This is a genomic window from Selenomonas sp. oral taxon 478 (assembly GCF_001189555.1).
GTDB classification, from domain to species: domain Bacteria; phylum Bacillota; class Negativicutes; order Selenomonadales; family Selenomonadaceae; genus Centipeda; species Centipeda felix.
Genome location: NZ_CP012071.1, coordinates 1,257,978 through 1,488,663 on the forward strand (window position 1 = coordinate 1,257,978; position 230,686 = coordinate 1,488,663).

The 230,686-nt window shown below is 58.0% G+C and carries 211 protein-coding genes, 6 tRNA genes, 1 other RNA gene, 2 pseudogenes and 2 riboswitches (1 of these 222 running past the window's edge); of the genes and pseudogenes, 174 read left to right on the forward strand and 46 right to left on the reverse strand.

Features of this window, described 5'->3' with window-relative positions:
* The 4 genes in view from ADJ74_RS05880 to ADJ74_RS05895 are tightly spaced (at most 23 nt apart) and all read left to right on the forward strand, a layout consistent with a single transcriptional unit that may run on beyond the window.
* Positions 1 to 164: the final stretch of a transporter substrate-binding domain-containing protein gene (locus tag ADJ74_RS05880; RefSeq protein WP_050342650.1), read on the forward strand. It extends 697 nt beyond the left edge of the window; only the last 164 of its 861 coding nucleotides appear in the window; its start codon lies beyond the left edge, outside the window; its stop codon occupies positions 162 to 164.
* Positions 165 to 187: 23 nt separating this feature from the next.
* On the forward strand, positions 188 to 958 hold the full coding sequence (locus ADJ74_RS05885; protein WP_050342651.1) for an amino acid ABC transporter permease: 771 nt from the start codon (positions 188 to 190) through the stop codon (positions 956 to 958).
* On the forward strand, positions 942 to 1,640 hold the full coding sequence (locus ADJ74_RS05890; RefSeq protein WP_050342653.1) for an amino acid ABC transporter permease: 699 nt from the start codon (positions 942 to 944) through the stop codon (positions 1,638 to 1,640). The genes ADJ74_RS05885 and ADJ74_RS05890 overlap by 17 nt, the downstream gene beginning before the upstream one ends.
* Before the next feature lie 10 nt (positions 1,641 to 1,650).
* Positions 1,651 to 2,415 carry an amino acid ABC transporter ATP-binding protein gene (locus ADJ74_RS05895; RefSeq protein ID WP_050342657.1) on the forward strand — a complete coding sequence of 255 codons (765 nt, stop codon included), beginning with the start codon at positions 1,651 to 1,653 and terminating at the stop codon, positions 2,413 to 2,415.
* A gap of 88 nt (positions 2,416 to 2,503) precedes the next feature.
* On the opposite strand, the gene ADJ74_RS05900 is transcribed toward ADJ74_RS05895, so the two are convergent.
* The 3 genes from ADJ74_RS05900 to ADJ74_RS05910 are packed head-to-tail and all read right to left on the reverse strand — an operon-like array spanning position 2,504 to position 4,178.
* Positions 2,504 to 2,875: a cupin domain-containing protein gene (locus ADJ74_RS05900; protein ID WP_050342658.1), complete on the reverse strand. Its 372-nt coding sequence runs from the start codon at positions 2,873 to 2,875 to the stop codon at positions 2,504 to 2,506.
* Positions 2,876 to 2,932: 57 nt separating this feature from the next.
* Positions 2,933 to 3,334, reverse strand: coding sequence for a hypothetical protein (locus tag ADJ74_RS05905; RefSeq protein WP_050342660.1), 402 nt, complete (start codon positions 3,332 to 3,334; stop codon positions 2,933 to 2,935).
* Entirely contained in the window at positions 3,327 to 4,178 is an 852-nt protein-coding gene (locus ADJ74_RS05910) for a hypothetical protein (protein WP_253271676.1), read from the reverse strand. Before ADJ74_RS05910 ends, ADJ74_RS05905 begins: the two co-directional genes overlap by 8 nt.
* A 166-nt stretch (positions 4,179 to 4,344) precedes the next feature.
* Here ADJ74_RS05910 and ADJ74_RS05915 point away from each other — a divergent pair, with 166 nt between their 5' ends.
* The gene (locus tag ADJ74_RS05915; RefSeq protein ID WP_050342662.1) at positions 4,345 to 5,586 is read left to right on the forward strand and encodes a methyltransferase; all 1,242 of its coding nucleotides are present in this window, start codon (positions 4,345 to 4,347) and stop codon (positions 5,584 to 5,586) included.
* A gap of 85 nt (positions 5,587 to 5,671) precedes the next feature.
* Here the strand turns inward: ADJ74_RS05915 and ADJ74_RS05920 are convergent, their stop codons facing one another.
* Positions 5,672 to 5,908 (reverse strand): hypothetical protein, encoded by a 237-nt coding sequence (locus tag ADJ74_RS05920; RefSeq protein WP_050342665.1) that lies wholly within the window; start codon positions 5,906 to 5,908, stop codon positions 5,672 to 5,674.
* A 352-nt stretch (positions 5,909 to 6,260) separates the two neighbouring features.
* Here ADJ74_RS05920 and ADJ74_RS05925 point away from each other — a divergent pair, with 352 nt between their 5' ends.
* Positions 6,261 to 6,761, forward strand: coding sequence for a flavodoxin family protein (locus tag ADJ74_RS05925; RefSeq protein ID WP_009753084.1), 501 nt, complete (start codon positions 6,261 to 6,263; stop codon positions 6,759 to 6,761).
* The gene (hutW, locus tag ADJ74_RS05930) at positions 6,758 to 8,407 is read left to right on the forward strand and encodes a heme anaerobic degradation radical SAM methyltransferase ChuW/HutW (protein ID WP_050342666.1); all 1,650 of its coding nucleotides are present in this window, start codon (positions 6,758 to 6,760) and stop codon (positions 8,405 to 8,407) included. Before ADJ74_RS05925 ends, hutW begins: the two co-directional genes overlap by 4 nt.
* A gap of 33 nt (positions 8,408 to 8,440) precedes the next feature.
* Here the strand turns inward: hutW and mutY are convergent, their stop codons facing one another.
* A complete protein-coding gene (gene mutY / locus ADJ74_RS05935) occupies positions 8,441 to 9,565 on the reverse strand; it encodes an A/G-specific adenine glycosylase (protein WP_050342667.1) in 1,125 nt (374 codons plus the stop codon).
* 389 nt (positions 9,566 to 9,954) lie between these two features.
* Between mutY and serS the strand changes: the two genes are divergently transcribed.
* The 17 genes from serS (at position 9,955) to ADJ74_RS06020 (ending at position 25,547) form a co-directional block, all read left to right on the forward strand.
* Positions 9,955 to 11,226 carry a serine--tRNA ligase gene (serS, locus tag ADJ74_RS05940; RefSeq protein WP_050342668.1) on the forward strand — a complete coding sequence of 424 codons (1,272 nt, stop codon included), beginning with the start codon at positions 9,955 to 9,957 and terminating at the stop codon, positions 11,224 to 11,226.
* Complete coding sequence (locus tag ADJ74_RS05945) at positions 11,223 to 11,777, forward strand: UbiX family flavin prenyltransferase (RefSeq protein ID WP_050342670.1); 555 nt, start codon at positions 11,223 to 11,225, stop codon at positions 11,775 to 11,777. The genes serS and ADJ74_RS05945 overlap by 4 nt, the downstream gene beginning before the upstream one ends.
* Positions 11,778 to 11,790: 13 nt before the next feature.
* The gene (locus ADJ74_RS05950; RefSeq protein WP_009753079.1) at positions 11,791 to 12,417 is read left to right on the forward strand and encodes an acyloxyacyl hydrolase; all 627 of its coding nucleotides are present in this window, start codon (positions 11,791 to 11,793) and stop codon (positions 12,415 to 12,417) included.
* Complete coding sequence (rnhA, locus tag ADJ74_RS05955) at positions 12,417 to 13,070, forward strand: ribonuclease HI (protein ID WP_050342674.1); 654 nt, start codon at positions 12,417 to 12,419, stop codon at positions 13,068 to 13,070. The genes ADJ74_RS05950 and rnhA overlap by 1 nt, the downstream gene beginning before the upstream one ends.
* Positions 13,071 to 13,264: 194 nt before the next feature.
* A complete protein-coding gene (locus tag ADJ74_RS05960; protein WP_050342676.1) occupies positions 13,265 to 14,032 on the forward strand; it encodes an ABC transporter permease in 768 nt (255 codons plus the stop codon).
* Between the two features lie 15 nt (positions 14,033 to 14,047).
* A complete protein-coding gene (locus ADJ74_RS05965; protein WP_009753076.1) occupies positions 14,048 to 14,794 on the forward strand; it encodes an ABC transporter ATP-binding protein in 747 nt (248 codons plus the stop codon).
* Complete coding sequence (locus ADJ74_RS05970; protein WP_050342678.1) at positions 14,791 to 16,071, forward strand: MlaD family protein; 1,281 nt, start codon at positions 14,791 to 14,793, stop codon at positions 16,069 to 16,071. The genes ADJ74_RS05965 and ADJ74_RS05970 overlap by 4 nt, the downstream gene beginning before the upstream one ends.
* A 405-nt stretch (positions 16,072 to 16,476) precedes the next feature.
* Positions 16,477 to 18,057 (forward strand): hypothetical protein, encoded by a 1,581-nt coding sequence (locus tag ADJ74_RS05975; protein ID WP_050342683.1) that lies wholly within the window; start codon positions 16,477 to 16,479, stop codon positions 18,055 to 18,057.
* Positions 18,054 to 18,986, forward strand: a complete 933-nt coding sequence (locus ADJ74_RS05980; RefSeq protein WP_050342685.1) for an autotransporter outer membrane beta-barrel domain-containing protein — start codon at positions 18,054 to 18,056, stop codon at positions 18,984 to 18,986. The genes ADJ74_RS05975 and ADJ74_RS05980 overlap by 4 nt, the downstream gene beginning before the upstream one ends.
* Positions 18,987 to 19,103: 117 nt before the next feature.
* Positions 19,104 to 20,204 (forward strand): LptF/LptG family permease, encoded by a 1,101-nt coding sequence (locus ADJ74_RS05985; protein ID WP_050342688.1) that lies wholly within the window; start codon positions 19,104 to 19,106, stop codon positions 20,202 to 20,204.
* 43 nt (positions 20,205 to 20,247) lie between these two features.
* Complete coding sequence (locus ADJ74_RS05990) at positions 20,248 to 21,417, forward strand: DUF3084 domain-containing protein (protein ID WP_050342690.1); 1,170 nt, start codon at positions 20,248 to 20,250, stop codon at positions 21,415 to 21,417.
* Complete coding sequence (locus ADJ74_RS05995) at positions 21,414 to 21,812, forward strand: resolvase (protein ID WP_050342692.1); 399 nt, start codon at positions 21,414 to 21,416, stop codon at positions 21,810 to 21,812. The genes ADJ74_RS05990 and ADJ74_RS05995 overlap by 4 nt, the downstream gene beginning before the upstream one ends.
* A 43-nt stretch (positions 21,813 to 21,855) precedes the next feature.
* On the forward strand, positions 21,856 to 22,902 hold the full coding sequence (locus ADJ74_RS06000; protein WP_050342694.1) for an MraY family glycosyltransferase: 1,047 nt from the start codon (positions 21,856 to 21,858) through the stop codon (positions 22,900 to 22,902).
* Between the two features lie 138 nt (positions 22,903 to 23,040).
* Positions 23,041 to 24,198: a non-hydrolyzing UDP-N-acetylglucosamine 2-epimerase gene (gene wecB, locus ADJ74_RS06005; RefSeq protein ID WP_050342696.1), complete on the forward strand. Its 1,158-nt coding sequence runs from the start codon at positions 23,041 to 23,043 to the stop codon at positions 24,196 to 24,198.
* 30 nt (positions 24,199 to 24,228) lie between these two features.
* The gene (locus ADJ74_RS06010; RefSeq protein ID WP_050342698.1) at positions 24,229 to 24,465 is read left to right on the forward strand and encodes an AtpZ/AtpI family protein; all 237 of its coding nucleotides are present in this window, start codon (positions 24,229 to 24,231) and stop codon (positions 24,463 to 24,465) included.
* A 50-nt stretch (positions 24,466 to 24,515) separates the two neighbouring features.
* Positions 24,516 to 25,010 carry an HD domain-containing protein gene (locus ADJ74_RS06015; protein WP_050342700.1) on the forward strand — a complete coding sequence of 165 codons (495 nt, stop codon included), beginning with the start codon at positions 24,516 to 24,518 and terminating at the stop codon, positions 25,008 to 25,010.
* A 15-nt stretch (positions 25,011 to 25,025) separates the two neighbouring features.
* The gene (locus tag ADJ74_RS06020; RefSeq protein WP_050342704.1) at positions 25,026 to 25,547 is read left to right on the forward strand and encodes a CbrC family protein; all 522 of its coding nucleotides are present in this window, start codon (positions 25,026 to 25,028) and stop codon (positions 25,545 to 25,547) included.
* A 92-nt stretch (positions 25,548 to 25,639) separates the two neighbouring features.
* Here the strand turns inward: ADJ74_RS06020 and ADJ74_RS06025 are convergent, their stop codons facing one another.
* The 5 genes and pseudogenes from ADJ74_RS06025 to ADJ74_RS06045 form a co-directional block, all read right to left on the reverse strand.
* Entirely contained in the window at positions 25,640 to 26,932 is a 1,293-nt protein-coding gene (locus ADJ74_RS06025; protein WP_050342705.1) for a hexokinase, read from the reverse strand.
* Between the two features lie 18 nt (positions 26,933 to 26,950).
* A complete protein-coding gene (locus ADJ74_RS06030) occupies positions 26,951 to 27,724 on the reverse strand; it encodes an HAD-IIB family hydrolase (protein ID WP_050342707.1) in 774 nt (257 codons plus the stop codon).
* Entirely contained in the window at positions 27,721 to 29,385 is a 1,665-nt protein-coding gene (locus ADJ74_RS06035) for an alpha-glucosidase (protein ID WP_050342709.1), read from the reverse strand. The genes ADJ74_RS06030 and ADJ74_RS06035 overlap by 4 nt, the downstream gene beginning before the upstream one ends.
* 256 nt (positions 29,386 to 29,641) lie before the next feature.
* A pseudogene (locus ADJ74_RS06040) lies at positions 29,642 to 31,543 on the reverse strand (alpha-glucoside-specific PTS transporter subunit IIBC); the annotation flags it as partial.
* 95 nt (positions 31,544 to 31,638) lie between these two features.
* Positions 31,639 to 32,406 carry a MurR/RpiR family transcriptional regulator gene (locus ADJ74_RS06045; protein ID WP_050342711.1) on the reverse strand — a complete coding sequence of 256 codons (768 nt, stop codon included), beginning with the start codon at positions 32,404 to 32,406 and terminating at the stop codon, positions 31,639 to 31,641.
* 133 nt (positions 32,407 to 32,539) lie between these two features.
* On the opposite strand from ADJ74_RS06045, the gene ADJ74_RS06050 reads away from it, so the two are divergent.
* The 8 genes from ADJ74_RS06050 to ADJ74_RS06085 all read left to right on the forward strand — a co-directional run bounded on the left by ADJ74_RS06050 (position 32,540) and on the right by ADJ74_RS06085 (position 39,311).
* Positions 32,540 to 33,343 carry a Cof-type HAD-IIB family hydrolase gene (locus ADJ74_RS06050; RefSeq protein WP_050342712.1) on the forward strand — a complete coding sequence of 268 codons (804 nt, stop codon included), beginning with the start codon at positions 32,540 to 32,542 and terminating at the stop codon, positions 33,341 to 33,343.
* 8 nt (positions 33,344 to 33,351) lie between these two features.
* Positions 33,352 to 34,203: a histidinol-phosphatase gene (locus tag ADJ74_RS06055; protein WP_050342713.1), complete on the forward strand. Its 852-nt coding sequence runs from the start codon at positions 33,352 to 33,354 to the stop codon at positions 34,201 to 34,203.
* Between the two features lie 29 nt (positions 34,204 to 34,232).
* Positions 34,233 to 35,117: a hypothetical protein gene (locus ADJ74_RS06060; protein WP_050342715.1), complete on the forward strand. Its 885-nt coding sequence runs from the start codon at positions 34,233 to 34,235 to the stop codon at positions 35,115 to 35,117.
* A gap of 21 nt (positions 35,118 to 35,138) precedes the next feature.
* Positions 35,139 to 36,065: a homoserine O-succinyltransferase gene (gene metA, locus ADJ74_RS06065; protein WP_050342717.1), complete on the forward strand. Its 927-nt coding sequence runs from the start codon at positions 35,139 to 35,141 to the stop codon at positions 36,063 to 36,065.
* Between the two features lie 102 nt (positions 36,066 to 36,167).
* On the forward strand, positions 36,168 to 36,776 hold the full coding sequence (locus ADJ74_RS06070) for a hypothetical protein (RefSeq protein ID WP_050342719.1): 609 nt from the start codon (positions 36,168 to 36,170) through the stop codon (positions 36,774 to 36,776).
* 136 nt (positions 36,777 to 36,912) lie between these two features.
* Complete coding sequence (locus ADJ74_RS06075) at positions 36,913 to 37,824, forward strand: hypothetical protein (protein WP_050342721.1); 912 nt, start codon at positions 36,913 to 36,915, stop codon at positions 37,822 to 37,824.
* Between the two features lie 454 nt (positions 37,825 to 38,278).
* Positions 38,279 to 38,797, forward strand: a complete 519-nt coding sequence (locus ADJ74_RS06080) for a YbjN domain-containing protein (protein WP_039981101.1) — start codon at positions 38,279 to 38,281, stop codon at positions 38,795 to 38,797.
* A gap of 28 nt (positions 38,798 to 38,825) precedes the next feature.
* A complete protein-coding gene (locus ADJ74_RS06085; RefSeq protein ID WP_009753049.1) occupies positions 38,826 to 39,311 on the forward strand; it encodes a YbjN domain-containing protein in 486 nt (161 codons plus the stop codon).
* 99 nt (positions 39,312 to 39,410) lie between these two features.
* Here the strand turns inward: ADJ74_RS06085 and ADJ74_RS06090 are convergent, their stop codons facing one another.
* On the reverse strand, positions 39,411 to 40,136 hold the full coding sequence (locus ADJ74_RS06090) for a flagellar brake protein (RefSeq protein ID WP_050342723.1): 726 nt from the start codon (positions 40,134 to 40,136) through the stop codon (positions 39,411 to 39,413).
* Positions 40,137 to 40,450: 314 nt separating this feature from the next.
* Between ADJ74_RS06090 and ADJ74_RS06095 the strand changes: the two genes are divergently transcribed.
* The 6 genes from ADJ74_RS06095 to ADJ74_RS06120 all read left to right on the forward strand — a co-directional run bounded on the left by ADJ74_RS06095 (position 40,451) and on the right by ADJ74_RS06120 (position 45,092).
* A complete protein-coding gene (locus tag ADJ74_RS06095) occupies positions 40,451 to 40,906 on the forward strand; it encodes a YaaR family protein (RefSeq protein WP_009753047.1) in 456 nt (151 codons plus the stop codon).
* The gene (gene holB, locus ADJ74_RS06100; RefSeq protein ID WP_050342725.1) at positions 40,906 to 41,949 is read left to right on the forward strand and encodes a DNA polymerase III subunit delta'; all 1,044 of its coding nucleotides are present in this window, start codon (positions 40,906 to 40,908) and stop codon (positions 41,947 to 41,949) included. Before ADJ74_RS06095 ends, holB begins: the two co-directional genes overlap by 1 nt.
* A gap of 186 nt (positions 41,950 to 42,135) precedes the next feature.
* Complete coding sequence (locus ADJ74_RS06105) at positions 42,136 to 43,203, forward strand: stage 0 sporulation family protein (RefSeq protein WP_050342727.1); 1,068 nt, start codon at positions 42,136 to 42,138, stop codon at positions 43,201 to 43,203.
* Positions 43,196 to 43,933: a tRNA1(Val) (adenine(37)-N6)-methyltransferase gene (locus ADJ74_RS06110; protein WP_050342729.1), complete on the forward strand. Its 738-nt coding sequence runs from the start codon at positions 43,196 to 43,198 to the stop codon at positions 43,931 to 43,933. Before ADJ74_RS06105 ends, ADJ74_RS06110 begins: the two co-directional genes overlap by 8 nt.
* Positions 43,934 to 43,954: 21 nt before the next feature.
* Positions 43,955 to 44,887: a CtkA family protein gene (locus ADJ74_RS06115; RefSeq protein WP_050342730.1), complete on the forward strand. Its 933-nt coding sequence runs from the start codon at positions 43,955 to 43,957 to the stop codon at positions 44,885 to 44,887.
* Complete coding sequence (locus ADJ74_RS06120) at positions 44,877 to 45,092, forward strand: hypothetical protein (protein WP_050342733.1); 216 nt, start codon at positions 44,877 to 44,879, stop codon at positions 45,090 to 45,092. Before ADJ74_RS06115 ends, ADJ74_RS06120 begins: the two co-directional genes overlap by 11 nt.
* 65 nt (positions 45,093 to 45,157) lie before the next feature.
* Here the strand turns inward: ADJ74_RS06120 and ADJ74_RS06125 are convergent, their stop codons facing one another.
* Entirely contained in the window at positions 45,158 to 45,556 is a 399-nt protein-coding gene (locus ADJ74_RS06125) for a thioesterase family protein (protein ID WP_050342735.1), read from the reverse strand.
* A gap of 271 nt (positions 45,557 to 45,827) precedes the next feature.
* On the opposite strand from ADJ74_RS06125, the gene ADJ74_RS06130 reads away from it, so the two are divergent.
* A complete protein-coding gene (locus ADJ74_RS06130; RefSeq protein ID WP_050342736.1) occupies positions 45,828 to 52,295 on the forward strand; it encodes an autotransporter outer membrane beta-barrel domain-containing protein in 6,468 nt (2,155 codons plus the stop codon).
* 81 nt (positions 52,296 to 52,376) lie between these two features.
* On the opposite strand, the gene ADJ74_RS06135 is transcribed toward ADJ74_RS06130, so the two are convergent.
* A complete protein-coding gene (locus ADJ74_RS06135; RefSeq protein ID WP_050342737.1) occupies positions 52,377 to 52,796 on the reverse strand; it encodes a type II toxin-antitoxin system HicB family antitoxin in 420 nt (139 codons plus the stop codon).
* A gap of 12 nt (positions 52,797 to 52,808) precedes the next feature.
* Entirely contained in the window at positions 52,809 to 52,991 is a 183-nt protein-coding gene (locus ADJ74_RS06140) for a type II toxin-antitoxin system HicA family toxin (RefSeq protein WP_050342738.1), read from the reverse strand.
* Between the two features lie 145 nt (positions 52,992 to 53,136).
* Here ADJ74_RS06140 and ADJ74_RS06145 point away from each other — a divergent pair, with 145 nt between their 5' ends.
* The 9 genes from ADJ74_RS06145 to leuB all read left to right on the forward strand — a co-directional run bounded on the left by ADJ74_RS06145 (position 53,137) and on the right by leuB (position 60,867).
* Entirely contained in the window at positions 53,137 to 53,451 is a 315-nt protein-coding gene (locus ADJ74_RS06145; RefSeq protein ID WP_006690187.1) for a hypothetical protein, read from the forward strand.
* Positions 53,452 to 53,496: 45 nt separating this feature from the next.
* Positions 53,497 to 54,477 (forward strand): diaminopimelate dehydrogenase, encoded by a 981-nt coding sequence (locus ADJ74_RS06150; RefSeq protein ID WP_050342739.1) that lies wholly within the window; start codon positions 53,497 to 53,499, stop codon positions 54,475 to 54,477.
* A gap of 91 nt (positions 54,478 to 54,568) precedes the next feature.
* Complete coding sequence (locus ADJ74_RS06155; RefSeq protein ID WP_050342741.1) at positions 54,569 to 55,195, forward strand: class I SAM-dependent methyltransferase; 627 nt, start codon at positions 54,569 to 54,571, stop codon at positions 55,193 to 55,195.
* Between the two features lie 116 nt (positions 55,196 to 55,311).
* On the forward strand, positions 55,312 to 56,232 hold the full coding sequence (locus ADJ74_RS06160) for a hypothetical protein (protein WP_050342744.1): 921 nt from the start codon (positions 55,312 to 55,314) through the stop codon (positions 56,230 to 56,232).
* Positions 56,233 to 56,364: 132 nt separating this feature from the next.
* Positions 56,365 to 56,895, forward strand: coding sequence for an acetolactate synthase small subunit (ilvN, locus tag ADJ74_RS06165; RefSeq protein WP_050344231.1), 531 nt, complete (start codon positions 56,365 to 56,367; stop codon positions 56,893 to 56,895).
* On the forward strand, positions 56,876 to 57,889 hold the full coding sequence (gene ilvC, locus ADJ74_RS06170; protein WP_006690182.1) for a ketol-acid reductoisomerase: 1,014 nt from the start codon (positions 56,876 to 56,878) through the stop codon (positions 57,887 to 57,889). The genes ilvN and ilvC overlap by 20 nt, the downstream gene beginning before the upstream one ends.
* A gap of 149 nt (positions 57,890 to 58,038) precedes the next feature.
* Positions 58,039 to 59,301, forward strand: coding sequence for a 3-isopropylmalate dehydratase large subunit (gene leuC / locus ADJ74_RS06175; protein WP_050342746.1), 1,263 nt, complete (start codon positions 58,039 to 58,041; stop codon positions 59,299 to 59,301).
* Complete coding sequence (locus tag ADJ74_RS06180; protein WP_050342747.1) at positions 59,301 to 59,804, forward strand: 3-isopropylmalate dehydratase small subunit; 504 nt, start codon at positions 59,301 to 59,303, stop codon at positions 59,802 to 59,804. Before leuC ends, ADJ74_RS06180 begins: the two co-directional genes overlap by 1 nt.
* A complete protein-coding gene (gene leuB / locus ADJ74_RS06185; RefSeq protein ID WP_050342748.1) occupies positions 59,794 to 60,867 on the forward strand; it encodes a 3-isopropylmalate dehydrogenase in 1,074 nt (357 codons plus the stop codon). The genes ADJ74_RS06180 and leuB overlap by 11 nt, the downstream gene beginning before the upstream one ends.
* Before the next feature lie 130 nt (positions 60,868 to 60,997).
* Here the strand turns inward: leuB and ADJ74_RS06190 are convergent, their stop codons facing one another.
* On the reverse strand, positions 60,998 to 62,194 hold the full coding sequence (locus tag ADJ74_RS06190) for an MFS transporter (RefSeq protein ID WP_050342750.1): 1,197 nt from the start codon (positions 62,192 to 62,194) through the stop codon (positions 60,998 to 61,000).
* Between the two features lie 221 nt (positions 62,195 to 62,415).
* On the opposite strand from ADJ74_RS06190, the gene ADJ74_RS06195 reads away from it, so the two are divergent.
* The 3 genes from ADJ74_RS06195 to ADJ74_RS06205 all read left to right on the forward strand — a co-directional run bounded on the left by ADJ74_RS06195 (position 62,416) and on the right by ADJ74_RS06205 (position 67,297).
* Complete coding sequence (locus tag ADJ74_RS06195; RefSeq protein ID WP_050342752.1) at positions 62,416 to 63,075, forward strand: 3'-5' exonuclease; 660 nt, start codon at positions 62,416 to 62,418, stop codon at positions 63,073 to 63,075.
* A 182-nt stretch (positions 63,076 to 63,257) separates the two neighbouring features.
* On the forward strand, positions 63,258 to 64,718 hold the full coding sequence (locus ADJ74_RS06200; protein WP_050342754.1) for a ShlB/FhaC/HecB family hemolysin secretion/activation protein: 1,461 nt from the start codon (positions 63,258 to 63,260) through the stop codon (positions 64,716 to 64,718).
* A 50-nt stretch (positions 64,719 to 64,768) separates the two neighbouring features.
* Positions 64,769 to 67,297 (forward strand): filamentous hemagglutinin N-terminal domain-containing protein, encoded by a 2,529-nt coding sequence (locus ADJ74_RS06205; protein ID WP_050342758.1) that lies wholly within the window; start codon positions 64,769 to 64,771, stop codon positions 67,295 to 67,297.
* Between the two features lie 49 nt (positions 67,298 to 67,346).
* Here the strand turns inward: ADJ74_RS06205 and ssrA are convergent.
* Positions 67,347 to 67,698, reverse strand: a transfer-messenger RNA (tmRNA) gene (gene ssrA / locus ADJ74_RS11005).
* Between the two features lie 168 nt (positions 67,699 to 67,866).
* Here ssrA and lpxC point away from each other — a divergent pair.
* The 20 genes from lpxC to ADJ74_RS06305 all read left to right on the forward strand — a co-directional run bounded on the left by lpxC (position 67,867) and on the right by ADJ74_RS06305 (position 89,454).
* Positions 67,867 to 68,697, forward strand: a complete 831-nt coding sequence (lpxC, locus tag ADJ74_RS06210; RefSeq protein WP_172664518.1) for a UDP-3-O-acyl-N-acetylglucosamine deacetylase — start codon at positions 67,867 to 67,869, stop codon at positions 68,695 to 68,697.
* A complete protein-coding gene (gene fabZ, locus ADJ74_RS06215) occupies positions 68,694 to 69,134 on the forward strand; it encodes a 3-hydroxyacyl-ACP dehydratase FabZ (RefSeq protein WP_006690175.1) in 441 nt (146 codons plus the stop codon). The genes lpxC and fabZ overlap by 4 nt, the downstream gene beginning before the upstream one ends.
* Positions 69,135 to 69,300: 166 nt before the next feature.
* Positions 69,301 to 70,113: an acyl-ACP--UDP-N-acetylglucosamine O-acyltransferase gene (gene lpxA / locus ADJ74_RS06220; protein ID WP_050342760.1), complete on the forward strand. Its 813-nt coding sequence runs from the start codon at positions 69,301 to 69,303 to the stop codon at positions 70,111 to 70,113.
* Between the two features lie 11 nt (positions 70,114 to 70,124).
* Entirely contained in the window at positions 70,125 to 70,928 is an 804-nt protein-coding gene (locus ADJ74_RS06225; RefSeq protein WP_050342761.1) for an LpxI family protein, read from the forward strand.
* Positions 70,929 to 70,992: 64 nt separating this feature from the next.
* A complete protein-coding gene (gene lpxB, locus ADJ74_RS06230) occupies positions 70,993 to 72,138 on the forward strand; it encodes a lipid-A-disaccharide synthase (RefSeq protein ID WP_050342763.1) in 1,146 nt (381 codons plus the stop codon).
* Positions 72,139 to 72,145: 7 nt separating this feature from the next.
* Entirely contained in the window at positions 72,146 to 73,870 is a 1,725-nt protein-coding gene (msbA, locus tag ADJ74_RS06235) for a lipid A export permease/ATP-binding protein MsbA (RefSeq protein WP_050342764.1), read from the forward strand.
* Between the two features lie 3 nt (positions 73,871 to 73,873).
* On the forward strand, positions 73,874 to 76,396 hold the full coding sequence (gene lpxK, locus ADJ74_RS06240) for a tetraacyldisaccharide 4'-kinase (RefSeq protein ID WP_050342766.1): 2,523 nt from the start codon (positions 73,874 to 73,876) through the stop codon (positions 76,394 to 76,396).
* A gap of 121 nt (positions 76,397 to 76,517) precedes the next feature.
* The gene (kdsB, locus tag ADJ74_RS06245) at positions 76,518 to 77,252 is read left to right on the forward strand and encodes a 3-deoxy-manno-octulosonate cytidylyltransferase (protein WP_050342768.1); all 735 of its coding nucleotides are present in this window, start codon (positions 76,518 to 76,520) and stop codon (positions 77,250 to 77,252) included.
* A gap of 273 nt (positions 77,253 to 77,525) precedes the next feature.
* On the forward strand, positions 77,526 to 78,353 hold the full coding sequence (gene kdsA / locus ADJ74_RS06250; protein WP_050342769.1) for a 3-deoxy-8-phosphooctulonate synthase: 828 nt from the start codon (positions 77,526 to 77,528) through the stop codon (positions 78,351 to 78,353).
* Positions 78,354 to 78,362: 9 nt separating this feature from the next.
* Entirely contained in the window at positions 78,363 to 79,343 is a 981-nt protein-coding gene (locus tag ADJ74_RS06255) for an SIS domain-containing protein (protein ID WP_009753020.1), read from the forward strand.
* A complete protein-coding gene (locus tag ADJ74_RS06260; protein ID WP_050342771.1) occupies positions 79,343 to 79,900 on the forward strand; it encodes an HAD family hydrolase in 558 nt (185 codons plus the stop codon). Before ADJ74_RS06255 ends, ADJ74_RS06260 begins: the two co-directional genes overlap by 1 nt.
* Before the next feature lie 17 nt (positions 79,901 to 79,917).
* The gene (locus ADJ74_RS06265; protein WP_050342773.1) at positions 79,918 to 80,835 is read left to right on the forward strand and encodes a lysophospholipid acyltransferase family protein; all 918 of its coding nucleotides are present in this window, start codon (positions 79,918 to 79,920) and stop codon (positions 80,833 to 80,835) included.
* Positions 80,832 to 81,380 carry an LPS export ABC transporter periplasmic protein LptC gene (gene lptC, locus ADJ74_RS06270; protein ID WP_050342775.1) on the forward strand — a complete coding sequence of 183 codons (549 nt, stop codon included), beginning with the start codon at positions 80,832 to 80,834 and terminating at the stop codon, positions 81,378 to 81,380. The genes ADJ74_RS06265 and lptC overlap by 4 nt, the downstream gene beginning before the upstream one ends.
* Entirely contained in the window at positions 81,377 to 82,072 is a 696-nt protein-coding gene (locus ADJ74_RS06275) for an LptA/OstA family protein (RefSeq protein WP_050342777.1), read from the forward strand. Before lptC ends, ADJ74_RS06275 begins: the two co-directional genes overlap by 4 nt.
* 12 nt (positions 82,073 to 82,084) lie before the next feature.
* Positions 82,085 to 82,804: an LPS export ABC transporter ATP-binding protein gene (gene lptB, locus ADJ74_RS06280; protein ID WP_050342779.1), complete on the forward strand. Its 720-nt coding sequence runs from the start codon at positions 82,085 to 82,087 to the stop codon at positions 82,802 to 82,804.
* 139 nt (positions 82,805 to 82,943) lie between these two features.
* Positions 82,944 to 83,999, forward strand: coding sequence for an extracellular solute-binding protein (locus ADJ74_RS06285; protein ID WP_009753014.1), 1,056 nt, complete (start codon positions 82,944 to 82,946; stop codon positions 83,997 to 83,999).
* A gap of 80 nt (positions 84,000 to 84,079) precedes the next feature.
* Positions 84,080 to 85,180, forward strand: a complete 1,101-nt coding sequence (locus ADJ74_RS06290; protein WP_050342781.1) for an ABC transporter ATP-binding protein — start codon at positions 84,080 to 84,082, stop codon at positions 85,178 to 85,180.
* Positions 85,177 to 86,841 (forward strand): iron ABC transporter permease, encoded by a 1,665-nt coding sequence (locus tag ADJ74_RS06295; protein WP_050342784.1) that lies wholly within the window; start codon positions 85,177 to 85,179, stop codon positions 86,839 to 86,841. The genes ADJ74_RS06290 and ADJ74_RS06295 overlap by 4 nt, the downstream gene beginning before the upstream one ends.
* 131 nt (positions 86,842 to 86,972) lie before the next feature.
* Positions 86,973 to 88,676, forward strand: coding sequence for a sensor histidine kinase (locus ADJ74_RS06300; RefSeq protein ID WP_253271678.1), 1,704 nt, complete (start codon positions 86,973 to 86,975; stop codon positions 88,674 to 88,676).
* Positions 88,669 to 89,454 carry a response regulator gene (locus tag ADJ74_RS06305; protein ID WP_050342788.1) on the forward strand — a complete coding sequence of 262 codons (786 nt, stop codon included), beginning with the start codon at positions 88,669 to 88,671 and terminating at the stop codon, positions 89,452 to 89,454. Before ADJ74_RS06300 ends, ADJ74_RS06305 begins: the two co-directional genes overlap by 8 nt.
* Positions 89,455 to 89,497: 43 nt before the next feature.
* Here ADJ74_RS06305 and ADJ74_RS06310 read toward each other — a convergent pair whose 3' ends face one another.
* Positions 89,498 to 89,827 carry a hypothetical protein gene (locus ADJ74_RS06310; RefSeq protein WP_006690154.1) on the reverse strand — a complete coding sequence of 110 codons (330 nt, stop codon included), beginning with the start codon at positions 89,825 to 89,827 and terminating at the stop codon, positions 89,498 to 89,500.
* Between the two features lie 180 nt (positions 89,828 to 90,007).
* Here ADJ74_RS06310 and ADJ74_RS06315 point away from each other — a divergent pair, with 180 nt between their 5' ends.
* From ADJ74_RS06315 to ADJ74_RS06385, 16 genes are all read left to right on the forward strand, one after another.
* Complete coding sequence (locus ADJ74_RS06315) at positions 90,008 to 91,726, forward strand: methyl-accepting chemotaxis protein (protein ID WP_050342790.1); 1,719 nt, start codon at positions 90,008 to 90,010, stop codon at positions 91,724 to 91,726.
* Positions 91,727 to 91,820: 94 nt separating this feature from the next.
* Positions 91,821 to 92,117, forward strand: coding sequence for a nucleotidyltransferase family protein (locus ADJ74_RS06320; protein ID WP_050342792.1), 297 nt, complete (start codon positions 91,821 to 91,823; stop codon positions 92,115 to 92,117).
* Entirely contained in the window at positions 92,101 to 92,364 is a 264-nt protein-coding gene (locus tag ADJ74_RS06325) for a DUF86 domain-containing protein (RefSeq protein WP_050342794.1), read from the forward strand. The genes ADJ74_RS06320 and ADJ74_RS06325 overlap by 17 nt, the downstream gene beginning before the upstream one ends.
* A 250-nt stretch (positions 92,365 to 92,614) precedes the next feature.
* The gene (locus ADJ74_RS06330) at positions 92,615 to 93,685 is read left to right on the forward strand and encodes an IS30 family transposase (RefSeq protein ID WP_050342535.1); all 1,071 of its coding nucleotides are present in this window, start codon (positions 92,615 to 92,617) and stop codon (positions 93,683 to 93,685) included.
* Between the two features lie 136 nt (positions 93,686 to 93,821).
* Positions 93,822 to 93,896, forward strand: a tRNA-Gly gene (locus ADJ74_RS06335).
* A gap of 4 nt (positions 93,897 to 93,900) precedes the next feature.
* Positions 93,901 to 93,975 (forward strand) — tRNA-Gly (locus tag ADJ74_RS06340).
* A gap of 113 nt (positions 93,976 to 94,088) precedes the next feature.
* Positions 94,089 to 94,165, forward strand: a tRNA-Ile gene (locus tag ADJ74_RS06345).
* Between the two features lie 52 nt (positions 94,166 to 94,217).
* The gene (locus ADJ74_RS11705; protein ID WP_371257536.1) at positions 94,218 to 94,367 is read left to right on the forward strand and encodes a secretion protein HlyD; all 150 of its coding nucleotides are present in this window, start codon (positions 94,218 to 94,220) and stop codon (positions 94,365 to 94,367) included.
* A 183-nt stretch (positions 94,368 to 94,550) separates the two neighbouring features.
* Positions 94,551 to 95,783 (forward strand): HD domain-containing protein, encoded by a 1,233-nt coding sequence (locus ADJ74_RS06350; RefSeq protein WP_050342796.1) that lies wholly within the window; start codon positions 94,551 to 94,553, stop codon positions 95,781 to 95,783.
* A 58-nt stretch (positions 95,784 to 95,841) separates the two neighbouring features.
* Positions 95,842 to 96,372, forward strand: coding sequence for a gamma carbonic anhydrase family protein (locus ADJ74_RS06355; RefSeq protein WP_050344234.1), 531 nt, complete (start codon positions 95,842 to 95,844; stop codon positions 96,370 to 96,372).
* Complete coding sequence (gene ndk, locus ADJ74_RS06360; protein ID WP_009753005.1) at positions 96,372 to 96,785, forward strand: nucleoside-diphosphate kinase; 414 nt, start codon at positions 96,372 to 96,374, stop codon at positions 96,783 to 96,785. Before ADJ74_RS06355 ends, ndk begins: the two co-directional genes overlap by 1 nt.
* Before the next feature lie 79 nt (positions 96,786 to 96,864).
* Positions 96,865 to 97,374: a cob(I)yrinic acid a,c-diamide adenosyltransferase gene (locus ADJ74_RS06365; protein WP_050342798.1), complete on the forward strand. Its 510-nt coding sequence runs from the start codon at positions 96,865 to 96,867 to the stop codon at positions 97,372 to 97,374.
* Positions 97,371 to 99,995 (forward strand): DNA polymerase I, encoded by a 2,625-nt coding sequence (gene polA / locus ADJ74_RS06370; RefSeq protein ID WP_050342800.1) that lies wholly within the window; start codon positions 97,371 to 97,373, stop codon positions 99,993 to 99,995. The genes ADJ74_RS06365 and polA overlap by 4 nt, the downstream gene beginning before the upstream one ends.
* Positions 99,996 to 99,998: 3 nt before the next feature.
* On the forward strand, positions 99,999 to 100,601 hold the full coding sequence (coaE, locus tag ADJ74_RS06375; RefSeq protein ID WP_050342802.1) for a dephospho-CoA kinase: 603 nt from the start codon (positions 99,999 to 100,001) through the stop codon (positions 100,599 to 100,601).
* Positions 100,594 to 101,163, forward strand: a complete 570-nt coding sequence (locus ADJ74_RS06380) for a lytic transglycosylase domain-containing protein (RefSeq protein ID WP_050342804.1) — start codon at positions 100,594 to 100,596, stop codon at positions 101,161 to 101,163. The genes coaE and ADJ74_RS06380 overlap by 8 nt, the downstream gene beginning before the upstream one ends.
* A complete protein-coding gene (locus tag ADJ74_RS06385) occupies positions 101,160 to 104,924 on the forward strand; it encodes a PolC-type DNA polymerase III (RefSeq protein WP_050342806.1) in 3,765 nt (1,254 codons plus the stop codon). Before ADJ74_RS06380 ends, ADJ74_RS06385 begins: the two co-directional genes overlap by 4 nt.
* A gap of 211 nt (positions 104,925 to 105,135) precedes the next feature.
* Here the strand turns inward: ADJ74_RS06385 and ADJ74_RS06390 are convergent, their stop codons facing one another.
* A complete protein-coding gene (locus ADJ74_RS06390; protein ID WP_050342808.1) occupies positions 105,136 to 106,890 on the reverse strand; it encodes an NFACT family protein in 1,755 nt (584 codons plus the stop codon).
* 251 nt (positions 106,891 to 107,141) lie between these two features.
* On the opposite strand from ADJ74_RS06390, the gene dapF reads away from it, so the two are divergent.
* The 7 genes from dapF to metK all read left to right on the forward strand — a co-directional run bounded on the left by dapF (position 107,142) and on the right by metK (position 112,592).
* Positions 107,142 to 107,981: a diaminopimelate epimerase gene (gene dapF, locus ADJ74_RS06395; RefSeq protein WP_050342811.1), complete on the forward strand. Its 840-nt coding sequence runs from the start codon at positions 107,142 to 107,144 to the stop codon at positions 107,979 to 107,981.
* Positions 107,978 to 108,859 (forward strand): YicC/YloC family endoribonuclease, encoded by an 882-nt coding sequence (locus tag ADJ74_RS06400; protein WP_050342813.1) that lies wholly within the window; start codon positions 107,978 to 107,980, stop codon positions 108,857 to 108,859. The genes dapF and ADJ74_RS06400 overlap by 4 nt, the downstream gene beginning before the upstream one ends.
* A 3-nt stretch (positions 108,860 to 108,862) precedes the next feature.
* Complete coding sequence (locus ADJ74_RS06405; protein ID WP_009752995.1) at positions 108,863 to 109,114, forward strand: DUF370 domain-containing protein; 252 nt, start codon at positions 108,863 to 108,865, stop codon at positions 109,112 to 109,114.
* The gene (gene gmk / locus ADJ74_RS06410) at positions 109,111 to 109,704 is read left to right on the forward strand and encodes a guanylate kinase (RefSeq protein WP_050342816.1); all 594 of its coding nucleotides are present in this window, start codon (positions 109,111 to 109,113) and stop codon (positions 109,702 to 109,704) included. Before ADJ74_RS06405 ends, gmk begins: the two co-directional genes overlap by 4 nt.
* 15 nt (positions 109,705 to 109,719) lie before the next feature.
* Positions 109,720 to 109,950: a DNA-directed RNA polymerase subunit omega gene (gene rpoZ, locus ADJ74_RS06415; protein ID WP_050342818.1), complete on the forward strand. Its 231-nt coding sequence runs from the start codon at positions 109,720 to 109,722 to the stop codon at positions 109,948 to 109,950.
* 1 nt (position 109,951) lies between these two features.
* Entirely contained in the window at positions 109,952 to 111,154 is a 1,203-nt protein-coding gene (gene coaBC / locus ADJ74_RS06420) for a bifunctional phosphopantothenoylcysteine decarboxylase/phosphopantothenate--cysteine ligase CoaBC (protein WP_050342820.1), read from the forward strand.
* Between the two features lie 59 nt (positions 111,155 to 111,213).
* A riboswitch (SAM riboswitch) is annotated at positions 111,214 to 111,320 on the forward strand.
* Between the two features lie 87 nt (positions 111,321 to 111,407).
* Positions 111,408 to 112,592 carry a methionine adenosyltransferase gene (gene metK, locus ADJ74_RS06425; protein ID WP_050342822.1) on the forward strand — a complete coding sequence of 395 codons (1,185 nt, stop codon included), beginning with the start codon at positions 111,408 to 111,410 and terminating at the stop codon, positions 112,590 to 112,592.
* Positions 112,593 to 112,679: 87 nt separating this feature from the next.
* Here the strand turns inward: metK and ADJ74_RS06430 are convergent, their stop codons facing one another.
* From ADJ74_RS06430 to ADJ74_RS06440, 3 genes are all read right to left on the reverse strand, one after another.
* Positions 112,680 to 113,816: an acyltransferase gene (locus ADJ74_RS06430; protein ID WP_050342824.1), complete on the reverse strand. Its 1,137-nt coding sequence runs from the start codon at positions 113,814 to 113,816 to the stop codon at positions 112,680 to 112,682.
* Positions 113,803 to 114,537, reverse strand: coding sequence for an SIMPL domain-containing protein (locus ADJ74_RS06435; protein ID WP_050342826.1), 735 nt, complete (start codon positions 114,535 to 114,537; stop codon positions 113,803 to 113,805). The genes ADJ74_RS06430 and ADJ74_RS06435 overlap by 14 nt, the downstream gene beginning before the upstream one ends.
* A gap of 83 nt (positions 114,538 to 114,620) precedes the next feature.
* Positions 114,621 to 114,923 carry a hypothetical protein gene (locus ADJ74_RS06440; protein ID WP_050342828.1) on the reverse strand — a complete coding sequence of 101 codons (303 nt, stop codon included), beginning with the start codon at positions 114,921 to 114,923 and terminating at the stop codon, positions 114,621 to 114,623.
* 204 nt (positions 114,924 to 115,127) lie between these two features.
* On the opposite strand from ADJ74_RS06440, the gene htpG reads away from it, so the two are divergent.
* The 11 genes from htpG to ADJ74_RS06495 all read left to right on the forward strand — a co-directional run bounded on the left by htpG (position 115,128) and on the right by ADJ74_RS06495 (position 125,168).
* Positions 115,128 to 117,077 carry a molecular chaperone HtpG gene (gene htpG / locus ADJ74_RS06445; protein ID WP_050342830.1) on the forward strand — a complete coding sequence of 650 codons (1,950 nt, stop codon included), beginning with the start codon at positions 115,128 to 115,130 and terminating at the stop codon, positions 117,075 to 117,077.
* Between the two features lie 10 nt (positions 117,078 to 117,087).
* On the forward strand, positions 117,088 to 117,759 hold the full coding sequence (locus ADJ74_RS06450; RefSeq protein ID WP_050342832.1) for a TerC family protein: 672 nt from the start codon (positions 117,088 to 117,090) through the stop codon (positions 117,757 to 117,759).
* Position 117,760: 1 nt separating this feature from the next.
* Complete coding sequence (dhaM, locus tag ADJ74_RS06455) at positions 117,761 to 118,147, forward strand: dihydroxyacetone kinase phosphoryl donor subunit DhaM (protein WP_006690129.1); 387 nt, start codon at positions 117,761 to 117,763, stop codon at positions 118,145 to 118,147.
* A 36-nt stretch (positions 118,148 to 118,183) separates the two neighbouring features.
* A riboswitch (FMN riboswitch) is annotated at positions 118,184 to 118,324 on the forward strand.
* A gap of 425 nt (positions 118,325 to 118,749) precedes the next feature.
* On the forward strand, positions 118,750 to 119,853 hold the full coding sequence (gene ribD / locus ADJ74_RS06460; protein ID WP_050342834.1) for a bifunctional diaminohydroxyphosphoribosylaminopyrimidine deaminase/5-amino-6-(5-phosphoribosylamino)uracil reductase RibD: 1,104 nt from the start codon (positions 118,750 to 118,752) through the stop codon (positions 119,851 to 119,853).
* Between the two features lie 9 nt (positions 119,854 to 119,862).
* Positions 119,863 to 120,498 (forward strand): riboflavin synthase, encoded by a 636-nt coding sequence (locus tag ADJ74_RS06465; protein ID WP_050342836.1) that lies wholly within the window; start codon positions 119,863 to 119,865, stop codon positions 120,496 to 120,498.
* A 132-nt stretch (positions 120,499 to 120,630) separates the two neighbouring features.
* Entirely contained in the window at positions 120,631 to 121,845 is a 1,215-nt protein-coding gene (locus ADJ74_RS06470; protein WP_040572398.1) for a bifunctional 3,4-dihydroxy-2-butanone-4-phosphate synthase/GTP cyclohydrolase II, read from the forward strand.
* Between the two features lie 17 nt (positions 121,846 to 121,862).
* The gene (locus tag ADJ74_RS06475) at positions 121,863 to 122,480 is read left to right on the forward strand and encodes a DJ-1/PfpI family protein (RefSeq protein WP_050342838.1); all 618 of its coding nucleotides are present in this window, start codon (positions 121,863 to 121,865) and stop codon (positions 122,478 to 122,480) included.
* Positions 122,481 to 122,492: 12 nt separating this feature from the next.
* On the forward strand, positions 122,493 to 122,957 hold the full coding sequence (gene ribE / locus ADJ74_RS06480; protein WP_050342840.1) for a 6,7-dimethyl-8-ribityllumazine synthase: 465 nt from the start codon (positions 122,493 to 122,495) through the stop codon (positions 122,955 to 122,957).
* A 4-nt stretch (positions 122,958 to 122,961) separates the two neighbouring features.
* Positions 122,962 to 123,525: a phosphodiesterase gene (gene yfcE, locus ADJ74_RS06485; protein ID WP_050342842.1), complete on the forward strand. Its 564-nt coding sequence runs from the start codon at positions 122,962 to 122,964 to the stop codon at positions 123,523 to 123,525.
* 6 nt (positions 123,526 to 123,531) lie between these two features.
* Positions 123,532 to 124,437, forward strand: coding sequence for an Hsp33 family molecular chaperone HslO (gene hslO, locus ADJ74_RS06490; RefSeq protein ID WP_050342844.1), 906 nt, complete (start codon positions 123,532 to 123,534; stop codon positions 124,435 to 124,437).
* Complete coding sequence (locus ADJ74_RS06495; protein WP_050342846.1) at positions 124,434 to 125,168, forward strand: M48 family metallopeptidase; 735 nt, start codon at positions 124,434 to 124,436, stop codon at positions 125,166 to 125,168. Before hslO ends, ADJ74_RS06495 begins: the two co-directional genes overlap by 4 nt.
* A gap of 42 nt (positions 125,169 to 125,210) precedes the next feature.
* Here the strand turns inward: ADJ74_RS06495 and ADJ74_RS06500 are convergent, their stop codons facing one another.
* Together ADJ74_RS06500 and rpmB are read right to left on the reverse strand one after the other, a co-directional pair.
* Positions 125,211 to 125,759, reverse strand: coding sequence for a carbonic anhydrase (locus ADJ74_RS06500; protein ID WP_050342851.1), 549 nt, complete (start codon positions 125,757 to 125,759; stop codon positions 125,211 to 125,213).
* Between the two features lie 154 nt (positions 125,760 to 125,913).
* Positions 125,914 to 126,105, reverse strand: coding sequence for a 50S ribosomal protein L28 (gene rpmB / locus ADJ74_RS06505; protein ID WP_009752959.1), 192 nt, complete (start codon positions 126,103 to 126,105; stop codon positions 125,914 to 125,916).
* Between the two features lie 339 nt (positions 126,106 to 126,444).
* On the opposite strand from rpmB, the gene codY reads away from it, so the two are divergent.
* The 5 genes from codY to ADJ74_RS06530 all read left to right on the forward strand — a co-directional run bounded on the left by codY (position 126,445) and on the right by ADJ74_RS06530 (position 128,338).
* Positions 126,445 to 127,275, forward strand: coding sequence for a GTP-sensing pleiotropic transcriptional regulator CodY (gene codY / locus ADJ74_RS06510; protein ID WP_009443033.1), 831 nt, complete (start codon positions 126,445 to 126,447; stop codon positions 127,273 to 127,275).
* 130 nt (positions 127,276 to 127,405) lie between these two features.
* Positions 127,406 to 127,480: transfer RNA gene (locus ADJ74_RS06515), tRNA-Glu, on the forward strand.
* Positions 127,481 to 127,485: 5 nt separating this feature from the next.
* Positions 127,486 to 127,562 (forward strand) — tRNA-Asp (locus tag ADJ74_RS06520).
* Between the two features lie 11 nt (positions 127,563 to 127,573).
* Positions 127,574 to 127,649, forward strand: a tRNA-Phe gene (locus ADJ74_RS06525).
* A gap of 83 nt (positions 127,650 to 127,732) precedes the next feature.
* The gene (locus ADJ74_RS06530) at positions 127,733 to 128,338 is read left to right on the forward strand and encodes a DedA family protein (protein WP_050342854.1); all 606 of its coding nucleotides are present in this window, start codon (positions 127,733 to 127,735) and stop codon (positions 128,336 to 128,338) included.
* A 54-nt stretch (positions 128,339 to 128,392) separates the two neighbouring features.
* On the opposite strand, the gene brnQ is transcribed toward ADJ74_RS06530, so the two are convergent.
* Entirely contained in the window at positions 128,393 to 129,781 is a 1,389-nt protein-coding gene (gene brnQ, locus ADJ74_RS06535; protein ID WP_009443031.1) for a branched-chain amino acid transport system II carrier protein, read from the reverse strand.
* A gap of 275 nt (positions 129,782 to 130,056) precedes the next feature.
* On the opposite strand from brnQ, the gene ADJ74_RS06540 reads away from it, so the two are divergent.
* The 29 genes from ADJ74_RS06540 (at position 130,057) to ADJ74_RS06680 (ending at position 158,302) form a co-directional block, all read left to right on the forward strand.
* Positions 130,057 to 130,428, forward strand: coding sequence for a PTS glucitol/sorbitol transporter subunit IIA (locus ADJ74_RS06540; protein WP_050342856.1), 372 nt, complete (start codon positions 130,057 to 130,059; stop codon positions 130,426 to 130,428).
* A gap of 193 nt (positions 130,429 to 130,621) precedes the next feature.
* Positions 130,622 to 132,208, forward strand: a complete 1,587-nt coding sequence (locus tag ADJ74_RS06545) for a glycosyltransferase family 39 protein (RefSeq protein ID WP_050342858.1) — start codon at positions 130,622 to 130,624, stop codon at positions 132,206 to 132,208.
* Between the two features lie 143 nt (positions 132,209 to 132,351).
* Complete coding sequence (locus tag ADJ74_RS06550; protein WP_009443028.1) at positions 132,352 to 132,732, forward strand: desulfoferrodoxin family protein; 381 nt, start codon at positions 132,352 to 132,354, stop codon at positions 132,730 to 132,732.
* Between the two features lie 191 nt (positions 132,733 to 132,923).
* Positions 132,924 to 133,877: a 50S ribosomal protein L11 methyltransferase gene (gene prmA, locus ADJ74_RS06555; protein WP_050342861.1), complete on the forward strand. Its 954-nt coding sequence runs from the start codon at positions 132,924 to 132,926 to the stop codon at positions 133,875 to 133,877.
* Positions 133,874 to 134,617, forward strand: a complete 744-nt coding sequence (locus ADJ74_RS06560; protein ID WP_050342863.1) for a 16S rRNA (uracil(1498)-N(3))-methyltransferase — start codon at positions 133,874 to 133,876, stop codon at positions 134,615 to 134,617. Before prmA ends, ADJ74_RS06560 begins: the two co-directional genes overlap by 4 nt.
* 13 nt (positions 134,618 to 134,630) lie before the next feature.
* Positions 134,631 to 135,170, forward strand: coding sequence for a TlpA disulfide reductase family protein (locus tag ADJ74_RS06565; protein WP_050342864.1), 540 nt, complete (start codon positions 134,631 to 134,633; stop codon positions 135,168 to 135,170).
* Positions 135,171 to 135,197: 27 nt separating this feature from the next.
* Positions 135,198 to 135,881, forward strand: coding sequence for a cytochrome c biogenesis CcdA family protein (locus ADJ74_RS06570; protein WP_009443024.1), 684 nt, complete (start codon positions 135,198 to 135,200; stop codon positions 135,879 to 135,881).
* Positions 135,882 to 136,002: 121 nt separating this feature from the next.
* The gene (locus ADJ74_RS06575; RefSeq protein WP_157040597.1) at positions 136,003 to 136,539 is read left to right on the forward strand and encodes an ECF transporter S component; all 537 of its coding nucleotides are present in this window, start codon (positions 136,003 to 136,005) and stop codon (positions 136,537 to 136,539) included.
* A gap of 57 nt (positions 136,540 to 136,596) precedes the next feature.
* Entirely contained in the window at positions 136,597 to 138,537 is a 1,941-nt protein-coding gene (locus ADJ74_RS11680) for a glycosyltransferase (protein WP_172664519.1), read from the forward strand.
* A 71-nt stretch (positions 138,538 to 138,608) separates the two neighbouring features.
* Entirely contained in the window at positions 138,609 to 139,013 is a 405-nt protein-coding gene (locus ADJ74_RS06585; protein WP_050342867.1) for an FdtA/QdtA family cupin domain-containing protein, read from the forward strand.
* Entirely contained in the window at positions 139,010 to 140,143 is a 1,134-nt protein-coding gene (locus ADJ74_RS06590; protein WP_050342868.1) for a DegT/DnrJ/EryC1/StrS aminotransferase family protein, read from the forward strand. Before ADJ74_RS06585 ends, ADJ74_RS06590 begins: the two co-directional genes overlap by 4 nt.
* A 2-nt stretch (positions 140,144 to 140,145) precedes the next feature.
* Positions 140,146 to 141,117, forward strand: a complete 972-nt coding sequence (locus ADJ74_RS06595) for a glycosyltransferase (RefSeq protein ID WP_253271679.1) — start codon at positions 140,146 to 140,148, stop codon at positions 141,115 to 141,117.
* Position 141,118: 1 nt separating this feature from the next.
* On the forward strand, positions 141,119 to 141,694 hold the full coding sequence (locus ADJ74_RS06600; protein ID WP_050342871.1) for a GNAT family N-acetyltransferase: 576 nt from the start codon (positions 141,119 to 141,121) through the stop codon (positions 141,692 to 141,694).
* 50 nt (positions 141,695 to 141,744) lie between these two features.
* On the forward strand, positions 141,745 to 142,728 hold the full coding sequence (pseB, locus tag ADJ74_RS06605; RefSeq protein ID WP_040572377.1) for a UDP-N-acetylglucosamine 4,6-dehydratase (inverting): 984 nt from the start codon (positions 141,745 to 141,747) through the stop codon (positions 142,726 to 142,728).
* The gene (pseC, locus tag ADJ74_RS06610; protein WP_050342874.1) at positions 142,725 to 143,885 is read left to right on the forward strand and encodes a UDP-4-amino-4,6-dideoxy-N-acetyl-beta-L-altrosamine transaminase; all 1,161 of its coding nucleotides are present in this window, start codon (positions 142,725 to 142,727) and stop codon (positions 143,883 to 143,885) included. Before pseB ends, pseC begins: the two co-directional genes overlap by 4 nt.
* 18 nt (positions 143,886 to 143,903) lie before the next feature.
* Positions 143,904 to 144,785, forward strand: coding sequence for an aldo/keto reductase (locus tag ADJ74_RS06615; protein ID WP_050342877.1), 882 nt, complete (start codon positions 143,904 to 143,906; stop codon positions 144,783 to 144,785).
* 12 nt (positions 144,786 to 144,797) lie between these two features.
* On the forward strand, positions 144,798 to 145,454 hold the full coding sequence (locus ADJ74_RS06620) for a trans-aconitate 2-methyltransferase (protein WP_050342879.1): 657 nt from the start codon (positions 144,798 to 144,800) through the stop codon (positions 145,452 to 145,454).
* Between the two features lie 37 nt (positions 145,455 to 145,491).
* Complete coding sequence (locus ADJ74_RS06625) at positions 145,492 to 146,235, forward strand: glycosyltransferase family protein (protein WP_253271680.1); 744 nt, start codon at positions 145,492 to 145,494, stop codon at positions 146,233 to 146,235.
* Positions 146,236 to 146,285: 50 nt separating this feature from the next.
* Positions 146,286 to 147,578: an aspartate aminotransferase family protein gene (locus ADJ74_RS06630; protein ID WP_084708966.1), complete on the forward strand. Its 1,293-nt coding sequence runs from the start codon at positions 146,286 to 146,288 to the stop codon at positions 147,576 to 147,578.
* 23 nt (positions 147,579 to 147,601) lie between these two features.
* Positions 147,602 to 148,678 (forward strand): UDP-2,4-diacetamido-2,4,6-trideoxy-beta-L-altropyranose hydrolase, encoded by a 1,077-nt coding sequence (pseG, locus tag ADJ74_RS06635; RefSeq protein ID WP_050342885.1) that lies wholly within the window; start codon positions 147,602 to 147,604, stop codon positions 148,676 to 148,678.
* Positions 148,641 to 149,126: a GNAT family N-acetyltransferase gene (locus tag ADJ74_RS06640; protein ID WP_050342887.1), complete on the forward strand. Its 486-nt coding sequence runs from the start codon at positions 148,641 to 148,643 to the stop codon at positions 149,124 to 149,126. Before pseG ends, ADJ74_RS06640 begins: the two co-directional genes overlap by 38 nt.
* Before the next feature lie 3 nt (positions 149,127 to 149,129).
* Positions 149,130 to 150,149 carry a pseudaminic acid synthase gene (gene pseI / locus ADJ74_RS06645; RefSeq protein WP_006690000.1) on the forward strand — a complete coding sequence of 340 codons (1,020 nt, stop codon included), beginning with the start codon at positions 149,130 to 149,132 and terminating at the stop codon, positions 150,147 to 150,149.
* Positions 150,150 to 150,173: 24 nt separating this feature from the next.
* Positions 150,174 to 151,130, forward strand: a complete 957-nt coding sequence (locus ADJ74_RS06650) for a radical SAM/SPASM domain-containing protein (protein ID WP_050342889.1) — start codon at positions 150,174 to 150,176, stop codon at positions 151,128 to 151,130.
* 16 nt (positions 151,131 to 151,146) lie between these two features.
* Entirely contained in the window at positions 151,147 to 152,829 is a 1,683-nt protein-coding gene (locus ADJ74_RS06655; RefSeq protein WP_006689998.1) for a CDP-glycerol glycerophosphotransferase family protein, read from the forward strand.
* A 179-nt stretch (positions 152,830 to 153,008) separates the two neighbouring features.
* On the forward strand, positions 153,009 to 153,914 hold the full coding sequence (locus tag ADJ74_RS06660; RefSeq protein WP_050342891.1) for a choline/ethanolamine kinase family protein: 906 nt from the start codon (positions 153,009 to 153,011) through the stop codon (positions 153,912 to 153,914).
* Positions 153,914 to 154,840 (forward strand): DMT family transporter, encoded by a 927-nt coding sequence (locus ADJ74_RS06665; RefSeq protein WP_050342893.1) that lies wholly within the window; start codon positions 153,914 to 153,916, stop codon positions 154,838 to 154,840. The genes ADJ74_RS06660 and ADJ74_RS06665 overlap by 1 nt, the downstream gene beginning before the upstream one ends.
* Before the next feature lie 15 nt (positions 154,841 to 154,855).
* Positions 154,856 to 155,668 carry an NTP transferase domain-containing protein gene (locus ADJ74_RS06670; RefSeq protein ID WP_084708967.1) on the forward strand — a complete coding sequence of 271 codons (813 nt, stop codon included), beginning with the start codon at positions 154,856 to 154,858 and terminating at the stop codon, positions 155,666 to 155,668.
* A 106-nt stretch (positions 155,669 to 155,774) separates the two neighbouring features.
* The gene (hcp, locus tag ADJ74_RS06675) at positions 155,775 to 157,421 is read left to right on the forward strand and encodes a hydroxylamine reductase (protein WP_050342897.1); all 1,647 of its coding nucleotides are present in this window, start codon (positions 155,775 to 155,777) and stop codon (positions 157,419 to 157,421) included.
* Positions 157,422 to 157,540: 119 nt separating this feature from the next.
* Positions 157,541 to 158,302 (forward strand): hypothetical protein, encoded by a 762-nt coding sequence (locus ADJ74_RS06680; RefSeq protein ID WP_050342899.1) that lies wholly within the window; start codon positions 157,541 to 157,543, stop codon positions 158,300 to 158,302.
* A 231-nt stretch (positions 158,303 to 158,533) separates the two neighbouring features.
* On the opposite strand, the gene ADJ74_RS06685 is transcribed toward ADJ74_RS06680, so the two are convergent.
* From ADJ74_RS06685 to ADJ74_RS06700, 4 genes are read right to left on the reverse strand one after another with little or no spacing between them, the layout of a single operon-like run.
* The gene (locus tag ADJ74_RS06685) at positions 158,534 to 160,153 is read right to left on the reverse strand and encodes an ABC transporter ATP-binding protein (protein ID WP_050342901.1); all 1,620 of its coding nucleotides are present in this window, start codon (positions 160,151 to 160,153) and stop codon (positions 158,534 to 158,536) included.
* Positions 160,154 to 161,671: an ABC transporter substrate-binding protein gene (locus ADJ74_RS06690; protein WP_050342904.1), complete on the reverse strand. Its 1,518-nt coding sequence runs from the start codon at positions 161,669 to 161,671 to the stop codon at positions 160,154 to 160,156.
* Positions 161,672 to 161,695: 24 nt separating this feature from the next.
* Entirely contained in the window at positions 161,696 to 162,532 is an 837-nt protein-coding gene (locus ADJ74_RS06695) for an ABC transporter permease (protein ID WP_050342910.1), read from the reverse strand.
* Positions 162,526 to 163,458 carry an ABC transporter permease gene (locus ADJ74_RS06700; protein ID WP_050342911.1) on the reverse strand — a complete coding sequence of 311 codons (933 nt, stop codon included), beginning with the start codon at positions 163,456 to 163,458 and terminating at the stop codon, positions 162,526 to 162,528. Before ADJ74_RS06700 ends, ADJ74_RS06695 begins: the two co-directional genes overlap by 7 nt.
* A 254-nt stretch (positions 163,459 to 163,712) precedes the next feature.
* Between ADJ74_RS06700 and serA the strand changes: the two genes are divergently transcribed.
* The 12 genes from serA (at position 163,713) to ADJ74_RS06760 (ending at position 184,036) form a co-directional block, all read left to right on the forward strand.
* On the forward strand, positions 163,713 to 165,293 hold the full coding sequence (gene serA, locus ADJ74_RS06705; protein ID WP_050342913.1) for a phosphoglycerate dehydrogenase: 1,581 nt from the start codon (positions 163,713 to 163,715) through the stop codon (positions 165,291 to 165,293).
* 145 nt (positions 165,294 to 165,438) lie between these two features.
* Positions 165,439 to 166,308: a zinc metalloprotease HtpX gene (gene htpX, locus ADJ74_RS06710; RefSeq protein ID WP_050342917.1), complete on the forward strand. Its 870-nt coding sequence runs from the start codon at positions 165,439 to 165,441 to the stop codon at positions 166,306 to 166,308.
* Between the two features lie 386 nt (positions 166,309 to 166,694).
* Positions 166,695 to 167,402, forward strand: a complete 708-nt coding sequence (gene deoD / locus ADJ74_RS06715) for a purine-nucleoside phosphorylase (protein WP_050342919.1) — start codon at positions 166,695 to 166,697, stop codon at positions 167,400 to 167,402.
* A gap of 228 nt (positions 167,403 to 167,630) precedes the next feature.
* Positions 167,631 to 168,236 carry an AAA family ATPase gene (locus ADJ74_RS06720; protein ID WP_050342921.1) on the forward strand — a complete coding sequence of 202 codons (606 nt, stop codon included), beginning with the start codon at positions 167,631 to 167,633 and terminating at the stop codon, positions 168,234 to 168,236.
* Positions 168,237 to 168,248: 12 nt separating this feature from the next.
* Complete coding sequence (locus ADJ74_RS06725) at positions 168,249 to 169,670, forward strand: glycoside-pentoside-hexuronide (GPH):cation symporter (protein WP_050342923.1); 1,422 nt, start codon at positions 168,249 to 168,251, stop codon at positions 169,668 to 169,670.
* 67 nt (positions 169,671 to 169,737) lie between these two features.
* Positions 169,738 to 172,857, forward strand: a complete 3,120-nt coding sequence (locus ADJ74_RS06730; protein ID WP_050342925.1) for a glycoside hydrolase family 2 TIM barrel-domain containing protein — start codon at positions 169,738 to 169,740, stop codon at positions 172,855 to 172,857.
* A gap of 39 nt (positions 172,858 to 172,896) precedes the next feature.
* Positions 172,897 to 174,066 (forward strand): galactokinase, encoded by a 1,170-nt coding sequence (locus tag ADJ74_RS06735; RefSeq protein WP_050342927.1) that lies wholly within the window; start codon positions 172,897 to 172,899, stop codon positions 174,064 to 174,066.
* 18 nt (positions 174,067 to 174,084) lie between these two features.
* Positions 174,085 to 175,074, forward strand: a complete 990-nt coding sequence (galE, locus tag ADJ74_RS06740; RefSeq protein ID WP_006689981.1) for a UDP-glucose 4-epimerase GalE — start codon at positions 174,085 to 174,087, stop codon at positions 175,072 to 175,074.
* Positions 175,075 to 175,086: 12 nt separating this feature from the next.
* Positions 175,087 to 176,595 carry a UDP-glucose--hexose-1-phosphate uridylyltransferase gene (locus tag ADJ74_RS06745; RefSeq protein ID WP_050342929.1) on the forward strand — a complete coding sequence of 503 codons (1,509 nt, stop codon included), beginning with the start codon at positions 175,087 to 175,089 and terminating at the stop codon, positions 176,593 to 176,595.
* Positions 176,596 to 176,791: 196 nt separating this feature from the next.
* Positions 176,792 to 177,841, forward strand: coding sequence for a LacI family DNA-binding transcriptional regulator (locus ADJ74_RS06750; protein WP_050342931.1), 1,050 nt, complete (start codon positions 176,792 to 176,794; stop codon positions 177,839 to 177,841).
* 33 nt (positions 177,842 to 177,874) lie between these two features.
* A complete protein-coding gene (locus ADJ74_RS06755; RefSeq protein ID WP_050342933.1) occupies positions 177,875 to 180,100 on the forward strand; it encodes an alpha-galactosidase in 2,226 nt (741 codons plus the stop codon).
* A gap of 147 nt (positions 180,101 to 180,247) precedes the next feature.
* A complete protein-coding gene (locus ADJ74_RS06760) occupies positions 180,248 to 184,036 on the forward strand; it encodes a phosphoribosylformylglycinamidine synthase (protein ID WP_050342940.1) in 3,789 nt (1,262 codons plus the stop codon).
* A gap of 448 nt (positions 184,037 to 184,484) precedes the next feature.
* Here the strand turns inward: ADJ74_RS06760 and ADJ74_RS06765 are convergent, their stop codons facing one another.
* The 5 genes from ADJ74_RS06765 to nadE all read right to left on the reverse strand — a co-directional run bounded on the left by ADJ74_RS06765 (position 184,485) and on the right by nadE (position 189,961).
* Complete coding sequence (locus ADJ74_RS06765) at positions 184,485 to 185,585, reverse strand: metal ABC transporter permease (protein ID WP_050342942.1); 1,101 nt, start codon at positions 185,583 to 185,585, stop codon at positions 184,485 to 184,487.
* The gene (locus ADJ74_RS06770; protein WP_050342944.1) at positions 185,578 to 186,453 is read right to left on the reverse strand and encodes a metal ABC transporter permease; all 876 of its coding nucleotides are present in this window, start codon (positions 186,451 to 186,453) and stop codon (positions 185,578 to 185,580) included. Before ADJ74_RS06770 ends, ADJ74_RS06765 begins: the two co-directional genes overlap by 8 nt.
* 3 nt (positions 186,454 to 186,456) lie before the next feature.
* Positions 186,457 to 187,179 carry a metal ABC transporter ATP-binding protein gene (locus ADJ74_RS06775; RefSeq protein ID WP_050342946.1) on the reverse strand — a complete coding sequence of 241 codons (723 nt, stop codon included), beginning with the start codon at positions 187,177 to 187,179 and terminating at the stop codon, positions 186,457 to 186,459.
* Positions 187,180 to 187,201: 22 nt separating this feature from the next.
* Complete coding sequence (locus ADJ74_RS06780) at positions 187,202 to 188,152, reverse strand: metal ABC transporter solute-binding protein, Zn/Mn family (RefSeq protein WP_050342948.1); 951 nt, start codon at positions 188,150 to 188,152, stop codon at positions 187,202 to 187,204.
* Between the two features lie 144 nt (positions 188,153 to 188,296).
* Positions 188,297 to 189,961 carry an NAD(+) synthase gene (gene nadE, locus ADJ74_RS06785; RefSeq protein WP_050342950.1) on the reverse strand — a complete coding sequence of 555 codons (1,665 nt, stop codon included), beginning with the start codon at positions 189,959 to 189,961 and terminating at the stop codon, positions 188,297 to 188,299.
* Positions 189,962 to 190,038: 77 nt separating this feature from the next.
* Between nadE and ybaK the strand changes: the two genes are divergently transcribed.
* Positions 190,039 to 190,524 carry a Cys-tRNA(Pro) deacylase gene (gene ybaK, locus ADJ74_RS06790; protein ID WP_050342951.1) on the forward strand — a complete coding sequence of 162 codons (486 nt, stop codon included), beginning with the start codon at positions 190,039 to 190,041 and terminating at the stop codon, positions 190,522 to 190,524.
* A 59-nt stretch (positions 190,525 to 190,583) separates the two neighbouring features.
* A complete protein-coding gene (thrC, locus tag ADJ74_RS06795) occupies positions 190,584 to 192,077 on the forward strand; it encodes a threonine synthase (protein WP_172664520.1) in 1,494 nt (497 codons plus the stop codon).
* Here thrC and ADJ74_RS11570 read toward each other — a convergent pair.
* Positions 192,077 to 192,208 (reverse strand): annotated as a pseudogene (locus ADJ74_RS11570) (secretion protein HlyD); the annotation flags it as partial. The gene thrC and the pseudogene ADJ74_RS11570 overlap by 1 nt on opposite strands.
* A gap of 162 nt (positions 192,209 to 192,370) precedes the next feature.
* On the opposite strand from ADJ74_RS11570, the gene pckA reads away from it, so the two are divergent.
* The 17 genes from pckA (at position 192,371) to ftsZ (ending at position 212,004) form a co-directional block, all read left to right on the forward strand.
* The gene (pckA, locus tag ADJ74_RS06800) at positions 192,371 to 193,990 is read left to right on the forward strand and encodes a phosphoenolpyruvate carboxykinase (ATP) (RefSeq protein WP_039981059.1); all 1,620 of its coding nucleotides are present in this window, start codon (positions 192,371 to 192,373) and stop codon (positions 193,988 to 193,990) included.
* 17 nt (positions 193,991 to 194,007) lie between these two features.
* Positions 194,008 to 196,128: an ATP-dependent DNA helicase RecG gene (gene recG / locus ADJ74_RS06805; protein ID WP_157040598.1), complete on the forward strand. Its 2,121-nt coding sequence runs from the start codon at positions 194,008 to 194,010 to the stop codon at positions 196,126 to 196,128.
* A gap of 70 nt (positions 196,129 to 196,198) precedes the next feature.
* Complete coding sequence (dapB, locus tag ADJ74_RS06810; protein ID WP_050342958.1) at positions 196,199 to 196,987, forward strand: 4-hydroxy-tetrahydrodipicolinate reductase; 789 nt, start codon at positions 196,199 to 196,201, stop codon at positions 196,985 to 196,987.
* 10 nt (positions 196,988 to 196,997) lie between these two features.
* Complete coding sequence (locus tag ADJ74_RS06815; protein WP_050342960.1) at positions 196,998 to 198,029, forward strand: aspartate-semialdehyde dehydrogenase; 1,032 nt, start codon at positions 196,998 to 197,000, stop codon at positions 198,027 to 198,029.
* A 254-nt stretch (positions 198,030 to 198,283) separates the two neighbouring features.
* On the forward strand, positions 198,284 to 198,727 hold the full coding sequence (gene mraZ / locus ADJ74_RS06820; protein WP_009442987.1) for a division/cell wall cluster transcriptional repressor MraZ: 444 nt from the start codon (positions 198,284 to 198,286) through the stop codon (positions 198,725 to 198,727).
* The gene (rsmH, locus tag ADJ74_RS06825) at positions 198,724 to 199,665 is read left to right on the forward strand and encodes a 16S rRNA (cytosine(1402)-N(4))-methyltransferase RsmH (protein WP_050342963.1); all 942 of its coding nucleotides are present in this window, start codon (positions 198,724 to 198,726) and stop codon (positions 199,663 to 199,665) included. Before mraZ ends, rsmH begins: the two co-directional genes overlap by 4 nt.
* 12 nt (positions 199,666 to 199,677) lie before the next feature.
* Entirely contained in the window at positions 199,678 to 200,046 is a 369-nt protein-coding gene (locus ADJ74_RS06830; RefSeq protein ID WP_009442985.1) for a cell division protein FtsL, read from the forward strand.
* Between the two features lie 6 nt (positions 200,047 to 200,052).
* Entirely contained in the window at positions 200,053 to 201,543 is a 1,491-nt protein-coding gene (locus ADJ74_RS06835; protein ID WP_050342965.1) for a UDP-N-acetylmuramoyl-L-alanyl-D-glutamate--2,6-diaminopimelate ligase, read from the forward strand.
* A complete protein-coding gene (murF, locus tag ADJ74_RS06840) occupies positions 201,540 to 202,946 on the forward strand; it encodes a UDP-N-acetylmuramoyl-tripeptide--D-alanyl-D-alanine ligase (RefSeq protein WP_050342968.1) in 1,407 nt (468 codons plus the stop codon). The genes ADJ74_RS06835 and murF overlap by 4 nt, the downstream gene beginning before the upstream one ends.
* Positions 202,946 to 203,932: a phospho-N-acetylmuramoyl-pentapeptide-transferase gene (mraY, locus tag ADJ74_RS06845; RefSeq protein ID WP_009442982.1), complete on the forward strand. Its 987-nt coding sequence runs from the start codon at positions 202,946 to 202,948 to the stop codon at positions 203,930 to 203,932. The genes murF and mraY overlap by 1 nt, the downstream gene beginning before the upstream one ends.
* 52 nt (positions 203,933 to 203,984) lie before the next feature.
* Positions 203,985 to 205,367, forward strand: coding sequence for a UDP-N-acetylmuramoyl-L-alanine--D-glutamate ligase (murD, locus tag ADJ74_RS06850; protein ID WP_050342971.1), 1,383 nt, complete (start codon positions 203,985 to 203,987; stop codon positions 205,365 to 205,367).
* Positions 205,364 to 206,479, forward strand: a complete 1,116-nt coding sequence (gene murG / locus ADJ74_RS06855; protein WP_050342973.1) for an undecaprenyldiphospho-muramoylpentapeptide beta-N-acetylglucosaminyltransferase — start codon at positions 205,364 to 205,366, stop codon at positions 206,477 to 206,479. Before murD ends, murG begins: the two co-directional genes overlap by 4 nt.
* A 5-nt stretch (positions 206,480 to 206,484) precedes the next feature.
* Complete coding sequence (gene murC, locus ADJ74_RS06860; protein ID WP_050344236.1) at positions 206,485 to 208,833, forward strand: UDP-N-acetylmuramate--L-alanine ligase; 2,349 nt, start codon at positions 206,485 to 206,487, stop codon at positions 208,831 to 208,833.
* On the forward strand, positions 208,830 to 209,558 hold the full coding sequence (locus tag ADJ74_RS06865; protein WP_009442978.1) for a cell division protein FtsQ/DivIB: 729 nt from the start codon (positions 208,830 to 208,832) through the stop codon (positions 209,556 to 209,558). Before murC ends, ADJ74_RS06865 begins: the two co-directional genes overlap by 4 nt.
* Positions 209,559 to 210,260, forward strand: coding sequence for a DUF881 domain-containing protein (locus ADJ74_RS06870; RefSeq protein ID WP_050342975.1), 702 nt, complete (start codon positions 209,559 to 209,561; stop codon positions 210,258 to 210,260).
* Positions 210,257 to 210,628: a small basic family protein gene (locus ADJ74_RS06875; protein ID WP_009442976.1), complete on the forward strand. Its 372-nt coding sequence runs from the start codon at positions 210,257 to 210,259 to the stop codon at positions 210,626 to 210,628. Before ADJ74_RS06870 ends, ADJ74_RS06875 begins: the two co-directional genes overlap by 4 nt.
* Positions 210,629 to 210,750: 122 nt before the next feature.
* Positions 210,751 to 212,004 carry a cell division protein FtsZ gene (ftsZ, locus tag ADJ74_RS06880; protein ID WP_172664521.1) on the forward strand — a complete coding sequence of 418 codons (1,254 nt, stop codon included), beginning with the start codon at positions 210,751 to 210,753 and terminating at the stop codon, positions 212,002 to 212,004.
* Between the two features lie 190 nt (positions 212,005 to 212,194).
* Here ftsZ and ADJ74_RS11575 read toward each other — a convergent pair whose 3' ends face one another.
* The 8 genes from ADJ74_RS11575 to ald all read right to left on the reverse strand — a co-directional run bounded on the left by ADJ74_RS11575 (position 212,195) and on the right by ald (position 221,164).
* Positions 212,195 to 212,368, reverse strand: a complete 174-nt coding sequence (locus ADJ74_RS11575; RefSeq protein WP_253271682.1) for a hypothetical protein — start codon at positions 212,366 to 212,368, stop codon at positions 212,195 to 212,197.
* Positions 212,369 to 212,579: 211 nt separating this feature from the next.
* A complete protein-coding gene (aroH, locus tag ADJ74_RS06890) occupies positions 212,580 to 212,939 on the reverse strand; it encodes a chorismate mutase (protein ID WP_050342980.1) in 360 nt (119 codons plus the stop codon).
* Positions 212,940 to 212,943: 4 nt separating this feature from the next.
* Entirely contained in the window at positions 212,944 to 214,539 is a 1,596-nt protein-coding gene (locus ADJ74_RS06895) for an AarF/ABC1/UbiB kinase family protein (protein WP_050342982.1), read from the reverse strand.
* Positions 214,540 to 214,608: 69 nt separating this feature from the next.
* Positions 214,609 to 216,234, reverse strand: coding sequence for an ABC-F family ATP-binding cassette domain-containing protein (locus ADJ74_RS06900; RefSeq protein WP_050342984.1), 1,626 nt, complete (start codon positions 216,232 to 216,234; stop codon positions 214,609 to 214,611).
* A 17-nt stretch (positions 216,235 to 216,251) separates the two neighbouring features.
* The gene (locus tag ADJ74_RS06905; protein ID WP_050342986.1) at positions 216,252 to 217,007 is read right to left on the reverse strand and encodes a glucosaminidase domain-containing protein; all 756 of its coding nucleotides are present in this window, start codon (positions 217,005 to 217,007) and stop codon (positions 216,252 to 216,254) included.
* Between the two features lie 49 nt (positions 217,008 to 217,056).
* Positions 217,057 to 218,328 carry a hypothetical protein gene (locus tag ADJ74_RS06910; protein ID WP_050342988.1) on the reverse strand — a complete coding sequence of 424 codons (1,272 nt, stop codon included), beginning with the start codon at positions 218,326 to 218,328 and terminating at the stop codon, positions 217,057 to 217,059.
* A 166-nt stretch (positions 218,329 to 218,494) separates the two neighbouring features.
* On the reverse strand, positions 218,495 to 219,925 hold the full coding sequence (locus ADJ74_RS06915) for an amino acid permease (protein ID WP_050342989.1): 1,431 nt from the start codon (positions 219,923 to 219,925) through the stop codon (positions 218,495 to 218,497).
* A 117-nt stretch (positions 219,926 to 220,042) separates the two neighbouring features.
* Positions 220,043 to 221,164: an alanine dehydrogenase gene (gene ald / locus ADJ74_RS06920; protein WP_050342991.1), complete on the reverse strand. Its 1,122-nt coding sequence runs from the start codon at positions 221,162 to 221,164 to the stop codon at positions 220,043 to 220,045.
* A gap of 530 nt (positions 221,165 to 221,694) precedes the next feature.
* Between ald and alr the strand changes: the two genes are divergently transcribed.
* Positions 221,695 to 222,801: an alanine racemase gene (gene alr / locus ADJ74_RS06925; protein ID WP_050342993.1), complete on the forward strand. Its 1,107-nt coding sequence runs from the start codon at positions 221,695 to 221,697 to the stop codon at positions 222,799 to 222,801.
* A 60-nt stretch (positions 222,802 to 222,861) separates the two neighbouring features.
* The gene (locus tag ADJ74_RS06930) at positions 222,862 to 224,076 is read left to right on the forward strand and encodes a DUF819 domain-containing protein (protein ID WP_050342994.1); all 1,215 of its coding nucleotides are present in this window, start codon (positions 222,862 to 222,864) and stop codon (positions 224,074 to 224,076) included.
* A gap of 73 nt (positions 224,077 to 224,149) precedes the next feature.
* Here the strand turns inward: ADJ74_RS06930 and ADJ74_RS06935 are convergent, their stop codons facing one another.
* Positions 224,150 to 225,454, reverse strand: coding sequence for a threonine/serine exporter ThrE family protein (locus ADJ74_RS06935; protein WP_050342997.1), 1,305 nt, complete (start codon positions 225,452 to 225,454; stop codon positions 224,150 to 224,152).
* 175 nt (positions 225,455 to 225,629) lie between these two features.
* A complete protein-coding gene (locus ADJ74_RS06940; RefSeq protein ID WP_050342999.1) occupies positions 225,630 to 226,979 on the reverse strand; it encodes an MFS transporter in 1,350 nt (449 codons plus the stop codon).
* Positions 226,980 to 227,124: 145 nt separating this feature from the next.
* Between ADJ74_RS06940 and ADJ74_RS06945 the strand changes: the two genes are divergently transcribed.
* The gene (locus ADJ74_RS06945) at positions 227,125 to 227,805 is read left to right on the forward strand and encodes a Crp/Fnr family transcriptional regulator (protein ID WP_009442940.1); all 681 of its coding nucleotides are present in this window, start codon (positions 227,125 to 227,127) and stop codon (positions 227,803 to 227,805) included.
* Between the two features lie 66 nt (positions 227,806 to 227,871).
* On the opposite strand, the gene ADJ74_RS06950 is transcribed toward ADJ74_RS06945, so the two are convergent.
* Together ADJ74_RS06950 and ADJ74_RS06955 are read right to left on the reverse strand one after the other, a co-directional pair.
* The gene (locus tag ADJ74_RS06950; RefSeq protein ID WP_050343002.1) at positions 227,872 to 228,531 is read right to left on the reverse strand and encodes a YigZ family protein; all 660 of its coding nucleotides are present in this window, start codon (positions 228,529 to 228,531) and stop codon (positions 227,872 to 227,874) included.
* Positions 228,528 to 229,154 (reverse strand): hypothetical protein, encoded by a 627-nt coding sequence (locus tag ADJ74_RS06955; protein ID WP_050343004.1) that lies wholly within the window; start codon positions 229,152 to 229,154, stop codon positions 228,528 to 228,530. The genes ADJ74_RS06950 and ADJ74_RS06955 overlap by 4 nt, the downstream gene beginning before the upstream one ends.
* A gap of 155 nt (positions 229,155 to 229,309) precedes the next feature.
* Between ADJ74_RS06955 and ADJ74_RS06960 the strand changes: the two genes are divergently transcribed.
* Positions 229,310 to 230,683, forward strand: coding sequence for an amino acid permease (locus ADJ74_RS06960; protein ID WP_050343005.1), 1,374 nt, complete (start codon positions 229,310 to 229,312; stop codon positions 230,681 to 230,683).
* Positions 230,684 to 230,686 lie beyond the last annotated feature (3 nt).

Consider the following 230,686-nt stretch of genomic DNA (forward strand, 5'->3'; position numbering starts at 1 on the left):
ACGTCCGCTACAAGGGCATCCCGACCTATCCGATCTTCAATAAGAAAGAGCAGGCGTTTGCGGACGACTACGACAAGGCGATTGAGGAACTGCGCGCCGAGGGGAAAATCGCAGAGCTCGAGCAGAAGTACTTCGGTGAGAGCCTTTCCGACTACCTGAAGTAAAGCAATGAGGAGGACGGCATACGATGGAAACACGTGTCTTTGACTTCGGGCTGATCGTTCAGTTTCTGCCCGAGCTCCTCTCCTATCTTGACGTCACACTGCTCGTTGCCGGCCTCAGCATCGTCATCGGCTCCCTGCTCGGCGGACTGCTGGCATGGGCGAATCTCAGCGGCAGCCGCGTGCTGCGCGCGTGTTCACTCGCCTACGTGTATGTGATGCGCTGTACGCCGTCCATCGTTCTGCTGTTCATCGTCTTCTACGGTGCACCGAAGCTCGTCTTTGCGCTCTTTGACTATGATATGAATGCGATGCACCGCGCCGTCTTTGCCGTCGTCACCTTTACCCTGCTGTTTGGCGCATACATTTCGGAGGTGTTCCGCGCTGCCTATACGGCGGTTCCACGCGGGCAGTACGAGGCGGCGGTGAGTGCGGGGCTCTCCCCGTGGCAGGCATTCTGCCATGTCATACTCGGACAGGCGGCGCTCATCGCCCTGCCGAATTTCGGCAACTCGACCATCAACCTCCTGAAAGAGGCGTCGCTCGCCTATACCATCGGGCTGATCGACCTCATTGGGCGCGGCAATCTCATCATCGCGCAGAACTACGGCGCGTATGGCGTTGAGGTCTATCTCTCTGCCATGCTGATCTACTGGGTGCTCGTCCTGCTCATCGAGCAGGGCTTCGCGTGGGCAGAGCATCGTCTCGACAAAGGCACGGGGCTGCGCGCTCCGTCTGCGTCCAAAACACTGGGGAATGGGCTGAAAGGAGGGGACACCGTTGGAACTGGATCTTGACTTTATGCAGGAAACCTTCCTGCTCGTCTGGCAGGGAGCGGGCGTGACCCTCGCACTCACAGCGCTCTCGCTCGTTCTCGCAGCGCCCATTGCCTTCTGCTTTGCCGTCCTGCGCGTGCGCGGACATCGTGTGGGCGGGACGATCGCACGCCTTTATGTCTCCTTTGTGCGCGGCACGCCGCTCGTCCTCCAGATCCTTCTCCTCTACAGCCTTCTGCCGAGCCTGCTGAATCTGCTCGTCAAGGCAGCGGGGAGCAGCTTCAACGTATTCGAGGCGGTCGATCCATTCTGGTATGCCGTCTTTATCTTTACGCTCAACACCGTCGCTCTCCTCACGGAGGCATTTCGCTCGGCACTGCTCGCCATCCCCAAGGGGCAGCTCGAAGCGGGAGCCGTGTGCGGGCTGAGCGAGGCAGAGACCTACCTGCACGTGATTCTCCCGCAGGCGCTTGTTGTGGCACTGCCGAGCATCGCGAACATCACGGTCAATCTCATCAAGGGGACGTCACTCGCCTTCCTCATGACAGTCAAGGACATCATGGCGGTCGGCAAGGTCGCCGCGTCCTATGGCTATAACTACATTGAGGCATATCTCGACGTATTCATCGTCTATCTCATCCTCTGCACGATCGTCCAGCTGCTCTTTGCGGCGGCGGAGCGGCGTGTCGGAGCGTTCCGCTAGGAGGTGCAGTATGTTATTCGGAGTACAGAACGTACGCAAGAGTTTCGCAGAGACCGAGGTGCTCAAGGATGTGAGCCTCAGCGTGGACAAGGGGGATGTGGTTGTCATCCTCGGGCCGAGCGGCTCGGGCAAGACAACATTCCTGCGCTGTCTCAACTTCCTTGAGCGTGCCGATGGCGGGACGATGGACTTCCATGGGACGCAGCTTTCCCTCGTGGATGCCTCCAAGAGCGAGATTGCCGCTGTGCGGAAAAAGACGGGCTTCGTCTTTCAGAACTACAACCTCTTCGCGAATAAGACCGCCCTCGAGAATGTGACCCTCGGGCTCACCGTCGGGCGCGGCATGGCGGCGACAGAGGCAAAGGAGATCGGCATGGATGCTCTGCGGCGTGTGGGGATAGCGGAGCGTGCCGACTACTACCCCGCACAGCTCTCGGGCGGACAGCAGCAGCGCGTCGGCATCGCCCGCGCCGTTGCCGCAAAGCCCGATGTGATCCTCTTTGACGAACCAACCTCCGCACTGGACCCCGAGCTCGTCGGCGAGGTGCTCTCCGTGATGAAGCAGCTCGCCGAGGAGGGCACGACGATGATCGTCGTGACGCATGAGATGAAGTTTGCACAGGATGTTGCGACCCACGTCGTCTTTATGTCGGACGGCGTGATCGTCGAGGAGGGGAGCGCAAAGTCGATCTTCACCACACCGCGCGAGGAGCGCACGCGCCGTTTCCTCCGCCGCATCCTGCCCGAGGAGTATGAGCCGGCAGCGCTGATATAGGAAAAAGCAGTCAGCAAGATGGATGTCTTGTTGACTGCTTTTCTCGTGTTTTTTCGCAGCAGCAAACGTACTGCTGATCGGCGGTTTCTTATGACTCAATCGCGAAGAAGTCCGCGGGAACAGGGGCGAGGATGCCGACAAAGATAAAGTCCTCTGTGCCCGTATTCTTCATGCCGTGGCACATCCCCTTCGCTGAGACAATGACGTCGCCCACTGCGATGGGGCGTTCCTCTCCGGGCGCAGGATAAAAGACACCTTCTCCTTGGATGCAGATCCATATATCGTCCGCTTTCGCGTGCCCGTGCGGCTTGATCTCCTGCCCGGGCTTCAGCACCCAGACGACGCCGCTCGTCGATGCTGTCCCGTAGATCGGTGTGCGCGTTGCCGTATCACCCGATGCCATGATGTCGGAGAGACGATAGCGGCGCGTCTCAAAATCATTTGTTACCTCTGTGGTCATAAAAATTCTCCTCTCGTATATGCGATAACACATGCACATCTGACGCGGCTGGGTGTATCAATCGTCGAAATAATCGTCGTCATACCCCTCGCCGTAGTCGTGCCAGTCATTGTGGAGGATGTCCTCATCCTCGTCATACTGCCCGCCGTACGGGGCGCTGCCGCCGTATGTATCGGCGTAGGCATCGTCGTCCAGTGTGTCCCTCTGACCCTCTGAGGAAATATCCTCCTCGTCCTCTTCGTATTCGCGGCGGTACGGCAGTTCGTTGTCATAGGCATTGTCCGTCGGTGCCGTCTCGCGCGGCGTGGATGGGATACTGACATGGGGCAGAGATGGGGTGAGGATGCCGAAGAGTTTTTCGGCGAGATATGCGCCAAAGACGGCAAGCAGGATTTTCTGCCGCCATGACAGCGGCTTTTGCGATTGACGCGGTACGGCGTTTTTCGGTGCGTCAGGCATCTTTCTTCACCTTCTTCCATCGCGCATTCGCGCGTGCAGAATGGAGCATAGAGGCGAAATTGTCCGCGAGCTCTTTCTCCATGGCGGCGGTGTCGTACTTGTCTCCCTGATGATGGAGCTTGTTGACTAGCGTCCCATTCCAGTCGTCGCTCCACAGCGTGAAGAAGGTCAGCTCAATCGACTTCGTCCGATCCGTCTCCGCCTTCGGCAGGTAGTAGAATGTAATATCCCGGCCGTGGAGTGCGGACGGCACGGCGCCGTGTCCCTTCGGGGCGTAGAGATGGTGAATCTCGCGGAGCGCATAGACCATCTCCTCGGGCCTCGTATCCTCGTCGGCAAAGATAAAATCTCCGCCCCTGAAGAGAGACACTTCGTCATTCGTTCCTGCCGGGCGTTTCACTTTGCTGTCCCTCAGCGCCGCTGCCTCCTCCGTTGTCGCTGCATACAGTCCGTGCTGCGCAGCGACTTCTCCGATGCGTGGATTCAGATGAATGGCGTACGCTGCGGCATAGGCGTGGTCGGCATTCGCGTCGCGCTGTGCAAACGGCTGCGGAACGGGGAGTGTGCAGTCGCGGACATAGGCCGTGCAGGAAAAGGTGAAGTCATTCGCCTCGTCATACAGCACGTATGTGTTCCGCTGCATGGGGGCGGGCTTCTCTGTCTCCGCCGACTGCAGAACGATGTGCGGTCCGTAGTCGGCGAACTCCTCTTCCAGCATCGCGATGACATCATCCGGCGTATAGGGCGCGCCGTGCTCCGTCGTTACGAGGAACGAACAGCCTGAGAGGAGGGATGTGCACGCCGTCAGCAAAGCGGCGAGCATGCGGGAGAGTCTATGTGCCATGGGCAAGCTCCTGTTGCTGTGTGAGTTGCTGTAATCGTTTGAGAGTATTATAACATAGATGATGCCATCTGGGGAGCTCTCAGTTTTGGAAGACACTTGTCAGGATCTATTTTCTACGGTACAATTAATTGATCAGAGATTTCTCTATATAAGGGAGCGATTGGTTATGCCGTCACGTGAAGAAATATTTGTGGAATACTTATGGGGGCAAGGGGTATTCCAAGAACAGGATATCGTGGGTAAAAACTGCCTCACTATCGGAGAGATTTACTCCGACGGAGCTGCTTACGCCATGAAACTCAAGGATCGGCTCATGCACGCGGGGGCGGCACAATGCGATCATGTTGTTTTGTTTAACCCTGGCATCTCAGATTCGTACTGTGATCTCACGGATGTGAAAGAAGCCGTTGGTTCATTGAGCTACGATCTAATTATCGTCCTCAGCGGGATGGAAACGACGCGGGATATTCGTGAGGGCGTTCGACAGCTGCAGGAGATCTGTCATGTGGGCGGGAAAATCCTCGTGACGGCACGAACCCCACATGATGTCTCCTCTCGGGTGAGTTTGAATGCGTATGAGGATATATGGCGTTATGAAGCAGATTCACTGGCGGGGCTGTTTGACCGCTGTGCTGTTGAAATGAGCGCTGTCGATGAGGCATATGGCATCGTCTGTGCGCTTTTGACGCGCGTGGAGCAGGCAGCAGCGTCGAAGAGCTTCTTATTTCATACGAGGGAAGGCAAGCGCATCGAAGTCGGAGACAATGTGCCGCAGGGGTATTTCAACGCATCCTCGGTTTTGGATGCCATCGGGATCAAATATCGTACGGATAAATGCAGTATGATGCATAACTATCTGGATAAGTATGCATTTTTTTTGGAGAAATTCCGTACCCAACCGATTCGCCTTCTTGAACTCGGGGTATTCAACGGCTCCAGTGTACGGATGTGGCAGGAGTATTTCCCGCGTGCAGAGATCTTTGGGGTAGATATTGAGGCATCGTGCAGACAGTATGAGGATGAACGCATCCACATTATCCAGGCAGATCTTTCGGATGCCGCTCAGGTATCAATGCTGAGAGAGATTCATCCCCGGATCATCGTCGATGATGCGTCTCATATCGTGAGCCACCAGCTGCTGGCGCTCTTTACCCTATTTGATGTATTGCCGCGCGGCGGTGTCTACATACTGGAGGATCTCGAAACATCGCTGAATCCGGAACTGTTTGAGGATACGTACCGTGACTGCCCATTGGATGCCTATGAGGTGTGTGCGCGGATCGCACGTATTGCGGCACGTAAAGTGCCGGATGATGACAGCATCTATGCGGATCATGTCAATCGGATCGGCATGGAGACGGAACTCGTTTCGATCACAAAGGGCAGTGTGATCTTGATCAAACGCTGATTTCGTCATTGAAATATAAAAACGGTTCTGTTTGGAAAGATAATCTTTCCGAACAGAACTGTTTTTTGATGTGCAGCTTCTCTGATCAGTAACAGCCGCAGCCGCGTGCACGTGACGCACGGCTGTTGTTGCAGTACGCGCCGCCGTCATAGCAGTTGGCACGGTCACCGCAGTATGCGCTGCTGTTGTTCCCGCCGTAGCAGTACGACTGGTTCTCGCGCTCCGGGAGGGTGCACGTATCGCCGTCGCAGACGTAAGCAAGAGCCTGTGCGCCCGTGGCGAGGATCATTCCCGCCATCAGTCCCATCAGTACCTTTTTCATTGACGTTCCTCCTCTCCATTCCTGTGTAGTATAACATACATGTCAAGAGGCAATTTGCTGTTATATAAATGATAAATATGGATAAATTGATATATGAAGGTAATACACCATATACTCGTTTATTTTTTGCGGTGAGAGGAAAAAGGAATAGAACGTAATCCATCTATAAAATCTGCATTTTAATTGAGAAAGAATATATATATAAATTATAGAGTTTATATCCACTAGAAATTATGAACGAAATTCATAATTAAAATTTATGATTATGTAAAATATCTATTGATTTTTGCACAGTGTTGCGCTATGATATAAGTGAATCGAGAAAAAACATATTCACATAAAGGAATACAGTATGAAGAATGAAACAGCAGTAATATATTCCTCGCGCACGGGGAATACGAAGCGGGTGGCGGAGCATCTGGCGGAGGCACTTGGCGCGTCCTGCCACAGCGTCGCGGATGCCTCTGCCGTGTCGGAGGAGGCAACGCTCTGCATCGGTACGTGGATTGACCGCGGGACAGCAGACGCGGCGGCGCGAAAGTACATCGAGGGGCTGCGCGGGCGCCGCATCTTTCTCTTCGGCACGCTCGGCGCGGAGCCGGACTCGGAGCACGCAGCGAAGTGCATCGCGAACATCCGCGCACTCTGTGACGCGTCGAATGAGATCCTCGGTGCGATTCTCGTGCAGGGGGCAGTCGATCCGATGCTGATCGAGATGTTCAAGAGTATGCCGAAGGATAATGTGCACGCCTATACGGAGGAGAGTGCGGTGCGCTATGCAGCGGCGGCGCGTCACCCCGATGCGGCGGATTTTGCCCGCGTGATTGCGGCGGCAAGGGAGGTATTGGCATGAGTATACTGCAGGAGAAAATCGATGCACTTCCCATCGAGGAACGTGCGTGGCTGCTTGGAACGAAGTCGAAGAACCCACTCGGCTGTGCCTTCGCCAAGAAGCGGGTGGTACACCCCGGTGCAGGCGGCAAGCGCATGGTGATGGACAAGGAGGAGCAGACACGTATCTGGGCGGATCTGATGGCACAGACGCCGAATCCTGCCGACGAGCGAGCGGTTTACATCCATATTCCGTTCTGTGACAAAAAATGCAGCTACTGCGGTTTTTTTCAGAACTTCACGCGGGAAGAAGCGGCACATCACTACGTCGATGTACTCCTCGATGAGCTGGATGCGGCGGCGGATACGCCCTACGTGCAGGGCGCACCCTTTCAGGCGGTGTTCTTCGGCGGCGGTACGCCGACGGCGCTGAGCGATGCGGATATCGCGCGCCTCGTACAGGCGGTGCGTGCACGTCTGCCGCTCACGAGTGACTGCGAGATCACACTTGAGGGGCGTATCCACGATCTCACGGAGAGCAAGGTTGAGGCGGCAATGAACGCGGGCATCAACCGCTTTTCCCTCGGCGTGCAGTCCTTTGACACACGCGTCCGCCAGGCGATAGGGCGCATTGACGACGGCGAAACGGTCATCGCGACACTGCGCCGCATGGTGGAGCAGCAGGGCGCTGTCGTCATCGCCGACCTCATCTACGGGCTGCCCTACCAGTCGATGGAGGTCTGGGAAAACGATGTGCGCACGCAGTTCGAGATCGGCATCGCGGGCGGCGACCTCTATCAGCTCAATGTGTTCCCGTCGAGCGAACTGGCACGGCGCGTCGCATCGGGCGATCTGCCGATGCTGCCGACGACGGAGGAGCAGGCGGAGTATTTCCGGCGCGGCATTGACATCGTTATGGAGTACCCGATGGTGCGCCGCATCGACACAACCCACTGGGCGACGGATCACCGTGAGCGCAGCATCTATAATACGCTCGCCAAACGCGGCTGTGACGTCCTCGCCTTCGGCTCGGGCGCGGGCGGCTTCATCGGTCAGATGATGTGGCGCAATCACGGTGCACTCGCGCCGTATGAGAAGCTGGTCGAGGAGGGGACGAAACCTTTTCAGTTTATGGGCGAGCAGGCAGATGCACACCGCATGCAGAGCGAGATCGGTGACCAGATCGAGCACGGCTGGTTCTATGCGCCGTTTTTCATGAAAAAATATGGCGTTGATCTCCTCAAAGAAATGGAGCCGCTTCTCGCTGCATGGGCGGAGAACGGACTGGTCACACGCATGGAGACGGGATTCCGCCTGACGCGTGCGGGTGAGTTCTGGCATGACAATCTCATTCAAGGATTCCTCGAGGCGTATGCCCTCACACAGGAGGACACAGTAAAACTTCGCAAGGAAAATGTTGCTCTGCAGGACATAATTCCAAAATCCGTGCGCTCCATGCTCGAGGCGATGTTCCCTGATGGGATGCCCCCGCAGATGGCGGCGGCACTCGCAGGAAAACCGTCGCCGGAGACGGAGAACCATCCGCACATGCAGATGCTGAAGGAGCTCATCCGAAAAGAGCGTGAAAAGGAACGCGACGCGGAGGCAGATCATGACCTCAATACGGTCATGCGCACCCAGTCGCGCGATCTCGGGAAAGCAGTATAGAGGCAAAGCCCCGCCGACCGGCGGGGCTTTATGTTATGTATTCTCGTTTATGGCATACGGGGTAAAGTAGCCGAATGCCGCAGGGATGCTGTAGCTGTCGATGAGCTCTTCATGGTGTACCCAGAGGAGAGCGGACGGCTCATCTGATGCGTTCTCCGCTGCCATGAGCGGCGGCTCGTTCTGTTCCGTGACCGTGACCGCCCAGCCCGTGAGATCCCATTCGATATGGCTGAAGATATGACGCGCGGGCGGGAGAGGGGTGATGGAGAGGACGCGGAAGCCTTTGCCTTCGAGATGTGTACGTACGTCGCGCTTGGTCTGTTTTCCGTCGAGATGCGGATATTCCCAGAGACCTGCGAGGAGTCCCTTCGCGGGCCTTTTTCGTATGGCGATGCGGCCGCTGCAGGATAGGATGAGGACGGTGTGTTTTTCCTTGCGCCGTGCCTTGGCGGCGGACTTTACGGGATAGTCCTGCTCTGTGCCGCGATCATGGGCAAGGCAGAGCTGCGCGGCGGGGCAGCTGTGACAGAGCGGCGCACCGTGCGGCAGACATATCGTCGCGCCGAGATCCATAAAGGCCTCGTTCAAGAGACCTGCGTCACGCCCCGTCGGGTAGGAGACAGAGAGAGCGGTTTCCAGAGAACGCTTCGCCGCATCCTTTCCAATATCGATGGGATTCGCCGTGATGCGTGCCGCGACGCGCAGAAAATTGCCGTCAACGGCGGGGTGCGGCTGTCCGTAGGCAAAGGACGCGATGGCACTTGCCGTGTAGCGCCCAATGCCGGGCAGCGTGAGAAGGGCGTTGAAGTCGTTCGGGAGGTCGCCGCCGTGTTCTTTGACGATCACCTGCGCCGCGCGCTTGAGATTGCGCGCACGGCTGTAGTAGCCGAGCCCCTGCCACAGCTTCATGAGGGCATCGTCGTTCACGGCAGCGAGGTCATGGATGCTCGGCAGTGCCGTGAGGAAACGCAGGTAGTAGGCGCGTACGACGGCGGCACGTGTCTGCTGGAGCATGATTTCCGAGATCCAGACGTGATACGGTGTTGGTTCGTCGCGCCACGGCAGATCGCGCGTGTCAGGCGCGGACTTGTGCCATGTGAGCAGGGCGCGGCAGAGGGCGGGAAAGACGTCTGCGCCCGCCCAAGGCTGTATATTCATAGATGGTTCTCCATTTCGTGTTGGGGAAATACGGATAAAGGAAGCACTGATAAATTCGGTACAACCATCTTGACGCATCTTTTTTGCCCGCACTTCGGCGGAAAATCCTCCACAGAGCACCACTCTGCGTCCGGTTTTCCACCTCGTTCGGACGAAAAAATCTACGCCAATCTGGCAGACCTTATTTTATCAGTGATTCCTAAATTCCGTCACGTTTTATTTGTGATTTCTATATTTTATCACGGATGCTTCACCCTTTACAAATGGAGCGATTTTTGGCTCTGTGATAATGGGAAATTGCCCGAAGGAACGGCTTTTGCTTTTGCGTCCTGTGTATGCTAAAATAGCATCAAATAAATGATATCTACAATATGATGGAGTGATTGTCAATGTTGGATATGAAGTTTGTGCGTGAGAACCTGCCCGCCGTGCAGGAGATGCTGAAGCATCGCTGCAATACGCTCGACCTCTCGCCGTTCACAGAGCTCGAGGAGCGCCGCCGCAGGATCCTGCAGGATGTAGAGGAGAAGAAGGCGCGCCGCAACGCCGTCTCGAAGGAGGTCGGTGCGCGCAAGAAGGCGGGCGAGAACGCGGATGAGATCGTCGCGGAGATGCGCACGCTCGGCGACGAGATCGCGGCACTCGATGAGGACCTGCGCGACGTGGAGCTGCGCCTGCGCGGCCTCCTGCTCCAGATCCCAAATATGCCAAAGACGGATGTGCCGATCGGCAAGGACGAGACGGAGAACCCCGAGGTGCGCCGCTGCGGCACGCCGCGCACGTTTGATTTCACCCCGAAGGCACACTGGGACATCGGCGACGCACTCGGCATCCTCGATGCAGAGCGTGCAGCAAAGGTCACGGGCGCACGCTTTACGTTCTACAAGGGGCTCGGCGCACGGCTTGAGCGCGCCTGCATCAACTTCATGATGGATCTCCATGCCGAGAAGCACGGCTACACAGAGATGCTTGCCCCCTATATCGTGAACGAGGCGAGCATGATCGGCACAGGGCAGCTGCCAAAATTTGCCGAGGATATGTTCAAGCTCGAAGGGCTCGACTACTACCTCGTGCCGACGGCGGAGGTGCCGACGACAAACTACCATCGCGATGAGATCCTCGACGCAGAGCAGCTGCCGGAGTACTACACGTCCTATACGGCATGTTTCCGCGCGGAGGCGGGCAGCGCGGGGCGCGACACGCGCGGGCTCATCCGTCAGCATCAGTTCAACAAGGTGGAGCTGATCAAATTCGTCACGCCGGAGACGAGCTGGGACGAGCTCGAGAGCATGGTGACGGCGGCAGAGGACGTGTTGAAGATTCTCGAGCTGCCGTACCGCGTCATCCAGCTCTGCACGGGCGACATGAGCTTCACCTCGGCAAAGACCTACGACATCGAGGTCTGGATGCCCGCACAGGACAAGTACCGTGAGATCTCGTCCTGCTCGAACTGCACGGACTATCAGGCGCGCCGCGCGAACATCAAATACCGTCCCGCACGCGGGGCGAAGCCGACGTTCCTCCATACACTGAACGGCTCGGGACTCGCCGTCGGACGCACGGTGGCGGCGATCCTTGAAAACAATCAGCAGGAGGACGGCTCGGTCATCGTGCCGAAGGCGCTGGTTCCGTACATGCACGGGGTCACGGTCATCCGATGAAAAAAGTCATCGTCGGCATCACGGGGGCGAGCGGCAGCTGTTATGCCCTCCGCCTCATCGAGGTGCTCGCGGAACGCGGCATCGAGGTGCACGCTGTCGTCACAGAGAGCGGTATGCGCGTGCTGGACTATGAGTGCGGCGTATCGGCGGAGGAACTGGCGCGGCGCGTGACCGTGCTCTATCCAAATGTGGATGTCGGGGCAGCGATCGCGAGCGGTTCGTTCCACATGGATGCAATGATCGTCGTACCCTGCTCGATGAAGACGGCAGGGGCCATCGCGCACGGCATAACGGACGATCTCCTCTCGCGCGCAGCGGACGTGACGCTGAAGGAGGGGCGGCGGCTCCTCCTCGTACCGCGTGAGACGCCGATGCACGAGATTCATCTGGAGAACCTGCTGCGTCTGGCGCGGGCAGGGGCGATCATCATGCCCGCCGCGCCGGGGTTTTATCATCGTCCGGAGACACTCGACGACCTCGTTGACATGATGGTGGGGAAGATCCTCGACCGCCTCGGCATCGAGGCGGAGCTATATACGCGTTGGAGGTAGTATCGTGAAAAAGATGTATGCAGCCGCACTCCTGACGGCAGGGGTACTTTGCCTGATGAGTGCCGCCAGTGCCGCACCGTCGCAGACGGCCGCGCAGGAGACGGTAAAGACCCCGCTGCAGCAGATGCACATGGGGACAAGCGAGGAGAAGAACCGCCGGGCGGAAATTCAGGCGGACTATTTCCAGCATCGCGGCGAGCGCCGCTACATCAATCTCTACAATCTGCACGTATTCCGCCAGTACAAGGAGATGCACGGCATGTCGCTTCACTGGGGACTGACCGTCACGCGCCCCGTCGGCTCGTGGGCGGAGAAGGATGCGCCGGATGTGCGCCTTGACTCGGGGGCGGTCGGCGTCGGCCCATCCTATATGGTGCGCTGGACGAAGCCTCTCGGGAAAAAATGGGAGGTCTCTCTCGACCTCACGGGCGGACTCATGGTCTACAACAAGGTGCATCCCGCGCACACGCGGAACTATGACTTCATGTGGCGCATCGGCCCACGCCTCACGTATAATTTCAACGATCGGAATGCGCTCAGCATCGCCTATCTCGGACATCACGTGTCCAACGGGCAGCGTACGAAAAACCCCGGCTATAACGGTGTCGGCATCTCGATCGGCTATCGGTACACCTACTGATGGCAAAGAAATTTTATGCGGTGAAGCGCGGGCGCAAAACGGGGCTCTTCACCGTCTGGGCGGAGTGCGCGGCACAGGTAAAGGGCTTTCAGGGAGCCGTCTACAAGGGTTTTATGACGGAGGACGAGGCGCGGGCATGGCTTGGCGGTGCGGACGCACGGACGGAGCAGCCCCGTTCCGCTGCGATGACGATAGAGCCTTCTGCCCCTGATGCGGACTACATCATCCACACGGACGGCTCATGCCTTCGCAATCCGGGCGGTGCGGGCGGCTGGGCTGCCGTGATCGAGACGGCGGCGACGGGTGCGGTCGAGGAGAAGAGCGGCGGCGACCCCGAGACGACGAACAACCGCATGGAGCTGACGGCGGCACTGATGGCACTCAGCGCCGTGCCGGAGGGGGCGCGCGTTGCGCTCTACACGGACAGTCAGTATCTTAAGAACGCCTTTACAAAGTTTTGGCTGCCCGCGTGGAAGAAGCGCGGGTGGAAGAAGGCGGACGGTGAGCCCGTGCTGAATCAGGATCTCTGGGTGCAGCTCGATGCGGCGTTTGCCGCGCGGCAGGTGCAGTTCCACTGGGTCAAGGGGCATGCGGGCAATCCGCGCAACGAGCGGTGCGATGCGCTTGCGCGCGCAGAGGCGGAGAGATTCTAGGACGCCCCCTTCGGCTCGCAGTGCTCGCCACTTCCCCCGTAAACGGGGGAAGCGAATCATGATGGGTGAATCGTGTTTCCTGTTTGCCAGAGAAAAGCCAATGGTGGAAACATAGCCTCCCCCGTATGACGGGGGAGGGGGACCGCTTGCGGTGGTAGGGGCACATATAGAATCAACATGAGAGGAGGAACGCCGTGCAGCACATATTGGAAGCCATTGGGGCGTTCGTCCTCACGCATCTCGCGAATATCGGACGCATCGCGCTCCTCTATGGGGAGACGATGCGGCAGGTGACACGCCGTCTGCGCGTGCGGAGCATCGTCTACCAGATGGCGCATCTCGGCGCGGACTCCCTCCTCATCGTCGGACTGACACTCCTCTTTACGGGTATCGTGCTTACCCTGCAGATCGCCCATGAGTTCATCCGCTACGGTGCGCAGAGCACGATTGGCGCGGTCATTGCGATCGGCATCGGGCGCGAGCTGGGCCCCGTCCTCGTCGGTGTCGTCTGCGCGGGGCGCGTGGGCGCAGCGATTACGGCGGAGGTCTCGACGATGAAGGTCACGGAGCAGATCGATGCCCTGCGCGTCATGGCGGTCAGCCCTGTGAACTACCTCATCGTCCCGCGCATGCTCGCGTGCATGGTCGTCGTGCCGATCCTCACCGTCTTTGGCGACGTGATCGGCGTTCTCGGCGGCTACTTCACGGCGGTGTACTACTCGGGCATCTCGGGCTACACCTTCCTGCACTCCATCACGCAGTACGCGCTCCTCTACGACATGACCGGCGGACTCATCAAGGCGATTTTCTTCGGCAATGTTATCGCCGTCCTCGGCTGTTACTATGGCCTCCACGCGCCGAGCGGGGCGGAGGGCGTCGGTACGGCGACGATGCAGACCGTCGTTACCTCCATCATCGTGATCTTTATCCTGAACGCCGTGCTGACGTTCTTCCTCTTTTGACAAGGCGGTGGCGCAATGATACGACTTGAACACGTCACCAAGCGCTTTGGGACAAAGGAAGCCCTGAAGGACATCACGCTCACGATCAACGAGGGGGAGACGCTCGCTATCATCGGCGGCTCGGGCTCGGGCAAATCGACCCTCCTGCGGCTGATGATCGGCCTTGACCGCCCGACGAGTGGGGCGATCTATATCGGCGCGGACGATATCGCCGCGATGGATGAGGCGGCGCTCGACCGCGTGCGCCTGCGCATGGGCATGGTGTTCCAGTACTCCGCCCTCTTTGACTCGATGAGCGTCGGTGAGAACGTCGCCTTCGGGCTGCGTGAGCACACGGATAAGAGCGACGCCGAGATCCGAAGCATCGTCGCGGAGAAACTCGCCCTCGTCGGACTGCCCGATGCGGCAGAGATGATGCCGCAGGAACTTTCGGGCGGCATGAAAAAACGCGTCGGACTCGCGCGTGCGATTGCGACCGACCCCTCCATCATCTTCTATGACGAGCCGAGTTCGGGGCTCGACCCCATCATGACGGCGAAGATCGACGAACTCATCATCAGTATGCAGAAAAAACTTGGCGTGACCTCCGTCGTCGTTACGCACGACATGGCAAGTGCGTGCCGCATCGCCGACCGCATCGCCATGATCTACGACGGGGCACTCATTGCCGTGGACACGACGGAGCGTTTTCAGGACATCAAAGACGAGCGCGTACAGGCATTTTTCCGTACGATGCATCACCGCAAGGAGGCAGGAGCATGAGTGCAGAGGCAAAGGTGGGGGCGTTTACCCTAGGAGGCGTGATCCTCCTGATCGCTGTCGTCGTATTCTTCGGCGGACTGCGCCTCGGCAGCAGCAGCGACTACACACTGTACGCGGGATTTCACCGCGCCGTCGGGCTGAACCCGGAGGCACAGGTGCTCCTCTCGGGCGTGCCCGTCGGGCACGTGCAGGACGTTGTGAGCGACGGGACGGGCGTCACCGTCTCCATGGTCATAGAGCGTGGGGTGAAGATCCCGCGCGGCTCCGCCGTCACCATCGGGCAGCCCGGCATCATGGGAGATAAATTCATCATCATCACGCCGAACGGGAACAGCGATACCTACGCAAACGGCGACTATCTCTACGGCACGGATGAGATGGGGATGGACACGATGTTCGTTGAGCTGAACAAGATGATCGTCCTTGTGCAGGAAATGCTCACCTCCGTCAACGCCATCGTGGGCGCGCCGGGCTTCCAAACCTCCGTCGTGCAGCTCGCCGTCAACATGGAGCACATCACGGCGAACCTCGACGGGCTCACGGCGACGCTGGAGCAGATGGCGGCGGAGAATCGCGGCGACCTGCGCGGCATCCTCGTGAACATGAACACCATGACAGCGAACCTTGCGCAGAGCACGGCGAGCGTCGAGCGCATCATGGCGAACCTTGAGAGCGTCGGAGCAGACCCCGCGACGGCGGAGAACCTGCGCCAGACGCTCGCGAACATTACCGATGCCTCGGGGCGCGTCGCACGCATCGCCGCGGGCATCGAGGCGGTGGCAGGCGACCCGCAGACGCAGGAGGATGCACGAACCCTCATTCACAACGCACGCACGATGACGGACAAGGCGGGTGGGCTGATGGGACGGCTTAGCAGCATCAAGGTCACACCGAAGGTGGACATTATGTATAGCGGCAAGGCTGACGACTGGCGGACGAATTTCAACCTCGATGTCGGTGAGCAGCAGGGCATGTACGCCTCCTTCGGTGTGGACGACATCGGCGGCGGGGACAAGGTGAGCGCCCAGCTCGGAAAGCGTGGCAGCGCGTTCGGTGCGCGTGCGGGCGTGATCGGCGGCGCCGCAGGTGTCGGTGTCGACGCCTACGCGGGGGATAAATTCAAATTCTCCGCCGATGCCTATAACCCGAACGACCTCACCGTCCGCCTGCGCAGTCAGTATCAGCTCAGCGGCGGCACCTACCTCTTCGGCGAGTGGAATGCGGTGAACGACCACCAACGCCGCGCCTTCTATACGGGCATCCGACAGGAATTTTGAACGTACAGATTGACGTGTGATAAAACATGTATATAATGTAATTATAATCACACGACTAGACTTCGCATGCACGGAGGATGGGGAAATGATCGATCTGTATTTGTCTGATGGTACGGCGCATGGTCGGCGCCTGTTGTCTTTATAAAATAAAACAAATGCTCTATAGCAGAAAGGGAGACTGCTGTAGAGCGTTTTTTTATCGAAAATAAACAGATTGTTACGCCTTTTTATGGGTTCTTTTCTTTTATAAAAATGGTTACAATTTAACTTGACATAAGGAAGAAAACAATATATCTTGTTAGGACAATGGAACTAGGGGAAGGCCCAAGGAAGGGAGGGTAGAGGTTCATGCGAGGAAATGTAAAAGGGGACGACATATAGCGCGCTATGTGTCGATTTTTTTTGTTGTCCGGAGGATATGCGCTTCCCTCACTTCTGCCGGTGTATGCGGCGGATGTGACGGTGCCCGAAGTTGTCGTTGATGCGTCTCATCCTGCGGTGACAATGAGTGAGCCGGGACCGATCAATAAGAAAACAACGCCTACCCCGCCGCATCGGGAGCCAAATCGAAACGCCGTGGTCGGCAATGCTGCCGACCTCCCTCTTGCAGGCGATGTGCGTAACGTCGTCGGGAATAAGCTGACGATACGGGCGACCTCTGCGGCGACGATGGCGGGCAAGGGCACGATGCGCACGGCGAAAAAGGACCGTACGGAAAACACCGTGAACCTCGTCGATGGCAAGGTGCGCAATCTCTACGGCGGCTACACGAATGGCACTGGTCAGACGACGGGCAATACCGTCACCATCGGGGATGGGACGAATGCCCTTCCCACGGGGACGAATATCGCGGGCTACCTCTACGGCGGCAACAAGACCGTCGACACGGACAACAAGCTCGTGGTCAATACTGCGGTCAGCGTCAAGAACATCAAGCATTTCGAGAAAATTAGCTTTAACATCAGCCACATCTCCAATGCGACAACGCCGCTCCTCAAGCTCACCGACGGCGTGCAGACGAGCGGGCTTGACTGGGATAAAGTGGAAGTCACAGGCGCGAACGATTTCGTGCCGAGTACGTATCGGACGCGTCTTGCGACACTTATGCACAACGACCAAGGTATCGACTTTACGAAAGCGGGCGTCAATACTTACAACCCCATTCGTGCGAAGAATCGCGAGAGTGGCGATCTTGAGTATACGATCGACACGGATAACCCAACGGTGACGGCGGCGAAAGAGGTCTATGTGGACGGCTTCCGCTTCCGCTACAACAAGGGCACGGACGGAAAGGGCGCAAAGCACCTCGCTTTGGACGGCACGGTCGCGGCAGCCTACGGCGCGAACGTCACGGTAAAAGACGGTGCGGCGCAGGACAATGCAGCAGAGATCTCAGGTGACACGGTGACGGGCAACGCCTACGGTGGTGCGCTCACGGCTGTCGCTGCGACGAAGAATGCCGCGGGAGGCAGTGCGCACATCACGGGCGGCTCGGTTGGAGGAAATGTTTACGGCGGAGCCATTACGGATGCGGCTGCGAGTGAGAACGTGACGGGAAGCTCCGTCCATGTCGCGGGCGGCACGGTCTCCGGTACGGCCTACGGCGGGCATAATGCCGGCACGGGTAACACGCTCGCCATCTACCATGGACAGTCGGCCATCCACGATTTTTCCGGTGTGCAGAAACTGCGCTTCTACCTGCCGAATGACGCACGGGCAAGCTATACGCCCATGCTACAGCTCGGCGTTGCTGCGAAGGATATCCGCAATCTCAATATCGGTGTCGGCTTCTCGGGAAGCGCGCCCGTGTTGCACGGAAACGATGTAATCAGCCTCATGAAGACACTGCCGGGGGGAACTCTGCTGACTGATGCGGATATCGCGAATCAGATTGAGGGCACGCAGGGCGTTACGATGCGCTATCATTCGCACTTCAAAAGCGCGGCACCGATGAGCTCGTCCTCACCCTCATCGGCGCTGCGATGAACGACCAGACTAAGTCCCTCGTCGAGCCGCGTTGCGGTGCGACGGACTTCATCAATCGTGGGGCCGACCTTCTGGCGGCGTCGGGGATTTCCTCGGCGGCGAAGGAGGGCGGTCGGGCAGAGGACGACGAAAAGCGCGGCTATCAGCTATGGGCGGCGATGAGCCAGGGGACGATGCACGCCGAGACGGGCTCCTATGTCACGACGACGGGCTACAATCTCAGCGTCGGCTGGGCAAAGGAGGGGAAGCTCAGGGCGGCTAAGACGCTCTTTACCCCCTTCGTGGAGTACGGCAGGGGCACCTACCACACCTATCTCGACGACGGCACGCACGGCAGCGGCAAGATCAGCTACCTCGGCGCGGGGCTCATGGGGCGCATCGAACGCCCCAATGGACACTGGCTGGAGGCGGCACTCCACGGCGGCAGGGTGCGCAGCGACTACACGGGCACAATCTCTGCCGGGACGGTTTCGACCTACGACAGTGGAAATACCTACTACGCGGCGCATATCGGCATCGGAAAGACACGGCTGCTCCGTACGGGTGATACACTGAACACCTACCTGCGATACTTCTATTCACGGCAGGACGGTACGAGCGCACAGCTCAATACGGGCGAAACCTACGATTTTGATGCGGTTGCGTCGCATCGTATGAGAGTCGGATTCACCTTCTTGCACCGCGAGGATACGAGCAAGGAGATATATGCGGGTCTTGCGTACGAGTACGAATTTGACGGCGAGGGAGCAGCATCCGTCCAGGGGCTTGCCGCCGATAGTCCTGCCCTGCGCGGCGGCAGTACGATGGTCGAGTTGGGCTATCGCTTTATCCCGCCGGACAGCCGCCTATCTTGGCACATCCACATGGCGGGCTGGCAGGGAACGCGGCGCGGCATGACGGGGAATATCCAGGTCAGCTGGGCACTTTGATTCAGCGCAATATGGGACTGCTGCACGAGCGGCAGTCTCTCTTTTGTCTCCTTGTCAAGGACGCTCGAAAATGATAGAATAAATAGGATGCAATTCTGCATCAGCGAAGGGGAGCGTATGCATCTGAAAATCCGTATTCTTGACAAGTATATATTTCGTGAGGTCTTTCTGTCCTTTCTCTTTGCCATCTGTGCGTTCTCGGCAGTTTTCATCGGCTCGGGCACGCTTTTTCGCATTGCACAGTACATCACGGACTACGGGGCATCCCTGCCGTCCGTCATAAAGATATTCGTGTTCAGTCTGCCCGGGGTCGTCATGTGGACGTTCCCGATGTCGATGCTCCTCGCGAGCCTTCTGACATTTGGCCGGCTTTCCTCGTCGAGCGAGATCACGGCAATGAAGTCCTGCGGCATCGGCTTCGGCCGTATTGCTGCGCCCGCGATCCTGCTTGGCTTTCTCGTGAGCGTCGGTGCGATCCTCTTCAACGAGCACGTCGTTCCGCGCGCGAATACGGCGTATCGCAACGTGATCTACTACGAGATCGAGGGCAACTCGGGCATGAAGTCGCAGGAGCACGTCATCATCAAGGAGATCGAGGGCGGCAAGATCAAGCGTCTCGTCTACGCGCGCTCCTTCAATGCCGAACAGCAGCAGCTGACGGGGGTCAGCCTGCAGATCTTCGGCGCGGACGGCAAGGTTTCGCACGTCGAGAACGCCGAGTATGCCGAGTGGACGGGCAGCGAGTGGATCATGCACAAGGGGGATGTCTACGACATCGCAGATGAACATCTTGAGCGGCGGATGCGCTTTGAGACGCAGGTGCTCCCCGTGGAGAAGGATCCGCGCCAGATCATCCGCGAGCAGAAAGCCCCCGAGGAAATGACGATGCGCGAGCTGCGCCATCAGATCGCGCTCATGCAGACGCAGTATGTCAACACGAGCAAGCTCGAAGCGGAGCTCTATCAGCGTGTCTCCGTCCCCATGGCGAGCCTGATCTTTACGCTGATCGGCGTGCCGCTCGGGCTCCAGCCGACGCGCAACTCGTCCTCGGCAGGGTTTGCGATGAGCGTCATCATCATCTTTATCTACTACGCGCTGATGACCATGGGAAATGCCTTTGCGCGCGGCGAGGTGCTTCCGCCGATGCTTGCTGTATGGATTCCGAACATCGTCGGCATCATCGCGGGCATTATTCTCCTGCGGCGCGCATCGCGCTGAGGTTCGCTGCCGCTCTTGTCTGACACATGAAGGAGGTGACGTCATGTACGGTGTTACGCTGATTCTCGTGCTCGCTGTCGTCGGCGGCGTCATCGCCGTCATCGGCGACCGCCTCGGCACGCGCATCGGAAAGAAAAAACTCACGCTCTTTGGACTGCGCCCGCGCCACACGGCGGTGGTCGTCACGATCTTTACGGGTGTCTGCATCACGACGGTGACCTTCGGCATCCTCGCGGCGGCATCGGAGAATGTGCGGACAGCGCTCTTTGGCATGGATCGGCTGAACGCCATGATCGCGGATACGCGTGCGGCACTCGATGCGACGGCATCGGCACTCACCTCGGCGGAGGATGCAAAGCAGCAGGCGGATGCGGAACTCGCGAAGTCCGAGGAGGAGATCGCGGGACTGCGCAGTGAGCAGGACGATCTGCGCGCAGAGTCGGAACGCCTCTCGGCGGGCAACCGTGCGCTCATGATGGAAAAGGAAGGGCTGATCTCACTCAATGGCCGGCTCTCGGGCGAGAACGCCAAGCTCCTGACGGACATCGACGAGCTCGGCGTGCGTGCAAATGTCCTGCGCGAGAACATTGTGAACCTGCGCGAGGGCAACATCGTCTATCAGGCGGGGGAGATCATCGCGAGCGGAACGATTCCCGCAGGGCTGACGCGTGATGAGGTGGAGCGCGGGCTGGAGGGCATAGCGCAGCTCGGCACGCGCAACGCCTCGACGCGCCTCGGCGAGAACCACACGGATCAGGATATATGGATCTACGGGCCGGAGTATGAGTCGGCGGTTCAGACCATTATGAACAGCCCCGTGGACATGGTTGTGCGCATCGTCGCTGCGGGCAATCTCGTGCGCGGCGATGAGATCCGTGCGACCATCCAGCTGTACCCGAACCGCATCATCTACCGCGGCGGCGAGCTGATCGCCGCGCGTGTCTACGCACCGGAGGGACAGGGACCTGCCGCGGAGCAGGCCGTTGTCTCCTTCCTGCGCGACGTGAACGAGGCGGCGTCGGCAAAGGGGATTCTCCCCGATCCGATCCGCGGGACGGTCGGCGTGATCGAGGGTGCGGAGTTCTATGGCCTCGTGCAGGAGCTGATGGCGCATACGGGGAACGTCGTTCTCTCCGCCTACGCGGCGGCCGATACGGATGCGATGGGCCCCCTGCGTCTGCGCTTCAAGGTCGAAAGTGAGAGCGGCAGGTGAGCGGCGCAGTTCTCGCCGTTGACCCCGGGCGTGAGAAATGCGGCGTCGCTGTCCTCGCGGCGGACGGCACAGTGCTCCTGCAGGAGGTCGTGTCGACGGCGCAGCTCGCAGCGACGGCGGCGCATCTCATCCATACCTACGCACCGACGGTGATCATGGGCAACGGGACGACGAGTGCGGCGGCAAGGACCCGCATTGAGGAACTCGGCGCGGAGGTCACCCTCGTCGATGAGTATCGTACGACGGACGCGGCAAAGGCGGTCTACTGGACGGCGCACCCGCCGCGCGGCTGGCGGCGGTTCATACCGCGCGGAATGCTTGTGCCGCCCGTGCCGGTAGACGATTTCGTCGCCGTGATACTCGCACAGCGATATTTGACAGAAGTGTCGCAATAAAGTAAGATGAAACTATATACATCTTTAAGGAGAGCAATCATTCATGCCCGATAATGTCTTAGCCTTTCTGGTCGCGCTCGGCGTGGCACTTCTGCTGACCCCCGCTGTGATCGCCTTTGCGCGCCGCACGGGGGCACTCGACAAGCCCGACGCGCGCAAGGTGCACGTGCGCCCCATCCCGCGCATCGGCGGCATCGGCATCTATGCGGCGTTCATGGTGTCGATCCTCGTTCAGCTCACCTTTGTCGACCTCACGCCCGAGTACATGACGAGTCTCATCGGACTCATGGTCGGCGGCACAATCATCGTCGCCATCGGCATCATCGACGACTACTGCGACCTGCCGGCAAAGGTGAAGCTGCTCGGGCAGATCATTGCGGCGGCCGTGGTCGTCATCGGATTCGATGTGCGCATCGACGTCATCACCGACCCGCTCGGTGACTATATCTACCTTGAGTTCCTTGCGATTCCGGCGACGATCTTCTGGATCGTCGGGTTGACGAATACCGTCAACCTCATCGACGGACTGGATGGGCTGGCGGCGGGGGTGTCCTCCATCGCGGCGCTGACGATCTTCCTCGTCGCCATGGAGGAGGGCATCCCGCCCGTCGCCATGGTCACCATTGCCCTCGCGGGGGCTGCGATGGGCTTCCTCTACTACAACTTCAACCCTGCGCGCATCTTTATGGGCGACACGGGGAGTATGTTCCTCGGCTTCATGCTCGCGGGCATCTCCGTCGTCGGTGCGGTCAAGAGCGCGGCGACCATCGCCCTCATCGTGCCGATTCTCGCGCTCGGCCTGCCGATCCTTGACACAACGTTTGCCATTGTGCGGCGCGCGCGCAACCACCGCCCGATCTTCAAGCCGGACAAGGGGCATCTGCACCACCGCCTTCTCGCACATGGCTTCAGTCAGAAACAAGCGGTGCTGCTCATGTACGTCGTCAGCGCGCTGTTCGGCCTGTGTGCACTCGCGCTGACGGCGGTCAGCATCCAAGCGGCGGCACTCATCATACTGCTCGTCGCAGCGGCGGTATTCGTCGGCGCGCGCAAGCTGGGCATCCTCGGCATGGATGCGCCGCAGAAGTAGTGTGAGGAAAATAGCCTCCCCTGCTTGCGGGGGAGGGGGACCGCGAAGCGGTGGTGGGGGCACATATGAGTGACCCGATCATGATATTACGACACAATCATACCTTGTGGTTCCGCATTAGGAGAGGAGCAGAGGAGAATGACCGGCAAAATCAAAGTCATGTCGATCTTTGGGACGCGCCCGGAGGCGATCAAGATGGCGCCCGTCGTCATGGAGCTGGCGCGCCATCCGGAAGAGATTGAGACACAGACACTCGTGACGGCACAGCATCGGGAGATGCTCGATCAGGTGCTCCACCTCTTTCATATCGTTCCCGACTACGATCTCAACATCATGGCGGCGGGGCAGACCCTCTTTGACATCACCACGCGTGCTATGCAGGGCATCAACGAGGTGTTCCAGAAGGATCGCCCCGACCTCGTCCTCGTCCACGGCGATACGACGACGACCTTTGCGGGGGCACTCGCCGCGTTCTATCATCAGATCCCCGTCGGACACGTTGAGGCGGGACTGCGGACGCACGACATCTACTCTCCGTTCCCCGAGGAGATGAACCGCCGCCTGACGGGCGGCATCGCGACCCTGCACTTTGCCCCGACACCGACGGCACATGATAATCTGGCGGCAGAGGGCGTGCCCGAGCGGCGCATCTTCGTCACGGGCAATACCGTCATCGATGCCCTGCACCATACCGTGCGTCCCGACTATGTGCTCCCGCCGGAGCTTTCGCAGGTGGACTTTGAGCACCACCGCGTCCTCCTCGTGACGACGCATCGCCGCGAGAACCTCGGCGAGCCGATGCGCCACGTCTACCGTGCCATTCACGACATCGTGGACGAGATGGGGGACGTGGAGGTCATCTTCCCCGTACACCGCAATCCGAAAGTACGCGAGATCGTACGTGAGGAGCTGGGCGGGCTGGCGCACGTCCACCTCATCGACCCACTGGAGTACGAACCGTTCGCCAATCTCATGGCACGCGTGGACATCGTACTCACGGACTCGGGCGGGATTCAGGAGGAGGCACCTGCGCTCGGAAAGCCTGTCCTCGTCCTGCGCGACACGACGGAGCGCCCCGAGGCAGTGACGGCGGGCACGGTGCATCTCATCGGCACGGCACAGGAGCGCGTCTACGCCGAGACCAAGCGTCTCCTCACCGATCAGGCGGCGTACGCGGCAATGGCGGAGGCGGTCAACCCCTACGGCGATGGGGAGGCGGCACGCCGCATCATCGAGGCGATTCTCTACCACGCGGGACACATCCACACACCGCCGGAGCCCTTTCGCGGCGCGTGACGGCTCGGTGAGAGAGAGGAGGGGACGCCGATGCAGGAAAAGAAGCCAATGCCGTCGGGGATGGCAGATGCCATGCGCGCCTTTGGGCTGCTCTCGGGGGTCGGCATCTACTTTGTCGTCTTTCTCGGCATCTTCCTCTTTCTCGGCCAATGCGCCGATGATTTTCTCGGGACGGGGCGCGTCTGCACCATCACGGGCATCCTCCTCGGCTTTCCGGCCGCGATCTACTCACTCTATCGGCAGCTGAAGTATTTCAAGCTGGTGTAACGCCGTGCGTATGGGACGCACGGCGTTCGGATTTATGGGAGATATATGACATGGGGAACAAGACAGTAAACGATGTCATGCAGAAGATGATTGCTTACTCGGAGGGCAATCTGCACGATATAGCACACTTTATGAAGGTCTATGCCTTTGCCCGCACGATCGGCGTCGCGGAGAATCTCACGCCGACGGAACAGGAGACCGTGGAGATCGCCGCGATCCTGCACGACATCGCCTGTCCGCTCTGCCGTGAGAAATACGGCAATACGAACGGGGATCATCAGGAGGAGGAGGGCGGTCCTCTGACGGAGGAGTTCCTCAAGGAGATCGACCTCCCTGCAGGGATGGCGGAGCGCCTCGTCTACCTCGTCAGCCATCACCATACGTATAACGATGTGGACGGGCGCGACTATCAGATCCTCCTTGAGGCGGACTTCCTCGTCAACGCCGACGAGAGCCACATGGGGGCTGCGGCGATACGCAACTTCCGCGACCACGTATTCAAGACGGCGACGGGCACGCATCTGCTCGAGACGATCTATCTGTAAAGGAGCGTGTCATCTATGCCGGATACCAGAGGACTGCCGACGTTTAAGTATCATCCGCATCTGTACGAGGGGGATGAGGTCAGCTTCCAGCATGGCGTCTGCGAATGCTGTGGACAGGAAGTGGATGCGTACATCGATTTGATGTACTGCCGTGCAGATGTCAACTGCATCTGTCTCAACTGTGTGGCAAGCGGTGCTGCCGCCGCGAAATTCCACGGGGATTTCGTTCAGGATGCGGAGCCCGGCGTTACTGACCCGGAGAAGATCAAGGAGCTCTTTCAGCGGACACCGGGCTACTGCAGCTGGCAGGGCGAGCACTGGCTGACGTGCTGTGACGATTTTTGTGCCTATCTCGGCACGGTCGGCACGAAGGAGCTTGAGGAGATGGGGATTGCCGACGCTGTCATTGATGAATACGAGGCGCGGGATGAATATGCGGATATTCGCGATGTCCTTGTGAAGGATGGCGCGCTCTGCGGCTATCTCTTTCAGTGTCTGCACTGTGGTGCGCATCACCTGTGGGTGGATGCGGACTAGGGAATCACGGATAAATAAAAAACGACGAAAACGCCCCGCAGGCCTGACCTGCGGGGCGTTGCTGTATATTCGGCTGTATCTCGGTTGTTCTCTCAGTTCTGCTCTGTCATGGCGGCGGCGAGTGCCGCGCCGAGGGCAGAGCCGGCGTTTTCGAGGATGATCTGGATGTTGACTGCCTCGTCGAGGAGAAGCTTATCGAGTGCGCCGCGCAGATGGTGCGCGACGAGGGGCATCTTCTCGTAGACCGAGCCGTCCACGGCGATGAACTGGTTCTCTGCCTTTGTCTCCCCCGCGCGGTGACGGATGATACCCGCATAGGTCGCGGCGACGATGTGCGCGGAGCGCTGGATCACCGTCCCTGCGAGATCCTGCATGAGTGCACGGTCGGCGGCGGAAAAGGTCATGCCCGTCTTGGCCTCGATGATCGCGCCAGCGGCATGGCGGTCGAGGAAGGCGTCTGCCGCGATGGCAGAGAGCTCGATGCTCGTGAATGGATACGAGGCTCCCTCCTTGCCGAGGAGATCGGCGAGTGCCGAGCCGTAGAGCATCCCGAGGTAGCGTCCCGACACCATCTTTTCGAGCCGCTGTGCACCGGGCTGCTCGGAACAGGCGTCGATGGCATCATCGTATTTCGAGAAGGGGAGGCGGTTGAACCCGCCCGACTCCATGTTGATGACCATTGGCTTCTCGCTGCCGTCGGCGAAGTTCTCGAAGTAGCAGGTGTTCTGCCCTGTGGCGTAGATCGAGCCGATGTAGGTGTGCTCACGCTTGTACGCCGCCGCGAGGAGCACGGCAACCGTGTCGTTGATGACGGCGACGGGCACGACGTTCTTCATGCCGCGCCGCATGAGTGCATCCTCGAGGAGATCGTTTACGACCTTGCCCTCGACCCCCTGCGTGGCGAACTCTTTCGTCCATGTGATGAGCCGCGCGTTGCAGAGATTCGTCTGCTCCGAGGGGAAGGAGAAGGTGTGTCCGAGCAGATACTTGGTCTCGTGGTCGCCCTCGATTGCTTCGTCGATGATCTCGGCGAGGAAGTCGAACATCTCATCCGCCGTTGCGTCTGCGCAGACGTAGTCGTAGACGCCGGGGAGGGTGAGCGGCTTGGCGATCTTGCTTTCGATCTTGTACTTGCCGCTGCCGTCGAGGCGGAGGCGGAGGGCGCGGACGTTCGTCCCGCCGAAGTCAAGTGCGAGGAATGTGCCGGTCTCCTTACCCGTCGGCAGGCTCGCGAACGTGCGGAGCATCCGCAGGCTCGCACCATTTTCGTGCGCAAGCCCTGCGTGCATCTCGGCGCGAAAATCATCGGCGATGTGCTGCAGCGTGTCGTTGTCCAAGGTAAAGGCTGCCTTGATTTCCTTAAATTTCTTACGATCCAGTTCCATGATTTTCCCCTCCCCGTATCAGCAAAAATGATCGAGCATCGCACCGACGCTCGGGAATACCGCGCGCGCCTGTTCCTGAATCGCAGGGCGCGCCGTAGTCAGTGAAAACCCGTCAAATGCCTTCAGCATAGGCAGGTCATTCGTCTCATCGCCGATGGCGTAGATTTCCGCATCATCCCAGCCCATGACGCGGAGGAGGGTACGGATGCCCTCGTCCTTGCCGATGCCGGCGGGCGTGATGTCAAGGCTGCACGCGTTCGGAAAGGCGTGGATGAGGTCGCCGAGCTTTGCGTTCAGCACCTCTGCGCACGCGTTGGACTGCTCCGGCTCCGGAAAGCCGAGGGAGAACTGATGAATCTTCGTCAGCCCCGCGATGTCGGATTCCTCAATGTAGGTGATGGGGAAGTCCCACTCCTTTGCCTCGCGTTCGATCCACGAGCCTTCGGAATGGTGGCAGAGGTAGGTCGTCTCTGCCGCCGAGAAGGCAAAGTGGAACGATTTCTGCGCTGTCGGCTCGGCGGCGATTGCCGTCAGCGCACGCGGTGCGATCTCCGCCTGAAAACGTACATTGTCGTCCGTGCCGCGGATGATGCCGCCGTTGTTGCAGACGGTGTAGTCAAATGCAACGCCGTAGGCGCGCAGCTGTGGGACGAGCATCCCGTAGTCGCGCCCCGAGACGACGCCGAATTTATGCCCCGTCGCGCGCCAGCGGGCAATGCCCTCCTTCGTCTCGGCGTCGATTTTGCCGCCGCGCAGGAGTGTCCCATCATAGTCGCTTGCCGCTACTTTCATCCGATTTCCTCCTCATAGACGATGGCTTCGAGCGGGCGCAGCGCGTACAGCGGCGCATCCGCATAATTTCCGATGAGGCGCGTTCCGTGCTGCAGCTCTGCGGGGAGCGCTGCCTGCTCTGTCGTAAAGTTGACCGCTGTGATTGTGCGGCGGTTCCCCTCCGTCCGCGCAAACGCATAGATCTGTTCGCTGTCCTTCAGCAGTTCCTCATACTTGCCGCGCAGCAGGAGCGGATGTTCCGTCCGCAGGCGGATGAGCTTCTTGTAGTAGGCGAGAACGGAGTTCGCATCCTTTTCCTCTGCCGTCGCATTGACGGCAGGATAGTTTTCGTTGACGGGCAGCCATGGCGTGCCCGTTGTAAAGCCCGCATGTGCGGCATCATCCCACTGCATCGGCGTGCGTGCATTGTCGCGGCTGTTGAAATGAACGAAGGACAGTGCCTCAGTGGGAGAGTATCCCTCCGCGCGCGCCAGTTCGTACTGTCCGTGCGAGGAGATGTCGTCATAGTCGGAGATGCTGTCCCATGCGACGTTCGTCATGCCGAGCTCCTCGCCCTCGTAGATGAAGGGCGTGCCGCGCAGGGTGAGCAGCACCGTGGCGAGTGCCTTTGCTCCGAGGACGGGGTCGGCGTCCTTCGGGAGGAAGTAGTTCACCGAGCGCGCGCGGTCGTGGTTCTCAAAGTAGATCGGGCACCAGCCCTCGCGGGCGACCCCCGCCTGACTTGCGGAGAGCGCCGCCTTGAGCTTCGTCAGCTTCCACGGCTGCATTTTGCACCATGTCTCGCCGCTTTCGTAGGGGACGAGGACGTGGTTAAACTCAAAGAGCATGGAGAATACGCCGTTTTCGCCGACCCAGTCGGGGAGTTCTGCGGGGCTGACGCCGTTCGCCTCACCGACGGTGAAGATGTCGTGCCCGTCAAAGACCTCGCGGCGGAACTCATGGAGGAAGTCCAGAATGCCGGGCGTATTGACCGTCATCGTGTGGACACTCACCATGCCGTCTGCCGCATCGGGCGTGCCGTCGGTGAAGACGGCGGGTTTCTTAATGTAGGTGATCGCGTCGATGCGGAATCCGCCGACGCCCTTGTCGAGCCAGAAGTTTGCGGCGCTGTAGAGAGCGGCGCGTACCTCCGGGTTCTCCCAGTTGAGATCGGGCTGCGCCTCGGCAAAGGTGTGCAGGTAGTACTGCCCGCGCTCGGGGCAGTATGTCCACGCAGAGCCGCCGAAGATGCCGCGCCAGTTCGTCGGCGCACTGCCGTCCTCCTTCGGATCACGCCAGATGTACCAGTCGCTCTTTTCGTTGGTGCGGCTGGAGCGCGACTTCAGGAACCACGGATGCTGGTCGGAGCTGTGGTTGTAGACGAGATCCATGATGATGCGGATGCCGCGCTCCTTTGCACCTGCGATCAGCTCCTCCATCTGGTGCATCGAGCCGAAGTCGTGATTGATGTCTGTGTAGTCGCTGATGTCGTAGCCGTTGTCGACCATGGGCGACGGGTAAACGGGGGTGAGCCAGACCGCGCCGACACCGAGCTCCTTCAGATAGTCGAGCTTTTCTGTGATGCCGCGCAGGTCGCCCGTACCGCTGCCCGTCGTGTCGTTGAAACTCTTCGGGTAGATCTGGTAGACGGCGGTGTTCTGCCACCATTTGTACTCGTTCATCGCAGACCCTTTCCTTTCCCTATTTTTCCTATTATCGAGACGCTGTGTTGACCGTATAGAACCGTGAATGGTTGTGTAAGCCCGCAAGCGAACCCTAGTGGAGCGAGCGGCGCAGAGTGTGCGACCCGCCCCCGCGTGATTTCTGCCGTTCAAGCGAAGCGCGTTTAGAAATCACGCGGTATTTAGGCGGACGAGCACACGACCGCTTGTGGAACGAGGTGTTCGCGGCGGGTTTGCACAACAGTATACGTGCTTCTCAGAACGTCAGCACGGGCGTCTCGCCTGCCTTTGCATCCATGCCCGTCGTCTTCTTCATCAGCGGATACTCGCCGGAGTTCGTCACCGCCATGATGACCGTATCCTGATAGCCCGCCTCGTGGATTACCGTGCGGTCAAACGTCACGAGCGGCGTTCCTGCCTTTACGCGGTCGCCCATCGCGACGTGCATCTCAAATCCCTTGCCCTCGAGCTTCACCGTATCCACGCCGATGTGGATGAGCATCTCTGCGCCGTTCTCCATGCGCAGACCTACCGCATGACGGCTGTCCTCCATGACCATCGTCACCTCGGCATCCGCCGGTGCAACGACGACACCTTCCGTTGGCTCGACCGCAACGCCGTCGCCCATCATCTTCTGCGAGAACATCTCATCCTTGACCTCGGTCATGTCGATGACATGTCCCGTCGTGACCGCGTTGATCGCGACGGATTTCTCCGTGCCGACCGCCGTCTCTGCCGCATCCGATGCGGGGGCGGTGAGCAGTGCCTCAAAACGCTCGCGGATCTGCGGCACCGAGAGTCCGACAATGACTTGGAATGCGTGACCGTTGCGCACCAGACCATGTGCGCCTGCATCCGTAAAGGCAACCGCCGGAGCAACGCGCTCGGGGTCGCTGACCGTGACGCGCAGACGCGTTGCACAGTTCGTCACATCGACGATGTTCGACGGGCCGCCGAGCCCTTCGAGAAATGCCTTTGCCTTTACATCGCGCTCATCGAGCTTCATGCTCGGCGCAGCGGCACCGTCCGCAGCGGCACCCGCCTGTTTTGCCTTGTAGTCCGCCTTCGTAAAGAGCTTGTCCTCCACCGCATCATCCGTGCGTCCCGGCGTCTTGTAGTCCTTCAGCAGAATAACCCAGCGGAATACAAAGAAGTAGATGGCAGTGAAGCACAGTCCGATGACGATCTGCGTGATGTACTCCGTATAGTGATACGGGAAGAGCGGGATCCAGTTCTGCACGAAGCAGTCAATCAGACCGCCGCCGAAGTTCCCCGAGAGTCCGAAGGAGTAGAGGGTCGCCGACAGCGTTGCCGAGAGCAGCGCGTGAATCAGATAGAGCAGAGGTGCGACAAAGAGGAAGGTGAACTCCAGCGGCTCCGTGATGCCGCAGAGCATCGCCGTGATCGTCGCGGGGATGAGAAGCGCCGCCGTCTTTTTCTTCTTCTCGGGCTTGGCGCAGACATAGATCGCGAGTGCCGCACCCGGCAGACCGAACACCTTGCCGCTGCCGTGGAGAGCAAAGCCGCCCTCGGGGAAGAGGTCGCGCAGACTCTGCGCGCTCGTCATAAAGTCATTGATATGCCCGAGCCAGTAGGCCTGAATGCCACCGTCCACAATCGCGGGGCCATAGATGAACGGCAGATAGATGAAGTGATGCAGACCGGCGGGCAGGAGGATTTTCTCCGAGAACGTATATGCCCAGACACCGACGATGCCGCTGGTCTTGAGGAAAAACTGAAAGTGCTCGATGGCGTGCTGGACGGCAGGCCAGACAAAGCAGAAGATGAGTGCCATCGGGATCATCACGACGAAGCCGATGGCGACGACGAAGGCAGGTCCCTTGAAGATGCCGAGCCAGTCCGGGATGTCCGTGTCATAGAAGTGATTGTGCAGGAACGCCGTGCAGCAGGCGATGAAGATCGCACCGAGCATGCCCATGTCGAGCGTCTTGATGTTGGCGATCATCGCGAGTCCCGTGCCGGGGCCTGCTGCCTGACTGTAGTCCACGCCGAAGACATCCGCATGGAGCGTCAGGAAACCTGCAATGAAGTAGTTGAACAGCATATAGATAACGAACGACTCCATCGCACAGCGTGCGGGCTCCTTCTTCGCAAAGCCGATCGGCACGGCAATGGCGAAGAGGATCGGCATCTGTGCTCTACGATAATGCAAAAACGCCGCGAAAGCAATAGCTTCGCGGCATTCGGGAGCGATATACAGAGGTCGTACCGAAGTACATCATATGAAATTTGTTACATTCCGGCACATTCCTCCGCATAGAGCCGATAGTGGACGTACCAGATCTCGAGCAGGAGGAAATAGGCGAGCATGGACTTGAACTGGAGACGCGCCTCGTTCTCGGGCAGATTGAACTCTGCGGGCATGACGTAGAGGTTCTCTGTGGAGCGGCTCGCGAGCGTGTTGTGACGCATCTCCGTGATGGAGAGGACGGGGATGCCCTTCAGGTTCAGCTGCTCCGCGAACTCCACCGTGCGCGCCGACTCGCCCGAGAGCGAGATGAAGATAAAGAGATCGTCCGGCCCCGCCTCCTGATAGACGGAGTAGAACTCCTCGCGCCCCGCGATCTCATAGATAAAGATATTGTCATAGACAAAGAGCCGTTTCAGCTCCTGCATCACGTTCGTCTGCACGTAGCCCGAGGCGTAGCCAAAGACGCGGTGCGCCCCGTTCATCAGGCGGCTTGCCCGCGTGTAGTCGCGCTGCATCAGCGCACGCCACGTTTGATCGTAGAAACCGCTGAGCGCCGTGCGGACATCCTGCGGCGGTACTGCGGCAGGGGCAGCCTCCATGCGCATGATCGCCTTCATCTCGCCGAACCCGTCAAAGCCGAGCTTCTGTGCAAAGCGTACGACCGAGGCACTTGAGACGGCGCACGCCCGTGCCAGCTCGTGGATGGAGGAGCGGCTCGCCGCCGCGCGGTTGGCGTCGATGTAACGCCAGATGCAGCGATCTGCCTCACTCAGTTCACGCAGGTGCGCATTGATTCGCTCCGTGAGCATGGCGCATCCCCTTTCATCTCATATATTTCTTTCATTATAGCATATACTGCACCGATGTGCGCGCCTTTGTTGCGCTCTGCAGCGGTCTTTGTTATAATGAGAACATTGTATCGAACGGGAGAGGGGCGATGATGTGATACGGCTGATTTTTTCAGATATGGATGGGACGCTCTTGGATGAGAACGGGAGGCTGCCGGAGGAGTTCGGCGATCTCTATGCGCGGCTGAAGGAGCGCGGCATCCGCTTTGCCCCCGCCTCGGGACGGCAGTACGCATCGCTCCGACGGACGTTCGCTCCGTGGAAGGACGAGCTGATCTTCGTCGCGGAGAACGGGACAATGGTGATGGAGGGCAGCAGGGAGATCTTTTCGAGCGGGATTGAGCGGACGCTTGTGCTCGATGCCCTGCGGACGGGCATGGAGATTCCCGGTGTGCAGATAGTCATGTGCGGGAAAAAGAGCGGCTACATATTGTCACGCGACAATGTACCGGCATTTCGCCATGAGCTGGATCAGTACGTTACAGTGTCGTCGGTCGTAGAGGACTTCGCCGGCGTGGACGATGTCCTGATAAAAATCTCGCTCTGTGATCTTACAGGACACGCCGAGACCTCTATACTGCCGACGACGCAGCAGTACAGAGACCGCCTGCAGGTTACGCTCTCGAGTACGAAGTGGATCGATCTCTTTAACCTCGGTGTCAGCAAGGGGGCAGCCGTCGCGCAGATTCAGCGGCAGCTCGGTATTGCGCCCGAGGAGTGTGCGGCGTTTGGCGACTACGACAATGACCTTGAGCTGATGGATGCCGTGCACTACAGCTTTGCGATGGAGAACGCCCTGCCCGCCGTCAAGGAGCGTGCGCGCTACCGTGCGCCGAGCAATCGCGAGCACGGCGTGATAGAGGTCTGCGAGCGCATTCTCGCAGGGGAGTTTGACTGAGGTGTCATATGCGCTTTGACTATCACATGCATCTTGAGTATGGCTCGTACGATGAGGACTACGCGGAGGGATTCTTCCGTGCGGCAGAGCAGCGCGGCGTCTATGAGATCGGCTTTTCGGAGCACTCCCATACCTTTCCTGAGTTCGAGCAGCTCTACTATGACGATCTTATCTTGGACGACAGTACTGTGGGACAGTTTCAGCGGAAATGGCTGAAAAAGAACAAGTTCAAGTACACGCTTGACGAGTATTTTTCCTTTATTGAAAAGCTGCGGAAAAAGCACAAGGTGCGCGCGGGCATCGAGGTCTGCAATTTCCGCGATCAGGCGGCGGCCGCAAAGATTCTCGCCGCCTATCCGTTCGACTATGTGATCGGCTCGGTGCACTTCCTGCACGGCTGGGCGTACGACACAGAGGCCATCGTGGCGGAGTGGGACAACCACCCGCTGACGGAGATCTACGAGTGGTATACGGAGGAGGCAGAGCACCTCGCGGCGGCACATCTCTACGACGTGCTCGGGCATCCGTTCAACATCCGCCTGTATCGTCACTTTCCAACGTTCGATGTGACGCCGTATCTCGAGCGCGCGGCGGCGGCGATGGCAGCGGCAGACATGATCGTCGATCTCAACACGGGGACGTACTATCGCTATCCGGTGCACGAGTTTTCGCCGTATCCGGACTTTATGCGCGTGGCACATGCGCACGGCCTGCCGCTCATTACGACATCGGATGCACATAAGCCCGAGGACTGTGCGCGTTATAATGAGGAGGCAGTGCAGTATGCCCGCTCCTTTGGCTATACGGAGCAGATTCACTTTACGGGCGGGCGCACGCGTGAGAGCGTCCCGCTGATCTGATGCACAGCGTCGAGAGAGGAGAGCAACGGATGAGTGCAGTGAGATCGTTTTGGATGGGGGCGGCGACGCTCCTCCTTTCCCTGCTCATGTTCTGCCCTGCGGTGCTTGCCGACGAGGGGCAGACGTGGGTCTGGCTGAGCTCGAACGACAGGTACTCGAAATACTACGCACCCGCCTCTGTCCGCATCGCCCAGAGTGTGGCGACGAGTGACGGCAGAGCGGTGGCGACGGAGATCGAGGCAGAGATCAAGACCTCGTTCAGTTATGAGGGCGCGGAGGAGACCATCCGCAACTACAAGATCGACCACGTTATCCCAAATCCCGCGCAGCTCTCGTACTCCGTTGCGCAGGTGCGCGTTGTACCGCAGAGCCGTACGCTGCAGTACCTCGGTGAGACGTTCTACGACAGCGCCGGCAAGGTGCTCTGGTCGAAGGGTGAGGGCAAGGAAAAGGAGATGAACTCCCAGCAGTTTGATGAGGAGTTCTATGCGGCCATCATCGACACGGTGTTTCATCAGGGGGAGATGCAGCGCCTGCGTGCGGATAACCGCTGGATCCTGCTCTGGTCGGATGAAACGTCCGGCGTCAAAACGCAGGTGACGGCAGACACCTCGACCATGCGCCGCATGGGGGACAATCTCGTCTTCTGGGCATGGACGGAGGTTCGTGATGCCGACGGAAAGGCTCTTGAGATCAAGTTCGACAAACGTGCAGTGAACCTCCCACAGGGCACGGAGCGCATTGTCACGGGACGCTATTGGTCGCCGCAGGCGGGCTGGCAGGCACTCGACGACGGCTATGAGGGAGCGTACCGCATGATCAATCGCGACGCACCCGAGGAGCGCGGGCTCGTCCGCCTGCGTGCCTTTGCCGATGGCTACAGCACATGGATCACGCGCTATCAGGTCCGATAATATTTTTGAGAAGGAAAAAATATGCCGATTAAGATACCGAACAATTTGCCCGCTGTGAATGTTCTCGAGGGGGAGAACATCTTCGTCATGAACGCAGCGCGCGCCTACAGTCAGGATATCCGTCCGCTGCGGCTGCTCATTCTGAATCTCATGCCGATCAAGGAGGTGACGGAGACACAGCTTCTGCGCCTCCTCGGCAATACGCCGCTGCAGGTGGAGGCTGACTTCATCTATACGGAGTCCTACGTCCCGACACATACGTCACGCGCCTATCTCTCAGAATTTTATGGAACGTTTGCCGAGGTGCGCCATAAAAAATACGATGGCTTTATCATCACGGGGGCGCCGGTCGAGCAGTATGCCTTCGAGGAGGTCGCCTACTGGGACGAGGTCGCAGAGATCATGCAGTGGAGCAAGAAGCACGCCTTCTCGACGTTCCACATCTGCTGGGGCGCACAGGCGGGGCTCTACTATCACTACGGCATCCCGAAGCACTGGACGGAGAAGAAGATCTTCGGCGTCTATGAGCACCATCGCTGTGTGCAGCACGAGAGCCTACTGCGCGGCTTTGACGATATTTTCTACGTGCCGCACTCGCGCCATACGGAGACACGCCGCGCCGATGTCGATGCCGTACCCGAGCTGACCGTTCTCGCCGAGGGCGATGCGGGGGTCTACATTATCGCGAATCTGCGGCGGCGGCAGTTCTTCATCACGGGACATGCCGAGTATGATCCGCTGACACTGAAGGCAGAGTATGACCGCGATCGCGCGGCGGGGATGAACCCCGACATCCCGGTGAACTACTATCCCAACGACGATCCAAGTCTTCCGCCCGTTGTTCGCTGGCGCAGCGTCGCACATCTGCTCTTTGCGAACTGGCTGAACTACTACGTCTATCAGGGTACACCATACGAGCTGGACAGCCTTGACAACGCGGAGGACTGAGGGGCGGTGAAATGCTGCATCATCTGGAATGTTCAGCGAAAATTCAGCTTTTGGTACTACCATAGTATTCGTTAATAGAACAATACGATGGGAGCGATCGATTTGCAGAAACGATGGGGTGCAGTGCTGGCTGCCTGTGCCGTCCTGCTCATGGGCGTCCGTACCGCCGATGCGGCGGAGGCAATTCCAAAACACATTTACGAATGGGTGCAGTCCACAGCGCGGCAGGGCTACTACTTCAACAAGGAGTACATCCAGTACGCCGCCGATGCGCACGGCTACATCGACCTCACGAAGATCCTCGTGCCGACGCTGCGCGTCTACGATAATATCCAGATCCAAGATGTTGTCTCGAAGCGCCGCTGGCGGATGCTCCCGCTCGAGGGGTACGGTGACCTCTCGGGCGCGGCGGAGTATCTTTTGATCGACCTGCGCGCGGGCACGGTGCGTGTGACGGCGCATGAGGATCTGGACAGCGCGTGGGAGACGATCTCGCGCGAGGAGAATGCGAAGGAGTTTACCCTCGCCTCCCTCTCGGACAAGGACGTGGAGAAAAAATTTTTTAATGCAATTATTTCCTACGCTGCGGCCCATCAGGAGGAGCTCATCCACCGCTCGAAGGGGATACTGAGCGATGCTGACCGCAAAATACTGGCGGAACAGCAGGCAAAGGCGGCGAAAGAACAGAAAAAAACCGTCAAGAACCCATAAAGCACGATAAAACAATAAAAGACGGAGTGTCCCACTGATAGCAAGGGGGGACGCTTCTTTTTATTTGGGATTTTCTAGCTTTTTTTTTAAAAATAAAGTATAATAGAGGTGAAAATGCTAGGAGGATGTGACGCGCATGACAGACAAGGAATGGATGCAGCATGAGCTGAACCGCATGGTGAAGGCCGAGGGCGGTAAGATCAGCGTCGAGCGTATGACCGAGATTGTCTCGGAACTCAGCCAGCGGCTGCGCGAAAATCCGAACCTGCCGCGTGAGATGAACACGCTTACGGCGGATGAGTTGATTGCACGCGCACGCAAGGCGTCAGGCGAGGAGCGCTACCGCATCATCAAGCGTGTTCTGCGCATCGAGCCGGAAAACATCACAGCGGCGTGCATGCGCGTGGAATATCTGGCCCGCAATGCCGATGACCGCGTTCACCACTACGAAGACCTGGCACGCAAGGCAACGGCGCGTCTTACGGAGGAGGGGCTCTTTGCCGAGGAGAATATCGGCAAGTTCTGGTCGATGCCCCAGACGAAGCCCTATATGTTCCTCCGTCTCTCCTATCTGGAGTCGCTGCTCGCGGCGCGCAAGTTCCGCCTTGCGGCGAAGGAGTGCAAGGAAATGCTGCGGCTCTCGGAGCACGATGGGCTCGGGCGCCGTTACCAGCTCATGTTCATCTACGCCGCAATGGAGGAGGGCGATGCAGCGATTGAGCTGTATCAGCGCTACGAGGAGGGCGTGGCGATGATGTACCTGCCGCTCGCGATGCTCTTCTATCGCCTCGGCAAGATGAAGATGGCGCGCAACTTCCTGAAGGAGCTCGCCGCCGTTAACCTCGATACGGAGGAATTCTTCGAGCGCGGCGTGCGCGGCGATCTGCCGAAGCGTGCGCCGGGACGCTATGCCGGCTCCTTCGCCATCGGTACGATGGAGGAGTTCGGCGAGGCGGTGACGGACAATGCCTTTGCCTTTGTCGGGATGGACGCATTCTTCGCATGGGGGCTGAGCGAGCTGCGCGCGGGCGTGGCAGAGGGGGCATAGCACAGAACACGTATCGGCCGGAGCTCTGTTTCTCACGGCGGAGCGCACTGCGGCAGTGCAGGGATGAGCAGTGCACATGGGGGTGTGCACTGCTCGTCCCCGGACTGCTGCAGTGCCGGCATAGCGATTTATTTTGGAGACGCACGACGCGGAACAGATGCGGGGGGCATCGTTCCGCCGTGCCGATGCAGTAGTGGCAAAAGGGGAGGAAATCACGCAAAAACGTCAAGTTCTCATCGCAGATCTGGAGTGTTTGGGGAGGCGCGGACGCACAGCCGTGTCACTTCGATGTACGCGGTACCGCGGCGATCGATATGCGAATGCATATTGGCTTTATTGCTCCGGCATCATTGGGAATTACGGGTGATCTCAGCATCGTTTGCTGCACATCTTACCGCGATTTCTACGTATATGGGGACGATGCCCTCAGCAGAGGGTGAATATGGAGGGGACAATGGGACTCTTTGATGGATTTAAAGGCGGTGAGCCGGTCGACATGGGCATTCGCAGTGCCATCAAGGCCGAGCTCGATCGCCGTGAATGGAGTTATGAGGAGAATGAGGAGAGTGACGAGACGCGCAAGGAAGCCTACTTCTATATGCGCAATGAGCTCGAGAATGACGAGCCCGTCACCGTCGTCATCGCCGTGCGCGAGTACAATCACGCGGACGGATTCATCAAGATCAAGATTTATGACATCGCCTATCTCGAGGAAAACGGGAACCGCGCGGAGCTGCTCGCGAAGCTCAATGAATGGAACGCCGAGTACCGCTTTGTGAAGTTCTGCCTCGACGGCGATCGGGATGTGGTCGTCGATATCGACCTGCCGCTCGATCTCCACAACGGTGAGTTCAAACCGGATGCCGTCATTGCAATGATGGCGATCGGGATGCGCGTCGTGGAGCAGGTTCATGAAAGTCTGATGGGACTGTGCGAACGGGGGCACCGCCCGCACGCACAGGCGTCGGAATGATACGCACATTGAACGGAGGATTATCTGTATGGGACTTTTTGACGGCTTCAGCGGAAGCGAAGAAGGGCTCAGAAATAGTGCATACGAGGCGATTAAGACAGAATTTGACAAGCAGGAGCTGAGCTACGGCGAGGATACCTCCGAAGATGGTGAGGATCATATCCTGCGCATGCGGCAGAAACTGGATAATGGCAGCGTCGTGAGCATTGCCATCGTGGTAACGGAAAACGGCGATACGAACGACTTCATCAAGATCAAGTATTTTGACCTAGTGCGGCTCGGCGAGAAGGCGGAGCCGACGGTCTTTCACGAAAAACTCAACGAGTGGAACAGCGAGTACCGCTATGTGAAGTTCGTGGTGGACGACGATCAGGATGTCGTGGTGGACATCGATCTGCCTCTCGATCTGCACGTCGGCGCTTTCCAGGTGGAGAGCTTCATGTCGATGGTCGGCGTCGGACTCCAAGTGATCGAGGAGGTCTACCCGGAACTCATGAAGCTGCGGTGGTCGTGAGCGCGGCAGATGCGGCGCGCATCGCCGCATCCGAGGACAATGAAAAAGAGCTGTAACGCGAAGGATTTCCTTCTTGTTACAGCTCTTTTCTTATGCTGCTCAGCCCCGTTTGGTATGATCGATCTGCGGTACTTTTAGCCCTTTGCGCAGGTAGCTCTGCTGCAGCTGGTAGATGCTCTGGACAAGACGCTCGCGCTCGCGCGGCGTCAGTGCGGTGAACTCGACGCCGATGTGGTACGTTATGCCGAGGTTCGTCTCGATGGGCGTGGAGCGGCGGATAGCGCCCTCCGTCTCGAGTGTGCCGATATGTGGCAGGTCGGGCACGCGCACGACGACGGGCGCGTTTTCGAGCAGTTCCTCCTCGTGGACGAAGCAGAGCCCGCCCCCGCTGATATCGATGAGGTGCATCTCACGGAAGTTCTTGAGACTGCCGTGGTCGCCTGCCAGCTTTACCTCGATACTCATCGGGATGGGGACGCGGACGAAGTCGCGCAGCTGGATGCGCTCGGCACTCTCGGGGAGATCGAGGTACCAGATGGTGTCAGGCAGCTGCGATGCCGAACGATAGGCAACGGTGAAGTGATAGACGCAGCCCGGACCCGTGAGGTGGCATGGGAAGAGATACCCCGTCTCAGGTGTGTTGACGAACTTTCCGACGGGGATGTTGAGACGTACGCTGAGCGCCCCCTCAGGTGCGCCGGCTGCCTGCTCCTCCTCGCTGAGTTCGAGTGATCCGTAGTAGTCGATGTCAGTTTCGGGGTCAATGATATGGATGGAAGCGTCATGCTTTAACAGTGCCGTGAGCTTTTCTCCTTCGAGTGTCATGGTGTCTATCCTTTCTGTCGTTTATTCCATTATTATATCGGAATCGAATTGCACTGACATAAGGGAAGCGCTGATAAATTCGACACGACCGTACGAATGGGGAGGTTCATGGTTCGGACGAAAACTCTGCACCGATCGGATGGGCTTCGTGTTGCCTGTGCTTTTTAAGATAGTTTTCATGCTTTGACTTTGATGCGGGTTCAAGCTATAATAACTATGGAAGTTTGTCCCCATTTGGTAGGGGAATGGGAATGCGGTCGTAACTCCGTGGATGGGGGACGCGCGCACCATGACAAAGGGAATGGGTGAGTGCCATGGCAATGAAGATAGACAGCACGATTTCGCAGAGTACGTCCATGACGATGCCGCGTGCGGCAAGTGATGTGGGCGTGCGCGGCGCAGCGGCGGATTTCGGTACGGAGCTGGCGGATCAAAAGTCCTCCATGTCACGCGAGGCGATGGATCGGCTGCTCGAAAAGATCGACGAGCAGGGAGCACGGCTCTCGAAGTCGCCGACCTATGAGGAGCTGCGCTCCTATCGTGCGCTCATACAGAGCTTTATCGGCGAGGCCGTCGATGGGATGTACGAGCTGCATACGCAGGCGGGCTGGGATCGCCTCGGCCGGCAGAAGGTCTATACCTCCGTGCGCAAAATCGACAAGAAGCTCGAGGAGATGGCGGAGAAGATACGCCTTGGTCAGGCGGATCAGCTGAGCATCATCGCGAGCCACGATGCCATACGCGGGCTGCTCGTCGATCTCTATATGTGATGGCAAAGGCAAAGGAAATCCCCGCCGCCGCTGAGGAGCGTGAGCCGTTCCCCCGCGACTGGTCGGACATCCGCGGTCATGCGGCGGTCATCGCCCGCCTGCGTCATCTCGCGGTGAACGGACGCCTGCCGCACGCCCTGATGCTTACGGGGACGGAGGGTGTCGGCAAGCGCCGGACGGCACATGTGCTTGCGCGGACACTGCTCTGCACGGCAGGGGGAGATGCGCCCTGCGGGCACTGTGATTCCTGCCGTACGATGGCGGCGGGCGTGCATCCCGACTACTTCGAGGTGAGCCCTGAGTCGCGCGGCAAGAGTGCGGCCATGATCCGTGCCGACGCGGTGCGCGACATCCTCATCGCGGCGAGTGAGTCGCCGCGGAGTGCGGATCGCCGCATCATCCTCATCGACGATGTGCACTGCATGAATGAGGTCGCGGCGAACCGCCTGCTCAAGACCCTTGAGGAGCCGCCCGCGACGGTGCTCTTTCTGCTCGTGACGAGCGCGTGGGATGCCGTCCTGCCGACCATTCGCTCCCGTGCGGTGCGTATTGCCTTCGGCACCGTGCCGCGTGCGGAGATCGCAGCGGAGCTGCAGGGGCGCGGCATAGAGGCGGCGGAGACCATCGCCGCCCTCGCGGACGGCAGCATCGGGCGTGCCGAGCGGCTCGCGGCGGAGGGGCTTTCCCTGCGCGACGATGCGCTCGCCTTTCTCACCTCGCTCAGCGCACTGCGCGTCGAGGCGCTGTGGACGCGCGCGGAGGAGCTCGGTGCGCGTCCCTATGAGGAGCGCAGTGCATGGCTCGGCTATCTGCAGATGGCGCTGCGCGACCTGCTCGTCCTGCGTGAGGACGCGGGCGCGGAGCTGTACCACGGAGACCGCCGCGCCGACCTGACGTCACTCCTCTCTGCGATGCCGCGGCCGCGTGTCCTCGCGCTCATGGAGGAGGCGGGAACGCTCCTGCGCCGCCTCGGTGCGAATGTGAACCCTGCCTTGCAGGCGGAGGCGTTCTTTCTGCGTGCACGGCAGGCGGCGCAGGATTGAGATGAAGAGATGCACTTCATGGGTGGAGAATACTGCCACTCTGGTCTCCCGCAGTGTGGGAGATGGTAAAGTGAAGGGAAGTTTTCGCATCAGTCTGAAATAGTGTGCCCTTAGCCTCCCATGCAGAGCGGGGGAGGGGGACCGCGGAGCGGTGGTGGGGGCACTCCTTATACCTAGGAGGAACACTTGCAAACGGTTGTTGGTGTCCGCTTCAAGTCGGCGGGCAAAATCTATACATTTGGACAGGGACGGCTCTCGCTCGCCGAGGGCGACTACGTCATCGTGGAGACCACGCGCGGCATGGAGTGCGGCAAAGTCGTCGTCGCGCCCCACGATGTCCCCGATGAGGCAGTCCCGCCGCATCTGCGCGTCGTACATCGCCTTGCCGATGCCTCCGATCGCGCCCGCGTCGAGGAGAACCGCGCTCGCGAGATCGAGGCGCGCACGGTCTGTGAGGAGAAGATTCGGCAGCTCGGGCTCAAGATGAAACTCGTGAGCGTCGAGCTGACCTTTGACCTCTCGAAGATGCTCTTTTACTTCACGGCGGACGGACGTGTGGACTTCCGTCAGCTCGTGCGCGAACTGGCGAGCGTCTTCCGCACGCGCATCGAGCTGCGCCAGATCGGCGTGCGCGACGAGGCGAAGATGATGGGCGGCATGGGCTGCTGCGGGCGACCGCTCTGCTGTGCCACATTCCTCGACGACTTCGTGCCCGTCTCCATCCGCATGGCGAAGGAACAGAACCTCTCCCTCAACCCGACGAAGATCTCGGGGATCTGCGGACGGCTCATGTGCTGCCTGAAATACGAGAGCGAGGGCTACGGCTGCGGCGGCTGTATGTGCATGAAAAAGAAAGAAGAGTATGTCCCCGCGCAGAACGACCGCGTCGTCGCCGACGATGGTGAGGGACGTGTCGTCTCGGTGCATGAGCAGCGACGGACGGCGACCATCCTCCTCGACGACGGCAAGACACTCGTCTCCGCATGGGAGGACATCGTCCGCGTGGAGGAGGATGACGAGGGCTCGATGCGTCCCATGCCCGCCGCGCGCGCAGAGCGCCCGCCGCGTGAGCGCGGAGAGCGCAGGCAGCGTCCGGCAAATCGCCGCCGTGAGCGCGGCGAACGCGGAGAGCGCAGTGACCGCCCGCCGCGTCCCTCGGCGAAGGGCGAGGGCGGAAAGCGGCGGCCGCAGAGCGGACGTCGTTCCCGCCCACAGCAGCGTCCACCCCGTCCGAATAGTGTCTCGGATGAGTGATCTGCGCCATCCGCAGGAACGGCTGGACGATCTCTGTACAGGCGGACGGCGCATCATCCAGCGCACGGATCGGTTCTGCTTCTCCATGGACGCTGTCCTTCTCGCACACTTTCCGACACTCACGGGGCGCGAGCGCGTACTCGACCTCGGCACGGGAACGGGCATCATCCCACTCCTCATCGCCGACCATGCAGCGGCAGTGACGGCGGTCGAGATCGACCCCGTACAGGCGGAGCTCGCCGCACGCAATGCGGAACTAAACGGACTCACGGAGAAAATCACCGTGCGGGAGGGCGACTATCGCGACCCTGCCGCACTTTTTTCGTGTGCGGTATACGATATCGTCTTTGCGAATCCGCCCTACCGCCCCGTCGGGCACGGTGCACTCAGCATGGGCGCGCGTGCGGCGGCACGGCATGAGCTCACGGCGACGCTCGCCGACGTCATCCGTGCGGCGGCGTTTGCCCTGCGCCATGGCGGCAGACTGGCGATGGTACACCTCCCCGAGCGGCTCGGCGAGATCATCCCCGCGCTCCATGCGGCAGGGCTTGCCATGAAGCGTCTGCGCATGGTACAGCCGCGCGCCGACCGCCCGCCGAACCTCCTCCTCATGGAGGCCGTGCGCGGTGCATCGCCCGCAGGACTGCGCCATGAGCCGGCACTCATCGTCCGCGACGCAGAGGGGCACTACACGGACGAGATTCGCGCCATCTACGGGCAGGAGATGTGAAAAAGAATGGGGGGGTCACGAATGGAGTGCATAAACTTTGATGGTTATGAACAGAATGATCGCATGTACGGCGGGCTTTCCGGAGCAAAAATTGGAATTTGCTATCATGGTGCAAACTATATCCTGAAATATCCGCAGAACCTCAAAGAACGTCACTTTAACGACGTCGTGATGAGCTATTCGACATCGCCGATTTCTGAGTATTTGGGGTCGCACATCTACGAGCTTTTTGATCTCCCTGTACATGAAACTTTGCTCGGAATGCGTCGAGGAAAACCTGTCGTTGCGTGTCGGGATTTTCTTGGTCAGGGGGATCGTCTCTTTGAGTTTCGCGAAATAAAAACAACATTTGAATCGCCGGGAGGGGAAATCAGCGGCAGTGAGACGAGTGGGAGCGGTGTCGAGCTGTGTGACATCCTGCGGGTCATTGATGAGCATCCTCTGCTTCGCAGACTATCGGGCGTCAAAGAGCGCTTCTGGCAGATGTTTGTCGTCGATGCTTACATCGGGAACATGGATCGCAACAATGGAAACTGGGGTGTGATCTCCCGCTATGACGGACAGTTCGAATTAGCGCCTGTCTACGATAATGGTGCCTGTCTGAACAACAAATGGGATGAAGCACGGATTCAGTCGATTTTGGACGATATGTCAAAAATGCGTGCGCAGGCATATCGTGGTGTCGTGAATATCTTTGAACAGAACGGGAAAAGAATCAATCCATTCCAATATATTGCAGAGATGCGCAACGAAGACTGTGCGCGTGCTGTTGCTCTGCTCGTGCCGAAGATGCAGATGCACGATGCAGCGATCCATGCATTGATCGACGAGGTGCCGGTACTTACGTCTGTGCAGAGAAATTTCCTGCATCGTATTCTCTCGCTGCGCCTGCGTGAATCACTCGTTCCTGTATATGAACAGATCACGAAGGGGGAAGATGGGCATGTACATTGATCAAACGATTTCTTTGCCGGAACATCTGCCCCGCTATCTGCTTCGTGATGTAGAAGTCTTGCAGGAATACTATGATAGTGGGAATGATGCCTACTTTTATCCCTATCTTGATGCGTTTGAGGCGGGAGTACATCAGTGCTATGCAGATCGACAGATCACAGAGGAGGAGGCGTATCGACTCTTGCGTCGCTACGGTATTGGATAAATCATATTATGACAAAGGCAAAAAAATCTCCGCTTTGGCCAACGGTCAACGCGGAGATTTTTCTGTTATTTCTTCCCCTCTGCCTTTGCCATAAACTTCTGGACGGCAACGGCAAAGCGCGTGTGCGTTCCTGTGCCGATCTCCTCGCGTGCGTCGTACGCCGTGACCTTCAGCGTGACGGCGCGTCCGTCCACCGCCGTCACCTCGGCGACAGCGCGCACGTCAAGCCCCACGGGGGTTGCTGCCTTGTGCTGGATCGCGATCTCGGTGCCGACCGTCGTCCACCCCTCGGGGCATCCCGACGCACACAGCTCCGCCGCCGCACGCTCCATCAGCGCCGCCATTGCGGGTGTTGCATAGACCGCGAGCGAGCCGCTCCCGACCGTCGCCGCTGTATTCTCCTCTGTGACCGCACCGTGTACCTCATGTGTTGCACCAACGTGGATTTTTTCGTTGAACTCCATAGAGAACCTCTCTTTCTGAGACCATGATTCTTTTTCATTATAACCCTCTGCTCTGCTATTGTCGATAGGAAAAGAATACTATTGCGAACAGAGTATCGAAGATTAAGAATAGATATACAATAACAAGAAGTCCGTTAGGAAATACCTTGCTATATAAAAATATTCGGTGTATAATTCAAAGTTAAGGGAGTGGACTTAGTCCGACCTAGACGAAAGTAACAGAACACACGTTTACTATGTCGGTCGAAGTGTTTTATGAGGAGGAACTGTGATGACAGGATTGAAGGATCGGCAGAGACTGGCGCTCTATGTAGCGCTTGGCCTCTCCGCAGGAAGCGGGCTCATGCTCGACGCATCGACGGCGTATGCAAATCCTTTGGACATTCCGGTGGATAATGCGCAGTACGCGAACGGCGTCGATATGGGGGCAACTAACGGTAATAAACTCACCATCGGTGCGACAAGCGGTGACACAACAGATAATGCCACACCGATGGAGCACCCTGTCATTGGCAAGGATATTATCGGCGGCAGTGGAGAAAATGCGTACGCGAATGAGATCATTATCGAAAGCATCAAGGCTGTCGATGCGGACTATGGTCGTGTCTACGGCGCGCATGCGGCAGGGACAGTCGAAGGTAACAGCATCAAGTTTAATGGCGGCGTGGTCAATGAGCTGATCGGTGCAGAGAGCACTTCAACCGGTACTGCGGGCACACATGGTGCACAGCGCAATACGGTTACTGTCACGGGCAATGGTACGGTTCACGGCAATGTGACCGGCGGTATCGGCGGTACGTATTCCAGTGTCAATCACAACACAGTATCGATTTCAGGCAGCAGGATTGAAGGTCAGGTCAACGGCGGTGCGGGCGGCGATAATGCCGTTGTCACCGGCAACGAGGTTAGAATTTCGGGTGGCAATCTGACGACGGTCAACGGTGGTATCGGCAAGAACGGCTCGACGGTCAACGATAATACCGTCACCGTTACGGGCGGTACCTTTGGAACGGGCAGCAGGATTGTCGGCGGCGAAACGGGAGCGACCTCCACAAAATCGAATGCGAATAAGATCATCCTCGGCTCGGAGGAGGGGGCGTATACGGCAGATCTGGCGCACACTGAAATCTGGGGCTCCCGTTACGATACGGTTGGTGTGATTGCAGGAAGTGACGTCGACGAGCGCATCAAGGAAAATACGCTCACCGTCAACGCACAGAATGTCACCGTCGATAAGGTACGCAACTTCGAGAAGTATAAGTTCAACCTCAATAAGGGCGTGGCGAGGGCTGCGTCCATGCTGACCGTTGCGGACGCCGATGGTTTTGGCACAGGAGCAAATGTGCAGTGGAATGACATTCAGCTCGATGTGTCGGGGTGGGAGGATAAGCCAACAGACCTCGGCAGTAAATACTATGGCAAGAATGACCTGACGCTTCTCAAGACATCGGACAACAATCGCCATCTTACTATTCATAACACTAAGGCTGAGTCACTGACACGCACGGGTGTGAGCGGCGACTTTGAGTATCATCTTGCGACGGATAACTCTGCCGCTGCCACTGCGGCGAACGGGCCTGTTTCGGTTGCGAAGGTAACGGCGGCGGTCAACCGTGTCCAGAATGCCAAGGCATTTTATGACGGGGAAAATGTCGATGGTCATGTTGTGCGCGGCGGCTATTCTGAATTCAGTCCCGCTGAGAAGGACAAGATCTACCATGTGACCAATAACAGACTGACCGTGTCACATCTCCCAACTGGTGGATTGGATGCCGCTTACGGTGGTGAGGTTGCAGGACTCGCGGGCAGTGTGCTGGAGAATGCTCTTTATATTAGGAACACGGATGACAAGACTATACCCACCCCGAACCATGAGACATTGACGAATGCTTACGGCGGTGCAATTACGAAATCTGCAAATGCAGGTGATGTGAAGCACAATGGTGTGAGTGTCAGTGGTGGAAAGGTTCAGAATGCCTATGGCGGGTATACTGTCGGAAATGGCACGGTAGCGGATAACCGTGTCTTCCTGAGAGGCGGTACCGTACAGAATGCCTACGGCGGCAAATCTGACAGGAACGGTACCGTAATCGACAACGTGGTTTCGGTCATGGGCGGCGGTACGGTATCAGATGCCTATGGCGCCTATGCTTCGGGAGCTGCGGCACTCACACACAACAGCGTCTTGATTGACGGCGGAACCGCGAAGGGGACGACCTACGGTGCAAAGTCCACGAGCGGGGATGTGGATAAAAACGAGGTGTTTGTGCGCAGCGGCTCGGCAGCGCATATTGTCGGAGCAGACAGTGCGACGGGGAAAGTCAGCAACAGTCGCGTCATGATTGCCGGCGGCACGGTCGGAACGGCCATGACACGCGGCACAATCACGGGGGCCCAGAGCGCGGATGGACGCGTTACAGACAACGGCGTAACGATGACAGGCGGTGTCCTTCATGCCAATGTCTATGCGGCAAAAACGACAGGAAACGGCACGGCACAGCGGAACTTTATCAGTCTCGGTGACGACGACCATCGTGATTTGACGGCTACAGCGACGACTGACTTCTCCAATGCAAATCTTTACGGAGCAGACCTACATAGCACAGCGACATCCTCCGGAAACAATGACCTGAAGGTCTACGCCAAGAACGTTGCGGTGCATCTTGTTAGCGGGTTTGATAACTATCGCTTCGATATTGCGCGCGGCATCACGGACGGCGCGAAGATGCTGACGGTTACGCAGGACGGATTTGGAAGCGCAATTGACGGCAGACAGATCAAAATTGAAAACAAAGAGAAACTCATGGAGAAGGGGAATCCCGGTGGGCGAATTACCCTTGTTCAAGGGAATTCATTGAATCCCTTGAAGTTCACCAATAACACCAATAAGCGTGTTGATTTGACGAATCAAGATGGCTATAAGAACATCGAGTATGTTCTTGAGCTTTCGCCGGATACGTTGGATGAGACGACAGAGGCAGGCGTATCGAAGGCTGAGGCTCTGCTTCTGACCTATGCCAAGTTCAAGGACAATGTCTGGAACTATGATGCCACGCAGGATCCCAGCGAGAGAAATGAGATATTCGGCGGTATTTCCTATTACAAGAATGATACCGACAATAATAACCTCACGGTAGATGGGATCAAGAAGGATCTGGAAGCGGCATACGGCGGCAAGACCAACGGCCTGGCAAATGCGACGAACAACCATGTCGTCATAAACAGAACCAACTACAATGTGCCCGGCCTAGGAAAGATCAAAAAGGTTATCGGTGGTTATACACAAGCACCGTACACGGTCAGCAATAATGTTGAGACGGCAGGTGTCGCCGCAGAAAATGAAGCTGTTGTCTACGATGGAACAGTGTCCGAAGGTCTTTATGGTGGCTACACTAAGGGCAATAAGGGCAAGGCACGGAGCAACAAGGCGATCGTTGGCGGCGGCAGCGTCGCGAATGTCTATGGCGGCATCGCCACAGAGAATGGCGGCGAGGCGACCGAGAACAAAGCCGAGATCTATGGCGGCACGGTGACGAATGTCTACGGCGGTGCTGTGGGCAAGGTGGATGCGGCGGCGACGAAGAACAAAGTTCAGGTGCGCGGCGGCACGGTGACGGGCGAGATCGCAGGCGCACGTGCCGTATACGATACGACACCTACGGCAACGCATACGCTCTCGAACGGAAATAATGTAATGCTCGGCTCGGAGGAGCCGACCCGCGCGTTGGACATGAACGTTGCAGGTGCGTCCATCTACGGGACGGACTACCGTGACGTGACATCGGGCGTGGCAGGAACACCAGAGCTGACCTTTGACAGCGCCAGTGACCAGATCAAAGATAACGAGCTGATCGTCACGACGACGGGAGTATCTGCGAAGAAGGTTCGCAATTTCGATTCGTATACCTTTGTCCTCGGCGACAATTTCGAGAATAAAGATACGATGCTCACGCTCACCGAGGCGGGCGGATTTGGTACAGTTTCGAACGCAGCATCGAATCCTGCTGTGAAGGTTGATTGGGGGAAGGTCAAGGCAAATACCTCCAAGCTGACTGATCGGCGCGGTGGGGGCATCCACGGCAGAAATAACTTCACACTGATGCAGGAAGCCGTACCGGGAACAACGATCTCCTATCCCAATGATCTTGCCTTCGCGAACTATACAGATACGGCAGGGATCGCGGAGATCGACCGCGTCTACGAGAAAAAGATGACGGCAGATGTCGCACCCGCTGCAGGTTCGACGGATACGTCAGCAAACAAGGTACTGCTTGAGCTGAACCGTTTCCGCAACGATGAAGTGACCCATAAAGGAACGGAGGCGCAGGCGCCCACCGAGGTATACGGCGGCTACTCCGGCTACGATCATACGGAGAGGGACAAGGACGGGCATGATATCACTGTCGGCACAACAACCGAGAGCAATATACTGAACATCGAGGGCATCGCCAACGGAACAACGCTCAAGGCGTATGGTGGCTATACAGGAGGCGCACACGGCGGCTCGAAGGACAACACCGTTCATATCAATCTGGAGGAGCTGCCGGGCAACGTGGCATCGGGCGATCTTGACTCCGTCTATGGCGGCTATGCAGAAGGTGCGAACGCAGGAGCAGTAAGCGGGAATATCGTGACCTTCTCCCAGGGCGCAACACTCCATGATCTGATGGGCGGTTATCTTAAGAGCACAACGAGCACGTCGGATGTCTCAGGGAATAAGGTGTTCATCGCGGGCGGCGAGTTCAACAATGCTGTCGCCATGGATCCTGCCCCACGCATTTACGGCGGTGCTACGGATGGCTCCGGTACGGCAACCCGGAACGTTCTGCAGATCACGGGCGGGACGATAGGCAATGCAACACATGCAGCGGATGTCGTCGGCGGACGCTCGGCGACGGGGGCGGCAGAGGAGAATCATGTCGTCCTCGGCGCTGCTGAGCCGGGGGCAACACCCACTGCACCGGCGCTGAAGGGCAATGTAACGGGCGGATACGGCGCGACGGCAACAGACAATACTGTCGAGATTCTTGCGGGCACGCTTACTGGCTCGGTCTACGGCGGCTATGCAACGACGGCAGGAACACCGGCAACGACGGGGGCATCGCCGACGGCGGAGGTCTCTGCTCTGCGCAACAATAAGGTAACGCTTCGTGACGGCGTCACTGTTACGGGCAATGTCTACGGCGGCTATGCTGCGGCGGATGCGTCGAACATGACGGCAGCGACGGACAGCAATACCATTAACCTCTATAAGGCGGTCATCGGCGGTACGATCTACGGCGGCATGGCACAGGATGCAGCGGGACGTGATGTTGTCAGCGGCAAGAATAATACGCTCGCAGTCCATGGATACGACTCCAAGGCTGGCGATTTTGCAGGGGTACAGAACCTCAACTTCTACCTGCCGGAGGATGTTAAGAATGATCCGCTGAATGATGTCAATGCACCGACCATGCTGAAACTTACCAACGTGACGAATGTCGATGCAAATGGCAAGAAGGATCTCAGCAATATCAAGGTCGGTGTGGAGCTTGATGCACGTCGCGCAGTACTGCACAGCGGTGATAATATCAGCCTGATGACAGCGTACAATGCGAATACACCGGTGGAGCTTACGCCGGATCATCTGATCAAAGCACTGGCAGAGGGACATCAGGATGCTCTGAGGTATAAATTCGAGCTCGTTACTGTGCCGGCGGCAGATGCTGTGGCAGTTCCAACAACGACAGGCGGAACTGCTGCGGTGAACAACAAGCTGATTGCAAAGGTCACCGAGGCTGCACTTGACCCGCAGACTAAGTCTCTCGTCGAGACACGTGCGGCATCAATGGCGTTCATCAACAGTGGATCCGATCTCCTGACGGACGCTGCGATGACGGCAGCGATGGAGGCTGCGGCAACACCTGCCTCTGAGTCGCAGGCAGGACGCGCCCGTGTCGACGGAACACCGAAGGAGTACGGTATGTGGGCGGTGCAGAACGTCTCGTCCATGCGCCTCAATTCCGGCTCGCATGTCGATGCAAAGGGCTGGGGCCTCAATCTCGGCTTTGCAAAGCAGCGTGTGTCGGGACGCAATACGCTCACGTATGGCCCGTTCGTCGAGTATGGAAAGGGCTCGTACGACTCCTATCTGGACGACGGTCTGCACGGCAGCGGCGACATGGACTATCTCGGCGTGGGCGTTATGGCGAAGTCGCAGAGCCAAAACGGTGCGTACGTTGAGGGCAGTGTCCGCGTCGGCCGCGTAAAGAGCGACTATGCAGGGACAATTGCAGATACGCATCGGACGTACGACAGCAGCAGCACCTACTACGCCGGCCATCTCGGTGTCGGGCAGGAGAAGCAGCTGAAGAACGGCAATACGATTGATACGTACGCGAAGTATTTCTTTGCCCATCAGGGTGGGGATACGGTGCGTCTCAGCAACGGTGCTGTCTACGACTTCGATGCGGCGAATTCGCATCGCATCCGCTTCGGTACGCGCTACACCTCGAAGAAGGGCGACGCATCGTTCTACACAGGGCTTGCCTATGAGTACGAGTTCGGCGATGATTTTGCGGCATCCTATCAGGGCTACAATACGCCAAGCCCGAGCCTTACGGGCGGCACGGGCATCCTTGAGTTGGGCTATCGCTTTACCCCTCAGAACGGCCGTGCAACGTACGGTATCCAGCTGATGGGTATGACGGGCAAGCGTCGGGGCGTTTCCGGCGGTGTCCAGATGCACTGGGCGTTCTAATACGTTAAACAATATCGACACAATAAACGAGGGCCGTGATACGATTCCGTATCACGGCCCTCGTTGTTGACCATTCCTTCTTTACTGTGCCGCCGCTTCCTTTTGATAGAGTGCGGTGAGCGCATCCTGCAGCACCTTGGAGACGTTGAGTTTTTTCTGCTCGGCGAAGGTGTTCAGCCATGCGGGGATGGTGAGATTCTTGCGGATGGATTTACTGCCGTACTTGGCGGCATAGGCATCCATATCGAGGGAGAGGAGGCTGACGAACCCCTCACCCATCTCGGGATCGGGGTGAATGTCCTCAATGTGGCTCGCGGGCGGAGCGCTTTTCCCGTCCTCCAGCTCGCCGAGCACCCAGCCCGATGCTGCGTCCTCGCCCATTGCGATTGCCTCGGAGAGACTTGCACCCTCACTGACACAGCCGGGGAGATCGGGGACAACGACACAGAAGCCGGGGTTCACTTCACAGGGATAAAAAATGGCAGGATAGACCAGATTCATAACAATGCCTCCTCACTTTAATCCTGCACTGCGCAGGACAGATCTGACGGTCTTGGGATCGAGGTCGCCTGGGTGATTCGGTATCGTGATTTTTCCCGGCTTATCATCATGTATATATTGCATATGTGAGCCGTTCGAATTTTTGAGATACCAACCATTCTTTTTTATCAGACGCTCAAGTTCGATAAATTGCATCTCATCACCTCTATCTCATTATATGTATCGTGCGCATTTCTGTCCAGAATAAATTTCTGCCCCTCTGTTGCGCGTATGAGAGAATCGTTCTATAATAAGATGCGTCCTTCACTGGGACAAAAGATTTGAATACGAGGTGATATGCGTGAGTGATACATACAGTGTTGCCATCAGCTATGGCGACGTTCTCGGTTGGATTGACTATGACGGCAGTGCACGATGTGCGGAGGTTCATCTTGCCGATGAGAAGGGGCGTACGGCGGTGGAGGAGTTCCTCGCCAAAGACCATGAGGTCGAGGTACCGCACAAGACGCTGATGGACTTTACGAAGGAAACGATCACGCCGCTCGCGGACAAAGAGAGCCTGACGCTCGCGCTGACGCGCCTGTGGAATGATACGGGCGTACAGGTGGACTGGTCGCGGCCGGTGGACTACGTGAAGGAACATCCGCATTACTAATCGGCTGTAGATTCTATGCCGTCGGGGGACGGCGAGGGAGGAAATATGATTCGCATTGGTATTCTGGGCTATGGCAATCTCGGACGCGGCGTGGAGTACGCCGTTGAGGCAAATCCTGACATGGAGCTGGCCGCTGTATTTACGCGGCGCGATCCCGCGTCGGTGAAGCCGCGCACGCAGGTGCCGGTGGTGGCGGCCTCGAAGGCGGCAGAGTGGAAGGACAAGGTGGATGTGCTCATTCTCTGCGGCGGCTCGGCGACCGATCTTCCGAAGCAGACACCGGAGTTCGCGAAGTTTTTCAACGTGGTGGACAGCTTTGATACGCACGCCAATATCCCGACGCACTATGCGGCGGTGGATGCGGCGGCAAAGGCGGCAGGGCACGTCGGTGTGATCTCGGTCGGCTGGGATCCCGGCATGTTCTCCCTCGCACGCGTCTATGCGAATGCGGTGCTCACGAACGGTGCGGACTACACGTTCTGGGGGCGCGGTGTCAGCCAGGGGCACTCGGATGCGATCCGCCGCATCCCGGGGGTGAGGGATGCCAAGCAGTACACCGTTCCTGTCCCGGCGGCACTCGAGGCCGTGCGCAGCGGCTCGAATCCGGTGCTCACGACGCGCGAAAAGCATACGCGTGAGTGCTATGTCGTACTCGAGGAGGGCGCGGATGCGGCAGCGGTCGAGAAGGCGATCGTGACGATGCCGAACTATTTCTCGGACTATGACACGACGGTGCACTTCATCAGCGAGGAAGAGCTGCAGCGCGACCATGCAGGGCTTGCACACGGCGGGTTCGTCATCCGCTCGGGCGCGACGGGGGAGAACAATGCGCATAAGCATGTGATCGAGTTCAGCCTGAAGCTCGATTCGAACCCCGAGTTCACGGCGTGCGTCCTCGCTGCATACGCGCGTGCGGCATACCGTCTCGCCGCTGAGGGCGCAAAGGGGTGCAGGACCGTGCTCGATATCGCGCCGTGCTATCTCACGGTGCAGACGGATGCGGAGCTGCGCAAGGCGCTGCTGTAAAATTCAATTGGTTTGTTTCGGTGTCTCGTGCAGCTTTGTACGGGGCACTTTTGCATCGGTACTGCGGTGTTCGCAGAAAGGAGGTGCAGTCATGGGACTGCTCCGTAAATTTTTCAGCAATACGGGAAAACCTCAGGGGACGATGGGAAAAATCGTCGTCGCTATGATGAATCGTGGACATGCGGGGATTGCAGCGTGGGGATTTTCGCATCTTGATCTGCAAGGGAGCGAGCAGGTGCTTGACTGCGGCTGCGGCGGCGGTGCAAACATCGCCGTATTCCTGCGGATGGTGGACGAGGGACATGTGACGGGGCTGGACTATTCGTCCGTCTCTGTGGAGAAGGCGCGTGAGGTCAACCATGCGGCGATTGCGGCGGGACGCTGTGAAATCGTGCAGGGAAATGTGCAGGAACTGCCGTTTGATGACAGTCAGTTCGATGTTGTGACGGCGTTCGAGACGGTATATTTCTGGCCGGAGATTGCACGCTGCTTTGCACAGGTGCACCGCGTACTGAAGCCCGGCGGTATGTTTATGATTACAAATGAGACGAGCGGAAAGACGAAGAGCCATGAGAAGTGGCTGAAGATTGTCGACGGCATGTCCGTCTATACCGGCGAGAAACTCGAAAGCCTGCTCAGGGGCGCGGGATTTGCGCGCGTGGAGATCGACGAGGATTTGGCGCATGACCGTCTGAACGTTCGGGCGTATAAGGCGTAATAATCGTTTCGACATCATAAAAGCGTCCTGTGATCGGCGGGACGCTTTTTCTGTTTCGCCGAAGAGATTTTTCTGCTATAGTAGAGAGAGCAATTTGATGAGAAAGGAGCCCTACTATGGCGATTACACCGCCGACGCCGCCGACACCGCCGACGCCGCCGAAGATCACGCTCGGCGACGCGGCGCGCGACGCGCAGTCGAATACGACGCATACGACAGGAGACGCGCAGGCGGAGCAGCAGGCGCGTGACTCAGTCGCGCAGGGGAACGGTGCGCTCTCCAAGACGACGACGGGCGCACCGCAGGACGGCAAGGCTCAGCAGGGCAAGACGGGGAATGCGGGCGCGCGTTCCGATGCGGCGAAGGGCGATCACGTCAGTACGTCTGCGTCGCGTGTTGACCACGGCACGAAGGCGGATGGACAGACGGGCGCAGATGTCGCGAACGGGCTGGATATGGCGCAGGAGAATGCGGCACTCAAGCAGCAGCTCAGCCAGACGGGGGCTGAGCCGCCGCCAAAGTCCTATACGGCGACGAGCGGTGTCTACTGGGCAGGGATGATCGTCCTCGCGGCAGCGGTCGGGGCGTTTCTCTTTTTCCGTTTCTTTCGGAAAAAGGGGGATGCGCAGGCGGCAGAGCCGTCGCTTGGCGAGCGCATTCTCGCTCATGAGAGTGAGCCGCAGGCACCGCCGCCGCGCGCTCATGAGGATCTCCTCGCAGCGGCAGAACGGGCACGGCAGAGACGTACGCCGCAGGGCGAACTTCTCCCCGAGTACACGGGGCTGACGGCAGGCGAGGTGCTGGAACGACTGGCGGAGGAGGAGCACGCTGCACCTGCGGCCGCCCCGCCGCCCGTACGTGTGCCGAAGCCGCCGCGCCGTGTACCATCCGCGCGCCCTTCGGCGGCAAAGCCCAACCTACCTGCCGCCCCACCCAAGGAACTGCGCATGCCGCCGGCCGCGCCCGCCCCGAAGGCTGGGCAGACGGGGGAGGCGCCTGCGGAGGAGAATGCGCCGCATTTTGAAGTGCGGGTATGAAAAAGCTGCGCGCATTGTATTCACGCGCCCGATATGCTCCACGCGGAAAAATCTATTGACAAATGGAGGCGTGAAGGAGATAATAAAGGAGTTTTCCCGAAAAAAATGTGCTGAGGAAGGAGGCGGATGACCATGAAACATGTGCTGTCCGTCTTTGTCGCGAACCAGACGGGGGTTCTGGTGCGTGTTGTCAGCATGTTCTCGCGGCGCGAGTTCAACATCGACAGTCTGGCTGTCGGTGTGACGGAGTCGCCGGATTTCTCACGCATCACGGTGGTGATGCACGGGGATGGGAATATCGTCGAGCAGATGATCAAGCAGCTGGAGAAGATGCCCGTCGTGCGGGCTGTCCAGCGTCTGGACGAAAAAAATGCGGCGTGCCGTGGCATGACGCTCATCAAGGTGCGTGCGGGTGATGAGAATCGCCTCGATGTGCTGAAGATGGGCGAGCTGTTCCGCGCACATGTCGTCGATGTGGAGTCCTCCTCGATCATCTTTGAGATCACGGGCGGTGATGACAAAGTGACGGCATTTCTGAAGGTGCTGAAACCCTACGGCATTGTCGAGGTCATCCGCACGGGGCTCATCGCGCTCGAACGAGGAGAACACACCATATATGAACACTGTGAGGAGAGGGAGTACTATGGCAAAAACTTACTATGACCAGGATGTCAACTGGAGTGCAATCGAGGGCAAGACGATTGCGATCATCGGCTATGGCAGTCAGGGTCATGCGCATGCACTGAACCTCAAGGAGAGCGGCCTCGACGTCGTTGTTGGTCTCTACGCTGGCTCGAAGTCCAAGGCGAAGGCTGAGGCACATGGTCTGAAGGTCACGTCGGTTGCCGATGCGGTGAAGCAGGCGGATGTCACGATGGTCCTCATCCCTGATGAGAAGCAGGCGGATGTCTACAAGGAAGAGATCGGCCCGAACCTCAAGAAGGGCAGTGCGCTTGCCTTTGCTCACGGCTTCAACATCCATTTCAAGCAGATCGTTCCGCCCGAGGGCGTCGATGTGTTCATGGTTGCGCCGAAGGGACCCGGTCACCTCGTCCGCCGCACGTTCGAGGAGGGCTCGGGCGTTCCGGCTGTATTCGCTGTCGAGAAGGACGAGACGGGCAAGTGCTTCGATCTCGCGCTCGCCTATGCACGCGGCCTTGGTGCGACGCGTTCTGGTGTGCTCCAGACGACGTTCCGCGATGAGACGGAGGAGGATCTGTTCGGTGAGCAGTGCGTCCTCATGGGCGGTGTCTGCCAGCTGATGCAGACGGGCTTTGAGGTGCTCGTCGAGGCGGGCTATCCGCCCGAGATGGCATACTTCGAGTGCTTCCATGAGATGAAGCTCATCGTCGATCTCTGCTATGAGGGCGGCATGACGAAGATGCGTCAGTCCTGCTCCGATACGGCAGAGTACGGCGACTACATGATTGGACCGCGCATCATCACCGAGGAGACGAAGAAGGAGATGAAGAAGGTTCTGAAGGAGATCCAGGATGGTACGTTCGCGCGCAACTGGCTTCTCGAGAACCGTGCTGCCGGCCGTGCGAACTTCCTCGCACAGCGTCGTCTCCACAAGGAGCATCAGATCGAGCAGGTCGGTGCACAGCTGCGCAATATGATGCCGTGGCTGCGTGACAAGAAAGAGCTCAATTTCTAAACGATACACGTATTTTATGAAAAAGAAGTCTTTCTGCGCAGAGAGACTTCTTTTTTCAAAGGAGCGCTTTTTCCTGTCTGCTCCACTAGGATTCGCTTAGAGGTGCATGGCAGGGAATGATTGCCATATCGTAATTTCAGGAGGGCTATATGGGCATGAACATGAGCGAGAAGATTCTCGCACGCCATGCGGGGCTTGATCATGTGGAGCCGGGGCAGCTGGTTGTCTGCCAGCTCGACATGGTGCTCGCAAACGATGTGACGGGTCCCCCGTCCATCAAGGAGTTTGAAAAGACGGGACGCCCTGTCTTTGATCGGACGAAGATCGCGCTGATTCCTGACCATTTTCAGCCGGCGAAGGACATCAAGTCCGCCGAGCTGGCGAAGATCATGCGCGATTTTGCGCGCAAACATGACATCCTGCACTACTACGAGCAGGGGCGCGTGGGGATTGAGCACGTTATCCTGCCCGAGCGCGGCATCGTTGAGCCGGGCATGCTCACGATCGGCGCGGACTCGCACACCTGTACCTACGGTGCGGTGAACGGGTTCTCGACGGGCGTCGGCACGACGGATCTCGCGGTTGGGATGGCAACGGGCGAGGCATGGTTCAAGGTGCCCGAGGCGATCAATGTCCACCTGACGGGGAAGAAGCCGCAGGACATCAGCGGCAAGGATGTCATCCTCACGCTCATCGGCATGATCGGCGTGGATGGTGCGCTCTACAAGAGCCTTGAGTTCACAGGCGAGGGCACTGCGTCGCTCTCCATGACCGACCGCCTGACGATTGCCAATATGGCGATTGAGGCGGGGGCGAAGAACGGCATTTTCCCGTATGACGATGTATGCAGGGCGTACGTCGAGGGACGCATGACAAAGCCGTTCGAGCCCGTGGCTGCCGATGCTGATGCACGCTATGCGCAGACGGTGGAGATCGACCTCAGCGCACTGCGTCCCGTCGTCTCGTTCCCGCATCTGCCCGAAAATACGAAGCGCGTCATGGATATCGCGTCGCCCATCGCCATCGATCAGGTCGTGATCGGCTCGTGCACGAACGGACGCCTTGAGGATATGGAGATTGCGGCGTCCATTCTGAAGGGGCACAAGGTGCATGAGCGCGTGCGCTGCATCGTGATTCCGGGCTCGCCGTACGTCTATGAGGAGTCGATGAAGCGCGGCTATCTGGCAATCTTCATGGAGGCGGGGGCGGCGATCTCGACGCCGACCTGCGGCCCGTGTCTCGGCGGCTATATGGGGATCCTCGCGGCAGGCGAGCGGTGCGTCTCGACGACGAACCGCAATTTCCGCGGGCGCATGGGTCATGTGGACAGCGAGGTCTATCTCGCGGGGCCGCACGTCGCGGCGGCGAGTGCAATACTGGGGCGGATTGCCGCTCCCGAGGAGGTGGCGTGATGTTCGAGGGCAAGGTCTGGCGCTACGGCGATAACATCGACACGGATGTCATCATCCCTGCACGCTATCTCAACACGTTCGAGCCGAAGGCGCTCGCGGCACACTGCATGGAGGCCATCGACACGACGTTCGCGGGCAGTGTGCAGCAGGGCGATATCATGGTCGGCGGAAAGAATTTCGGCTGCGGCTCCTCGCGTGAGCATGCCCCAATTGCCATTGCGGCATCGGGCATTCCCGTCGTGATTGCGGCAAGCTTTGCGCGCATCTTCTACCGCAACGGCATCAATATCGGTCTGCCGCTTCTCGAGATCGGCGATGATGTGGAGAAGATCCGCGCGGGCGACCGTCTGCGTGTCGATACGGAGACGGGAACAATTGAAAATCTGACGACGGGCGATACGTTCCATGCGCATCCTCTGCCGGGCTTTGTGCAGGATATTGCGCGTGCGGGCGGACTGCTGAACTATATCAGGGAGAACGGGGGATTCCGTCATGGGGTATAAGATTGCGGTCGTCCCGGGCGACGGCATCGGGCAGGAGATCACGAGTGAGGCGGTACGCGTCCTGAAGGCTGTCGATGCGAAGTTCTCACTCGGACTTTCCTATGAGACGCGCGATGCGGGCGGCACGGCGTACGATGCATACGGTACACCGCTGCCCGAGGATACGCTCGCCGTCTGCAAGGCATCGGACGGCGTGCTCTTCGGCGCGGTCGGCGGGACGAAGTGGGACGCGGTGGAGCCTGCACTGCGCCCTGAACGTGCCATCCTCGGTCTGCGCAAGGGCCTCGGTCTCTATGCGAATCTGCGTCCGGTCAAGGTGGCGGATGCGCTCATCGAGCACTCGCCGCTGAAGCCCGATCTCGTGCGTGGTGTCGATCTCGTCATTGTGCGCGAGCTGATCGGCGGCATTTATTTCGGCGAGAAGTGCGAGTCGGAGCAGGTGGACGGCGCAGAGCGTGCGTGGGATATGGAGAACTACTCTGTGCCCGAGGTGGAGCGCATCGCACGCCTTGCGTTCGAGACAGCGCGTCTCAGACGCTCCAAGGTCACGTCCGTGGACAAGGCAAACGTACTGGCAACGTCGCGGCTCTGGCGGCGTACGGTGGCGGCACTGGCAAAGGAGTACGCAGATGTGGAGCTCGATCATCTCTACGTCGACAACTGCGCCATGCAGCTTGCCGTGCGCCCAACACAGTTCGATGTCGTCGTGACGGGCAATCTCTTTGGTGATATTCTCTCCGATGAGGCGGCGGTGATCGGCGGCTCGATCGGTCTCATGCCGTCGGCGTCGATCGGGACGGGCACGAGTCTCTTTGAGCCGATTCACGGCAGTGCCCCCGACATCGCAGGGCAGGGGCTTGCAAACCCGCTCGGGACGATCCTCTCGGCGGCGATGCTGTTGCGCTATGCGCTCCATGAGGAGGAAGCGGCCGCCGCCATCGAGGCGGCGGTGGATGCGGCACTCGCCGATGGGATGCGGACGGCGGATATCTACCTCGCGGGTACGGGCTGCACGAAGGTCGGTACGCAGGAAATGACCGATGCGGTGCTCAGACGCCTATAAGGTGCTTCCCTATCGGCACGGTGCGCTGCTTCTCTGATATGCTGTAAACGGTTCCCCTGCCGCGGGGGCGTTGTCAATGCCAACAAAAATGCTGTACGAAGTGTTTTGATTTCGTACAGCATTTTTTATTTTATTCTACCGCCGGATGCCCCTTCCTCACATACCGCCACCGCACGAAGGCGGCGAGGATGAGGAGAATCGTGCCCGAGGTCGGGAAGAGGTAGTGCATTCCAAGGTACGTCGCGACGGCGCCGCCGAGCAGCGGCCCAGCGGCAGAGCCAATCTGCTGGGCGGAGAAGAGCAGCCCGAAGACGCTTCCCTTGAGCTGCGCGGGCGTATGCTGAGCGATGACGGCGTTCAGCGAGGGCTGAATCCCGGCGAGGAAGAGCCCCACGCCGAACTGCATGACGGCAAAGGGAACGAGGGTGTCGGGGATGCCCTGCAGGATGAACATGCCTCCCGCGCACAGCATGGCGAGGAACATCGCGCTGAAATAGCCGCGCCGTGTGCCGTAGATCCCCCAGAGCGGCGCGGAGATCGCTCCTGCGATGCCGCCGAGAGAGAATACTGCGCCCGCGACAAAGACGATGTTGTCCATCGCGCCCGCGAGCACCTTGATGTAGGTTGTCAGGACGGGCATGAGAATGTAGAGCACCACCTGCGCGAGCGTACTCACGATCATCATCGTACGCAGGATGGGGATATGCCAGAGGTGCATCGGATTTTTTTCCTCTGCTGTAAGCGGTGCGGTCTCTTTCGGCATCGGCGGTTCTTTGATGATAAACGTAAAGGCAAGAAAGTTGATGAAGAGTGCCAGACCGCCGATATAGAAGCTCGTGCGCATCCCGAACAGCTCCGCGAGGACACCGCCGAGCAGAGGCCCGACGACACCGCCCGCCGTGAGCGTGCCCTGCATGATGCCGAGGGAGAAACCGAGCCGCTCCTGCGGCGCGTAGAGCGTCATGATCGCAAGATCCATCGGCCAGAGTCCTGCGGCAAAGCCCTGAAAAAGGCGCACGATGATGAGCTGCTCGGGGGACGTGACGAGTCCGCCGAGCAGATAGCTGATCGCGATGAGAAGGCTCGCGCGCATGGCCATGAGACGCTTTCCCTTGCGGTCGGCGATACGACCCCAGATTGGAGCCATGACCGCGGAGACGAAAAAAGTCACCGAGAACGCAAGTCCTGACCAGAGATTCACGGAGGCATCGTCCACACCAAGTTCGTTCGTCAGATACATCGGCAGGAACGGAATGATCATCGTATAGCTTGCGGACATGAAGAGCACGTTGCATGTGAGCAGCGCGAGTACCACTTTCCAGTTCATGACAAACCCTTTCTCTTTATCGTGTTTCTCTTATCATTCTACCACGTTTCATTGAAAAAGTAAGCGATGAATATAGGACTAAATACCCTTAAACATTGATTTTCACGCGCCATTGTGCTATGATTGAAAAACGACGTGACGATATCAAAAAATCTAAACTACTGCAACACCATCTGCCGCGCGTCACTTACGGCAGATAATTTTCGAAAGTAAGGGTTGTCATGAAACACATCGTCGTAGATTTGGAAATGAATCCCGTGGGGAAGGAATACCGGGATGTTCGCAGGAAATTGAACGGAGAAATCATCGAGATCGGCGCGGTGCGCCTGAATGAGGATTTTGTGCAGGAGGACGAATTTCAGTGCTATGTCTGTCCTGAGTATGGGATGGTAAAGAAGCACATCACCGAGCTGACGGGCATCACCCAGGAGAAGGTCGCAGGGCATCCCGCGTTCGCCGACAGCTTTCACGCATTCGTTGCGTGGATCGGCGAGGCAGAGACGAAGATCTACTCGTGGAGCATGTCCGACATCAAGCAGCTGCGCAAGGAGTGCCGTCTGAAGCTGCCGGACTTTGACGTCACGTGGCTCGATACACGCTGGGTTGACCTCCAGCAGGAGTTTGACGACCGCCTCGGGCTCCACAACAGCCTCGCACTGAAGCATGCGCTCGGTGCGATGGGGCGCAAGTTTGAGGGGAGTCAGCACTCCGCGCTTGCCGACGCCGTCAATACGAGCGCCGTCCTCGCGCTCATGCAGGACGATGCAAAGTTCCGCGAGACCATGCGCCCCGTCCTCGAGATCCTAGAGCCGAGCGACGGCCTCTCGGACTCGATCGGCGAGCTGTTCCCCGATCTGGAAAAATTGAAACGAAATCTGTGATGAATGCCGTACGCACTTGCGTGCGGTTTTTTATTAAAAGTATCACGGACGAGACGGCACAGATGAAATTATCAGTGATTCCATCGTGGACGAAGTGAGCGTAAGATGATATAATTTTAGGTATATTAAAATATTGCCTTGTGTATAATTTTTGGATAACAGCAAGGAGGGCTGGTCGCGTGATGAACCAAGAGAATCAGACGAAGAGAATCGCCGCTGTACTACTGGCAGGCGGTGTCTTCCTTTGCGGTGTGAGTGCACATGCCGCGGTGCAGGAGGATCGGAATGCCCAGCGTGAGATCGAGCGTTCCGAGGCGGATGTTCGTCGCATGGCGGAGGAGCGCACACCTCAGATCGATCTGCATCGGGAGAATGTTCGTGTCAGCAGCATTGCAGTGACGGGATCGCTCGATCTGTCGCAGGAAAAGATTCTTTCCCTTCTGCCGGAGCTGAAGCACGAGAATGTCAACATCAAGAAGCTTTCCGCACAGATTCAGACGGTAAACGATACGGGCGCGTTGGTCTTTGTCACGGAGTTTACGCCTGACGGGACGGGCGCGTATCGCGTGCTGATTCATGCGGATGCGCAGGACAGCGATCATTTCCGTCTGGGCATCAACAATACCGGGACGAAGTATACGGGCCAGCTGCGTTCCTCACTGACCTATGTGAACAACAATATCTCAGGGAGTGCGGATACGCTCGGCATCTCGGTCGTCACCTCACCGGGACACTTCTCGGATGTCAAGACGGGGGCAATCGCCTATCGGAAGCTGCTGCCGGAGATGGGCGGCGAGGTCTCTCTGCAGGCGAGTTACGGCAACGTCCGCATTGACGATCTGAATCCCTATGATGGACTGATTGATATGGATTTGGCGGGCAGGAGTTTTGGTCTGGATCTGCACTATCGTCAGTTCCTCACCTATACGTCGCGCGAGAAAAACATCCTTGACTTTGGCGTCGGCTATCGAAAGATGCGCAGTGAGTACGGCTTTAGTTTCAGCGGTACGCCGATCAACTACCGCAATGATTACCGTGTGTTGCTGGCATCCATTGACTACAGCCATGCACAGCGCAAGGAGAACAGCTCGTTCGGCTATCATGTCGGGCTGGCGGCAAACGTGAACGGGGACGAGGAGTCGTATCGTCGGATCACGCCGGGCAGCGATGAGCAGTTCCTGCTGCTGCGCGCGGGGATGAACTATCAGACGCGCAGCAAGAGCGACTGGATCACGGGGCTCAGCCTGCAGGGGCAGTATACGGGACAGCACATTATCTCCGCTGAGCAGATCGGCGCGGGCGGTGCAATGAGTGTACGGGGCTTTGATGAGCGCGCGATGAGTGCGGACAAGGGCGTCGTCGGAAAGATCGAGATCTATACGCCGGAGGTCGCAAAGGGGACGCGCTTCCTCGCGTTTACGGACTACGCATGGCTATGGAACAATACGAATGACCGCAGCGTCGGATTCGATCACGATACGATCGGCTCCGTTGGTCTTGGCGTCCGCTATACGAATCCGCGCAGCGGGCTCGCCCTCGCGCTGGACTACGCACATATCATCAAGCAGGCAAGCAAGGTCGATCTGGGCGTACTGCGCCAGAACCGCCGTCCGTGGAATTTCTCGGCGAGCATGAGTTTCTGAGGGAATCGCTGAACGGATCAGTGTTTCCCCAAGACAGGGGAGAGAAAGGAATGGTCTGCATGCATACAAAGTGGAAGAAGAACCTGCGCCGGAGCTCGCTCACGGTGCTCATCACGCTCGCACTTACCGGCTCGGCATTCGCCATGCCGTCGGATGGGGCGATCGAGCAGGGGAATGTCGCCGTCAGCGAGGGGAATCTCGCGAATGTCGGGAATGGTGCGACAATCAGCACACAGGCGAACAGCATCATCAACTGGAACGATTTCAGCATCGGTGCAGGAGAGACGCTGAACTTCAATACGGCGGCGGGGGCTCTTCTCAACCGCGTGACGAGCGATAAGGTGTCCGAGCTCCTCGGTACGATGACCCAGACGGGTGCAAATCCGCTCTTTGTCGTCAATCCGAACGGCATCCATATCGGCGGCAATGCGACGATTGACGCGGCGAACATCACACTCTCCACGCTTGCGATGAGTACGGCGGATTTTAATAACGCCGCAAGTGGGCGAAACTATGCGCTGGCGCAAAGCGACAAGGGAGTAAAGGCGGTCACGATTGACGGCGGCGCGAAGATCGGTGTCGGAAATACGCTGAACATCTACGGCGGCAAGGTCGTGGTCGCCGATGGTGTAATCTTTAATCCGTCGGACAAGAAGACTGCGTCTAAACAGTATGCGCTGATCGTCGCAGGGGATCATGCGGCGATGTGGATGGACCCAAAGGACGGGGAGACGCAGCCCGTGCGCCTCACGACGACAAAGGATAATACGGCGGAGTTCCATGGGACGATGAACATCCAACGCAATGCCGATATTCGTGTGGTCGGCTCGTCAGTGAAGATGGACAAGGCGGTTGTCAGTACTTACGGAAAATTTGAGGCGATAGCGGCCAAGCAGATGGGTTTTAACGGCAATGCCTATCGTGAGGACGCAGATGCGTCGAATGTTCTTGCAGCGGACAATTTTACGGGAACTAGTGGAGAATATAGTCTCTCAGGCGGAAAGGTCGATCTGAAGAACAGTTCGATCACGGGCAGCAAGATCGAGATTCGCGGGGAAAAGGACTATCAGCAGACCGGTGATATGGATCGTGGAAATGCTGTGTCTGAGCATCGTGCCGAACTTGACAACACGGTGACCCTCGACAATGTCAACCTGAATCAACAGGGGGGCGGCGACGATGCATGGTTCTATATCAACGGCGGCAAGACCGATATCAAGAACAATTCGGAGATCGCCTCGACGGTCACAGGAAATATCTCCGCCGCGCAGTATGTCAAGCGCAGCCAGGGAGTGAAGAATGGCTCCAAGACCACGGAATTTGACTGGCAGACCACAAAGGATAATGCGCTCACTGTCGATGGCGGAAAATTGACGGGAAATACCCAAGCGGGCGATGATTCGTTCACTCTGGTCGGTTCGACAGTGGCGCTCAATGATGTTGAAATTGATGCTTCTGGCAGCTTTAATGCTGTGGCTGCACAGCGTAGGGCTAGCAATGCAAATCAGAGTGGGGCCGCTGCAGCAGCCGGAAATGCCGTGCGTATGAACGGGCCGCATATCGAAGCGAATAATATACATGTCCTCGGCGGCAATGTGCAGCTGAAGGATGCCGACCTCCACGCCCAAAAATATGCCATGATCGAAGCTCTTCAGACATGGTCACGGACGAAGGACAGGGATACACGGACGGCAACAGTGGACAATGTCCTCCATATCGATCATACGAAGCTTCGCGTTGACAAATGGCTTGCTACGGACAGTGGGACGACCAATATCGTCAATGGCTCAGAGATCACAGGCGGGACGCTGCGTTTGGGTGCTCTGTACAGCTATGATGATACGGACAGCGGCAAGGTGTTCAATGTTACGAAAGAGAACCAGATCAACGTCTGGAATTCGACCATCAACGGGGATGATGTTGGTTTTTCTGCGGGTGCAGTCGGTGTATGGAAGGGTAGTACGGTTGATGCGAACAATCCAATCTACACGAACGGTCCGACGCATACGGACGGTTCGGTGCTTATCCTTGCGCGTGATACAGACTCCCATGTGCGCGTGAATGGGAAAGGGGAGCAGGGCTTTGAAGAGGTGAGCACCGTTCCCGCCGTTCCCAGTGCGCCTGCCATTCCTGATGTTCCTGTCTCGCCGATGCCGGCACTCTCGGCGGCTGGCGGCGGCTCGGCAAGTGATGCGGAGAACATGGCGACTGGTGCGAATGCGGCACGTGAGGCACTCTCGGCGAGTAAGCACAGCGTCGAACGGCGCGAGAACCTCGAGGCTCAGATTCGTGAGCTGAGCCGGCGCAGTCCGGATGGACGCGCCTCGATCGGCATCGTCGCAGGTGCGATCCAGGCGATTGCCGAGGCATCGGACATCTCCAATGAAGAAAAATTCGTTCTGATGGAGACGGCGATCCATTCCGATGATACGACGCATCGGATGGCTATGACACAGGATCAGACGACCGTCGTCGCGACAAAGGATGCGATTGATGTTGCGACGTATGTCGAGAATCCGACGCAGGCACTGGATATGAAGCAGGCGGCGGAAGCCGTTAGATTTACGGACGAGGGTTGATCCCTCACACAAAAAAGCCGCCCGATTGGGCGGCTTTTGTCGTGTCGTTTGGTGGAGATGAGGAGAATCGAACTCCTGTCCGAAGATAACGTCACATGGATTTCTCCGAGCGCAGTCTGTGCTTTGTTTTAGGTTCGGCGTCCCCCGCAGACAGGGTGCGCTGTTCCGATCACGATGAAGTTTCCGTGAGAGTTATCGTGCGGTGGCTCTCAGGTATCCCGCGTTTGACCCCTGTCTCCATCCGTGCGGGAGGCAGACGGAAAGGGGCTGGCTTAAGCCGCCAGAGCGTAGTCTTCGTTTGCTTTTATGTTTAAATAAAAGTTTCACCTTACTGACGGGATGATGACCCCCCGGCTCGCTGTCCACATGCCATCCATCCCCGTCGAGACCATTACATCCCCGATAATGGAAGCTGTGCGCTTATTCATACTATAACAAAAGGCGGATATGTTGTCAAATCCTGTTTTTTCTTGCATGTTCGTAATTTTTTTAGTATCATGTACGAGAAGAAGCAATCGGAATTGTTGGACGGTACGCTGTTTTGTTCGTCCGTTCATGGAGGTTTACGCTTGCAAAAACAGAAAACACTGGCGTCACGGGTGGCCTACGATGGGGTCGGACTGCATTCGGGACAACCGGTCCACATGGAGCTCGCACCGGCACCGCCGGGGGCGGGGATCCTGTTTGCGCGCGCCGATATGCCCGACGCACCGCCTGTGGCGGCGACGGCAGCACATGTGACGGCGACGATGCGTGCGACGACAATTGGCGCAGGGGCACTAAAGTTCTTTACGATTGAGCATCTGATGAGCGCCCTGCACGTGCATGGAATCGACAACTGCCGCGTGACGCTCGATGCGGAGGAGCCGCCCGTCGCCGACGGCAGCGCGCGTGCGTTCTTTGCGCTGATCGCGCGTGCCGGGAGCGTTGAGCAGGATGCTGTGCGGCAGGAGACGGTGATTGACCGGGTCTACCGCGTGGACGACGGCAGCCACTTTGTCATGGCACTGCCGTATGACGGACTGCGCGTTTCGTTTACCTCGCTGAATGAGCATCCACTCATCGGGGTACAGTACTATGATATCGAGGTGACGCCCGCTGCCTATGAGCGCGAGATTGCGCCGGCACGGACGATTGCCTATGAAAAGGAGATTGCGGCACTGCGTGCGCATGGTCTGGGGCTGGGCGGCTCGCTGGAGACGGTGATCGTCTACAACGACGAGGGATGGATGAACCCGCTGAACTTTCCCAACGAGCTGGTGCGCCATAAGATTCTCGATGTAATCGGGGATATTCGTCTGGCAGGTATGGTTCGCGGGCATATCATCGCCGTTGCCTCGGGGCACGCACTGAATACCGCGCTGGCAAAAGAGATTGCAGGGGAGAGGGATCAAGCATGACGTTGGATATCAATGAGATTCAAAAGATTTTGCCGCATCGTCCGCCGATGCTCCTTGTGGATCGGATCATCGAGCTGGAGCCGTTCAAGTCGGCAACGGGCATCAAGTGTGTGACGATGAACGAGCCGTTTTTTCTCGGACATTTCCCGGGGCATCCGATTATGCCGGGTGTTCTCCTGCTCGAAGGAATGGCGCAGGTCGGCGGGGTGACAATGCTTTATCCTGAGGAACATCGCGGCAAGATTGCACTCTTCGGCGGGATGGAGAATGTAAAGTTCAAGCGTCCCGTCGTTCCCGGTGATGTGGTCGTGACAAAGGCGGAGCTGGTGCGTGTGCGCGGCGTGTTTGGCGTGCTTCATGCAGATGCGTACGTCGGAGAGGATCTTGTCGCATCGGCAGACTTCAAGTTTGCTCTGAAAAACGGCGAAGACATTTGACTGAGCGTCATGATGACAGGATAAACGGACATAATTCACGATAAAACGCGAAATCCGGCGATAAAGGCTGATTTTGCCATGTGAAAGTCTTGCCCTTTTGTCGGATTGTAATGGATAGTGGAATATGTCTGCCCCGATTCCTGCGGGGCTGAAGGAGTTGAAACAGATGACAGGCACGAGCAAGGTTCTTGCCTATATCCACGAGACGGCGGTGGTCGCACCGACGGCGCGCATCGCCCGCGACGTGGAGATCGGCCCTTATGCAGTCATCTCGGATCATGTCCAGATCGGCGAGGGGACGAAGATCGCCCCGCACGTCGTCATTAGGGAATGGACGCAGATCGGGCGCGACTGCCAGATTTTTCAAGGCGCATCCATCGGCGAGGTGCCGCAGGATCTGAAGTTCAAAGGGGAAAAGAGCTATACGTTCATCGGCGACCGCACGACGATCCGCGAGTGTGCGACCGTGCACCGCGCGACGGGCGAGGGCGAGGAGACGCGCATTGGCGACGATTGCCTGCTGATGGCGTATACCCATGTGGCGCATAACTGTGTGCTCGGCAACCATATTATCATGAGCAACGCCGCCATGCTGGCGGGTCATGCAATCGTCGAGGACGGCGTTGTGATCGGCGGCATGGCGGGCGTGCATCAGTTTGTCAAGATCGGTCGCAACGCGATGATCGGCGGCACGTCAAAACTCGTGCAGGATGTTGTGCCGTTCACCATGGTGGACGGGCATCCCGCGCGCGCCGTGGGCCTAAACAGCGTCGGCATCTCGCGTGCCGGCATCCCGCTCGATGTGCGCCGTCGCATCAAGCAGGCCTATAAGATCCTCTATCGCTCGGGGCTGAACCTCACACAGGCGATTGCCGTGATTGAGCAGGAGGTGGACTCCTGCGAGGAGATCGATCACATGCTGCGCTTCCTCCGCAATGCGGAGCGCGGTATCTGCCGAGAACGCCACGAGGACGAGTGAGGGAGACTGCCATGGAAAAACTGGGGCTGCTCGCAGGTGTCGGACACCTGCCCGCCGCGTGTGCACGCGCGGCACGTGCGCAGGGCTTTGAGGTGCATGCGATTGCACTCTTGCCGGACTGCGACCCTGAGCTGAAGGATGCGGCGAATGCCTATCGTGAGATCAGCATCGGCTCGATTGCATCGATTTTGGCGTATCTGCAGCAGGAGAAGATCCAAAAGGTCACGATGATCGGCAAGGTGACCAAGGAGCTGCTCTTTACGGGCGCGGTTCAGCCGGATGAGATGCTGCGCGGGATGCTGATGCAGCTGCCGAACCAGAATGATGATACGATCATGATGATGTTCGTCGGTGCGCTGATGAAGGTCGGCATCACGCCGCTCGATCAGACGGCGCTCATCCGTCCGCTGATGCCGGCGGCAGGCGTGCTGACGAGTCGCCAGCCGAGTGATGCAGAGCGCGCGGATATGGAGTATGGGCTTCAGATGGCGCGCGAGATCGGACGTCTCGATGTGGGACAGACGGCGGTGGTGAAAGACCGTGCGGTCATGGCGCTTGAGGCGATCGAGGGGACGGATGCCTGCATCCGCCGCGGCGGGCAGCTTGCCGGCGGCGGTGCGGTCGTCGCAAAGGCGGCAAAGCCACAGCAGGACAGTCGTTTTGATGTACCTGCCGTCGGGCTCGATACGATCGAGTCGCTGGTGGCGGTGAAGGCGTCTGCGCTCGCCATTGAGGCGGGAAAGACACTCTTTGTGGACAAGGAGCGTGCGATTGCCCTTGCCGAGGCGAACGGCATTACGATAGCGGCGATGTAGTGAGGCATCCCTTGCAAATACGGACGGTGTTTGCTGTTGATTCTACCGAGGAGGTCTTGCCCATTTGAAGATCATGCTTTCGGCGGGAGAGACCTCCGGCGACCTCCACGGGGCGGCGTTAGCGCGTGAACTGCGCACACTTGACCCGGCGGTGAAGCTGATCGGCTTCGGCGGTACGGAGATGACGGCGGCGGGAGTGGCACTCCGTCAAAACTATGCGGACTACAATGTGATGGGTATTTCGGCGGTGATTTTGAATCTCCGCCGAATTTTCGCGTTGCTTGATGATTTGACGCACTTGATGGATGAGGAGCGTCCCGATGTGCTGGTCATCATCGACTATCCGGATTTTAACTGGCGGCTGGCGGCGCGGGCAAAGGAGCGGGGGATTCCCGTCTTTTCTTATATTCCTCCGTCTGCGTGGGCATGGCGTAAGGGGCGCGCGAAGTCCTGCGCGGCTCTCGCCGACGAGATCGTCGCGATTTTCCCGCATGAGCTGCCGCCCTATGAGGCGGCGGGTGCCAACATCTCGTTCGTCGGCAATCCGCTTGTCGATACGGTGCGTGCCGAGATGCCGCCCACAGAGGCACGGCGTCACTTCGGCATCGGTGCAGATGATGTGCCGATCCTGCTCCTCCCGGGCAGCCGCCGTGAGGAGATCGAGCGTCTCCTTCCTCCCATGTTGGGGGCGGCGGAGCGGCTCGGAGCGGCAGACCCCACGCGACGGTTCTTTCTGCCCGTCGCGGGCGGCGTGGATGAGGAGCGCATCAGAAGGCATCTCGCTGCATCCACGGCGGAGGTGACGCTGACCCACGACGCGCGCTATGCCCTCATGGGGCTCGCACGCGCTGCGATGGCAACCTCGGGCACAGTGGTGATGGAGGCGGCGCTCATGGGGCTGCCCGCCGTCGTCCTCTATCGGATGTCGGCACTCTCCTATCTCATCGGGCGTCTGCTCGTCGATGTGCCGCGCTTTTCCCTGCCGAACATCCTGCTCGGCGAGACGTTTGAGACAGAGCTGCTGCAGGGGGCCGTGCAGCCCGACCGCATCGCGGCGGAGATGGAGAAGATCATCGCGGACGGCGCGGATCGCCGCTACGTGACGGAACGCCTGTCGCGCGCGGCAGCACGTCTTGGTGAACCCCATGCGGCGCGCCGTGTGGCGGAGAAGATTCTCGCTCTTGGACGCAAGAGATATTGTACCCCGTAGGAGACCTATGAAGAATTATAAGAGACTGCTGACCTACATGCGGCCGTACGTAAAGAAATTCGTGCTGGCAGTCGTGTGTATCATCCTTGCCTCGGCGGCGAATCTCTACGTTCCGTGGATCATCAAGGACATGATCGACGACGTTCTCGCGGATAAGAACATGGCTCTGCTGAACGCCATCTGCATCGGCATTGTCGTCATCTTTTTCCTGCGCGGAATTTTTTACTTCGGGCAGTCCTACCTCGTCTCCTACATCGGACAGAAGGTGATCATCGATGTGCGTGAGGTGATGTTCCGCAAGTTCCAGCGGATGCCGCTCGCGTACTATGACCGCCACCAGACGGGCGAGATCATGAGCTTCGTCACGAACGATGTTGCGGCAATCCAGTCAGCACTCGTCGACAACCTCATCGATCTCGTGACGGAGGGCTGTATCCTCATCGGATCGCTTGCCCTCATGTTCTATCTGGATTGGAAGCTCTCCCTGCTGACGCTTATCGTCATTCCTATGGTCGGGCAGGCGATGAAGATCTTTGGACGCAAGATCAAGAAGTCGAGCACCGTGATTCAGGAGCGGCTCGCAGAGATCACGGCACTCCTGCAGGAGTGCTTTTCTGCGACGCGCGTCGTGAAGTCCTTCGTCCGTGAGGACTATGAGATCGACCGCTTTGTCGTGAGCAACCAGCGCAACTTCGAAGCAGTGATGAAAAATGTCCAGCAGACGAGCATGCTCACGCCGACGGTGGAGTTCCTCGCTGCTCTTGCCGTCACGTTCATCGTCTGGTTCGGCGGCTACGAGGTCGTCAACGGTGACATCACAGCGGGCGCGTTCGTCGCGTTCCTCACCTATGCCGTGAACCTTGCAAATCCCGTCAAGCGCCTCTCGCGCATCTACGGCAACCTGCAGAAGGCAATGGCAGCCGTGGACCGCGTGTTCTCCGTTGTCGATCTCACGGAGAGCATTACAGATCGTCCCGACGCCAAGCCGCTTCCCCCCGTGACAGGGCACGTGCGCTTCGAGGATGTCACGTTCTCCTACAAGGAAGGACGCAAGGCTCTCGACGGTGTGACGCTTGAGGCCGCGCCCGGCGAGATGATCGCCTTTGTCGGTCCCTCGGGCGCAGGCAAATCGACGATTGCGAATCTTATCCCGCGCTTCTACGAGCCGGACAGCGGGGCAATCACGGTGGACGGACACGACATCCGCAGTGTTACGCTCGCCTCGCTGCGCGGGCAGATCGGGCTGGTACCGCAGGAGACGATGCTGTTCTCCACGACGATTCGCGAGAACATTCGCTATGGACGCCTCGATGCGTCGGATGCGGAGATCGAGGAGGCGGCGCGTGCGGCAAACGCGCATGATTTCATCATGCAGCTGGAGCACGGCTACGATACGCAGATCGGGGAGCGCGGCGTCAGCATCTCGGGCGGACAGCGCCAGCGCATTGCCATCGCGCGCGCGATTCTGAAGGATCCGCGCATCCTCATCCTCGACGAGGCAACCTCTGCACTCGATACGGAGAGCGAAAAGATCGTGCAGGCGGCGCTTGACAACCTGATGGTCGGACGCACGAGCTTCGTCATCGCCCATCGCCTCTCCACAATATTCCATGCCGACCGCATCTATGTGATCGATGCCGGCCGCATCGTGGAGCAGGGAACCCATGAGGAGCTGCTGGCAAAGGGCGGACTCTATCAGCATCTCTATGACATTCAGTTTCGGGGAGAGTGACGCATGCGATTTCTCTACAATTTAGCGGCAATCCTCATCGTCACCATCATCATACCGATCTTCATGCTGCGCGCCACACGGGAGCGCGGCTTTGTCGAGCGCATCAAGCAGAGCTTTGGCTTCTACCCGCAGGACACGATTGACAAGGTGGCGGGGAAGAACGCCATCTGGGTGCATGCGGCATCCGTCGGAGAGATCGTGGCGACGAGCCCGCTCGTGCGTGAGTTCCGCAAGGCGTTTCCTGACACGCCTATCCTTGTCTCGGTCGTGACGACGGGCGGCTATGAGATGGCGCACCGCATCATCAAGGATGCTGACGCGATCATTTATTTCCCGCTCGACCTGCCGTTCCTCGCCTCGCGCGTCGTGGGGCGCATTCGCCCGCGCGTCTTCCTGCCCGTAGAGACGGAGCTGTGGCCGAACTTTCTCAAGAAGGCGAAGCAGCTCGATGTGCCTGTCATGATGGTCAACGGCCGCATCAGCGACCGCAGCGTCAAGCAGTATAAGTATCTGTTCGGCATGCTGCGCGAGATGATCGGAACGGTGAAATGCTTCGCGATGCAGTCAGGCATCGATGCGGACTACATCATGCGGCTCGGCGCGCCGCGTGAGCTCGTTACAGTGACGGGCAATACGAAGTTCGATCAGGCGTATACGAGTGTCAGCCCCGAAGAGCGCGCAGCATTGATCGCGGAGCTTGGTCTCTCGGGTGCGAGCCGCATCATGATCGCGGGCTCGACCCACCGCGGGGAGGAAGAGCTGGTGCTCAACGCCTTTGCCGCCGTGCGTGCAAAGGATCCGAACGTACGCCTCATCATCGCGCCGCGTGAGGTGCTGCGCACGATGGAGGTGGAACATCTCTGCCGCAAGGCGGGGTTTACGGTCAATACGCGCAAGAACCTGCAGAAGGGGGCGGCGGGCGGCGAGGACATTGTGATCCTCGATACGGTCGGTGAGCTGGGCCGCGTCTACGGGCTCGGCGACGTGATCTACATCGGCGGCAGCCTCGTTCCGCACGGCGGACACAATATCCTTGAGCCGGCGGCGCACGGCAAGGCGATCATCGTCGGGAATCAGATGTTCAACTTCAAGGACATCCACGCGCTTTTCCGCAATCGCAGCGCCGTCGTGACGGTCGCGAATGGATCGGAACTGACGAAGGAGACGCTGCGTCTCTTCGCTGACGACGCGGAGCGTGCGCGCCTTGAGCGCGAGACGCTCGCGATCATCAACGAGAACAAGGGGGCATCGAAGAAGTCGGCCACAATCCTCGTTGATATGCTTGCCGCCTACGAAACACGCCGCGCTCAGCGCGCACAGGAACGGATCAGTGCCCACCGCGTGCGTGCGACCCAGAAGGTCGCAAACTTCCAGACCTATTTCATCGACCTCGTTCACGACAAAGAGGTGCACGGCGTTGCGCGCCGCCTCATCATGGGCGTGTTCTATGCATTCTCTCTCATCTATGAGCAGCTGGTCAATCTGAAGCTTGCCATGTATCGGTGGGGCTGGTTCAAAAAAGAGCAGCTGCCCTGTTTTGTCATCAGCCTCGGCAATGTGACGGTCGGCGGAACGGGCAAGACGCCAACAGCGCAGCATCTGGCGCGTGCCATTCACGCGATGGGGTATCGCGTCGCCATTCTCAACCGCGGCTATCGAGCCAAGTGGCGCGGAGCAGTCGGCATCGTCTCGGACGGGCGTGCACTGAAGATGGATGCGGAGACGGCGGGGGACGAGGCGTTTATGCTCGCCAAGCACCTGCCGGATGTGCCCGTTCTTATCGGGCCACACCGCGCCGTGACGGGACGCTATGCCATTGAGCACTTCGGCGCACAGGTGGCGATTCTCGATGACGGCTATCAGCACTGGCAGCTTGAGCGCGATATGGATATCCTGCTGGTTGATGCGGTCAATGTATTTGGCAACGGCTACCTTCTGCCGCGCGGAACTCTGCGCGAACCGCTCTCGCATATCAACCGCGCAGATGTATGCCTTATGACGAAAGTCGATCAGGCGGCACCGGGGGCGATTGAGTACATCTGGGAGACGTTCCGCAGCTACAATCAGGATGGGCTCATCATGGAGAGCATCCATCAGCCCCGTCAGTTTGTCCGCCTTTCGGATTGGTTTGAGGACATTGCGGCGGGCGGTGTGGACGTGACAGAGATGGAGGGCAGAAAGGTGCTCGCTGTCTCGGCCATCGGGAACCCCGCCTCCTTCGAGCAGACGCTTGCCGATCTCGGTGTTGAGATGGTGGAGAGCATGCGCTATCCCGATCATCACGACTACGGCGAACGCGATATGGCAGAGGTACTCTACCGTGCGGAGACGCTCGGCGTTGAGGCAATTGTCATTACAGAAAAGGATGCAGTGAAGGTGCCGGGCGATGTCGTACGTGCGAAATGGCGTATCCCGATGTATGTGCTCTCTGTCGAGGTCACCCTGCAGAAGGGGCAGGAGGTCTTCTTCGAGACCCTTAAGGAGCAGTTGGCAGCAAAGTTTGGGAAGCAGTGCACGATAGGATGAAGCTGCGTTTTCCACAGCGGATCCTAGTGGGCAGGATCAGTGCTCGGCTGCCTGCGCAGCGAGGGATTCGCGCGGTGTGTCACTGCGAAAATTCAGTTATCCATCATATAGAGGTGATCGCATGAAGGTTCTCTGCATTATCCCTGCGCGGTATGCGTCGACGCGCCTGCCCGGGAAACCCCTGCGCGATATCGCGGGGAAGCCGATGATTGTCTGTGTCTATGAGCGGGCGGTGCAGGCACAGCGTGTCCATGAGGTTGTCGTGGCGACAGATGATGAACGCATCCGTGCGGCGGTCGAGGAGCATGGCGGTCACGCCGTCATGACGCGCGCCGACCACGCGACGGGGACGGATCGCCTCGCTGAGGTCGCTGCCCAGCGGCCGGACTGCGATCTCATCATCAACGTGCAGGGCGATGAGCCGCTGATCGATCCCGCCGTGATCGATGCCCTTGTCGCTCCGTTTGAGCATGACGATGCGCTCATGATGGCGACGGCGAAAACGGAGATCACGGATGCGGCGGAGATGGAGAATCCGAACAATGTCAAGGTCGTTACCGACCGTACGGGGAATGCCCTCTACTTCTCCCGTGCGCGCATCCCCTATGCGCGCAATGTGGGGGCAAAGGTCTATAAGCACATTGGCATCTATGCCTACCGCAGGGACTTCCTGCTCACCTATGCCAAGATGCAGCAGACGGAATTGGAGTGCTCGGAGTCCCTTGAGCAGCTGCGTGCGCTCGAAAACGGATACCGCATCCGTGTTGTTGAGACGGACGCCGTATTTATCGGCGTCGATACCGAGGAGGATCTGGCGGCGGTCAATGCAGAGTATCAGCGGCGCGGGCTCGATTGACCGCAGGATGAGAAATATTTATAATATAAATTCTAGGGAAGCACTGATAAATTCGGTACAACCATCTTGACGCATCTTTTTTGCCCGCACTTCGGCGGAAAATCCTCCACAGAGCACCACTCTGCGTCCGGTTTTCCACCTCGTTCGGACGAAAAAATCTACGCCTATCTGGCAGACCTCATTTTATCAGTGATTCCCCAGGAAACTCTGGTAGAATGCAGATGCAGCACGAGCGTATGGCGGTGCGCACAGCAGTTGAAAGGAGCTATGAACATGAACAAAGTGAAGCTGGCGAATTTTGAGATTGGCGGCGGCGAGCCGCTCGTCCTTCTCGCGGGGCCATGCGTCCTGGAAGGGCTGGAACGCTCACTCATGATCGGACGCGGCATCAAAGAGATCACGGACCGGCTCGGCATCCCCTACGTGTTCAAGGCATCCTTTGACAAGGCAAATCGCTCCGCCTATCACAGTTTTCGTGGGCCGGGGCTCACGGACGGGTTGAAGATGCTGGGGCAGATCAAGAAGGAACTCGGAGTTCCCGTTGTGACCGATATCCATGAGTCGTGTCAGGCGGGACCGGCGGCGAAGGTCGTGGACATCCTCCAGATCCCCGCCTTTCTCTCGCGCCAGACCGATCTGCTGCACGCGGCAGCACAGACGGGGGCGGTCGTCAATGTGAAGAAGGGGCAGTTCCTCTCGCCGAACGATATGCGCAACGTCGTGGACAAGATCCACGAGAGCGGCAGCGAGCGCATCCTGCTGACTGAGCGCGGGGCGAGCTTCGGCTACAACAATCTCGTCGTCGATATGCGTGCGCTGCCCATCATGCGCAGCTTTGGCTACCCCGTGATCTTTGACGGAACGCACAGCGTACAGCTGCCGGGCGGCGCGGGGACGAGCTCCTCGGGGCAGCGCGAGTTCGTGGAGTATCTCGTGCGCGCTGCTGTTGGCGCGGGGGTCGATGGACTCTTTCTCGAGGTACATGACAATCCCGCCGAGGCACTTTCGGATGGGGCGAACATGGTCTATCTGGACAAACTCGAAGAGCTGCTGAAGGATGCCCTCGCCATCTATGAGGTCGTACGTAAAAAGCTGAACTAGGAGAACGCTATGCAAGAGAGTACCATCCGACAGAAGGCAGTTGAGACGCTGAAACTGGAGGCAGACGCCGTCGCGCGTCTCACGGATCGCGTTGATGATGACTTTGAGGCAGCAGCAGAGGCGATCCTTGCATGCAAGGGGCGCGTCGTCGTGACAGGCATGGGAAAATCTGGTCACGTCGGACGAAAGATCGCGGCGACACTTGCGAGTACGGGAACGCCCGCCTTCTTCATGCATCCAGCGGAGGCGTTCCACGGGGATCTCGGCATGGTGACGGCGGACGACATCGTGATCGCCATCTCGAACAGCGGTGAGTCGAACGAAGTCGTCAACATTTTGTCGATTATCCATCGCATCGGCGCGCGCATCGTCGCTATGAGTGGGCGGCGAAAGTCCCAGCTCGGCCGCAGTGCGGACTTTTACATTGACATCGGTGTCGAACGCGAGGCGTGTCCTTTGGGGCTCGCACCGACCGCATCGACGACGGCGACGCTTGCGATGGGGGATGCACTCGCAATGGCACTCATGGCGGCACGGGACTTCAAGAAGGAGGACTATGCGCTCTTTCATCCGGGCGGTGCGCTCGGGCGCAAGCTCCTGCTCACCGTGGCGAACGTCATGCATACGGGCGATGAGAATCCCGTTGTGCCGTATCATACGACGGCAAAGGATGCGCTTTTTGTCATGACGGACAAGGGGCTCGGCGCGGTCTCCGTAGTGGATGCGGACGGCAAGTTCATCGGGCTTGTCACGGACGGCATCATCCGCCGCGCGCTCGCGAAGGACTACACGTTCCTCGACAAGGACGTGGAGAGCATCATGTTCGCCACGCCGCTCACGATTGCACCGGACAAGATGGCGGCGGCGGCACTCTCCGTCATGGAGAAGCATCAGCCGCGCCCCGTCACAGTGCTGCCTGTCATTGACGATGCGGGTGTTCCCGTGGGAATTGTTCATCTGACGGATCTCTTGCGGCAGGGGGTGGTCTGATGCCGATACGAGAAGACGCGATTGCGCGTGCAAAGAAGATAAAATGTGTGATTCTCGATGTGGACGGTGTGCTGACGGACGGAGGGATCTACGTCGCACCAGACGGAAGCGAGCTGTTTAAGCCGTTCTTTGCCCGTGACGGGCTTGCGATCACGCGTGCCCGCAAGGTGGGACTGAAAACGGCGATCATTACGGGGCGCGCCTCGCCCATCGTCGCGAATCGTGCGAAAGAACTGCATATTGACCTCGTCTATCAGGGACGCCTCGATAAGCGCGAGGCGTATGCGGACATCAAGGCTCAGACAGGGCTCTCCGATGAGGCGTTTGCCTATGTCGGAGATGATCTCGTCGATCTGCCGATCCTGCGCCAGGTCGGTCTGCCCTGTGCCGTCGGGGACGCAGTCCCCGAGGTCAAGGAGATCGCACAGATCATCGCCGTGCAGCCCGGCGGACGCGGTGCGGTGCGCGAAGTCTATGAGATCATTTTGAAGACACAGGGGCTGTGGGATCGTGTTCTTGCAGGCTTTTATGAGGACGTTGATGGACTAGCACAGTAGAAAGAGGAGGTGTGGTCATGCTCTATCGCACGCTGATGTTGATGAGCCGCGTTGCCTGCCACACGCCGCGTCCCATTCTGCTGGCACTCGGCTGGGTGCTCGGTAACCTCTACTACCTCATCATCGCCAAGATGCGGCGGCGGGCCGTCGCGCACATGATGCCCGCACTCGGTATCGACGAGGCAGCGGCGAAAAAGCTTGTACGTGCCTCCTTTATCAATATGGCGCGAAATTTTCTCGATATTCTTGCGATGCCCATGCTGAACGAGCGCAATTTCAGAGACTACATCGAGATCGACCATCTTGAGCGCATGAAGGCGGCACTCGCCGAGGGACATGGCGTCGTCGTCCTCACGGGCCATATCGGTTGCTGGGAATGGCTTTCGGCAGCATTTACGCTGAATGGGATGCCCGTCAGTGCGATTGCCAAGCCACAGCCGAACATCCAGTATACGCGTGTGCTCGACGATCTGCGTGCAACGATTCACGTGGAGATCTTCTCGCGCGGAACGAGTGAGCTGATCACGGCGGCGCGTGCGCTGAAGCGCGGCAAACTGCTCGGCTTTCTTGCCGATCAGGATGGCGGCCCCGGCGGTGCCTTCATCGAGTTTCTCGGACGCACGGCATCGACCCCGCTCGGACCGGCGGTCTTTTCCCGCAAGTTCCGATCCCCCGTCGTGCCCGCATTCATCCTGCGGCAGCCGAATGGAAAGCATAAAGTCATTGTCGGGGAGATCATGCGCTGCCCGAATACGGGTGATAGTGACCGCGATCTCCATGAGTTTACCGTGCAGATGACCGCCATCGTCGAGCGGATCATCCGCGAGAATCCGACGCAGTGGATCTGGTTCCAAAAGCGGTGGAATACGTCTCCAGAGGAGCAGAAGACAGGAAAGCATCATGTGTCGGCAGGGCAGGAGGAGAAGGGCGGATGACACGGAATAAAATCATCGGCGGCGTTCTGGCGGCTGCCTTCCTCGGGCTTGTCCTCTGGGCTGTGCTTTCCGTGCCGAAGCCGCCCGAACAGACGGATGAACAGCAGGGACCGCGCATCATGTCCTATGAGGACAACACGCTCCATGAGGAGCAGGATGGGCGCACGGTCTGGACGCTTACCGCACAGAATATGAGTGTGGATATCGATACGCAGGACACGACAATGAAGGGGATCGAGGGAACCTTCTACAGCGAGGACGGGAATACACTCTCGCTGAAAGCCGATACGGGGCACATGGACAGCACGACGCGTGACGTTGTCCTCACAGGCGGCATATATGCCGAGACCAGCAACGGGATTAGCCTGCGCGCAAACGCCCTGCACTGGACCGCCGCGAAAAAAGAGCTGGCAGCGGAGGGGAGCGCCGTCCTCACACGTGATGATCTGTGCGCGAGCGGGGATCGTATTACGAGCGCGGATGAATTTGAGAAATTTGCCATCGAGGGGAATGCGCACATTATTAAGGGGAGGGACGTAAAATGACGAAGAGGACTATTTGCCGCGGGGGACTGCTCCTGCTTGCGGCAGGCGCGGTCTGCACGGCAGGATTGGCGGCACCGCAGAACGCAGATCCGACGAATCTCACGGCGGATCGTCTGACTTACGATACGCGAACGGGCGTGGTCACCGCTGAAGGCGGCGTACACGTGGATCAGGGCACGGGGAACATCGAGGGTGCACGTGCCACGTACAACACAAAGACGCAGGAGGGCACCATTGAGGGAAATGTTCGCGCACAGCGTGAGGACATGAACCTCTCCTGCGATCGCCTCCTTGCCGCAGGGCAGGAGCATTGGCAGGCGAGCGGCAGCGTCCACATGGCAAAGGCAGGCCGCACCTTTACGGGCCCTCTGGTGGACTATTATCCCGCGCAGGATGATCACATTGTCGCCTCCTCGGGCGGGACGATCACGAGCCCCGACGGTACACTCTCAGCGGATCATCTTGAGGGATGGCTGAAGCAGAGCCGCTTTACGGGGATCGGAAACGCGCATGTCACGAGTCCCGCGCGCGATCTTGAGGGCGGCGGCGACCGCATGGACTACTATGGTAATGACCCAAGACCCTACGTCGAGCTGGATGGGAATGCGTGGGTATATCAGGGCAACAATACAGCGCGCAGCAATCACATGACCGTCTACCTCGCCGATGACGGCACCGCTGTGACCCAGTGAGGAGCGAGTGCAATGCATCTTGAATCCCGCAGTCTCATCAAGAAGTTCGGCAGCCGTACCGTGGTCGACCGCATCTCTGTGCGCATCGACAAGGGCGAGATCGTCGGACTCCTCGGACCGAACGGCGCCGGCAAGACGACGACGTTCTACATGATCGTCGGTCTGGAGAAGCCGACGCACGGAGATGTCTATCTCTCCGATATCTGCATCACGGACTATCCTATGTACCGCCGTGCCGAACTCGGCATCAGCTACCTCACGCAGGAGCCGTCCATCTTTCGTAAGCTCACTGTCACGGAGAACATTGCCGCTATCTTGGAGACAACAAAGCTCTCGGCAGCGGAGCAGAAACACAAGCTGGATGCCCTGCTCGAGGAGTTCCACATCGGACACGTCCGCGACCGCCGCGGAACGGAGCTCTCGGGCGGCGAACGGCGGCGCGTCGAGATCGCACGCTGCCTTGCGCTCGAGCCGCAGTTCATCTTGCTCGACGAGCCGTTCGCGGGCGTCGATCCGCTTGCTGTTGCAGACATTCAGGAGATTATCGAGTACCTGCGCCAGCGCGGCATGGGGATCCTCATCACCGACCACAACGTCCGTGAGACGCTCCACATCGTCGACCGTGTCTACCTCCTCAGCGAGGGCAAGCTCCTCCTCGAAGGCGACAGCAAGACCATCGCCGAGAGCCCTATTGCACGTAAATTCTATCTCGGCGAGAATTTCAGCCTGTAAAAAATAACCAATCTGTGCATGCAGGTTGGTTTTTTTGTTTCGTATTTTGGATAGTGTTTTTGTTTTGTGGATATACAAATTCGTAGAATATGATAAAATCATAATTAACAGAATCTTACTGCTGTAAGGAGGAAGAAGAATGAAACGGATGAAGAAGTGGCTGTCCGTCTTGGCGGTGGCTGCAGTCGCGGGAACGATGCTTGCAGGCTGTGGCGGCGGTACGGACAAGAAGGCGGCAGGCGGCGAGGAGGAGAAGGTGCTCACGGTCTATACAGCACGCAGTGAGAGCCTAAACAATCTCGTCATCCCAAATTTTGAAAAGGACACGGGCATCAAGGTCAATGTCATTGTTGCAGGGACGGGACCGCTCCTCAAGCGCGTGGCCTCGGAGAAGGGGAATCCACAGGGGGATATTCTCTGGGCATCGGATCAGATGACGCTCGAGTCGCAGAAGGATCTCTTTATGGAGTATGTCTCCCCTGAGGATGCGAATATGATGGAGGCGTTTCGCAATAAGACGGGATACTTCTCTCCTGCCTTTGCTGATCCGACCGTCATGATCGTTAATAAGAACCTGGCGGGGGATATGAAGATCGACAGCTTTGAGGATCTTCTCAATCCTGCCTTGAAGGGGAAGATCGCCTTCGGTGATCCAGCAGCATCGAATTCGGCATTGCAGTCACTGATCGCCATGCTCTATGCCAAGGGGACGAACGGTGACCCCATGTCGGATACAGCATGGGCATACGTCGATCAGTTCATCGCAAATCTCGACGGTAAGATACTGAACAGCTCGGGCGGCGTCCACAAGGGCGTGGCGGACGGTGAGTATACGGTTGGTCTCACGTGGGAGGATCCTGCGGCGACCTATGTGAAAAATGGTGCGCCTGTGCGTGTGGTCTTCCCCAAGGAAGGTGCGATCTTCCCCGGTGAGTCAGTACAGATCATCAAGGACTGCAAGCATCCGGAAAATGCGAAGAAGTTCGTTGACTATATGCTATCGCAGAAAATTCAGGAAGCAGCCGGCAAGGAGCTGACGGTGCGCCCCCTGCGCAAGGATGTGCCGCTCGCATCTTATATGACGCCGATGAAGGACATTGCACTCTTCCCGAACTATGACGAGGGATGGGTGGCACAGCATAAGAATGAGATCGTTGCGATGTGGAATAAGCATCTCGAGAATTTCAAACAGTAGCAGACAGCCTGACAGGAGCGAATTGCTGCCGCCGCAAGGCGTGTGCAATTCGCTTTTTTCAAAAAAAGGGGGGGAACACGGTGAGTGTATCCATTCATATTGACAATGTCGTAAAAAAATATGGCGATCACACAGTCATCGACGGGCTGTCTCTCGATGTTCGGCCAGGGGAGTTCTTTACCCTGCTCGGACCGTCGGGCTGCGGAAAGACGACGCTGCTCCGCATGATTATTGGCTTCAATTCGATTGAGGGCGGTGAAATACGGATCGGCGACCGTCGCATCAACGATGTCCCGCCGAATCAGCGCAACATGGGGATGGTGTTTCAGAACTACGCCATCTTCCCGCACATGTCAGTGCGCGATAATGTCGCATTTGGTCTGAAGATGCGCGGTGTCAGCGCAGAGGAGATCGACCGCCGCGTCGACGAGATTCTACGCGTGGTGAAGATCGATGCGCTCCGCGATCGTATGCCGACGGCGCTCTCAGGGGGGCAGCAGCAGCGTGTCGCGCTCGCACGTGCCATTGTCATCGCACCGGAGGTTCTGCTCATGGATGAGCCGCTCTCCAATCTCGATGCGAAGCTGCGTGTGGAGATGCGCAACGCGATTAAGCAGATCCAGCGGCAGATCGACATAACGACCGTTTATGTTACACACGATCAGGAGGAAGCGCTTGCCGTCTCCGACCGTATCGCGGTCATGGAGGGCGGCGTTGTCCGCCAGATCGGCAGCCCGCAGCAGATCTACCGCCGTCCTGCCGATGTCTTTGTCTCGACCTTCATCGGCCTCTCGAATCTCTTTGACGGGGTCGTGCGGTCAGAGGCCGACCGCAAGTCAGTTGAGCTTCTGCCGGACTACTGCGTGCCAATGCAGAATCTTGCCGCTGAGGCGTTTGACGGACAAGCGGTGGTCGTCTCCGTTCGCCCGGAGGAATTTATCATAACGGAGGGCGAGGGGGATGGCATCCCCGCTGTTGTAAAGAGCAGTGTATTCCTTGGCCTGACGACGCACTATTTTCTCGAAACGGCGCAGGGGCGGGCAGTCGAGGCAATCCGCGGTCAGGAAGACGGTGCCTTGCTCGCCGACGGCACACGCGTTACGCTGCGCGTCAAGGCAGAGCGCATCAATGTTTTCCGCGCTGATGCGGAGACGACGTTGATCGAAGGTGATCTGTCATGAAGGGCGGCGCGGGAAAAGGTCTATCGGTATGGTCGATCCTCAGTATTCTCATCCTCGCAGCATTTGGCATCTTCGTCCTCTATCCGCTTGTGCTTGTCCTCTATAAGAGTTTCGTCGATCCATTCTCCGGCGGGGTGACATGGGACTACTTTGCACGGTTCTTCACCAAGCGATTCTACTGGGAGACGATGGTGAACAGCCTTTGTGTCACGGTCTGCGCGACGCTGCTCTCGGCAGCACTCGGTCTGCCCATGGCATATTTGATGCGCAGTGTGAAAATACGTGGGAGCAGTTTTCTCAATATTCTCATCGTCATATCCTATCTTTCGCCGCCGTTCATCGGTGCATACGCATGGATTCAGCTGCTCGGGCGCAATGGTGTCATAACACAACTGGTGAACAGTACCTTCGGTCTTTCGTTTGACGGTGTGTACGGCTTTGCGGGGATCCTGCTCGTCTTTACGCTGCAGTCCTTCCCTCTCGTCTATATTTATGTCTCGGGCGCGTTGAAGAACATGGACAACTCGTTGAATGAGGCGGCGGAGAGCCTCGGCTGCGGGCGCATCGGGCGGATTCGCCGTATCATCGTGCCGCTCGTGATGCCGACGCTGCTCGCAAGCTCACTGCTCGTCTTTATGCGCGTCTTTGCCGACTTTGGTACGCCCATGCTGATCGGCGAGGGCTACAAGACGATGCCTGTCCTCGTCTATACGCAGTTCATGGGCGAGGTCGGCGGCGACGATGGATTTGCCGCGGCGATCTGCGTCATCATGATTGGACTGACCCTTGCCATGTTCTTCGCTCAGCGGATACTGGCACGGCGGAGTACCTATGCCATGACGGCACTCAAGCCGATGAGTGCAGAGCGTGCGGCGGGGCTGCGTAATATCGTCGCCCATGGCTTTGCCTATCTTGTAACAGGGCTTGCGATCCTGCCGCAGGTCGTCGTGATCTATACGTCGTTCCTCCGCAGCAACGGCGGGCAGGTGTTTACGGGCGGCTATGCGCTGCAGAGCTATGAGGCGACGCTCTTTGCGAAGGATAACGATGCGGTGCTGAACACCTATCTGCTTGGGATACTCAGCATTGCCGTCGTTGTCGTGATCGGTGTTCTCGTCGCCTATCTGAGCATGCGTAAGAGAAATGCGGTCAACAATGCGCTCGATACGATTACGATGTTTCCCTTTATCATCCCAGGCTCGGTGCTCGGCATTGCCTTCCTCTTCGCGTTCAACAGTCCGCCGATTGTCATCAGCGGGACAATGCTCATCATGATCATCGCGTTCAGTGTACGACGGATGCCGTATACGGTGCGATCGAGTGCTGCTGCCCTCGGACAGATCAGCCCGAGCATCGAGGAGGCGGCGGTGTCGCTCGGCGCATCGGAGATGACGACGTTCGCGCGCGTGACCGTTCCGATGATGCTTCCGGGGGTCTGTGCGGGTGCGATCATGAGCTGGGTGACGATCATCAGTGAGCTGAGCTCGTCGATTATCCTCTATACCAATGCCAATCAAACACTGACTGTCTCGATCTATACGGAGGTCATACGTGGCAATTATGGGAATGCCTCCGCCTATGCGACCATCCTCACGGTCACGTCCATCCTCTCCCTGCTGCTCTTTTACAAAGTGACAGGGCGGCGCGATATCAGCATTTGATCCACTCTTTCTGATCGTGCCGGTCAGACGCCGGTGATACGATTGAAAACGAGAGCGTTGCATTTGCAGTGCTCTCGTTTTATAATATTTCGGAAAGACTGATAATATTGGAGGAGAAGGTGGGAGGATCTGTGGCACAGTCGGTTCGCTTTCGTGCGTATATCCGCCGCCTTTTCATGCGTTCCATCCTTGCCTTTATTGCACTGATGCTCGTCAGCTATGCTGTGTTTGTCGTTTTATACTATGAAGTCTGCGTTGTTCGTGAGACGGAGCAGGAATGCGCGGCGATCGCAGCGGTGGCGGATGCCGAGTGGCAGCGTTATGATGCGGGGGTACAAAGCCTTGCCCGCATGGAGGATGTACGCGGTGCATTGGATGGGCAGACAGTTACGGAGGCATACCGCCGTCTCTATGCATTCTCGTTCGCAGGCCCTTTGCGCGCCGATTTTGCCTTGCTGCGGGAGGACGGGACAGTATGCGCGTCGAATCTTTACGCGGTAAACAGTGACAGTTTTGCCCGTCATGATGGTATCCGCAGGGAACTGTTGCGTTTGAACCGGACGCCGGATGCAGCAGTGAGCAGCACGGTACTTTTGCCGCTTGCCTACGATCAGGGGGCAGTGTATGCCTTTTCTGCTGTTGTGCCTGGCGAGGACGGCGGAACGGCAGGCTATCTCGTCTTTGCCCTGCGGACCGAGGCGTTCCATGCACTCGCCATACGCGGCGGCGCCGACCAGGTTGTACTGATGGACCCATTTGACCATGTGATTTTCGCAACGGACCGCCTGACAGAAAAGACTCTTGGAAAGTTTACGGCATCGGTGGAGGAGAGCGGCAGAACGGAAATAGATGGGCAGCCTGCCTATGCCGCTGTGCAGTCCTGTGCGCAGGGGCGTGTGCGCGTTGTCACGATGACCTCACTCTTGCGGCAGCAGCAGCTTGCCGCGACGGGGGCAGTCTTTCTGCTCACGCTCAGTGTGTTGCTCCTTCTCTCCATGCCGGTGCTCACGCGCAGGGTGACGGAGCGCAGCCTGCGCTCTGTCGACGGGCTTCTGCGTGCAGTACGTGCGTGTCGGGACGGCGATATGAGACCGCAGGATCTGCCGCAGAGTTTCTATGAGTTTGACGTCCTCTATGCGGACTACAATGCGATGCTTGCGCGCATCCGACGTCTGCTCGCACGCAATGCAGAGCTCGCCGAGCGCAAGCGCCGTATGGAGGTACGTCAGCTTAAGGGACAGTTCAATCCCCATTTTGTCTTTAACGTAATGGAGGCACTGCGCTATGAGATCCTCATCGATCCAAAGCGCGCCTCAGAGATGGTTGTCGCCTTTGCCCGCCTGATGCGCTACGGCATTCGTGCGAGCGGGGACATGGCAGAGCTTGCCGTGGACATCCGCTATGTGGAGGATTATCTGACCCTCCAGAAGATGCGCTACGGCGATCGGCTGACCTATGACATCGTGCTCCCTGCGCAGCTGCGCAGCTGCCGTGTGCCAAAGCTGCTCCTTCAGCCGATCGTTGAAAACAGCATTGTCCATGGACTGGAGCAGACGCGTGAACTGCGCCTGCGCGTCGAGTGCCGCGCGGAACAGGGAGATCTGCTGCTGTGCGTGATAGACGACGGTCCAGGCATGACCTCGGCAAAGTATACAGAGATCTGCGCCATGTTCGCGTCGGCGTCGGCCGAGCCGGAACACATCGGACTCTACAACGTGCATCGGGTGCTCCGCCTGCTTTACGGCGGTGCCTATGGCGTGACGATTGCGGAGTATAGAAAAGGGCTGAAGGTCATCCTGCGGATGCCGCTGCAGCAGGGGGAAGAACATGGATAAAGTTTTGCTCGTTGAGGATGAAGATATCATTCGTCGCGGACTCCTCTATGCGGTGGATTGGCTGAAGGAGGACTGTGTGGTTGTCGGCGAGGCAATGGACGGCATAGACGGACTGAAAAAAATCGATACACTCCGTCCGGATATTGTTATCACTGATGTGAAGATGCCGTACCTCGATGGGCTCGGGATGCTCGAGCAGAGCCGAGATCGCGGCTATGAGGCGATCATTCTTTCGGGGTACGATGAATTCAGCTATGCCAAACGCGCAATCTCTCTCGATGTCGCGGAATACCTGCTGAAACCCGTGGACTTCGATGCGCTTCATGAGAGCCTTGTACGTGCGAAGGAGCGCCTGCGGAGGAGGGCAGAGACACGGCGACTGGCGCAGGAACATGCCGCATCTGCACTAGTGGAGATTTTTCCATCGGCGGGGGCACCGGTCGGCAAATATACGGGAAAACTCCTGCGCCGCATTCGCTCGGACTATTCAGAACGACTGTCGCTGCGGGATATTGCCGCCGAGTACGGGGTGTCCGAGGCATATCTGCAGAAGTGTTTCAAACAGGATACGAAGTACACCTTTAACGATTTCCTCAACCGCTACCGCATTCTGCGGGCGGCGGAATATCTTCGTGTGGGAGACGGGCGAATCTATGAGATCGGTGCACGCGTCGGGTTTCAGGACTATAAGTACTTTACGCTCGTGTTCAAGAAATACATGAACTGCACACCGGGACAATTTCGCATGCGAAGCGAACGGGATGCGGCAGATGAATAGAAAAAGCCCCGACCCAGTGCAGGTCGGGGCTTTCGCATCGGCTCTATGCGATGTAGCGATAGTAGGCATCCAGCAGAAACAGTGCGCCTGCAATGCCGATGGTGACCATGCTGCCGCGTGTGACGAGCATCATCTGTGTCTCAGTGAGGCGATCTGCCGCATGGCGGCGCGTGTATGTCAGCCCGAGTGAAAGCGTCAGCAGGATGTACATGGTGATTGTCAGCGTATCAAGAGTGTCCCATGCCGCGATGACGAGGATTACGGACATCGCCATCAGAATGAGGAGAACGTAGTCCTTGCCCGGCGGACGCTGTTGTTTTTCTTCCTGTTGCGGCGCTGTCTTGCTTTGCAGCTTTTTTAACATTTTTGCCATAAGTATTCGTCCTCTTGTCTATTTATTTGCTGTAATAATGTTAGTATATCATAGAAAAATCTTTATTGCCATATGGTAATTCGGCAGGGATGATGCTATAATAAAAACTATCTGAGGAAGACCGTATCATTGGACACGGGGAGATGAGCCCTGTGCGGGTTTTGTGGAGGGGTTTGAGAAATGTCAGTAGCAAAGAAAATTGTGCTGAGCGTCGGATTCCTGGTGGTTATGTTTGCTGCCTACGGATTCTATGCGAATCATTCAAGCAGTACGCTGAATGAAAATACGGTCAGCGTATTCAAGTGGGCGCATGTTATCAATGTAGGCAGCCAGGTGCAGGCTCTCTCGGCCGACGGGCGTGAGTATGAGCTGATGCGCATTATGGCGCCGAACGAAGCAGAGCGTTCCCGTGCGGAAGGGCTCATATCCCAACTCACACCGAAGCTGAATAAGGCGTACGAAGAGTATGAGCAGGCCATCCAGGAGGCACCATTCTCTAACGAGTCGGATCGTTCACAGAAGCTTGCACGCATCAGCAAACTAAAGGATGAGCGCAAAGAATACGCCGATGTGCGTCAGCGTGCGACGGATCTTATGGATGCAGGCGATCATGATGCGGCAATCACTTTGGCTCTCAATGATCAGTCTGATGTTTATAAACGTATGACCGAACTCTTAGAGGAGGACAAGGCGGACAGCGTACGTCTCGCGCGCGCGGAGATGGCGTACAGTGAGGATGTTTTCTCAGAGGTTAAGACGACGACACTGATTGCGCTTGTGATCGTTGTTATCCTGTCGATTATTACCCTCGTCCTGCTCCTTCGCAGCATCAAGAGGTCGGTCGATACGATTCTGGATGGGGCACGTCATATTGCCGGCGGCGATCTTCGTTCGAAGATCGAGCTGGACGGCGATGATGAATTTGCACATATTGCACATCAGTTTAATACGATGGTCGAGAGCATGCAGAAGATGATCCGCAAGATCAAGACAACGGCAACGGATGTGGCAGGCTCCTCCGAGGAACTGACGGCGAATGCAAACCAGTCGGCTCAGGTGACGCAGAGCGTGGCGCAGTCCATCACGGAGGTTGCCGAGGCGGCAGAGAAACAGGTGGACATTGTCCATAAGAGCAATGAGACGATTGAAGAGTTCCAGAAGGGCCTCGAAGAGGCAATTGCCAATCAGCGTCATGCACGTGAGCAGACACAGGCGACGGCAGAGAAGGCGGCAGAGGGGAATGCCTTTGTCCAGTCGACCGTCGAGCAGATGAACTCCATTGCACAGACGGTTCAGCAGACGAGTGAGATCGTCAGCAAGCTAGGTGAGCGTTCAAAGGAGATCGGCAACATCGTCGAAATCATCTCGAATATCTCGGGACAGACAAACTTGCTTGCTCTCAATGCGGCGATTGAAGCGGCACGTGCCGGCGAGCATGGGCGCGGGTTCGCAGTCGTCGCCGAGGAGGTGCGCAAGCTCGCCGAGGAGTCGCAGAACGCATCGCAGAAGATCTCTGAGCTCATCCAAAGCATTCAGGATGAGACGGACCAGGCAGTCGCCTCGATGGAGGAAGGACGCCGTGAGGCCGAAAAGGGCAAGGAGAACGTCACGGCAACGGGCGAAAGTTTCTCCGAGATCCTGCAGATGGTGGAGGATGTCAAGAAGGCATCGCTTGTCGTCAGTGATCACGTGCTGCACCTGAGTGAGAATATGGGAACAATCATCAATGGCATGACTGAGGTGGATGCCTCGGCAAAGGGGATCGGCAGCGAGTCGCAGAACGTATCCGCCGCGACGGAGGAACAGGCGGCCGGCATGGAGGAGATCGCATCCTCGAGCCGCAGTCTTGCCAATATGGCAAATGATCTGCAGGCAGAGACGGATCAGTTCAAGGTGTAAATGGATGAAGGGAATCCGCGCTAACTTTCAGCGCGGATTTTTCTTGTCGATTTTCCTGTTGTATGGCATACTATCAGTATAGCGGAGGTGTGCTATGGACTCTGTTGCTGAGATTAAGAAAAAGATTGATCCCGTGTGTCGCCGTTATGGCGTAGATAAGGTGTTTCTTTTCGGGTCACACGCGCGTGGCGAGGCGACGGAACAGAGTGACATTGATTTACGTGTCGACTTGGGGGACATGTTGAGAGGGCTGGATGTCGACGGCTTTTATGCGGATGTGGAGGATGCACTTGGCAGACAGGTTGATATTATGACAACGCGACAGCTTTCTAAAAAATTTTTACAGAGCATTCGCAGTAAAGAGGTTCAGGTCTATGGTCATTCGGGATAAGGATCTCCAACGTATTTATCATGTGCTCCTCTACTGTGTACGCATTCGCATCGCTCTGCAGAAGATCGGGCAGGATTACGATGCCTTTATCTCCGCCGATAAGTTTGTGGAGAGGGATGCCGTGTGCTTTTATCTCCTGCAGATGGGTGAGATGACGAGGTCTCTGACGGAACCCTTCAAAGAACGGTATAACGAGCTCCCATGGAAACAGATGCGTGGGCTGCGCAATATGGTTGCGCATAACTAGGGGCATGTAGACTTTGAGATCATATGGAGTATTGTACAGGAAGACATTCCGCTTCTCGAGAAGTCGCTGCGTGCCATCTTGGAGCAGGAAATATCAGGCTTTGAAACACTTTTCATGGAAGAGCTGCGCGAGGAAGATTTATTGCGCTCGTAAGTTGTAAAATAAATTGACGCAAAAAGTTCCATTTTGCAAACGGTTCAGTTAAACTTTTAGTCACAACACAAAAAGAAACTGAAAGTGAGACTGCAAAATGGAACAGAATCATTGTACTACAAAAACAGGGAAATGGAAACAGCTGACGGAGCGGGATCGGTACAAAATCGAAGCCTATTTCCAGGCCGGGTTGAAGCCGCAGGAAATCGCCGCGTACATTGGCTGCTCCAAGCGTACGATTGAGCGGGAGCGGCGTCTTGGAATGACAGCACAGCTCAAACCTGCGACAAAGAATATCAAGACCTGCGGAGACCTGCAGGTGCAGTGGGTGTATCTTGCCGATGTAGCACAAAGACGACACGAGGAAAACGCTGCTCGTAAAGGGCGGGGGCTGAAAATCGATAAAGACCACGCGCTTGCTCGACACATTGAACATAAGATCAAAACAGAAAAATGGTCTCCTGCGGCAGTTATCGGTGAGCTCTGTCAACGCGGCTGGAGCTATGATGTCCGCATTTGTGTCAAGACCCTGTATAACTATATCGATCAGCAGCTGTTTCTCGAACTCACAAACGACGACCTCCTCTACAAAAAGAATCGAGACAAACAGACAGAAAACAGCAGGCACGGCGTTGCGTGGAATAACCGGGACGGGAAAAGCATCGACGAGCGCCCTGAGCCGGTGAATCGGAGAGAGGAGTTCGGACATTGGGAGATTGACTTGGTTGTCGGTCGCAAAGGGACAAAGCCGGTAATTTTAACATTGGTCGAACGGCAGACGAGGAAATCACTCTATGTTCTGATAAAGAACAAGAGCCAAAAAGAAGTACTGCAAGCACTTCGTCGGTTGCAGCAGCGCGTCAAAGGAGACTTTACGCACGTATTCAAGAGCATCACGGCGGACAACGGGTCAGAGTTTTTAGATGGCGAAGGAATGAAGCGTGCCGCCAAATGCGGCGAGGTATATTACGCGCATCCGTACAGCAGCTGGGAGCGTGGAAGCAACGAAAACGGAAATCGGATGCTGCGCAGGTTTCTTCCCAAGGGAACGGACTTCAGCAAATTGAAGCCGAAGGAACTGCAGCGGATCGAAGATTGGGTTAACAACTATCCGCGCAAGATTTTCGGATATAAGTCAGCAAATGATATGTATGCTGCGATGATATAACTCGCTAAAAGTTTAACGAGACCTTGCGACAATAAAACTTGCAATTTGCCAAGATTTATTGCGCTAAAATTCCTCCTTGACAGAAATCCTGTCTCTTGTTAGAATAGTATCCGTTGATTGACAGCACTGTCAGGATGCGGAAGTAGCTCAGTGGTAGAGCACCACCTTGCCAAGGTGGGGGTCGCGAGTTCGAGCCTCGTTTTCCGCTCCATTCCGCGGAAGTAGCTCAGTGGTAGAGCACCACCTTGCCAAGGTGGGGGTCGCGAGTTCGAGCCTCGTTTTCCGCTCCATCGTTTTTTATACCTGCGCTCTGCGCAGGTTTTTTTGAAAGTGAAGCGCAGAAGCTCTTGGGAGATCGCTGATGGAAGCAGTGTTTCCCGGACGGTATGCTCCACTTTGTTTGGGGCCTATAGCTCAGTTGGTTAGAGCAACCGGCTCATAACCGGTCGGTCCTTGGTTCAAGTCCAAGTGGGCCCACCAATCGACATGAGTGCATCACACAGGGAATCGCTGATACGATGAAGTCCGTCAGATTGGTTCAGATTTTTGTTCGGTCAAGAAGACGAATCGGACGCATAGCAAGAGCTATGTGGAGGATTTGTCGATAAAGACCGCGCGAAAAGATGTGCCAAGGCGGAGCTTCGCGTGTATCAGCTTCTCTAAGTGGTGCTTTTTCTTTTAGGAATCACTGATAAAATGAGGTCTGCTAGATTGGCGCAGATTTTTTCGTCCGAACGAGGTGGAAAACCGGACGCAGAGTGGTGCTCTGTGGAGGATTTTCCGCCGAAGTGCGGGCAAAAAAGATGCGTCAAGATGGTTGTACCGAATTTATCAGTGCTTCCTTTATGCGCGAGGAGGTGAACGCATGACAGAGGGGGCGTTCGTGGCGGAGTTGCGCGGTGCAGGAGCGCATGTTTTCCGCGTTGGCGGCTGTGTCCGTGATGCCGTCCGCGGTGTGCCGCCGAAGGATGTGGACTATGTTGTCACGGGGCTGACGGAAGCGGAGTTTTGTGCGCACTTCCCGCGGGCGGAGAAGATCGGCAAGGGGTTTCCCGTCTATCATGTGCGCATTGGCGGCGTGCGTTCCGAGGTCGCCTTTGCACGCAGAGAGCGCAAGACGGGGGCGGGGTACCGCGGCTTTGACGTGACGTTTGATCCGACCGTGACCATCGAAGAGGATCTCTATCGCCGCGATACGACGATGAATGCGATGGCGGTGGAGCTGCCGGCGGGCACACTGCTCGATCCCTACGGCGGACAGGCAGATCTTGCGGCTGGGATCATCCGTGCCGTATCGCCGCATTTCTTAGAGGATCCCGTGCGTGCCCTGCGTGCGGCACGGCAGGCGGCGGAGTTCGGGTACACGGTGGAGGAGAAGACCCTGGCTCTGATGCGGGCCTGTGCGGAGGAGCTGCAGCATGAACCGTCTGAGCGTCTGATGGGGGAGCTGCGGCGCGCACTGATGACGCCGCGCCCCTCGGTGTTCTTCCGCGTGCTGCGTGCGGCCGATCTCCTCACAGTGACGTTCCCCGAGGTTGCGGCACTCATCGGGCAGACGCAGCCGACGGAGTTTCATCCCGAGGGCGATGCCTATGCTCATACGATGGCGATGCTCGATGTTGTCGCGGAGAGGTCAGACAATATCATCGTTCGTTTCGCTGCGCTTGCGCATGATCTTGGCAAGGGGAGGACGCCGCAGGAGATGCTGCCGCATCACTACAGGCATGAAGAGACAGGGCTTGAGGCACTCGCATCATGGAATCAACGCATGACACTTCCCCATGATTGGAAAAAGGCGGCGGCGTTTGTGATCCGTCAGCACATGCGTGCGCCGCGCTTGACGCATCCCGGAAAGATCGTGGATCTCCTGTTTGGAATTGAATCATCAGGGCTCTCTGTCACGGACTTTAACGTTGTGATTCGTGCCGATCACGGCAGTCTGCCGCGGTATCTCCGCTGTGGAGAGGCATATCTTACAGCGATGCGCACGGTTACCGGGCGTGACGCGCCGCCTGCACTGCGCGGTGCGGAAATTGGTGCATGGCTGCGTACGGCGCACATCGCCATCCTGAAAAAACTCTTGTTGGAGAAGGAATAAGCGTGTTATAATACGTTTGCATGATGCTGGATGATCTGTACGAAGGAGGCGCGTATTGGTGGACAAAATCATTCTGCCCTATCGCGGGAAGACTCCCGTTATCGATGAAACGGCGTTTATCGCGCCCACGGCGGCCGTGATCGGCGACGTGACCATCGGAGCCGGTTCGAGCGTCTGGTTCGGCGCTGTGGTGCGCGGGGATTTTCAGCCCATTACAATTGGAAAGAACACCAATATCCAAGAGAATGCGACGATCCATGTGATGCGTGATGCGCCCGTACGGATTGACGACGGTGTCATCATCGGGCACAATGCCGTGGTGCATGCACGCCACATTGGGGCGAATACGCTGGTCGGCATGGGCTCGATCATCATGGGCTACTCCGAGATCGGCGAAAACGTTGTGATCGGCGCGGGGACATTCCTCTCGCAGCATAAAAAGATTCCATCGAATTCTCTTGTGTTCGGCAATCCCGCACAGATCGTACGCGCCCTGCGCGACGATGAAATCGAGGCACTTCAGGCGGCGGCACTCAACTACGCCGACCTTGGAGAAGAGTATAAACATATCATTGAGGAGATGAAGTAATGGAACGGACATTGGTTCTCATTAAGCCGGATGCTGTCGGTGCCCATCACATTGGGGACATTACGAAGGCGTACGAGGAGGCAGGGCTTGAGATCCGCGCGATGAAGATGATGCAGATGACGGACCGCATTGCGCGCATCCACTATGCAGAGCATCTTGAAAAGCCGTTTTACGGAGAGCTCGCCGCGTTCATGACCTCGGCACCGCTCGTGGCGATGGTACTCGCTGGGGACAATGCGATTGCGCGCGTGCGCGAGCTGCACGGCGCGACGAATCCTGCGAACGCGGCCGAGGGAACGATCCGCAAGCGCTTTGCGAAAAATGGGAGTGAGAACGCCGTTCACGCATCCGACAGTCCCGAGAGTGCGGCGCGCGAGGTGCATATCTTCTTCAGTGAGACGGAGATCTTTTAGAAATTAATTCATGATGTTTGCTGTACCCGATCATACACGGTATGATCGGGTGCATTTATCGGCAGAGGAGGAACATGCGATGAGTGTAACAACAAAAACCGGCGATCAGGGGATGACGAGCCTTTTTACGGGGGAGCGCATTGCAAAGGATGATATGCGCGTGGAAGTCTATGGAGCCGTGGACAGCCTCGGCTCGACCCTCGGAATGGCGCGTGCCTTCGTGACGAGCCCCGAGGTCAAGGAGCGTATCTACAATCTGCAGAAGCAGCTCGGTGTGCTGATGGCGGACTTCGCGAGCCGCAACAAGGTACCGCGCATCACAGAGGAAATGGTCACAGGCATCGAGAAGTCGATCGCGGACATTGAGGAGAGCCTGCCCGAGCTGCAGGAGTTCATCATCCCGGGCGACAAGAAGTCGAGTGCAATGCTCGATCTCGCGCGCACGACGGCACGGGCGGCGGAGCGTCATGCGTGGACCTTGGCGCGGCGCGGCTCTGTGGCAGAGATCGACCTGCGTTATCTCAACCGTCTCTCGGACTATATCTTCATCCTCATGCGCCTTGAGGATCAGGACAAGCCGAACCTGTGAGCAGCGGAATATTTGCCGTCATTGACGGGAGCAGCCTCTTCTTTCGCGCGTTCTATGCGCTGCAGCTCCCGCCGAATGCGCGCGGAATTCATACGAATGCAGTACATGGCTTTGCCATGATGCTCGTAAAGCTCCTGAAGGAGCTGTCGCCGACACAGATCGTCATCGCATTCGACAAGAGCCGTACGACATTTCGCACGGCTCTCTATCCCGACTACAAGGGAACGCGGGACAAAACGCCGGAAGAATTGATCGCCCAGATCCCGCTGCTGAAGGAGCTGGCGGAGGCACTCGGCATTTCGTTTCTCGAACTTGATGACTACGAGGCGGACGACATCATCGGCACGCTCGCGGTGCAGGCGGCGGCAGAGGGCGTGGAGACGCGCGTCATTACGGGCGACCGCGATGCCCTGCAGCTCATTCGCCCGCAGCTCACCGTCCTTTTGACGAAGAAGGGCATCAGCGAGACGAAGGCGTATGATACGGCAATATTCGAGGAGGAGTATGGCTTCCCGCCGATCCGCCTGATCGATATGAAAGGGCTGATGGGCGACAGCTCGGACAATATTCCGGGCGTGCCCGGTGTCGGCCCGAAGACGGCGACAAAGCTTCTGCTCGCCTATGAGAGCATTGAGAACGTTCTCGACCATGCCGCAGAGGTCAGCGGGAAAAAGCTCAGTACGTCGCTCGTGGAGTATCGCGAACAGGCACTGCTCTCCAAGCAGCTCGCCACGATCGAATGTCATGTGCCGGAGCTGCACTACGATGCGGAGGCCTTCCGCATGCAGCCGGATCGTGCTGCGCTCGAGGCATTCTGTCATGCCTATGAGCTGCGCACGGTCTGGCGTGCTCTGTCGGAGTACATAGGGGCGGCTGAGACGTCGACTTCCGCCGCAGCGCAGCAGTCGCTCTTTGGCGCACCTGCACCTGCCGCTGATCTCACGGCAGCGGAATTTTGTGATGCCGATATGGAGCTGCTGCGCACGGCGGAAAAGGTCGCCGTCGGTGCTGTCTTTGCGGGTACGCCGCCCTTCGTGGAGGTCACGACACTCGCCCTCGTCATGGATGGGGAGCGGCGCATCCTGTCTGCATCGTCTCCGCATTTTGCCGCCATTTTGGCATGCTTGGCGGAGCGTTTTGTCGCACTCTGGAATGCGAAACGCTACGTACAGGCAGGACTGCGGGGGACGGCACAGGTCTTTGATCTGGAGCTGGCGGACTATCTGCTGCACCCCGAGGAGAGCCGACGCGACATGGCACGCGCGGCGTTTGCGTTCCTTGGCGATACGACCTCGGCAGAGGGACTCTCACCTGAGGCGTATGCTGTGCACGAGGCGCTTCTTTCTGCGCGCCTGCAGCCCATCATGGAGACGGAGCTCGCCGCGCAGGGGCTGATGCAGCTCTACCGCACAGTGGAGCTGCCGCTTGTTCCTGTGCTTGCGGCGATGGAGCAGACGGGCGTTTGCGTGAACCGCGCGGCACTTGAGCGCGAGCGCGCGGCAGCGACAGAGCGCATCGACGCACTGGCACGTGAGATTCATACACTCGCGGGGACGGAGTTCAACATCAGCTCCCCCAAGCAGCTCGGGGAGATCCTCTTTGAGCAGCTCGGGCTCGGCGACGGGAAGGTCAAAAAGACCAAGACGGGCTACTCGACCAATGCGGAAACCTTGGAGGGGCTGCGTGATCAGCATCCCATCATTGATAAGGTACTGACCTACCGTATGTGGACGAAGCTGCGCTCGACCTATCTCGACGGCATCGGCGCACTCATCCGCCCCGTCACGGGGCGCGTCCATACGAGCTTTAACCAAACCGTGACGGCGACGGGGCGGCTCTCGAGTTCCGACCCGAACCTCCAGAACATCCCCGTGCGGACGGAGGAGGGGCGCGCTGTACGCGCCCTCTTTACGCCGGGTGAGGGCTATGACGCACTGCTCTCGGCGGACTACTCGCAGATCGAGCTGCGCATCCTCGCGCACATGTCGGGCGATGCGACGCTGATCGATGCATTCCGTCAGGGGCAGGACATCCATGCGCGCACGGCAGCGGAGGTGTTCGGCGTGCCGCTGGACGCGGTGACGCCGGAGCAGCGGCGCCGTGCCAAGGCGGTCAATTTCGGCATTGTCTACGGGCTCAGCGACTTTGGGCTGGCGCGTGATCTCGGCATCGGACGCAGGGAGGCCGGCGGCTACATCGACCGCTATTTTGAACGCTATCACGGCGTGCGCACCTTCCTCGACAAAATTGTGGCGGATGCGCATGAAAACGGCTATGTGACGACACTCTACGGGCGTCGGCGTGCGCTCCCTGCGCTCGCGAGCCGCAACTATATGCAGCGTTCCTTCGCGGAGCGCATGGCGATGAATACGCCGATCCAAGGGACAGCGGCCGACCTCATCAAGATCGCGATGGTGCGCGCCTACGACGCACTGCAGGCGGCGGGCGTAAAGAGCCGCATCCTGCTGCAGGTGCACGATGAGCTTGTCCTAGAGGTCACGACAGAGGAGACGGAGACGGTCACGGAGCTCCTGCGCACAGCGATGAGCGGGGCGGCAGAGCTGGCTGTGCCGCTTGCCGTCGATGTGCATAGTGGGAAGAACTGGGCGGAGGCAAAGTAACGCGTGAGGATCATCGGACTGACGGGCGGAATCGCCTGCGGAAAATCTACGGTCAGCAAGGTGCTGAAGGACTGCGGCGCATGTATTGTGGATGCAGATGCGATAGCCCATGAACTCTCTCAGCCAAATCAGCCCATCTTTCACGCCTATGTGGAGCTCTTTGGGCCGGAGATTGTGACTCCCGAGGGGACGCTCGACCGCGCGGAGATCGCACGGCGTGTCTTTTCTGACACAGTACTGCGCGACAAGATGAACGCCCGCGTGCACCCGATCATCCGCGCGGCTGCAGAGGATCGTCTGGATGCCGCCCACATGGACGGCACTGCTGTTGTGGTGCTCGATGTGCCGCTCCTCTTTGAGGCGGGCTGGGATGCCCTCACGAACGATACGTGGGTGGTTACCCTCCCGCCCGAGGAGCAGCTGGCACGTCTCCTTGCGCGCGATCATACGATGGACGAGGCAGAGGCGCGTGCACGTATTGCTGCGCAGATGCCGCTCGCCGAGAAATGCATGCGGGCGGATGTGGTAATCGATAACAGTGGGACAAGGGAAGAGACGAAAGAGCGTGTGGAAAAACTATGGGAGACGTACCTCGGGCGTGCGTAATCTGCGGCTTCGGCTGTGGCTGCTGCTGCGTCTTGTTGTCGCAGCACTAATCGCCTTTGCCCTCGTTGGCGGCTGGACGATCGTCGAACGGACGTGGCTCTACCCCTATGACTACCGCAGCTACATCGAGACGAGTGCCGCGCAGCAGCGCACGGATCCATTCCTCGTTGCGGCTGTCATCAAGCACGAGAGCAATTTTCAGACGACAGCGCGCTCGGACGGCGGTGCGGTTGGGCTGATGCAGCTCATGCCGCAGACCGCTGCGTGGATCGCGGGGCAGCTCGGGGAACCGTTCACGGAGGACTACCTCTACGATCCCGCCCTTAACATCCGCTACGGGGTCTGGTATCTTGCCGAACTGGAGCGCGAGTTCGGCGGCAACGACATTCTCGCGCTCGCGGCGTACAATGCGGGGCGCGGCAATGTGCGCGACTGGATGGAGCGCCGTCATTGGACCGATCAGTTCGACGAAATCGACGCGATTCCCTACCCCGAGACGCGGCTCTACGTGCGCCGCGTGCTTGAGGACAGGGAACAGTACAAGAGGCTGTACGACGAATGAAGACCTATCGAATCCTTTCATGTGCGGCAGATCTCCTGCTGCGCCTGCTGCATGGGCTCGCCCTCGCCGAGGAGGAGCGGGCTCTTTTGCGTGCCTGCGTCGTCCGTCATGTCGAGGTATGCGGCGATACGTGGGAGATTGTCGTCGGAACGCAGACGGTCATGGATGATGCTCTCATCGAGCGCATCGCGGCGCAGGTGGCGGCGAACTATCAGCTCTCGCAGGTGCTCATCCAGCAGAATCTCGTCGCGCTTGCCCCGGCGGTCGCGCCGCTCTGGGAGCAGATCGTCCGCGATGCTGCCGCGGGCGATGCCGTCCTCTATCATACGCTGCTGCAGGCGGACTACGCTGTGGACGGCAACGTCATCCGTATCTCTGCGCCCGGTGCATTCGGCGCAGAGCTCTTTGCGCAGAGCAGTACGGCAGGACGTATCGAGCATGCCGTGCGCACGCATGTCGGCTGCGCCTGCCGCGTCGTCTGCGAGGAGTCTGCGCTCAGTGGTGCACTCCCCAGCGCAGACTGGACACCGCCCGCCGTGCCTGCCGCTGCACCAACCAAGGCGACACCATCCGCCGCACTGGCGCGTGCGGCGAAGAACACCAAGGTGAAGGAGCTCCCTGCCAATGTCATTATGGGGCGCGGCGTCTCGGGCGAGGCACGCACGTTGGGCGTGATCGAGGACGAGGTCAAGAACGTCGTCCTCGAGGGCGAGGTCTTTGACCCGCAGGCGAACCAGCTGAAGTCCGGTGCCTATATCCTCACCATCAAATTTGCCGATGCGACGAACGGAATCAGCTGCAAGAAGTTTTTCTCCGCGCGCGGCAAGACGACGCAGGAGGAGATTGACGCCGAGGTCGAACGCATCATCAAGGCGATCGGCAAGGGCGGTGCGGTGCGCATCCAAGGGAAAATCGAATACGATAAATTCATCAGCGACTATGTGCTCTTCATCGACAGCATGGAGCGGCGCAGCGTCCCGCAGCGCGAGGATACAGCGGAGGAAAAACGCGTTGAGCTGCACGCGCATACGAAGATGAGCGCGCTCGATGCCGTCGTCCCGCCCAAGGTGCTCGTCGAGACGGCGGCGCGTTGGGGTTGGCCGGCGGTCGCCATCACCGACCACGGCGTCGTGCAGGCATTCCCCGAGGCGATGAATACGGCGCGCGCCCTCGCGAAGAAGGGCATCGACATCAAGATCATCTATGGCATGGAGGGCTATCTCGTCGACGGAGAGGACGACGCCCGTGCCTTTCACATCATCTTTTTGGCGAAAAATAAGACGGGGCTCTATAACCTCTATAAGCTCGTCTCGCTCTCGCATATTCGCTACTTCCGCGGGACAAAGAAGCGCGGTCGGCCGCGTGTGCCGCGTGCCGTCCTAGAGCAGTACCGCGAGGGGATCATCGTCGGCTCTGCCTGCGAGGCGGGCGAGCTGATCCGCGGCATCGTCGCCGGGCGTCCCGATGCGGAGCTGGAGGAGATGGCGAAGTTCTACGACTTCCTCGAGATCCAGCCCATTCACAACAATGACTTTTTGAAATTTGACGACCGCTTTCCCATGCAGACGGACGAGGATCTCAGGGACATCAACCGCAAGGTGGACGAGCTGGCACGCAAACTCGGCAAGCCGCTGATCGCGACCTGCGATGTGCATTTCCTCAATCCCGAGGATGCCGTCTACCGCGCCATGATCCAAAAGGCGAATGGCTACCGTGACGCCGAGCGTCAGCCGCCGCTCTATCTGCGCACGACGGAGGAGATGCTCGCGGAGTTCGACTATCTCGGTGCGGAGCGCGCCTACGAGTGCGTCGTAACGAATCCGCGCCGCATCGCGGAGGAGACGGAGCGCTTTCTCCCAATCCCCGATGAGCTCTATGCGCCGATGGTACCGGGCGCAGATCGCGAGATTCAGGAGATGTCCTACGCACGCGCGCGAAAACTCTACGGCGAGAATCTGCCGAAGATCGTCTCCGACCGTCTCGAGCTCGAGCTGAAGCCGATCCTGCGGCATGGATTTGCCGCGCTCTACATCATCGCCCAGCGCCTCGTGAAAAAATCCAACGATGACGGCTATCTCGTCGGCTCGCGCGGATCGGTCGGCTCCTCCTTTGTCGCGACGATGATCGGCGTCACCGAGGTCAACCCGCTGCCGCCGCACTATCGCTGCCCGCACTGTCAGTACAATCGGTTCATCGACGATGGCTCGGTTGGGAGCGGATTTGATCTGCCGTCCGAGGACTGTCCCGTCTGCGGCACGCCGCTCATCAAGGACGGACATAACATCCCGTTCGCCGTATTCCTCGGTTTTGACGGGGACAAGGTGCCCGATATCGATCTGAACTTTTCGGGCGACTATCAGCCCGTCGCACACAAGTACACGGAAGTCCTCTTCGGCAAGATGAATGTGTTCCGTGCGGGCACGATCGCAGGCCTGCAGGACAAGAATGCCTACGGCTACGCCATGCACTACTACGAGGATCAGGGCGAGGCAAAGGGGCGCCCCTACATCGAGCACATGATGCGTGGCTGCATGGGGGTCAAAGCGACGACGGGACAGCACGCGGGCGGCATCATGGTCGTGCCGCGCGACATGGACGTGCACTACTTCACGCCTATCCAGCGCCCTGCGAACAATATGGAGTCGGATACACTCACGACCCATTTCGATTACCATTCCATCAGTGAGCGTCTCGTCAAGCTCGATATTCTCGGACACGATGATCCGACGGTCATCAAGATGCTGGAGGAGCTGACGCACCGCGACCCCGAGACCATCCCGTTTGACGATCCCGCGACCATGTCCATCTTCACCTCGACCGACGCGCTCGGCATCACGCCCGAGGATCTCGGGGCGAATATGGGGACGTACGGCATCCCGGAGTTCCGCACGTCATTTACGCAGAAGATGATCGACGACTCGAACCCTGACTGTTTTGCCGATCTCGTGCGGATCTCGGGCTTTTCCCATGGGACGAACGTCTGGCTCGGCAACGCACAGGATCTCATCAAGGCGGGCACGAGTACGCTGAAGGACGCGATCTCCGCGCGTGACGACATCATGAACTACCTCATGCAGAACGGCATCGAGCCGCTGCTCTCGTTCAAGACCATGGAGAATGTGCGAAAGGGCAGAGGTATCGCGCCCGATGTCGTGGAGAAACTGCGCGCGGGCGGGATCCCCGAGTGGTATATCGAGTCCTGCCAGAAGATCAAATACCTCTTTCCGCGCGCCCATGCGACCGCGTATGTCATGATGGGCTACCGTATTGCGTTCTGCAAGGTGCACTATCCACTCGCATACTACGCCGCCTACTTCTCCATCCGCGCCGCAGAGTTCGATGCAAACATCATCTCGAAGGGCAAGGATGCCGTGCGTGCGGCAATCGACGCGCTCCTCGCTGAGGCGCGTGAGCACCGCGGCAAGCTGGACAACAAGAAGCAGGACACGCTCATTGTCCTGCAGCTCGCATGGGAGATGTACCTGCGCGGCTTCTCCTGTGAGCCCGTCGATCTCTACGCCTCCGATGCGGAGAAATTCATCCTGCATGAAAACTCCCTTTTGCCGCCCTTTACGGCGATCCCGGGCGTGGGACAGAAGGCGGCGCAGGCGATTGTCGAGGCGCGGCGGGATGGACGCTTCATCTCCGTCGAGGATCTCGCGACGCGCGCCCATGTGCCCGCGCCTGCCATCGAGGTGCTGCGTACACACGGCTGCCTCGACGGCATGATGGAGAGTAATCAGGTTGAGCTGTTTGCGTAAAATTTCATAGAAAAAAGAAGGGGCTGTTGCACGAAGTCGTAAATTTCGTGCAATAGCCCTTTCTTTGTGCCCCTTCCACCGCTTGCGCGGTCCCCCTTCCCCGTGATAACGGGGAAGGCTTAGGATAACGGTATATTAGCTTCCCCCGTTTACGGGGGAAGTGGCGAGCGCAGCGAGCCGATAGGGGGATATGCAACAGCCTCTTCTTTTGTTATACGGTTGGATCCTGTGCGAGGATAGGTGCGAGAGCCTCCTCGTCCTCGGTGACGAAGAGCGTTTTCTCATGGGTAAAGCGGACGAAGCCGGGGACGGATCCCGAGGGCTTTTTGACGAAGCGGATGGCGGTGTAGTCGACGGGGACGGTCGAGGAGCCGCGTGCCTTGCTGAAATGCGCCGCAATCTGTGCGGCGAGGTGGAGCGTCTCCTCGCTCGGCGCCGCACCGGCCGTGCGCAGGATGACGTGTGAGCCGGGGATATCACGTACGTGCAGCCAGAGATCTGTCGGTGCGGCCGTCCGAAAGGTGAGCGCGTCGTTCTGCATGTTGTTCTTGCCGACGAGGATCGTCATGCCGTCGGGGGCGGTGAAGGAGAAGGGCTGCGCGCGGCGATCCTTGTTCTTCTTGGGCATCTTCTCGTGCAGATAGCCCGAGGCGATCAGCTCTTCCTGAATCTCCGCGATCTCAGCGAGCCGCGTGGAAGAGTCGAGCGATGCCTCGATGCTTTCGAGATGGCGGATGTTCGCACGGCACGCATCCTGCTGGACGGCGAGGAGCTTCTGCGCGCGCTTCAGCTTGTCGTACTTCTTATAGTAGGCCTGCATGTTTTGGATGATGTTCAGACGGCGGTCGAGCGGGATGGTGAGCGCTTCTCCTGTCTCGCTGTAGATGTTCGTGACCGTGATTGCATCATCAGCATGATCCATGTAGTTGTACTGATAGGTCATGAGGTTGTCGGCGGCGATCTTCTGCTCCTCGGCGTTTTCGGCGGCGGCGATCTCCGCGCCGAGCTTTTCATATTTCTCCCGCGCACGGGAGAGCTCCGTGCGCACGAGGCGGCGAAAGCGCTCGCGGTCGGGGATGACGTAGCTGCCAAGGCGCCGATCCGCGTCGATCATGAGAGCGCTGACCGTGGGATAGGAGAGGAGTGTCGTTTTCGGCAGAGCGCTGAGCGGGAACGCCGCCATCGCCGTGACTTTGCCGTTTTCGTCAAGGCGCAGAGAGGGGGCGGGCTTTTCCATCCATGTGCGCAGTTCGACCAGTGCATCTGCGAGCGCGGCGAAGTCCGCATCGTCCAGCTGAGCGACAGGGATGTTCGGCGTGAGTCCGGCGAGAAAGGCCGCTTCCTTTGCCGAGACGGGGCCGAAGCCGAGGACAGCGCCGATGAGTGCCTGAAAGAGTTTTGCCTCCCCCGCTGCACGGACGCGCGCGAGAATCTCCGCTGTGTCTGCCGTGAGGAGGTCGCATTTTTCTTGTGCGGGCGGGAGAACATAGGGGAGTCCCTTGTAGACGGTGCGCACGCGGCTCGTGTTCTCGCCGATGCGCCGCAGTGCCTCGGTGATGATGCCGTCCTCGTGGAGGATGATGTTGCTGTACTTGCCGATGAGCTCGAGCGTGAGCGTGCGCGTGACGATGCGGCCGCCGCCCGCGATAACGTCGATGTCGAGGTGGATGATGCGGTCACGCCCCTCCTGCCGCACGGCGGCGATGCGCCCTGTCTCAAGCTGCTTGCGCAGGAGCATGACGAAGGTCGGCGGCTCAGCCGGGTTCTCGGGAGCCGTATCGATGAGGTGCGCCGAGGGGTTGCCCGCATTTGTATTGATATAGAGCAGCAGGTTCTGTCCCGGCTGGCGGATGCCGAGGACGATGGACTGCTTGTTCGGCTGGTTGATCTTGTCGATGCGCCCGCCCGTGAGAGCATCTGCGAGCTCGCGCACGAGGGCGGACATGGAGAAGCCGTCAAGGCTCATCGTATCACCTTTCTTTATTGGATGAGGAAAATTTTAGGAAATACGGATAAATTTGGCATACTTCATTTTATCAGTGATTCCTGTACACGTCAAAAAATTGATGCGCAAGTCGGCGAATTTCATTTTATCGGGGCTTTCCTAGGTGGCATGCTGTCTCCGCAATTATCGCAGAAAGGGCAGACTGCGTGCCTTGCGCACAGAGGTCATTCATACTATAATGGGGGATATCATACGATAAGGAAAGGGACTTTATGAAATTCAGCAAATGGCAGGGCTGCGGCAATGATTTTGTGATTGTGGATTTTCTTGATCATGAACCAGTGGACTTCGCTGTCCTCGCGCGCGAGATGTGCGACCGTCATTTCGGCGTCGGTGCGGACGGCCTGATGGCGGCGTGCCCCTCGGAGACGGCGGATGTGCGGATGCGCGAGTTCAACCCCGACGGGACGGAGCCGGAGATGTGCGGAAACGGCATCCGCTGTTTTTCGCGCTGGCTCTACGAAGAGGGGTACGTGACGAAGGACGAGTTCACCGTCGAGACGTTGGCGGGGACGATGGTGCCGCGCGTCATTGTGCAGGACGGTACGGTGTCGGCGATCGCTGTGGACATGGGCGTTCCCGTGCTCGAGGGAGAGCGTATCCCCGTGGCGGGCTTCGGTACGGAGCAAGTTGTGGCGCAGCCCATCACGGTCGCCGGCAAGGAATACGCGATGACCTGTGTCTCGATGGGCAATCCACACTGCGTGATCTTTGTGGACGATGCGGAGGGGTTCCCTCTGGAGCAGCTCGGTGCGCAGTTTGAGCATCATGCGGCGTTTCCGAATAGGATCAATACGGAGTTTGTCGAGGTGCGCGACCGCCGCCATGCACGCATGCGCGTCTGGGAACGCGGCGCAGGTATTACGCTCGCCTGCGGGACAGGGACGTGTGCGACGCTGACGGCGGGCGTGTTGAATGATGTACTCGACCGTGAGGCGGCGATTGAGGTGGATGGCGGCGTGATCCATGTGGCATGGCGCGAGGACGGACATATTGTGATGACGGGGCCTGCCGAGCAGGTGTTCACGGGCGAGTGGCCGGGGGTACGATGAGTACGCAGCGCAGGAGTATGACGGGCTACGGTGCGGGGACGGCGGAGACGGCGGACTATCGTGTCGTGGTCGAGATGAAGGCGGTCAATCAGCGTTTTCTTGAGATCGCACCGCACATGCCGCGTGCCTTTGGCGCATGGGAAGGCGATCTGCGGGAGCTCATCCGTACGCGCGTGGCGCGCGGCAAGCTCGATGTCTACGTCAGCTTTGAGGATCGCAGTGAGAAACGCTATGCCGTTCATGTCAACGAGGGGCTTGCCCGCGCCTATTACGCGGCGCTCGGCCGTGTGGCGCATGCCGTGGATGCACCGCTGTCGGACGGCATGCACATGACGGCGGCGTACGAGGGCGTCATCACGATCAGCGAGGATGCAGATCTTTCGGGAGCGCGCACGGTCTTTCTGGATGCTGCCGCACGCGCCCTCGACGCGCTCGATGTCATGCGCCTCGCTGAGGGTGCGCATATCGTGCGCGACTTTGAGAAGCGTCTCGCGCGCCTCGAGGAGCAGCGCGAAGAGGTGAAGCGGCATGCGCCGCAGATCGTGGCGGACTACCGTGCCCATCTCACGGAGGTGCTGGCGGAGTTTCGCACCGTTACGCCCGATGAGACGCGCATCATGCAGGAGGCGGCACTCTATGCCGACCGCGTGAATGTGACGGAGGAGCTCGTTCGGCTGGCGAGTCACTTTGCCCAGTTCCGCGCGATTCTCGCAGAGGAGGAGCCTGTCGGACGGCGGCTTGATTTCCTGCTGCAGGAGATCAACCGCGAGACGAACACGATCGGCGCTAAAGTGAACAGTGCAGCCATTCAGCAGGTGGTCGTCGCGATGAAGAACGAGGTGGAGAAGCTGCGCGAGCAGGTGCAGAATTTGGAGTGACAGATGGAGACGGTCAATGTTGGATTCGGCGACATCGTCCTGACGGGACGGATGGTCGCCATTGTTGCGCCGACCTCTATGTCCGCCAAGCGCATGGTGCAGGATGCGCGCGACGCGGGACGGCTGATCGATGCGACATACAAGCGGCGGACGCGCGCTGTCGTCGTCATGGACAGCGGGCACATCGTCCTCTCGGCGCTTTTGCCGGAGACGATTGCAGGGCGCATGGGAACGCGAAAGGAGGAGGAGACATGAAAAAAGGGCTGCTGATTGTGATCTCGGGGGCATCGGGCACAGGCAAGGGGACGGTTTGCAAGGAGCTTCTTGCGCGGGAGCGCGGCGTCGCCTTTTCGGTCTCTGCCACGTCGCGCGCCCCGCGCGAGGGGGAGCAGGACGGACGCGAGTATTATTTCCGCACGCGTGCGGAGTTCGAGGCGATGATTGCGGAGGAGGCGTTTCTCGAGTACGCGGATGTGTACGGCAACTACTACGGCACGCCGCTCGCTCCGATTGAGGCACGCCGCAGTGCAGGCGAGGACATCCTGCTTGAGATCGACACGCAGGGTGCACTGAATGTGATGGAGCGATGTCCCGACGGCACGTTTATTTTCCTCTTGCCGCCCTCGCTTGAGGAACTGCGCCGCCGCATTACGGGGCGCGGCACAGAGTCCGAGGAGAGTCTTGCGCGGCGGCTTGCCGCGGCACGCGACGAGATTCGGCTTGGCAGACGCTATCGTTACGCCGTGCTCAATGACACGGTGGAGGATGCGACGGCACGGATACAGACCATCCTTGCGGCGGAGCGCCTGCGTGCAGATATGAACCCAACCCAGTTTGATATGTGAAAGGCAGAAAACACAATGAAAACGAATGTAGAAATCGGCATGGTCAATCCCTCGACGGATGAGCTGATGACGAAGGTGGACAGCCGCTACGGCATGGTGGTGCTCGCAGCAAAGCGCGCGCGTCAGCTCCTCGAGGGAGATCCTGTCAAGTCCGAGCGGGCACGCTCGACGAAGAATGTCACGAACGCATTTGAGGAGATTGCCGAGGGCAAGATCAGCTACAACCTCTGCATGGAGAGTGTCTGACATGGGCGCGCTCGCAGGACGGCGCATCGTTCTCGGCGTGACAGGCGGGATCGCCGCCTTTAAGGCGGTCGAGGTCGCGAGCCTTCTGCACAAGGAAGGGGCGGAGCTGCGCGTCGTTATGACGCGGGCGGCAGCCTCCTTCGTCATGCCGCTCACCTTCCGTGAGGTCGCCAATGCACCCGTGGCAGAGACCATGTGGGGGGCGCCGCAGCATCACGTGGCGCATATCTCTCTGGCGTCCTTTGCCGAGATGGTGCTCGTCGCGCCCGCCACGGCAAATTTTCTCGCGAAGGCGGCGGTGGGCATTGCCGACGACATGTTGACGACGACGCTGCTTGCGACGCGTGCTCCTCTTCTCTTTGCTCCTGCGATGAATACCGTCATGTGGGAGAACCCCGTGACGCAGGAGAATGTGCGGCGGCTCGCTGCGCGCGGTGTCCAGATCATCCCTCCCGCCATAGGGATGCTTGCCTGCGGCACGACGGGCGCAGGGCGCCTGCCCGAGCCGGAGGAGATCGTACGCGTCGTCAAGGAGCACTTTGCACGTGTGCAGAGCCTCGCAGGGCGGCGCATCCTCGTGACCGCAGCGGGGACGGAGGAGCCGCTCGATCCCGTGCGCTACCTCGGCAACCGCTCGACGGGACGTATGGGCTACGCCATTGCGGCAGAGGCGGCGCAGCGCGGCGCAGAGGTCATCCTTGTCTCCGGTCCCACGCCGCTCGAAACGCCTGCAGGCGTACGGCGCGTGGACGTGCGTACGGCGCGTGAGATGTATGCGGCAGTGCTCGCTGACTATGACAGCGTGGATGCGGTCATCAAGGCGGCGGCGGTCGCTGACTATCGTCCTGCAGAGACGGCAGAGCAGAAGATCAAGAAATCGGAGGGAACGCTGACGCTCACACTGACGCGCAACCCCGATATCCTCTATGAGCTGGGACAGAAAAAGACGCATCAGGTGCTCGTCGGCTTTGCGGCAGAGACGCAGAACGTCGAGGCGTATGCACGTGCCAAACTCCAGAAGAAGAACCTTGACTTCATCGTGGCGAACAACGTCGCGGAGCAGAATGCAGGCTTTGGCACGCCGACGAATCATGCCCAGATCTTCTACGCAGATGGACGCATGGAGGAGTGCCCCATGATGGCAAAGTCCGCGCTCGCAGGCGTGATCCTCGATCGACTGGAGGAAGCAATCTGCACGCCGTGAAATTCGTCCTTGACAAAGTGAATGGCGTTCACTATAATACATTACATAGAAATGAATATACCTCATCCAGAGCAGTGGAGGGAATGGCCCGATGAAGCTGCGGCAACCATGGCAATGTGTGCCAACGGTGCCAATTCCTATAGGCGGAGCGCCTATGAGATGAGAGCGGCAGAAATCACAGCCTCCCACATCTCGGCGGGAGGCTTTTCTTATGGAATATGGAGAGGGAGTTACGAATTAGGGGAGGTTCTACATGAAGAAAATGCTCTTTACGTCCGAGTCCGTCACCGAAGGACATCCGGACAAACTCGCCGACCAGATCTCGGACAGCATCCTCGACGCGATCCTTGCACAGGATCCGATGGGACGTGTTGCCTGTGAGACGCTCGTCACGACGGGACAGGCACACGTCGTTGGTGAGATCTCGACCTCGTGCTATGTCGATATCCCGAAGATCATCCGTCAGACCGTGCGCGAGATCGGCTACACGAACGCCAGCTATGGCTTTGACGCTGACACCTGCGGCATCCTCGTTTCGCTCGATGAGCAGTCGCCGGATATTGCACAGGGCGTTGACCGCGCGATTGAGTCGCGTGAGGGCGATATGGACGCGGCAGAGGCGATCGGCGCCGGCGATCAGGGCATGATGTTCGGCTATGCGACGAACGAGACGCCCGAGTATATGCCGCTCACGACCGTGCTCGCTCACAAGCTGGCACGCCGCCTAACCGAGGTGCGCAAGAACGGGATGCTCCCGTATCTGCGTCCCGACGGAAAGACGCAGGTCACCGTCGCCTATGAGGACGGCAAGCCCGTCTATGTCGATACGGTCGTCATCTCGACCCAGCACGACGAGGCCGTTGATCTCGCAACGATCCGCAAGGACATGATCGAGAAGGTCATCAAGGAGATCATCCCGGCAGAACTCCTGCGCGCAGAGACGAAGTACTTCGTCAATCCGACGGGCAAGTTTGTCATCGGCGGACCGCACGGCGACTCGGGGCTCACGGGGCGCAAGATCATCGTCGATACCTACGGCGGATGGGCGCGCCATGGCGGCGGTGCTTTCTCGGGCAAGGATCCCACGAAGGTAGATCGCAGTGCGGCGTATGCGGCGCGCTACGTGGCGAAGAACATCGTTGCGGCAGGGCTCGCTGACCGCGTGGAGATCCAGCTCGCCTACGCCATCGGCGTGGCACATCCCGTCTCCATCATGGTTGAGACATTCGGCACGGGCAAGGTTGATGAGGAGAAAATCGTCGAGCTCGTCAAGAAAACCTTCGACCTGCGCCCTGCGGGCATCATCAAGATGCTCGACCTGCGCCGTCCCATCTACCGCCAGACGGCAGCGTACGGACACTTCGGGCGTACGGACGTCGATCTGCCGTGGGAGCACACGGACAAGGCGGCGCTTCTGAAGAAAGAAGCCGGGCTGTAAGGCGTTGGACTGATGCGGTCTAAGACATAAAATTGGGCTGCTGTACGAAGAGAGAAAAATTCGTACAGCAGCCCTTTTTGGACATTTTTATTTCTTTTCCTTCATTCCGATGGTCAGTTCATTCACCAGCGGGATACGCTCTCCGATGCGCCGCATGATGACCGCGCCGCACAGCGACAGCAGAAGCGCTGCCGCATACATGGCGAGGGCGAGCGTGGCGGTCAGTACGTGTCCTGTCCGATGGAGGACGGCGAGCAGATAGGTGATCGCCATCGGGTGGGCGAGATAGATGAAGTAGGAGTGCTTTCCGAGGATCTGGAACGCATGCCCCAGCATAGTCTCTGTCCCCAGCCGTGTGAAGAACGCAAAGAGTGCGAGCGATGCGCCGATGGTATAGAAGATGCCGAGCGGTGAGAGCTGATGTGCAGTATAGATTCCCTCAAGCGGGGTATAGCCGTCCACGAGGAGCAGTTTGTAGTACCATGCGAGGAGGGCGATGAGGCTCAGAATACCGAACGCATAGAGCTGACCCGCTCGGTGCAGCATCCACGTACGAAATGTCTCCCAGTGGAGGGCGATATAGCCGCCGAGAAGGAAGATAAAGACGTAATGCACGACCCAATAGTTCAGCCGATAAAAGAGCAATGCACGCAGAAGCGATCCTTCGGGCAGTCCGTAGACGTAGAGGTTGAACGCCGTATCGAAGCTCGACCAGTAGTCAAAGGCAATCTGGAGAGCGAGGATGCCCATGAGCAGCGGCAGCGTCATGTGGCGCAGGAGAGTGCGCCAGAGCGGCATCAAGAGGTAGAACCAGATCAGAATGACCATGAAGTAGAGCTGATACTTTGCATTGCCGAAAAAGAGAATCCCCGGAATGGACAGAAGAGGCGGAAAGCCGACACCGTAGTGCCATGCGTCATGAAGAAGATAAAAGAGCGACCAGATGAGGTAGGGGATGACGACAGCATGGGTACGGCGCGTGAGGAAATCCCGATAGGAAAACGGAGCGGATGGGGATTTTCCATAGAACAGACCGAACGCTGAGATAAAGAAAAAAATCGGCACGCTAAAGCGCGTGCCGATGTCGAAAAGCGCTACCAGATGAATGTTTGGCGATGGGTTGGCGAGATACTCCGCGCCGATATGGATGCCGATCACGCCCATCATAGAGATGCCGCGAATTGCCTCGACAGCAGATACGCGCGGGCGCTTACTCGACGACATAGGTCACGTTGACCGTAGCAGCGACTGAGAGCTCGCCTGGTGCGATCGGCGTCGCTGCGGCCGATGCGCCCTTCGCCATCATCATCGGCATATAGTTTTCGTTGCGCGGCATGTCTGCCTGTGTGTCGGCGTAGACATTTGCAATGCGGACGAGGCGGACGCCAAGTGCACTGGCGACCGCCTGTGCCTTCTCTTTTGCGCCGCGTACCGCATCTGTGAGAGCCTCATTTTTCGCGGCGCTCGTATCGCTCGCCGTGAAGTTCAGCGAGTCGATGCGGTTCGCCCCATTTGCAAGTGCTGCGTCGATGATCTTGCCGACATTGTTGAGGTCCCGCACGGTGATGACGACGGAGTTCTGTGCGGTATAGCCGATGACTTCGTTGCGGCTGCCGTCGCGCATATCGTAACGCTGTGAAAAATCATAGTGCACGGTCTGAATGTCGCGGTCGGCGACACCGAGTGCGCGGACGGCATTGTGGACACGTGCCGTCTGTGCGGCGTTCTCTGCGTGCGTGCGTGCAGCATCCGCCTCCTCCGTGACAACGCCGACAGTGATCTCCGCCGTATCGGGGGCAACGTAGGCGGTGCCCGTTCCCCCAATCGTGATCGTCGCGGGCGTGGGTGCCGTGGTCTCGGCAGCGGATGCCGCTCCCATTGGCAGGGCAAGTGCGAGTACGAGCACAGAGGTGCGCGCGAGCGAAGTGAACGAAATCTGCTTCATGAAAATCCTCCGTTCTTTAGAGCAAAACGCCTAAAACTGTCTTCATTATAGCATAATCTCGCAGAGGTTCAATGAAATCAGCATTAACCGAGTTCGGCGTATAGCTGCTCATTATATTTCTTTGCCGCCACGTATGCCCAGATCGCGCAGATCGGCCATGTAAGGAACACACCAAATCCGAGTGTGAAGATTCCGATGACAATGTTGACGAGAAACATGATGAGCGCACCCTTAAGTGTCGAGTAGCACATGCCAAGCGGACCGAAGAAGAATCCGAGACCAGCGGCAAGGCCGACATTTTTCGTCGACTTTACAATGATCGTCTGCGGCTTCTGCGGGGTATTTTGTTCTTGCTGCGGCTGCTGTGTGTTCTGCTCCTGATCCATGGTACATCTCCTTTTCAACAAAGAACTGCCTATAAAATCACTTTAGAGTATACCGAAAAAAGCCGTGGATTGCAAACAGGAAAATTCGAGACTCGAAGCGCGCATGATGAGAAAGAATTTGACTTTTTGTCATTTTTCGTGTACGATAGGCATAGTTTTGCATCACCTTTATTTAGTGGTGCGTAGAAACAGGGGGAACGATATATGGCAAAAGAGACATTTGAGTTTCAGGCAGAGACAAAACAGCTTCTCGAGCTGATGATCCACTCGATCTATACAAACCGCGAGATTTTTCTGCGCGAGTTGATTTCAAATGCGTCGGATGCGATCGACAAGCTCCACTTTGAGAGCCTGACGAACCGCGACATCCTTGAGGGCAACGAAAACTATGAGATTTTTCTCGTCCCGGATAAGGACAGCAAGACGCTGACGATCTCCGATAACGGCATCGGCATGTCGCGTGCAGAGGTCGTGGAGAACATCGGAACGATTGCAAAGTCGGGCACGAAGGCATTCATGGAGCAGCTGGCAAAGGCGAAGGAGGAAAACGGCGGCGCACCGGACAAGGATCTGATCGGACAGTTCGGCGTGGGCTTCTACTCTGCGTTCATGGTCGCAGAGCGCGTGACGATCGTGACGCGCCGTGCCGGTGAGACACAGGCAACGCGCTGGGAGTCGGCGGGCGACGGCAGCTATACGATTGAGGATGCAGAGAAGGAGTCGCGCGGCACGACGGTGACGATCCACCTCGCGAAGGAGTTCACGGAGGGCGAGACGGACTACACGGATACGTTTGTGCTTGAGAGCCTCGTAAAGAAGTACTCCGACTACGTGCGCTATCCGATCCGCATGAACGTGACGACGGAGGAGATGCCGCGCGATGATGAGGGAAAGATCATCGAGGGTGCGGAGAAGATCAAGAAGACGGAGCTGCGCACGCTGAACTCGATGCAGCCGCTCTGGACGCGCGCGAAGTCCGAGATCAAGCCCGAGGAGTACAACGATTTCTTCCGCGACCAGTTTCACGAGTGGGAAGCGCCGATGGAGGTATTCCACACGAAGGCGGAGGGAACGGTGGAATATACGGCGCTCCTCGAGATCCCGGCGCGAGCTCCGTTCAATCTCTATCAGGCGGACTATGAGCCGGGCATTCAGCTCTACTCGCGCCATGTTTTCATCATGGACAAATGCAAGGACCTGCTGCCGGACTATCTGCGCTTTGTCAAGGGCCTCGTTGACTCGCCCGATCTCTCGCTGAACATCTCGCGTGAGCTGCTGCAGCAGAGCCGTGAGCTGAAGACCATCGGCCGCGCACTGGAGAAGAACATTCTCAAGGCACTGGGCAAAAAGCTCGACAAGAACCGCGAGGACTACGAAAAGTTCTGGGAGCAGTACGGCCGCGCACTGAAGATCGGCATCTACAACAGCATGTACTCCGGCCGCGATACGGTGGACAAGCTGAAGGATCTCCTGCTCTTCCACAGTTCGAAGGAGGGGAAGCTTGTTTCGCTGAAGGAATACGCTGAGCGGATGCCCGAGGGCCAGAAGAGCATCTACTACGCAACGGCAAAGGATCAGACGACGATTGAGCAGCTGCCGCAGATGGAACAGCTGCGTGAGCGCGGCTTCGAGGTGCTCTTTCTGCTCGATCCGGTGGATGAGTTCGCCATTGAAACTGTGCGCGAGTATGACGGAAAGAACTTCCACTCGATCAGCCGCGGCGACCTCGATCTTGGTGATGCGGAGAGCGAGGCGGCGAAAAAGGAAACGGAAGACATCGCCAAGGCGAACGACGATCTCATCAAGGACGTAAAAGAAGCCATCGGTGACAAGGTCGCTGAGGTGAAGATATCACAGCGTCTGCGGTCGAGTGCCGTCTGTCTTGTCGCGGATGAGGCAGGCCCGTCGCTCTCAATGGAGCAGACCTTTGCCGAGATGAATAATCCGATGTTCAAGGCGCGGCGCATTCTTGAGATCAATCCGCATCATGAGCTCTTTGCAAAACTGCAGCAGGTGCACGCGGCAGGCAAGGACAGCGAGGAGTTCAAGGACTACTGTGATCTGCTCTACACGCAGGCGCTGCTCATCGAAGGCATTCTGCCGGAGAACCCCGTCGCCTTTGCACAGAAGCTTGCCAAGATGATGGCGAAGTAAAGGAGAAGCTGTGGAAGTCGAACTCTTCTCGTCGCAGTTCTTTGTGGCGCTCTTCTCGATCATTGTACTTGATCTCGTGCTCGCAGGGGACAATGCCGTCGTGATTGCGATGGCGTCCAACCGCCTTCCTGCGCATCTTCGAAAGCGCGCCATCTATGTCGGGACGGCGGGCGCGATTGTCGTACGTCTCATCATGACGTTCTTTGCGGTGCAGCTGCTCTCTGTGCCGTATCTACAGGCACTCGGCGGGCTGGTACTGCTGCCGATCGCCGTGAAGCTCCTGCGCCCTGCCCACGGCGAGGAGCATATCGAGGCGGCGGAGACGTTCGCAGGGGCAGTCAAGACGATCATCATCGCCGATGCGGCGATGGGGATCGACAACGTGATTGCCATTGCGGGCGCGTCTCACGGCGACTTCCTGCTCGTGGTGCTCGGGCTTCTCATCAGCGTTCCGATTGTCGTCAGCGGCAGTCAGCTCATCGGAAAGCTGATGGAAAAGTATCCCGTGCTCGTTGTGCTCGGTGCGGCGATTCTGGGGTGGACAGGCGGCTCGATGATTGTGCACGACCGTACGGTTGGTGTGATGATTCTGGAGGCACTGCCGCAGGCGGCATATCTCCTGCCGGCGGTACTCGCGGGAGCGGTGTGCGGCGTCGGGGCATGGACACGGCGGAGAGGCTGATATGGTCGGACTTGTGATTGTAACGCACAGTGCCGTGCTCGCGCATGGCATCGCGGAGACGTGCCGCATGATGGCAAAGGATGCGCATATCGCAACGGCGGGCGGCATGGAGGACGGCGGCTTTGGGACGAGTTATGCGCGCATTACGGCAGCGATCGACAGCGTCTGCAGCGCTGACGGCGTCGTTGTGCTCGCGGATGCGGGCAGCTCTGTGCTGACGGCGGAGACGATCATCGAGGAGATGCGCAGCAGCCGCGTGCGCATGGCGGACTGCCCCATCGTTGAGGGCAGTGTGGTCGCCGCGATTGCCGCGGTCTGCGGGGCGGATCTCGATGAGGTCGTGCGCCGCGCTGAGGAGACACGCGGCACGTGCAAGATTTACAATTGACAGTCCAAATACAGAATGATACAATAGCATACGAATGATGCTCTTTGAGGCGGGGTGAGAATCCCCACCGGCGGTACAGCCCGCAAGCTGCTTGTGAGAGCGGCATGATCCGGTGTGATTCCGGAGCCGACAGTGAAGAAGGCAGATGCTTTCGCAGTCTGGATGAGAAAAGGCGCGTCTATGATAGGAACATGGATAGGTATGTATCTGTGATTCCTTGGGACGATTTATGTGCCGCCGGAGGAGTTTCTTCCGGCGGTTTTTATTTTTTTACTGTTATTTTGTGCTCCCTCGTGAACGCCTCGTTACACAATCGGCCGCGCCCTTGTACGCTGAAATACCTGCGGATTCCTTAAACGCGCTGCGCTTGAACGAAAGAAATCCGCAGGGGCGTACCGTGCGAGCAGTCAACGTCATCCAATCGCACTTCGCTTACGCTTGTGTTCTTGGGACGTTTTCGCATGCGCCCTGTTTCCCAATCAGCTTCGTCCTATGGACTTGCTTCTTGGACAGGTCAGTATTTTCCCGATTGTTTCACTAGGGTTCACTTCTGGAGCACAAGATAAACTCCTCAAGAAGGTAAAGAACAGAATGGGATTACTATGAACGAAACGGACGAATCCTATATGCGCGAGGCTCTGCATCTGGCGGAGTTTGCGCGCGGGCGCACGTCGCCGAATCCGCTCGTGGGAGCACTCATCGTACGCGACGGGATCGTCGCTGCGAGCGGCTGGCACCGTGCGGCGGGCGAGCCGCACGCGGAGGTTCACGCGCTCCGCATGGCGGGGGAGTTGGCACGCGGTGCGACGCTCTATGTGACGCTCGAGCCGTGTGCGCATCAGGGGCGGACGGGCCCCTGTGCCAAGGCGGTGATCGCCGCGGGGATCACGCGCGTCGTGGTGGCGCTCCGTGACCCGAATCCGCTTGTCGCAGGGCGCGGAATCGCGATGCTTGAGGCGGCGGGCATCGAGGTCGTGACGGGCGTCTGCGCGGCGGAAGCGCGGCGGCAGAATGCTGCGTTTCTCACGTGGGTGACAACGAAGCGCCCCCTCGTCACGCTCAAGACGGCGATGACGCTCGACGGGAAGATCGCAAGTCATACGGGGGCGTCGCGCTGGATTACGGGCGAGGAGGCACGTCTGCGCGTGCATGAGATGCGCGATGCGAGCGACGCGATTCTCGTCGGCATCGGCACTGTGCTCGCGGATGACCCGAGCCTGACAACGCGACTGCCGCATCGTGCAGGGAAGAATCCGCTGCGCGTCGTACTGGATTCGGCGGCGCGCACGCCGCATGATGCGAGACTGGTGACGGACGGAGCGGCTCCGACGGTGATCGCCGTGAGTGAGCGTGCCGACCAGCGGCGTGTGGATCGCCTCCGCGCATGCGGCGCAGAGGTGGTGACACTCGGGGCGGAGCGCGTGGAGCTCCCGCGCGTGCTCGACTGGCTCGGCGCGCATGACTGCACGTCCCTCCTCGTCGAGGGCGGCGCTGCGGTGAATTGGTCATTTCTTGCGGGCGGCTATGTGGATCGGATCTGCGCCTTTATCGCCCCTATGCTGATGGGCGGCGGGGAGGCACCGACACCCGTCGGCGGTGTGGGCTTTGACGCGCCGCAGGAGGCGCTGCACCTCCATGATATGCACGTTGAACAGGTCGGCGCGGATCTCCTCGTGACGGGCAGCCTGCACACACCAGCGGAGTGAGGTGAGGATATGTTTACAGGAATCATCGAGGAGGTCGGTACATTTGCCCGCCTCTCGGGCGGCGTGCTCTCGATCGGTGCACATCTCGTCCAGTCGGATGCGCACATCGGCGACAGCATCGCCGTGAACGGCATCTGCCTCACGGTTACCTCATTCGATGCACAGGGCTTTTCTGCCGACGTGATGCCCGAGACAGTGCGGCGCACCTCGCTCGCGGAGCTGACACGCGGCGCACCGCTCAATCTGGAGCGGGCACTGCTGCCGACGACGCGCATGGGCGGACATTTCGTCAGCGGGCACATCGACGGCGTGGGGAAGATACGAGCCATGCGCGAGGAGGAAAATGCAATTCTCATGACGGTCGCCGCCGATGCAGACATTCTGCGCGGGATTGTCGAGAAGGGCTCGGTTGCCCTCGACGGCATCAGCCTCACCGTGGCGGCAGTCGGCGCGGCGGACTTTACCGTCAGCCTCATCCCGCACACGCGCACGGTGACGAATCTCGGCGCGAAGCGCATCGGCAGTCTGCTCAATATCGAGACGGACATCCTCGGGAAATATGCGCTGAAGCTGCTCGGGGGTGGAAGTCCTGCTGCGGGGAAGACGGGGCTGACGCGGGAATATCTGATGCAGCATGGGTTTTAGACAATGCCGTGTGATAGGTTCCTCCCTGTGGTGCACGTCCCACGCGAACGCCTCGTTTCGCTTAGGGACATTACACCACAGTGGGGTAGAGCCGCTTGTTTTATAATGGATCAAGTTTTTAGGAGAAATAGCATGTCAGATTTTGCAACGATTGAACAGGCGATTGAGGATATCAAAAATGGAAAGATGCTCGTCGTCGTGGACGATGAGGACAGGGAGAACGAGGGCGACCTCATCGTTGCGGCAGAGAAGATGACGCCGGAGCACATGAACTTCATGGCGACGCATGCACGCGGGCTGATCTGTACGCCGATCATCGGCAGCCGTCTCGACGAGCTTGAGATCGGTCAGATGGTGGAGAACAACACGGACAACCACGAGACTGCCTTCACCGTCAGTGTCGATGCGTACGACACGACGACGGGCATCTCTGCGTACGAGCGGTGCCACACGGTCAAGATGCTGCTCGATCCTGCGGCAAAGCCCGCGAATTTCCGCCGCCCGGGGCACGTCTTCCCTCTGCGTACGGTCGAGGGCGGCGTCCTGCGCCGTGCGGGACACACCGAGGCGACGACCGACCTTGCGCGGATGGCAGGACTGTTCCCCGCGGGGCTCTGCTGTGAGATCATGGCGGATGACGGCCACATGATGCGCACGCCCGAGCTGAAGGCGTTTGCGAAACAGCATGGGCTGAACATCATCACTATCAAGGATCTCATCGAGTACCGCAAGCATACGGAGAACTTTGTCCATCGGATTTCGGAGGTGGACTTCCCGAGCAAGTATGGGCATTTCAAACTGATCGCCTACGAGAACACGCTCAACAAACGCTGTGACCTCGCCGTCGTCAAGGGGGATGTGCGCGGCAAGGAAAATGTTCTCGTGCGCGTACACTCGGAGTGCCTGACGGGAGATGCGCTCGGCTCGATGCGCTGTGACTGCGGCGATCAGCTCGCAACGGCACTGCGCCGCATCGAGGCGGAGGGCGAGGGCGTCGTCCTCTATGTGCGGCAGGAGGGACGCGGCATCGGGCTTGCGAACAAGATGCGCGCTTACGCACTGCAGGATCAGGGGCGCGATACCGTCGAGGCGAACGTCGAGCTCGGCTTTGCGCCGGATCTCCGCGACTACGGCATCGGCGCACAGATCCTTGCCGATCTCGGGCTTTCGACCATCCGTCTCTTGACGAACAATCCTGCAAAGCGTGCGGGGCTTGAGGGCTATGGGCTGACGATCGTCGAGCGCGTACCGCTCGTCATCCATCCGAATGAGCATGACCGTCGTTACATGGAGACGAAGAAGGAAAAGATGGGACATATCCTCAGCGATGAGGAATTGGGGAAATGAGTGCGAGGGCGTGAGAGATGAAGACGGTTTTACTGGCACTTCTTGAACAGTATGCAGACTGGGAAGCTGCGTACGTGTCGACAGCAGTTCACATGCTTGGTCAGGGAAAATTTGCGGTCAAGACAGTCTCCCTTTCGAAAGAGCCTATAACCTCCATTGGCGGTATTCATGCGGCGGCGGATTATACAGTGGATTCTGCACCGAAGAATTACGATGCTCTGCTCCTCATCGGCGGTATGAGGTGGCGCGAAGAGCGTACACAGAAGATGATCCCATTGGTCGAGCATTGTGTGAAAAGCGGCAAGATACTTGGCGGGATTTGCGATGCGGCGGCGTTTTTAGCATCCATCGGTGTGCTCGATTCGGTCAAACATACGGGCAATCGTTTGTCTGCACTGGAGGAATGGCAGGGGACGAAGTACAAGGGAGCGGAGAACTTTCAGGCGCGACAAGCCATCTGCGATAAGAATATCATTACGGCAAACGGGGCTGCACCTCTGGAATTTGCCAGAGAAGTTCTGACTGCGCTCCATGCTGCGGAGGAAACTCTGATCGAGGATTGGTACAGCCTGCATAAATTGGGGTATTATAATGCATCATCACACAATCAATTTGTGAAGATGATGGAGGAGTAAGGAGAAACTGACATGGCGAACATCATCGAAGGCTACATCAGCGGCAAGGGGCTGAAATTCGGCATTGTTGCCGCGCGTTTCAACGAGTTTATTGTGAGTAAGCTGGTTGGCGGTGCACTCGATACGCTGCATCGTCACGAAACGGCGGATGGCGACATTGACGTGGCGTGGGTGCCGGGTGCGTTCGAGATCCCTCTTGCGGCGAAGAAGATGGCGGCGAGCGGAAAGTACGATGCGGTGCTCTGCCTCGGGGCGGTCATTCGCGGCTCGACGACGCACTACGACTACGTCTGCAGCGAGGTATCGAAGGGCGTCGCACAGGTCGGCCTCCAGACGGGCGTGCCGACGATCTTCGGCGTCGTGACGACGGAGAACATCGAGCAGGCGATTGAGCGCGCGGGCACGAAGGCAGGCAACAAGGGCGCCGATGCCGCGATGGCGGCGATGGAGATGGCAAGTCTCCTCGGAAAGCTGTGATGCGATGAAGATTGGCATCATCAGTGATACGCACGGACATGAGGGCGCATGGACGCGCGCGTGCGAGAAATTTTTCACGGGAGCAGACCTCATCCTCCATGCGGGAGACGTTGCCTATCATGGCCCGCGCAACCCGATGAAGGCGGACTACAACCCGATGAGACTGATCGAGCGCATCAACGCCTCGGAGATCCCCGTCATCATTGCCAAGGGAAACTGTGACTCGGATGTGGATGCGAGCTGTCTCACACTTCCCGTTCTGTCTCCCTACGCCTACGTCGTGTGGGAGGGGCGGCGCATCATCGTCACGCACGGCGATGCCGTTATGACGGATGCGGAGAAAGATGAAATGGCGCAGCATCTGCGCGCTGATCTCTTTATCAGCGGGCATGTGCACGTCACCGTCCTCGAAAAGCGCGGCAATACGGTGTTTCTCAACCCCGGTTCGGCGGCGCTCTCGAAGCGCCCCGACGGGCGCAATACCGTCGCTGTCCTCGAGGACGGCACGATTCGGATTTTTGATATTGATACGGGCGATGTTCTGCATGAGCACGCGCTCGACTGGTAAGACGATATGGATCAACTGGTAAAAGCAACGGCGGCAAACGGACAGCTGCGCGTATTTGCGACGGTGACGACGGATGTGGTCGCCGAGGCAATGCGGCGGCATGACTGTTGGCCCGTTGCGGCAGCGGCACTCGGACGCACGATGACGGGCGCGCTCCTCTTTGCCGCAAATCTCAAGAACAAGGAATCCGTTACGATCAAATTCAAGGGAGACGGACCTCTCGGCACGGTGACGGCGGATGCGACGGCGGATGGCTCGGTGCGCGGCTGTGTCGATCATCCGCATGTGTATCTGCCGCTGAATGCGCACGGCAAGATCGATGTCGGCGGCGGCATTGGGCAGGGCATCCTCTCCGTCACCCGCTTCACGGGGCTGAAAGAGCCCGTGACGGGCAGCGTCAATATCGTCAGCGGAGAGATCGCCGACGATCTCATCCACTACCTCTACACCTCGGAGCAGACACCGTCCTCGATCGGGCTCGGTGTCCTCGTCAGTCCCGAGCTGCAGTGCCTCGGCGCGGGCGGCTTCTTCGTCCAGCCTCTGCCGGGCGCATCGGATGCAGTGATTGACCGCCTTGAGGCGAACCTGAAGGGGATTTCCTCTGTCTCTCACATGGTGGAGGGCGGCCTGGATGCGGAGGGCATCATCCGCAGCGTCCTCGGCGGGTTTGACGATGTAAAGATCCTTTCCCATACCGATCTTGCCTTTCGCTGCAACTGTTCGAAGAACTACATCACCGACCGTCTGCTGACCCTTGGTGAGGCAGATCTGCGCGCACTCCGCGACGATGGGACGGCAGAGGTGAAATGCCACTTCTGCGGTGCAGTCTATACCTTCGATCAGGAAGAACTCGACGCCATGTATAACGTCGCGCAGAAGATGCGTGCGATGCGTACAGGACATGAAAAATGAAGGGGCACGGGCGCATCCTGCGCGAGGTGGAGCGGACACTGGCGGGGATTCCTGCCGTCATCCGCTACAAGAACATCAAGAACCTCTACCTCCGCGTCAGTGCGGATGGCAGCCGCATCGAACTCAGTGTGCCGCGCCGCACATTGCTGTGCGATATGGAGGACTTCGTCAGGCACAGGCGTGCGTGGATTGAGGCGCGCCTGCGTTCTATGCGTGCAAAAAAGCCCCCGTCGCTTTATGCGGCGGGGGATATTGTGCATCTCTGGGGGAAAGCTTGTCATATTGCCGATGCTCCGCTGGTGTACGGGAAGGCGTACGCCGAATGGGTCGGCGGGATGATTGTGCTCCACGCGCCCGTGGATGCAGATGCACGAATGCGCCGTGCGGCAGTCGATGCACTCTGCCGTCGTGAACTCACAGCGGCGATTGAACGGGAAGCACCGCACTGTGAGGCAATTGTCGGAAAACATGCCGAACGTTGGCGCATCCGCGCGATGAAGACACGCTGGGGCAGCTGCAATGTGCGGACGGCTTACATCACGCTCAATCTGCAGCTGGTACAGTATGACGTGCGTGCTCTGCGCTATGTCATGATGCACGAACTCACGCACCTATGGGTGCGTGGGCACAACGCGCAGTTCTACGCCCGCATGGATCGCTATTTCCCCGACTGGCGTGAAGTAAAGAAGGTACTAAATACTTGGGCTCGGGAAAACAGTGAGATGCAATAAAAAACGCTCCATTCGGAGCATTTTTTATTGTGCTGCTTTATCTTATTTTGCCGCGCCGATCTTCTCCGCTTCCTCCGAGACGATCAGGCGTCCCGTGTGCACATCGTAGATACAGCCGTGAATCGTAATGAAGGAGGGAACGAGCGGATGCGTGCGCAGACGGCGCACATCGCGGGCGAGATTCTCCTCGAGCTCTCCTGCAATCGGCATAAAGTCAATGTAGTGTGCCTCGACGGCATCGCCGCCGTGCGCGGCAGCATCCTCCTCAAAGCGCGCGCATACCGCCTCGTTGGTGAGGCCCTGCATCCCGCAGTGCGTGTGTTGGATTACGAACCACTCGTTCGTGCCGAGCATCTTGTAGGAGATCAGCAGCGAGCGGATCACATCGTCCGATACGCGTCCACCCGCGTTGCGGATCACGTGCGCATCGCCCTCCGCGATCCCCGCAAATTTTGCCGGGTCGAGACGGCAGTCCATGCACGTGACGACGGCAAACCGCCGCGTTGGATCGTGTGATAGCCCTCCTTTGTCGCCGAATGTGGCGACGTAGCGCTCATTTGCTGCACGGATCTCTGTGACATTTGTTCCCATTGGCGAACCCCTTCTCTCTCCGATATCGCTGCAATTTCTTATAAAAAAACCGCCCGAATTAAGAAAACACGGATAAACTTTGCACGCCAAACCGGCATACCTCATCTTATCAGCGATTTCTTAAACAGACGGATTTTTCTATGCGCGTATTCGCTCAAACGGCACGCTCGACGCTGCCGGAACGCAGGCAGCGCGTGCATACATTGACACGCTTGACCTCACCCTTGACCAGGGCGCGGACGCGCTGAATGTTCGGCTTCCACTTACGCTTCGTCTTTACATGGGAGTGGCTCACATTGTTGCCGCTCATCATCCCTTTGCCGCAGACCTCGCATACACTTGCCATTGTTACACCTCCTCAACGTGGGCTTCACTCAAGCCACACGCAAACACCGTGTCATTATACTATGATTCTCTCCGTTAAGCAAGGTGTCATAGAAAAAATTCTAAGAGATTCTTGATCGAATGAACTCCACTCCAAATAAGACAGATTTTTCGAAATTATCACACTGAACTATAAAGAGATAGAATAATTTTATCAATGGAAGAGGGAAAACATTCAAGTATTTCTTGAAATTTTACAAAAATGTAGTATGATAAATATGAAGGAAAAATGTATCTTGCGGGGTGTGGTTATCGTTTCGCAGAGTTGTAAGGGTGCAGCTCGGGAAAGAGGGGGATACAGATGATTACATTGCTGGGAAAGACGCGGCAAATCAATCGTCTGCTCCAACGTTCGGAAAGCGTTGAGTATGACGGGATTTCACGTGTACTGAGTAACGTCCTTGAGGCAAACGTTTATATCACCGACGAAGGAGGCCGCATCTGCGGCTATGCGTTCTATGATGATAATGACGACCTCATGACGAATGAGGCGATTGAGCTGGGACAGTTCCCGCGCAAGTTCGTGGACTGGCTCAACCGACTTGAGGAGACGCGTTCCAACATCCGTGTGGGAACGGATGGCGCGTCCTTCGAGAAAGAGATGGCAGAGCTGTTCCATGAACAGAACATTGTCGTTACACCGATCTATGGACCGCGCCGTCGTCTCGGGACGCTCGTTGTGTCGAATGCCAAGAAGGAGTTCGGCGACCCTGATCTCCTGCTCAGCGAGTACGGTGCGACCGTCGTCGGCATGGAGATGCTGCGCGACACGGCACAGAAGAACGAGATCGAAGCACGTCAGCGCGAGGCGGTACGGATTGCGGTGGAGACACTCTCGTACTCTGAGCGCAAGGCGGCACATGCGATTCTGCAGGAGCTCGCGAGCCAAGGGAAGTTCGAGGGCAGGCTCATCGCATCGCGGATCGCCGACGAGGCAAAGATCACGCGCTCAGTCATCGTCAATGCACTCCGCAAGTTCGAGTCCGCCGGTGTCATCGAGTCGAAGTCACTCGGCATGAAGGGCACCTTTGTGCGTGTCACGAACTCGTACCTCATGGAGAAACTGCCGGAACTCGAAGAGTACGCCGCTGATGTTCAGTGGGCGAATCTTGGCAGCGGGATGACGCTCTGAGATCGGATTTTATATTGTATGTAGATTGTAAATAAAATTTGTTGACAAGTGGGGTAAAATCCCATATAATGGCGTTCGTGAATGTGCGGCGGATGGTCTGCAAGGATCATCCGCCGCACAGCGCGGATACGGCGCGTTGGTCAAGTGGTTAAGACACCGCCCTTTCACGGCGGCTTCACGGGTTCGAATCCCGTACGCGTCACCAGGAACGGCCCGGTAGTTTAGTTGGTTAGAATGCCGCCCTGTCACGGCGGAGGTCAGGGGTTCAAGTCCCCTTCGGGTCGCCATTTTTCCTTTTGCCTCGGTAGCTCAGTTGGTAGAGCAGGGGACTGAAAATCCCCGTGTCAGTGGTTCGATTCCGCTCTGAGGCACCACCTTGTAGCTGAGTCTCCGGTGCATCGTGTACGCACTGGGGATTTTTTGTTGGACGTTCTCTGTCTTGAAGGAGCGCATACCCGTGGAGCATTTTACGCAGATATTTCTTTCATTCATTGCCTCGTGGGGCTATGTTGCTGTCGCTGTTCTTATGGCGGCGGAGAACGCGTGCATTCCCATTCCCAGTGAGCTGATTCTTGGCTTTGCCGGCTATCTCATCTTTGCGGGGCACATGTCGTTCGAGGGCGCACTCCTTGCGGGCATGGTCGGCGGGCTCCTCGGTTCGCTCTTTGCCTATGAGGTCGGTGCGCGCGGCGGACGTCCCTTCGTGGACAAGTATGGAAAATATTTCCTTATCAAGAAGTCACACGTGAACATCGCACAGGACTGGTTCGACCGCTATGGACTCAAGGCGGTGTTCTTTAGCCGCATGCTGCCCGTCGTGCGCACCTTTATCTCGCTGCCGGCAGGATTCGCCCGCGTCGACCCGAAGCGCTTCTTCCTCTATACTATTGCGGGCGCGCTCCCGTGGACGGCGGCGATCCTCTACGCCGGCATGGTGCTCGGTGAGAGCTGGACCGACCTCATGGAATACGGACACGAGGCGAGCATGATCTTCGTCGTTGTCGCCGTCATTGTGATTGTCGTCCTCTACCTGCGCTGGCGGAGAAAGAAGAATAGAAAATAAAAATGGCTTGTTGCACGAAACTGCAAATTTCGTACAACAAGCCCTCCTTTATGTCTATGTATCTGCTTCCTTGGGCGCCGGCGCTGTCTGAAAGAGCGAGACGCAGAGTCCAATGAGTGCACCGATGGCGGCGGGACAGACCCACCCCATCATGATCCCATAGAGGGGAATGGTTTGACGCAGCAACTCATGCAGTGCCGGCGGGCACAGCCCCGCGGCATGCAGCCCATCGATCAGCGAGAACACGAGCGTGAGGGAGATCGCTCCCTGATAGATGCTCTTGCGCCAGCCGATGAAATAATCAAAGAGCGAGAGAATCACAAAGACGATGACGAGCGGGTAAATCGTGACGAGGAAGGGCACGGCAAGCGTAATGATCTGGGTCAGCCCGATGTTCGAGGCGGCAAAGCTGAACAGAATGGAGATCAGAAGGAGCCGTTCGTACGAAATGCGGCCCTTCAGCAGCTTGTTGAAGAACAGGGCAGCACTCGACGTGATGCCGCAGCACGTTGTCAGACACGCCAGCCCGATGATGACGGCGAGCAGCAGATTGCCCGATGCGCCGAAGAAAATCCCGACGGCACCCGCGAGGATCTGCCCGCCGTTCTCTGACTGCCCCAGTACCGAGGCACTTGTCGCACCGATGTAGGCGAGCGATCCATAGACCGCCGTCATGAGCGTCACCGTGATCAGTCCCGAGATCAGACAGGCCGAGCCGATGGCATGGCGATCTGTGATCCCGCGCATCTGAATCGCATTCGTCACGAGTGCACCGATGGCGATCGAGGCAAGTAGATCCATTGTCTGATAGCCGTCCTGAAATCCCTGTGCGAATGGCGCCTCTAGGTAGGCGCCTGTCGGCGCAAGGATGTTCCCCAGTGGCGCGTGGAACGCCTGAGCAAAGAGGATAAAGAGAACAACGAGTAGGGCAGGGGTCAGCATCTTGCCCACGCGGTCGATGATCTTGTTCGGGTTCAACGAGAGATAGTAGGACGCAGCAAAGAAAATCGCCGTGTAGATCAGCTGCCCTAGTGCAAAGTTCTCCTCCGTGAGGAACGGGCGGATACCGATCTCAAACGAGACTGCGCCCGTGCGCGGCATCGCAAAGAGCGGGCCGATGATGAGATAGAGCAGGATGAGCAGCACCGTCGCAAAGCGCGGCCATGTCTTTTCGCGCAGCAACGGCGTATATTCCCCGCCTGTCAGTGCGATCGCCGTGATGCCGAGCAGCGGCAGACCGACGCCCGTCGCCATAAAGCCGATCATCGCAAGCAGGGTATGCTCACCTGCCGCCTGTCCCAGTGCGGGCGGAAAGATCAGATTTCCCGCGCCGAAGTAGATGGAGAACATCATAAATCCGAGCGTCAAAAGATCCTTTTTATTTAACTTGTTTATGATTGATCCCTCCGAATCATATCCAAAAATTTCGATAAAATAGTTCAATTTGCATTATTACAGAATTGGGTCGGTATGTCAAGAAAGCATCGACGCCATTTCATGGGATATGCCGTGAATAATTTTATCTCTTGATCCCTTCATTTTATCCGTGGTTCCTTTACTAATCGGCGAATATATAGTATGATACAACCGATAACGATGATAATCTGATTTGTGGTCCTGTCACGGAGAGGATTGGTCTCGACCAGAAACGTTGTGACGTAAAACAGGTGTAAGGGGGACGTTTCTGTCCCGTATGGTGAAAGGCAGGAGTAGGCAGTATGAAATTCTATTGCGAAATTACGAGCATCGGTGAGGAATCCCTTCTGTTCCTAGATGATCCGAATGCCAACTTCATCATCATCTTTAACAATAATGCACCTGCGGAGCTGGCAGAGTTCTCCGTGCTGCACACGCCTGCGAACTACAACGCGGATCCCGCCGTCGGCGATACGCTGATCATCGGCGACAAGGCATTCACGATTACGGCGATCGGTGATGAGGCGCTGCACACGTTGCGGGAGCTCGGACACTGCACGCTTTCGTTCAAGGGCGGCGATACACCCGAACGCCCCGGCTGCATCATGCTGCAGGGCGATGCTCCTCTCGTCAAGGACGACATCAAGATGGGCGTGACGATCGAAATCCACTAACCGATGCGTCCAAGGGAGTCGCCGCAGATGCGGCGGCTTCTTTTTGCATTCTACATCAGATGCTCGACGCACAGTGCACATGATTTGCGTGCGGTTTGCGAGTATCGCCGGTGTAGGGACGTCAAATGATTTCAAAAAAATATCTTTCTATGGTACAATGCAGGGGATTGAAATGTAATGGGGGCATATCTGCATGAACGATGAGAAAAATCTTGCGTGGCCGGTCTATCTTGTCCTGCTCGCGGTGGTCTCGTTTCAGATCTTTTACGGCATCGGCGGATTGGCTTTGCTCGATCCCGATGAGCCGGTCTATGCGGAGACGGCGAAGGAGATGATCCGCTTTGGCGACTATCTTTCGCCGCGCATCTACAATGAGTTCTGGTACGACAAGCCGCCCATCTTCTACTGGCTGGTTGTGGCGTCGCTCAAGTTGTTCGGCGGATTCAGTGAGCTTGCGGCACGCCTGCCGGCATCGTTTATGGCGATTGGTTCCGTTCTTCTGACCGCACTGGCGTCGGCGCGTATTTTCGGTGCGCGTACGGGATTCTGGGCGGGCATGATCACGGGGACGAGCGTCTTTCTCATGTATATGGGAAAGGCGTCCGTCACGGATACGACGCTGCTCTTCTTCATGACGGCGGCACTCTTCCTATTCATTCATCGGCAGTACTGGCTGATGTACCTTTGCTGCGGACTTGCTGTTATGACGAAGGGGCCGATCGGTATTGTCTTCCCCGGCGGCATTATCTTCTTCTACCTGCTGCTTACGCGTCAGCTGGAGCTTTTGCTCCGCATGCATGTCCTGCGCGGCGTGCTGCTTGCTGCGCTTGTCGGTATGCCTTGGTACGTCTATATGTATACGGTACATGGGATGCCGTTCATCCACGACTTTATCGGCTTTCACAACATCAGCCGCTTTGCGCATCCGCTCCATCCTGTGCGCGACCACTGGTATTTCTATATCCCCGTCGTACTGCTCGGCTTTTTCCCGTGGACGGGGCTGCTCATTCAGTCGGTCAAGAACGCCTATCGTCACAGCTTCGGTGAGGAGGCGGAGCAGCTTGCGTTCTTCCAAGTCTGGTGGATCTTCGTCTTTGTCTTTTTCTCGTTTGCCCAGACCAAGCAGGTCTCCTATATGCTGCTCCTCGTTCCGCCGCTTGCGACCATCATCGGATGGAACCTCGCGCAGATGCTCGACGACTGGCGACAGACACATTTCGGCTGGGCTGGCGGCAGTGCCGTTCTCTTTCTCGTGATGGGGATTGGGTGGCTGCTTGCGGGAGACGGGCTTCCACAGCTCGCGGAGGGCGGACTTTGGCTGGGGACGCTGACACTCATCCTCGGTGCGGCGATCATCTACCATATCACCGCCTCGCATCGCCTCATGCTTGCCGCATGGCTGCACGTCATCATGGCCGTGGTGACGATGGTCATCGGCTTCGGCGTCATGATGCCGGCTGTCGAGGGAATTTTTAGCGTCAAGCAGGTTGCACGCGACTACGCAGTAGCGTATCATCCCTCCGCCGAGGAGGAGGGGCGCGTCCTCTACATCGATAAGCAGCTGCGCCCCGGCGTGATGCTCTATACGGATATCCCAGGACTTGAGGCGGATGTCAATCAGCCGGAGGAGCTCACCGCGATACGGGACGATCCACGCCCGAAGTACATCATCATGCGTGACTTTATGTACCAACGCAAGATCAAGGAACTCGGCGCGGAGCGCTGGCAGCTCGTGGAGGAAAAGGATGGACTCTGCATCTTCCGCGATGACGGGCCATAAAAAATTTTTTTGAACCAAAGAAGGATAATTCTATTTTGTGGAGAATTATTATTTGTGAAAGATGAAATAGATCATATCTATGGCATCTGATACTCCACATTTAGGACTTTGCTGTGTATTATTGATTATTTAGGAGGATATTTATGTCAGTATTTTATCTTGCGGGAAAATCCCATGTTGTTGAGGTCTACGGCGATGAGGCACTCTCTCTTGCGTGCGGCGATACGCCGCTGAAGGAGCTGAAGCCGAACACGGTCGATGCGGCACAGGAGAAGCATGTTCCCGTGCCGACCTACGATGCGGCGAAGCATGAGGTGACGGTCAGCGTTGGCTCGGTGGCGCATCCGATGACGGAGGAGCATCTCATCAACTGGGTGATGCTCGTCACGAAGCGCGGCACGCAGCGTGTCAATCTCACGGCAGTGGATGCACCGACCGTTACGTTTCGTCTCGCTGACGGCGATGCGCCGGTCAAGGTGCTTGCCTACTGCAATCTCCATGGACTCTGGCAGGCAGAGATCTGAGCTTTAGTTTATCCGTGATCTCTTGAACATGGATAGCCGCTGCACGTTTGTGCGGCGGCTGTTTTAGGAAGCACGGATAAACAGCCCCTTGGATTGTGCAAATGAAAAATCAGTCGCAATTCTCTCTGTACTCATGTATAATAAAATTATCGCATGAGCGATGCAGAAGAACGGCGACGGGGGGCGATGGTATGCGCTGGGCACAGGTGAGTGTTGTGACGACGCATGAGGGCGCAGATCTGATCGGGAATATTCTGATGGAGCTGGGCGCTGCGGGGACGGAGATCGATGATCCGTCTCTCGTGAATACGTACATCGATGCAGGGCTGTGGGACTATACCGATCTGCCGCGTGCCGAGGACACGGAAACTGTGACGGTGCGCGCCTATCTGCCTGAGGATGAGCGGCTCGAGAGCAGTCTCCTCACCCTCACGGAGCGCATTGAAGGGCTGCGTCGAGCCGATGCTCCGATCGGAGCAGGGACAGTTTCCCATGTCTTTGTCGCGGATGAGGACTGGGCGGAGACGTGGAAGGCGTATATCCACACTGAGAAGATCGGGCGGCGCATCGTTGTACGCCCAACATGGGAGGAATATACGCCGTTGGGGGATGAGATCGTCATCGATCTCGACCCCGGGGCGGCATTCGGAACGGGGGCACATGCGACGACAGCGATGTGTCTGCGCTGGCTTGAGCACGTTGTCTGCCCAGGGATGCGCGTCTATGACGTGGGATGCGGCTCGGGCATTCTCGCGATTGCGGCGTCGAAACTCGGTGCGGGCGAGGTGATCGCCATGGACTACGATCCCGTTGCAGTCTCCGTCGCCGAGGAAAACATCAAACAAAACCACGTCACGAACGTCGTCGCTCTGCAGAGCGATCTTCTCGCTGTATGTCGTGGAATGGCACCGGCCGAGTTGATCACGGCGAACATCATCGCAGATATCATCATCCGCCTGTTTGACCAGCTGGATCAGTATCTGGCGCGGGGCGGTGTCCTGCTCGCCTCGGGCATCATCGACGACCGCATCGACGATGTGGAGCAGGCGGCAAAGGAACACGGCTTTACCGTGCTCGATATGACCTGTGAAAAGGAGTGGGCGGCGATGATCATCCGCCGTACAGCGGATCTCGAAGAGGCATGAGACAGGTATTTTATCCCGGCGTGCTAACAGAGGATATTGCCATTACGGGGGGCGATGCCCATCATCTCACCCGTGTCATGCGCGCCCAAATCGGCGACGTGATCACGGTTGTCGACGCGGCAGGACAGGCAGCGGAGATGGCGGTCACGGAACTCACGCGTGATGCCGTGCACCTCCGTATGCAGCGCGTATTGCCTGCGGAGACAGAGGGCAGAGAGGTCATCCTCGTGCAGGCGCTCCTCAAAGGAGAAAAAATGGACTTTGTCGTCCAAAAGGCGGCGGAATTGGGTGCCGTATGCGTGTGCCCCATCGTGACGGAGCACGTCGTTGTGCGCTATGACGCGAAAAAGGCGGCGGTAAAGGCGGCACGCTGGCAAAAGATCGCCGATGAGGCGGCCAAGCAGTGCGGACGCAGGTCGTTGATGACCGTTGCGCCGATCGTCTCACTCGCGGAGCTGCTGCAGGATCCGGCGTACATCGGTGCCGCTGATACAGTGATCGCCTTTTGCTATGAGCAGGAGGAGCGGCAGTCAATGCGTACCGTACTGCGCGGCACAGAGGCGCGGCGCGTGACGCTCATCGTCGGTGCGGAGGGAGGCTTTTCCTCTGCTGAGGCGGCGGCGGTCACGGCGGCAGGCGGGCAGTCCGTCTCACTGGGACACCGCATTCTGCGGGCAGAGACGGCATCGCTCACAGCACTCGCCGTGACGCAGTATGAACTTGGAAATCTTGATACATAATAGAGGAACAACAATGAAGAAGTATACAATATGTTTGGCGGCATTCGTCGCACTCAGTGTGTTCACGGGCTGCGGAAGCAGCAGTGCGGCCGATGAAGGGCGTGCTGCGGGCGCGCAGACGCAGGAGGCGCAGAATGCAGGACACGGGCTCGTGGGGGAGGCGGCACCGAAGTTTGCCGTGAAGAATCTCACGGGCGAGGACGTCGCTGTCGAGGCGAAGGGCAAGCCCTACATCATCAATTTCTGGGCGACGTGGTGCCCGCCTTGTCAGGCGGAGATCCCGGATCTCGCGGCGTTCTATGCGACGCATCGGGAGACGGTGGATTTCTATGCCGTCAACTTGCAGGAGGAGGTACCTGCGGTTCAGAAGTTTTTGACGGAGCGGCAGGCGGAGCTGCCCGTTGTGCTGGATGCAAAGGGGAAGGCGTCGACGCTCTACGGCGTGCGTGCCATCCCGACGACTGTCGTCGTGAATGCAGAGGGAACCGTGATCTACCGTAAGACGGGTGGTGTGACGAAGGCGGAGCTGGAAGATGTCATCAACAAACACTGAGAGCTTTGTCGTTGGAGGGCACACCGCATGGAACTGACCCTCCTCGGCGGCGCATTCCTCGCGGGCGTGCTTTCCTTTCTCTCCCCCTGCGTCCTGCCCCTTCTGCCGACCTTTTCCCTGATTTTGGCGAAGAATAGCCGACAGGACGGGCGGGAGGCACAGCGTCTCTACGTCAATACAGCGGCATTTCTGGCAGGGTTTACCGTCGTCTTTGTCTTGCTTGGGGCGACGGCATCCCTGCTCGGCGCATGGCTTTTCTCCTATCAGGAGATCTTGCGGCAGGGCGCGGCACTGCTCGTCATACTCATGGGACTCTTCATGACGGGATGGATCCGCATCCCACTCCTTCTGCGCGAGTATCGCCCCTTTCAGCGGCGCGGCTTTGACGGCGTCGGCGGGGCATTCCTCCTCGGGTGTGGCTTTACACTCGGATGGACACCGTGCACGGGACCCGTCCTTGCGACGATTCTGCTCTATGCAGGCAGCGCGGCGACCGTCGGGGCGGGGGCTCTGTTGCTCCTCGTCTACAGCATGGGCTTTGCCGTGCCGTTTTTCCTCCTCGCTGTGATTTGGCGGCGCCATATCATGAAGCTGCGTGGCTTCTATCAGTATCTGCCGCGCATTCAGCAGGCAGCGGGTGTCGTGCTCATCCTCCTCGGTATTCTGCTCTGGGCGGATGGACTAAGCTATCTCGTTCGGATTTTGTCTTAGGGAATCGCTAATTTTATCCATGTTGTTTGAACCAACGGTCTTCCTTCAATATGAGGGGAGACCGTTTTCTCATTGAACTTTAAGACAGTGTGTGGTATGGTATAGTATAGACAGTGTATTCATGGAGGTAGATAGTATGAAAACATATGGAAGAAATACCGCAGGATTTTCCATGCGTGAGATTGTCTTTACGGGGCTGATGACAGCTCTTGTCTTTGTGGCGACCTATGTGCCGCATATACCGATTCCGCTCGGCTACGCGCATCTCGGCGATGCCGTGATCTTCCTGCTCGCCGTGCTTGCACCGCGCCGCAGCGTCCTTTTCGCCGCGTGCCTTGGCTCGGCGATGGCGGATATTTTCGGCGGCTTTGCACTGTGGGCAGGGCCGACCATCCTCATCAAGCTCATCATGGCGGAGATCGTCTGCCGCTTGGGACGAAGCAATGCTGTTCCGGCGGGACGCGCGCGGTGCGCGGCGGCCTTTCTCCTCGCAAGCCTTTGGATGGCGGCAGGATATACCCTAGCGGGAGCGGTGCTCTATGACGGTATGGCGGCGGCGCTCGCATCGACGCCCGGGCTTCTCGCCGAGGGCATTGCCAATAGTATACTCGCATTGCTCCTTGTGCCTGCCCTGCGGGAACATGTTCCGCGGTGGTAAACGCACGGAGGGAAGAACAATTGCTGTATCTATGCTGTTATGAGAGAGGATAATGTCTTGCTTGAAACACTTTCACTTCCGATGCCTCAGCTGCCGACGCCTGCCTGCGCTATTCAGCGGGACGATGGACAGGTCGTACTGACGGCAGGGTCGCGATCACAGCTTTTGAGCGGAACAATTGCATCGACGAATGATGACGCACATATACTGATTGGACGGTATGCTTCTCTTGGACGAAATATCACCTTTGATATGGAGGATAGAGCCAGCAGAGCATCTGCAGCGGCATATCCTTTTTCTTTTTGGTCACCGTCCCCGGCGGAAGATGTGCCCGAGCGCAGGCAGATCATCATTGGAAATAATGTGCGTATCGAATCAAATGTGATCTTCAGGGGCGGTATTACCGTAGGAAACGGAGCCATTGTTCGTGCAGGGGCCGTTTTGATGGAGGATGTGCCGCCCTATGCCGTTGTTGAAGGGAATCCGGCGCGTGTTGCAGGCTATCGCTTTGACGTGGATACGATCCGTCAGCTTCAGCGCATCAAATGGTGGAATTGGCCGGAGGAGGATATTCGGAAGAACATACATATTCTGGCAGACAATGTCGATGCATTTCTTATGAAATTCCAACCGCCCGTGCATGAAATATCCGATGAGACCGTGGAGATTCTCCGTGAATTCAAGGAGCAGGGCTATCGCGTTTATTATTTTGTACCGGACGTTGATTCCCCGGAGGGAATCTGGCGAAAAGTGATTCGCGCCTATCTATCAGCGTATACCGCGAATGATAAGACGGCACTCCTCCTTAGCCTTTCAGGGGAAAATGCGGAAGCAGTGACGGCCAAAATTCAGCCGTTGATGAACACAATGGGGGAAAATGCACCTCTCATTTTGACGCACACATGGAATGAGGAACATCTTGGTCGGATCTTTTCTTATGTCGATGATCTGATTACGACAAAGGATGGGATCTCATCCGTCTGTGTGGATTATGCTTCCCATGAGAACGTGCGCGTATCGTATGGATGCGACGATAAGGAACAGATCTTTCCCCGTGAAAAGGAGATTGACATTTCCGTCTGTGTTCTCAGCTATCAGCCGGATTACGAGAAGCTTTTCGCAACGCTCACGTCAATCGTTCAGCAAGTACACTGTTCCTTTGAGATCATCATCGGTGATGACGGAACGCCGAATTTTCCTCAGGAAGAGATTGAACTGTGGCTGCGGCAGCAAGGATGCCGTGACTTTACGATCCTGCACAGTACAGAGAATCACGGCACGGTAAGGAATATGATGCAGATGCTCTCTGCTGCACGTGGGAGATATATCAAGGCAATCTCACCGGGGGATTATCTGTATTGCAATGATGTCCTTGGGAAAATGCTCCGCTTTATGGAGCAGGAGCACTATGCTGTGGCATTCGGACGGGCGTGTTACTATCATCATGACGGGAGTTCCTATCAGCTGCTCGATACAATGAGTCCGCTGAACCTTGAAATTTATGAAGCAAAGGACTATGATGCTGTAAAAAAAGCCTGTGTGATTTACGGAGATTTCATTCTTGGTGCACTCCTGATGGGGGAGCGCAGGATGATTACCGCCTATACGAACGAGATTGTCGGACATATTATCTACGGGGAGGACACGATCTATCTCAGAATGCTCGCCGATGGTATTCCCATCGGCTTTTGGAATCACAATTTTATCTGGTACGAGGTGGGCACGGGGATCTCTACAAAGGGGGGAGATGCATGGCGAAAACGCCTCGGGAAGGACATGGATGTGTGCCTCTTTATCATTGAACAGCTGCACGCGGAGATACGCGAAGAAAAGGAGAAAATCCTAAGCGGAGCCAATGGCAAGACAATGCGCGATCTGCAAAAAAAATATCGCACCGATGCCTTTGAAGCGTATATCGCGGAACATGGATCCTATCTGCAGGATGTCGATGAAGGTGAATTAGAGCGTCTCGTTCATGCGCCTGTTGTGCGGGGATGATTCCTTTAGCAAAACGGCGGAGCATTCGAATATATACATGAAAGTAATCCACATGGGTCGAGGAGAGTACGATGCAGATCGTAAAATATATGTTTCAGCCACACGGAGATGAACGCGGCATGCTCGTTGCTCTGGAGGAGTTTACGGATATCCCGTTCCGCATCAAACGCGTCTACTATATGTATGATACGGTTGCAGGGGTCGTGCGCGGGCATCATGCGCATAAGAAACTGGAACAGATTTTGATCTGTATTCATGGCTCGTGCAGGATCCGCCTCGACAATGGACGAGAAAAAAAGGTCGTGCCGCTGGAAAAACCATACGAAGGACTTTATATCTCCCACGCCATGTGGCGCGAGATGTACGATTTTTCTCCGGATGCCGTACTCATGGTGCTCGCCTCGGAGGTCTATGATGAGTCGGACTATATACGGGATTATGATGAATTTTTGCGGATGGTGGAGGCGAAGGGATGAAGATTGATCTTGCGGTTCTGCATCGGCAGTATGATCTTCATGCGGCAGAATATGATGCGGCGGCTCTGCGTGCCCTTCGCTCTGGGTGGTACATCATGGGCCCGGAGCTCTCGGCATTCGAGACGGAGTTCGCCGCCTATACGGGGGCAGCGCATGCTGTCGGACTGAATTCAGGACTTGATGCGCTGACGCTCTCTGTGCGTGCCCTTGGGATCGGTGCGGCGGACGAGGTCATTGTCCCGGCAAACACCTATATCGCCACGGTGCTTGCCGTCACGGAGAATGGGGCGACACCTGTCTTTGTTGAGCCTGATGTGCACTACTGCATCGACCCCGACTGCATTGAGGCGGCAATTACTCCGCGCACGCGAGCGATTATGGTCGTGCATCTCTATGGACAGGCTGCTGCTATGCCGGCAGTGATGGAGATCGCAGAGCGGCATCATCTCTTTGTCATCGAGGACTGTGCCCAGTCGCATGGGGCACACTTTGGCGATACGATGACGGGGTGCTTCGGTCATGTCGGCTGTTTCAGCTTCTACCCGACGAAGAACCTCGGTGCATTCGGCGATGCGGGTGCTGTCGTGACAGACGATGCAGTGCTTGCCGAGAAAATCCGTATGCTGCGAAACTACGGCAGCAAGGAAAAATATCATAATGAGCTCTGCGGCGTCAACTCCCGTCTGGATGAGATACAGGCGGCACTCCTGCGCACGAAGCTGACGCATCTTTCCGCATTGACCGAGGAGCGCAGGGAAATTGCAGCCAAATATCATGTAGGGATCAAGAATGAGCACATTCATCTCCCAGAGGTACGTGAGGGCGCGGAGCATGTCTATCATCAGTTCGTCGTTCGCACGTCGTCACGTGACCATTTTAAGGAGTATCTCCACGCACATGGCATTGAGACGGTGATCCACTATCCCATTCCCCCGCATCTCGCGGAGTGCTATGCATATCTCGGGCACACACGCGGCAGTTTTCCGCGCACGGAGCAGTACGCCAACGAGGTGCTGAGCCTGCCGATCTTTAACGGCATGCGGACAGACGAGATCACCTATGTGATCGATATTGTGAATGGTTATCGCCCATCCGTGCCACAGTGTGTGATGCAGAAAGGACATAGATGATCATGCCCTCCTCAACACAGCTGTATGATGTTTCGGTCTGTGTCCTTACCTATCACCCGGATTATGATAGGCTCTTTATTACGCTCACATCCGTTATTCGCCAGAAGGGCTGTACCTGTGAGATCATCATTGCGGATGATGGTACGCCGGATTTCCGTCAGAAAGAGATCGAGGCGTGGATGGCGGAGCATGATGTCGAGGATTACTGCATCGTGCGCAGTGCAGCGAATACGGGCACCGTTCGGAATGCGCTGAACGCATATAAAGCTGCCGGTGGTCGGTATGTCAAGCTGATCTCGCCCGGCGATTATCTATACGCCGATACCGTATTGGCGGAGATGATGAATTTTATGCAGAGCGAGAAGTATAAAATTGCATTTGGTCGGGCGTGCTATTACGTGGTGACGAATGGTGTATACCAGCTGGTCAACCGCATGCAGCCATTTCAGCTGCGCCCTTATTTGGAAAAAGATATTTCTGCCGTCAAGGAGGCGTATCTGGTCTATCAGGACTATGGTGTCGGTGCTGCCTTTATGGGAGAACGAGATCTTCTCATCGCCTATACGGAGATGATATGCGGGCGTATTGTTTATACGGAGGACGCTGTCTATCCGATCATGATCGCCGATGACATTCCCCTCGGGTTCTGGAATCGGAATCTGATTTGGTATCATTATGGCAGCGGAATATCTGACAGCGTATCGGAGGTGTGGAAGAAGCGCCTGCTGCATGACAGTAAAGTGACGTTGGAGATTATCATCGAGCGGCACCGTGAGATTTTGGATATGGTTTTTGGCGCGCAAAAAGATGGGCATGATGCAGGCCAGTCGTATGAGCAGCGGCGTGAGGCCTACTATGCAGAGGCACAGCATCTTTTGGACAACGGCTCATATTGGAAGAATGTTGATCCTGCAGAATTGGTCAAATTGGTGCACGCGGATGTAGTGTTCGGCAGATTGACGAATGAGAAGTGAAATGCGAGCAATTCATCTGAACGGACATATGGTCTGTTTGAACGAAGTTACGGCGGAGTACTTTCCACATATCATTGCATGGCGCAATGATCCCGTGAACCATCGGTATCTCAATCACCCGTTTCGTCTCGACATGGACAAGCAGAGAGCGTGGTATGAATCCTATGTGAATGACGCCACGCAGGGGCTGCTCGTTGTTGTTGACAAAGAGCATGATACACCATTTGCGACCATGGGATGGACGGCCTATGATGCGGAGCGGCATCGCTGCATCACGGGACGTCTGCTCGTCGGTGACCGCCGCTATCGGGGAAGTGCGCATTTTGCCGAGGCGACACTTCTTTTTGCTGACTATGTATACGATACATTAGGTGTGGACGTATGTTATGCACACATTGTGCGCGAAAATGCCGCATCACTCCGTTATCATGAGAAATACGGATTCCACCAGAATGAGGGGGAAATGCAGTTTCCGGAGGAACGCATCGTAAACGGGATGGAGCAGGTCGAATATCTGCGGCGGCGAGAAGACTGGCGTGTGGTAAAGCCTATGGTACAAGATAGGCTTCGGCCTTAAGAGATCACGAAAAACATGGTTTTCATTGATTTTTATTGGAGATGATTCATTTGTTCAACAACAAAAGTATACTTGTTACAGGTGGAACAGGATCGTTTGGGAAGAAATTCATAGAAACCGTACTCAAGAAATACACGCCTAAAAAAATGATCGTTTTTTCCCGTGATGAACTCAAGCAATTCGAGATGCAGCAGGTATTTGATGATCCCTGTATGCGCTATTTTATCGGTGATGTGCGAGATGAAGCACGGCTGAAACAGGCGATGTACCAGGTTGATTACGTCGTACATGCGGCGGCGCTCAAGCAGGTTCCGGCAGCAGAATATAATCCGATGGAGTGCATTAAGACGAACATTCATGGAGCACAGAACGTCATCAATGCAGCGATTGCTGCGGGCGTAAGAAAGGTGATAGCCCTTTCTACGGATAAAGCGGCGAACCCCATCAATCTGTATGGTGCAACGAAATTGGCATCGGACAAGCTCTTTACAGCGGCAAATAGTCTTGTAGGGGATCGTGGAACGCGATTTGCTGTCGTGCGCTATGGGAATGTCGTTGGCTCGCGTGGTTCTGTTGTTCCTTTTTTTAAAAGTCTGGTTGAGGAAGGGGCAGAGTCTATACCTATTACAGATACGCGCATGACACGATTCTGGCTGCGGTTGGAGGATGGTGTTAGATTTGTATTGAAGAGTTTTGAGCGTATGCATGGCGGGGAAATCTTTATACCAAAGATCCCATCGATGCGGATTACAGATTTGGCGAAGGCCATTGCCCCCCATATTCCAATACGAGTAATTGGCATTCGCCCAGGAGAAAAGCTTCATGAAGTTATGTGTCCTGCAGATCTGTACTATGATACCATCGAATTTTCGGATCATTTTGTTATTCGGCCGTCCACGCCAAACTTTGGCGGCGACTATACAAAAAATATGCTTGGAGAAGAAGGACATCTCGTTTCAGATGGATTTTCCTATGATTCTGGAACAAATTCACACTTTTTGACGGTCGATGAACTTCGGGAGATGAACCCATGATATACTATGGACGGCAGGACATCAATGAGGCAGATATTCAGGCGGTCGAGTCGGTACTGCGCTCGGATTTTCTGACACAGGGGCCTGCGATTGAGCGGTTTGAACGCCGCGTGGCGGATTACTGCGGCGCGAAGTATGCCGTCGCTGTCTGCAATGCGACGGCCGCACTCCATATCGCGTGTCTTGCTGCAGGGCTGGGAAAGGGCGATGTCCTATGGACGAGCCCTATCACCTTTGTTGCCTCGGCGAACTGTGCACTATACTGCGGCGGGGATGTTGACTTTGTCGATATTGATGCGAAAACCTACAACATGAGTGCAGACCTCTTGGAGGAAAAACTCCGCATGGCGAAGACAGAGGGAAAGCTTCCCAAGATGGTCATTCCGGTTCATCTTGCTGGACAGTCCTGCGATATGCGCCGTATTCGTGCTCTCGCCGATGAATATGGCTTTGCTATCACGGAGGATGCCTCCCATGCAGTGGGGGCAGATTATCTTGATACGAAGGTCGGGAGCTGCGCTTTTTCTGATATGACGGTGTTCAGCTTTCATCCCGTTAAGATTGTTACGACGGGGGAAGGCGGCATGGTTCTGACGAATGATGCCGCTCTCTATGAAAAACTGCGCCTCTATCGCAGTCATGGGATTACGCGTGATCCGAAATATATGACACATGAAAGTGATGGGCCTTGGTACTATCAGCAGATTGCACTCGGATTTAACTATCGCATGACGGACATGCAGGCGGCGCTTGGATGCAGTCAGATGGATCGCCTGGACGAATTTGTCGCGCGGCGCAGAGCACTCGCCGCGCGGTATGATACTCTCCTGCAGGGGCTTCCTGTTGTAACGCCGTATGTGATGACAGAAGCACATCCTTCATGGCATATCTATATTATAAGGATAAATCATGAACAAATTGGGAAGACAAAACAACAGGTCTTCGAAGAGATGAAGAAGCGGGGGATCGCACTTAATCTCCATTATATTCCAGTACACCGTCAACCGTATTATGAAAAATTAGGATTTTATCGAGGCGATTTTCTACAAAGTGAGAAATACTATGAAGAAGCATTTACGCTCCCGCTCTTTTATGAACTGACAGATGAACAGCAGAACTATATTGTGGAATCTTTACGGAACGTTTTGCAGCAATGAGAATATGGGAGGATATCTGTGCGGAAACTGACGGATAAGTTCTGTCTCGGTACGGTGCAGTTCGGTATGCAATATGGCGTCAACAATGCGCTTGGACGGCAGCCGACGGATGCGGAGGCTTTTGCCGTTTTGGATACGGCTTTGTCTGCGGGGGTTCGGATGTTTGATACGGCAAGTGCTTATGGGACCTCCGAAGATGTCTTAGGGCGTTATGGCCTTGCCCGCAAGGGGGTACATCTTGCATCAAAATTGGCTCCTGGAACGGCAGACTGCACTGAAGCAGTGCTTGCAGGACTCCGTACATCTCTTCATCGTTTGGATGCAGAGCAGCTATTTTGCTATATGCTCCACCGTGCAGATGATTTAGATAAGAGCGGCATTATGGATGGAATGTGTGTCGCGAAAGATAGTGGTCTGACGAAAAAAATCGGGGTCAGCATCTATGAACCGCAAGATGCCATGCGGGCAGCACATGATGATCGCATTGACGTGATCCAAGTGCCATACAATGTGTTAGATCAGCGGCTGGATGGGTGCTCTTTTTTTACATTGGCAAAGGAGCATGGAAAAATTATCTTTGCCCGGAGTGTATTTTTACAGGGGCTTCTCCTTATGCAGCCGCAGGAGGCAGAGAGGCATGTTGGGGGCAGCGGAAGAGCAATTGCATGTTTTCATGAGCTGGCGCGGGATTGTGGGTGTTCACCAGCAGAGGCGGCATTACTTTATACACTTTCGCACCCTTATATTGACTATGTCGTTTTTGGGGTGGATACGCCCAACCAACTTCTAGAAAATGTTAGGATATCGCAAAAGGAGACAACAGCTGTACAGTGCTATAGGCATCTTCGGGGCGTGTCTTTCAATGTGCCGGCACGCGTGGTTCAACCGAACCTTTGGTAGAAGGGAATTTCTATGACACAAGATGAAATTTTTCAAAGTGGCGAAGGAGATCAATGGTACGAGAGAAATAAAGTGAAACTGGTTCCAAAGGATGATTTCGTTTGCCGTATGATCGAAAGTATAGGAGTTCAGCCGCGGCGTATTGTGGAGGTTGGATGCAGCAATGGATATCGGCTGGAGTACCTGCGGCAAAAGTTCCATGCTGTATGTTATGGCTATGATATTTCGAACGAAGCCATTGAGGCGGGATGTGATGCCTTTCCAGAGATTCATCTGAAGCAAAAGGCATTACATGAGATTCCGTATGATACATCGTTTGATCTTGTTATATGCAATTTTGTGCTGCATTGGGTAGATCGAAGCCTTCTGGTTCAATCCATGAGCAGGATTGATGCGCTTGTTCACAGGGGAGGTACACTTGTTATTGGCGATTTTGACCCCGACTATCAGCAAAAAAGGAAGTATCACCATTTGCCGGATGAGGAAGTCTATACATATAAACAGGATTATACGGCTTTTTTCAAAGCGACAGGCCTATATCGAGAGACTGCGGTATTTTCCTTTGACCATGACAAACAGACGTATGGGTACGCACCTTCCGAGGCTCGAGGGATGTGCGCTGCACTGCGCAAGATGGAAAACGAAGAGTATTATGTCTTAACGCAATGATTTCGTTGCCGTGATTCAGAGGAGACATACATTGGTCTTGGCAATTTTGCAGGCGCGGACATCGTCCAGCCGCCTGCCCGGAAAAGTCCTGCGGCCGCTCCTGGGACGAGCAATGATTCTGCGCGAACTGGACCGGCTGAAGGAGTGCCGCGAGATTACGCGGCTCGTGCTCGCCACAAGTACGGATCCGACGGATGATGAGCTCGCACAGACGGTTGAGGCGGCAGGCCATGATGTCTATCGCGGCAGTCTGGATGATGTCCTGGGGCGGTATTATCACTGTGCACAGAGGTATATGCCGACCCATGTCGTGCGCCTGACAGGGGACTGTCCCGTCATCGATCCGCATATTGTCGATCAGGTGACTGCACAACATATTGCGGAGCATAATGACTACACGAGCACGACGGAACGCTTTCCCGACGGCCTCGATACGGAGGTTATGACCTATGCGGCATTGGAGAAAGCCTATCAGAAGGCAGATCTTCCGTCTGAGCGTGAGCATGTAACGCTGTATATCCGCCGTCATCCGGAACTGTTTCGCGTCGGTACGGTGGACTGCGCTGAGGATTATGGAGCGATGCGCTGGACGGTGGATGAGCCGCAGGACTTCGCATTGATCGAGAAGATTTACGAGCGGCTTTATCCGCAGCATCCCGACTTTACTATGGAAGACATTCTCACACTGTTTCGTGAAGATGAAACACTCGCCCATATCAATCAGGGAATTATGCGCAACGAGGGGCTGAAAAAGTCCATCGCAGATGAGAGAGTGCTGTAATCAGGGCAGAAATACAGCGGCATCGGAATGGACAGAGGAGGAAAACCATCATGAAGATCAATGAGAGAAGCCTGAAGAAGTCAGAGGAACTGTGGAAAGAGGCGCAGGAGAATATCCTTTCGGGATGCCAGCTGTACAGCAAAGGGCCTGAGACGCACATCCAGGGGGTCTCGCCGATCTATATCGACCACGGAAAAGACGGGCACGTCTGGGATGTCGACGGCAATGAATACATTGACTACGATATGGGACTCGGCCCCATCCTGCTTGGCTATCAGTACAAGGCTGTGGATGATGCCGTGATTGCCCAGCTGCGCCGTGGAATGGGATACTCTCTCGTTGCACCGGAGGAAGTAGAGTATGCAAAGCTCTGTGTCAAGCATATTCCGAGTGCCGGAAAAGTGCGCTTCCTGAAGACAGGGTCGTCTGCAACGGAGGCGGCGGTGCGCATCGCCCGCAGCTATACGGGCAGAAAGCATATTATCCGCGGTGAGTATCATGGCTGGCATGAGTGGACAACTGCCGCTGAGAGTGTGCGCCAGGGCGGGATCCTGCCGGAGGCACGAAAATTTATTCATAAATTTGACTATAATGATCTGGCGAAGGTGGAGGAGTACTTTGCCGCGTATCCGGGCGAGGTGGCGGCGGTCATCACAGAGGCAGTCGAGATCGAGCCGCCAAAGGACGGCTTCCTCGAAAATTTGAAGGAACTGTGTCACCGAAATGGCGCACTGCTGATCTTTGATGAGGTCGTCAATGGATTCCGCTTCTCTATCGGGGGCGCACAGGCATATTTCGGCGTCACGCCCGACCTTTCGACCTTTGGCAAGGCAGCGGCGAACGGCATGCCGCTCTCAATCGTGGCGGGGCGCAAGGACATCATGGAAGAGGTGGATAGAAACGTATTCATCTCGACGACCTTTGGCGGAGAGTGCCTCTCGCTGGCGGCCGGCATTGCCGTCATGAAGGAACTCGAATCCGGTGAGGCAACGAAGGAAATCTGGGCGAAAGGAAAGTACCTCCAGGATAAATTCCGTGCGATGGCGAAGGATCTCGATGTGCCGATCGATCTCGCGGGCTATCCCTGCCGACTGAACCTTGAGTATACAGACTACGAGGGGAAGAAAGACTGGCTCTATAACTCCATCTTTATGCAGGAGAGCGTCAAGCGCGGTGTGCTGCTTGGCTGGCATATTTTCCCCTGCTATACCCACACGCAGGCGGATCTGGACTTTACGCTCAATGTGTTTGAGGATGCGATGAAGGTCTATCGCGAGGCGCTGAGGAGCGGACACCCCGAGACCTACATGGAAGGGAAACCGCTGAAGATCGTCCTGGGCTGATCTCTGATGCGGGACATGGGCAGATGCAAAAAATAGCGGTAATACGTGCAGACGCGTCAGAGCAAATCGGCAGCGGGCATCTGATGCGCTGTCTGACACTGGCGGGTCGGATGCGGCGCGAGGGGACAGAGGTACATTTTATCTGTCGTGATCTCATCGGCAATCTGAATCATCTGGTGCGTGAGCAAGGCTTTCCGCTGCACGTCCTTCCGCGCCATGCAGATGATCCGTCGCTTACTGGTTATGCGGCATGGCTTGCCGTTGCGCAGGAAACGGATGCGCGGGAGACGGGAGAGGTGCTTCGTACACTTGCACCGATCATGCGTCTCGTCGTTGACAGCTATGCACTCGATGAGGTGTGGGAGCGGATCGTGCGCCCGCTCGTCGGTGAGATCTTTGTGATCGACGACCTTGCCAATCGGAAGCATGACTGCGATATACTGCTCGATCAGAATTTCTATCGCGCAATGCAGCATCGTTATGACGGGCTTGTACCTCCCTCCTGCAAACTCCTCCTTGGCCCCTCTTATGCGCTTCTGCGTGAGGAGTTTTATGCGGCAAAGAAAAAATTGCGCCGGCGGGACGGCCATCTCCGCCGCATCCTTGTATTCTATGGCGGCAGTGATGTCACGCATGAGACTGAAAAGGCTGTTCGAGCGCTCCTGCACCTCTCCCTGCCCGCCGTTGAGGTTGATGTCATCATCGGCGGGAGCAATGCACATCGCACACAGATCGAGGAGCTGTGTGCATCGCATGACTTTCTGCACACCTACTGCGCCGTCAGCAACATGGCGGAGTTTATGGCGAACGCTGACCTCTGCCTCGGAGCCGGCGGAACAACCACGTGGGAGCGATGCTTTCTCGGTCTGCCGGCAATCGTCACCGCCATTGCCGAGAATCAGCTTGAGATATGCCGCGACTGTGCAGATGCAGGGCTGATTTACTATCTGGGGCGATGGGATGAAGTGACGGAGATGGCACTGTATCATGCACTCTATGTCATGACGAAGCCGGAAGCTCTCACCCAGATACAGAACACTTGCAGATTGGACGTGGAGCATCATGCCGAAGAAGGAACTAATATATTTGCGCCCTGCTGAATACGCCGATGCAATGCTCCTCTTTCAATGGCGTAACGACAGAGAGACTCGTGCGAACTCTCTTCATGGAGAAAAAATTGTCTATGAGGATCATGTCCGATGGCTGAAGAGCGTACTTGGCACGGAGAAGGCAAAACACTTTTACATTCTGATGGTCAATAATATGCCAACAGGGCAAATTCGTCTAAGTATTGACCAAGAGACAGCGCTGATCAGCTATAGTATAGATGTGAGATTTCGCGCGCGAGGATATGGGCGGCTGATACTCCAGATGATGGAGGACAAGCTGGGAGAAGAAAATGAGCATCTGGATCTTGTGGGTTATGTAAAAAAGGAAAATATCGCCTCGCGAAGAGCCTTTATAGCCTTGAAATATACGGAGTACAGCGAGAATGATCTTCTGCGATATGAAAAAAGAATAGGCATAGCGGGAAGACCGAGGGAGTAGAATATGATAGAGAAGATCCCCTTCATCATTGCGGAGATGTCAGGCAATCATAACCAGTCATTGGAGCGTGCACTTGCCATCGTTGATGCTGCAGCGGATGCAGGCGTCGATGCAGTGAAGATTCAGACCTACACAGCAGATACGATGACGATTGACATAGACACGGGGGAGTTCTTTATCTCTGATAAGGACAGCCTGTGGAAGGGCGAAACACTCTACCATCTCTATGAGAAGGCGCATACGCCATGGGAATGGCATAAGGCGATCTTTGAGCGATGCAAAGAACGTGGCATTATGGGCTTCAGTACGCCGTTTGATGATACGTCCGTGGATTTTTTGGAAGATCTTGGCGTTCCCTGTTACAAGATCGCTTCGTTTGAGAATGTGGATCTGCCGCTCATCCGCAAGGTCGCCCGCACGGGAAAGCCGATCATCGCATCGACAGGGATGACAACGGTCGCAGAGCTCTCGGATCTCGTTCAAACGGTACGGGAAAATGGCTGTACGGATCTGACCCTGCTCAAGTGCACAAGCAGCTATCCTGCCTCACCGGAGGGGACGAATCTGCGGACCATTCCGCATATGCGGGAGCTGTTCGGCTGTACCGTCGGGCTCTCCGATCATACGCTCGGCATCGGTGCGGCAGTGGCGAGTGTTGCACTTGGTGCAGCGGTGATTGAGAAGCACTTCACCCTCTCGCGTGCTGAGGGAGGTGTCGATGCGGCATTTTCTCTGGAGCCTGCGGAGATGGCACAGCTTGTGCGGGAGTGCCGTACAGCAGCACTCGCGTTGGGGACGGTGTCCTATGAAAGGGCAGAGCAGGAGCAGAAGTCACTCCAGTTCCGCCGCAGTCTGTATGTCGTCGAGGATATGAAGGCTGGCGATGTCTTTACGGAGAAAAACCTGCGCCGTATCCGTCCAGGGATGGGGCTTTCGCCCAAGTATTATGATATCATTTTGGGGAAGAAGGCAAACTGCAGCATTACCCGTGGAACTGCTGTGCAGTGGGATCTGATTGAGTAAAAGGAATTTTAGGGGCGTTATATCATGTATATCTTTGAGGACAGAGGGTCTGTAAAGCGATACTATAGTCAGGAAAGAATTGCCGCAATTACAGAAGCGCAGGGCAGTGACTATCGTCGATACCGTGAACTGTGGGATGCGCCGAACATCATGGACGATGTCCTGGAGAAACCGCTCGAAATTATGTTAGAGCTGACCTCATGGTGTAATTACAAGTGCAAAATGTGTGACAAGGCCTTTGTCCCTGAGAAGGACAAGGTGAATATTCCTGTCGAAAGTGTTCGCCGCCTTGTCACAAACATCAATGAAATGAAAGTCGCTTCCCTGTGGGTCGGGGCGTTTTCAGAGTGCCTGATACACCCTCAAATTGGAGATATTTTAGATGTCTTGAAAGAAGCAGACGTACTCGATTTTACAATTATCACAAATGGTTCTGCATTACATGAGAAAACAGCAAAGAAGATCATTGATGCGGGCGTGAAACGACTGAGCGTCTCATTGGATGCAGCGACAAAGGAGACCTATTACGATGTGCGAAAAGGAGATCTCGATCAGGTAGAGAATCATATTGACCGCTTCATTGCACTGCGCGGAGAAGCTATATTTCCTTCTCTTCGTGTTTCCATGGTTATGATGGAGGACAACGTTAATGAACGTGAAGCCTTTTTGGAAAAGTGGAAAGGAAAAGCGGACATTATTGATTTTCAGGTTTTGATGGATGCATCACATATTGAACATTTGGCTGATGTGACGGAATACACGCCAGAGTGTGTAGAGCCGTTTCGCAGATTGGCAATTCGATATGACGGTGTCGTGCTGCCCTGCTGTACCTCGTATGGAACTTATTTCCCCTTGGGGAATATTCGAGATACTTCGTTAAAAGAGATGTGGGAGGGGGAAAAGATTCGTAAATTACGAGAAGAGATCAAAACAAAGAATTTCAATAAGGTCTGCCGAAATTGCAAGAAGGTAACCCAATAGGAAAGGTGAGACAAGTATGAGTCTTGCGGAATTGATTGAGTCTGGGAAAACGGCTGATGCGCTTATCCTTACAGTTGGGCTGATAGAGAAATCAGAGCATGAGAATGTGGATGTCGATGCACTGCTTGCAGCCTATCGTCTGTGTCATACAAAAGATACGGATATCTATCTGTGTACGATGATACAGAGTGGTATTCTTCGGATCCTGCACAATGCAACACAGAAAAATGTGCGGTTGGAGGACTTACTGAAGATCGCTGATACTCTTTCAGGATACGGAACTTCTGATGCTGTCAGTATGTATTTTCTGGGCTATGTGGCCGATTTCCTGTATCAAGTGGCAGAGTCTCTGCACAGCAAGGGAGATGCTCCCACGGCGTATCGTTTTTTGAGTGCACTCGCGTCACTTAAAGTTCCCGTCCGTGTGGAATATATACTGCTTGAAAATGCACTGAAGGGAAGCTTGCAGCTGCCCGCGGACTACAGCGTGTTCAGTGATGACCGGAAAAAAGAACATTCTGCTGTTGGAGCTCCTGAAAATGTACAGGCACCTGTTGGAGTGAATCATCGGCGCCTGCGTGTGGATATTTTACTCGAGTTTCCTACTGTTTGGTGCAAGGTCAAAAGTCTGTACGAGGCGTTGTCGAAGGATGAATTGTTTGACTGCCGACTCGTTGCGATTGATATGCAGGAGCGATCGTGGGACAGTGCGAAGGAATACCCCGCTTTTCTTCAGTTTTTGAATGATCGTAATCTTCCGTTTGTACCAGAGGCTGCTTATCGTTTTGCGGAGCGCAGACCAGACGTGCTCATTTATACGAATCCCTATGATTGGCATCACCCAAAGTTTTCTGTTGAAAATGTTAGGAGATACGGAATCCGGATCGTCTATCTCCCATACTCCATTCCATTTTTTGTTGATGAGAAGAACAAGGTGTATCTCTATGATTTGCCGATACATCGGCATGCATGGCGTGTTTATGTGCGCTCATCGCGTGAGATCCGCAAGTACGGAATGTACTGCCAGTCAGGGAATGCTCATGTATCGCTTGCCGGTGCGCCCTTGGCGGACTATATATCCGAGCAAAAGGAGCGGCTCAAGCCGGATGCACGCTTTAAAAAGACATTTCTGTGGGGGATCGACTACGGCTTCTGGGATCAAGCTACGGCAACCTTTAGGGAATATGGGGAAAGAATCCTGCAGTATTTCGCGGAGCATCCACAGCTTGGGCTCATCGTACGACCGCATCCTCTCTTTTATGGTGCAGTGACGAAAATGGGATTTATGAGCGAGGAAGAGGTTCAGGCCTTTTATCGTCATTGCGAAGATATCCCTAATGTATCATTAGACCTATGTGGAGATCTGACAGGCTCATTTTGCAAATCAGATGCGCTGATTTCAGATATTTCATCCATCTTGGTGGAATATCTGCTGATGGGGCGTCCTGTTCTGTATCTAGGGACAAAAGGTGCACCAGACTATCGGGAATATCCGGAGGACGATGCCGATGTGCTGGCACACTACTATTCGGGCGATACCTTTGAGCACATTGTCCGCTTTATTGAGATGGTCACTGCGGGGGAAGATCCTATGTGCAAAGAGCGTGTGTCAGTGCTCGACAAATACTTTTATCATACGCAAGTCAATGCCGGCGAAACCATCAAGGAAATGCTGAAGGACGCATTGCAAAACCAGTAAAGGAGTCGCTGATAAAATGAGATATGCCAGATTGGCGTAGATTTTTCCGATTGAGGCAGCCAACCGGACACATAGTGAGGGTTATGTGGAGAATTTGCTGACGATAAGCGGGCGAAAAGGATGTACTAAGATGGCGGTGCCGAATTTATCAGTGTTTCGCTAATGCGCAAGAAAGAGGAATGGATTCGATGAATGAGTCACAGGAGCAGTTGATCCGGCGGACGATTCGCCTGCATTTTGGGCAGAGTGCCGCAAAAGGGATTCTTCTGCCGCTGAAGGAAGGCATGACAAATGATTCGTTCCTCTTTACCGCGGATGGGAAAAAGTATATTTTTCGCTGCAATGGAGAGGGGACGGAGCGCCTGATCGACCGCGAAAACGAGAAGGCAGTCTATGAGCTCCTGTCTGACACGGGCATCACGGAGCACATCGTGGCACTAAGTACGCAGCCGGGGTATAAGATTTCGCGTTACTATGAGCACTCCCATGTCTGTGACCCACACAATGCGGAGGAGGTTGCCTCCTGCATGGCTGCGCTGCGTTCCTTTCATGAGCGCAGGCTGCGCGGCGTGAAAGTATTTGACCCATTTGCCGAGCTGCTCTTTTATGAGTCGCTGATGCCGGCGGAGGCTCGCAGAGGCAGTACCTACATAGCCGTGCGGGAACAGGTATTTTCGCTTCGCTCCTTTGTCGCTCCGTTTTTGGCGGAGGCGGCGACACTCTGCCATATTGATGCCGTCTCGGATAATTTCCTCTTTGTGGAGGGGCGTGAGCGCCCCTATCTGATTGATTGGGAGTATGCAGGTCTGTCAGATCCGCTGATTGACATCGCCATGTTTGCCATCTATGCCGACTATTGTGAGGAGGAGACAGAGCAGCTCATCGCGGCATACTTCCCTGAGGGCTTTGATGCTCTGCTGCGTGCACGCGTCCATACCTATATGGCGGTGGGTGGACTCCTCTGGTACGATTGGAGTGTCTATAAAAGCTCGCTCGGCGTGACGTTCGGTTCGTACGAAGAGAATCAGTTCCGCTTCGCGAAGGAATACGCCGTCAAAGCGCGGAAAGAGTGGGAGATGCTGTGATGGTACGCTATCCGATGTGGGTGATGCTCGGCATCGTGAGCGGGCTCCTCTGGGGCTGCAACAACTATCTCTACGGTGTCGGTGCATCGGCGGCAGGGGCAGGGCTTGTTGTCGGCATTGGTTTTCCGCTCGCCTGTACGGCAGTCAACGATATGAGTGCCGCGATCTTTTTGCTCGCGGTGAATGGTCTGCGCGGGACATTTCGTGCAATACGTACGGTCATTAGCCGATCCGGCCTCTTTCTCTGTGCCGCCGCCCTGCTTGGCGGGCCGATTGGACAACTCTCCTACTGCCTTGGCATCCTGTGGGCGGGACCGACCTATGCGCTGGCACTCTCGGCCCTCTATCCTGTTGTCGGCTGTCTTTTGGCGCGCCTGCTCCTGCATCAGCAGGTCACCCTGCGCATGGGTATCGGTATCGTTCTTGCTGTTGCCGGCGGAGTGATCACGGGGGCTGTGCCACCGGATCGTGCGCCGCTGCTCCTTCTCCCGGGGATGGCGTGTGCGATCCTTGCCGCTCTTTGCTGGGGCGGTGAGATTGTGCTGGCTGTACGTGGTATGGCAGACATCGAGCCGGATCTTGCCATTACGCTGCGTGAGTGCATCTCGGGAACGGTTTTGTTGGGGATCACACTGGCCTTTTTCTCGGATGATGCTCTTCTGAATGCACTCTCCGCAGCTCCTCTGTCCTTTATGACCCTAGCCGCCGCGGGCGCTGTTGCGGGCGCGTCCTATTTTCTCTGGTATGCGGTCAATCGTGCCATCGGCTGTGCGCGCGGTATGGCGACGAATGCGACCTATATTATATGGGGCGTATTGCTGCAGTGGGGCATTGCCGGGGCGGAGATCTCGGGACAGATGGTGCTGGGCTGCGGCCTCGTCTTTCTCGGAGTCCTTCTTGTATCGCTGTATCCGCATTCTGAATGAGCCACTGATTGAGGCATGGGAGACGATATGACCAAAGATGCATTTGATGCGGCAATCGCATCGCTTGATGCGGATGATGCCGTGCGGCGGGCACAGGCAGCGGAACGCCTTGCCCCCTATCGCGTGACAAATGCGGTGCTGATGGCGGCGGGTTATGGCAGTCGTCTTGCGCCCATCACAGACCATACGCCGAAGGGGCTTCTGCGCGTCCGCGGTGAGGTGCTGGTCGAGCGTCAGATCGCACAACTTCGTGCGGCGGGAATTGCGGATATATACCTCGTCGTCGGATATCTGAAGGAACAATTTTCCTATCTGGCATCGGATCCGCACATTCATCTGGTCGACAATGAGGACTATCATTGCTGCAACAATACGTCGTCCCTTTTTCGCGTGCTCGACGTGCTCGATAATACCTATATATGCTCGGCAGATAACTACTTTACGGAGAATGTTTTTACACCGTATGTCTACCGCTCCTACTATGCATCGGTGTATGGCGATGCACCCAGCGAGGAGTACTATCTCACCGTGGACGGCGATGGACGCATCACCGATGTGCAGATCGGCGGAGCACATGGATGGTATATGCTCGGGCAGGCATACTTCTCACGGGCGTTCAGCACGCATTTCGCTGCGCTCCTGCGCAAGGCGTATGAGCAGGATGCATCCGTGCGCGGCCTGCTCTGGGAGCAGTTCTATATGCGCCATATTGAGGAACTCACGCTCGAACGGCGGGAGTACGCAGACGGCATCATTTATGAATTTGATACACTGGCGGATATACAGGCGTTTGATGAGAGCTTCGCAGTGCAGGATTATATAAACTGAGAATTACTATTGATTATTCTCTAGTAACATATGTTACGTCGATGGAGTATTCCCTTTGCTATAATCGGACACAAGAAATGTGGATTTTCGCAAAGGAGAGTTATCTATGGATGCTAAGATGTTTTGCTTTCAGTGTCAGGAGACGGCAGGCGGAAAGGGCTGCACGGTGCAGGGCGTCTGCGGCAAGAAACCGGATGTCGCGGAGATGCAGGATCTCCTCGTCTATGTGACGAAGGGACTTGGTGCGGTGACGACGGCGCTGCGTGCGGCGGGCAAGCAGGTCTCGGTGGAGACGAATCATCGCATTACGATGAATCTGTTCGTGACGATTACGAATGCCAATTTTGACCGTGAGGCGATCATGGATGTGATCGAGGAGAGCCTCGCACTGAAGGCTCAGCTCCTGCACGAGCTCGGCGATGCGTCAGAGCTCCCCGCGGCGGCGCAGTGGACGGGCGCGCGTGCGGAATTTGCGGCGAAGGCCAAGACGGTCGGCGTGCTCGCAACGGAGAATGAGGATGTGCGCAGTCTGCGTGAGCTGACGATGTACGGTCTGAAGGGGCTTTCGGCGTACATGGAGCACGCGAATGCGCTCGGGTATGAGGACGAGGCGGTGGATGCGTTCCTGCAGAGCGCCCTGGCAAAACTCCTCGATGACTCGCTGGGCGGCGATGCGCTGACGGCGCTCGTCCTTGAGACGGGCAAGTGGGGCGTTGCGGGCATGGCACTCCTCGACAAGGCGAATACGGAGAGCTACGGCAACCCCGAGATTTCGAAGGTGAAGCTCGGCGTCGGCACCCGTCCCGGCATTCTCATTTCGGGTCATGATCTCAAGGATCTCGAGCGTCTCCTCGAGCAGACGAAGGGCACGGGTGTTGATGTCTACACGCACGGCGAGATGATCCCTGCGCACTACTATCCGAAGTTCAAGAAGTACGACAATCTCGTCGGAAACTACGGCAATGCGTGGTGGCAGCAGAAGGAGGAGTTCGAGAAGTTCAACGGACCGATCCTCATGACGACGAACTGTGTTGTGCCGCCGAAGGACAGCTACAAGGATCGCCTCTTTACAACGGCGGCGGTCGGTGTGGAGGGCTGCACGCATATTCCCCTCGTGAATGGCGAGAAGGATTTCACGCCCGTGATCGAGTGTGCAAAGAAGTGCGCACCTCCGACGGAGCTCGAGACAGGCGAGATCGTCGGCGGGTTTGCCCACGAGCAGGTCTTTGCTGTGGCAGATAAGGTTGTTGAGGCCGTCAAGGGCGGCGCGATCAAGAAGTTCGTCGTGATGGCGGGCTGCGACGGCCGTATGAAGTCGCGTGAGTACTATGCGGACTTCGCTGAGGCACTGCCGAAGGATACGGTGATCCTGACGGCGGGCTGCGCAAAGTACAAGTACATCAAGAAGAATCTCGGCGACATCGGCGGCATTCCGCGCGTGCTCGATGCAGGACAGTGCAACGACTCCTACTCGCTTGCCCTCATCGCACTGAAGCTGAAGGAAGTGTTTGGTCTCGACGATGTGAACAAGTTGCCCGTGGTATACAATATCGCGTGGTATGAGCAGAAGGCAGTCATCGTACTGCTTGCTCTGCTTCACCTCGGCGTGAAGAACATCCACCTCGGTCCGACGCTGCCCGCGTTCCTCTCGCCGAATGTGGCAAAGGTACTCGTGGAGACGTTCGGCATCGGCGGCATCACGAACGTGGCGGACGACATGAGAGCGTTCGGCATCGAGGGTACGGCGGTATAAGCCAGCCATCATTGATTTTTGAAAAAAGCGTCTGTCGTGCATGGCAGACGCTTTTATTATTGTTATGTTTATGATATGATACGTATGATAGAGAGATTAGAAAATGTAAGGGGGAGGTTATGCAGAGGTTCAGGAGGTTTTTTCGTATTGCACAGATATTATGGGAGAATCTGCGTGCATTTCGTCCGCCAACGGCCTTTTTGGTGATCGGTCTTTTTTGCTGTGGATTTATCCAAGATTTTGGCTCTGCCTATGTCGCTGTCTTGATGGCGCTCCTCACGCTCTTGGTCTATTTCCTCGGGCGTAGGCTTGGCGACTTGGGCCAGTTGATGATCGGCATCGCTTTTTCGCTCTGTGTGGTCGGAGCCATGACGGCATCGATCTTTATCGGGTATTTTTTCTATTCCGATTTCTCGCCGAATGGGCGGGAGAACTATGCGGAGATACGGCGCGATTTTTTCCCGCATGAGATTCCGTCGACAGCGTATGATGTCACGGTGTGGAGCCGCGTCAGCTTTGGGCGGGGATGGGATGAGTCATATCTTTCCTTTGGTGATACGAAGGAAAATATCCGCAAATATGAGCTGCAGGGGCGTGAGCACTCGGAACTCCGTACGCGCCATCCCTATATCAACGATACGATCCGTGTGCCGCGCATCGTGGTGGATGAGAGCAAGGTGCTTCCGCGCTTTGCCGCACTTCCCCTTTGGCAGCGCATCTTCTTTGACTATACGCCGCACCCGGCAAAGTGGGAGGAGCTGACGGGGAAGTATGCCTTCTACGTGTGGAACGGCAGCGATGATTTTGACCGCCCGCGCGCGGACATCATCGGCATCTCCGAGGATGGTACACATGTGATTTTTTACGCGGTGGGGAGATAGGGAGCTTGTTTATCAGTAATTGCATAAAAAGACAGCGGACGGAAGTGCATTTCCGTCCGCTGTCTTTCTAGGGAATCGCTGATAAAACAGTCCCTTGGATTGGCGTAGATTTTTTCGTCCGATTGAGGAGGCAAACCGGACGCATAGGGAGGGCTATGTGGAGGATTTGCCGACAAAAAGCGGGCAAAAAAGATGCGCTAAGATGGCGGCGCTGAATTTATCAGTGCTTCCCTATAATACGGCGTGCAGCAGCTCCTTGGTATCGCGCTCATGCGGTTCGCGCAGGATGTCTGCCGTTCTGCCCTGTTCGATGATGCGTCCGTGCCGCAAGATGAGGATGCGATCGGTGATGGAGCTGACGAGGGGGAGGTCGTGGGAGATGAAGAGGAGACTCATGCCGTGCTCTTTTTGCAGGCGACGGAGGAGCGTGACGATTTTCTCCTGCACACAGGTATCGAGTGCCGAGGTCGCTTCGTCACAGATGAGGATGTCAGGGGATACTGCCATCGCACGTGCGATGGCGGCGCGCTGACATTCGCCGCCGCTGATCTCGTGCGGATACCGCGTGGCGTAGGAGGCAGGTAGTTCCACTTCGTCGAGGAGGGCGGCGACGCGGTGATCGGTGGGCTGCTCATCGGGAGGGCAGAGGTTGTGGATGGTTTCGCTGATCCCTGCACCGATGCTGCGGCGTGGGTTGAACGAGCCGTGTGCGTCCTGAAACACCATCTGGATGTGGCGACAGAGCTCTTTGCGCGCATGGCCCGATGCGCCGACGATGTTTTTTCCTGCGAGCAGGATGCGTCCCTCCGTCGGGGTGAGCAGTCCCGTGAGGAGTTTTGCTGCGGTGGACTTGCCGCTGCCGCTCGCACCGACGAGACCGAGGCGTTCGCGCTCGTACAGAGAGAAGGTCATGGCATCGACGGCCTGTGTCCGTGCGGCATCCCCATCAAAGTGCATGGAGACGTTGTCAAAGCGCAGGAGAGGGGCCTCTGCACAGGGCGTGCCTTTCGGGGGGCTGACCTCTGTGTGGGATGAACTCGGTGATGGATCGCCGATCCGGGGGATAGAGGAAAGCAGATTCTGCGTGTCCGCGCACTGCGGATGGGCCAGCAGCTCCGCCGCTGCGCCCTGTTCGATGATGCGTCCGTGCTTCATGACGGCGGCACGGTCGGCGATGTGGCGCAGCACGCCGATATTGTGCGTGACGAGGAGCATTGCTGTGCCGTCCTCGTCGCGCAGGGTGCGCAGGATTTGCAGCACCTGCCGCTGCAGCGCGGCATCGAGGGCTGAGGTCGGCTCGTCGGCGAGCAGGAGACGCGGCCGCAGGGCGAGTGCGAGTGCTATCGCGGCGCGCTGCGCCATCCCACCCGACAGTGTGAAGGGATAGGCGTCGAGGATGTGATCGGCGTCAGTGAAGCCCATGCGGCGCAGGAGCTCTGCCGCACGTTCCGTGATCTCCGCATCTGTGTATGTGCCGTGTGCCCGCATCGCCTCGGCAAACTGTGTCCTGATGCGGCGCGTCGGATTCAGTGATGCACCTGCATGCTGAAATACGATGCCCATTTCCGCGCCGCGCAAACGGCGGTAGTCTTCCGCTGTGCACGCAGCCAGCTCGCGCCCGTCGAATCGGATCGTGCCCGCGCGGCGGATGAGCCCTGTTTCGCGTATGCCCATGATTGCTTTGAGCAGGGTGGACTTGCCGCTGCCACTCGCACCGACGATGCCGAGTACCTCGCCCGGCGCGACCTGCAGCGTGATGTCGTGCAGGATGGCACTGTCCCCGTACCCTGCGCACAGTCCGTCGATGCGCAGGAGGGGAGGCGTCCCAAGGCATTCATTTTTTTCAGCCATTTATTCTTTGTCCAGGTCTTTGGTGACCTGATAGTAGTCCGAGGGCGTAGAGAGGAGACCGCTCACGCCCTTTGCCATGCCGACCTGCATGGTGTTGAATCCGATGAAGTCCATCGCGCGGTCGTCGATCACCTGCTGCTGGATCTGGTTGACGAGCTGGATGCGCTGTGCGGGGTCAAAGGTGACCGCAAGCTGCGATAGTGCCTGATCTGCGGCGCCACTGCGGTAGTGCCCGTAGTTGGCGACGCCCATACTGCCCACCGCGTCACGCAGGAAGGCGTAGGGGTCGCCCGTCGGCATGGTGACGACGGAGTAGATACCGAGGTCAAAGTCACCGCTGCTAAAGAAGGTGGACTTCTCGTGCGGATGCACCTCGATCTTTATCCCGACATGGCGGAGCTGTGCCTGCATCTCCGTGGCGATAGCCTCCGAGGAGAGGCGACGGTAGATGCTGAGACCGATGACGAGCGGGACGCCGTTCTTCTCGACGATGCCGTCTCCGTCGCTGTCCTGATAGCCCGCCGCAGCGAGGAATGCATGCGCCTTTGAGAGATCATAGGAAAGCGGCGCCGGGGCGCGGTAGGGTGTCGATGGGAGGAAGGCACCATTTGCGGCGGTCATTGCACCCTTGAGGTACTGCGTTCCGATGATGTCTTTGTCGATGCCGCACATGATCGCCGTGCGTACGGCTGGATCAGTGAGACGGTCGAGGTTCATATAGAGCTGGTAGACGCGTGTCTGCGGCGTGCGGACGAGGGTGAATTTGTCCGATGCGGCAATCGTCTCCGCGTTCTCGGGACTGAGGTCGAGGGCGGCGTCGATCTCTCCGCTCTCGAGGGCCATGGCGAGGGCGGCAGGGTCGGGAATCTTTGTGTAGGTCACCCCGTCTGCACGTACCGCACCATCCCAGTAGTGCTCATTGCGTGTCATGACGGCGGAGAGGTACGGCTCGTAGGAGGTGAGGGTGAATGGCCCCGTGGCGACGGGCGCCTGGTCAAAATCCTCCGTGCCCGCGACATCGAGGATGATGGCGTACGGGTCACAGAGGTCGTTCACCAGTGTCGCATACGGTTCTTTTGTCCGGATGGCGAGGACGTCTCCATCCGCTGTGTACTCTGCCCCGCGCAGCCATGCGGCGCGCTGATTGATCTCCGCCGTGCGCTGCAGAGAGGCAGCGACTTTCTCGGCGGTCATTTTTTCCCCATTGGAGAAGACGACGTTATCCTTCAGCGTGATGCGCCAGTCGGTCGGGCTGATGTTCTCGGCGCGCTCCGCCAGCCATGGCTGCGGGCGCATCTCATCATCCAGCCGAAACAGTGTCTCGCCGATGCCGCAGCGCAGGACGAACCAACTGGCCCACTCCTTCGCGGGATCCATCGTGCTGTCCGTTACGTCGAGCGTTCCGCCGACACGGATGATCTTTTTCCCGTCTGCCGCATTCTGTGCGCCGCAGCCGAGGAGAGCAAAGGAGAGAGCAACGAGCGCGAGCGCGCATAGACGATGGAGCATCTTGTTCATGGTTCTTCCTCCTGTGGGGGATTCTTATTTTTTCATCTTTGGATCGAGATGGTCGCGCAGGGCATCACCGAAGAGATTGAATACCATCATGACGGAGATCATGACGATGCTCGGGGCAAGTGCTGCCCACGGTGCCTGCCGCAGATATTTTTGTCCCTCGCTGATCATGGCGCCCCACTCGGCATCGGGAATTTTGACGCCGATCCCGAGGTAGGAGAGCGCGGCAAGCCCCATCATCATCGTACTGATGTGCATGACGGCGGTGGTGATGAGCGTCCCCGCGATGTTCGGCAGGATGTGCACGAATAGAATGCGCATCCTGCTGCACCCCGAGAGCCGCGCCGCCTGGACATACGTCTCCTCTGCTGCCGCCAGCGTCATGCTGCGTGCGAGGCGTGCGTACTGCGTCCATGTCGTCAGCATGAGGGCGAGGACGGCGTTCGTCAGCCCGCCACCGAGGATGCCCGCGACGGCGATCGCGAGGATGAGACTCGGAAATGCCTGCACGATGTCCGTTATACGCATGAGCAGGGCATCCGTGCGTCCGCGGAAGAACCCGGCGAGGAGTCCGATGAGACTGCCGCCCGTGCCTGCGATGAGGATGATGAGCAGAGCGGCGCAGATGGACGTCCTTGCGCCGAAGAGGATGCGTGAGAGGAGATCTCTGCCGTAGTTGTCCGTTCCGCAGGGGTGTGCAGCGGACGGCGGCTGCAGGATCAGCTGCGGATCGGTGGCGTATGGGTCGTATGGGGCGAGCTGTGCTGCAAAAAGACTGACGGCGAGGATGAGTACCGATGCGCCCGCGAGGAGACCCAGGAGAAGCGGGGCTTTATGCGCGGCAAGCATGGCCTTCCTCAACATCCCCTGATCCTCGGGTTGAAACGGCGATAGGAGAGGTCGGTGAGCAGGTTGACGACAAAGTAGGCCAGTGCCATCCAGACGACGGCCGCCTGGATGACGGGGTAGTCACGGCTGCTGATCGCCGTCATGAGGAGACTGCCGACGCCGGGGCGGCTGAAGAGTGTCTCGATGATGACCACGCCGCCGAGCAGAGAGCCGACGGAGATGGCGGTCAGCGTGATGACGACGCCCATGATATTTTTGAGGACATTTCCAAATAGAATGCGGCGTTCGGGTATTCCGCGCGCGCGCAGGCCGATGATGTAGTCCTTTGCGAGCTCGTCGAGGGCCGCCGCGCGGATCTGCCGAATGTAGCGCGCCGACATGATGAGTGCGAGCGCCGCCGTCGGCAGCACCATGCCGATGGGGGAATTGCCGGCGAGCACGGGGATCCATCCGAGCTGATAGGAGAACAGAAACATGAGGAGAATGCCGACGATGAAGCTCGGCACGGCATTTCCGATAAAGGTGAGGAAACGGACGGTGCAGTCCAGTGCACTGTTTCGATACGCTGCAATGGCGATGCCGAGCGGCAGGGAGATGAGGAGGGTGAGGAGCATCGCACTGGCCGCTATGGCGAGCGTGTAGGGGAGCGCCTGCAGGAGCATGGCGGCGACGGGGCGATCACTGCGGTAGGATGTCCCCATGTCTCCGTGGAGAAAACGCAGGAGCCAGTCGCCGTACTGAATGGGCAGCGGACGGTCGAGCCCCATCTCCGTGCGCATCTGTGCTGCCGCTGCGGGATCGACGGCGATGCCGCCCAGCGAGAGACGCACGCTGACGGGGTCGCTCGGTGCAAGGTGAATCAGCGTGAAGGAGAGCACGGTGATGCCAAAGAATACGGGAATAAACTGTGCGCAGCGGCGCACGAGAGCGGATAATGTCATGTGTGCCTCTTTCCACAAGAAATATCATAGAAGGTTTTCCTGTCTTACCAGATGAAAATTAGTATATCGTCACGCGTCGAACATTGTCAACGAGAAATAAAAATATTCCATACTCTTTGATAATTCTTCTCAGAATAATACGATATGTATATGTGAGAGAGTACGGTTGTCTGTCGGAAAGATTTGACCTGTTTTCTTCTTTTGTCTATAATAGGGGCGTTACTGTGTATGATAGGACGGGGGAGGGCATACGGATGAAGATTTTGGCTGCGGATGGGATTTCACCTGAGGGAATCGGTCTTTTGACGGACTATGAGGTCGATGTGCGCGATAAGATCTCGCATGAGGAACTGCTGGATGTGATCGGAGACTATGACGCGCTGATGGTACGCTCGGCGTCGAAGGTGACGGCGGACGTCCTGGAACGCGCGGGGAAACTGAAGATCATCGGGCGCGCCGGCGTCGGTGTGGACAACATTGACGTAAAGGCGGCGACGGAGCGCGGCATCATCGTCATCAACTCGCCGGGCGGCAATACGATTGCCGCGACGGAGCATACAGTTGCGATGATGCTCGCCATGGCGCGCAACATCCCGACAGCGGATGCGACCATGCACGCGGGGCAGTGGAACCGCAAGGCATACGTCGGCGTTGAGCTGCGCGGCAAGACACTCGGTGTCATCGGCATGGGGCGCATCGGCGGCGGCGTCGCAAAGCGCGCCCTCGCCTTTGACATGAATGTGATCGCCTATGATCCCTACATCAACGAGGAGCGGGCAAAGGCACTCGGCGTGACCGTCGGGACGCTCGATGACATCATCGAGCAGGCGGACTTCATCACGGTGCACATGCCTCTCACGAAGGAGACGCGCGGCATGATCTCCATGGCGCAGATGCGGCGGATGAAGCAGGGCGTCCGCCTCGTGAACTGTGCGCGCGGCGGCATCATCAACGAGCACGATCTCGCCGAGGCCGTGCGCGAGGGAATCGTCGCGGGGGCGGCGATCGACGTGTTTGAGAGTGAGCCGCTCGCGGAGGACAGTCCCCTGCGCAATGTGCCCGGCATCGTCCTCACGCCGCACCTCGGCGCGTCCACGGTGGAGGCACAGATCGGCGTCTCAGTGGACGTGGCAAAGGGCATCCGTGCCGCACTGCGCGGTGAGCCGGTGCTCGCGGCGGTCAACATGGCACCTGTCTCAAAGGAAGTCATGCGTGTGATCCGCCCCTACATCGCGCTCGCCGAACAGCTCGGGTGTACAGCGTGCTCTCTCGCCGAGGGACCCATCTCGCAGGTCGAGGTCGTCTACAACGGTGAGATCACTGAGGTCAATACGAGCTTCCTCACGACGGCCATTCTCAAGGGGATGCTCAACCCCATCCTCGAGAGCGAGATCAACTACGTCAACGCACCGAGTGTGGCGAAGTCGCGCGGCATCAAGGTCTCTGAGATTCGCGAGAAGGAGACGTCGCACTACTCGACGCTCATCACCGTGCGCGTGACGGCATCGGGCGGCACTTCTGAGGTGCAGGGCGCGCTCTTCGGCGAGGAGGGACGCATCGTTCGCATCAACCGCTTCCGTGTCGACGTTGACCCGCACGCACGCATTCTCATCTGCCCGCACATCAACCGTCCCGGTGTCATCGGCACGATTGGCTCGATCATGGGCGCGGCAGGCATCAACATCTCCTCTATGCAGGTGGGAAAGTCTGACCGCAAGGGCATGAACATCATGGTACTCACCATCGATCACGACATCTCCGATGATGTGCTCGCGCGCGTGCTCGCTGTCGAGGGCATCTTTGATGCGAAACTGGTCAATTTCGAGGCAATTTAAGGGAAGCACGGATAAATTCAGCACGAGCGCGTTGACATATCCTTTATCAGCGATTCCCTGCGAAGATTTCAGGCTTTTTCCATAAATGCCCTGTATGATATAGTCAAAAGGACAAAGATTTGACAGATAAAGGAGAAATGAAGCTATGAACACACTGAAAACAACAATGCTCATGGCGCTCCTGATGGCGCTGATGGTCGCTCTTGGCGGCGTATTCGGCGGACATACAGGCATGACCATCATGCTCATCATTGCGATAGGGATGAACTTCTTCTCGTACTGGTTCTCCGACAGCATGGTGCTCCGCATGTACAATGCACGGGAGATTGACCGTACGGATGCACCGGAGCTCTACGGCCTGGTCGAGAAGCTCGCGGGGAACGCGGGGCTTCCGATGCCGCGCGTCTGCATCATCAACGAGGACGCGCCGAACGCATTTGCGACGGGGCGCAATCCGTCCCATGCGGCTGTCGCCGTTACGACGGGGCTGATGCGCGTCCTCGACTACAACGAGATCTCGGGCGTGCTCGGGCATGAGCTGGCACACGTCAAGCATCGCGACATCCTCATCTCGACCATCGCCGCGACGATGGCGACCGTGATCTCCTACGCGGCGAACATCGCCCAGTTTGCGGCGATCTTCGGCGCGGGACGCTCGAGCGACGACGACCGCGGCGGCATCATCGGAATGATCGCAACGGCGATCATCGCCCCGATTGCGGCGGCGCTCATCCAGATGGCGATTTCGCGTTCGCGTGAGTACAGCGCGGATGAGGGCGGCGCAGAGATCTGCGGCAACCCGAACTACCTCGCAGCGGCACTCGAAAAGATCGAGTACTATGCCGTGCACGGCGCGCCTCTCCCGGAGGCAACGCCGGAGACGGCACACATGTGCATCATCAATCCGTTCTCGGGACATGACTTCTCGTTCAAGAGCCTGTTCTCGACGCATCCTGCGACGGCGGAACGCATCGCGCGTCTGCGCGAGCAGGCACAGCGGATGCACGTTCGCTGAGTGTATGTAAGAGTCTCGGACACCGATTCCTGTGGTGTTCGAGACTTTTTGCATTCCATTTAGGAATCGCTGATAAAATGAAGTCCGTCAGATTGGCGTAGATTTTTTCGTCCGATTGAGGAGGCAAACCGGACGCATAGCCAAAGCTATGTGGAGGATTTGCAGGCATTGAGCGGGCAAAAAAGATGCGCTAAGATGACGGTGCTGAATTTATCAGTGCTTCCTTTATTGCGTTTGCCCTGACATCATCATATAATGAAAGCCTAGCAGGAGGAGGATGGTATATGCTCGCAAAATCGGCGAATCTGCATGCGTGTGTTGATCCAAGGATCAAGGAGGAGGCAGAGCTTGCCGCAGATGATGAGGACTAAGGAAGGAGAACGATAATGAGTTCACTGCATATTGCTGCCGAAAAGGGAGAGGTCGCGGAGCGCATCCTGCTGCCGGGTGATCCGCTGCGTGCGAAGTACATCGCGGAGAATTTTCTCGATGGGGCGAAGGAGTACACGTCCATCCGCAACATCCTCGGGTATACGGGGACATATCATGGCGTACCCGTCTCCGTACAGGGAACAGGCATGGGGATGCCGTCGATCTCGATCTATGTGAACGAGCTGATGGACTGCTACGGCGTGCAGAAGCTCATCCGCGTCGGCACGTGCGGCGGAATGCATGAGAAGGTCAAGCTGCGCGACGTGTTCATCGCACAGGGCGCGACGACGGACTCGGGGATGATCCGCAGCATCTTCGGCGGCTCGATCAACTATGCGCCGCTTGCGGACTACGAGCTTCTCTCTGTCGCCGTGGAGAATGCAAAGCGCATGGATCTTCCTGTGCGTGTCGGCAACGTGATCTCCGTTGACCGCTTTTACGACGAGGAGATCGACAACGACAAGCTCCGCACCTACGGCGTGCTTGCCGTGGAGATGGAGGCGGCGGCACTTTACACCCTTGCGGCAAAGTACGGGCGGCAGGCACTCGCACTCTTTACCGTGAGCGATCATCTGCTGACGGGCGAGAAATGCACGGCGGAGGAACGGCAGACGACGTTCAACGATATGATCAAGATTGCCCTTGAGACAGCAGTCGGGTAATAGACAAAGACAGCATCACACAAACAGCGCACGGGAACGCGATTCTCGTGCGTTATTTTTGTGTGGAAACGTAATCATTTTTTCGTGATTTCAAAAAGAAAACGTTTGCATTTTTGAAAAACATATCGTATAATAAAAAATGTAAATGTAAACGTTTACTGTAGCGGTTTTGGAAGGAGCGACATCGCGCGCATAACGATGCTGCATCCATTTGAAGGAGGGAATTGTATGGAGGAGAAAAAGTACATCATCACGGTCGGCCGTCAGTACGGCTGCGGCGGCCGGGAGCTCGCCGAGATTCTCGCGGAGAAGCTGGACGTGCACCTCTACGATCGTCAGATCGTGCACATGGCGGCGGCAAAGCTCGGGATCAACGATCTGAACGAGAAGGATCTCTTGGAACTCGAGAATACGGTGAAACCGCTCTCGTCGCGCTTCATTCCGTTTCATTCCTTTGGCATGGCGATGGGGGAGTCGAGCCAAGGGATGTTCATGGCAGAGTCAAATGTCGTGCGCAAGCTCGCAGATGACGGCCCGTGCATCTTCCTCGGCCGCTGTGCGGACTATGCACTGCGCAAGCGCGACGATGTGTTTTCGATCTTCGTCTGCGCAGATGATGAGTTCCGTGAGGAGCGCGGACGGACAGTCTACGAGGGGAAGTCGCTGAAGGAGCTGAACCGCGAGAACGAGAAGCGCGCGCGCTACTACGACTACTACACGGGGCGCAAGTGGGGCGACGGCGCGAACTACGATCTCGTGGTCAAGACGGGGCGTGCACCGCTTGCGCAGATCGCGGACGGCATCATCGCCTATATGCATGCGGTAAAGGGGTAAGGAGGAACTCTTATGGCATCTCCGAAGAGCAAGTTCTGGTCACGCATCGCCTATGCCTGCGGTACGTTCGGGCACGATGTGTTCTACATGATGCTGGCGACGTACTTCATGATTTTCGTCACGAGCAATCTGTTCCACTCCGACAACCATGAGCACGATGCCTATATGATCGGCATTGTGACGACGATCATCCTTGTTCTGCGTATCGCCGAGCTGTTCATTGATCCCTTTATCGGCAATACGATTGATAAGACCAAGACGCGCTGGGGCAAATTCAAGCCGTGGGTGCTCGTCGGTGCATTCGTTGCGGCGATCTCGCTCGCGATTCTCTTCACGGACATGGGCGGCCTGACGGTGTCGAACCCGATGCTCTACCTCGTGCTCTTTGCCCTCATCTATCTCATCATGGATGTGTTCTACTCGGCAAAGGATGTTGCGATCTGGTCGATGATCCCCGCGCTCTCGTTCGACTCGCATGAGCGCGAGATCACGGCGACGTATGCACGTATCGGCTCGGTGTTCGGCGCGCAGATGATTACGGCGATTGTCATGCCCGTCGTCCTCTACTTCTCGCTGAATGAAAACGGCGGTGCAGGCGATGGGACGGGCTGGTTCGCCTTTGCCGTGATCGGCGGCGGCATCGCAACCCTCGGCGCGATCATCCTCGGTCTTGGGACGAAGGAAGAGGACTCTGCGCTGCGCGAGAACAAGACGGAGACCTCGTTCAAGGACGTGTTCTCGATCCTCATCAAGAATGATCAGCTGCTCTGGGTGGCGATTGCGTATCTTGTTTTTGTTCTTGGGCAGAATGTCATCAATAATTTCAACCTCTATTACTTTATCTATGTGCTCGGCGACGCGAAGCAATTCTCCTTCCTCGGTGTCATCAACGTCATCATCGGCTTGCTCGCCGTGGCTCTCTTCCCGACGCTGACGGAGAAGTTCAGCCGTCGGAGGCTCTTCTTCGGCTCGGTTGCCGTGATGCTCGTTGGCATCGTGCTCTATGCGATGGCGGGCACGAGCGTCCTTATGACCCTCTTTGCCGCAGGTCTCTTTGCTCTGCCGCAGCCGCTGATCTTTCTCGTTGTGCTCATGACGATCACGGATACAGTCGAGTACGGGCAGCTGAAGCTCGGGCATCGTGATGAGGCTCTTGTCCTCTGCGTGCGTCCTCTGGTGGACAAGCTCGCGGGTGCGATTACAAGCGGGCTGATCGGTCTGACTGCGATCTGGGTCGGCATGACGAGCGGCGCGACGGCGGCGACGATCACGCCGGAGAACCTCTTCAACTTCAAGCTCGTCATGTTTGCACTGCCGTTTGTGTTCATCCTGCTTGGGACGATTCTCTATCGTGCGAAGGTGACGCTTACGGAGGCGGAGCATGCACGCATTGTGGAGGAACTCGAGGAGAAATGGGATGAAATGAATAAGTAATCCTGTGGTAACATTTGTGGAAGCGGTCGCTAGCGACCGCTTTCTTTGCAGAAATGGAGGTCTTGATATGAGCGGCTTCGATTTTGGGAAACTGAAAGACCCGCAGTATTTTGCGGAGAACCGTCTGCCCGCGCACAGTGATCATGTTTTCTATCGTGATGAAACGGAGCTTGCACGCGGTGTGTCTTCATTTTACCGCACGCTTGGCGGCGTGTGGCATTTCGCCCATGCGCGGAATACGGCGTTTATCCCGCAGGGATTTGAGGCGGCGAACTACGACTGTCATGACTGGGAAACAATTCATGTGCCCGCACACATCCAGATGGAGGGGCACGGCGTACCGCACTACACAAATACGACATATCCATGGGATGGGCACGAGAGTATCGCGCCGGGTGAGATTCCAACGCGCAGCAATCCCGTCGGCTGCTATGTGAAGTATTTCAACGTGCCCGAGGACTGGGAAAATGTGTTCATTTCCTTTGGCGGCGTGGATGCGGCACTCGCGCTCTTCCTCAACGGGCATTTTGTCGGTTACAGTGAGGATAGCTGCACGCCTGCGGACTTCGATCTGACGCCGTATCTTGTGACGGGCGAGAATAAGCTGGCGGCGATGGTGTTCCGCTATGCGAGTGCAAGCTGGCTTGAGGATCAGGATTTCTGGCGGTTCTCTGGGATCTATCGGGATGTACTTCTCTATACGAAGCCCGCCGTGCACATCGAGGATATCGAAGTCCGTGCAATCCCCGTTCATAACTATGCAGACGGTCATCTCTCCATTCGTCTCTCGTTCGGTGATGCGGGGGACAAGGGCGTTATGCTCGATCTCTATGATGCGGACGGCGCCGAGGTGCTGCAAGTCAATGAGCATTTTGTGGGGACGGCGTACGAGCTTTCGGCAGACATCGCGGGGGTTCATCTGTGGAGTGCGGAGGAGCCGTACCTCTACCATGCCGTTCTCTGTGTCTATGATGCGGGCGGACTCCTACAGGAGGTTGTGCGCGTACGGGTCGGCTTCCGTGAGTTCTGCATGAGGGACGGTCTGATGCAGATCAATGGCAAGCGCATTGTGTTCAAGGGAGTCAACCGCCACGAGTTCGACTGCGACCACGGGCGTGCGATGGACCCCGCGCTCTTTGCGCAGGATCTCATTGCACTCAAACGCGCGAATGTCAACGCGATCCGCACGTCACATTATCCGAACAGCAGCCGTCTCTATGAGCTGTGCGATATTTACGGACTCTATGTCATCGATGAGACGAATCTCGAGACGCACGGCTCGTGGATGAAGAACGGCGCGTGTGCGAAGGATGAGGATACCGTGCCCGGCGATCACGAGGCTTGGCTGCCCGCCGTGCTCGACCGCGCACAGTCGATGTACGAGCGGGACAAGAACCATCCGTGCATCCTCATCTGGTCGTGTGGAAACGAGTCCTGCGGCGGGCGTGACATCTACGAGATGAGCGAATACTTCCGCCGCGTCGATCCGACGCGCCTCGTTCACTACGAGGGAATTTTCTGGGATCGCAGCTATCCCGCGACGAGCGATATGGAAAGTCAGATGTATACGAAGGCGGCGGACATCGAGGCGTTCCTCAAGGAGCACAGGGACAAGCCCTTTATCTGCTGTGAGTATACGCATGCGATGGGCAACAGCTGCGGCGGTATGCACAAGTACACGGAGCTGACGGAGCGCGAGCCGCTCTATCAGGGCGGCTTTATCTGGGATTTTGGCGATCAGGCAATTCGTCGGCGCGGGCGGTACGGTGAGGATGTATTTCTCTATGGCGGCGACTTCGGTGATCGCCCGTCGGATTACAACTTCAGCGGCAACGGTATTTTCTTTGCCGATCGTCGTCCGACGGCAAAGCTGCAGGATGTGAAGTTCAACTATCAGAATTTCACGCTGCGCCCTTCGTGGAATGGTGTGGAGATCGAGAACAAGAGTCTCTTTACAAATGCGGACTGCTATGTGCTGCAGCTTGTTCTTGCCGTGGACGGACAGACAGTCTGGCAGCGGCGTATGCCGACACCCTCCATACCGCCGGGAGAAACGCGCTGTTTGCCCTGCGCCGTACCCTCGTTTGGCAATGGGGAACATGTGCTGACAGCGTCTCTCGTGCTTGCATGGGAGGAGCGTTGGGCAAACGTGGGGCATGAGGTTGCGTTTGGGCAGACGATTCTGCCGGCATGGACGGGCGACGCACTGCAGATCCGCGATGTCGTTGCGGCGTGTCCTTCCGCACCCGTTTATGCGCCACTTGCAGATACGGGCAACCTGCGCGTGGTGCAGGGGGACATCAATCTCGGCGTACAGGGGGCGGGTTTCTCCCTTATGTTCTCGAGTGCGCAGGGCAATCTCGTCTCCTATCGTTATGGCGGTCGGGAGCTGATCGAGGAACTGCCGCAGCCGTCGTTCTGGCGTGCGCCTGTTGACAACGACTACGGCAGCGGACGCATGGCGGACTGTGCGCAGTGGAAGCTCGCGAGTCTCTACCGCCGCTGCACGCAGATCGCGTGGAGTGCGGATGATGCGCCGCTCACCGTCATCGACGGTTATTTCGGAAAGGCGGGAACAGGGGAACGGCGTGCCGCGCGCGTCACCGTGCGCTTTACCTATGCACTCGCGGCACACCCCGCCGCCCATTGCACGGTCACGTATACGGTGGACGCTGCGGGCGCGGTGGATGTCGCACTGGACTACGAACCGACGGACGGGATGCCCGCGCTGCCGGATTTTGCGATGCTCTTTACGCTCGCGGCGGACTATGACTGCATCCGCTACTACGGCTATGGCCCGAAGGAGAACTACGCCGACCGCCATCGCGGTGCGCGTCTCGGCATCTACGAGAGCACGGCGGCCGAGGAAGTCGAGCCGTATCTGCGCCCGCAGGAAACGGGCAATCATTGCGGTGTGCGCTGGATCGAACTGCGCGACCGCAGCGGACACGGGCTGCGCCTCACGGGGGCAGAGCCCATGGAGGCGTCGGCGCTGCCCTATGGCCCGCACGAGCTTGAGAATGCGCGTCACGCGTACGATTTGCCGCGCAGCGCGCACACCTATCTGCGTGCATCGGCGGGGATGTGCGGCGTCGGCGGCGACGACAGCTGGGGCGCTCCTGTCCTCACGGAGTATACGCATCCGAATGCGGCGCGGCATCTGCGCTTTACGATGCAGGGAATCTAACGACCTTTGGCGAAATGATAATAAATGGAGGGCGCTGATATGAAGATATTGGACGAAATGCAGGAAGTCTTTCGGGAGAAATTTGGTGCGGCACAGACGCACGCATATTTCTCACCGGGACGCGTGAATCTCATCGGTGAGCACACGGACTACAACGGCGGGCACGTCTTCCCCTGTGCGATCTCCCTCGGGACGTATGCGCTCGTCGCACCGCGCACGGACGGCATCTCGCGGCTCTACTCGATGAATCTGCCGGAGCAGGGCGTGGTGCAGTTCCCCATGCACGGCGCGGTGAAGAGCGATGCCTACGGCTGGGCGAACTATCCCATCGGCGTTGTGCGCGTGATGGAGGATGCGGGGCATCGGGCGGCGCACGGATTTGACATTGTCCTCTATGGTACGCTGCCGAACGGCGCAGGGCTCTCCTCCTCGGCCTCCATCGAGGTGCTGATGGCGGTCATCCTGAACGATGAGCTGAACCTCGGCATTGATATGGTGGAACTGGTGAAGTTCTCGCAGAAGGCAGAGAATGAATTCGTCGGCATGAACTGCGGCATCATGGATCAGTTCGCCGTCGGCATGGGGAAAAAGGACTGTGCGATCCTCCTCGACTGCAATACGCTTTCCTATCGGTACAGCAAGCTGGCACTCGACGGCTGCAGCATCGTCATCACGAATACGAACAAGACGCACAGCCTCGTCACCTCGGCGTATAATGAGCGGCGCGCCCAGTGCGAGTCAGCACTGAAGGCACTGCAAAAAGTAAAGCCGATCAAGGCTCTCGGCGAGCTGACGAATGCGGAGTTCGATGCCATTGCATCGGCAATCCCCGATCCCGTCGAGCGTCGGCGCGCACGCCATGCTGTCTACGAGAACAACCGCACGCTGGAGGCGGTGAAGGCACTCGAGGCGAACGATGTGAAGCGTTTCGGTGAACTGATGAATGCGTCCCACGTCTCCCTGCGTGACGACTACGAGGTGACGGGGCCTGAGCTCGATACACTCGCGGAGCTCGCATGGCAGCAGAACGGCGTCCTCGGCTCGCGTATGACGGGCGGCGGATTTGCAGGATGTACGGTCAGCATCGTGCGCGACGCGGCGATTCCCGCATTTGAGAAGAATGTGGGCGATGCCTATACGGCAAAGATCGGCTATGCGCCGAGCTTCTACGTGGCAAATATTGCGGACGGCGCACGCCGTCTCTCATAAGAAAGGAGAAGGATATACATGGCTATTTTGGTCTGCGGCGGCGCAGGATACATCGGCTCTCATGCCGTTCATGCACTGGTGGAAAAGGGCGAGCAGGTCGTGATCGTGGACAATCTCCAGACGGGGCACCGTGGGGCGCTGAACCCTGCGGCCACGTTCTATGAGGGCGATATTCGCGATGCGGCGGTGCTCGATAAGATTTTCACGGAGAACAAGATCGAGGCAGTCATCCACTTTGCGGCGAACTCCCTCGTGGGGGAGAGTGTCGAAAAGCCCCTGCTCTATTTCAACAACAATGTCTACGGGATGCAGGTGCTCCTCGAGGCGATGGTGCGCCATGGCATCGACAAGATTGTCTTTTCCTCGACGGCGGCCGTCTACGGCGAGCCGAAGCGCGTTCCCATTCACGAGGACGACGAGACGCACCCGACGAATCCGTACGGAGAGACAAAGCTCACGATGGAGAAGATGATGAAGTGGGTCAGCCGTGCGAACGGTGTGCGCTATGTCTCCCTGCGCTACTTCAATGCGGCGGGGGCGCTCCCCGACGGCTCGATCGGTGAGGATCACGCGACGGAGACGCATCTCATCCCGCTCATCCTGCAGGTGCCGCTCGGAAAGCGCGACCATATCACGGTCTTTGGCGAGGACTATCCGACGCCCGACGGAACGTGTCTGCGTGACTACATCCACGTGGTCGATCTTGCGGATGCACATGTGCGTGCGCTGGACTATCTGCGGCAGGGCGGCGAGAGCAATATCTTCAACCTCGGCAACGGGCAGGGATTCTCGGTCAAGGAGATGATCGCCGCCGCGCAGAAGGCGACGGGACGCTCGATCAAGGTGGAGATCGGTGCACGCCGCGCGGGCGATCCGGCACAGCTCATCGCGTCGAGCGAGAAGGCACGCACGGTGCTCGGCTGGAATCCGCAGTTTACGGACGTGGAGCAGGTCATCGGCACGGCGTGGACGTGGCACGAGAAGCATCCGAACGGCTATGGGGACTGAGGGAGGACTGTCATGAGTGACATACAGCGCAGCATCAGCCGCCTCCTGCATTTTGCGCGGCAAAAGGGGCTGATCGCCCCTGACGATGAGGTGTACGCCGCGAATCGCCTGATCGACGTGCTCGGCGTGGAGGAGTATGTGCCGCACGCCGTCGATGAGACGCTCGAGACGGCGACGCCCGTGCTCGAGGAGATGCTTGACGATGCGGCGGCACGCGGCTTGATCGAAAATACGGTGAACGAGCGCGACCTGTTCGATACGCGCATCATGGACTGTGTGATGCCGCGTCCCTCGGAGGTCGTGCGGGAGTTCCGCGCGCATTATGCGGCATCGCCGCAGGAGGCAACGGACTGGTACTACCGTCTGAGCATTGCATCGAACTACATCCGCAAGACGCGCATTGATCGGAACATCGCGTGGAAGACGGCGACGGAGTACGGTGATCTCGATGTGACGATCAACCTCTCGAAGCCCGAGAAGGATCCGCGCGACATCGCAAAGGCGAAACTAGCGAAGGCGTCCTCCTATCCGAAATGTCTGCTCTGCCGTGAGAACGAGGGCTATGCAGGACGGGCGAACCATCCCGCGCGCGAGACGCACCGTCTCATCCCGCTCGATCTGTGCGGAGCACCGTGGTTTCTCCAGTACTCGCCCTATACCTACTACAACGAGCACTGCATCATCCTGAACGGCGATCATGTGCCGATGCAGATTTCACGCCATACATTTGAGAATCTGGCGTGTTTCTTACGGCTGTTCCCGCATTACTTTGCCGGCTCAAATGCCGATCTGCCGATTGTGGGCGGCTCGATTCTCTCGCACGATCACTATCAGGGCGGACACTATACGTTCGCGATGGAGCGTGCGGCGACGGAGAAGGAGTACGCGTTCCAGAACTATCCGACGGTGCGTGCGGGACGCGTCAAGTGGCCGATGTCGACCCTGCGGCTCACCTCACCGGATGCGGATGCGCTCATCGACCTCGCGGAGAAGATTCTCGCGGCATGGCGCGTCTACAGCGATGCGTCGGTGGAGATTCTCGCGGAGACGGACGGCACGCCGCACAATACGATTACCCCGATTGCGCGGCGGCGCGGCGAGGACTTTGAGTTCGATCTCGTGTTCCGCAACAATCGGACGACGGCAGAGCATCCGCTCGGGCTCTTTCACCCGCACGCGGAGGTGCACCACATCAAGAAGGAGAACATCGGCCTGATCGAAGTGCTGGGGCTGGCGATCCTGCCCGCGCGTCTCAAATCGGAGATGGAGCAGATCCGTGCGGAGCTGCTGCGGGGAGCGGCGGACATCGCGGGAATCGCGGACATCGAAAAGCATGCGGACTGGTATCGCTCGGTACGTGCGGCGCATACGACGGTCACGGAGGGAAATGTCGATGGGATTCTGCGCGACGAGATTGGAAAGGTGTTCCTGGAGGTGCTCACGCACGCAGGTGTGTTCAAGCGTGACGCGGCAGGAATGGCGGCGTTCGACCGCTGGATTGAAAGCATAGCGGGCGTGTAGATGTCTGCGTACTCCTCGCAAACACCTCGTTACGCAAACGGTCGTACACTTATCTGCCTAAATACCTGCGGACTTCTTAAACGCGCTTCGCTTGAACGAAAGAAATCTGCAGGGGGCAGAACGTGTACTTCCCCCGTTTGCTTCACTAGGGTTTGCTTAGGAGTATCGCATGACAATGATACAGGGGGAAGAGAGAATGAAGGCGACGATCGTTGATGTGGCGAAGGAGTCGGGCGTGTCTGTCGCGACGGTTTCGCGCGTCGTGAACGGGAACTATCCCGTGCGTGAAAAGACGCGGTTCAAGGTGGAGAACGCCATCAAGAAACTGGAGTATGTACCGAATCTGCAGGCACGCGAGCTGAACACGCAGCGTTCCTCGAGCATCGGCGTCGTCGTACCGGGCTTTGACAATATATTCTTTGCCGAGGTGCTGGACGGGGTGGAGGAGCATCTGCGGCAGAGTTCCTACTCGCTGCTGCTCGCCTGCGCACAGAACGATCCTCGGCGCGAGGAGGCGTGCGTGCGGGACTTCATCACGCGCAATGTCTCAGGGGTGATCGTCGTCAGCCCGAACACGGAGACGGCAGCGACGGAGTTCTACGAGACGACGGCGGCGCGGCTTCCCATGGTCTTTATCAACAGCGCGCGGGAAATTCCGGGCATATCGCATGTGACGAGCGATCAGCGCGGCGGCGCCCGTGCGGCACTCGAACATCTATTTCGCTACGGGCACGAGCGCATTCTCTTTGTCCGAGGCGAGAACAGCGATTCCTATCGTGTGAAGGAGGACGTCTACCGTGCCGTTATGCAGGAGCGGGGGATGTTCCATGCGGAGGATATCGTCAGCATCGGCGACGGCAATCGCATTGAGACGGTCGAGAACACCATGTTCATCCTCATGGATCAGATGCTTGATTTTGCACCAACAGCGATTTTTTGCTGCAACGACCTCATGGCGATGGGAGCGGTCAACGCCTGTCAGCGTATGGGACGGCGCGTTCCGCAGGACATCTCGGTGATCGGCTATGACAACACGGTGCTCAGCAAGTACACGGCGCCGCAGCTCACGACCATCGACCAGCACATGGGCGATCTTGGGCGGGAGGCGGCACGCCTCATGCGGAAGCGGATCGAGGAAGGGACGGCGGAGAATATCGTACGCGCAAACACCGTGGTGGAGCGTGAGACGACGGGGTTTCACGTGGAGGAAGATATGGGGCTGCAGAGGTTCGGCCGCCTTGCATAGCGTTTTCATCACACAACCGAAGGGGGGATATACATGAATATCATCTATCATGAGCAGGGCAGAGTCTTTCATCTCTTCAATGATTCGATCAGCTACATTCTCATGGTACTGCCGCACGGCGGGCTCGGGAGCCTTTACTTCGGTGCGGCACTCCGCGACCGCGAGGGCTTTGAGCATCTCTTTGAGCGTGCGCATCGCGGGATGTCGGCGTGTGTCTTTGCGGACAGCCGCGACTACTCGCTCGATGCGATCCGACAGGAGCTGCCGACCTACGGCTCGTCGGATTTTCGCCGTCCTGCGCTGAATGTGCTGCAGGAGAACGGCAGCCGCATTCTCGATCTGCAGTTTAAGGACTGGCGCGTGGAGGACGGCAAGCCGAAGCTCGCGGGGCTGCCCGCCACCTACGTGGAGTCGCCAAGCGAGGCAAAGACGCTCATCATCACACTGGAGGATGTGCCGACGGGGCTGTGCGTGGAGCTCCTCTACACGATCTTTGCCGAGGGAAATGCGATCGCGCGCAGTATGCGCTGCCACAATGCGGGGATGGAGATGCTGCACCTGCAGAAGGTGATGAGTCTCTCGATTGACCTGCCCGATACGAACTATGAGTGGCTGGAGCTGACGGGGGCGTGGGCACGTGAGCGCCACGTGGAGCGGCGTCCGCTCGCCACGGGCATTACGGCGATTGGCAGCCGCCGCGGACACTCCTCGGGACAGTACAATCCCTTCGTCGCTCTCGTGCGCCCCGAGACGACGGAGATGCAGGGCGAGGTGCTCGCCGTGAGCCTCGTCTACAGCGGCAACTTCGAGATGCTCGCCGAGGTGGACAACCACGGCGTGACGCGTCTGCAGGCGGGCATTCACAGCACGGATTTTGACTGGACGCTCGCCACGGGCGAGACGTTCCAGACGCCGGAGGCAGTGCTCGTCTGGTCGAACGAGGGGCTGAACGGCATGAGCCGCACGTATCACCGCCTCTACCAGCGGCGGCTGGCACGCGGCACATGGCGCGACAAGGTACGCCCCATCCTCATCAACAACTGGGAGGCGACCTACTTCGACTTTACGGAGGAGAAGCTGCTCGCCATCGCGGATGTGGCGGCACAGTGCGGCGTGGAGCTTTTCGTGCTCGATGACGGTTGGTTCGGTGCGCGCACGTCGGATCATGCGGGGCTCGGTGACTGGACGGTCAACCCCGACCGTCTGCCGAACGGGATTGACGGGCTCGCGGAGAAGATTGAGGCGCGCGGCATGAAGTTCGGCATTTGGGTCGAGCTCGAGATGGTCAATGAGGACTCCGATCTCTACCGCGCACATCCCGACTGGGTGCTCTCCGTCCCGGGGCGGAGAAAATCACTCGGACGCTCGCAGTGTGTGCTCGATTTCTCCCGGCAGGATGTCGTCGATAATATCTATGAGCAGATGGCGGCGATTCTCGCGAGCGGCAAGGTCTCCTACGTAAAGTGGGATATGAACCGCAGCATTACGGAGTGCTGGTCGCACGCGCTGCCTGCCGCACGGCAGGGCGAGGTGTTCCACCGCTATATTCTCGGACTGTACGATCTCTATGAGCGGCTGACGACGGCGTTCCCGCACGTGCTCTTCGAGTCCTGTGCGTCGGGCGGCAACCGCTTCGACCCCGGGATGCTCTACTACGCGCCGCAGGCATGGACGAGCGACAACTCGGATGCCGTCGAGCGGCAGAAGATCCAGTACGGTACGTCGATGTGCTACCCACTGAGCAGCATGGGCAGTCACGTCTCGGTCGTGCCGAACCATCAGGTGAACCGCGTGACGCCGCTGCACACGCGCGCGAACACGGCGTACTTTGGTACATTCGGCTACGAGCTTGACCTAGGCAAGCTCAGCGCGGAGGAGCTCGCCGAGGTCAAGGACGAGATCGCCTTTATGAAGAAGTATCGTGAGATCTTCCAGTTTGGCACGTTCTACCGCCTGCAGAGCCCCTTCGAGCACAATGTTATGGCGTGGATGTGCGTGAGCGGCGATCAAAAGACGGCGATTGTCGGCTGGTACCGCACGCTGAACCGCGTGAATGACCGCTTTGCGCGCGTGCGCCTTGCGGGACTGCTGCCGGACACCCTCTATGAGGACAGCCGCAGCGGCGCGCGCTGCTACGGTGACGAGCTGATGCACTACGGGCTGATTACGACGGACGGGACGACGGGCGAGCCGCATCCCGAGGACGGCCTGACGACGGACTTTGACTCACGTCTCTATGTGCTGAATGCTGTGGAATAAGACAGATTGACGATAGTGGGGCACTGCATGAAGCAAAAAACTTCGTGCGGTGCCCATTTTCTTGTTGCCGCATGAATCCGTCATTGCAAAATGTGCAGAATTTCGTTAGAATAGAAGTGTAGACCACATGGAAGAAGGGAGATTCTTATGGCCGTCAAGCGAATCTTCGTCGAAAAGCGTCAGGGCTTTTTTGACGTTCCGGCACAACGCCTTTGCAGTGATCTTGTGGAGACGTTCCGTCTGACCGACCTGCGCGCGGTACGCATGATTACGCGCTACGATGTGGAGGGACTGAGCGACGAGGAGTTCGAGCAGGTTCGCGACATCGTCTTTGCCGATCCACCGGTTGACACCGTCTATGAGGATGCACTGCCCTTTTTCGCCGATGCGAAGATCTTTGCCATCGAGCCGCTGCCGGGGCAGTTCGACCCGACGGCTGCGGCGGCTGCGGAGTGCGTGCAGCTCGTGACGCAGGGGGAGCGTCCCACGGTGCGCACGGCACGCGTTATTATGCTCATCGGCAGGATCAGCGATCTCATCGTTGAAAAGATCAAGGCATATCTCATCAACCGCGTGGAGAGCCGTGAGGCGTCGCTCGCCACGCCGGCGACGCTCGAGGTGCAGCCTGCGATGCCGGGGGATGTGGAGGTGCTGACGCAGTTCAACGCACTTTCGCGCGAGGAGCTGGCACGTTTTCACGCTGCCCACGGCTTTGCCATGAGCGAGGAGGATCTCGCTTTTGTGCAGGAGTACTTCCGCACGACGGAACGCCGCGCACCGACGATCACGGAGCTGCGCGTCATCGATACGTACTGGTCGGATCACTGCCGTCATACGACGTTTACCACGGCGATCGATGCAGTAACCATCGAGAATGGCTTTTTCTCCCTGCCGATCAAGGAGACGTATCAGAAGTACACCGACGACCGCAAGGCGCTCTACACGGATAAAAAGCGCGATATGACGCTGATGGATCTTGCCGTGATCGGGATGAAGGCACTGCGCGCGGGGGGCAAGCTGGACGATCTCGATGTGTCGGAGGAGATCAACGCGTGCAGCATCCATATTACCGTGGATGTCAACGGGAAGAATGAGGACTGGCTCCTCATGTTCAAGAACGAGACGCACAATCACCCGACGGAGATCGAGCCGTTCGGCGGTGCGGCGACCTGTCTTGGCGGTGCGATCCGCGATCCGCTCTCGGGGCGTTCCTATGTCTATCAGGCCATGCGCGTGACCGGAGCAGCCGACCCGCGCACGCCGATAGAGGAGACGCTGCCCGGAAAGCTCCCGCAGAAGAAGATCACGATTGGTGCTGCCGAGGGGTACAGCTCGTATGGCAACCAGATCGGCCTTGCAACGGGACAGGTGCGCGAAATCTACCACAAGGGCTATCTCGCTAAGCGTATGGAGATCGGCGCGGTCATCGGGGCTGCGCCTGCCGCGCAGGTCGTGCGTGAACGTCCCGTGCCCGGCGATGTCATCATCCTCCTCGGCGGACGCACGGGACGTGACGGCATCGGCGGTGCGACCGGCTCATCGAAGCAGCATACGGAGCAGTCGCTGACGACCTCGGGCGCCGAGGTGCAGAAGGGCAACCCGCCGACGGAGCGAAAGCTGCAGCGGCTGTTCCGCAATCCTGAGGTCAGCTGCCTGATCAAGCGATGCAACGACTTCGGTGCAGGCGGTGTCGCCGTGGCCATCGGTGAGCTCGCGGATGGGCTGACGATTGATCTCGATGCCGTTCCGAAGAAATATGAGGGGCTGGACGGTACGGAGCTCGCGATCTCCGAGTCGCAGGAGCGCATGGCGGTCGTGCTCGCTCCGCAGGATGTGCCCGCCTTCCTGCGGCACGCAGATGCGGAGAACCTCGAGGCGACGCGCGTCGCCGTAGTGACGAAGGAACCGCGTCTCGTGATGCAGTGGCGCGGCAAGGACATCGTGCGCATCGCGCGCAGCTTCCTCGCGACGAACGGCGTGCGCCAGCATGTGCGCGTCGCTGTGGCGTCCCCGAACGAGCAAGCGCCGTATCTGCAGCAGGTTCCGTCCCTCGTATGCAAGGCAGGACGCTCGCTTGAGGCCATGTGGCTTGCGAATCTGCGTGACCTCAATGTGTGCAGTCAGAAGGGGCTCGGTGAGCGGTTCGACGGGACGGTGGGCGCAGCCTCCGTGCTCATGCCGTTCGGTGGAAAGTACCAGCTCACGCCGTCGGAGGCGATGGTTGCAAAAATCCCCGTGCGTTACGGTGAAACGAATACGGCGTCGGCGATGGCGTTTGGCTTTGATCCTGATCTCTCAACGTGGAGCCCATTCCATGGCGCGGCGTATGCCGTCATCGAGGCCGTGGCGAAGATTGTCGCCGTCGGCGGCAGAGCGGATCGGGTGCGGCTGACGCTGCAGGAGTACTTTGAGCGGCTCGGCACGGACCCAAATAAGTGGGGCAAGCCCTTTGCGGCGCTCCTCGGCGCGCTGCGTGCCCAGCATGAGCTCGGGATTCCTGCCATCGGCGGCAAGGACTCGATGTCCGGCACGTTCGAGCAGCTGAATGTTCCGCCGACGCTCGTCGCCTTTGCGGTGGCGACAGTGCCTGCAGATGAGGTGCTCTCGCCGGAGTTCAAATACCCCGGCAACCGTGTTATCATGATTCCTGTTCCGCGTGATATGCAGGATCTTCCTATCTTTGAGCGTCTGCGCAAGAACTTTGCGAAGGTGCATGAGCTGATCCACGGGCAGAAGGTGTTCTCCGCGCAGAGCGTCGGCCGCGGCGGCGTTGCGGCGGCACTCTCGAAGATGTGTCTCGGCAACAACCTCGGCTTTAAGTTTACGACCTATATTCCGCAGGATGATCTCTTTAAGCCGCTCTATGGAACGATCCTGCTCGAGGTGGCATCTTCGTTCGACCTCAATGCGAACCTTGCGGGCATGGGGGCAGTCGAGATCGGTGTCACACGCGACGTGCCGAGCATCATCACGGATCTCGATACCGTTGTGCTCGCCGATGTCAAGGCAGCGTACACCGAGCCTCTCGAAAAGATCTTCCCGACGACGGTGTCGCACACGCATCGCCAGATCGATCGCCCGACCTTTGCTCCCTATACGAAGGGGAAGCACAAGAGCAGCTCGCTCAAGATTGCAAAACCGCGTGTCTGCATCCCCGTGTTTCCGGGGACGAACTGCGAGTACGATTCGGCGCGCGCATGGGAGCGCGTCGGCGCAAAACCTGAGATCATGGTCGTGCGCAACCTTACGCCACAGGCGGTCGAGGAGACCGTGACGGTGATGGCTGAGGCGATCAAGCGCGCGCAGATCCTCATGCTGCCGGGCGGCTTCAGCGGCGGCGATGAACCTGACGGGACGGGCAAGTTCATCGCGGCGATGTTCCGCGCTCCGCAGATTGCCGAGGCGGTGCATCGACTCCTGCACGATCACGATGGTTTGATCCTCGGGATATGCAACGGCTTTCAGGCACTCCTGAAGCTCGGCCTTTTGCCCTACGGCGAGATCACGGATCTCGACGAGAATACGCCGACTCTGACGTACAACAACATCGGGCGGCATGTTTCGCAGACCGTGCGCGTGCGCGTCGCGTCGAATCTCTCGCCGTGGCTCTCGGGGGTCAATGTCGGTGATACGCATACATTGGCGGTGTCCCATGGAGAGGGGCGCTTCTATGCGGATGGACATACGGTGGCAGCACTGCGTGTGCGTGGTCAGATCGCCACACAGTACGTGAACGAGAAGGGCGATCCAACGCTCGATCAGCCGTACAATCCGAATGGCTCTGTCAACGCCATCGAGGGCATTACGAGTCCCGACGGCCGCATCTACGGGCGCATGGCGCATGCCGAGCGCATTGGACCCAATATTGGCATGAATGTCCCCGGCGAGATGAATCAGATGATCTTCGAGTCGGGCGCAGGATATTTTATACGGTAAAAGACGAAAAACATTCCTCTCTCGTTTTAGGGAGTACGGATAAAACAGTCCTTCAGATTGGTGTAAATGTTTCGTCCGACAGGGAGGAAAACCGAATGCGGAGTGATGCTCTGCACTAGATTTCCGCCGAAGTGCGGGCAAAGAGATGTACTAAGATGCCGTGCTGAGTGGATATCCGTGTCTCCTTTTATTCGTTGGACTAGAAAGCGCAGGAAAGTGACTTCCTGCGCTTTTTGCGTATGGATGGTCGGTCTTCGGCGGTTCGTCATATCGGCGGCATTGTCTTAGGGAATCACTGATAAAATGAAGCCCGTCAGATTGGCGTAGATTTTTCGTCCGAACAAGGTGGAAAACCGGACGCAGAGTGGTGCTCTGTGGAGGATTTTCCGCCGAAGTACGGGCAAAAAAGATGCGTCAAGATGATGGTGCTGAATTTATCAGTGATTCCTTAGATGAAATATCGTTCGCAGAGCGCCTTGTACGCCGCCGCCCCCGCATCGGTCAGCAGATAGTAGCTGCCCGCGCGATGGAGGAGGTGCTGATCGATCAGCTCGCGGCTGACGCGGCGCACCTTCGACGCATCCCATTTCAGATGGTCGCCAATCTCGTTCGCGTGGTTTTCTGCACTCTCAACGCGTTCTGCCGTGTGTCTGCCGATGTGGAGCAGGAAGAGGTCGCGCTGCATCTGCTGCATACTTCTTTTGCGGCGGATGTAAGTCGTGACTGCCCCTTTCGGCCCCATGAGCAGGGCAAGCAGGTAGACAAGCATATTTATGACCGCGCACAGCCCTGCAATCGAGGCGTTCATATGCACGGCAAGCGCGTAGCCGAGCGCGGAGTTTGCCATGCTGACGAGGAGGGCGAGGAGGAGCGTGTGCGACAGATGCTTTGTAAAGAGCAGAGCCGCCGCACCGGGTGCGATGAAAAACGAGATGACGAGAATCGCACCGACCGCATCGAATGCCGCGACCGTTGTGAGCGAGGTGAGCGACATAAAGGCGTAGAAGAGGATGCCCGTCGGCACGCCGATGAGCCGTGCGTATTCGCCGTCAAATGTGGAGACCTTGAGCTCCTTGTAGAACACGGTGATAAACACTGCAATCAGGAGAGCGAGCCCGCCCATCTTGAGCGCGGCAGCGGGAATCTCCATGCCGCCAATCTCGACCGTGTTCAGCCCCGCGTAGATGACTTCGCCCATGAGCACCATATCGGTATCGAGGTGGGCATTCCCCGCGTATTTGCTGATGAGAATGACGGCGAGGGCAAAGAGCAGGGGAAAGATGACACCGATCGCATCGTCGTATTTGACAAGGCGCGTCTTTCCAAGCAGCTCGACAAGCGACACTGTGACAACACCCATGAGTGCCGCACCGAAGAGCAGCCACGGCGAGCCAAGGTCATGCGTTACGAAGAAGGCGAGCACGATGCCGAGCAGTACCGTGTGACTGATCGCGTCCGCCATCATGGAGAGACGGCGCAGGATGAGAAAAACGCCGAGCGGTGCGCACGCTGCCGCCGTCAGCAGGAGTACGAGCAGTGCGTCATCCATGTGCGTGCCTCCGTTTCAACACTCTGCCGAGGATGCCCTTTGTTCCGAAAACAATGGAAAAAAAGGCGATCAGCGAGGCGACAAGGATGATGGAGGGCCCCGTCGACATGCCCTGTTCGAGCGTGCTGATGTACGTTCCGACGAGCGCGGAGACCGCACCGATGAGGCTGCTCAGTAGGAGCACGCGTGCAAAGTTGTTCGACCACTGATTTGCCGCAACGCAGGGGATAATGAGAAAGGAGCTGATGAGGATTGCGCCGACCGCCTTGATTCCGATGCCGATGACGGCAATCGTCATGACGAGCAGGAGGAGGTTCAGCAGACGGCAGGGCAGCCCTACTACCTCGGCATACTCCGCGTCAAAGACGAAGAGCTTCAGCTCCTTGTAAAAGAGCAGCAGGAGCGTGAGCACGAGGGCGGAGATGGCGGCGATCAGCAGGACATCCGCCTCAAGCATGTACGCCGCCTGTCCGAAGATGTACGTCCCGAGCCCCGCCTGTGACGCGCCCGCGTAGTCAGGATTTCCTTGGATAAAACTCTTGAGTGCCATACCAAGCCCGAAGAAGCCCGAGAGGAAGATTGCGAGGTTTGCATCGAGCCCCAGACGCTTGTCCCTGTGCGCGAGCTGGATGAGCGCGTAGCTTGCCGCACCTGCCAGAATTGCTCCCGCGAGGAGGATAACGGGGCTGCGCGTCGCGAACGCCATGTAGGCAAGGATGATGCCGGGAAAGGTCGAGTGCCCGATTGCATCACCGATGAGGCTCTGCCCCTTGTAGACGCTGAATGCGCCGACGGGGGCAGCGGCGACGGCGAGGATGACGCTGCCGAGCGCGACAATCTGAAAGGTGTAGTTCGTCAGAATGTCCATCGCTCACTCCTTCACGCGGTAGGCGCGCGCGAGTGCCGCCTCCTTGTCGATATCTGCGAGATAGTCCGATGCCTTTACCGTGCGGTTCAGCACGACAAGATAGTCGAAATAGGCATCGAGCGTACTGAGATCGTGGTGGACGGCGATGACGGTGCGCTTTTCCTTCTGTAAATCCATGAACTTGTCCATGATGATGCGTTCCGTCGTCTCGTCAACGCCCGCAAGCGGCTCGTCCATGATGTAGAGCTGCGCGTCCTGCGCGAGTGCGCGTGCGATAAAGACCCGTTGCTTCTGCCCGCCCGAGAGCTCCGAGATCTGACGGTCGGAGAAGTCTGCCATCTTCATTTTATCGAGCGCGTCCATCGCCAGAGCGCGATCCTCCTTGCCGGGGCGGCGCACAAGTCCCAGATGGGCATAGCGCCCCATGAGCACGACATCAAAGACCGTCGTCGGGAAATCCCAGTGTACCGAGCCGCGCTGCGGCACATAGGCGATCTGCTTGTGCACGGCGGAGAGTGCCTTGCCCCAGAGGAGCACTGCGCCTGAGACGGGCTTCAACAGCCCGAGGATGCCCCGCAGCAGGGTGGACTTGCCCGCGCCGTTCGGTCCTACGATCGCACAGCGCACGCACTCCGGCACATCGAGGTCGATGTCCCAGAGCACGGGGGTATCGCGGTATGCCATTGTGAGATCTTCGATATGTATGACGCTGTTCGTTCCTTCCATTCTGCGTCCCTTCCAGCGATGTTTATTTCAGGTGCGAAACAATCAGATCGATGTTGCTGCGGTACATCGTGATATAGGTATCGCCCTTCTGGCCCTCGGGTGCAAGAGAATCCGAGAAGAGCTCATTGCCCTCACCGCCAACAATCTCGACATCGAAGCCCTTCGTCCTGCAGACCTCCTGCAGCTTCTTCATGCGTTCGGGATTCGTCGTGCTCTCGGCAAATACCGCCTTGACCTTGTGCTCGACAATGTAGTTTGCCGTTTTCTCGATGTCGGCATTCGCAACCTCGGAGTCTGTGCTGACCCCCTGGGGTGCGATGACATTAACGTGGTAGCGGTGGGAGAAGTAGTTGAATGCATCGTGCGGCGTGACGAGATTGCGCTGCCCTTCGGGGATCTGCGCGATCTTCTGCGTGATTTCCGCATCAAGTGCGTCGAGTTCCGCAAGATACGTTTTCAGATTCTCCTGAATCTCCTTTTCGTGTTCGGGAATAAGTTTTACAAGCTCGGTTGCCGCCTCCTCGGTCGCCTGTTTGTAGAGTGCGACATCAAACCAGAAATGCGGGTCGACGATCTTTTTGCCGTCCTCCTCCATATAGTTGATGTTTGCATCCGCAAAGTTCTTCGTGACCGCGACGCCCTTTTTCTCAAGCACCTCTGCCATCTTGCCCTCGAAGTGCAGACCGTGGTAGAGGAGGAGATCCGCCTTCTTGATCTTCTCGAGGTCGGCCGGCTGTGCGACGTAAAGATGCGGATCCTCGCCTGCGGGGATAATCAGTTCGATGTTCACATAATCGCCCGCAAGCTGCTTTGTCATATCCTGTAAAAATGAGGTCGTGACCGTTACGGTTTTCTTCGTGTCGGCTGCCTTGTCGCCGCCTGTGCCTCCTCCGCCGCAGCCGACGGCGACCAGTGCCATCATGGCGAGTGCGAGGGTGAGCAGAAGTCGTGGAAATAATTTTTTTGCGTGCATAACAGCACCATCCTTTCATTTGTATTGAGAATAACACAAAAATTCCATCTTGTAAATGAGAAAATTTCTCAATATAGAAATTGATTTATGAAAAATGAAAACGCCCCCGTGAAAATCCACAGGGGCGACAAGGTCCATTCTGTTTTATTTCTGGAGCAGCTTCTCTTTCAATGCGCGATAGCGGATCGTTTCATAGGAACCAATCTGCGATTCGGGATGGTCGCTGCCGTAGGCACGACCGCTGACGGACAGCAGCGGCGGCGACTGGATGCGCTTGGCGACTGCCATGCCCGTATAGAGCCCCCACCAGCGTTCGAGATCGGCGATAAAGTCCGCCGCCGTCGGGAAATAGTCTGCGACAAGCCCTTTATTACAGCCGATATGTGCTTCGAGCGCGTTTTTGGCATAGTATTCCAGAATTTCCTCAGGCGTTTCATTGTTCTCTGCAAAGGCGCGGAAGAGGTAGTCGTGATAGGGGTAGCGAATGGGGTCGCCCTTGCCCTCGTCGACGTTTTGCGCATCGGAGAGTTCGGCACTCGGTACGATGTCGATGATACCCTGTGGGATGGTCTCGCGTCCGTAGACGCTGTCGTTCAGATAGCGTGCGAGGTCGTAGACCTGATATTTCCAGAGGTCAGCGAGTGCTGAGAGGAAGCCTGCCTGATCGCCGTAGAGGGTCGCGTAGCCGACGGTGGACTCCGCCTTGTTCGCGTTGCAGGTAAAGCCTGCGCCCCATGCGGCGGCGACGGCGGAGAGGACACGTCCGCTGCGGTCGCGTGCCTGCATATTCTCGCGCACGAACGAGGAGATCGTGAGGTGCTCCCCCTCTGTCGCACATTTCCCCATGATGGGAACAGTCGTGAGCTGATCGACCGTGTGCGTGACACTCTCCTCGATGGGGACGATCATGTGGCGGCAGCCGAGATTGTCCGCGAGCTGTGCCGCAAGCCCCTTCGTCGTTGCAGAGTTGAAACGGCTCGGCATATTGACGAGCAGGACGTTTTCTGCGCCGATCGCGTCGACGTAGAGGGCGGCGGTGACAGCGGAGTCGATGCCGCCCGAGATGCCGATGACAACGCGCTCCATACGGATGCGTGCAAGAAATTTTTGCACGGCGTAGCGCAGCATGCGATGAGTGGGCGCAATGATTGGCTCTGCCACAAAGTCCACCTTTGTGGGCAGTTGATTCGTGTCGAGGATGGTCACATTCTCCGTGTAGGCGGGAGACATCAGAATGCGCTCGCCCTTTTCGTTGAAGGCGTATGCCCTGCCGGGGAAGGCATAGACGGTCTTGCCCTTGTCCTGAAGGCCAAGCGTGTTGATGTAGCAGATTGTTTTATGCTGCTGCATTGCCGTGCGGGCGAGGTACTTTGCACCAAAGCAAATGGGATAGGGGCTTGCATCGGCGGCGAGAATGATGTTCTCGTTCGGCATCTCATAGAGGAGTGGAGCAAACTGATTTCCCGCACCGTGCAGCGGTGAATGTGCGACCTCACGCAGTACGCCGTCCCGCGCCTCCATGAGTGTGCGGCGCACGCCCGTGCAGCGTTCTGCCTCTGCTGCGTTTCCAAAGATGACGGTAATGCCATCTGCCGCAGCGGCAATCTCCTCGGCGTAGGCGGCGCAGTCGCGCAGGAACGCGGGCTGTTTCCACACGCCGCCGAGGAAGAGCCCCGAGAGGCTGAGTGCGGGGAAAAGGGCGAGGTTGGCACCCGCCGCCTTTGCCTCTGCAATCTTTCCGCGCATTGTTGCAGCGTTCCGATCGGGACGACCGGGGACGACTTCCATGGAGATGAGTGCAATTTTCATAGTGATGCTCCCTTCCAAACGCAATAGCGTTTGATTTTTATTCCGGCTCAATGGTATAATCCGGAGTGGTGAGTAATATGGCAAAGAAGAAAATTCCAAAGACCAACGCGGCACGCATCTTGGATCGCCTTGGCATTTCCTACGAGCTTCTGACCTATCCCGTCGATGAGAGCGATCTTTCGGCGGCGCATGTGGCAGAGGTGACCGGCATCCCGTTGGAGCGCATCTACAAGACGCTCGTTGTGCGCGGTGACCGCACGGGCGTGTTCATGGCGGTCATCCCGGGCGCGGGGGAGCTTGACCTGAAGGCTGCCGCCGCCGCAAGCGGCAACAAGCGCGCGGAGATGGTGCATCTGAAGGAAGTCTTTGACCTCACGGGCTACGTGCGCGGCGGATGTTCTCCGCTCGGCGCGAAGAAGAGCTATCCCGTCTACTGCGATGACAGCATGATGCAGCAGGAGCGCATTTGTGTGAGCGCGGGACGGCGCGGCGAGCAGATCTCGCTCCCGCCCGCCGACCTCATCCGTGCGGCAGAGGCACAGACGGCACATCTCGCGCGCTGATCTGCGAAAGACACAGGCATTAGTATAGCACAGATGCAGGGCAATGCCCAAATGAAAGGATGTATACAATGGATTACTTCAGTACGCGCGGAGGCGCGGAGCGTGTTTCCTCTGCTGCGGCGATTCTCAAGGGGCTTGCCTCGGACGGCGGGCTGTTTGTGCCTGCGTCATTCCCGCAGATGCCGCTTTCCGCCATCGAGGAACTGGCGAGCCTCTCATACGAGGAGCGTGCCGTACACATCCTGCGCCTTTTTTTGACAGACTATACGGAGAAGGAAATCGAGGGCTGCGTGCGCCGCGCCTATGGGCAGACGTTTGACGATGTGCGCCGTGCCCCTGTGACGTCGGTCGGTGATCTCGAGGTGCTCGAACTCTGGCATGGCCCGACGAGCGCCTTCAAGGACATGGCACTCCAGCTTCTCCCGCAGCTGATGAGCACGGCGCGCGTGAAGCAGGGGGAGAAGGACACGATTCTCATCCTTGTCGCCACCTCGGGCGATACGGGCAAGGCGGCACTCGAAGGTTTTGCTGATGCCGAGGGAATCCGCATCATGGTGTTCTACCCCGACGGCGGCGTCAGCCCCATCCAGCGACTTCAGATGGTGACGCAGGCGGGAGACAATGTCCGCGTCATGGCCGTGCGCGGCAACTTTGACGATGCCCAGCGCGGCGTGAAGGAGATCTTCGGCGATGCGGCGATGGCAGCGGAGCTCGCCGCCGCCCATACCAAGCTCTCCTCAGCGAATTCTATCAACTGGGGGCGGCTCGTGCCGCAGATCGTCTACTACTTTAGCGCCTACGCCGATCTCCTCGCGGCGCAGAAGATTCAGGCAGGCGACGCTGTGAACTTCACCGTGCCGACGGGGAACTTCGGCAACATCCTCGCAGGTTACTATGCAAAGCGCATGGGACTGCCCGTGGGCAAACTCGTCTGTGCATCCAACGAGAACAATGTGCTCACGGACTTCCTGCAGACAGGCATCTATGATCGAAGGCGCGAGTTCCATCAGACGATGTCGCCGTCGATGGACATCCTCATATCGAGCAATCTCGAGCGCCTGCTCTATCATCTGACGGAGGATACGGCACAGGTCGATGCATGGATGAGGTCGCTTGCGGAGGAGGGTGTGTACGACGCGAGCATGATTCTTCCTGCACTTCGCGAGAATTTCTGGGCGGGATTTGCAGACGATGGAGAGACGACAGAGGAGATACGTCAGATCTACGAGCATACGCAGTATACACTTGACCCGCACACAGCGGTTGCCTATCGTACGGCAGAGAGCTATCGCCGTGAGACGGGCGATCTGCGCCCGATGATCGTGCTCTCCACCGCAAGCCCATATAAATTCGGCACGAGTGTCCTGCATGCGATCGGTGCGGATGTAGAGACACGGGATGACTTCGCTCAGATGGAGTGCCTGCATGAGCGCAGCGGTATGCCGATTCCGCCGCGCCTTGCCGCACTTCGTACAGCACCTGTCCGTCATGAGGAGGTCTGCGAAAAGGACGGGATGCGCGACGCCGTGCTGGACTTTGCACGTAGCGTTTGAGGAAGCACTGATAAACTCAGCACCGCCGTTTTAGTACATCTTTTTCGCCCTGTCTGTGCCCTAGAATCCTCCACATAGCTTTGGCTATGCGTCCGGTTTGTCTTCTTGACAGGACAAAAAATCTGCACCAATCCAAGGGACTGTTTTATCAGCGATTCCTTGAATCGCGGAATTTTTTCACAATAAAAGAGGGTTTTTCGTATTTATGTAGAATTGTGACAGAGTGTGAGATGAGAGAAAAAATCACTCATCCCGCATCCATGACGCCAATCTTTTGGAAGGAAGAGGTAACTATGGCAACAATTGATCTGACACAATATGGTATCACGGGGACGACGGAGATTGTCCACAATCCAGACTACGATCAGCTGTTCCGCGAGGAACTGCGCCCTGATCTCGAGGGCTATGAGCGCGGACAGGTCACGAATATGAAGGATGCCGTCAACGTCATGACGGGCATCTATACGGGACGTTCGCCGAAGGACAAATACATCGTGGATGACGAGACATCGCACGATACAGTGTGGTGGACATCCGACGCCTACAAGAACGACAACCATCGCGCCTCACAGAAAGCGTGGAACTCTGTTCGTGAAATTGCCATCCGCGAACTCTGCAACAAGCGCCTTTTCGTTGTTGATGCGTTCTGTGGTGCCAACGAAAATACCCGCATGGCCGTCCGCTTCATCGTCGAAGTGCCTTGGCAGGCGCATTTCGTGACGAATATGTTCATTCGTCCGACGGCAGAGGAGCTCGAGAACTTCAAGCCCGATTTCGTGGTCTACAATGCGGCAAAGGCGCGCGTCATGCACTTCGGCGATCTTGGCCTGAACTCCGAGACGGCGGTCATGTTCAACCTCACGAGCCGTGAGCAGATCATCGTCAATACGTGGTATGGCGGCGAGATGAAAAAGGGTATGTTCTCGATGATGAACTACTATCTCCCGCTGAAGGGCATCGCCTCCATGCACTGCTCGGCAAATACGGATATGAATGGCGAGAATACGACGCTGTTCTTCGGCCTCTCCGGTACAGGCAAGACGACGCTCTCGACGGATCCCGAGTGCCTGCTGATTGGCGATGATGAGCATGGCTGGGATGATGAGGGAATCTTCAACTATGAGGGTGGCTGCTATGCAAAGGTCATCAACCTTGATCCCAAGGCAGAGCCGGACATCTACAACGCCATCCGCCGCAACGCTCTTCTTGAGAATGTGACGGTTGATCTCGCTGGACATGTGGACTTTGCGGATAAGACCGTGACCGAGAATACGCGCGTCTCCTATCCGATTGATCACATCGAGCACATCGTGCTGGGCAAGGTCGCGAAGAAGTCAGCGGGTCCTCATGCAAAGCACGTTATCTTCCTCTCTGCCGACGCATTCGGCGTGCTGCCGCCCGTCTCGATCCTGACGCCGGAGCAGACGAAGTACTACTTCCTCTCGGGCTTCACGTCGAAACTCGCGGGCACGGAGCGCGGCATCACCGAGCCGACCCCGACGTTCTCCGCGTGCTTTGGACAGGCGTTCCTCGAACTCCATCCGGCAAAGTATGCGCATGAGCTCGTCCGCAAGATGCAGGAGCACGGCTCGTGTGCTTACCTCGTCAATACGGGGTGGAACGGTACGGGCAAGCGCATCTCCATTCAGGATACGCGCGGCATCATCCACGCAATCCAGAACGGTGCGATTGACAGTGCGCCGACGAAGAAGCTCCCGTACTTCGACTTCGAGATCCCGACGGAGCTGCCGGGCGTCGATCCGAAGATTCTCGACCCGCGCGACACCTATGCAAGCCGCGTGGAGTGGGATGAGAAGGCAAAGGATCTGGCCGCACGCTTCATCAAGAACTTTGGTAAGTATGCAGGCAACGAGGACGCAGATGCGCTTGTCGCCGCAGGCCCTCAGCTCTGATGATTTCTTAGATATAAATGGAGGCTGCCGCAGAAATGCGGCAGCCTTTTTTGAAAGAATGGAGGAAGCGCGTGAATCTGACGGACAGTGTGAATGCCGTGCGCGGCGTCGGCGTCAAGAAGGCGGCTCTCTTGGCGCGGCTCGGCGTACGGACGGTGTACGACCTCCTAACGTTCTATCCGCGTGCCTATGAGGATCAGAGCCGCATCACGTGCATCATGGAGCTCGCGGCAGGGACGCGCGCGACCGTGCAAGGCGTGATTCAGCAGGTGGTGGAGCGGCAGACGCGGCGACGCGGCTTTACCGTCCTTACGGCCCTCGTTGGTGATGGGACAGGGTATGCGCAGGCGGTCTGGTTCAATCAGCGCTTTTTGAAAGGTAAGCTGCGCGCAGGACAGCGCATTCTCCTCACGGGGAAGGTGGATTATGCCTATGGCGGAGGCGGGCAGATGGCATTCTCGCCCGTCACATCCTTTGCTTTGCTCGGATCGCAGGAGGACGCCACGGCGCATCTCGGTATTCTGCCGGTCTATGCGGCGACGGAGGGTCTGACCCAGAAACAGCTGCGGCAGATGACGGCGGATGTGCTCGCACATGCGGGCGAGGCGCTGATGGAGACTCTGCCGGAGCAGATTCGGGCGGAGTATCATCTGATTGGGCGCGCAGCGGCATTTCGTCAGATTCACTTTCCAAAGGATACGGAGGAGCTCGCAGCGGCACGGCGGCGGCTCGCCTTTGAGGAGCTCTACCTCATCCAGTGCGGGCTGCTCGTGCTCAAAAAACAGACGGCGGAGCACGAGGAGGGGATTGCCCACCGGGCGAACGGTGCGCTCATTGCGCGTGTACGCGATGCGCTTCCCTTTGCCCTGACCGAGGATCAGGAGAAGGTCTGGGCGGAGATCTCGCGCGATATGGAGGCTCCGCTGCCCATGCGCCGCCTCGTACAGGGGGACGTTGGCTCGGGCAAGACGGCGATTGCGCTCCTTGCCCTCGTCAAGACAGTGGAGAGCGGCTGTCAGGGCGCGCTGATGGCACCGACGGAGATTCTTGCGCGCCAGCACTATGACGGCCTGCGGGAGCTCCTGACGCCGCTCGGCATCCGCGTGGGCTTCCTCTCGGGGCGGCTCACAAAGAAGGAGCATACGGAGGTGCTGTCCGCTCTCGCCGCACATGAGATCGACATCATCATCGGAACGCACGCGCTGATTCAGGAAGGGGTGGCGTTTGACAGCCTCGGACTCGTGGTGACGGATGAGCAGCATCGTTTCGGCGTGGCACAGCGCTCCGCGCTCGAAAAAAAGAGCGGCGTCGTGCCCGATGTCCTCGTCATGACGGCGACGCCAATCCCGCGGACGATGACGCTGACGGTCTACGGCGATCTGGATGTCTCGCGCATCGAGCATCTGCCGCCGGGACGACAGCCCATCCGTACATTCCTGCGCGATGAGACGGCGCGGGCGAAGATCTACGCCTTCGTCCGCCGCGAGATCGAGCGTGGGCGGCAGGCGTATGTCGTCTGTCCCCTCATCGAGGCAAACGAGGAGAGCGATCTGCCGTCGGCAGAGGAGGTTTACGCGGAACTCTCACGCGGCTCTTTTTGCGGCATCCGCTGCGGGCTTGTCCATGGACGCCTGAAGGCAGCAGATAAGGAGGCGGTGATGCGCGGCTTCTACGCAGGGGAGATCAAGCTGCTCGTGGCGACGACCGTGATCGAGGTGGGCGTTAATGTGCCGAACGCGACGGTTCTCGTGGTCGAGCACGCGGAGCGGTTCGGGCTGGCACAGCTGCATCAGCTGCGTGGCCGTGTGGGGCGCGGCAGTGATGCGTCCTACTGCATCCTCATTGCGGGACGGCAGGTAGCAGGGGCGGAGCGGCTGCGCGTGATTGAGGAGACGAGCGACGGCTTTCGTCTGGCGGAGGAGGATCTGCGGCTGCGTGGCCCGGGGCAGTTCTTCGGGGCGATGCAGCATGGGCTGGGCGATTTGAAGATCGCCGACGTGCTCGCTGACATGGATTTGCTTCTCCTCGCGCGGCGTGCCGCACTGGCAACCGTCGATGATCCTGCGGCACTCGATTTTGTCCGTCCGGCACTCCTGCAGCAGTATCGCGAGCAGTTTGAGCACATACGGGAGGTATGAGTGTATTCCTTGACAGCGGTGGATTCTCTGCGATAGAATAGGACAGATGATAACATAGGAGGGGATTGCCTTGACAAATGTTTTGGTCAATGGTGCCTGCGGACGCATGGGACGCGCAGTGCTGAAAGCCGTGATCGAGGATCCGGAGCTGACGCTTGTCGGTGCGGTGGACATCAATGCGTGCGGCGACAGCGGCGAACTCGCAGGGCTGACGAAGAACGGCGTGCTCGTGGAGACCGACCTCGCGGCAGCACTCGACCGCCTGCATCCGGACGTGATGATCGACTTCACACGCCCCGATGTCGTCTATCAGAATGTGCTGCTGGCACTCACGCATAAAGTGTCACCCGTGGTTGGGACGACGGGCATCTCGGAGGAGCAGCAGCGGGAGATCAAGGCGGCGGCAGAGAAGAATGATACGCCGGCGTTTATCGCACCGAACTTTGCCATCGGCGCGGTGCTGATGATGCTGATGAGCCGCATGGCGGCGAAATACATGCCCGAGGTGGAGATCATCGAACTGCACCACGACAACAAGCTCGATGCACCCTCAGGCACAGCCGTGCGGACGGCGGAGATGATCGCCGAGATGCGCGAGGCGCATGAGCAGGGGCATCCTTGCGAGAAGGAGACGCTCGACGGTGCGCGCGGCGCGGACTTTGAGGGCATGCACATCCACAGCGTACGCCTGCCGGGCTATGTCGCACATCAGGAGGTCATCTTCGGCGGGCTCGGGCAGACCCTCACGATCCGCCACGACTCGATCAACCGTGAGTCGTTCATGCCGGGCGTCGTGCTCGCCGCGAAGAAGGTGCGCTCACTCACGTCGCTCACGGTCGGATTGGATAAGCTGCTGTAAGGGGAAGAATATGAAGAAATATCGTGTCGCAATACTCGGCGCAACGGGCGCGGTCGGACAGGAATTCCTGACACTCATCGAGGAGCGAAAGTTCCCGTTCTCGGAGCTGCGGCTGCTCGCGTCCAGCCGCTCCGCAGGGAAGAAAATCGCGTTTATGGGCAAGGAGTACACGGTGCAGGAGACGACGCCGGACTCCTTTGAGGGAATTGACATCGCGCTCTTTGCGGGCGGTGCGGCAAGCAAGGAGTTTGCTCCCCACGCCGTCAAGGCAGGGGCGATCGTCATCGACAACTCGAGTGCCTTCCGCATGGACCCGGAGGTGCCGCTCGTCGTTCCCGAGGTCAACCCCGAGGCCATCAAGGCGCATAAGGGCATCATCGCGAACCCGAACTGCTCGACCATCATCATGGTCATGGCGCTGAAGCCGCTCTACGATATCGCGAAGATCCGCCGCATCGTCGTGTCGACCTATCAGGCGGTCTCCGGTGCGGGCAAGGAGGGCATGGCGGAGCTCGAGGAGCAGGTGGCAGCCCTCGCCTCCGGCAAAGAGCCCGTGGCAAAGGTTCTGCCCGTCGGCAAACTGCCGAAGCATTATCAGATCGCGTTCAACCTCATCCCGCAGATCGACGTCTTCAAGGACAACCTCTACACCAAAGAGGAAATGAAGATGATCGACGAGACAAAGAAGATCATGAGCGACGACCGTATGCGCATCACGGCGACGACGGTGCGCGTACCCGTCTACCGCAGCCACGCCGAGTCCGTCAACGTCGAGTTTGAGGACAAGGTGACGCTTGAGGCGGCGCGTGCGGCGATTGCGGCGTTTCCGGGCATCATCCTGCGCGACAACCCCGCAGAGCAGGAGTATCCGATGCCGCTCTTCACCTCGAACAAGTATGATGTGGAGATCGGCCGTCTGCGTTACGATGAGTCGCAGGAGAATACGCTGAACTTCTGGATCTGCGGCGACCAGATCCGCAAGGGCGCGGCACTCAATGCACTCCAGATCGCAGAGTACATGATCGCACACGATCTCGTTTGAACGACAGCATAAAAAGGACTTGCTTCCAGTAGGAGGTAAGTCCTTTTTTATGTTTGTCTCATCTCCGAGAAATGGAAAGAAAGTCTTGTATATTAGGGCTTACAGAAGATTTCATCCATTGTATACCAAGAAAACCGAATGTGTGTTTTCTTGAAAAAAATGCTCGTTTTTGCTATAACTGTAGATAAAAGTGGTGAATTGTGGTGAATTGTGTCATATAGTGGCGATAGAATCCTGAAAGGTGGTGCGGCTGGATGTTCATGGGGGAGTATACCCACAGCATTGATGCCAAGGGCCGCGTCATCCTGCCTGCCGATTTTCGACAGGAACTCGGAGTCTCGTTCATCATCACCAAGGGCCTTGACGGCAGCCTGTTTCTCTTTCCTCAGGCAGCGTGGGATGAGTTCACGGCGAAGCTGCGGACGCTCTCGATTGCCGATCCGAATGCCCGCGCTTTTGTGCGCTTTTTTATCGCGGGGGCGCGGACGCTCGAATGTGATAAACAGGGGCGCTTCCTCGTGCCTGCCAATCTGCGTGACTATGCGGACATCGGGCTGAAGCAGGATGTGATCCTCACGGGCGCGGATACGCGCATCGAGGTCTGGGCGAAGGAGAAGTGGGCACGATATGCAGGTGAGGTCGATCCGAACATCACGGAGATCTCGACGCAGCTGGCGGGCTACGGGATTACGATATGACAGAATTTCACCATGTGAGCGTCCTGCCGGAGGAGGCAGTGGCCGCGCTGAACGTCGTCCCCGGCGGCATCTATGTGGATGCGACGCTCGGCGGCGCGGGGCATGCACAGCGTATTGCCGCGCAGCTGTCGGAGCAGGGCCGCCTGATCGGCATCGATCAGGACGAGACGGCGATTGCCGCCGCGCGTGAGCGGCTGGCGGATGTCCGCTGTCAGGTCTCCCTCGTGCGGGATAACTTTCGCCATCTCACCGCGATCCTCGCGGCAGAGGGCGTTTCCTCCGTGGACGGCGCGCTCTTTGACCTCGGCGTGTCGTCGCCGCAGATCGATACGCCGGAGCGCGGCTTCTCCTATATGCAGGACGCACCGCTCGATATGCGCATGGATCAGAGAGCGCGGCGCAGTGCGTACGATGTGGTCAATACCTATACGGCGGAGCGGCTCACGGAGATTTTCTACACCTATGGAGAGGAACGCTGGGCAAAGCGCATTGCTTCCTTTATTGAAAAGGAGCGCCAGACGCATCCCATCACGACGACAGGAGACCTCGTTGCCGTGATTGACCGCGCTGTACCGAAGGAGGTGCGCGCGCGCGGCGGACATCCCGCCAAGCGAGTGTTTCAGGCACTCCGCATTGAGGTCAACGATGAACTCGGGATTTTGGAGGGGGCGCTGACAGCTGCCGTAGATGCCCTGAGGATAGGGGGACGGCTCGCGGTCATCACCTTTCACTCCCTCGAGGATCGCATCGTAAAGAATACACTGCGGCGGCTGGCACAGGGCTGCATCTGTCCGCCGCATACGCCGATCTGTGTCTGCGGGCATACGCCCGAGGTGCGGCTCATCGGTAAGGCGCGTGCGGCGAGTGCCGCCGAGTGCCGTGTGAATACGCGCGCGCGCAGTGCAAAGCTGCGTGTGGCAGAAAAGATCAAGCGATAGGAGGGAGCGCACATGTTGGCGCAGAAAGAAGAGTATCTCAGTCATGAGCCCGCGTCGGCTCCGACGGAGATGATGGAGCCCCCGAAGGAACCGCTGATTCGTCATGAACTGAATACGAATCTGCGGAACTGCCTGCGCGCCATTTTCTTCCTCATCGCATTCGGCGCCATGGTGGTGACGCTGCTCGGCGGCATCGGTGCACAGAGCGGCTACACCCTCCTCGAGACGCGCCAGAAAGCAGACCAACTGGAGCAGGAGAACGAGCGGCTCAAGATCGAGATCGCTCAGCTGAAATCGCCGTCGCGCATCGAGTCGATTGCTGTCGACCGGCTCGGAATGCGCGTGCCGCGCAATACGTATTTTTCGCATGAAGGGGAATGAGGTTCTATGACGAAGCGTTTGGAGGAACTCGCCGCACTCCTGCCGGGAGCGCGCATCGTGGGGGATGCGCAGACGGAGATTACGTCCATTGAGCGTGATTCGCGCAGGGCGAGGGAGGGCACACTCTTTGCCTGCATCGTCGGCGCGCACGTCGACGCACACAGCTTCATACCGGATGTGGCGCGGGCAGGAGCCCGCGCTGTTTTGACAGAGCGGGCCTCGGTGGATGTTCCCGTAGGGGTCGCCGTCCTCTACGTGCCGAATTTGGAGAAGGCGTTGGACACGATCGTCCCGTTCTTCTATGATTACCCGGCGTGTGCCATGCGTGTCGTCGGCATCACGGGGACGAACGGTAAGACGACGACGAGCTATCTCGTGCGCGCCATCCTGCGCCACGCGGGGCATCGTGTCGGGCTGATCGGGACGATCCAGGCGATGATCGAGGACGAGGTACTGCCGACGTCGAATACGACGCCTGACATCATCGTGCTTCAGCAGATGCTTGCCGAAATGCGCACGCGCGGCATGGATACGGTCGTCATGGAGGTATCCTCTCATGCGCTTGCACTCGGGCGCGTGGCAGGAATTGAGTTCGATACGGCGGTCTTTACGAATCTGACGCAAGATCATCTTGACTTCCATAAAACCATGGAGAACTATGCGCGCGCCAAGGCGCATCTCTTTGAGCTCGTGTCCGCCCCCGGTGCGAAGGAGGGCAAGACGGCAGTGTTGAACGCTGACGATGCGGCATCCGAGACGATGCGCGCCTATACGCGCTGCCCGATCATCACCTATGGCGTTGACCATCCGGCCGATCTGACGGCACAGGATGTGCAGCTCGCGTGCGACGGCATGGAGCTGACGCTGATGCATGGCGGGAAACGCCTCTTTCACCTGCATACGGGTATCACGGGGCTGTTCAACGTGCACAATGTGCTCGCTGCCGTCGGTGCGAGCCTCGCCGAGCAAGTGGCAGCGACGGATATTGCCGCCGCACTCACGGCGTTTACGGGTGTGCCGGGACGGTTTGAGCTCGTGCGCGAGGGGCAGGATTTCGCTGTGATCGTGGACTATGCGCATACACCGGACGGGATGGAGAACGTCCTGCGCACGGCACGCGCGGTGACGAAGGGGCACATCATCGCCGTCTTTGGCTGCGGCGGCGACCGTGATCGGACGAAACGCCCCATCATGGGACGTATCGGTGCGGAGATGGCGGATATCGCCATTCTGACCTCGGACAATCCGCGCACGGAAGATCCCGCCGCGATTGTGGATGAGGTGGAGCGCGGCGTGCTCCCTGTGATTGGGGATAAACCGTACGAAAAGATCGTGGACCGCCGTACGGCGATCTTCCATGCCATAGGGCGCGCACAGGCGGGGGATACGGTTGTCATCCTCGGCAAGGGACATGAGACCTATCAGATTCTAAAGGACGGAACGATTCACTTCGACGACCGAGAGCAGGCGCGTGAGGCGATAAGGAGCAGGGCATGAGAAACGGACTGACATGGGACGAGATTTGCACGGCGACGGGGGCGTCTGTTCGTCGTGGGGGCGTCGCAGGGGATACGGTTCTGCCCATTACGACGGACACGCGCAAGGTCGTGGCGGGCGATCTCTTTGTCGCGCTGCGTGGGGAGCACTTTGACGGCACGGCGTTTGCGGCAGAGGCACTTGAACGCGGTGCAGCGGCGGTTCTCGTCGATCAGAAGACACCTGCGGCCGCACTGACGGCGCTCGATACGGCGCGCGGCGGCGTCCTCGTGGCAGAGGATACGCTCCGCGCCTATCAGGACATCGCGCACGCATGGCGCGTGAAGTTCGACATCCCCGTCGTTGCGATTACGGGCTCGAACGGCAAGACTACGACGAAGGATCTCACGGCGGCGGTGCTCTCGGGGCGCGGCAAGGTCTGCCGTACGGCGGCAAACTACAACAATGAGGTCGGCCTGCCGCTGACCCTGCTCGGCATCACGCCGGAGGATACGGCGGCGGTCGTTGAGATCGGGATGCGTGGGATGGGGCAGATCGCAGCGCTCGCGCCGATCACCGCACCCTCGATCGGCATTGTAACGAATGTATGCGAGGTGCACATGGAGCTCCTCGGCTCGATCGAGAACATTGCCAAGGCAAAGGCGGAGCTGGTGACGGCGATTCCCGCCGGCGGCACAGTGATCCTCAACGCTGACGACCCACGTGTCGCGGCAATGCGCAGCAGTGCGGCGGATGGGGTGCGCGTCATGACGTATGGCATTTCCGCTGCTGCGGATGTGCGTGCCGAGGCACTGCAGTGCATGGCAGACGGCTCGCGCTTCATGGTGACATGGGACGGCGAGCGTCATGAATACGCCATTCCTCTGCCGGGACGGCATAATGTCAGCAACGCGCTGGCGGCGCTCGCGGCGGGCTTTGTCCTCGGCATGACGCCACAGGAGATGCAGGTGGGACTGACCCACCTCACGGCGGAGAAGATGCGCTATGAGGTGCATCAGGTCGGCGCGTGGACACTGATCAACGACGCCTACAACGCCAGCCCCTCCTCGATGCGCGCGTCACTTGAGACGACAGCGGCACTCTACCCCGGGCGGCGCATTGCCGTGCTCGGGGATATGCTCGAGCTCGGCGCAGCGGCGGAGAAGGCACATCGTGACGTGGGCAGACGGGCGGCGGAGCTGGGGTTTGCCATGGTCGTGACCTATGGCAAACAGGCGCAGTGGACGCATGAGGCAGCAGAGGCGGCAGGCTGCCCGGCCTGTTATCATGCCGCCTCCCATGCCGATGCGGCGGCCTATCTGCGCAGCCATCTCATGGACGGCGACACCGTCCTCTTTAAGGGCTCGCGCGGGATGCGCATGGAGCAGATCATCGCTGCATTGACGGGGGAGGGAGCGCACTGATGGAAGCCCTCCTCGAATCCCTGAGCCCACAGCTGCGTCTCCTGCTGTCCGCTGTGACGGCACTCGCCATCGTGCTCTTCAGCGGTGTGTATTTTCTGCCGCTCCTGCACCGCCTGAAATACGGGCAGAGCATCCGCGAGGAGGGGCCCGCGAGCCATCAGCAGAAGAGCGGCACGCCGACGATGGGCGGCGTGATGATCGTGCTCGCCGTGACCGCGGCAACGCTGCTCTTCGCACCGCTCACGGTGACGACGCTGCTCGCGCTCTTCATCTTTCTCGGGCATTTCCTGCTCGGCTTTGCGGACGACTACATCAAGGTGGTCAAGAAGCGCAACCTCGGGCTGCGCGCCTATCAGAAGCTGCTCGGACAGCTCGGTATCGCCCTTGTCACCATCCTCATTGGGCGACATCTCCTCGGGCATGATACGAGCGTCTGGGTGCCCGTCCTCGGAACGTCGCTCGATATCGGCGCATGGTACTACGTCCTCGTCGTCTTCGTCCTCGTGGGCACGTCGAACGCAGTCAACCTGACGGATGGTCTCGATGGTCTGGCGGCGGGAACCGTGGCGGTCGCCGCACTCTTTTATGCAATGCTCCTCTATGGGACGGACAGCAGCCTGATGGCGTTTTCCGCCGCAATAATAGGTGCATGCGTCGGCTTTTTATGGTATAATCATCATCCGGCACGCATCTTTATGGGCGACACGGGCTCGCTCGCCCTCGGCGGTGCGCTTGCAGGCATAGCGATTCTCTCGCGGACGGAGGCACTCCTGCCCATCGTGGGCATCATCTTCGTCTGTGAGGCACTCTCCGTCATCCTGCAGGTCGCATCGTTCAAGACGCGCGGCAAGCGGATCTTCCGCATGAGCCCGATTCATCATCACTTCGAGCTCGGCGGCTGGCGCGAAACACGCGTGGTCTATACGTTCTGGGGCGTTGGTGCCCTCGGCGCATTGCTCGCGTGGGTACTTGTGCTCGTGTCGTAGCGCTCTGCGCTACGCAAACTTTTGAATGATTTACCAAGGGAGATATCGGGAATTGTCCTATCATAATCAGTCGGCACTCGTCATCGGCGCGGGTATCAGTGGATTTGCGGCGGCAAAGTATCTGGCGGCTCAGGGCGCACGGGTGGTGCTCTCGGACGCAAAGGACGAGACGGACGCCGAACGCGATCCGCTCACCCAGCAGCATATTGAGGATTTAAGGGCGCAGGGCATCACCTGCGTCTTTGGTGCACAAAGGGAAGAACTGCTCGGCGGGGTGGATCTCCTCGTCCTTTCCCCTGCCGTGCCCGAGCGCATCCCCCTCGTACAGGCGGCGCGCGCGCGCGGCATCCGCGTCACGACCGAGGTGGAGCTGGCGGGCGAGATCGCCCGTGCGCCGATCTGCGCCATCACGGGGACGAACGGCAAGACGACGACGACGACCCTGCTCGGCGAGCTTCTGCACGCGCATTTTCCTGTGGTCGGCGTGGGCGGCAACATCGGCGTTCCACTCATCGACGTGGCACAGAAGACGCCAGCCGAGGGAGCAATTGCCGCTGAGATCTCAAGCTATCAGATGGAAGCGACCACGCATTTTCATGCACACATTGTCGCGGAGCTGAACATCACGCCGGATCACATCGTGCGCCATGGCTCGATGGAGGTCTATCAGGCGATGAAGGAAAAGCTCTTCGCCGCGCAGACGGCGGAGGACTATCTCGTACTGAACGCCGATGATCCGCACACGCGCGGCATGGCAGAGCGCGCGGCGGGGCGCGTCTGCCTGTTCAGCCGCAGGGAGGAACTGGCGGAGGGGGCGTGCGTCCGTGCGGACGGCATGATCGTCATTCGCTGGGACGGTGCGGAGCACGTCCTGATTCCCGCCGATGAACTGGGCATCCCCGGTGCGCATAACGTGGAAAACGTACTCGCGGCGTCGGCGATGGCGCTCTTTGCCGGAGTGACGCCCGCGGAAATGCGCCCCGTTCTGCGCGCCTTCAAGGGCGTTGAGCACCGCATCGAGTTTGTGCGCGCACTCGCGGGGGTCAGCTACTACAACGACTCGAAGGCGACGAATACGGACTCCGCGATCAAGGCACTTGAGGCGTTCGACGGACACATCATCCTCATCGCGGGCGGCGACGACAAGCTGACCGATCTGGGGGAGTTTATGGAGCTTGTGCACGCGCGCGTCGATGAGCTGATCCTCGTCGGTGATGCGGCAGAGCGGTTTGCGGCGGCGGCACGGGATGCGGGCATTCCGGAGGAACAGATCCACTGTGTCGGCTATCACATGGAGAAGGCCGTGCATTTGGCGCGCGAGCTCGCAGTGGAGGGGCAGATCGTCCTCCTCTCGCCTGCCTGTGCGAGCTTTGATATGTATGGCGGCTACGAGGAGCGCGGGCGCGATTTCAAGAGGCTTGTGAACGAACTATGAACATCATCGTATCGGGCGGCGGCACGGGCGGTCACATCTACCCTGCACTCACGATTATCCGCGCGATCCAGCGGCGTGAGCCGTCGGCACGCATCCTCTACGTCGGTACGCCGCACGGCTTGGAGGCGGACATCGTGCCGCGCGAGGGGCTGAACTTCATCGCCGTTGATCTCGCAGGCTTCGAGCGGCATCTCTCGTTCGAGAATGTGCTGCGGGCATGGCGTGCTGTGCGTGCCGTTGCGCGGGCGCGCGGCATCGTGCACGGCTTTCATCCCGATATCGCCATCGGGACGGGCGGCTATGTCGCGGGGCCAATTCTCCTCGCGGCGAGTCTCGCAGGCGTCCCGACGCTCGTGCAGGAGCAGAACGCCGTGGCGGGCGTGACGAACCGCATCCTCTCCCGTTTTGCGACGGCGATCGCCGTCGGGATGGAGGATGCGCGGCGCGTCTTTCCGGCGGAAAAGACCTACGTCACGGGCAATCCCATCCGCCCCGAGGTGCTCACGGCGACGCGGGCGGAGGGTGCGGCGGCGTTTGGTTTTGACGCCTCGAAGAAAACAGTGCTCGTCTCGGGCGGCAGCCGTGGGGCACGCACGATCAACCGTGCCATGGTCGAGGTGATCTGCCGCGCGGCGCAGCAGACAGAGGTGCAGTACCTCCACGTCACGGGTGCGGAGGAGTACGAGGACACGTGCGCGCGCATCCGCGATGCGGGCGTCGATGTATCGCAGTATCCACATCTGCGCGTTGTGCCGTATCTCTACAATATGCCGCAGGCGATGGCGATGGCGGATGTTGCCGTCTTTCGTGCGGGGGCGACAGGGCTGGCGGAACTCGCGGCACGGGGGGTGCCCGCGATCCTCATCCCGTATCCGTATGCGGCGGAGAATCATCAGGAGAAGAATGCACGCGCCATGGAGACGGCGGGCGCAGCTGAGGTGATCCTCAACCGCAGCCTCGACGGCACAGTGCTTGCAGCGGCGCTCGATCGCCTGCTGGCAGACGACGCACGCAGGGATGCGATGGCGGCGGCAATGAAACGCCTCGGAAAACCAGAGGCGGCGGAGGAAATTGCAGCACTCGCGCTGCGTATCGGGAAAAGAGAAGGGTGAAGGCGTTGCTCAAGGAATTGAAGGGGATTCAGAAGATTCATTTTGTTGGAATCGGCGGGGCGGGGATGAGCCCCTTGGCAAAGATCCTCCTCCAGCTCGGCTACACGGTATCCGGCTCGGACACGGGCGACTCTCCGCTCATCGGCGAGCTTGCCCGTCTCGGTGCGCATGTGTGGACGGATGGTCAGCATGCGGAACACGTGCGCGGAGCAGATGCCATTGTCGTCTCCACGGCGATCCCGTACGATAATCCTGAGGTGATTGCGGCATGGGATCTGCGCATCCCCAAGCTCCATCGTTCGGACATCAATGCGGCACTCGTCAACGAGTACGACGGTATCGCCGTCGCGGGCTCGCACGGCAAGACGACGACGACCTCCATGATCGGTGTGACTCTCGATCACGTCGGCGCATCGCCGACCATCATCGTCGGCGGTGAGGTGCCCGACCTCGGGACGAATGCGAAGCTCGGCACGAGCCGCTACCTCGTCTCGGAGGCGGATGAGAGCGACGGCTCCTTCCTCAAGCTGCGCCCGCATATCGCCGTTGTGACCAACGTCGAGGACGACCACATGGATCACTACGGCACGATGGAGAAGATCATCGCGGCGTTCCGTCAGTTCATCGAGCAGGTGGATACGGACGGTGCGGCGGTGCTCTGCTTTGAAAATGCAAATCTGAGGAATATTGCGCGTGAGACAAAGCGCTGTGTCGTTTCCTATGCCATTGACTATGAGGCGGACTATCGTGCATCGGACATCGAGACGCGTGGCTCTGTGATCTCGTTTACCGTTCATGAGCACGGGACGGAGATGGGGCGCGTGCTGCTCAATATTCCGGGGCGCCACAACGTCCTCAACGCACTCGCCTGTATCGCCGTTGCGCGCCTCGCGGGTGTGGAGTTCCCTGCGATTTGTGACGCACTCGCCCAGTTCCACGGTGCGAAGCGTCGCTTCCAGACGAAGGGAAAGGAGCGCGGCGTCTGGGTCGTGGACGACTATGCGCATCATCCGACGGAGATCGCCGTCACCCTTGCGGCAGCACGGCAGACGAACCCCGAGCGGCTTATCTGCGTCTTTCAGCCGCATCGCTACTCGCGGACACAGCTCCTGCGCGCGGAGTTTGGAAAATGCTTTGCGGATGCCGACCTGCTTCTGATCACGGATGTCTATGCGGCAGGAGAGACACCGATTCCGGGCATCAGCGGTGAGACCGTGATGGAGGAAGTCGTGCGTCAGACGGGACAGGACGTTGTCTACCTGCCGGACCGTGCGGATCTCGAACGCTATCTCGCCCAGCAGGTGCGTGCGGGCGACCTCGTCATCACGATGGGCGCGGGCAACATCCTCGAGGTCGGTGAGACACTCGTCGCGCAGCTGCGCGCAGGAACAGCGGGGACGGCAGGTATCGCGGAGTCGGATGCGCATCCGATCGTCGTCGTCATGGGCGGCCCCTCCTCCGAGGCAGAGGTCTCGCGCCGCTCGGGTGCTGCCATCCTGCAGGCACTCTGCGCCAAGGGCTATCCCGCCGTCGGCATGGAGCTGAACCCCGCGACCTTCGCCGAGGAGATTCAGGCACTCCATCCCGCGATTGTGTTCAACGCCCTTCATGGAAAATACGGCGAGGACGGCATCCTGCAGGGCACGCTCGACATGCTCGGCATTCCGTATACGGGCTCGGGTGTGCGCGCCGCCGCGCTGACTATGGATAAAATCATGGCAAAGCGCGTACTGGCGGCCGAGGACATCCCAACGCCACGCTGCATGAGCTTCTATGCGAGCGAGCGCACGGCGGATACGCCGCGTGAGATACGGACTGCATTCTCCCTGCCGCTCGTCGTCAAGGCACCGGAGCAGGGGTCGAGCATCGGCGTCTACATCGTCACGCGGGACGAGGAGCTCTCGCCAGCGCTCGATGCGGCGTTCTCCTACGGGGATGAGGTGCTCGTCGAGGAGTTCATCGAGGGGCGAGAGCTGACCGTCGCTGTCTGGGGTACTCCAGCCGCGGCAGAGGTCATGCCCGTCATCGAGATCCGGTCTGTTTCGGGGCGCTATGACTACGACAGTAAGTATACCCCGGGGGCATCGACACATATCGTCCCGGCACCGCTCTCCGATGCGTGCCGCAGCGAAGTCGAGCAACTGGCACGCCGTGCGTACGCCGCCTGTGGCTGCAGCGGTCTCGCGCGCGTTGATCTCCTGCTGAGCGCAGAGAATCGTCCCTACGTCATTGAGCTGAACGCCGTACCGGGCATGACAGAGACCTCGCTTGTCCCAGATGCGGCGCGTGCGCTCGGCATCGAGTTCCCCGAGCTGTGCGAAAGGATCCTCGCGTTGGCGGGGTATCGGCGATGAGCTCTCGTCGCATCCTGCGCGGGGCGTTCTACCTCCTGTGTGCGAGCGGCATCATTGCCGTCCTCGTGTACTCGCCGCTCTTCACCTTTCAGCAGCTCGTCGTCCATGGAAACGTGCATCTCGATGAGAATGAGCTCTGTGAGATCGCACGGATCCACTACGGGCAGCGGCTCTTTGAGCTAAAGACCGACGAGATGACGACAAACCTCCTGCGCGACCTGCGCATCGAGTCCGCCGTCGTCCGCCGCCAGCTGCCGCACAAGATCGAGATGGACATCGTCGAGCGCATTCCCGTCGCGACGGTCGCCTGTGACTACGGCTATCTCGACTTTGACCGACAGGGCAAGGTGATTGCGAGCTATCGCTCGCTCAAGGGCGCGGACATCCCAATCATCACAGGTGTCAAGCTGCGCGACCTCTACATCGGCGACGACAACAACGACCCGCAGGTCGCACAGGCGATCAGCTTCCTCGCGCGCATCGACCCCGCAGACATCGGCGAGATCTCGGAGGTCAGCCTCAGAAATCCGGACGCCGTCGTCGCCTATACCAAGACGGCGCTCCCCATCCGCCTCGGGCAGCTGACGGGGATCCCGGACAAGGCGGCACTGACACAGGACTTCCTGCGCGACCAGAAAACCACACGGCATACCGTTGAGTATGTGGATTTCAGCTATGATGCGCCGTTCATCAAGCTGGCAGACAAAACAGCAGAGGGAAAATAAATGGAACAATTCCGGCGCGGCGGGTGGCTCATCGCCCTCGTCTGTGTATTGATTGGATTTATGGTCGCCGTACAGTTTCGTACGGCACAGGACGCGAAGGGGAGCCTCTCTCAGCAGCGCATCGAGGAGATCTCCGACCGCCTGCTCCAGACCGAGCACGAGCGCGACGAGCTGAGTGAGGAACTGCACAAAATGCAGACGGCGGCGGTGAGTACGGACAATCAGCAGGATAAGGATCTCCTGCGCTATCGCGCGGCACTTGTGCCACTTGAGGGCGAGGGCGTGGTCGTGCGCATGGACGACAGCACGAAGCCCGTCAAGGCGGGGGAGAACCCGAATCTCTATGTCATCCATGACGACGACCTTCTGCGCGTCGTCAACGAGCTGCGCGCCGCAGGCGCAGAGGCCATCGCCATCAATGGACAGCGCCTGACGGGGACCTCCGAAATCCGCTGTGCGGGGCCGACCCTCTCCGTGAACAATGTGCGCTCGTCCGCACCGTTTGAGATCCGCGCCATCGGCGATAAGAAGTCTCTTGAAAATGCTCTGCGCATGCGCGGCGGCGTGGCGGAGACACTCGGCGTCTGGGGCATCCAGCTCGACATCAAGGCGAGCGACGATGTCTATATCCCACCGTACCGCGGCAGCATACGGCAGTCCTATGCCCGTGAGGCGGCAGAGCGTGAGGAGGAAAGCAAATGATCTACATCGTCATCGTCAGCGTTCTCCTCGGGCTCGTGATCGGCTACAGCAGCCCGCTTGTCATTCCCGTTGCGTATTCGAAGATCTTCTCCGTCGCCCTCGTCGCCGCCCTCGACGCTGCCTTCGGCGGACTGCGCGCCGTCGTCTCCGAGCGGTTCGATAAGCGTGTCTTTGTGACGGGATTCTTCTCGAACACCCTGCTCGCGGCGGCACTCGTTTTTATCGGCGACCGCCTCGGCATCGACCTGTACTACGTCGCCCTGCTTGCGTTTGGCTTCCGCATGTTCAAGAACCTCGCCATGCTGCGCCGCTATCTCCTGCGCGACTATCGCGGCGGCGGACACAAGTCCATGCTGCGCAATCCATGAATGCAGAGCGCATTCACATCGGTTTGCAAAAATTTTTCTACACTATAGAAATGTAGCGGATTTCATGGTAAAATATACGAGGAGAAATACTGTCTATTGATAGATTCTGTAATAAATCCTACATGGAGGCTGAGACTGTGTTCGAAATGGATGATAACTTTGAAGAGCTTGCAAAGATCATCGTCATCGGCGTCGGCGGCGGCGGCGGAAACGCCGTCAACAACATGATCGACTCCGGGCTGCAGGGCGTTGAATTTGTGGCGATCAATACGGATTCGCAGGCGCTGCTCCAATCCAAGGCGGCCACCCGTATCCAGATCGGCGAGAAACGTACGCGCGGACTCGGTGCAGGTGCGCGCCCAGAGATCGGCGAGGCAGCGGCGACAGAAAGCCGCGAGCAGATCCTAGAGGCACTGCGCGGTGCGGATATGGTCTTTATCACGGCTGGTATGGGCGGCGGCACGGGAACGGGCGCAGCTCCCGTCGTGGCGGAGTGCGCGCGTGAACTCGGCGCACTGACCGTCGCCGTTGTGACGCGTCCCTTCTCCTATGAGGGAATGACGCGTGCGCGCAACGCAGACTCGGGCATCGAGAACCTGCAGCAGCACGTTGATACCATCATCACCATCCCGAACGACCGCCTGATGAAGATCATCGACAAGAGCACGCCCGTCACCGAGGCATTCAGCAAGGTGGATAACGTCCTCTGGCAGGGCGTCAAGGGCATCACCGACCTCATTACGAATCAGGGCGTCGTCAACCTCGACTTTGCCGACGTGCATACGACCATGGCAAACGGCGGTGCTGCGATCATGGGCATCGGCGAGGCGCGCGGCGAGGGTGCATCCGTTGCGGCAGCAAAGGCGGCGATCGAGTCGCCGCTCCTTGAGACCAGCATCGAAGGCGCGACCTCTGTCATCCTCAACTTTACGGGATCGAAGAACCTCAGCATGTTCGAGGTCAACGAGGCGTCTGAGTGGCTCAACAGCATGATTACGAATGCGGCAAACGGCCGTCAGGCGAACATCATCTGGGGTATCGGTGTCGATGACAGCTTGGAGGACAGCGTCCGCGTCACCGTTGTCGCGACGGGCTTCGGCGCGAGCGCGGGGAGCGCACCCGGTACCGCTGCGGCACAGGAAGAGACGACGACGGGCATCTCCGAGGACTGGATCCGCATGCCGGGGCTCGGCAGTGCATCGAGTACGCCAAAGGAGCCCGCGCGTCCCGCACAGCCGCAGGCACAGGCGCGTCCCGCCGCTGCGATCGTTCCGCCCTCTGGCGGACAGCAGAGCCGCATGAACGTCGTTGAACCGAACAGCGGTGCAGGCGGCACGGACATCATCGACATTCCCGCATGGATGCGCAAACGGTGAGCAGAGAACCGTCGCACAGAGGGATTGCGTAGTAAAACCAGATACAATTCACGATAGAGAAAAGAGGCTGTTGCACGAAACAAACGTGCAGCAGCCTCAATTTTGTGCAAAAAGCACAGAAGCCAGTGTCTTCAAACACCGGCTTCTGACGTAAAATATGTGTATGCAACAAATGACGCAGACTTCCTCATTAGAGGAGTGCCAGATAATTTGGTTGATCGTCCTTTGCAATGTTTAGTGCATCCATTGCGACCTCGGCAGTAACCCCCATTCGCTGAATGAGACTTTTGATGTTCTTTAGGCGCTCCGTTTCTGCCCCCTGAACTTCTCCGTCTTTTCGTATTTCTTCCATTATCTTACACATAGCTGCAACCCCCTTTTCGTCTTCTTTGAAAAAGCGTACGCGCTCGGCGAGTACATCGCTGTACATATCATTTGGATCACTGCAAAAGAAGTCGTGCATGAGACGCCCCAGCGAGCTTTCGTTCTGGCACTCTCCATTGACATAGAAAAGTGACCAATATTTAAGGGGCTGTTGCACGAAACAAATGTGCAGCAGCCCCTTCTATAACTGTCTAACTCTCCAAATCCGGCCGCAGTTCCGCCGCTGCACGCAGGTAGATATGATGGATGTCGCTCTGCGGCAGATCCGTGTTGACGAGGAGGAGGATGCGGATGCAGCGCGGGAGGCTACCCTCGATGGCGCACTGGCGCGCGTCAAAAAGGGGAACGAGGTCGAATCCGCGGATGCGGCGCACGCCCGCCGTGGGGAATGCCGCCGTGAGATCCTCGGTGACGCTGAAGATGGCAGCACCGATGTCAGCGGGGGTGATATTGTTCGTGCGCAGAATCTCCGTGACGAGTTCCTGTGCCGCCTGCCAGATTTCTTCCTTTTCGTTGCGCCCAACGGTAATGGCGCCGCGTATGCCGCGCATAGCTCTACACTCCCTTGTGAATGTCCCAGATGAGCCGCAGGCTCAGGATGAATGCGATGAGATAGCCGAGAATGCCGAGGAGGGGGATGCCGCCGATCTGCGGCTGCATATTCGTGGTGCAGATCGTGCTCGATGCGATGAGGAGTGCCGCACAGAGGAGCGAGATGATGAGTTTGTTGATCATCTTATCGAGACGCTGTACAGGCTCCTCTGATCCCGTGAGGTCGATGTTGAGCTTCGTCTGCCCGCCCATGGTCATCTTGAGGAGGTCGGCGAGCTGCTCCGGGATCTGCACGGATTTGCGCAGGAGCATGATGCCCTCCTGCCGTGCCTTTGAGAGCCCCTCGCGCCACGTCATGCCCTGCACAATCCCAAGGGAAAGGCTGCGCGCAAAGATCTCAAGGAAGCTGACCTCAGGCGCGCAGCGGCGCATGACAATCTCAACGGTCATGACACCGCGTGCAAACATAGCAAGTCCGCTCGGACAGCCAATGTGATGCATCCGCAGGATGCCGAGAATCTGATTCGTCAGAACGCCCATGTGTACGTCGGTAAAGTCGAGCGAGCCGTACTGCTCCATCATGACATCGATGTCCTGATAGAGCTGCGCGTGGTCGATGCGTCCCTTGACGATCCCGAGGGCGAGGATGGCTGCCTTCATCTCGAAGGTATCGTGCGTGGCGAGTGCCATGATCGCGCGCCGCAGAGCCGTGCGGTCACGGTTGCTGAGACGCCCCATCATGCCGAGGTCGAGCCAGACGATGTTGCCGTTGCGGATGCGGATGTTGCCGGGATGCGGATCTCCGTGGAAAAATCCATCCTCGATGATCTGTTTGGCGTAGTTCTCGCCGAGCCGCCGCCCGACCTGAGTGACGTTGACTCCTGCGGCGTGGAGAGTATCCGTCTGGTCGAGCGGGATGCCGTCAATATACTCCATGACGAGAATGTGCTGCGTTGAGAGATCGCGCAGGACGCGCGGGCATGAGACGAAGGGATTATCGCAATTGAGATGCGTAAATTCCTCGATATGGCTCGCCTCGATGAGAAAGTCCATCTCCTGCTTGGCGATATTCCACATCTCGTCCATCAGCGTGCGAAAGTCCACGACATCGTCGCTGCTGACGAGACGGATGAGAGTGGCGGCACGCTTCATGAGCGTGAGGTCAGTACGCATGATCTCGTGGATGCCGGGACGCTGCACCTTGATGACGACCTCCTCACCCGAGGCGAGTGTGGCGCGGTGTGCCTGCGCGATGCTGGCAGAGCCGAGCGGCGTGCTGTCGATCGTGCGAAAGACCTTGTTCCAGTCGCGATTGTACTCCTGCTCGACGATGGAGAGGATGATGGGGAAGGCAAGAGGACGTGCTGCCGTCTGGAGCTTCATCAGCTCATCGCAGTACTCCGTCGGCAGAAAGTCAGGGCGCATGCTCATGATCTGGCCAAACTTGACAAATGTGGGGCCGAGATCCTCGAAGATGGCGCGCAATTTCTCCGGTGTAAGGCCGTGGACGATGTCGTGACGGCGCAGTACCGTTACCATTTCACGCAGCCGCAGTGCGGCGTTTTTGTTTTCGGTGCCTTGCAGCAGTGCGCCGAGCATCATCTCACCTCCCCCCGTATGGGTTCATATACCTGACGATCATGCCCGCATGATCCAGCATCTCGTCACTTACTTTGCCGCTTTGTACTTCTCCGCGAGCTGCTGCTTTACCGTCTCGTTGCTCAAGTACTCGTCGTAGGTCGAGATGCGGTCCACGACGCCGACGGGCGTGATCTCGATGATGCGGTTCGCGACCGTCTGCGTGAACTCATGGTCGCGCGAGGCAAAGAGAATCGTGCCCGAGAAGGAGATCAGACCGTTGTTGAGGGCGGTGATCGACTCGAGGTCGAGATGGTCGGTCGGCTCGTCGAAGATGAGCACATTCGCGCCCGAGAGCATCATGCGCGAGAGCATGCAGCGGACGCGCTCGCCGCCCGAGAGCACCTCGGCACGCTTCTGGCTCTCCTCACCCGAGAAGAGCATCCGTCCGAGGAAGCCACGCACGAATGTCTCGTCCGGATCCTTGGAGTACTGGCGCAGCCAGTCCACGAGGTTGAGCTTTACGCCGTCAAAGTAGTCAGAGTTATCTGAGGGAAGGTAGGCCTGCGTCGTTGTGACGCCCCATTTGAACGTGCCCTCGTCCGCTTCCTCCTCGCCCATGAGGATCTTAAACAGCATTGTCTTTGCCGCACCGTTTGGCCCGACGAAGGCGACCTTGTCACCCTTCTTGAGGGTGAAGCTGACATTTTTTAGCAGCTGACGGCCGTCCAGCTCTTTGGAAAGCCCCTCGACGGTGAGCAGCTGATCGCCCGCCTCGCGGTCGGGGGTAAAGGCAATGTACGGATAGCGGCGTGCCGACGGCTTGATGTCGTCGAGTGTGATGCGCTCAAGCAGCTTCTTGCGCGAGGTCGCCTGACGGGACTTTGCGGCATTTGCGGCAAAGCGTTGGATGAAGGTCTGGAGTTCCTTGATCTTCTCTTCCTTCTTCTTGTTCGCATCCTTTGCCATCTGGAGCGCGAGCTGACTGGACTGATACCAGAAGTCATAGTTACCGGCGTAGAGCGAGATCTTGCCAAAGTCCACGTCGCAGATGTAGGTGCAGACCTGATTGAGGAAGTGGCGGTCATGCGAGACGACGATGACCGTGTTCGGGAAGTCCGCGAGGAAGTTCTCGAGCCAGTTGATCGAGGCAACGTCGAGGTGGTTTGTCGGCTCATCGAGCAGGAGGATGTCGGGCGAGCCGAAGAGTGCCTGTGCGAGCAGGACGCGTACCTTTTCCGATGGGGTGAGTTCGTTCATCTTGAGATGATGCTTGTCGTCCGAGACGCCGAGACCGTTCAGCAGCTGTGCCGCCTCCGTCTCTGCGTTCCAGCCGTCGAGCTCGGCGAACTCTGCCTCGAGCTCCGAGGCGCGCATCCCGTCCTCGTCGGAGAAATCGGGCTTCTCGTAAAGTGCATCCTTTTCGTCCATGATCTCCACGAGACGCGCGTGTCCCATGATGACCGTACGCAAGACCTCGACCTCATCGTAGGCATAGTGATCCTGCTGCAGGACGGCGAGACGCTCCCCGGGCGTGATCTCCACGATGCCACTCGTCGGCTCGATGTCGCCTGAGAGCAGCTTGAGGAAGGTCGATTTCCCCGCGCCGTTCGCGCCGATGATGCCGTAGCAATTCCCGGGGGTGAACTTTAGATTGACATCCTTGTAGAGGACACGCTTGCCGAACTGCAGGCTGAGATTGTTGACGGTAATCATCTATCCGTACTCCTTTTCTATTTGCGAAGGATGGCGCGGAACATCGAGAGAATGCTCTGACCGTACGAGTCGCCGGGGACAGCCCAGCGGCCGTTCAGATCCTGCCAGTTGCCGAGCGTACCCGTGCCGTAGACGCTGCGCACGAGGCTGTAGCGCGGGTCAACGACGGGGAATGCCGGCTGACGCGTGGAGGCATAGGCGAGCAGATGCTGAATGTGGGCGCGGACACCGAGCTGCGAGGTGGCAAAATACGCGCCCTTGACCTCCGAGCTCGTCGTTCCCAGTCCGCAGTAATTGTTCTGATCGGGCGTGACCGTACCGCCGTAGCGGAAAAAACCCGTTTCCTTGAGTGCCTGTGCGAATGCGACATCGGGGCGGATGCCCTCGCGCTCCCCCTCCTCATAGTAGTAGGAGACGAGCTCCTTCGGTGAGACCGAGATGGCGGGATAGGGATTCACGCTGAGGAGATAGTCCACGCACTGCTGCTGGCTCGCGAGCGGTGTTCCGATGATCGCCGTATCGTACTCCGAGAGCGTCTTGGGGACGCTGAGTGGCGGATGTTGTTCTGCTTCCTCTGCCTCCTCTGCTTGTCGCATGAGATTGCTGATCCGTGCGCGGAAATCGTCCGTCGACGTGTCCGTGCCGCGCTCCGTGTGCACCTTTGTCGCCGTATTTGGGTCATAGACGCGGCGTGCGTCGGCGCTGTTTGCTGTCAGAATGAAAAGACCAAGGGCTGCGGCGAGTGAGCCGCGCAGAAGAATATCCTTACGCAAGAAAATGTACCTCCCATATTGCGGGCACGCGGAGAGCCTCCGCATACCTTTACGGCAGCCATGGAAAGAGCTGCGACAGAATAAGAATGACCGTCAGCACGATCGTGCTGCGGTGTATGGCATGATGTGCCCCGCCCGCTGCCATGAGCAGCACCCATGTCAAGAGGGCAAGCGTCAGCCCCGTCCGCAGGTCGTAGAACGCGAGGACGAAGACGGCAAGGACGGCGGCATCGCACAGCGTGAGACGTTTTGCGCTCTGCAGCTGCACGAGCGCACGCTGCAGAAGCATGAGCCCCAGCATGGCAAGAGCAAGCGCCGGTGCGGCGGGAAACTCCGCCAGTGCCGCGAGCAGCGGCGCACAGGGGAGCAGCAGGAAAAGCAGCAGAGCCGTCCCCATTGCTGTGGCCGGGATGCCGACGATGCGCCGCTCCTCCGCAGCGGGCAGTGCCGCAGAGATCGGAGCGATACTGAGCGGAAATGCACCGAGGAGACTGCCGATGCCGCTGATGGCAAAGAGCCGTGCGAGCGGCACGTCGGGTTTGGCGGGGGGGCGCTCTCCCTCTGCCGAGAGAACAGCAGCACTCTCCACCGTGAGTGCGATGAGGAGTGTTATGCCGAGGCCGATGGCGGCGGGAACATCGAGTGTGTCCTGTCCTCCTGCCATGAGCGGCAGAGCAAGTTCTGGCTGCAAAAACGGCGCAGCAGGGATTTCCCAGAACCCCTCCGCCCATGTGAGCAGCAGAACGATGCCAATGCCGATGGGCAGAGCCAGCTCTTTTTGCTGCACATAGAGCAGGAGTACGAGGAGGACGCCGACGAGCGTGAAGTACGTCAGCGGGTCGGAGAGCATACCGCCCATCGTGAGTGCCCACGGCGACGGCAGGAGAATGCGTGCCGCCTGCGCCGCCTGCGTCAGCATCCCGAGCGCGAGTGACAGCAGGAGGCCCGTGCGAATCACGGGCGGGAGTGCGTCGATCATGCGCCCCGTGGATGCGGCGCGCATCAGCAGTACACCAATGAGTGATGTGACGGCAGAGACAATGAGTACATCCTGCCATGCAATGCCGCGTGCGATGATCTCCTCGTAGACCAGCCATGCCGTGATGGCAGGGGAGGGGAGGAGAACGCGCGGTGCACCATTGCGTGAGACGATGAGCGTCCCGACCGCAGCAACGAGCACGCCGCCCGTATATGCGCCCGCAAAGGGCATCCCCGTACGCGTGAGCAGTGCTGCCGTCGCAGTGAGCACGAGCACAGCGGCACAGATGAGGACGAACGCACGACAAAGTGCCGCACCAATCCACCCGTACCGCTCGTTCATGTCACTCTCCTACATTACTCAAAACACTTCTATTTTAACACAAAAATAAACGTCGTGCCATAGTCCGCTGTGAAATCTATCTTCCATGACAGCGAGAGGAAAAAAAACTGCTGCAGAAAGACATTTCGTCTTCCCGCAGCAGCCAGCTGCCTACAGGAGAAAATACTTAGGACGATGCGGTGCTGTCATTGTAGGATGATTCACCGTTCGCACTGCTTGAGGAGGCCTTATCCCAGCAGCGATGCTTTGGCGCATAGCTGCTGTAGAAGAAGAAGCCAAGTACCATCAGCACGATGAATGTAATGTTCGTAACCGCCGACAGTGCCCAGATCAGGTACAGGCAGACTGCCATGCCGATCGGTGCGAAGAGGTAGAGCGCCGGGAAGTGGAACGTGCGCGGCAGATCGGGGGAGTTGCGGCGGAGCTGGATCAGACCGACAAAGACGATGAAGAATGCCGCAAGAACACCGGTGTTCGCGAGCTCGACGATGTAGAGCATCGGCACGCAGCCTGCGATGAATGCGATGAGCGCCGAGCCGACGAGCGTGATGAAGTACGGCGTGCCATACTTCGGATGGATGTTTGCCATCGACTTTGGGAGGAAGCCGTCACGCGACATGGCAAAGAAGACGCGTGCCTGACCGAAGATGTAGACGATGAGGGTCGTGATCATACCGAAGAGGATGCCGACCGTGACGAGGTTCGCGAGACTCGTGTAGCCGATGAGACGCAGACAGTAGGCGACAGGATCTGCGCGATCGAGATCCGTGTAGGGGATCGTCGCCGTGAGGACGAGTGCCACAACGGAGTAGATGCAGAGGCAGACAAAGACCGATGCGATAATGCCGATCGGGAGACTCTTCTCCGGCGTCTTGCACTCCTCGGCGGAGGTTGCGACCGTATCGAATCCCATGAAGGAGAAGAACACGACCGCTGCGCCTGCCATGATGCCGCCGGCACCGAACGGGAGGAACGGATCGAGGTTCGCCGCTACCGCATGGGGCGTCGTGACCACAACGTAGGCGACGATCGCGCACAGCGTGAGCGAGATGAGGATCGTGTTGAGACGCGAGCTCTCCTTCGTGCCATGAGCGAGGATGGCGCCGATGATGAGCGTGATGACGACGGCGGGCAGATTGATGATGCCGCCCTCCGGTGCCGTTGTGAGGAGTGCCTTCGGTATCTCCATTCCAAGGGATGCCATCATTCCGGAGAAGTAGGCGGAGAATCCGACGGCGACCGCACTCGCGGTAACGATGTAGCCGATGATCAGTGACCATCCGCAGAGGAACGCCATGCCCTCACCGAGGGAGGCAAACGTATAGGCGTATGCGCTGCCCGCCGCCGGGATGAGCGATGCCAGCTCTGCGTAGGCGAGACCGACGAGCATACAGAGGAGACCTGCTGCAATAAAGGAAAGAACAATACCGGGCCCTGCATAGCGTGCCGCACCGATACCGGTCAGAACGAACACGCCCGAGCCGATGATGCCGCCGATGCCAAGGAAGGTTAGGTCCACTGTGCTCAGCGTGCGGAGCATGCCGCTGTCCTTACGCTGGGCACTGAAGTCTTCCAGTGTTTTTTTCTTAAAAAACATAAAGCCTTCACGCCTTTCTTTCAAAATGTTGTAAAACAAAACTTGTAAAAAGGGGCTGTTTCACAGCACATATTGATATATGAGAGTGAAACAGCCCCTCAGCAGTCAGTTCACAAATTACTTAAGGAACTCGTCGATGGACTTGAACGGGAGGTTCAGAGCCTTGCCGACAGCCTCGTTCGTGAGATGACCGTCAATGGTGTTGAGACCATACTTCAGACCGGGCACCTGCTGGAGGGCAGCCTTGTAGCCCTTCGTTGCGATGTCAACCGCATAGGAGATCGTCGCGTTGGTGATGCCAAGCGTCGAGGTACGGGAGACAGCGCCCGGGATGTTTGCAACGGAGTAGTGGACAACGCCGTGCTTCTCAAACGTCGGGTTCTCATGCGTCGTGCAGTGGTCGCACGTCTCGATCGAACCGCCCTGGTCGATGGCAACGTCGACGACAACGGAGCCCTTCTTCATGGTCTTGATCATTTCCTCAGTGACCAGGATCGGGGTGCGTGCGCCCGGAATGAGGACGGAGCCGATGAGGAGGTCAGCTTCCTTGACCCACTTTGCGATGTTGTAGCTCGAGGAGAACTCGGTGACAACGCGGCCGCCGAACATATCGTCGAGCTGACGCAGACGCTCGATCGAGAGGTCGATGATCGTGACGCGTGCGCCGAGACCAACAGCGATCTTTGCTGCGTTCGTTCCGACGTTGCCGCCGCCGATGATGACGACCTGACCAGCGGAGACACCTGCGATGCCGCCGAGGAGAACACCGCTGCCGCCGTAACGGCTCTCGAGGAACTGTGCACCGATCTGGACAGACATACGGCCTGCGATCTCACTCATCGGAGCGAGCAGCGGGAGACCGCGGCCCTGCTTGCCGAGAACCGTCTCATAGGCAATACCGACAACCTTCTTCTGAAGGAGTGCCTTCGTGAGCTGGGGTTCTGCTGCGAGATGGAGGTAGGTGAAGAGGATCTGACCCTCATGGAAGAGGTCATACTCGGACTCCAGCGGCTCTTTTACCTTAACAATCATTTCCGAACGATCAAACAGAGCCTTCTTGTCCGAGACGATCTCGGCGCCGACTGCCTTGTAGTCGGCATCCGTGAAGCCGCTGCCAACACCGGCACTCTCCTCGATCAGAACCGTATGACCGGCACGGCGCATTGCCTCAACACCCGAGGGAGTCATACCGACGCGGAACTCATTGTTCTTGATTTCCTTTGCAACGCCTACAATCATGTTTTTTCCTCCTACTACATAGATAAAATACAGAAGGGTTTAAACGACTAAGTAATCTCTAGAGGTATACCTTGATTGTGATATTAGCATAATTCAGATATTTTTGTCAAGTATTGAAATTTAGTGAAAATGTCGATTGAAGCAGACTTGAACTCACAATTCCGCGAATTTTTCACAAAGTATGAAGGATAAAAAGAATGATATTATTTCGCACAATGCAATAAAAACTGTGATTTACGTGGAGACGCTGTGATATATGTCAATCTCTGTATGCAAGAATTTCAATTCCGATATAGCCGACTGTCCATCATTGTGATATACTCCTGTTAATCATTTTTCATGAAAAATTTTTAGGAAATTGCTGATCCAATGAAGTTCGTCAAATTGACGCAGATTTTTTCATCCGAATGAGGAAATAATCGGATGAAAAGTAATGCTCTGTGGAAGATTTTCCGCCATAGTGCGGAAGAAGATGCGTCAAGATGGGGCGGTGAATGTATCGGTGACTTCTTTAGAAGGACGAGGATGCTATGCTGCGATATACTGCGTGGGCAGAGGTTGATCTCAGCGCAATTGCCCATAACTATCGCGAGATACGCAGGCGTATCGGAAAAAAGACAAAACTCTGTGCTGTTATCAAGGCGGATGCCTATGGGCATGGTGCGGTCGCCGTCGCGCGTATTGCACTCGATGAGGGCGCGGACTACCTCGCCGTAGCAACGCTCTCGGAGGCACTCAAGCTGCGGGCAGCGGGCTTTACGACGCCACTTCTGATTCTAGGGTTGATCGGCGCAGAGAGTGCGAGCGAGATCGTCTACGATAATATCACACAGACGGTTTGTCAGATGGATCTCGTTGAGGCTCTGTCGCAGGAAGCGGTGCGGCAGGGGAAGACAGTCAAGGTGCACCTCAAGATCGAGACGGGGATGGGACGCATCGGCGTCACTCCAAAGGATGCTGCGGATATGGCACGGCGCATTGTCGCGCTGCCCAATGTGGAGCTGGAGGGGCTGTCGTCGCATTTCGCTTTAGCAGATACGGCGGATCAATCCTTTACGGCGCATCAGATGCGGCTTTTCCAAGAGGCGTGTGACGCGATCGAGGCGATGGGGATTCATGTTCCTCTAAAGCACATTGCTGCCTCGGCAGCGGTCCTGGAATATCCTGATGCAGATTTTGATATGGTGCGCGTAGGGATTATCCAGTATGGACTTTGGCCCTCGTCTGAGGTCGTGCGCAGTATGGATCTGCATCCCTGCATGAAGTTCTGTGCACGCATTGTCTTCATTAAAACGATTCCTCCCGGGGAGTCTGTCGGCTATGGGCGGACGTTCATAGCGGGGCGTGAGACACGTATCGCAACGCTGACGGTTGGCTATGCGGATGGTTACATCCGTGCCTACGGGAGTGGGGCGGTCGAGGTCTGCGGACAGCGTGCTCCTATCGCGGGACGGATCTGTATGGATCAGTTCATGATTGATGTCACGGATATTCCCGAGGCACAGGTGGGGGATGTGTGTACGCTGTTTGGTTCGGAAACGCTGTCTGTGGATGAGGTCGCCGCATGGGCACATACGATCAACTATGAAGTCCTCTGTCTCATCTCTACGCGTGTTCCACGCGTTTATATTGAGTAACTGAGGAATTTGTGATATTGTTTGTTCGATATTTTATCGATCCATGAGAAAGGGGCTTCTATGAATACACTAGTCAGTCCGGAGAATACATGGGTGCTCATGAGCGTTATGCTGCTGGCTGTGGCAGCGTCGATTTATCTTGAGCAGACGTATGTGTGGGCTTCCCGCATCACGGGCGCGGTGATAGCGCTCGTCGTCGCACTCATTTTAGTCAATACGGGGGTCATACCCGTTCATGCAGAACTCTATGACGATGTTGTCTGGGGTTATGCTGTTCCGATTGCGATTCCCTTGCTTCTTTTGCAGAGCAATATGCAGAAGATCTGGCATGAGACAGGGCGTCTGGTGATCATTTTTCTGATCGGTGCGGCAGGGACGATCTGCGGTGCATTGATTGGATGCGCACTCCTCGGGGCTTCCATCGACGGGCTGCCGAAGGCAGCGGCGATGATGACGGGGTCGTATATCGGCGGCGGCGTGAATTTCACCGCACTTGCCGATGCATTCAAGGTCCACGGTTCGCTCGTCTCGGCAACGACAGTCGCGGACAATCTCAATATGGCAATTTATTTTCTGATCCTTCTCGGTATTGCGGGAAATGCGTTCTTTCGCCGCATCTACACGCATCCGCTGATCGATGCAGTGGAGAGGCATGGCGCATCCGACGACGGGAAGACACTCGCGGCAAAGTATTGGGGACGTAAGGATATTTCTCTGCGCGATATTGCGATGTGCATGACCTATGCTGTCGTTGTCGTTACCGTGTCGAAATTCATCGGGGCGACGTTCAGCGCGCTGATTCCCTCTGATGTCAGCTGGTTTACAAAGATGTCCAATACGTTCCTCGGCAGTCAGTATGTCTGGATTACGCTAATCTCTGTGATCTTTGCCACGTTCTTTGAAAAACAGGCGTCCTCGTTGAACGGTGCGCAGGAAATCGGCACGTTCTTTATCTACATGTTTTTCTTCGTGATCGGTGTTCCTGCATCCATTATGGAGATATTGATGAACGCGCCGCTTCTCTTTGTGTTCTGTCTGATTGTCGTTGTTGTGAATATGCTGTTCTGTCTGGTCGGCGGGAAATTGCTCGATTTTGATCTGGAGGATATTCTTATTGCGTCCAATGCAAATATCGGCGGGCCGACGACGGCGGCAGGGATGGCCATCTCACAGGGGTGGAATAAGCTGGTCGGCCCCGCAATGCTCGTCGGTACACTGGGGTATGTGATTGGAACGTATCTCGGCATTATCGTCGGCAGCTTGCTCGGCGCGTAGGGGCTTGAAAATACCAAAGGGCATGATCTCCAATGTGGGAATCATGCCCTTTTGGCGTGTTGATGGAGCTGTATCAGCGCTCGGATGCACGCGCTCTGATGATCTCGTCGATCTCACGCTGCTGCTGGTGTTCGATGCGCCGCTGGATGAAGATGTTCGGGATGGAGACGCCGACAACGACGGCGAGGATGATGGTGACACCGTTGACGCCGAAGCGCAGCGCCTCGAGCAGTTCCTCGACGGAGATGGTCTGGATGTGGAGGACGGCGAAGAGGAGACGATAGAGGAGGACACAGGGGATGAGCGGGATAACTGGCGGGATGATGAGAAGGGTGTTTGGCGTGTGGACGATATGGATGACCTTGAGTGCCGCGATGCCGACGAAGGCCGCCGCCACGAAGGAGCCGAGTGCCTGTGGTTGTCCGAATTCGAGCATGAGAACGTTGCGGATGAGCATAGTGACGATGCCTTCGACGGCGACGATGGCGAGCAGCCGCTTCGGGGTGTTGAACATGACGGAGAATCCGCCGGCAGCAAGAGCGGCCGCGATTGCCTGATTGAGGTAGGTATCTGAGGGCTGGATATGGACATCGGAGATGTTTCCCACACCGGCGATAAGAATGGCAAAGGCAATGCCGAAGGTCATGCCGCCGATGATAAGCATGGTATCCATGGCGCGCGTCATGCCCGATGTGGTGAAACGGTTCAGTACGTCACTTGCCGCATTGATGGACGGCAGTCCGGGCATGAGGAAAATGGTGCACGCAACGAGCGCGTACCACAGTGTACCCAGTCCGAGTGCAGCGGGGATGGCCCACGCAAATATGGTGGCGACAAATCCGGTAATCATGGCACAGGCGTAGGGATTGAAAGCATACTTGTTGCTGAGGCGATGTGCGATGAAGCCCATGAGTGCCGCAATGGCGGCGACGAGAGACTCTTCCCAGCTCCCGCCGAACAGTTTGCACGAGCCGCCCGAGCCGACGGCAGCTCCGAGCGCGATGCCCCAATGCGGGTAGCAGAGTGTACGTGCACGGATGCGTGCGATGGCGTTCTCGGTGGCAGCGATGGGCGTGTTGCCGCGCAGGATGCGCCAGGTGAGTTTGCTCACGGCGGCGAGAACGGCGAGGTTCACGCCGTGTTTCATGCACTTGCGGAACTGCGTAAAGGAGCGTTCGTCGTCGCAGACGTTCAGCATAAGCGTTGTGTAGGTAATGTGGGATTGGATGTTTTCAGCAGGGATGCGCAGGTGGACTGCCGCGCGTTTCATATCGCGGATGACGCGTGCACAGTCGGCACCGTTCTCCATCAGCGCCTGTCCAATGTCCAGCAGGAGCTTCATTTTGTAGTTGAGTGTCTTGTTGTCGTCGTCCGCCATATTTCGAATTTCTTTGCGCCCCACAGTAGGATACTCCCTTCCTTGTCTCCCTATTTCTCTTTGATGACGCTATTATAACATAGACTTTGGCTGCGTGAAATACTGATGCATGGGAGAGGCGAGAGCAAAAAAAGAACCGCCAAAAATGGCGGTCAGTATGTGCGTCAAAGATCACTCAGCACTTGATGCCTGAGCCCTTGCGTGCATAGAAGAACCATGTGATGATGATGGTCAGAACAGTGAAGGCGATGAGAATGTAGAATGCAGGAATAACGCTGCCCTGTGTTCCGTATGCCCAGCCAAAGATCTTCGGGATGAGGAATGCGCCGTACGCCCCGATCGCCGCCGTAAAGCCTGTGACGAGTGAGGCGTGTACAGGACTGTCAAAGACAAACGGAATCATGCGGAAGCACGCAGCATTGATGAAGCCCGTCGAGAAGAAGAGCACGAGGAACGACCCGAAGAAGAGCGGGAAGTTATGCGACTGAATGCCCATGACGGTCGTAATACAGGCGATAAGCATGAGGAGCAGCGAGTAGAGTGTAACCTTCGAGCCACTGTTGACCTTGTCCGCGACCCAGCCGCCGATGGGGCGCACGCCGGCGCCGATGAACGGGCCGAGGAATGCAGCATAGGCAAAGGAGACCTCGGGGAACTCGCGATTGACAAGAAGTGCAAGCGCAGCAGAGTAGCCGATGAACGAGCCGAATCCGCAGGTGTAGATGACGCAGAGCAGCCACGTATGGATGTTGCCAAAGATGGACATCATGCTGCGCGGACTCTGCTTTGGGATGGGCAGGTTGTCCATGAACATCCAGACGAGGATCAGGGTCAGAGCGGTCGGAATCGCCCAGAAGTAGCAGACATTCTGAATGTAGATCTCTTTGCCCGCCTCATTGAGGAGCGGTGCGCCGAAGAGTCCTCCAAAGCTCATGCCGAGGAGCATGGGGGCGGTCAAGTAGATGAGCGAGACACCGAGGTTGCCAATGCCGGCGTTGATGCCGAGAGCAAGCCCTTTCTGCGACTTCGGGAAGAAGAAGCCGATGTTCGCCATCGAGGATGAGAAGTTTGCGCCTGCGATGCCGATGCCCGCGACGAGAAGTACGAAGGTGTCATAGGTCGTCGCGGTGTCTGTGAGTGCATTCCCCAGACCAATGAGCGGGATGAGGAGCAGCGCGGTCGAGATCAGCGTCCAATTGCGTCCGCCGAGCATGGCGGGGAGATAGGTGTAAACGAGACGCCCCGTCGCCCCGACAAGCCCCGGCAGGGCTGCGAGGGTAAAGATCTCATTGTCCGTAAAGTGAAAGCCAATGTGGTTGAGCTGGGCGGCGATTGTCGCCCACATTGTCCACGCAACGAAGGCGAGGGTCAGCGCCCATGTGGAAGTATAGAGGTTCTGCTTGGCGATGCGTTCGCCCCAGCGTTTCCAGAACACCTCATTTTCAGGGTCCCAATGCTCAAGAATTTCTCGGCGTGTTGGATTCTCGCCAAGGACGGCGAGAATGTCCTTATTTTCCATTTCCATCTCTCCCTTATATATCGCATTAATAAATGGAATTATAGTGAAAAAAAATTACCTTGTATGTGACGAATATCACATAAACTTTTCTGTTTTTTCGATAGGATAAATTATAATGTTACTTCGTATCACAGAAGGGGGGGGGGACGGAGTGGATAAGGAGGCGCTCATTCAAGAACTTGCATCGATTCCGGGCAAGGTAGTTTCGCTGCACGATGGAGCGTTTCTCTATCGTGAGGGTGCGCCGGCACACTATTTCTATATTGTGCGCTCGGGGCATATCTTCGTGGTCAAGTACGGCGCATCGGGGCGTGTCTTGGCGCTGCGCCTCGCGACGAAGGGGAGCCTCGTCGGAGAGCTGCCGATCTACGAGGATGAGCCGACCTATCTCTTTAGTGCGATTGCGCGCAGTGCCGCCGAGGTCTACGCCATCGAGTTCCCCGTACTGGAGGCGTATCTCGAAAAGCATCCGCACCTCGCTGTCGCACTGCTGAAGCTGATCGGGATGCACATGCGCAAGCAGCACCTCAAATTCCGCGACCTCGTGCTCTACGGGAAGAAGGGAGCACTCTGCTCAACGCTTCTCCGTCTGGCCAACAGCTACGGGATGGAGACGGACGAGGGAATACTGATCTCCGTACCGCTCACGAATCAGGAGCTCGCGAACTACTCTGCATCGGCGCGGGAGAGTCTCAACCGCATGCTCGCTGAGTTGAAGAAGAGCGGTGTGATCGATATGCGCGGGCATCTGATCCTCATCAAGGATATCGACTATTTGAAAAAGACCATCCACTGCGAGAATTGCGGGGTGGAGATCTGTAATATTGAGTGAATCGGGGACACAGAATAGGGGCCGCTGTACGAAGCGAAAACTTCGTGCAGCAGTCCCTGTCTTTGTCTATTCGCATAGAATTCCCTGATACGCCGTTGCGCCGCGGGTGCAGACGGCGCGCCCCGCTGTTAGATCGGTCAGCTCCGCCGTGCGGCGTGCGATGTCGTCGGGCGGGACACGGAGGAGACAGGTGACGCGCTCTGCGTATGTCGTTTTTCCTGCGATCAGTGCCTCTGTGCGGATGTAGCGCTCGACGGCGGCGAGCAGGTCGTAATCGATCGTGACGGACAGCTCGCGCAGGAGTGTCATGCGCAGCTTGGGGGCGGCGTCAAGCCCCAGCACTGCCGCATGGGCGTATGCACGGATGAGCCCGCCCGCGCCGAGCTTGATCCCGCCGAAGTAGCGGACGACGGCAACGGCGGCGTTCGTGATGCCGCGTCCCTTGATTGCTTCGAGGATGGGGCTGCCCGCCGTCCCGCCCGGCTCTCCGTCGTCACTTGAGCGCTGCCGTGCGGCATCCGCGCCGAGGACCATGGCGTAGGGCGCGTGGCGCGCATCGTAGTGCTCCTTTTTCAGTGCGGCGAGCCATGTGCGCACCTCGTCCTCGTCCTCCGCGTGTATGACGTAGGCGAGGAAGCGGGAACGCTGGATCTCATACGAAACAGGGGAGACACCGCCCTCCGGTATCTCCCCTGTGATGGTCGTGTAGTCACGATCCATACTCATTTGTTCTTGCGGTTGAAGTACTCGACGATGCCCGCATCGAGCAGTACGTAGGTCGGCCCCGTGCTCGCGGTCAGCTCGCCCGGCTGAAAGATGGGGCAGACGAAGCCGCGTCCGCCGAGGAAGTAGTCGGTCGGAAGCTGACGCACGGATTTTTCGGGCTGGATCGGCGTATTGCGTCCGTACTCGTTGTAGAGGTGACCGTTCACCGCCTCGCCGTCGAGATCGGACGGCGTGACGTGCACGAAGAAGGAGAGCGGCAGACGCTGTCCCGTCTTCTTGTAGTAGACGATGCCGTAGTCGTGGCGTGCGGGCTGATTGGCGTGCAGGTCATAGCGCAGCTCCGTGAACGTCACAGACAGGAAGTTTTCGTCGTCGAGATGTACGCGATAGCCGAGCTCGCCGCGGAAGAATGCCCCGCTCTGGTACTGAGCGCGGAATGTCTCCGCGAGTGCCTTCATATCAGTGTTGATGCGATCAGCGACCGCACTGTCATCGAGACTGATGACGGGGTAGGCGATGGACAGGTTCTGCGCGGCCTCCCGATGCTCGCTGAGGGCGGCGGACGAGGTCCCCGTGATGCCGATGACGAGCGCGAGAGCAATCAGTAAAGCTCTGAATTTCATAGTGAGTGCTCCTCCTTTTCATACTTAATTGAATCATAATAAAAATTTACGTATTTGTCAAATAAATGATAGTAATTGACGCGCTCTTGTAGTATGATGAGAGCGCATTTTTTATACAATATATATTCGAGGAGAAAGGTTGTGTTACGGAGCCAATGGGCGAGTCGACGATGAAACGGAGGCTGAAGAACAGACATCTTCAGCTCATCTCTCTCGGCGGTGTGATCGGGAGCGGATATTTTCTGGGGACGGGCTACGTCCTCGAGCAGGCAGGGCCTGCGGCGGTGATTTCCTATCTGCTGGGCGGCATCATCGTGCTCGCCGTGATGCTCTGCCTCGCAGAGCTGGCGGTGGAGCAGCCGCTCTCGGGCTCATTCGTCGTCTACGCGCGCGAGAATATCTCGGCGACGTGGGCGTGCGGTGTGGGCTGGTCCTACTGGGTGACGTGGGTGTCCTACGTGCCCTCGGAGATGATTGCTGCGGGCATCATCATGAATTCATTCCTGCCCGAGGTCGGGACGATCTGGTGGGCGGTGCTGTTTGGGCTGCTCGTCACCCTCCTCAATCTGTTTCGCGTCGATAAATTCGGCGAGAGCGAGTTCTGGCTCGCCCTTGTCAAGATCATCGCCCTCGTGGCGTTCAGCGTCGTTGCGCTCCTGATCTGTCTCGGGCTCATCGGCGATGAGGGCTATATCGGCACGGGCATCCTACTCGGCAGCGGCGGCTTTGCCCCGCACGGATACGCGAGTATTGCGCTGACGATGGTCATCATCCTCGTCAATTTTCAAGGGACGGAGATCATCGGGCTGGCAGCGGGGGAGACGGCGGATCCCGCGCGCAGTATTCCGACGGCGGTGCGCAATGTGACGTGGCGCATCATCGCGCTCTACATCATCCCGATTACGCTGCTCGTCTCGATCCTGCCGTGGGATCACGCGTCTCTCTCCAAGAGCGTCTTTGCGGCAGCGCTTGCCGAGCATGGATTTTCGCATCTGGGGGCGCTGTTCTCGTTCGTCGTGCTGACGGCGGCGCTTTCCTGCTCCAACTCGGGGCTCTACGGCGCGGCACGCACGGTGCACGCGCTCGCGACGATGGAGATGGCGCCGCGTGCGCTCGGTGGGCTCAGCCGCAAGGGGATTCCCTCGCGTGCCATCTATGCCTCGATTGCCTTTTGCTGGGGCGTGATTGCGCTCTACGCGCTGCATCCCGATGCGGCGCTCTATACCTATCTGCTCGCACTCTCGGGGTTCTCGGGCGCGGTCGCGTGGATCTCGATCTGCTGGAGCCAGTATCGGCGGCGGCGCAGGCTTGAGGCGGCGGGGACGGTGTCCCTCCTGCGCTATCGGATGCCTCTCTTCCCGTATGTCACGCTGTTCGGGATCTGGGCGCAGGTGCTCTGCCTCCTCTTTATGGCGTTTACCCCCGAGCTGCGCTCTGCGCTTTATTTGGGCGTACCCATGCTCGTCGTCCCCATGCTTCTTTACCACTTCTTGCGCAGGGGCAGGGCACATGATATAATTAAAGAATAGGGA

Bases quoted from the DNA above. Each gene is read 5' to 3' on its own strand.
- ADJ74_RS05885 (WP_050342651.1), top strand. From the start codon at position 188: ATGGAAACACGTGTCTTTGACTTCGGGCTGATCGTTCAGTTTCTGCCC.
- ADJ74_RS05895 (WP_050342657.1), top strand. From the start codon at position 1,651: ATGTTATTCGGAGTACAGAACGTACGCAAGAGTTTCGCAGAGACCGAG.
- ADJ74_RS05900 (WP_050342658.1), bottom strand. From the start codon at position 2,875: ATGACCACAGAGGTAACAAATGATTTTGAGACGCGCCGCTATCGTCTC.
- ADJ74_RS05905 (WP_050342660.1), bottom strand. From the start codon at position 3,334: ATGCCTGACGCACCGAAAAACGCCGTACCGCGTCAATCGCAAAAGCCG.
- ADJ74_RS05910 (WP_253271676.1), bottom strand. From the start codon at position 4,178: ATGGCACATAGACTCTCCCGCATGCTCGCCGCTTTGCTGACGGCGTGC.
- ADJ74_RS05915 (WP_050342662.1), top strand. From the start codon at position 4,345: ATGCCGTCACGTGAAGAAATATTTGTGGAATACTTATGGGGGCAAGGG.
- ADJ74_RS05920 (WP_050342665.1), bottom strand. From the start codon at position 5,908: ATGAAAAAGGTACTGATGGGACTGATGGCGGGAATGATCCTCGCCACG.
- ADJ74_RS05925 (WP_009753084.1), top strand. From the start codon at position 6,261: ATGAAGAATGAAACAGCAGTAATATATTCCTCGCGCACGGGGAATACG.
- hutW (WP_050342666.1), top strand. From the start codon at position 6,758: ATGAGTATACTGCAGGAGAAAATCGATGCACTTCCCATCGAGGAACGT.
- mutY (WP_050342667.1), bottom strand. From the start codon at position 9,565: ATGAATATACAGCCTTGGGCGGGCGCAGACGTCTTTCCCGCCCTCTGC.
- serS (WP_050342668.1), top strand. From the start codon at position 9,955: ATGTTGGATATGAAGTTTGTGCGTGAGAACCTGCCCGCCGTGCAGGAG.
- ADJ74_RS05945 (WP_050342670.1), top strand. From the start codon at position 11,223: ATGAAAAAAGTCATCGTCGGCATCACGGGGGCGAGCGGCAGCTGTTAT.
- ADJ74_RS05950 (WP_009753079.1), top strand. From the start codon at position 11,791: ATGTATGCAGCCGCACTCCTGACGGCAGGGGTACTTTGCCTGATGAGT.
- rnhA (WP_050342674.1), top strand. From the start codon at position 12,417: ATGGCAAAGAAATTTTATGCGGTGAAGCGCGGGCGCAAAACGGGGCTC.
- ADJ74_RS05965 (WP_009753076.1), top strand. From the start codon at position 14,048: ATGATACGACTTGAACACGTCACCAAGCGCTTTGGGACAAAGGAAGCC.
- ADJ74_RS05970 (WP_050342678.1), top strand. From the start codon at position 14,791: ATGAGTGCAGAGGCAAAGGTGGGGGCGTTTACCCTAGGAGGCGTGATC.
- ADJ74_RS05980 (WP_050342685.1), top strand. From the start codon at position 18,054: ATGAACGACCAGACTAAGTCCCTCGTCGAGCCGCGTTGCGGTGCGACG.
- ADJ74_RS05985 (WP_050342688.1), top strand. From the start codon at position 19,104: ATGCATCTGAAAATCCGTATTCTTGACAAGTATATATTTCGTGAGGTC.
- ADJ74_RS05990 (WP_050342690.1), top strand. From the start codon at position 20,248: ATGTACGGTGTTACGCTGATTCTCGTGCTCGCTGTCGTCGGCGGCGTC.
- ADJ74_RS06000 (WP_050342694.1), top strand. From the start codon at position 21,856: ATGCCCGATAATGTCTTAGCCTTTCTGGTCGCGCTCGGCGTGGCACTT.
- wecB (WP_050342696.1), top strand. From the start codon at position 23,041: ATGACCGGCAAAATCAAAGTCATGTCGATCTTTGGGACGCGCCCGGAG.
- ADJ74_RS06010 (WP_050342698.1), top strand. From the start codon at position 24,229: ATGCAGGAAAAGAAGCCAATGCCGTCGGGGATGGCAGATGCCATGCGC.
- ADJ74_RS06015 (WP_050342700.1), top strand. From the start codon at position 24,516: ATGGGGAACAAGACAGTAAACGATGTCATGCAGAAGATGATTGCTTAC.
- ADJ74_RS06020 (WP_050342704.1), top strand. From the start codon at position 25,026: ATGCCGGATACCAGAGGACTGCCGACGTTTAAGTATCATCCGCATCTG.
- ADJ74_RS06025 (WP_050342705.1), bottom strand. From the start codon at position 26,932: ATGGAACTGGATCGTAAGAAATTTAAGGAAATCAAGGCAGCCTTTACC.
- ADJ74_RS06030 (WP_050342707.1), bottom strand. From the start codon at position 27,724: ATGAAAGTAGCGGCAAGCGACTATGATGGGACACTCCTGCGCGGCGGC.
- ADJ74_RS06035 (WP_050342709.1), bottom strand. From the start codon at position 29,385: ATGAACGAGTACAAATGGTGGCAGAACACCGCCGTCTACCAGATCTAC.
- ADJ74_RS06045 (WP_050342711.1), bottom strand. From the start codon at position 32,406: ATGCTCACGGAGCGAATCAATGCGCACCTGCGTGAACTGAGTGAGGCA.
- ADJ74_RS06055 (WP_050342713.1), top strand. From the start codon at position 33,352: ATGCGCTTTGACTATCACATGCATCTTGAGTATGGCTCGTACGATGAG.
- ADJ74_RS06060 (WP_050342715.1), top strand. From the start codon at position 34,233: ATGAGTGCAGTGAGATCGTTTTGGATGGGGGCGGCGACGCTCCTCCTT.
- metA (WP_050342717.1), top strand. From the start codon at position 35,139: ATGCCGATTAAGATACCGAACAATTTGCCCGCTGTGAATGTTCTCGAG.
- ADJ74_RS06075 (WP_050342721.1), top strand. From the start codon at position 36,913: ATGACAGACAAGGAATGGATGCAGCATGAGCTGAACCGCATGGTGAAG.
- ADJ74_RS06080 (WP_039981101.1), top strand. From the start codon at position 38,279: ATGGGACTCTTTGATGGATTTAAAGGCGGTGAGCCGGTCGACATGGGC.
- ADJ74_RS06085 (WP_009753049.1), top strand. From the start codon at position 38,826: ATGGGACTTTTTGACGGCTTCAGCGGAAGCGAAGAAGGGCTCAGAAAT.
- ADJ74_RS06090 (WP_050342723.1), bottom strand. From the start codon at position 40,136: ATGACACTCGAAGGAGAAAAGCTCACGGCACTGTTAAAGCATGACGCT.
- ADJ74_RS06095 (WP_009753047.1), top strand. From the start codon at position 40,451: ATGGCAATGAAGATAGACAGCACGATTTCGCAGAGTACGTCCATGACG.
- holB (WP_050342725.1), top strand. From the start codon at position 40,906: ATGGCAAAGGCAAAGGAAATCCCCGCCGCCGCTGAGGAGCGTGAGCCG.
- ADJ74_RS06110 (WP_050342729.1), top strand. From the start codon at position 43,196: ATGAGTGATCTGCGCCATCCGCAGGAACGGCTGGACGATCTCTGTACA.
- ADJ74_RS06115 (WP_050342730.1), top strand. From the start codon at position 43,955: ATGGAGTGCATAAACTTTGATGGTTATGAACAGAATGATCGCATGTAC.
- ADJ74_RS06120 (WP_050342733.1), top strand. From the start codon at position 44,877: ATGTACATTGATCAAACGATTTCTTTGCCGGAACATCTGCCCCGCTAT.
- ADJ74_RS06125 (WP_050342735.1), bottom strand. From the start codon at position 45,556: ATGGAGTTCAACGAAAAAATCCACGTTGGTGCAACACATGAGGTACAC.
- ADJ74_RS06130 (WP_050342736.1), top strand. From the start codon at position 45,828: ATGACAGGATTGAAGGATCGGCAGAGACTGGCGCTCTATGTAGCGCTT.
- ADJ74_RS06135 (WP_050342737.1), bottom strand. From the start codon at position 52,796: ATGAATCTGGTCTATCCTGCCATTTTTTATCCCTGTGAAGTGAACCCC.
- ADJ74_RS06140 (WP_050342738.1), bottom strand. From the start codon at position 52,991: ATGCAATTTATCGAACTTGAGCGTCTGATAAAAAAGAATGGTTGGTAT.
- ADJ74_RS06150 (WP_050342739.1), top strand. From the start codon at position 53,497: ATGATTCGCATTGGTATTCTGGGCTATGGCAATCTCGGACGCGGCGTG.
- ADJ74_RS06155 (WP_050342741.1), top strand. From the start codon at position 54,569: ATGGGACTGCTCCGTAAATTTTTCAGCAATACGGGAAAACCTCAGGGG.
- ADJ74_RS06160 (WP_050342744.1), top strand. From the start codon at position 55,312: ATGGCGATTACACCGCCGACGCCGCCGACACCGCCGACGCCGCCGAAG.
- ilvN (WP_050344231.1), top strand. From the start codon at position 56,365: ATGAAACATGTGCTGTCCGTCTTTGTCGCGAACCAGACGGGGGTTCTG.
- ilvC (WP_006690182.1), top strand. From the start codon at position 56,876: ATGGCAAAAACTTACTATGACCAGGATGTCAACTGGAGTGCAATCGAG.
- leuC (WP_050342746.1), top strand. From the start codon at position 58,039: ATGGGCATGAACATGAGCGAGAAGATTCTCGCACGCCATGCGGGGCTT.
- ADJ74_RS06180 (WP_050342747.1), top strand. From the start codon at position 59,301: ATGTTCGAGGGCAAGGTCTGGCGCTACGGCGATAACATCGACACGGAT.
- leuB (WP_050342748.1), top strand. From the start codon at position 59,794: ATGGGGTATAAGATTGCGGTCGTCCCGGGCGACGGCATCGGGCAGGAG.
- ADJ74_RS06190 (WP_050342750.1), bottom strand. From the start codon at position 62,194: ATGAACTGGAAAGTGGTACTCGCGCTGCTCACATGCAACGTGCTCTTC.
- ADJ74_RS06195 (WP_050342752.1), top strand. From the start codon at position 62,416: ATGAAACACATCGTCGTAGATTTGGAAATGAATCCCGTGGGGAAGGAA.
- ADJ74_RS06200 (WP_050342754.1), top strand. From the start codon at position 63,258: ATGAACCAAGAGAATCAGACGAAGAGAATCGCCGCTGTACTACTGGCA.
- ADJ74_RS06205 (WP_050342758.1), top strand. From the start codon at position 64,769: ATGGTCTGCATGCATACAAAGTGGAAGAAGAACCTGCGCCGGAGCTCG.
- fabZ (WP_006690175.1), top strand. From the start codon at position 68,694: ATGACGTTGGATATCAATGAGATTCAAAAGATTTTGCCGCATCGTCCG.
- lpxA (WP_050342760.1), top strand. From the start codon at position 69,301: ATGACAGGCACGAGCAAGGTTCTTGCCTATATCCACGAGACGGCGGTG.
- ADJ74_RS06225 (WP_050342761.1), top strand. From the start codon at position 70,125: ATGGAAAAACTGGGGCTGCTCGCAGGTGTCGGACACCTGCCCGCCGCG.
- msbA (WP_050342764.1), top strand. From the start codon at position 72,146: ATGAAGAATTATAAGAGACTGCTGACCTACATGCGGCCGTACGTAAAG.
- lpxK (WP_050342766.1), top strand. From the start codon at position 73,874: ATGCGATTTCTCTACAATTTAGCGGCAATCCTCATCGTCACCATCATC.
- kdsB (WP_050342768.1), top strand. From the start codon at position 76,518: ATGAAGGTTCTCTGCATTATCCCTGCGCGGTATGCGTCGACGCGCCTG.
- kdsA (WP_050342769.1), top strand. From the start codon at position 77,526: ATGAACAAAGTGAAGCTGGCGAATTTTGAGATTGGCGGCGGCGAGCCG.
- ADJ74_RS06255 (WP_009753020.1), top strand. From the start codon at position 78,363: ATGCAAGAGAGTACCATCCGACAGAAGGCAGTTGAGACGCTGAAACTG.
- ADJ74_RS06260 (WP_050342771.1), top strand. From the start codon at position 79,343: ATGCCGATACGAGAAGACGCGATTGCGCGTGCAAAGAAGATAAAATGT.
- ADJ74_RS06265 (WP_050342773.1), top strand. From the start codon at position 79,918: ATGCTCTATCGCACGCTGATGTTGATGAGCCGCGTTGCCTGCCACACG.
- lptC (WP_050342775.1), top strand. From the start codon at position 80,832: ATGACACGGAATAAAATCATCGGCGGCGTTCTGGCGGCTGCCTTCCTC.
- ADJ74_RS06275 (WP_050342777.1), top strand. From the start codon at position 81,377: ATGACGAAGAGGACTATTTGCCGCGGGGGACTGCTCCTGCTTGCGGCA.
- lptB (WP_050342779.1), top strand. From the start codon at position 82,085: ATGCATCTTGAATCCCGCAGTCTCATCAAGAAGTTCGGCAGCCGTACC.
- ADJ74_RS06285 (WP_009753014.1), top strand. From the start codon at position 82,944: ATGAAACGGATGAAGAAGTGGCTGTCCGTCTTGGCGGTGGCTGCAGTC.
- ADJ74_RS06295 (WP_050342784.1), top strand. From the start codon at position 85,177: ATGAAGGGCGGCGCGGGAAAAGGTCTATCGGTATGGTCGATCCTCAGT.
- ADJ74_RS06305 (WP_050342788.1), top strand. From the start codon at position 88,669: ATGGATAAAGTTTTGCTCGTTGAGGATGAAGATATCATTCGTCGCGGA.
- ADJ74_RS06310 (WP_006690154.1), bottom strand. From the start codon at position 89,827: ATGGCAAAAATGTTAAAAAAGCTGCAAAGCAAGACAGCGCCGCAACAG.
- ADJ74_RS06315 (WP_050342790.1), top strand. From the start codon at position 90,008: ATGTCAGTAGCAAAGAAAATTGTGCTGAGCGTCGGATTCCTGGTGGTT.
- ADJ74_RS06320 (WP_050342792.1), top strand. From the start codon at position 91,821: ATGGACTCTGTTGCTGAGATTAAGAAAAAGATTGATCCCGTGTGTCGC.
- ADJ74_RS06325 (WP_050342794.1), top strand. From the start codon at position 92,101: ATGGTCATTCGGGATAAGGATCTCCAACGTATTTATCATGTGCTCCTC.
- ADJ74_RS06330 (WP_050342535.1), top strand. From the start codon at position 92,615: ATGGAACAGAATCATTGTACTACAAAAACAGGGAAATGGAAACAGCTG.
- ADJ74_RS06350 (WP_050342796.1), top strand. From the start codon at position 94,551: ATGACAGAGGGGGCGTTCGTGGCGGAGTTGCGCGGTGCAGGAGCGCAT.
- ndk (WP_009753005.1), top strand. From the start codon at position 96,372: ATGGAACGGACATTGGTTCTCATTAAGCCGGATGCTGTCGGTGCCCAT.
- ADJ74_RS06365 (WP_050342798.1), top strand. From the start codon at position 96,865: ATGAGTGTAACAACAAAAACCGGCGATCAGGGGATGACGAGCCTTTTT.
- ADJ74_RS06385 (WP_050342806.1), top strand. From the start codon at position 101,160: ATGAAGACCTATCGAATCCTTTCATGTGCGGCAGATCTCCTGCTGCGC.
- ADJ74_RS06390 (WP_050342808.1), bottom strand. From the start codon at position 106,890: ATGAGCCTTGACGGCTTCTCCATGTCCGCCCTCGTGCGCGAGCTCGCA.
- dapF (WP_050342811.1), top strand. From the start codon at position 107,142: ATGAAATTCAGCAAATGGCAGGGCTGCGGCAATGATTTTGTGATTGTG.
- ADJ74_RS06400 (WP_050342813.1), top strand. From the start codon at position 107,978: ATGAGTACGCAGCGCAGGAGTATGACGGGCTACGGTGCGGGGACGGCG.
- ADJ74_RS06405 (WP_009752995.1), top strand. From the start codon at position 108,863: ATGGAGACGGTCAATGTTGGATTCGGCGACATCGTCCTGACGGGACGG.
- gmk (WP_050342816.1), top strand. From the start codon at position 109,111: ATGAAAAAAGGGCTGCTGATTGTGATCTCGGGGGCATCGGGCACAGGC.
- rpoZ (WP_050342818.1), top strand. From the start codon at position 109,720: ATGAAAACGAATGTAGAAATCGGCATGGTCAATCCCTCGACGGATGAG.
- coaBC (WP_050342820.1), top strand. From the start codon at position 109,952: ATGGGCGCGCTCGCAGGACGGCGCATCGTTCTCGGCGTGACAGGCGGG.
- metK (WP_050342822.1), top strand. From the start codon at position 111,408: ATGAAGAAAATGCTCTTTACGTCCGAGTCCGTCACCGAAGGACATCCG.
- ADJ74_RS06430 (WP_050342824.1), bottom strand. From the start codon at position 113,816: ATGTCGTCGAGTAAGCGCCCGCGCGTATCTGCTGTCGAGGCAATTCGC.
- ADJ74_RS06435 (WP_050342826.1), bottom strand. From the start codon at position 114,537: ATGAAGCAGATTTCGTTCACTTCGCTCGCGCGCACCTCTGTGCTCGTA.
- ADJ74_RS06440 (WP_050342828.1), bottom strand. From the start codon at position 114,923: ATGGATCAGGAGCAGAACACACAGCAGCCGCAGCAAGAACAAAATACC.
- htpG (WP_050342830.1), top strand. From the start codon at position 115,128: ATGGCAAAAGAGACATTTGAGTTTCAGGCAGAGACAAAACAGCTTCTC.
- dhaM (WP_006690129.1), top strand. From the start codon at position 117,761: ATGGTCGGACTTGTGATTGTAACGCACAGTGCCGTGCTCGCGCATGGC.
- ribD (WP_050342834.1), top strand. From the start codon at position 118,750: ATGAACGAAACGGACGAATCCTATATGCGCGAGGCTCTGCATCTGGCG.
- ADJ74_RS06465 (WP_050342836.1), top strand. From the start codon at position 119,863: ATGTTTACAGGAATCATCGAGGAGGTCGGTACATTTGCCCGCCTCTCG.
- ADJ74_RS06470 (WP_040572398.1), top strand. From the start codon at position 120,631: ATGTCAGATTTTGCAACGATTGAACAGGCGATTGAGGATATCAAAAAT.
- ADJ74_RS06475 (WP_050342838.1), top strand. From the start codon at position 121,863: ATGAAGACGGTTTTACTGGCACTTCTTGAACAGTATGCAGACTGGGAA.
- ribE (WP_050342840.1), top strand. From the start codon at position 122,493: ATGGCGAACATCATCGAAGGCTACATCAGCGGCAAGGGGCTGAAATTC.
- yfcE (WP_050342842.1), top strand. From the start codon at position 122,962: ATGAAGATTGGCATCATCAGTGATACGCACGGACATGAGGGCGCATGG.
- hslO (WP_050342844.1), top strand. From the start codon at position 123,532: ATGGATCAACTGGTAAAAGCAACGGCGGCAAACGGACAGCTGCGCGTA.
- ADJ74_RS06495 (WP_050342846.1), top strand. From the start codon at position 124,434: ATGAAGGGGCACGGGCGCATCCTGCGCGAGGTGGAGCGGACACTGGCG.
- ADJ74_RS06500 (WP_050342851.1), bottom strand. From the start codon at position 125,759: ATGGGAACAAATGTCACAGAGATCCGTGCAGCAAATGAGCGCTACGTC.
- rpmB (WP_009752959.1), bottom strand. From the start codon at position 126,105: ATGGCAAGTGTATGCGAGGTCTGCGGCAAAGGGATGATGAGCGGCAAC.
- codY (WP_009443033.1), top strand. From the start codon at position 126,445: ATGATTACATTGCTGGGAAAGACGCGGCAAATCAATCGTCTGCTCCAA.
- ADJ74_RS06540 (WP_050342856.1), top strand. From the start codon at position 130,057: ATGAAATTCTATTGCGAAATTACGAGCATCGGTGAGGAATCCCTTCTG.
- ADJ74_RS06545 (WP_050342858.1), top strand. From the start codon at position 130,622: ATGAACGATGAGAAAAATCTTGCGTGGCCGGTCTATCTTGTCCTGCTC.
- ADJ74_RS06550 (WP_009443028.1), top strand. From the start codon at position 132,352: ATGTCAGTATTTTATCTTGCGGGAAAATCCCATGTTGTTGAGGTCTAC.
- prmA (WP_050342861.1), top strand. From the start codon at position 132,924: ATGCGCTGGGCACAGGTGAGTGTTGTGACGACGCATGAGGGCGCAGAT.
- ADJ74_RS06560 (WP_050342863.1), top strand. From the start codon at position 133,874: ATGAGACAGGTATTTTATCCCGGCGTGCTAACAGAGGATATTGCCATT.
- ADJ74_RS06565 (WP_050342864.1), top strand. From the start codon at position 134,631: ATGAAGAAGTATACAATATGTTTGGCGGCATTCGTCGCACTCAGTGTG.
- ADJ74_RS06570 (WP_009443024.1), top strand. From the start codon at position 135,198: ATGGAACTGACCCTCCTCGGCGGCGCATTCCTCGCGGGCGTGCTTTCC.
- ADJ74_RS06575 (WP_157040597.1), top strand. From the start codon at position 136,003: ATGGAGGTAGATAGTATGAAAACATATGGAAGAAATACCGCAGGATTT.
- ADJ74_RS06585 (WP_050342867.1), top strand. From the start codon at position 138,609: ATGCAGATCGTAAAATATATGTTTCAGCCACACGGAGATGAACGCGGC.
- ADJ74_RS06590 (WP_050342868.1), top strand. From the start codon at position 139,010: ATGAAGATTGATCTTGCGGTTCTGCATCGGCAGTATGATCTTCATGCG.
- ADJ74_RS06595 (WP_253271679.1), top strand. From the start codon at position 140,146: ATGCCCTCCTCAACACAGCTGTATGATGTTTCGGTCTGTGTCCTTACC.
- ADJ74_RS06600 (WP_050342871.1), top strand. From the start codon at position 141,119: ATGCGAGCAATTCATCTGAACGGACATATGGTCTGTTTGAACGAAGTT.
- pseC (WP_050342874.1), top strand. From the start codon at position 142,725: ATGATATACTATGGACGGCAGGACATCAATGAGGCAGATATTCAGGCG.
- ADJ74_RS06620 (WP_050342879.1), top strand. From the start codon at position 144,798: ATGACACAAGATGAAATTTTTCAAAGTGGCGAAGGAGATCAATGGTAC.
- ADJ74_RS06630 (WP_084708966.1), top strand. From the start codon at position 146,286: ATGAAGATCAATGAGAGAAGCCTGAAGAAGTCAGAGGAACTGTGGAAA.
- pseG (WP_050342885.1), top strand. From the start codon at position 147,602: ATGCAAAAAATAGCGGTAATACGTGCAGACGCGTCAGAGCAAATCGGC.
- ADJ74_RS06640 (WP_050342887.1), top strand. From the start codon at position 148,641: ATGCCGAAGAAGGAACTAATATATTTGCGCCCTGCTGAATACGCCGAT.
- pseI (WP_006690000.1), top strand. From the start codon at position 149,130: ATGATAGAGAAGATCCCCTTCATCATTGCGGAGATGTCAGGCAATCAT.
- ADJ74_RS06650 (WP_050342889.1), top strand. From the start codon at position 150,174: ATGTATATCTTTGAGGACAGAGGGTCTGTAAAGCGATACTATAGTCAG.
- ADJ74_RS06655 (WP_006689998.1), top strand. From the start codon at position 151,147: ATGAGTCTTGCGGAATTGATTGAGTCTGGGAAAACGGCTGATGCGCTT.
- ADJ74_RS06660 (WP_050342891.1), top strand. From the start codon at position 153,009: ATGGATTCGATGAATGAGTCACAGGAGCAGTTGATCCGGCGGACGATT.
- ADJ74_RS06665 (WP_050342893.1), top strand. From the start codon at position 153,914: ATGGTACGCTATCCGATGTGGGTGATGCTCGGCATCGTGAGCGGGCTC.
- ADJ74_RS06670 (WP_084708967.1), top strand. From the start codon at position 154,856: ATGGGAGACGATATGACCAAAGATGCATTTGATGCGGCAATCGCATCG.
- hcp (WP_050342897.1), top strand. From the start codon at position 155,775: ATGGATGCTAAGATGTTTTGCTTTCAGTGTCAGGAGACGGCAGGCGGA.
- ADJ74_RS06680 (WP_050342899.1), top strand. From the start codon at position 157,541: ATGCAGAGGTTCAGGAGGTTTTTTCGTATTGCACAGATATTATGGGAG.
- ADJ74_RS06685 (WP_050342901.1), bottom strand. From the start codon at position 160,153: ATGGCTGAAAAAAATGAATGCCTTGGGACGCCTCCCCTCCTGCGCATC.
- ADJ74_RS06690 (WP_050342904.1), bottom strand. From the start codon at position 161,671: ATGAACAAGATGCTCCATCGTCTATGCGCGCTCGCGCTCGTTGCTCTC.
- ADJ74_RS06695 (WP_050342910.1), bottom strand. From the start codon at position 162,532: ATGTTGAGGAAGGCCATGCTTGCCGCGCATAAAGCCCCGCTTCTCCTG.
- ADJ74_RS06700 (WP_050342911.1), bottom strand. From the start codon at position 163,458: ATGACATTATCCGCTCTCGTGCGCCGCTGCGCACAGTTTATTCCCGTA.
- serA (WP_050342913.1), top strand. From the start codon at position 163,713: ATGAAGATTTTGGCTGCGGATGGGATTTCACCTGAGGGAATCGGTCTT.
- htpX (WP_050342917.1), top strand. From the start codon at position 165,439: ATGAACACACTGAAAACAACAATGCTCATGGCGCTCCTGATGGCGCTG.
- deoD (WP_050342919.1), top strand. From the start codon at position 166,695: ATGAGTTCACTGCATATTGCTGCCGAAAAGGGAGAGGTCGCGGAGCGC.
- ADJ74_RS06720 (WP_050342921.1), top strand. From the start codon at position 167,631: ATGGAGGAGAAAAAGTACATCATCACGGTCGGCCGTCAGTACGGCTGC.
- ADJ74_RS06725 (WP_050342923.1), top strand. From the start codon at position 168,249: ATGGCATCTCCGAAGAGCAAGTTCTGGTCACGCATCGCCTATGCCTGC.
- ADJ74_RS06730 (WP_050342925.1), top strand. From the start codon at position 169,738: ATGAGCGGCTTCGATTTTGGGAAACTGAAAGACCCGCAGTATTTTGCG.
- ADJ74_RS06735 (WP_050342927.1), top strand. From the start codon at position 172,897: ATGAAGATATTGGACGAAATGCAGGAAGTCTTTCGGGAGAAATTTGGT.
- galE (WP_006689981.1), top strand. From the start codon at position 174,085: ATGGCTATTTTGGTCTGCGGCGGCGCAGGATACATCGGCTCTCATGCC.
- ADJ74_RS06745 (WP_050342929.1), top strand. From the start codon at position 175,087: ATGAGTGACATACAGCGCAGCATCAGCCGCCTCCTGCATTTTGCGCGG.
- ADJ74_RS06750 (WP_050342931.1), top strand. From the start codon at position 176,792: ATGAAGGCGACGATCGTTGATGTGGCGAAGGAGTCGGGCGTGTCTGTC.
- ADJ74_RS06755 (WP_050342933.1), top strand. From the start codon at position 177,875: ATGAATATCATCTATCATGAGCAGGGCAGAGTCTTTCATCTCTTCAAT.
- ADJ74_RS06760 (WP_050342940.1), top strand. From the start codon at position 180,248: ATGGCCGTCAAGCGAATCTTCGTCGAAAAGCGTCAGGGCTTTTTTGAC.
- ADJ74_RS06765 (WP_050342942.1), bottom strand. From the start codon at position 185,585: ATGGATGACGCACTGCTCGTACTCCTGCTGACGGCGGCAGCGTGCGCA.
- ADJ74_RS06770 (WP_050342944.1), bottom strand. From the start codon at position 186,453: ATGGACATTCTGACGAACTACACCTTTCAGATTGTCGCGCTCGGCAGC.
- ADJ74_RS06775 (WP_050342946.1), bottom strand. From the start codon at position 187,179: ATGGAAGGAACGAACAGCGTCATACATATCGAAGATCTCACAATGGCA.
- ADJ74_RS06780 (WP_050342948.1), bottom strand. From the start codon at position 188,152: ATGCACGCAAAAAAATTATTTCCACGACTTCTGCTCACCCTCGCACTC.
- nadE (WP_050342950.1), bottom strand. From the start codon at position 189,961: ATGAAAATTGCACTCATCTCCATGGAAGTCGTCCCCGGTCGTCCCGAT.
- ybaK (WP_050342951.1), top strand. From the start codon at position 190,039: ATGGCAAAGAAGAAAATTCCAAAGACCAACGCGGCACGCATCTTGGAT.
- thrC (WP_172664520.1), top strand. From the start codon at position 190,584: ATGTATACAATGGATTACTTCAGTACGCGCGGAGGCGCGGAGCGTGTT.
- pckA (WP_039981059.1), top strand. From the start codon at position 192,371: ATGGCAACAATTGATCTGACACAATATGGTATCACGGGGACGACGGAG.
- recG (WP_157040598.1), top strand. From the start codon at position 194,008: ATGGAGGCTGCCGCAGAAATGCGGCAGCCTTTTTTGAAAGAATGGAGG.
- ADJ74_RS06815 (WP_050342960.1), top strand. From the start codon at position 196,998: ATGAAGAAATATCGTGTCGCAATACTCGGCGCAACGGGCGCGGTCGGA.
- mraZ (WP_009442987.1), top strand. From the start codon at position 198,284: ATGTTCATGGGGGAGTATACCCACAGCATTGATGCCAAGGGCCGCGTC.
- rsmH (WP_050342963.1), top strand. From the start codon at position 198,724: ATGACAGAATTTCACCATGTGAGCGTCCTGCCGGAGGAGGCAGTGGCC.
- ADJ74_RS06830 (WP_009442985.1), top strand. From the start codon at position 199,678: ATGTTGGCGCAGAAAGAAGAGTATCTCAGTCATGAGCCCGCGTCGGCT.
- ADJ74_RS06835 (WP_050342965.1), top strand. From the start codon at position 200,053: ATGACGAAGCGTTTGGAGGAACTCGCCGCACTCCTGCCGGGAGCGCGC.
- murF (WP_050342968.1), top strand. From the start codon at position 201,540: ATGAGAAACGGACTGACATGGGACGAGATTTGCACGGCGACGGGGGCG.
- mraY (WP_009442982.1), top strand. From the start codon at position 202,946: ATGGAAGCCCTCCTCGAATCCCTGAGCCCACAGCTGCGTCTCCTGCTG.
- murG (WP_050342973.1), top strand. From the start codon at position 205,364: ATGAACATCATCGTATCGGGCGGCGGCACGGGCGGTCACATCTACCCT.
- ADJ74_RS06865 (WP_009442978.1), top strand. From the start codon at position 208,830: ATGAGCTCTCGTCGCATCCTGCGCGGGGCGTTCTACCTCCTGTGTGCG.
- ADJ74_RS06870 (WP_050342975.1), top strand. From the start codon at position 209,559: ATGGAACAATTCCGGCGCGGCGGGTGGCTCATCGCCCTCGTCTGTGTA.
- ADJ74_RS06875 (WP_009442976.1), top strand. From the start codon at position 210,257: ATGATCTACATCGTCATCGTCAGCGTTCTCCTCGGGCTCGTGATCGGC.
- ftsZ (WP_172664521.1), top strand. From the start codon at position 210,751: ATGGAGGCTGAGACTGTGTTCGAAATGGATGATAACTTTGAAGAGCTT.
- ADJ74_RS11575 (WP_253271682.1), bottom strand. From the start codon at position 212,368: ATGTGTAAGATAATGGAAGAAATACGAAAAGACGGAGAAGTTCAGGGG.
- aroH (WP_050342980.1), bottom strand. From the start codon at position 212,939: ATGCGCGGCATACGCGGCGCCATTACCGTTGGGCGCAACGAAAAGGAA.
- ADJ74_RS06895 (WP_050342982.1), bottom strand. From the start codon at position 214,539: ATGCTCGGCGCACTGCTGCAAGGCACCGAAAACAAAAACGCCGCACTG.
- ADJ74_RS06900 (WP_050342984.1), bottom strand. From the start codon at position 216,234: ATGATTACCGTCAACAATCTCAGCCTGCAGTTCGGCAAGCGTGTCCTC.
- ADJ74_RS06910 (WP_050342988.1), bottom strand. From the start codon at position 218,328: ATGAACGAGCGGTACGGGTGGATTGGTGCGGCACTTTGTCGTGCGTTC.
- ADJ74_RS06915 (WP_050342989.1), bottom strand. From the start codon at position 219,925: ATGTTTTTTAAGAAAAAAACACTGGAAGACTTCAGTGCCCAGCGTAAG.
- ald (WP_050342991.1), bottom strand. From the start codon at position 221,164: ATGATTGTAGGCGTTGCAAAGGAAATCAAGAACAATGAGTTCCGCGTC.
- alr (WP_050342993.1), top strand. From the start codon at position 221,695: ATGCTGCGATATACTGCGTGGGCAGAGGTTGATCTCAGCGCAATTGCC.
- ADJ74_RS06930 (WP_050342994.1), top strand. From the start codon at position 222,862: ATGAATACACTAGTCAGTCCGGAGAATACATGGGTGCTCATGAGCGTT.
- ADJ74_RS06935 (WP_050342997.1), bottom strand. From the start codon at position 225,454: ATGGCGGACGACGACAACAAGACACTCAACTACAAAATGAAGCTCCTG.
- ADJ74_RS06940 (WP_050342999.1), bottom strand. From the start codon at position 226,979: ATGGAAATGGAAAATAAGGACATTCTCGCCGTCCTTGGCGAGAATCCA.
- ADJ74_RS06950 (WP_050343002.1), bottom strand. From the start codon at position 228,531: ATGAGTATGGATCGTGACTACACGACCATCACAGGGGAGATACCGGAG.
- ADJ74_RS06955 (WP_050343004.1), bottom strand. From the start codon at position 229,154: ATGAAATTCAGAGCTTTACTGATTGCTCTCGCGCTCGTCATCGGCATC.
- ADJ74_RS06960 (WP_050343005.1), top strand. From the start codon at position 229,310: ATGGGCGAGTCGACGATGAAACGGAGGCTGAAGAACAGACATCTTCAG.